Below are 230,686 nucleotides of genomic sequence, written 5' to 3'. Positions count from 1 at the left end.
CATCGCGCGGCTCGGCGACGAGTGACCCGCGGCCGGGAAGGGACGCCATCATGACCCAGTCACGCGCCATCCTGCTGACCGGCGCCTCGTCGGGCACCGGAATGTCCTCGGGCAGCGGCAAGGCCACCGCGCTGCGGCTGCACCGGGCCGGCTGGCCCGTCTACGCCACCGGACGCAACGTGGAGGCCCTGGCCGACCTGGCCGACGAGGGCATCACGGTGCTCTATCTCGACGTCAACGACGAGGAGTCGATGGCCGCCGCGGTCAAGCGGATCACCGACGAGCACGGCGCGGTCGGCACGCTGATCAACAACGCCGCGTACAGCCTCAACGGCACCATCGGCGAGACCCCGATGGACGAGGTCCGCGCCCAGTTCGAGACGAACGTCTTCGGGCTGTGCCGGCTCACCCAGCTGGTCCTGCCCGGCATGCGGGAGCAGGGCGGCGGCCGGATCATCATGATGTCGTCGATCTTCGGCATGTTCGCCACCCCGGGCCGGGGCTACTACCAGGCCACCAAGCACGCGCTGGAGGCCATCAGCGACTCCCTGCGCCTGGAGGTCGCCCCGTTCGGCATCAAGGTGGTCGTGCTCCAGCCGGCGCCCATCCTGGGCGGCTTCGTCCCCGACAGCGTCGCCGACCTGGGCATGGACTCGCACGACAACCCCGCGTTGTACCGGGACTTCTGGGAGCACTTCGTCGACTGGCACCAGGCGTACCGGCTCAGCGACAACCCGCCGCTGCGCGGCAAGATCGCCGTCCGCGCCGAGAACGTCGCCAAGGTCCTCGAGACGGCGGTCTCCACCCCGAACCCGCGCATCCGCTACCGGCTCGGCATGCCGCCGCGCCTGCTGCCGAAGATGCGGGCGATGATCGGTGAGCGCGGGTGGGAGAAGTTCGTCCGCGCGTTCTTCCCCATCCCCTGACCGCCCGCACGAGCGGCGCCGACGGATCTCGTCGGCGCCGCTGCGCGTTGCCCGGGGTGCCGTCACGTGCCCTTGCCCGTCAGGCCCGGGATTCGTCGATACGCAGGGACCCCGCCCGCCCGCCGCGCGGGCGCAGCCACAGCAGGGCGACGACCACGGCCAGGACCGCGCCGTCGACGAACAGCAGGAAGGCGCTGAAGCCGTCGATGCCGTGCCCGTGCGCGTCGACCACCACGTTGGTGCTGGCCTGACGCGCCGCGTCGTCGAGCGGGGCCGGCGCGACGCCGGTGCCCACGCTGAACCGGTACGCCCCGGTGCTGGTCGTGCCGTCGGCGAAGGTGACGTGGTAGGCGACCGTGTAGTCGCCGGCGGCGTCGACGCCCAGCGGCAGCCGCAGCCGGGTGGAGCCGACGCGGGTCGGCTCGGCGTCGGTGAGCCGCCCGCCGTCCGCGTCGAGCACCGCGACGTGCGACTGTCCCTCGTCGACCTCGGCGGCGAAGCCCAGGGTCACCTCGGCCGGCGCGGTGGTGAGCACCGCGCCGGCCGACGGTTCGGCGGTGACCGGGCCGTCGGCGGCCCGGGCCGCGCCGGGGGTGAGCGCGAGCAGCCCGACGACCGCCGCCGCCACGGCGGTGGCCGCCGCCCGGCGACGGCCGCCGGGCGGGCGGCTCAGCTCACGCGGCATGGGGGGCGAGGGACCGGCCGGCGACGCGGTGCCCGACGCAGCTGCACGTCATCAGCTCCTGCTCGTGCCGGTTCGGCCGCAGGTGCAGGTACATCGCGATCACCATGGGGATGAAGACCACGGAGTTGTAGAACAGGTGCAGCTCCACCCGCGGCAGCACGAGCTGGAGGATGCTGGTCGGCACCTTCTGGCCGAAGAACATGGTGCCGGACTGCACCTGCCACAGCAGCAGGAAGTGCTCGATGTGGTGCCAGAACTGGATGGCCAGCGCCACGGTCCACCAGGTGCGGGCGCGGCCGACGAAGCCCCGGCGCAGCGCGAAGAGGAAGACCAGCATCACGATGGCGTAGCCGTAGTGCAGCCACTCGGAGGAGACCAGCCAGGGGTAGAACTGCCCGAGCACCCCCCGGGCCTTGGGCCGGGGAATGCCGAGCACCCAGATCTGGTACGCCTGCACCAGGTGCTCGGCCCAGTGCGCCAGCACGACGAAGAGGAAGACGTTGAGGGCGGCCCGGTGGTGGGCCCCGTTGAGCCGGCCGAGCAGCCCCGAGGACGGAGCGGCGGTGGAGAGGGGTTGGGACATCTTTTGCACCTTCCGTAAGGACGCGGGAGAGTGGAAACGCGGGAGAATCGCCGTACGGCCCGTGGCGGGCGAGACAGCGGCTGCCGCGAAGCTAACCGGCCGACCCGCGCCGCAGTTCCTCCAGATTGCCCAGGTGCTGTCGGAAACCCGTCCGTTCTCCGGGCGTCGGCTCAGGAGCCGATCCAGTTGGCGTGGAAGCCGCTGGGCACCCGGCCGGGCAGGTGCACGACGGCCACCGGCTCCCCGGTGAAGTCGCCGGCGTCGAGCACCACCAGATCGCTGCGGCCGGTACGCCCGTCGTGGACGTACGTCAGCAGCCAGCCGTCGTCCTCGGCCGAGAGCGGCCCGCGCGGGACGAAGACCGCCTCCCCCGCCTCCCGGTGCGGCCCGAAGTCGTGCACCGCCACCTCCCGGCGCAGCAGGTCGTGGCGCAGCAGCGCGGAGCCGCCCAGCACCCCCGCGCCGGACTGCATGGCCACCGTGTAGGCGTACCGGTGCCGCATCGTCTTGCGGCGCTCGTCGATGCGGGGGAACTCCTGGGGGATGTCGTCGAGCTGCTCGGCGGCGACCGTGCCCCGGGTCAGGTCCAGCGTCCAGCGCCACAGCGTAGGCGCGGACTCCCCCGGGGCGTGCAGGTCGCGGTCGAAGACCCGGTCGTGGCGCACCACGTCGACCACGCACGTGTCGTCGGCCTCGTAGGCGTTGACGGGGTGGAAGACGTAGCAGGGGTCGACGTCGAACCAGCGCACGTCGGCCCCGCGCCCCTCGCGGGGCAGCAGCCCGAGCCGCGCCGCGCGCCCGCGCTGCCACGCGTACGGGAAGCGGGAGCCCGCGCGGGCCAGCGTCGGCGAGAAGGTGACCGGCAGGTCGAACAGCACCGAGTGCCGGTCGGTCAGCGCCAGGGAGTGCATCAGCGGCGGCCCGGCGACCTCGACGCGCTCGCTGCGGCGCACCCGCCCGTCGGGGGTCAGCACGAGGTGCTCGACGTACGGCAGCTCGTGGTAGTAGGCCACGGCGAACAGCTCGCCGGTGACCGGGTCGCACTCGGCGTGGGCGGCGAAGCCGTGCGGCAGGGTGGCGTCGAAGTCGATGCGGGCCACCGAGCCCAGCTCGTCGTCCAGCTCGACCGGCAGCACGCCGGCCTCGCCGAGGGCCAGGGTGCGCCCGCCGTGCCGGATGACGTTGGCGTTGGCGTTGTCGGACAACCCGTGCCGCGGGCCGGGCAGGGCGAGCTCGCCCAGGGCGCGGGTGGTGCGGTCGGTGCGGATCCACCGGTTGCGGTACCACAGCGCGCGGCCGGAGCGCAGGCGCACGCCGTGCACCATGCCGTCGCCGACGAGGGCGTGGCCGGGCCGGTCGCCGCCCATCGGGTTCGGCCCGATGCGCACGAAGCAGCCGTCCAGCTCGGCGGGCAGCCGCCCGGTGACCGTCAGGTCGAGCTCCGTCGCCTCGGTGGCGACGGGGCGCCGGTTGTCGTTGCGGGAGAGGGTTCTGGGGGCGAGGGCGACGACGCTCATTGCGGCCTCCACGAGCTGGGGCGATCTTTTTGCGTATCGCGGTTACGTAACAGCGTTACCTCATTGAAGGTACGCCGGGCGTGAGATCATGTCAACGTGAGCCCGCGCCGAATCGACCCGACCCTGGCGACCGCCCTGCTGGAGGCGGCGGCCCGACTGCTCGCCGAGGAGGGCGCCGCCGGCCTCACCACGCGCCGCCTCGCCGCCGCCGTGGGCACCTCGACCACGGCCGTCTACACGCACTTCGGCGGCATGGACAACCTGGTCCGGGCGATGGTGCACGAGGGCTTCGCCCGCCTGCACCGGCGCATGTCGACCGTGCGGGCCACCTCCGACGCGGTCGCCGACGTGATGGCGCTCGGCTACGCCTACCGGGCCAACTCCCTCGACCACCCGCAGCTCTACCAGGTCATGTTCGGCAGCGCCGCGCTCGGCGGGTTCGCCCTGGCCGACGGCGACCGGCAGCACGGCAAGTACACGCTCCAGCCGCTGGTCGACGCGGTGGCCCGGGCCACCGAGCAGGGCCGGTTCCGCGCCGGGGATCCGCTGCTGGTCGCGCAGAACATGTGGATCGCCCTGCACGGGCTGGTGAGCCTCGAGCTCGGCGGCTACCTGATCGACCCGTACGACGCCGACGTCTGCTTCGAGGCGCAGCTGCGCTCGCTGATGGCCGGCGCGGGCGACGACTACGAGGCGACCGCCGCCTCCCTGGCCCGGGCCCGCCGCCGGCGTTCCCCCCGCGCCTGACGGCGGCCCGGCGCGGCGGAGAGCACGCGGCGACGGCGCACGGCGATCCTGCGCACCACGATCGCGCACGGCAACGGCGGAGAAGCGACGCGCATCCCCCGGTGTGATGCTCAGGACGGGTCCCGAGCACGTCCGCAATGGAAGCGCATCCACACCTGTCCGCCCACGCGACAGGATCGCCCATCCCCCACGCACCGAAGGACGCCGATGATGCACGGAATCGATTATCTGGTGGTCGGATCCGGCTCCGCCGGAGCCGCGCTGGCCGCCCGGCTCAGTGAGGACCCCGCCCGCCGGGTGCTGCTGCTGGAGGCGGGCCCCGACTTCGCGACGGTGGCCGAGACCCCGACCGACCTGCTCGACGGCAGCGCCATGTCGATGGACCGCCACGACTGGCACTTCAAGGCCGAGATCACCGACCGCCGGCGGATCATCTTCCCGCGCGGGAAGGTCACCGGCGGCTCCTCCGCCGTCGGGGCGACCATCGCGCTGCGCGGCACGCCGAACAACTTCGACGAGTGGGCCGAGCTGGGCAACCCGGCCTGGGCCTGGGACGAGGTGCTGCCGTTCTACAAGCGGCTCGAGGACGACCAGGACTTCGACAACGAGTACCACGGCAAGGGCGGCCCCATCCCGATCCACCGGTTCACGCCCGACGAGATGACCCCGGTGCAGCACGTGTTCCGCGACGCCTGCGTCAAGGCCGGCTTCCCGGAGGTCGAGGACCACAACCACCCGGAGGCCACCGGCGTCGGCCCCATCCCGTCCAACCGCCAGGGCAGCCACCGGTTCTCCACCGCGATGGGATACCTGGCCGAGGCCCGGGGCCGGGAGAACCTGGAGATCCGCTCCGGGGTCCAGGTCAACCGGGTGCTGTTCACCGGCAACCGGGCGCGCGGCGTCGAGGTCGCCAAGCCCGGCGGCGGCACCGAGGTGATCGAGGCCGGCACCGTCGTGCTGGCCGCCGGCGCGGTCAACTCGCCCGCCATCCTCATGCGCTCGGGCATCGGCCCGGCCGGAGACCTGCGGCGGCTGGGCATCGACGTGCTGCTGGACCGGCCCGGGGTGGGCGCCGACCTGATCGACCACCCGCGTACCGGCGCGTTCATGGTGCCGCAGGAGGGGAGCTTCAGCCCCGAGGACCCGTTCCTGCAGACGATCCTGCGGACCACCGCGCCGGGGTCGACGGAGTTCAACGACCTCCAGTACTACATGATCAACCACTTCGACCTGACGCTCTTCCCGGAGCTGCAGATGCTGGCCGCCGCGAAGACGATCTTCGGGGTGATGGTCGTGCACCAGCGGCCCGAGTCCCGGGGACGGCTCACCCTCACCTCGGCCGACCCCACCGCCCCGCCGGACGTCGTGCTCAACTTCCTCGACACCGAGCGCGACATCCAGACCCTCGTCGCCGCCGTGCGCCAGTGCTGGCAGTTCATGCAGACGGCGGGCATCAACGACCAGGGGCAGCGGTTCGTGGTGCTCGGCGAGGACATGGTCGCCGACGACGAGCTGATGCGTCACTACGTCAGGCTCAGCCTCGACAGCGGCTACCACCCCGTCGGCACCGCCCGGATGGGCGCGGCCGGCGACGAGGGGGCGGTGGTCGACGAGCGGCTGCGCGTGCACGGCACCGAGGCCCTGTACGTCTGCGACGCCTCCGTCATGCCGTCGATCGTCAACTGCAACACCAACCTCACCTCCATCATGATCGGCGAGCGGCTCGCCGACTGGCTCCGGCAGTCCTGACCGGTCCCACCGACACGGGCGTCCCGCGGTGCGAAACCCCGCGGGACGCCCGTCTCGCTGTGCGTTCCCCGGGGCCTCGGGGCTGAGGTCTCGCGGCCTGAGGCGTTCCAGGAGCAGCGCGGTGCCGGCGGTGGCCGGCGGCGCGGCGCGTGCCGCCTTCCCGGGACCTCGCGTCGTCGACTAGGGAGCTGAGTCAGCTGCGTAGGCGCCGACAGGACCACCCGCCGAAGGCGGGGTTCCCTGCGCGCCGTCGGGTCGGCAGCGCCAACCGGCCGGCACTGTCAAGCCGGCGGGCACCGTCTTCAGGCCGGCACCACCGAGCCGGTCGACACCGCCAAGCCGGCCGGCACCGCCCTCGGGGCGGCGCTGTCAGCCGGCTGGGCCGGGCTCCGGCCGGGACACGCCGCACGGGCCGCCCGCCAGGTGGCAGACGGCCCGCGGGCCGACCATGCGGTGCACGGAGCGCCCAGGGGGGTGCGGACCGACGCTCCGTGCACCGCGGTCGGTAGGCGCGCTGGGGGGCGCCTAGACCGTGTTCTCGCTGACCTTGCGCGGCACCGGCACCGGCGCGGGCTGCTGCGCCTCGGCGGTGTCCACCGGCTCCTGCCGCTCGGCGGCCGACGACGACGGCCCGGCCGGGATGCCCCGGTCCCGCAGGCCGATCCAGATCAGCGCCACCGACACCAGGATCACCACGATCTGCACCTGCATGGCGAAGTGGACGCCGTCCAGCACGTCCGTGCGGGCGGCCACGAGCGCGCCGAAGATCGGGATGCCGATGGTGACCGCGATCTGCTGGGCCAGGGTGGCCAGGCCGGTCGCCAGGCCCTGCTGCGAGTCGTCCAGGCCGGAGGTGGCGGTCACCGTGTAGGCGACGACGGCGGTGACGTGCCCGAAGTACATCAGGAACAGCGACGGCACGATCAGGGCCAGGCTCGGCGTGGTCGACGTGCCGGTCAGCAGCAGCGGGACGGTGGTCAGGCCCTGCGCCAGCAGGCCGACGGCGAGGACGTTGCGGTAGCCGTACTTGCCGATCATGCGGCCGGCGATGACGCCCGCGACGACGGCGACCAGGCCCGGCCCGCCGAACACCAGGCCGGTGGTGAACGGGGCCATCTTGAGCACGTCCTGCATGTAGAGGGTGAGGCCGAAGTTGACGCCGCTGGCCATCACGAAGGCGACGATGCCGCCGTAGTTGCCCCACTTGATGTTCGGCCGGTTGAGCAGGGTCAGCGACACCAGGGGCGCCTTGGCCTTCAGCTCGACGAACCAGAAGGCCGCGATGAGCACCGCGCCGACGACGAGGGCGATCCAGCTCTGCATGCTCACGCCGTAGACCAGGGCGAGCAGGCCGGCGGTGACCGTGACGGCGCCGGGCACGTCGAGCTTGACGCCGGCGGGACGGACGCTCTCCTTGATCACCAGGGGGGTCAGCACCATGATGGCGACCGCCACCGGCACGTTGATCCAGAACGCCCAGCGCCAGTCCAGGGCGCTGACCAGGCTGCCGCCGACCAGGGCCCCGACGGTGAAGCCACCGGAGAGCAGCGCGCCGTTGAGGCCGAGCACCCGGGCGCGGGCCCGCTCGTCGGAGACGGTGGTGATCAGCAGCGCCATCGCGGCCGGGATGGCGATCGCGTTGGCGAAGCCCTGGAGCACGCGGGCGCTGAGCAGCATCGCCGCGTTGTTCGCGAAGCCGCCGAGCAGTGAGGCCACGGTGAGCAGCGCGATGCCGGTCAGGAACAGCCGCCGCCGGCCGAACAGGTCGGCGACCCGGCCGAACAGGAGCGTGAAGCCGGCGGCGGGCAGCGCGTACGCGCTGGCCACCCACGGCAGGTCGGCCAGCGACAGGCCGACGCCCTCCCCCATCCGGGGCAGCGCCACGTTGAGGATCGAGAAGTCGACCGACAGCATGAACTGCGCGCCGAGCAGGACGAATAGGGCAAGTTTCTGCGCGGAGCTGAGCTGCTCCGACGTGCTCTGGTTCTCCGCCATGCCCACGAACCCTAGGTAGCCGCGGCCCGGCTACCCATCTCCCTGCCATGCGTACCACTGGCAGTGGCACCCTCGGCACCCGCCGTGCCGGTCCCGTTCCACGCTACCCGGTCGGCGCGCTCTTCGAGCTTGCTCTATTTCCCGCCCGCCGTCGAGGGGGCGTGGGCTGCCCGGGGGGGGCGCGGCCCCCGGGCAGCCGACGGGCCGTCAGTCGACGAGCACTCCGCACCCGACGGTGGTGATCGAGCCGGTCAGGCCGCTGGACAGGTCCGAGGCGAGGTACACGGCGGTGCCGGCCACGTCCGCCAGCGTCACCGCCCGGCCCAGCAGCGGGTTCGGCATCCCCGGCTTGGCGGCGAGCATGTCCTCCAGGGTCGCCCCGTTCGCCTCGGCCGCGCGCCGCCACGTCTCGCGGACGTACGAGCCGTGCTGCACGCTCTCCGGGATCGCGTCGGGACGCAGGCAGACCACCCGCACCCCGAACGGGCCCACCTCGCCCGCCAGCTCCCGGGCCAGCGACTCGATGCCGGCGCACGCCACGCCGAAGCCGCCCGAGGGCATGGGCGCCCGCGCGGCGGACGTCGACAGCACCACGATGACGCCGCTGCGCTGCTCCACCATCCGCCGCGCCGCCGCCGCCGTGGTGAGGAACTGGGTGCGCACGAAGGTGTTCATCGGCAGCAGGAAGTCGTCCAGGTCCAGCTCGCGCAGCGGGACGCCCTGCACGTGGTCCAGGCCGACGGCGTTGAAGGACACGTCGATGCTCCCGGCCCGCTCGGCGACCAGCCCCGCGTGGGCGTCGACCGCCTCCGGGTCGAGGGCGTCGACCTGGTGGGCGTACGCCCGGCCGCCGTCGGCGGCGATCTCCTTGGCGAGCATCTCGACCCGGTCGAAGTGGTGGCCGGCCAGGTAGAGCGTGGCGCCCTCGCGGGCGTAGGCACGCGACACGGCGCTGCCCAGCGCGCCCGCGGCGCCGTAGACGATCGCCGTCCTGTTCTCCAGCAGCATGTGTGATCCCCTCGTCGTGGGCGGGTCCGGCGACGCCGGACCGGTTCGTCAGACCGACGGGCGACCCTTCGGGAAATATACATTTGCCGCCGATTTGCTGTGCTTGATCCGCTCAGCTTCCGGTGGCCTCCGCCAGGCGGCCCCGCAGGTACCGGCGCTCGACGTCGTTGCCGGCGAGCTCCAGCGCCCGCCGGTACGCCCCGGCCGCGTCGGCCCGCCGGTCCAGCCTCCGCAGCAGGTCGGCGCGGACGGCCGGGACGAGGTGGTGGCCGGCCAGTTCGCCGGAGCGCTCCACCCGCTCCAGCAGCTCCAGGCCCCGCTGCGGGCCGTCCGCCATGGCGACCGCCACCGCCTGGTTGAGCCGCACCACAGCCGACGGCGTCAGCTCGGCCAGCTCGGCGTAGAGCCCGGCGATCTGCGCCCAGTCGGTGCGCGCGGCGTCGGGGGCGCACGCGTGGCAGGCCACGATCGCCGCCTGCACCTGGTAGGGGCCCGGCCGCCCGTGGCGCAGGGCCCGCTCCAGCAGCCGCGTCCCCTCGGCGATGCGGCCCCGGTCCCACCGCCGGCGGTCCTGCCGCTCCAGCGGCACCAGGTCGCCGTGCGCGTCGGTGCGGGCGTCGCGCCGGGCGTCGTGCAGCAGCAGCAGCGCGAGCAGCCCGAGGGTCTCCGGATCGTCGGGCAACAGCCGGGCCAGCAGGTGGGCCAGCCGCACGGCCTCCGCGCACAGCCCGTGCCGCAGCAGCTCCGCGCCGGCCGTGGCCGCGTACCCCTCGGTGAACAGCAGGTACACCACCGCGCGCACCGCCGCGGCCCGGCCGGGCAGCTCGGCGGCCGGCGGCAGCTCGCCGCGCAGGCCGGCCTCGCGGACGCCGCGCCGGGCCCGCACCAGCCGCTGCGCGAGGGTGCCCGGCGGGACCAGCAGGGCGCGGGCGATCTCCGCCGGGCCGAGGCCCACGACGGTACGCAGGGTCAGCGCGACCTGCGACGTCAGCGACAGCGCGGGATGGCAACAGGTGAAGATCAGCCGGAGCTGGGCGTCGCGGATCACCGGCGGCACCGGCGGCGCGTCCGCGTACGTCGACAGGGTGACCGCGGCCTCGCGCAGCCGGACGGCGGCCATGTTCTCGTGCCGCAGCCGGTCGACGGCCCGGTTGCGCGCCACGGTCGTCAGCCAGGCCCCGGGCCGCCGGGGCACGCCCTCGCCGGGCCAGCGTTGCAGCGCGGCGGCGAACGCGTCCTGCACGCAGTCCTCGGCCAGGGCCCGGTCCCCGGTGAGGGCGACCAGCGTGCCGACGAGCTGGCCGTACTCCCGGCGGAACGCCGTGGCCACGGCGGCGTCGACCGGGAAGGTCACCGGGTCCAGACCGGCCGCACCTCGATGACGCCCAGCGCGGCGAACGGGTGCAGGGCGGCCAGCTCCGTCGCCTCGTCGAGGTCGGCGCAGCGCAGCACGACGAACCCGCCCACCTGCTCCCGGGCCTCGGCGAACGGCCCGTCGCAGACCAGCGTGGCCCCGGCCCGGGAACGCACCGTGCGGCCGGCGTGGCCGGGTCGCAGGCGCTGCCCGCCCGCGAACGCCCCGCGGCGGCGCACCTCGTCGATCCAGGCCCGGTGCCGGGGGTCCCCGTCGATCTCCGCGGGGCTGAGCTCGCCGGCCTCGTCGTGATAGATCACCAGTGCGTACTCCACCGTCGCCCTCCCAGGTCCGCGCATTACAACGAGGCAGCACGCAGGAAGAAGCGGGGGGTGTGCGGCTCGGCCAGTCTTGGTGCAATCCATGCCCGCCGAGGAGGCATCCCATGCGTCAATCTCAGGTCACCGTCAACGGGGTCGACATCGCATACCGTGAACTGGGCGAGGGCCCGCTGGCCCTGCTGGTGCACGGCTTCCCGTTCACCCCCAACTCGTTCCGGCACCTGGTGCCGGTGCTGGTCGACGCCGGCTACCGGGTGGTGACGCCGTGGACCCGCGGCTTCGCCCCCAGCTCCGTCCCGCCGCCCGGCAGCGAGCACATCCGCGACATGGTGGGCGACGTCAACGCCCTGCACGAGGTGCTCGGCGGCGACGAGCGGGCGGTGCTGATCGGGCACGACTTCGGGGCCGCCGTCGCGTGGGCCGCGGCCGTGCAGGCGCCGGAGCGCTGGTCGCGGCTGGTCGCCTGCGACGTGCCGCCGTTCCAGTTCTTCGGCGAGTATCTGCTCGACCCCCGGGGCATCAACGTCCAGGCCCACTTCTGGTTCTTCCAGATGGCCGCCGCCGACGAGCTGGTCGCCGCCAACGACCTGGCCTTCCTGGAGTTCATGCTGCACAAGTACTCCCGCGACGGCTACGACGTCACGCAGGACCTGGCCGACATCCGGGCCGCCCTGGGCCGGCCGGAGAACCTGCACGCCGCCCTGGGCATGTACCGGACGAACTTCCCGCCGGCGACCTTCGGCACCCCGGACTGGGCGGCGGAGCAGGGCGCGTTGTGGGGCGCCCTGCCGACGCAGCCGACGCTGAACATCTTCGGCGTGCAGGACGTCGCCTTCGCGATGAACGAGGAGAAGCTCGCCCGGATCGTCGAGGCCCTGCCGAAGGGGTCGGCCGGCGCGCTGGTCCCCGACTCGCGGCACGTCCCGCTCACCGAGCAGCCGGAGATCACCAACGCCCACATCCTGCGCTTCCTGGCCGAGACGGCCTGACCGTCCGATCAGGACACTCGTCCGGCTCCGGCCGGGCCCGGCGGAGACCGCCCGCCCGGCCGGAAACCGTTGGTACTCCTACGGTGGGTACCACTGACAGTGTCATGCTCGTCGGCCATACTGAGTCGCATGAATCCGCTGGGCGAGTTCCTCCGATCGCGTCGCGGCGTCATCCGCCCGCAGGACGCCGGCCTGACCCGCTACGGCGAGCGCCGGCGGGTCTCCGGGCTGCGCCGCGAGGAGCTGGCCCAGCTCGCCGGGGTCAGCGTCTCCTACTACACCCGGCTGGAGCAGGGCCAGGCGCACAACGTGTCCGACGAGGTGCTCGACGCGGTCGCCCGCGCGTTGCAGCTCGACGGCGACGAGCGCGCCCACCTGTTCGTGCTGGCCCGCCCCGGCCGGTCGGCGGGCGACCGGGCCGCCCGGGCCCACGCGGCGCCGCCGGCCCTGCACCAGATGCTCGCGATGATGCCCGACGTGCCGGCGATGGTGCTCGGCGCCGCGACCGACGTGCACGCCTGGAACCCGCTGGGCCACGCGCTGCTCGCCTGGCACCTCGACGAGCCGCCCAACATGAGCAGCTCGGTCTTCCTCGACCCCCGGATGCGCGAGCTGTACGCGGACTGGCCGGGCAAGGCCCGCTCCGTGGTGGCCTACCTGCGGATGGCCGTGGGGCGCTACCGGGGCGACCGCCGGGTCGTCGGGCTGGTCGAGGAGCTGCTGTCGCGCAGCCCGGAGTTCGCCGCCATGTGGGCCGAGCACCCGGTGAGCACCTGCGAGTCGATGACCTACGACATGGCGCACCCGGTGGTCGGGGCGCTGACGGTCAACCAGCACACGCTGCGGCTGGAGGAGACCCCCGACCTGATGCTGGTGACCTTCACCGTCGAGGCCGGCTCGCCGTCGGCGGCGGCCCTGCGGATGCTCGGCGGCATCCCCCGCCGCGCCCCCGCCGCGGCCCCGCCGCCCACGCCCCGGCACAGCGTCACCGTCACCTGAGCCGCCCGCCCGCGCGGAGCCGCCACGCACGCCCGCCGCCGCGCACACGGCGGCGGCCGGCTCCCGGGGGACGGCCCGCGCCGCCCGGCCGGGAACCGGCCGCCCCGACGGGTGGGGCGTCGCCGCCCCACCGCACCGGCGTCACTGCGTGCCGGCCTCCGCCGGCTGGGCGGCCGCGCCGTCCTGGCGCACCCGGAACTTGTTGACCCCGGTCCACCAGTTCTCGCCCGGGTTGGCGGCCTCGTCGGAGTCGTAGCGGTCGTGGTGACGCCACCAGTCCCACGGGTGGGCCAGCCCCTCCTCCTGCCGCCCCAGCGGGGTGACGTCGAGGTAGTTGTAGGTGTTGATGAACACCTCGCCGCCCCGGTCGAACACCGAGCTGGCGTGGTAGATCTTCTCGCCGTCGCGGATGAACGAGCTGACGGCCGGCAGCTCGCCCTTCTCCATCGAGACGTTGAAGTCGTAGTTGAAGTCGCTGCCGAACGACGAGACCCACGGGATGTGGCTCCAGCCCATCCGGGCCTTGAACTGCTCGATCTTCTCGATCGGCGCGCGGGCGATCATCACGAACGAGGTGTCCCGGGCGTGCATGTGCGACAGGTTGCCGACGTTGTCGGCCTGCATCGAGCAGCCGACGCAGCCCTCCTTCGCCTCCGGGGCGAACATGAAGTGCCGCACGATGAGCTGGCGGCGGCCCTGGAACAGGTCGAGCAGCGTCACCGGGCCCGACGGCGAGGCGAACACGTACTCCTTCTCCACCGGCACCACGGGCATGGCCCGGCGGGCGGCGCTGAGCTGGTCGCGCGCCCGGGTCAGCGCCTTCTCCTCCTCCAGGAGCTTCTCCCGGGCCGTGGTCCATTCCTCACGCGAGACGATCTGCGGAAAAGCCATCGTTCCTCCCTCGACGGTCGCCGCCGGGCCTGGGAGAGGCCGGGCGACACCTGCGAGCCTGGCACGGGCCCCGCCTGCCGACTTCTCCCCTCGTGCCCTCCCCCTCCTCCCCCGCCTGTCCTGTGTGGACGCCGGGCAATCCGGAAGAGGCCACGGCCCGCGGAGTGTGACAGCGTCGAGGACGCCTGGCCGACACGACCCCGGTCGATCCGGTCGCCCCGTTGAGGAGGACACGTGTCCACGACCACCGAAGCACCCACCCGTGAGGAGCTGGTCCAGCGGGCGGCGGGTCTCGTCCCGCTGATCCGCAAGCACGCGGCGTGGCAGGAGGAGAATCGTCGGCTGCACGACGAGACGGTAGCCGCGATCGAGGAGGCGGGGCTGTTCAGGCTCCGCACGCCCCGCCGCTACGGCGGGTACGAGGTGGACACCCGCACCCTCGTGGCGGTCGCCACGGAGCTGGGCCGGGGCGACGCCAGCACCGCGTGGGTCACCTCGGTGCTGTGGATCCCCACCTGGCTCGCCGGCCTCTTCCCCGACGAGGCCCAGGACGAGGTGTTCGCCGTTCCCCACGCCCGGGTGTGCGGCACCAACAGCGTCGGCGGCACGGCCGTGCCCACCGACGGGGGCGTCGTCGTCAACGGCAACTGGCACTTCATCAGCGGGGCCCACCACGCGCAGTGGCAGGAGATCGCGGTGGTCGTGCTGCGCCCCGACGCCGAGCCGGAGCCGATCATGGCGCTGGTGCCGATCGGCAGCCTGGAGATCGTCGACGACTGGTACACCACCGGCCTGACCGCGACCGGCAGCGTCACCACCGTGGCCCGGGACCTGTTCGTCCCGAACAGCCACATCATCCCGATGAGCGCGGCGATGATCCCGCAGGGCCTGTCGCAGGGCAACGCCGACTCCCCCGTCTGGCGCACCCCGGCGGCGCTGAACGCGGCGGCGTCGGGCGTGGGCGCGGCCGTCGGCGTGGCCAAGGCCGCCCGCGACGAGTTCTTCGACCGGCTGCCCGGCCGGAAGATCACCTACACGGAGTACGAGAACCAGAGCGAGGCCCCGGTCACCCACCTGAAGGTCGGCACCGCGCTCATGAAGATCGAGCAGGCCGAGTTCCACGCCTACCACGCCGCCGACCTGGTCGACACGAAGGCGGCCACCGGCGCCGAGTGGACCCTCGAGGAGCGGGCCCGGGTGCGCGCCGACCACGGCTGGGCGACGCGGCTGGCCAAGGAGGCGGTGGACCTGTTCGCCTCCGCCAGCGGCGGCACCTCCATCTACCGGGACGTGCCGATCCAGCGGATCGTCCGCGACGTCAACGCGATGAGCCTGCACGGGCTGATCAACCCCGACACCAACACCGAGCTGTACGGCCGGATCGCCTGCGGCCTGGGCCCGAACACCCTGTTCATCTGAGGCGACGCGGTTCCCCGCCCCTCCACGCGCTCTGCTGAGCGCTCCCCGCACGTGGCGGGCCGTCCGGCGCACCCCCTCGCCGGGCGGCCCGCCGCACCCCTGCGGGCACGCCGCCCGCGCCGGGCCGCGTCAGCCCAGCGCGGCGACCCGGGGACGCAGCCCGTCGATCAGCTCCGGCGGGGCGGCGAGGACGCGGCTGCCGCTCACCTCGACGGCCGCGCCGGCCTCGACGGCGATCACCAGCCCGGCCGCCCAGTCCCACCGGAAGGTGCGGTCCTCGACGTACGCGTCGCAGCGCCCCGCCGCGATCCAGGCCAGGGCCAGCGCGGTGGAGCCGAGCATCCGCACCCCGCGCACGTCGCCGGCCAGGTCGGTGACCACGGCCGCCTGCACCCTGCGGTGGGCCACGTCGTACGCGTACCCGGCGGCGAGGATCACCTCGTCGAGCGCGACGCCCGCCCGCCGGGCCAGCGGGACGTCGTCGCGGAACGCGCCCCGGCCCCGCACGGCGTGGAACAACTCGTCGTGCACCGGGTCGAGGACCACGCCGACCACCGGCCGCCACCCGTGCGGCGTCCGCTCCTCGCAGGCCACGCTGACGCACCAGAACGGCACGCCGGAGACGTAGTTCACCGTCCCGTCGAGGGGGTCCAGCACCCAGCGCAGCCCGGAGCTGCCGGTGTGGCCGCTGCCCTCCTCGGCGACGATGCCGTCGTCGGGCCGACGGGCGCGCAGCAGCGCCACGATACGTGCCTCGCTGGCCCGGTCCGCCTCGCTCACCAGGTCGGTGGACGCCGTCTTGTGGTCGACCCGGCCGTGGTCGCCGAAGCGCAGCAGCAGCTCCCGGCCGCCGAGCCGCGCCGCCTCCTCGGCGACCCGCCGGCAGTCGTCCAACTCGGCACCACTGACCATCGCGCTCTCCTCGTGTCGGCCGCAGGGACGGTCGCGATCGTCGCACCGACGCCCGCCCCGGCACCAGTCGCGCGGCGGCGGGCCACCGCCGGCGAAGCCCTCCCGGACGCTTCGGGCACACTGGGGACCGACGCTCGGGGCATCGACGCCCGCTGACCTGCCCCGACGCCGTCGCGCCACGGGGAGGCAGCACGTCATGGAGACATCGGTCACTTCGGGCAGCGCGGAGCGGCTGCTGGCCCGGATCCGGGACGGGGTCGTCGGCGAGGGCGAGGTGCTGGACGGGCCCTACGGGCCGCGCCGGATCACGTACGCCGACTACACCGCCTCGGGGCGGGCGCTGGACTTCGTGGAGGACGCCGTCCGGGACTGGGTGCTGCCCCGCTACGCCAACACCCACACCGAGAGCTCCGCCACCGGCCTGGCCACCGGGCGGCTGCGCGAGGACGCCCGACGCACCGTCCACGACGCCGTCGGCGGGACCGACGAGCACGTCGTCGTCTTCTGCGGTTCGGGGGCCACGGCGGCGGTCGACAAGCTGGTCGGGATGCTCGAACTGCGGCTGCCGCACGGGCCGGCCCACCGCCACGGCCTGCTCGACCGCATCCCGCCCCGGCAGCGTCCGGTGGTGTTCGTGGGCCCCTACGAGCACCACTCCAACGAGCTGCCGTGGCGCGAGACGTACGCCGAGGTGGTCGTCATCGGCGCGGACCCGGACGGGCACATCGACCGGGCGGACCTCGCCGCGCAACTGGCCCGGTACGCGGACCGGCCACTGCGCATCGGCAGCTTCTCCGCCGCCTCCAACGTCACCGGGATCCTCTCCGACACCGACTCGATCGCCGCGCTGCTGCACGCCCACGGCGCCCTGTCCTGCTGGGACTACGCCGCCGCCGGCCCGTACGTGCCGATCCGGATGGGCGAGTCGACCCCGGGGGCCGCCGACGGCAAGGACGCGGTCTTCCTGTCGCCGCACAAGTTCGTCGGCGGCCCGCAGACGCCGGGGATCCTGGTGGTGCGCCGGGACCTGGTCCGCAACCGGGTGCCGACGACCCCGGGTGGCGGCACGGTGGCGTTCGTCGACCCGGTCGGCCACCGCTACCTCGACGACCCGGTCGCGCGGGAGGAGGGCGGCACGCCGGCGATCGTCGAGTCGATCCGGGCGGGGCTGGTGTTCGCCCTCAAGCAGGCCGTCGGCACCGACGTCATCCGGGCCCGCGAGGAGCGGCTGTGGTCGCGGGCGCTGCGCCGCTGGTCGGCGAACCCGGGGATCGAGATCCTCGGCAGCACCCGGGCCCGGCGGCTGCCCATCGTGTCGGTGCAGATCCGCCACGGCGACCGGCACCTGCACCACAACTTCGTCGTCGCGTTGCTCAACGACCTGTTCGGCATCCAGGCGCGCGGGGGCTGCTCCTGCGCGGGACCCTACGGCCACCGCCTGCTGGGGATCGACGAGGAACGCTCCCGCGCGTTCCGGGAGGAGATCGCCCTCGGCTGCGAGGGGATCAAGCCCGGCTGGGCGCGGATCACCTTCAACTACTTCGTCTCCGACGTGGTCGCCGACTATCTCGTCGACGCGGTCGACCTGATCGCCCGGCACGGGCACCGGCTGCTGACCGACTACCGGTTCGACGCCCGCACCGGCCTGTGGCGGCACCGTCGCGGCCCGGGACGGCCGCTGCGCCTGGCCGACCTGAGCGCCCTGCTGGTCGGCGGCCCGACGCCCGCCGGCCGGCGGGAGCGGGTCGGCGAGGACGCCCTGGCCGGATACCTGCGCGAGGCGCGGCGGATCCTCGCCGGCCGCGACGACCGCCTCGACGAGGGCCCCACCGGGCTGCCGCCCGGCGTCGAGGCGCTGCGCTGGTTCCACCTCCCGCCGGCCTGCGTCGCGCCCCCGGACGCGCCGTCGTCGCGCTGACCGGGCGGGGCCACCACGGGCGGCAGGACCACGACCACGGCCGCGCCGGACCCGATCGGGATCGGGATCGGATCCGGCGCGAACCGGAGGTCACACCCGGCTCGACGCCGCCGACAAGCCGCCGGTCGCGGCCCCCGCGCGCACGCGACGGGAGACGACGACGCCGAAGACGGCGGCGGTGAAGAACATGACGAAGCCGTACGTCACCGACGGCATCGCCATCGTCGAGTTGTCGAGCAGCGTCGGGCTCATCCCGATGGTGATGGCCAGGCTGGCGTTGTGCAGGCCGATCTCGAACGCCGAGGCGATCGACTCCCGCTCGCCGACGCGCAGCAGCCGGGGGCCGAAGTAGCCGAGGCCCATGCTGATCAGGTTGAACGCCACCACCGCGAGGATGATCTCGCCGAGGATGTCGAACACCTCCGCGCCGAGGCCGGCGATCACGCTGGAGATCATCAGGATCAGCACCACCACCGACAGGACCTTGACGGCGCGCTCCAGGCGCAGGGCGGCGGCGGTGAACCTCGCCCGGATGGTCATCCCGATCGCGATCGGGATCAGCACCAGGGCGAACACCTGGATCACCTTGTCGAACTGGAGGCCGATCGAGCTGTCCGAGCCGACGAAGCCCGCAACCGACAGGTTCACGATGACCGGCAGGGTGAACAGCGCGAGCACGGAGTTGACGGCGGTCAGCGAGATGTTGAGCGCGAGGTCACCCTTGAACAGGTGGCTGTAGAGGCTGGCCGTGCTGCCGCCCGGTGAGGCGGCGAGCAGCATCATGCCGACCGCCAGCTCGGGTCGCAGGTCGAAGGCGACGACCAGGCCCAGGCAGATCGCCGGCAGGATCAGCATCTGGGAGACCAGGCAGACGACCATCGCCTTGGGGTAGCGCACCACCCGGCGGAAGTCGTCGAGGGTCAGCGTGAGGCCGAGCCCGAGCATGACGATGCCGACAGCGATGGGGAAGAGTATGAGCACGGTGTCGTTACTCATGATGACTCCGCCTTCCGGGAGTAAGAGATCCATGAGTTTCACACCGGCTGCCACCACCCCGGTTCTCGAAGGTTGCCCTATGCGCAGCCCTGATGGCAGCCGGCACGTACCACGCCGCCCAACTGCTTGACCGCTCAACTACACCGGTGTTAATTTGACCGGGTTCGATGAATATTCGGGGAGGAACGCCATGCTGCTGAAGTCCCTTGCCGTCGCCGCGTCCGCCGCGACCCTGCTCGCCACCGCGCCCACCGCATCGGCGGCAGCTTCCCAGGCCTCCGAGGCGTGGCCGCCCGGAAACTGCGCGCAGGGCACGTTCTGCGTCTGGCCCAACTGGGCGCACCCGAACCCCGCCCCCGTGGAGACTCCGTCCCTGGTGAGTGCCGGCGAGTGGTCCGGCAGCGTCCCGGCGAAGACCTACTACAACTACACGCCCCGCAACGTCGACATGAAATACTCCTACACCTGGCCGGACGGGTCGACGAGCCACTACACGCTCTGCACGCCCCCCGGCGGCAACATCTTCTACCTGCCGGTGACCGTGACTCAGCTCAGCTGGCACGAGGGCTCCTGCTGACACCCGCACCTCCTGCCCACGTCCCCCGGGGGCGCGACTACGTTGACGAGTCGTGCACCTCGTACCCGATCATGGCCTTGTCTGGCGCGACTGGGCCGTCGCCCTGGCCGGCGCGGTCGCGCTGCTGCTCGCCTCGTGGGCGCTGCTGATCCTGCTGGCCCGCCGGCTCCCGCCCGGCCTGCTGCGGGACCTCGCCGCCTTCGTCCCGGACTGCGTCACCATGGTCCGCCGGCTGCGCAGGGACCCCAGGGTGCCCCGCCGGGCCAAGGTCGCCGTCCTGCTCGCCGGCCTCTGGGTGGCCAGCCCCGTCGACCTGATCCCCGAGTTCCTGCCCGTCATCGGGCCCCTCGACGACATCGTCGTGGTGGCGCTCGCCCTGCGCTACGCCGGCCGGCAGGTGCCCCGGGACGTCCTGCTGGCCGCCTGGCCGGGCGAGGCCCGCCTCATCGAGCGGCTCCTCGGCACACCAGCCGCGTCGCGCGCGTCTTCGCCCAGGATCCGGCAAGGGGCCGGCGATTGACTTACATCAGTATGTTCGGTGTGCTGTGCAACGGCTCGCATTCGTCCCGCAGGAGGTTTCGTTGCGCAAGCTCGCCGCCGTCCTCGCCGCGCTGTTGACCACCGGCGCCGCCCTCACCGCCCCCGCCCCCGCGCAAGCCGCCGATCCGGCCTGCACCGGCACCGTCCGGATCACGTCGATGACCTGGTCGCCGCCACAGATCATGCCCGGCCAGGGCAGCACCCTGACGGTCGTCGCGCAGAACTGCACCGACACGCCACAGCAGGCCTCGTTCTTCTCCTACCAACAGTTCCTCGGCTCCGGCCCCGGCGTCCCGCCCGGATGCCCCATCGTGGAGCCGCTCCCGGCACGCCCGGTCACCATCGAGGCCGGTGGGACGTTCACGGCGACGTCCCGCTACAACACGTATGCCGGCTGCACCGCCACCCGGCTTCTGGTCACCGCCCAGTTCACCCTCGGCAGCACGCTGCTCGACGCAGGCTCCGCCAACCTGGAGATCACGGCGGCACCGCCGCCGCCGGGATGCGCGGTGACGTACCGCAACGTCAGCCGGTGGGCCGGCGGCTTCGTCGCCGAGGTCACCATCGCCGCCATCGCGGGCGCACCGATCAACGGCTGGACGCTCGCCTTCGACTTCGCCGGCGACCAGCGCGTGACCGGCGGCTGGAACGCGGCCATCGCCCAGACCGGCACCACCGTCACGGCCCGCAACGAGACCTGGAACGCCGTCATCTCCCCCGCAGGCACCGCGACGTTCGGCATCCAGGGCACGTGGCACGACAGCGACGCGCCACCCACGGCCTTCACCCTCAACGGCGCACCCTGCGAGGTTCGCTGACCCGGACCGCGGACGTCGACGACAGCGTCGATCGACGGTGCCAGCTCGCTGGCGGTGCAGCCGGTGACCTTGCCGATGCCGTCCGGCCAGCCGTAGGCCTTCCGGCGTCGCGGATCGGGTCGTCGCCGATCAGTCGGCCTCGACCGGCGCTTCACCGAAGACGGCGAAGCTGACGACCCAGTACGCGACGTAGGCGGCGAGCAGCACGTACCCGTGCCAGCGCCGCAGCCGGCCGGTGGAGAGGAAGCAGGCGGCGAGGGCGGTCATGCCGACGAGCACCGGGAGGTGCCAGGAGAGCACCTCGTCGTCGACGACGATGCTGCCCCCGACGAGCAGGATGATGCCGAGCTTCCCGGTCACGCCGAAGACGACGCTGCCGACGACGTTCGCGAGGCCGATGTCGGCGGCGCCCCTGCGGGTGGGCTCGACGGTCAGGAGCACGTCCTCCAGGGTGAGCACGAGGGTGGCGATGGTGGCACCGAACAGGGCCCCCTGGATCCGGAACTCCTCCAGCAGGCCCTCGGTGCCGATGCTGGTCATGGCCGCACCGACGACGAGACCGACGAGCGCGACGACGGCCAGCCCGATCGCCGCCCAGCCGGGAAGCGGCCGGGCCCGGTCGAACGGCATCGGCACGACGAGGGGCGGCGTGCCGGTAGCCGGCGTGCCCCGCCGAAGCTCCCGCATCGCCACGTAGCCGAGGAAGAACGCGAACAGCAGCAGGAGCAGCACGCCGTGGAGCGGGGTGAGGGGCCCGAACACGAGGAAGGGGATCAGCACCAGGGGCGCGACGGCGAACAGGGCGAGGTAGCGACCCGGGACGGCGACCCGGGTGGGCGAGATGATCGCGGCGAGGGCGAGCACCACCCCGATCATCGAGATCGCCGTGCCGAAGACGGTGCCGAGCGCGACGCCGCTGAGGTCCTCCATGTTGAGCGCCACCCCGAAGGCGACGTCGTCGAACTCTATTCCGGTGAATATGATCGCGAGCAGAAAGACGGAGACACGCAGGCCGGCCGCGGCACCGACGAGATAGGAGATCAGCTTCTCCGCACTGTAGATCAGCAGTGCGGCACCGACGACGAAGAGAAGTATCGACGACAAGAGCCGGGTGCCCCTTCCCACGCTGACAGGCCGGCTCGGCGCATTGCGCGCGCCGGCCGACAACCGCCATTCGTCACTTCGGGGCGCTATCGTTTCACATCGATGCCGTACGGACCATAGGCGTCATCCGACCCAGACCACTCTCACTCACCAGCGCGTGGGAATTGCGCCATATACCAGATCTCCCAATCGCAGCACCATTTCCGCCGGGACTTCGCCACCACGGCCCGACATCCGGAATCGCCCTCTGCCGAGCCGCGGGCTGCGTGGTGACCGGAATCGCCTTACGTGGCAGGCGCTTCGCCATATTCACCGGCCCCACTGGACACCCGAGATCACGGCCGCCACGAAAGGCCGAGGCTGGGCGGCGAGAACACTGGGGACGACGGGCACCTCACCCGCAGGTCTCTCCGCAGGGCGCTTCGGCCGTATGATCGACATCCTTCTACCTCAGCTTTCCCAGGAGGGAACTTACATGACGGGTCCACTCGCCCGGGTCCTCACGGCGGCCTGCCGGGTACTCGCGACCGCCGGCGCGGCAGTGCTCGCGGTCGCGGGCACCGCCGCTGTCGTGGCCACCCCAGCCCAGGCCGCCGGCCCCCGACCCAACTTCCAGATGCCGGTGAGTTGCGGTGAGACCTGGAGAATGGCCACCTACTACGGCCACGACGACTACGACATCGACCTGACCTTCACCGGCGGGACCAGCAACGGCCGCCCGGTCCTCGCCTCGTACAGCGGCACCGTCACGTTCGCCGGCTGGGGGAACGGCGGCGGCTGGTACGTGGTCATCGATCACGGCGGCGGTTGGCGGACGCTCTCCCTGCACATGATCGAGGCACCGATGGTCACTGCCGGGCAGTGGGTGTCGACCGGCCAGCAGATCGGCCGGGTCGGCAGCACCGGCAACTCCACCGGCCCGCACCTGCACTACGAGCAGGTGCGCGACGGCGTCAAGACCGAGTCGTACTTCAACGGGGTGGCCTCCGGCATCACGTCCGACGGCAGCCCGTCCACCGGCCCCCTCTACATCTCCGGTCCCACCTCACCGGCCCGGAACATGACCAGCCAGAACTGTGGGCAGGCCGCCAACCGCCAGGTGTACGAGTCCGGCAGCCACAGTGGTTGGCAGATGCTGCCGGTCAACAGCATCACCGGCTCGGCCACCGCCTCGATGGTCATCGGCGGCAACAAGCTGCTCTACACGGTCAACAACGGCCTGGTGTACGAGGCGTCCAGCGACACCGGGTGGCGCAACCTCTGGACCGGCATCTCCGGCGTCAGCAACAACGCCCTCGCCGTGATCAGCGTCGACGGAGTGAAGTACATCTACACCGTGGCCGGCGGAATGGTGTACGAGGCGTCCAGCGCCAACGGCTGGCGCAACCTCTGGACCGGCATCTCCGGCGTCAGCAACAACGCCCTCGCCGCGATCAACCTCAACGGGGTGAAAATCATCTACACCGTGGCCGGCGGGATGGTGCACGAGGCGGCCAGCAACGCCGGCTGGGTGAACAGGAACACCGGCATCTCCGGCGTCAGCAACAACGCCCTCGCCGTGATCAGCGTCGACGGAGTGAAGTACATCTACACCGTGGCCGGCGGAATGGTGTACGAGGCGTCCAGCGCCAACGGCTGGCGCAACCTCTGGACCGGCATCTCCGGCGTCAGCTCCGACGCCCTCGCCGCGATCAACTTCAACGGGGTGAAGATCATCTACACCGTGGCTGGGGGGATGGTGCACGAGGCGGCCAGCAACGCCGGCTGGCGGAACCTCAACTCCGGCGTCCGTGGCACCGCCGTCTCGGCGACGAGCATCAGCGGCGTGAAGGTCCTCTACACCGTCTGACGCTCACCCCGACACACCCGGCGTCGACTTCGCGGGATCCGGGTGCCGTCACCGCCTGCGGCACCCGGATCCTCACCCCCGATCGTCACCCGATTTCGCGGCGGTCCCCGAAAAGCGCTCCACGAAGGTGCGATACACGGGTGTGCCCGGCAGGCCGTCGCGGATGGCGAACACCACGCGGTCGAATCGGTCGACCACCCGCAGCGCGTCGGCGAATGCCTCGGCAACCGTCACGGGACCGTTGCGGAACACCCCGCACCCCCACGCGCCCAACACCATCGTCCGATGCCCGTGCGCAGCCGCGACCTCCAGCACCCGCCGGGCACGCCGGGCCAGCACCGCCGGCACATCCGCCGCGTGCTCGGGCTGGTTGCGGAGGATCGCGCCCAGGTTCGGCGCCGCAGCGGTCAGAAACGACGTCGTGTACGGCTGGTCGAGCAGGTTGCCCTTGTCGTCCCGCAACACCGGTACGCCCGGGGAGTAGATGATCCTGTCGCTGTACCGCAGATCCCGCTGCCCACGGTGGAACGCATAGAACTCCGGCACGGCGAGTAGACACGGGTACAGCGCCGACGAGCGAGCGATGCTCTCCTCCTGTGCCTTTGCCCCACCCAGGAACCCGCCACCCGGATTCTTCGCCGACGCGAACACCAGACACGCCGCACCAGACCCCAGCCGGCACGCCGCCTGCAACGTCGACTCGTGCGTCACCTCCACCGTGCCGGCGCCGGGCTCCGCGTCCCCCACCGCGAGCACCTCGTCCGGCAGGTGATGACGAGTGCCGGCGACAGCGGCACGTACGGCCGCACCGATGCCGACGTCGTCACCGGCGCCATTGCGGTAGCGCCCCGACTCGGCGATCTCGACCGTCTGTCGGGCAATCTCGCGGAGACGACCACTCACCTGACGCACCCGTTCGCGCCGGGACCAATGCTCTGCACGATGAGCAAGCTAGGCGGCGCTGCCCCGACCGGCAACGGGTTAGCGGGTCACACTCGACGGAGCGGCCGAGGCGCCGTACCGCACAGCCGGCAGAAGGTCTGGCGCATCGAAGGCGGGCTGGGCTTCGTGCGCCCCCATCGACGTCCAGGGCCGTGCAAGCTCTACAAGGCGACGCCCGCGCTGCCCAAGGCCCTAGCCGCCCTGGCCGCCGAGACCACGGCCAAGGCTGGTGGTGCCGCCCTCGGCGAGCGTTCCGTGACTGGCTACGGCGGCGCTTTGCCAGCGCCGATCGGCGTGACTCTGCGTCATGTTCCGTCGACCCCGCAGGACATCCTGTTCCTCCTTTGCTCTGCACCCATACCCGCAACACCGGCGGCGAACTGCACGCGTGCGAGATCACGTGTTGCAGGGGGCCACATCAGACGGTCGCGCTGGGTGGAGCGTTGCGTCCGTGGGTGCAGAGCAAAGGGGACGGGCTGCGGGCGGCGCCGCCGGGCTTGGCGGTCGCCCTGTGTCACGCACCGATCGCGGGTTCGAGACGGGACGCGTGGTCCGGTCCGGCGCGAACCCGGTGCGGGAGGCCCGCCCGGCCGGGGCCGTCGCGGACCTCGCCCGGCGGGCACCGGGCCAAGCCTGAGCAGGGCGGGGTGGGGCGGGGTGTGCGGCGGGCGGCGACGCCGGTAACGTTGCGCCCCATCACGCCCGGCGGCCGCACCGCCGGCTCTCGGATAGGTCCGACTCTACGGAGGATGCCGGATGTCCCACGGCGGGGAAACCTTCGCGGTACGCAACGAGCCGAACGGGCGGCCGAGCTTCGAGCAGGCGTTGCGCGGCTACGACAAGCGGCAGGTCGACAGGTACGTCGAGCAGGTCGAGGCCACGGCCTCGACGTTGACGGTCGAGCGGGACCGGGCGCAGCACCAGCTGCGCAACCTGACCCTCCAGTTCCAGGCGCTCCAGGCGGAGGTGTCCGACCTGCGGCAGCGGCCGGCGCAGGTGGACCGGGCGTCGTTCCGGGACCTGGGGCCGATGGTCGACCAGATCCTCGCGCTGGCCGAGAAGCAGGCCGCGGCGATCACCGAGAGCGCCGCGCAGCGGGCCGACGACCTACAGGCCGAGGCGGAGCGGGTGCTGGTAGAGGCTCGGGACCACGCCGCCCAGGCGCTGCACGACCTGGAGACGGAGCTGTCGGCGCGGCGCGCCGAGCAGGAGAAGGCGTACGAGGAGCGGCGCTCGGCGGCCGAGGCACAGCTCGCGGACGTGCAGGAGCTGGTGGAGCAGCTCCGGGTGGATGGCGAGGCCGCGCACGAGCAGGCCCAGCAGGAGGCGAAGCGGATCAACGAGCTGACCGCCCAGCAGGTGGAGCAGGCGCGGGCGGCGGCCGAGGCGCTGACCAAGGCGGCCCGCACCCAGATCCAGCAGGAGGTCCAGGCCGCCCGCGCGCAGAGCCAGCAGGAGCTGGCGCAGTGGCGGGTCAATGTGGAGCGGGAGATCAACGAGCGGCGGGCGGCGGCCGAGCAGGAGCTGGCCGAGCACCGGGCGGCGGCCGAGCGGGACGTCGCCGGGCAGCTCACCGCCGCCGAGGAGAAGATCGCCACCCTGATCGCCGAGGCGCAGCAGTACTCGACGGAGGTGCGCAAGCGCGCCGACGAGCAGGCGACCGCGCACCAGGAGCAGCTCACCGCCGTGCAGCAGGAGGTCGGCAGCCAACGGCAGGCGTTGACGCAGCTGCACGCCGAGCTGGACACCGCACAGCAGCAGCTCGCCCAGATCCGCCGGGAGGGCGCGGCGCTGGAGAACGAGGTCAACCAGTTGCAGCAGCGCCTGGCCGAGGTCCGTCAGGAGCTCACCGCGGAGGCGAACCGGCTGGAGGAGGCCCGCACCGCCGCCGACTCGGCCGAGCGGCACGCCAAGGACGTGCGGGCCCGGGTGCAGCGGGAGGCGAAGCGGGTGGCCGATCTGGCCGCCGCCGCCGTGATGGCCGCCGCGGCGGGGGGCGGCGAGACCGCCGAGTTCCCGACGGTGAAGAGCCGGTCCGAGGCGCAGCGCGCGACCGAGACGCCGCGCGCGGCCGGGGAGCAGCGGTCGGTCGAGGAGCAGCAGCCCGTCCCCGAGGTCCCGGCCGGCGCGTAGCGCCCGGCAGCGCGCCGGTGTGGCCCCGGTCCCGCTCCGCGGGCGCCGGGGCCCACTTTTTCGGGGCACATTCACGGTGGCCTTCATGCTAGTTTCGAGCCACGTTATTGGCATTCCTGAATCGACTGCGATCCGGCTCACGACAAGGCGCTCCACCGGATCGCGCCGCCACGAGGAGCGGCGAGAGTGCCGGGCGGCGCGTCGAGGCGCCCGCCGGCCCCGCCGTCTCCGCCGCTGCTTCTGCCGACGGGGGAAACAGGCATGAGGTGCCCACCACTGCTCGATAGGTGACCGCGACCCTAGGAGCCACGAGCCACCGCAGGCCCGCTTCGACGACCAAGTGAAGCGGGTGGCCGACCATGACCGGCCACCCGACCCATAGTCGTCTCCTTTGCGCGCCATTCTGCGTGCCATCGACAGTGGCTCCACGGAATCGTCCCGACAACACGTCGAATCGCCAGGCGACGTTATTCGAACAACGGTCGCCCCATCACGCACGCCTGCACATCATCTGATCCAAGGAGTGGAATGTCACGAAACACGTTGGCCACGCGCCGCGTCGTCGCCGGCCTCCTCGGCGTCGCCCTCGCCGTCGCCGCCACGTTGGCCACCGCCCCTGCGCCGGCGACGGCCGCTCCCGCCACCCCCGTCTTCGGCTCGTCCATCGACGGCTACGCCGCCTACGACGGGCAGGAGATCTGCGATCCGACCGCGAAGCCGGGCCTGGTGGGCTTCCGGGACCTGCTCAACTCGACCTACGGCTCGCACACCTCAGGCATCGTCCGCGACTGCGGCAGCGGTGGCACCAGCGAGCACAAGGAGGGCCGGGCGCTCGACTACCACTTCAACTACTACGACACCGCGCAGCGGGCCGACGCCACCGACGTGCTCAACTGGCTGCTGGCCACCGATTCGCACGGCAACAAGCACGCGATGGCCCGCCGCCTCGGCGTCATGTACATGATCTGGAACAACAAGATCTGGAAGTCGTACGACCCGTCCGACGGGTGGCAGGCGTACAGCGGCAGCAACCCGCACACCGACCACATCCACTTCAGCTTCAGCTGGGCCGGCGCCGACAAGCGCACGTCCTGGTGGTCTGGCGGGCAGGTGCCGCCGGAGCCGGAGGACGTGCCGGTCTCGGGTGACTGGGACAACGACGGCGTCGACACGGTGGGCGTGTTCCGCCCGAGCAACTCGACCTGGTATCTGCGCAACACGAACAGCGGCGCGGCCACCAGCGTCTTCAAGTTCGGTCACGGGCCGTCGGGCGACATCCCGGTGGTCGGCGACTGGGACAACGACGGCTCCGACACGGTCGGGGTGTTCCGCCCGAGCAACTCGACCTTCTATCTCACCAACGGCACCACCACCGACGCGTCCTTCATCTTCGGCCACGGCGCATCGGGCGACCAACCCGTGGCCGGCGACTGGGACAACGACGGCTTCGACACCGTGGGAGTGTTCCGCCCGAGCAACTCCACCTGGTACCTCACCAACGGCACCACCACCACCGACGCGTCCTTCATCTTCGGCCACGGCGCATCGGGCGACCAACCCGTGGCCGGCGACTGGGACAACGACGGCTTCGACACCGTGGGAGTGTTCCGCCCGAGCAACTCCACCTGGTACCTCACCAACGGCACCACCACCACCGACGCGTCCTTCATCTTCGGCCACGGCGCATCGGGCGACGTGCCGGTGGTCGGCGACTGGGACGAGGACGGCGTCGACACCATCGGAGCCCGCCGTCCCTCGAACAACACCGTCTACCTCCGCAACACCAACAGCGGTGGTCCGGTGGACATCCAGTTCATCTACGGAATCTGAGTCCAGGGGACACGACGGCGCCGGGCCGCCACCTCAAGGTGGCGGCCCGGCGGTGCCCACCGAGGTGGGCGTGGGTCAGCAGCCGCAGGTGTAGTACAGGATGTCCCAGTGGTTGCCTTCCTTGGTGTAGAGGTTCCCGGAGGCGGACCGGTACTGGTAGCCGAAGCCGGGGATGTAGCCGACGTAGGCGAAGTGCGCCGAGATGTAGTTCTGCACGCAGGTGGTCAGGCCGATGTCGAGCTTGTAGCCGGTCCAGTGGCTGTAGGCGCCGTCGGCGTGGCCGACCTCGGTGCCGGCGGTGATGGTGATCGCGCAGCCGCTGACCCGCTTGAACGTGATGATCCCGTCGATGGTGGCCTGCCGGATGCCGTCGAACGACGTGCAGGTGGCGGTGTAGCGGTCGCTGCAGTTGCCGCTGGAGGTCCAGGAGATGCCGGCGGCCGACAGCTGGGACGCGGCGCTGGAGTGGGTGATCGCCAGGGCGGGGCTGGCGAAGCCGAGCGTGACGCCGAGGGCCGCGAGCGCGGCGACGAGCAGGGTGACCGCTCGGCGGCGCAGCGTGGGGCGGGTCGTGGACATGGTTCTCCCGTATCGCCGTGGGGGGTTGGATTTTTGCGATTCAGGGGGCCGGCCTTGCAGGATTTCTACCAGACATCGACTCTCATGACTAGATGTGGGGGTCGGCGGACCGGTCGGTGATCAGTTTGTCGGTACGGTCTGTTACCGTCGCGCCGCCGCTGCACCAGTCGAGCCGGAGGTTGGCGTGTTCAGCTCCCACTTGTCGTCGTTCGCCGGGCTGCCCGTGCTGCCCTTCACGCCGGGGATGAAACTCCCCGACGATCCGTCGGCCGTCGCCTGGCGACTGGAGGTGGAGGACTTCGAGGCCGAACCCGAGGAGTTCGCCGCCCTGGTCACGGGCCTGCGCGACGAGGTGCCCGCCGACGCGGTGCAGGCCCTGGTGATCGGCGAGTGGGGTTCGGCCTACGAGCGGGCGCTGCCCCTGGAGCTGCTCGTCGAGTCCGCGCGGCACTGGCCGGCGCTGCGGGCGGTCTTCCTCGCCGACCTCGTCAGCGAGCAGTGCGAGATCTCCTGGCTCACGCACGGTGACATCACCGGTCTGCTGACGGCATGCCCGTCGCTGGAGGTGCTCTGGGTGCGTGGGGCCACCGAGCTGCACCTGACCCCGGTGCGCCACACCGGTCTGCGGGAGCTGGCCTTCCAGACCGGCGGGCTGCCCGGGGCGGTCGTCCGCGCGGTCGGCGGCTGCGACCTGCCCGCGCTGGAGCGCCTGGAGCTGTGGCTCGGCCGGTCCGACTACGGCGGCGACACCACCACCGACGACCTCGCCGAGATCCTCGCCGGCACCCGGCTGCCGGCCCTGCGCCACCTCGCGGTCAGCAACGCCGAGGACGCCGACCGGGTCGCCGCGGCCGTCGCCGCCGCCCCGGTGCTCGACCGGCTGGAGGTGCTCGACCTGTCCAAGGGCGTGCTCACCGACGCCGGGGGCGAGGCGCTGCTCGCCGGTCGGCCGCTGACCCACCTGCGCCGCCTCGACCTGCACCACCACTTCCTGTCCGAGGAGGCCGCCGCGCGGGTCGTCGCCGCCCTGCCCGGCGTCGAGGTCGACCTGTCCGAGCCGCAACAGGCCGACGTCTACAACGGCCGCGAGTACCGCTTCACCGCGGTCGGGGAGTGAGGCTGCGATGAGCGTCCTGTCGCACGCCGAGTCCTTCGCCGGCCTCCGGGTCGTCCAGGTCCCCGCCGACGGCCCGCTGCCCGCCGTCGACGGGCCCGTCGCCTGGCGCATCGACCACCCCGACTGGGACAGCAGCAACGAGCAGAGGCCATCCCCCGGCTTCCGGGACGCGTTCGACCGGTTCGTCGACGCCGCCGGCGAGTCCGCGCAGGCCCTCGTCGTCGGCGCCTGGGGATACGCGGCGTTCAACGTCGCCCCGATCGACCAGCTCTGCGCCGCCGCGCCGCGCCTGCCGAACCTCCGGGCGCTGTTCCTCGGCGACATCCTCAGCGAGGAGTGCGAGATCTCCTGGATGCAGGTCGGCGACGTCAGCCGGCTGCTGACCGCGTACCCGGGGCTGGAGGTGCTGCGGGTGCGCGGCGGCGAGGACTTCCGGTTCTCGCCGGTGCGCCACGAGCGGCTGCGCCGGCTGGAGGTGGAGAGCGGCGGCCTGAGCGGCGACTTCGTCCGCGCGGTGCTCGACTCCGAGCTGCCCGCGCTGACCGACCTGGAGCTGTGGCTCGGCGTCGAGGACTACGGCGGCGACACGACCGTCGACGATCTGACCCCGCTGCTGGCCGGGCAGCGGTTCCCCGCGCTGCGCCGGCTCGGGCTGTGCAACGCCGAGCACGCCGACGAGATCGCCGAGGCCCTGGCCGCCGCGCCGGTGGTGCGGCGGCTGGAGCTGCTGGACCTGTCGCTGGGCACGCTGTCCGACCGGGGCGCGCTCGCCCTGGCCGGCGGGCAGCCGCTGACCCACCTCACGAAGCTGGACCTGAGCCACCACTACGTCTCCGACGAGGTCGTCGCGGCGGTCCGGGCCGCCCTGCCCGGCGTGACGGTGGACCTGTCCGACCCGCAGGAGCCCGACGAGGACGACGACGAGGAGTACCGGTACACGGCGGTGTCGGAGTGACATGCGCCTGACCGTCGTCGGCAACCCCGACAACCGCCGCGTCGGCCTGTTCACCGCCGCCGTGCTCGCCGCCGGGCTGCCCCGCCCGGCGGTGCTGCCCTGGGCCGACGTGCTCACCGGGGCGGCCCCGCCGCCGGCCGGCGCGCTGGTGCGCGTCGACTCCCCCGGCGAGGACCCGCACGTGGACCGGCTGCTGCGACGGGCGGCCACCCCGGCGCGGCACGGTGAGCTGCTCGGCCTCGCCGACGCGTACGCCGGGTTGGTCGACGGCCTGGCCCGGGTCGCCGCCGGCGGCGCGGAGCTGCTCAACGACCCCGGCGACGTGGCGGCGCTGTGCGACAAGCGTCGCTGCCACGCGCGGCTGTCCGCCGCCGGGGTCGCGGTCCCGGCGGCGCTGCCCGGGGTCGACGGGTACGCGTCCCTGCGGGCCGCGATGGCCGACGCCGGGTGGGCGCGGGTATTCGTCAAGCCCGCGCACGGCTCGTCGGCGGCCGGGGTGCTGGCCCTGGCCGTCGGCCCGCGTGGCGTGCGGGCGGTCACCCCGATCGAGGTCGCCCCCGACGGGCTGTTCAACTCGCTGCGGGTGCGCGCCTACGACGACGAGGCGACCGTCGCCGCGCTGGTCGACCGGCTCGCCGGCGAGGGGCTGCACGTGGAGCGGTGGCTGCCCAAGGTGGGGCTCAGCGACCGGGTCGTCGACGTGCGGGTGGTGGTGGTCGCCGGGCGGCCCACCCACGCGGTCGTGCGGGCCGCCACCGGGCCGCTGACCAACCTGCACCTGGGCAACGCGCGCGGCGACCTGGCCGAGCTGCGGGCCGCCGCCGGCCCGGCGGCGTGGGCGGCGGCGATGGAGACCTGCGTACGGGCCGCCGCGTGCTTCCCGCGCAGCCTGCACGTCGGAGTGGACCTGATGTTCCTGCTCGGCTGGCGGCGGCACGCGGTGGCGGAGGTCAACGCGTTCGGGGACCTGCTGCCGGGGGTGCTGGCCGACGGCCGGGACACCTACGCCGAGCAGGTGCACGCGCTGACCAGCGGCCGGTGGGAACGCTGGCGGGCCACCGCCACCGCCACGGCAGCGACGGCCACCGGCCGGGCGGCGGAGGTGGTCGCGTGCGCGACCTGATCGGAAGCCACGACGTCTGCCTGGTCACCCTGGACACGCTGCGCTTCGACGTGGCCGACGACCTGGCCGCCGCCGGGCGTACCCCCACGCTCGCCCGGGTGCTGCCCGGCGGCCGGTGGGAGCGGCGGCACTCCCCCGCCAGCTTCACCTACGCCGCGCACCACGCGTTCTTCGCCGGCTTCCTGCCCACCCCGGCCGCGCCGGGGCGGCACGAGCGGCTGTACGCGGCGGCGTTCCCCGGCAGCGAGACCTCCGGCGAGCGCACCTGGGTGTTCGACGCGGCGGACCTGCCGACCGCCCTCGCCCGGGAGGGCTACCACACGCTCTGCCTGGGCGGGGTCGGCTTCTTCAACCGGCGCGGCGCGCTCGGGTCGGTGCTGCCGGGGCTGTTCGCCGAGGCGCACTGGGAGCCGGAGTTCGGCGTCACCGCCCTCGGCTGCCTCGACGCGCAGCTCGACCGGCTCGCCGAGACGCTGCCCCGCGTCCCGGCGCGGCAGCCGCTGTTCACGTTCCTCAACGTCGCGGCGCTGCACCAGCCCAACCGGCACTACCTGCCCGACGCCGACGCCGACGACCTGGCCAGCCACGCCGCCGCCCTGGAATACGTCGACAGCCGCGTGGGCCGGCTGTTCGCCCTGCTCACCGGGCGGGGGCGGCCGGTGTTCACGATCGTCTGCTCCGACCACGGCACGGCGTACGGGGAGGACGGCCACACCGGCCACCGGGTCGGCCACGACGTCGTGTGGACCGTCCCGTACGCCCACTTCACCCTGCGACCGGGAGAATGGTGACAAGCAACCTCGCGGGCCTCGACGGCTCGCCGTACCAGCAGTACCTGTACGCGTACCCGCACAAGACGTCGTACCGGGCGCTGCGGCCCCGGCCGCTGCTCGCCGACGTGTGGCGGGCCGAGCCCCGCGACGCGCTGTTCCTCTACGCGCACGTGCCGTTCTGCGAGATGCGCTGCGGCTTCTGCAACCTGTTCACCCGCACCGGCGCGCCCGCCGAGCAGGTCACGGCGTACCTGCGGCAGCTGCGCCGGCAGGCCGAACGGGTCGCCGACGCCCTCGGCGACGACGCCGGCTACGCCCGCGTCGCGTTCGGCGGCGGCACGCCGACGTACCTGACGGCCGGCGAGCTGACCGAGCTGTTCGACATCGCCACGTCGACGCTGGGCGCGCGGCTGCCCGGCGTGCCGCTGTCGGTGGAGACGTCGCCGGCCACCGCGACCCCGGACCGGCTCGCGGTGCTCGCCGCGCACGGCACGACGCGGGTGAGCATCGGGGTGCAGAGCTTCCTCGACGCCGAGGCCCGCGCCGCCGGCCGGCCGCAGCGGCGCGCGGAGGTGGAGGCGGCGCTCGGCGCGATCCGCGACGCGGCGATCCCGCTGCTCAACGTCGACCTGATCTACGGCATCGACGGGCAGACCGCCGACACGTGGCGACAGAGCCTCGACGCGGCCCTGGCGTGGCGGCCGGAGGAGCTCTACCTCTACCCGCTGTACGTGCGCCCGCTGACCGGGCTGGGCCGGCGGGCGCACGCCCGCGCCGACTGGGACGCCCAGCGCCTCGCCCTGTACGCGCAGGCGGTGGAGGTGCTCGGCGCGGCCGGCTACCGGCAGGAGTCGATGCGGCAGTTCCGCCGCGCCGACGTGCCCGCGCCGGACGGGCCGGACTACTGCTGCCAGGACGACGGGATGGTGGGGCTGGGCTGCGGGGCGCGGTCGTACACGACGGGCCTGCACTACTCGTTCGACTATGCCGTCGGCGTGTCCGAGGTGCGGGCGGTGCTGGACGACTACCTGGCCCGCCCCGCCGGCGACTTCGCGCACGCCGAGTTCGGCTTCGCCCTCGACGGCACGGAGCAGCGCCGCCGGTGGCTGCTGAAGTCGCTGCTGCGCGCCGAGGGCGTCGACGCGGCCGCCTACGCGGCCCGGTTCGGCGTCGCGCCGGGCGAGGACTTCCCCGAGCTGGGGCTGCTGGTCGAGCGGGGCTGGGCCACCGACGGCGGGCTGCGGCTCACCCCGGCCGGGCTGGCCCGCTCCGACGCCGTCGGCCCGTGGCTGACCTCCGCGCGGGTGCGGCGCGCGATGACCGGGTACGTGCCCCGGTGAGCGGGGACGCGACGGCGACCGGCGGGCCCGGGGCGGCGGGCGCGGCGGGGCCCGCCGCAGGCGGCGGCCTGGCCGTGCTCTACCGGGGTCCGCTGGCCAGCTGCAACTACGACTGCCCGTACTGCCCGTTCGCGAAGCGGCACGACCCGCCGGACGTGCTGGCCGCCGACCGGGCGGCCCTGGAGCGGTTCACCGGCTGGGTGGCCGCGACCACGGACGTGCGGCTGTCGGTGCTGTTCACCCCGTGGGGCGAGGGGCTGACCCGCCGCTGGTACCGGGAGGCGATGGTGGGGCTGTCGCACCTGCCGCACGTCGACCGGGTGGTCATCCAGACCAACCTGGCCGCCCGGGTGGACTGGCTGGCCGACGCCGACCCGGCCCGGGCGGCGCTGTGGACGACGTACCACCCGGGGCAGGTCACCCGGGAGCGGTTCCTGGCCCGCTGCGCCCGCCTGGTCGAGCTGGGGGTGCGGTTCTCCGTGGGTGTGGTGGGGCTGCCGGAGCACCTCGACGAGGCGCGGGCGCTGCGCGCGGCGCTGCCGCCGCACGTCTACCTGTGGGTCAACGCCGCCGACGGCCACCGCTACGACGCCGCGCAGGAGGCCGCCTGGACGGCGCTGGACCCGCTGTTCGGCTACAGCGTGCGCCCGCACCTGTCGCTGGACCGGCCCTGCCACGCCGGGGAGACGGCGATCTCGGTGCGCGGCGACGGGACGGTGCGCCGCTGCCACTTCGTCGACGAGCCCATCGGCAACCTGTACGACGGCTCGTGGCGGGCCGCGCTGCGGCCGCGCGCCTGCGTGAACGGGGCCTGCGACTGCCACATCGGGTACGTCCATCTCAAGCCGCTCGGCCTGCGCGACGTGTTCGCCGGTGGGCTCCTGGAACGCATCCCCGCCGGCTGGCCGCCCGGCTGATCCGGGCCCGCCGCCGTCAGGCCCGCAAAGTGTGGCTCGGTGGCTGGCCGTACATCTCCCGGTACGCCTCGGCGAAGCGGCCCGGGTGGCCCCAGCCCCACCGGCGGGCGATCGCCGCGACCGACGCGCCCCCGGTCGGGTCGGTGTCGACGAGGTCCCGGTGCGCGCGGTCCAGCCGGGCCCGACGCAGGTAGGCCGTGGGGCTGACGCCGAGGTGCCGCTGGAACGCGGCCTGGAGCCCGCGCGGACCGACCCCGCAGACCTGCGCGATCTGCGCCACGGTGATCGGCTCGGCGGCGTGGGCCTCGATGTAGGCCACGGCCCGCCGGATCACGGCCGGCTCCACCCGGCGCGGCCCCGGCACGTAGCCGGCCGTCATGGTGGTGTTGGGGAACACGGCCAGCGCGGTCGTCGCCACGTGGTCGGCCAGGCTGGCCCGGATGAGCGGGTTCGCCAGCGTCTCGCCCGCCGCCGCGGCCTGCGCGTCGAGGAACGCGGACAGTCCCACCCAGGCGCGCGCCATGGCGGCGGAGACGGGGGCCATCCCCTCGAACCGGAAACCGGCCACGGCGATGTCGGTGCGGGTGGCGGCGACGCGGGCGACGTGCCCGGTGGACAGCCGCACGATGCCGGCCACGACGTCGCTCCAGTCCAGCACCATGGCGGAGTCGTGGAACCGGCCCACGGCGCCCGGCGGCAGGGCCAGCTCGTCGCGGCCGGCCTGCCAGCGGTACCACCCGCGCCGGACGTGCACCGCCATGAAGGCGGGATAGGGCTCTGCCCACGACCGGGCGTCCATCGAGTGCACGATCTCGTCGATGCCCAGCTCCCCCGCCTGGGTGACCGTGAGCCGGAACCGGAAGCCGCGGGTGCTGCCGGAGAACCGGGGGCGGTGGGCGGAGTACCGCTCGGTCACCGTGTGGTGGGCAAGTTCCGGGTCCCGGGTCGCGATCTCGTCACGGACCACCGGTCTCGGCCTCGAAGATCCACCGCCTACGCCGTCACCTGCACGCACGTCGCCTCCCCGTCGTCGCCGTGTCCAGGGGACAACGCGCCGGGCCCGGTTGGCGTTACGGGCAGCCGGGCACCGGTGTCGGGAAACACCGGGATCCGTCCACCGGCCGGGACGGCGGCCCGCCGCCGACGAATCCAGGACGCACGCCGGCTAGCGTGGGCCGCCGGAGATCGCGCCGGGCGGCCCGGGCGGCCCGGGCAGCTCGGAAGGGGTACGGGGCACGTGCGAGACGACTTCCCACGCCACCTGGCCAAGGAGCTGGACGCGGCGGACCCCCTCGCCGACCTGCGCGACCGGTTCGTGATCGCCGACGACGACCTGATCTATCTCGACGGCAACTCCCTGGGCCGGCTGCCGGCGGCCACCCCGGCGCACCTGGACCGGCTGGTGCGCGAGGGCTGGGGCGACGGGCTCGTCCGGTCCTGGCCCACCTGGATCGAGTGGGGCCGGCGCATCGGCGACCGGCTCGCCGCGCACGCCCTCGGCGCGCGGCCCGGCGAGGTGGTGGTCTCCGACTCCACGTCGGTGAACCTCTACAAACTCGCCGCCGCCGCGCTGGACGCCGCCGGCGACCGCCGCACGGTGCTGGTGGACGCCGAGGACTTCCCCACCGACCGGTACGTCCTGGAGGGGCTGGCCGCCGCGCGCGGGCTGACGGTGCGGCTGCTCCCCTCCGACCTCGACGAGGGGCTGCGGCTCGACGAGCTGCGCGCCGCGCTCGACGGGGACGTCGCGCTGGTGGTGCTGTCGGCGGTGGCCTACCGGTCGGGGGCGCTGCTGGACATGGCGGCCGTCAACGCCGCCGCCCGACAGGTCGGCGCGACCGTGCTGTGGGACCTGTCGCACGCGGTCGGTTCGGTGCCGGTCGAGCTGGCCACCACCGGCGCGGACCTCGCGGTGGGCTGCACGTACAAGTACCTCAACGGCGGCCCCGGCGCGCCGGCCTTCCTCTACGTACGCCGCGAGTTGCAGTCCCGGCTGCGCCAGCCGATCCAGGGCTGGTTCGGCCGGCGCGACCAGTTCGGCATGGGTCCCGGCTACGACCCGGCCCCCGACCTGGACCGGTTCCTGGTCGGCACCCCGTCGATCCTCGCCCTCGCGCCGCTCGACCCGGCGCTGGACGTGCTCGCCGAGGCCGGCATCGACCGGGTCCGCGCCAAGGGCCGCCGCCTCGGTGAGCTGATCGTGACGCTGGCCGACGCGTGGCTGACCCCGCATGGCTTCCGGGTGGCCTCCCCGCGCGAGGCCGACCGGCGCGGCAGCCACGTCTGCCTGCACCATCCGGAGGCGCTGCGGATCTCCCGGGCCCTGGCCGAGGCGGGCGTGGTGGGCGACTACCGGGCCCCGGACCGGCTGCGGTTGGGACCCGCGCCGCTCTACACCCGCTACGTCGACGTGTGGGACGCCTTGGACCGGCTGCGGGGCCTGGCGGAGCGGCGCGGCTGGGAACGGGTGCCGGGCGGGCCGTCGCGGGTCACCTGAGCGCGTCGTCGGCGTGGGGCAGGGCGAACCAGACCTCGGCCCCGCCGCCCGGCGGGGACCGCAGGCCGACCCGGCCGCCGTGGGCGGTGACGATGCCGGCGACGATGGCCAGGCCCAGCCCGCTGCCGCCGGCGCGCCCCGGCTCGGCCTGGGTGAACCGGTCGAACGCCCGCTCGGCGAGCGCGGCGTCGACGCCCGGCCCGCCGTCGGTGACCCGGACCGTGACGCCGTCGGCGGCGGGCTCGACGGCGACGGCGACGGGGGCGTCGGCGGGGGTGTGCGCGCGCACGTTGGCCAGCAGGTTGGCCAGCACCTGCCGCAGGGCGTGCTCGTCGCCGCTGACCGGCGCGGGCGTGGGCGCGAGCAGCCGGGCGGGCCGGCCGGGCTGGGCGGCGAGCAGGTCGGCGACGGAGTCGCGGGCCAGCACGGCCAGGTCGACCCGGTCGTGCCGCAGTTGCGGCTCGGCGTCGAGGCGGGCCAGGTAGAACAGGTCGTCGAGGATGCGCCCCATCCGGACGGCCTCGTCCTCGCTGCGGGCCAGCACCTCCGCCCGGCGGTCGGGCTCGACCATGTCGTGCCGCAGGATCTGCAGGTAGCCGCGGATCGAGGTGAGCGGGGTGCGCAGCTCGTGGGAGGCGTCGGCGGCGAAGTCCCGCAGCCGCTGCTCCGAGCGGGTGCGGGCGGCGATCGCCGCCTGGAGCCGGGTGAGCATGCCGTTGACGGCGAGGGTGAGCCGGTCGACCTCCGTGCGCGGGTCGGCGACCCGCACGCCGTCCAGGGGGACCCGCCGGTCGAGGTCGCCGTCGGAGATGGCGGTCGCGGTGGCGGTGATCCGGTCCAGCGGGCGCAGCCCCCGCACCAGCAGCAGCCGCGCGGAGCCGGCCAGCAGGAGCAGCACCGCCGCGCCGCCGGCCAGCTCCACCAGCACCAGCCGGCGCACGGTCTGCGTCACCGGGGCCAGCGGCAGCGCGATGAGCACGAGGGCCTCGCCGGCGCGTACGGTGACCACCCGCCACCGGCCCGCCAGGGTGACCGGCGTCGACGGGCCCTCGGCGGGCGGCGCCGGCGACAGGTCGAGCAGCGGGGTGGCCGGCGGGGTGGCGGCCGAGAACCGGGTGAGCGTGCCACGGTGGCGGATCTCCACCAGGTAGTCCGACGGCGCGACGGCGGCCCGGACCGTGCCGGGGGGCTGGCCCGCGAGCTGCTTCACCCGGGTGGCGACGACGGCGGCGGCGGACCGGAGCTGGTCGTCGGTGCGCTGCATCAGGTACGCCTGCAGCGCCAGCGCGCTGACCAGCCCGGCGGACACCAGCGCGGTCGCGGTGAGCCCGACCAGGCCGAGCAGCAGGCTGCGGCGCAGCGGCAGCCGGTTCACCCGGGCGCACGCAGGGCGTAGCCGAAGCCGCGCCGGGTCTCGATCAGGGGCGGCCCGAGCGGGTCCAGCTTGCGCCGCAGGTAGCCGATGTAGGTGTCGACGACGTTCGACGCGCCGTCGAAGTCGTAGCGCCACACGGCGTCGAGGATCTGGGCGCGGGAGAGCACCCGGCCGGGGTTGAGCATGAGGTGGCGCAGCAACTTGAACTCCGTCGGCGACAGCGACAGCAGCCGGCCGCCCCGGCGGACCTCGCAGGTCTCCTCGTCGAGTTCGAGGTCGGCGTAGCGGAGCACGCCGGTGGCGGGCACGGGGGCGGAGCCGATCCGGCGCAGCACCGCCCGCACCCGCGCGACCAGTTCCTCGACCGAGAACGGCTTGGTGACGTAGTCGTCGCCGCCGTAGGTGAGGCCGGCGATCCGGTCGCGCGGGGCGTCGCGGGCGGTGAGGAACACGATGCCGATCTCGTGGCCGGCGGCCCGCAGCGACCGGCACACCTCGAACCCGTCGCCGTCGGGCAGCAGCACGTCGAGGACGACGAGCCGGGGGTGGCTCTCGCCGGCGCGGCGCAGCGCCTCGGCCGCGGTGGTCGCGGTCACCACGTCGAAGCCGTGGAACCGCAGCACGGTGGCGAGCATGTCGACGATGTTGGGCTGGTCGTCGACGACCAGGACCCGGACGGCGGCGGCGTTCATCTCGACGGATCAGACCACGGGCGGCTGGGAATTCGATGAGAGTCCGGCGAGAGCCTCGGTCCTGTCCGGCTCGGGGGCGGGTCGACGCCGACGGCCCGGGTGCCACCAGTTGGCCCGGCCGAGCAGCGCCATCGTCGCCGGCACCAGCAGCCCGCGCACCACGGTGGCGTCCACCGCCACGGCCACGGCCATGCCGAGGCCGAACATCTTGATCACGGGATCGGTGTGCAGGACGAAGCCGGCGAAGACGGTCACCATGATCAGCGCGGCGCTGGTGATCACGCGACCCGTGCCGGCGAGCCCGTAGCGGACGGCGGCCCGGTTGTCGCCGGTCGCCCGCCACGCCTCCTGCACCGCGCTGAGCAGGAACACCTCGTAGTCCATGGAGAGGCCGAACAGCAGGGCGAACAGCATCATCGGCACGTAGCTCTCCACGGGCACCGGCCCGGACAGGCCGGTCAGCTCCACCCCCCAGCCCCAGGAGAAGACGGCCGTCAGCACCCCGTAGGCGGCGCCGATCGAGACCAGGTTCATCACGGCGGCCTTGACCGCCACCACGGGGGCCCGGAACGCCACGTACAGCAGCACGGTGGACAGGCCGACGACCACGGCGATCACCCACGGCATCCGGTCCCGGACGCGGTCGGCCAGGTCGGCGCGGGTCGCGGTGGACCCGCCGACGTGCACCTGCACGCCGTCGACCCGCACGTCGCGCAGGTCGGCGACCAGGGCGGCGGTGGCGGGGTCGCTGGGGCCGGTGTCCGGCTGCACGCTGGCCGTGGCCACCCGGCCGCCGTCGGCGAGCCGCACCGGGGCGACGGACGCGACGCCGGGCGTGGCGGCCAGCTCGCGGGTCAGCTCGGCGAGCCGGGGATCGGCGGTCCCCGCGGCCGGGGGGTCGACGGCAGCGACCACGCTGAGCGGGCCGTTGACGCCGGGCCCGAACCCCTCGGCGAGCAGGTCGAAGCTGGTGCGGGTGGCGCTGCCCGGCGGGTCGTCACCGGCGTCGAGCTGGCCGAGGGTGAGCGTGGCGGCGGGGGCGGCGAGCACGGCGAGCAGCGCGCCGGCGAGCAGGGCCCACCGCCAGGGCCGGCGGGTCACCCGCTCGGCCTGCCGGGCCCAGCCGGAGCCGCCGTCGCCGGCCCGGCGGCGCAGGCGCAGCGGCAGCGCGTCGAGGCGGGGGCCGAGCACGGCCAGCAGGGCCGGCAGGAGGGTCACCGCGCCGAGCACGGCCACCACGACCACCAGACCGGCGGTCCAGCCCAGCGTGCCGAGGATGGGCACGCCGGCCACGGCGAGGCCGCCGAGGGCGATGACCACCGTGCCGCCGGCGAACACGACCGCCGCGCCCGCGGTGCCCATGGCGGCGACCAACGCCTCGTCGGCCGGCGTGCCGGCGGCCCGCAACGCCCGGTAGCGGGTGATCAGGAACAGGGCGTAGTCGATGCCGACGCCCAGGCCGATCATCGTGGCCAGGTTCCCGGCCACCGACGGCACGGCCACCAGGTGACCGGCGAGCCCGACCGTGGCCAGCGCGCAGCCCAGGGTGAACAGGGCGGTCACCAGCGGGACCGCCGCGGCGACCAGGCCGCCGAAGGCGAACAGCAGCACCACGGCGGCGACGAGCAGCCCGACGACCTCGGCGGTGTGCGAGCCGCCCCGCTCCGCCGCCGTGGCGAGCGCCCCGCCTGGGACCGTCTCGACGCCCGCGTCGCGGGCCGGCTGCGCCGCGTCCAGCACCGACCGGCTGAGCGCCTTGTCCACCTCGCGGGCGGGCACGTCGAGGCGGACGGTGAGGTAGCCGGTGCGGCCGTCGGTGCTGAGGGTGCCGGCGCGGGCGTCGACGCCGTCGACCCGGGTCACGTGCGCCACCTCGGCGAGCGCGGCGGCGGTGCGCTCCAGCGCCGCGCGGCGGTCCGGCTCGTCGAGGCGGCCGGCGTCCACGCGGACCACGACCTGCCCGCTGCTGGCGGAGCCGCCGCCGCCTTCGCCCAGGTCCCGGGCCACCTGGGCGTCGCTGCCGGGCAGGGCCACGTCGTTGTCGACCGGCCGCCCGAAGGCGGCGACACCGCCGACCAGGGCGACCGCGACGAGCAGCCAGGCGGCGAGCACCCGCCAGGGCCGGCGTACGCACCAGCCGCCCAGCCGCTCCAGCGTCCGGGGGGTCCAACCGTCGGTACGGGCGTGCATCAGTTTCCTCCGCAGGTGCCGGAGCGGCGGCCGTCGCCGCCTCCGGGCAGGGTCAGGTCGTGGCCGGTCAGGCGCAGCCGCAGGCCGTCGTCGGCCACGTCGACGCCCTGCCAGCTCAGGCCGGCGGGCAGGGTGGGCAGCGGCCGGGACAGGTCACGGCCGCCGGTGAGCCGCTCCACCAGGTTGGCGCCGGCGGGCCGCCGCATGCCCAGCACCTCGATCTCGGTGGGGGTGACGGTCAGCCGGCCGGCGTCGATCGCGGGCCGGGCGAGCACGGTGACGGGGAGCTGCTGCCCGGCCATCGGCGCGGTGGTCTCGACGGCGAGCAGCCCGCCGACGCCCCGGTAGCGCACCGGGCGCTCGCCGACGGCGCCGGGCAGGGCGTCGAAGCCGACCCGGATCCGCAGGTCCAGCGCGCCGACGCGGGCCGGCTGCCCGCCGGGCAGCCGCACCCGGGACAGCTCGGCGTCCACCTCGGCGGCCCGCACGTCGCCGCGCGTGACGTCGGTGGCGCGCACGCTCACCCGGCCGAGCTCCCCGGTGAGCACGCCGGGCAGCACGGGGAAGCCGCCGAGGTCGACCTCGGGCGAGCGGTCGAGGCCGGCGGCGCAGGCCAGCCGGTCGGCCAGCCGCTGCGCCGCCGTCCGGGCCACCCACCGGTCCGCCACCACCGCGGCCGTCACCAGGACCGCCAGGCAGGCGGCGGCAAGCAGGACGGCTCGTCGCCGCCGGTTGATTCGCAATCGCACCGGTAGAGCAGAACAGGCCGGTCTGGACCCACCACCCGAGGAAGATGAGAGAAACGTGGGAGTTCGGGGTGGCCCACCTGCGGGATCGCCCGCGCAGGGAGGCCGGACGGTCAGCCGGCGGCGGGGGCCTCCCGCACCACGGCGACGCCGCCGGCGGGCACCTCCACGGCGGTGTCGACCGCCACGCCGGTGAGCAGCTCCACGCCGGCGGCCGGCACCCGGTGCGCCCGGTCGGTGTGGTTGAGCAGGAACAGCCAGCTCGCCGCCGCGCCCCGGCGGCGCACCACCTCCACCCCGGCCGGCGCGGCGGGGCAGGTCGGCGTCGCCCCGGCGGCGAGGGCCGCGTCGGTCAGCAGCCGCCGGTACGTCTCGTCGTCGGGCCGGGTGGAGACGTACCAGGCGGTGCCCGCGCCGTGGCGGTGCCGGGTCACCGCCGGCTGCCCGGCGAGCACCCCGGCGGCGTACGCGCGGACGACCTCGGCCCCGGCGAGTCCGACGCCCTCGGACCAGATCCGTCCGACGCCGCCACCGGCCAGGGCGACCTCGTCGCCGGCGGCGAGCGGGTGGAACTCCTCCACCCGGACGCCGAGCACGTCGCGGAACGCGCCGGGATAGCCGCCGGTGCGTACCCGGGCGTGCTCGTCGGCGACGCCGCTGAGCCAGGTCACCACGAGGTGCCCGCCGCCCTCGACGTAGTCCCGGGCCCACCGGGCGGCGGCGTCGGAGGCGAGGTAGAGGGCCGGGAGCACCAGCAGCGCGTACCCGTCGACGGGGTCGCCGGGCAGCACCACGTCGCAGCCGAAGCCGGCCCGCCACAGCGCCCGGTGCGCCGCCGCGACCTCCTCGTGGTGGTCGACGAGCTGCGAGGGCAGGCCCGGGTGTTGCAGGGCCCAGCCGCAGCCGGCGTCCCAGCCGATCGCCACGGACGCCTCCACGGCCGCGCCGTCGGTCTCGGCGATCCGGTCCAGGACCGCGCCCAGCTCCACCGTCTCGCGGAACACCCGGCTGTCGGGGCCGGCGTGCGGCACGAGCGCGGAGTGGAAGCGTTCCGCCCCGCCGACGGGGGCGCGCCACTGGAAGTACAGCGCGCCGCGCGAACCCCGGGCGACGTGCGCGAGGCTGTGCCGGGCCATCCGGCCGGGCTCCTTGGTGTGCATCCGCCCGGCGGTGTAGATCAGGTTCGGGGCGCTCTCCATGAGCAGCCAGGCGCCGCCCCCGGCGGCATCGCCGGGCACCGGCCGCCGGCCGCCCCCGGTGGCGGCGGCGCGGGCGGCCCGGGCGCGCGCGCCGTGCCGGGCCCAGCCCCGGGCCAGGTCCGCGGCCAGCGCCGTCTGCTCCTCGGCCCCGCCGTCGACCGCCGACGGGTAGTGGTCGACGGCCACCAGGTCGACCTCGGCGGCCCAGCGGGCGTGGTCGACGGGCACCCAGTCGCCGAGGACGTAGTTGGTGGTGACGGGCACCGCCGGGTTCGCCGCCCGCAGCAGGTCCCGCTGCTCGGTGTACGCGGCGAGCAGGGTGTCGGACCAGAACCGCCGGAAGTCGAGCAGCTGGCCGGGGTTGGCCAGGTACTGCGTCGCCCGGGGGGTGCTGATCTGCGCCCAGTCGGAGTAGTGCTGGCTCCAGAAGCTGGTGGTCCAGGCGTCGTTGAGGGCCGCCAGGTCGCCGTGCCGCCCGACCAGCCACGCCCGGAACGCCGCCGCCGCGTGCTCGCAGTGGCAGACGGTGCCGTACTCGTTGTGCACGTGCCACAGGGCCAGCGCCGGGTGGTGGGCGTAGCGCTCGGCGAGGACCCCGGCGATCCGCCGGGCGGCGGCCCGGTACGCCGGCGCGGCGGCGCAGTAGGTGTCCCGGCTGCCGTGGTGCAGCCGCACCCCGTCGGCGGTCACCGGCAGCGCGCCCGGGTGGGCCAGGGAGAACCAGGGCGGCGGCGACGCGGTCGGGGTGGCCAGCGCCGCGCCGATGCCGTTGTCGGCGAGCAGGTCCAGCACCCGGTCGAGCCAGCCGAAGTCGTAGCGGCCGGGCGCGGGTTCGAGGCGGGACCAGGCGAACACGCCGACGGTGACGAGGTCGACGTGGGCCCGGCGCATCAGGGCCACGTCCTCGGCCCAGACCCGCTCGGGCCACTGCTCGGGGTTCCAGTCGCCGCCGAAGCGGAGCCGGGCCTCGTCCCACATGCCGCACCGTCCGTTCGTCGAGGTGGTGTCCGGATGCGCCGGCCGGCGTCCCGCGCGGAGCCGGCTCCGCGCGGGACGCCGGGTGTCAGCCCTTCACCGCGCCGGTGATGACGCCCTTGGTGAAGTGCCGCTGCACGAACGGGTAGACGATGATCGCCGGGACGACGGTCACCACGACCACGGCCATCTTCACCGCCAGCGTCGGCGGGTACGCGGTGATCCCGGGCAGGCTGACCGCGGCGCCGGAGACGTTCGGCGACTGGCCGGCCAGGATGTAGCTCTGTAGCACCCGCTGGATCGGGAACTTGTCGTTGTCGTCGATGTAGAGCACCGAGTTGAAGTAGGCGTTCCAGTAGCCGACGGCGTAGAACAGGCCGACCACCGCGATCACCGCCTTCGACAGCGGCAGCATGATCCGGGTGAGGATGCGGAACTCGCCCGCCCCGTCGATGCGGGCGCTGTCGAGCAGCTCACCGGGCACGCCCATGAAGAACGCCCGGATGACCACGAGGTTGAACACGCTGATCGCGCTGGGCAGGATCAGCGACCAGATGCTGTCCTTGAGCCCGAGCCCGGTGACCACCAGGTAGCTGGGCACCAGGCCGGGGAAGATCAGGAAGGTCAGCAGGAAGAAGAACAGCAGTCCCCGGTGCCCCACCGAGCCCGGCCGGGACAGCCCGTACGCGGCCAGCACGGTGAGCACCAGGCTCACCGTCGTGCCGACGACCGTGATCAGGGTGCTGATCCAGACGGCCCGGGTGATCTGCCCGCCGTTGAAGATCGTGATGTACGCCGACGGGTCGAACTCCCGGGGCACCATCACCATGCCGCCGGCCGCGTCGATGGTCTCCCGGGAGGCGAGGCTGGTCACCAGCACCGCCCACAGGGGAACGAGCACCGCCGCGACGAGCAGGACGAGCACGACGCCCTTGCCGAACAGGCCGACCGGCGAGGGCGGCTCCTCCCACGGGGGCCGCGGGCTGCCGCGCCGCCGCCTCGGCCTGCCGGCCGTCTCGGGGGCGGCCGGCACCGGTCCGATGCCACTGAGCTGTGCGGTCATGACTTGGAATACACCCCCTGCTCGCCGAGCCGGTGCGCGAGCTTGTTGGCCGCGAGGATGAGGATCAGGCCCACCACCGCCTTGAACAGCCCGGCCGCCGCGCCCAGGCCCCACTGCTGGGTGGCGATGGCCTGGTAGTAGACGAAGGTGTCGAGCACCTCGGCGGCGTCGCGGCCGACCGCCTCCCGTTGCAGGATGAACTGCTCGAAGCCGACCGACAGCGCGTCGCCCAGCCGCATGATGAGCAGCAGCACGATCACGGGCCGCAGCCCGGGCAGCGTGATGTGCCACATGCGCCGCCACCGCCCGGCGCCGTCGGCCGCCGCCGCCTCGTACAGGTTGGGGTCGATCGCGGCGAGGGCGGCCAGGAAGACGATCGCGCCCCAGCCGATGTCCTTCCACACCGCCTCGGCGGTGACCAGCACGATGAACGTGTCCGGGTTGGTCATGATGTTCCACGGCTGCATCCCGGCCTCGCGCATCTCCTGGGCGAGCAGCCCGGCCCCGCCGAGCATCTGCACGAAGAACGTGACCACCAGCACCCAGCTGAAGAAGTGCGGCAGGTAGACGACGCTCTGCACGAAGCCGCGCACCCGCCCGGAGACCAGGCTGTTGAGCAGGATCGCCAGCAGGATCGGCAGCGGGAAGAAGAACACCAGCTGGAACGCGGTGATGGTGAGGGTGTTGCGCACCGCGTCCCAGAACAGGGGGTCGGCGAAGAGCGCCTCGAAGTTGCCGAAGCCGATCCACTCGCTGTAGAGGAACGCCTCCACGGGGTCGTCGCCGACGAAGGGGTTGTAGTCCTGGAAGGCGATGACGTTGCCGAGGGTCGGCAGGTAGTGGAAGACCAGCAGCAGCGCGGCGGCCGGCGCGGTCATCGCCAGCAGCGGCCAGTCGCGGCGCAGCCGCGCGCCCAGGCTGGCCCGGTGCCGGCGGCGGCCGGCGCGGCGGGGCCTTCGGGTCGGCGGCGGGGCCTGCCCGGCCGCCGCCGGCGCGTCCACCGCGCCGGCGGTGCCCGGGCCGCTCATCGGCCGTTGTCGGCGAGCGCCTTCTCGTGGAAGGCGCGCCCCTCTTCGCCGCCGGAGGCCATGAACTCCTTCGTCACCTGGTCGAGGTCGCTGACGGGGCGGCGGCCGCGCAGGATGTCGCGGATCTTGTCGTCGGTCGGCTGGATGATCTTCGACCAGTTGGCGGGCAGCTCCAGCTTGATCCCGGCGAACAGGTCCTTCTCCAGCAGGGCGACGTTCTTCTTCAGGTAGTCCAGGTACTGCTGGACGTAGTCCGGGGTGTCGCCACTCTTCACCTTCACCGCGACCCGGCAGAAGTTGTACTGGCCGCCCAGCTCCTTGCGGCCCAGCTCGGTCGGGACCGGGCTGCCGTCGGCCGCGCGGGTGAAGTGCTTGCCCTCCACGCCGTACTCGCGCAGCTCGAACTCGCGGCTGCCGAACGGCGCGGCGCACCAGTTGAGCACCCGGAGGATCTCGTCGACCCGGTCGGCCCCGAGGCCCTTCTTGACGAAGGTGAAGAAGATCGGCTTCTCGCTGCCCCAGATGACCGGCTGCGCGCCGGCCGCGCCGAACACGGGCAGCGGCTGCATGTTGAAGCTCGGCAGCACCTTGGACTGCTCGCCCTGCAGGCCCTGCCAGGCACCGAGCCCGTCCTGGAACATCAGGATCTTGCCGGCCTTGAACAGCTGCTTCTCGTCGGCGCCCTTGCTGGCCACCGTGTCGGGGTGGACCAGCCCCTCCTTGAACAGCTTCGCCGTGAACTCCAGGGCCGCCTTGTAGGCGGGGTTCTCGAACTTGTGCTCCAGGCCGCCGCCGGGCTTCTTGCGCCAGGTCTGCTGGCAGCCGTAGAACTGCTGGACCATGTCGAAGACGGTGCCGAAGGCCCACACGCCCTTGGCCGGGTCGGTCGCCTTCTTGGCCAGCTCGTAGAGCTCCTCGGGCGAGGTCGGCGCGGCCAGGCCGGCCTTGTCGAACAGGTCCTTGCGGTGGAACAGGGTCCACGCGAAGGGGCCGTCGGTGGGGTACGGCACGGCGGACAGCCGCCCGCCCCAGACCGAGTACTCCCAGGCCCCGGTGGGCAGCGCGGACAGGTACGGGTACTTCGCGGCGGCGTCGCCCTTGAGGTGGTCGGTGAGGTCCTCGAAGAGCGCCTTGACCGCGTCGGAGAACCGGGCGACCTTGTCGACCTCCCAGTTGGGCGCCATGAGCAGGTCGGGCACGTCGCGCGCGCCGAGCATGGCGTTGAGCTTGTCGGCGAACGTGGTGCCGTCCTGGAGGCTGGGGTTGATCTCGACGCCCAGCTTGGTGTTGATCGCGGCGAGGTAGGAGTTGCTGCCCAGCGTCGGCGGGGTCGGGCCCCACCAGGGGCTCATCGTGCGGATCGCCGCGCCGCCCTTGCCGGGCTGCTCGGTGACCGCGTCGACGAGGTCCTTGGGGTAGCTGAGGTAGCCGTCCGGGATCGGCCCCTCCCCCGGGATGTCCGGCTTGAGGACCTCGGCCGGCTTGTGGTTGGGCAGGACGGCCCGGACCGCGTCGGCCTGGGTGGCGCTGCCCTTGCTTCCGGCCTCCTTGCTGCAACCGGCGAGGGTGGCGCCACCCATGGTCGCGGCGGCGCCGAGACCGGCGAGGCGCAGCAGGGTCCGGCGATCGGTGGATACGCCTGGCAGGGACGGCTTCACGGCGTTCCCTTCATCTGACACGCGGGGCTTGCGGAGCACGCGCGCCCGGCTAGGATTAGTTGGGTTACTAACCGAATAAACTAATCGACGGTGATCCGGCCCACAAGGGAGCGGCGACCGCGAGGCGACGTGCCGCGCGCGGTGGTCCGGTGGGGTGCCGCGGTGCGCGATGATGGACGCGCGGACCGACCGGGGATCGCGCACCGGCAGCGCAGGGAGCGGGCACATCTTGATCAGCATGCAGAACGACCCGCAGCCGACGGACCTCGGCGACGTGCGGGTCGCCAACCGGGCCGTGGTGCTGCGGCACGTCCGGGTGCACGCCCCCTGCTCCCGGGCCGACATCGCGGCCCGCACCGGGCTCAACAAGGCCACCGTCTCCAGCCTCGTCGGCGAGCTGATCGAGCGCCGGCTGGTGCGCGAGACCGGGCTGACCGAGAACCGGATCGGCCGCCCGGCCACCATGCTCGTCCTCGACGGCGAGCCGTACGCCGCCCTCGGCCTCCAGGTCGGCGTCGACGAGCTGGCGGCGGTGGCCGTCGACCTCGGCGGCAACCGGCTGCTCACCTGGCGGCGCGCCTTCGCCGCGCCGGCCGCCACGCCGGACGAGACGGTCCGGGCCCTCGTCGCGCTGGCCCGCCGGGCCACCGCCCGGATCGCCGGCGCGGGGCGGGCCGTGCTCGGCCTGACCGTCGGGGTGCCGGGCCTGGTCGACGCGGCCGGCTGCGTGCCCCTGTCCCCCGCGCTCGGCTGGCGCGACGTGCCCCTCGCCGACCAGTTGCGCGCCGCCCTGCGCGACCCGGACTTCACCGTCGCCGTGGACAACGAGGCCAACCTCGCCGTCCTGGCCGAGCAGCGGCACGGCGCCCGGGCCGGGGCCACCGACCTGGTCCACCTCACCGGCGGCGCGGGAATCGGCGCCGGGGTGATCGTCGACGGCCGGCTGCTGCGCGGCAGCCGGGGCTTCGCCGGCGAGATCGGGCACCTGGGCCTCGACCCGACCGGTCCGGCCTGCCCCTGCGGGCGCTCCGGCTGCCTGGAGGCGCTGGTCGGCCTGCCGGCCGTGGTGGGCCGGCTGCTGCCCGACACCGCCGGGGACGGCCCCGTCACCGACTTCCTTCCCGAGCTCGACAGGCTCAGGGCCCTGGCCGGGCAGGACGACCCGACCGTGCGGGCCGGGCTGGCCGAGACCGGCCGCCACCTCGGCCACGCGGTCGCCCTGCTGGCCGGCCTGCTCAACCCCGAGGCGGTGCTGGTCGGGGGCCACCTGGCGACGCTGGGGCCGTGGCTGCTGCCGGCGGCCCGGGCCGAGCTGGCCGCCCGGGCCCTCGCCCCGGAGGCCGGCGGCTGCCGGCTGGAGGCGTCCACCCTGGGGGGCACCGCCGCCGCGCTCGGCGGGGCCACGGCCGCCCTGGCCACCGTCGAAAGTGGCCGGCTGCCCGCCCGCTGACGCCGGAACCCGTGGCCGTCAGCCCTTGACCACTACGGCCCGGTGGTGCCAACCTCGGAGCAGCCGTCCCGTCCGGGCAGACGGGGGCGGCCTGGTTCCTCGTCGGTTGTCGAAGCGCTTCACCGCGTCCGGGTCGGCAGCCGCACACCACCACCCCGCGATGCCACCTGTCACGACGGCCGTCGAAGCGCTTCGACCTGCCGTCCGGGCATCGCTCGCCCATGGAAGGTAACCGATCCACCATGACCGACAGCACCGGCCGGACGCCCGGCCCGTCCCCCGCCGCCCGCGTCGACGACCTGCTGGCCCGCCTCACCCTGGCCGAGAAGATCGGGCTGCTGCACCAGTGGCAGGCCCCGGTCGACCGGCTCGGGCTGCCGCCGTTCCGCACCGGCACCGAGGCGCTGCACGGGGTGGCGTGGCTCGGCACGGCCACGGTCTTCCCGCAGGTGATCGGGCTGGCCAGCAGCTGGAACGCCGAGCTGGTGCGGTCGGTGGGCGCCGCCGTCGGCGCCGAGGTGCGCGCCAAGCACCACGCCGACCCCGAGCGGGTCGGGCTGAACGTCTGGGCGCCGGTGGTCAACCCGCTGCGTGACCCCCGCTGGGGGCGCAACGAGGAGGGCTGGTCCGAGGACCCGTGGCTCACCGGGCACCTCGCCACGGCGTACGCGCGGGGGCTGCGCGGCGACCACCCCGACCGGCTGCGGACCGCGCCGACGCTCAAGCACTTCCTGGGCTACAACAACGAGACCGACCGCGCCACCACCTCCAGCGACCTGCCCCCGCGGGTGCTGCACGAGTACGAGCTGCCGGCGTTCCGCGCGCCCCTGGCGGCCGGGGCGGCGGTGGCCGTGATGGCCTCCTACAACCTGGTCAACGGAACTCCGGCGCACCTGAGCCCGCTGATCGAGGGCGAGCTGCGCGCGATGGCCGCCGACGAGATCATGGTCGTCGGCGACGCCGGGGCGGCCACCAACATCGCCGGGGTGCAGGGCCGCGAGCCCGACCACGTCAGCGGCTTCGCCGCCGCCCTGCGCGCCGGGATCGACAACTTCACCGAGGACGACACGAACAGCGCGCTGACCACCGGCCGGATCGCCGAGGCGCTGGAGCGCGGCCTGATCACCACCGCCCACGTGGACCGGGCGGTCCGCCGGATCCTCGGCGTCCGGCTGCGCCTCGGCGACCTGGACCCGGCGCACGAGGACCCGTGGGCCGGGGTGCCGCCGGAGGTCGTCGACTGCCCCGCGCACCGGGAGCTGGCCCGCGAGGCGGCCCGGCAGTGCGTCGTGCTGCTGCGCAACGACGGGCTGCTGCCCCTGACCGCGCGCCCGGGGCTGCGGGTCGCCGTGCTCGGCCCGCTCGCCGACGCGGTGCACACCGACTGGTACAGCGGCACCCTGCCGTACGCGGTCAGCACCCTCGACGCCCTGGCGGCGCGGGTCGACACCGTCACCAGCCACAGCGGCGCCGACCGGATCGCGTTGCGCGCCGGGGACCGCTACGTGCGCTGCGCCACCGACGCCGACGGCGGCCCGCTCACCCTCGACGCCACCGCCGCCACCGAGGCGACCTGGCTCGACGTGTTCGACTGGGGCGGCGACGCCGTGGCGCTGCGCACCGTCGCCAACGGCCGGCACGTCGGGGGCGACGACGACGGCGTCCTGGTCAACGACCGCACCGGGCCCGGGGGCTGGATCGTCCGGGAGACCTTCCGGTGGCGGCCCGGCCCCGACGGCACGGTGCTGCTGCACCACCTCGCCACCGGCCGGTACGTCGCCGCCGGGCCCGACGGGCGGCTGCGCGCCGACGCCGCCGAGCCGGGCGCGGCCACCCCGTTCGCCGTGGAGCTGGTCGCCGACGGCGCCGCCGAGGCGGCCGCCCTCGCCGCCGACGCCGACGTGGTGGTGGTGGCCCTCGGCAACCACCCGATGGTCAACGGGCGGGAGACCGAGGACCGGTCGGGCCTGGCGCTGCCGGCCGGGCAGGAGGCGCTGCTGCGCGCCGCCCACGCCGCCAACCCCCGCACCGTCCTCGCGCTGACCAGCAGCTACCCGTACGCGATCGGGTGGGCCGACGCCCACCTGCCGGCGGTGCTGTGGTCGGCGCACGGCGGCCAGGAGCACGGCGCGGCGCTGGCCGCGGTGCTGTTCGGCGACGCCGAGCCGGGCGGCCGGCTCACCCAGACCTGGTACGCCGACGCCGCCGAGCTGCCCGACCTGCTCGACTACGACATCATCGACGCCGACGCCACCTATCTCTACCACCGGGGCGATCCCCTGTACCCGCTCGGCCACGGGCTCGGCTACACCCGCTTCGACTACGCTGACCTGCGACTCAGCGCGGCGTCGGTGGCCGCCGACGGGGAGGTCGAGGTGCGCGTCGAGGTCACCAACAGCGGCGACCGGCCGGGGGAGGACGTCGTGCAGCTCTACACCCGGCAGCGGCGTTCCCGGGTCAAGCAGCCCCTGCGCCAGCTGCGGGGCTACGCGCGGGTCGCCCTCGCCCCCGGCGAGCGCCGGGTGGTCCGGCTGCGGCTGCGCGCCGCCGACCTGGGCTGGTGGGACGAGACCCGGGGCGCCCGGGTCGTGGAGGACGCCACGCACACCGTGCTGGTCGGCCGGTCCGCCACCGACATCCGGCTCGTCGGCACGCTCGGCGTCCGGGCGGCGTCCGCCGCCGACGCCCCGGCGCGGGAGGCCACGGGTGCCGGCCGGTCCCGGTGACCACGGCCCGCGCCTGCCCCCGGCGGCGCGGCCGAAGTCACCCGACCTGGTCACCATCTCCGACGTCGCCCGGCACGCCGGGGTCGCCGTCAGCACCGTGTCGTACGTGCTCAGCGGTAAGCGGGCGATCTCCGAGGTGACCCGCAACCGGGTGCTGGCCAGCATCCGGATGCTCGGCTACCACCCGAACGCCGGCGCGCGCGCCCTGGCCAGCCGGCGGGCCAACGTGATCGCGCTGGTGCTGCCGCTGCGCTCCGGGATGCAGGTGCCGGTGGTGATGCAGTTCGCGATGGCGGTGGTGACCACCGCCCGCACCGTCGAGCACGACGTGCTGCTGGTCACCTCCGACGAGGGGCCGGCGGGGCTGCGCCGCATCGCGGCCAGCGCCATGGTGGACGGCCTGCTGCTGATGGACGTGGAGATGCACGACTCGCGGGTGCCGCTGCTGCGGGAGCTGGGGCGGCCCAGCGTGCTGATCGGCTTCCCCGCCGACCCCACCGGTCTGACCTGCGTCGACCTGGACTTCCACCGGGCCGGGGTGGTCTGCGTCGAGCACCTGGCCGGGCTGGGCCACCGGCGGATCGCCCTGCTCGGCGCGCCCGCCGCCGTCTACGACCGGGGCACCGGCTTCGCGCACCGCACCCGCAACGGCATCCTCGACGCCGCCGCGCGGCTCGGCGTCGACACCGTGGTCCGGCCGTGCGAGGAGGGCACGGCGGCCGTCCGCCGCGAGCTGGTGGAGCTGCTGGACCGGTGGCCGGACCTGTCGGGGCTGATCGTGCAGAACGAGTCGGCCGTCGGGCCCGTGCTGGCGACGCTGCCCACCCTCGGCCGGCGCGTGCCGGAGGACGTGTCGGTGGTCGGCATCTGCCCCGACCAGTTCGCCGAGCAGGCCAGCCCCCGGCTCACCTCGGTGCCCCTGCCGGCGGAGGAGGTCGGCCAGCAGGCGGTGTCGCTGCTCATGCGCAAGGTGCACGACGAGCCGGTGCCCGACGCGACGCTGCTCGAACCCCGGTTGACGATCCGGGACAGCACGGCCGCCGCCCCCGGGGACGGCAGGTGACGGCCGGGCTGCCCGCGTCCGCGCACCGGATCTGGGACGACTCCCCCGCCGCCGGTTGGGAGGACGCCTTCCTGTCCGGCAACGGCGAGTACGGGATCATGGTGGCCGGCGCGCCGTACGCCGAGCGGATCGTCGTCAACCACCACCGCTTCGTGCTGCCCAACGGCACCCACGACGCCCGGCCGCCCCGGCTGGCCCACCTGCTGCCCCGGGTGCGCGAGCTGGTGCTCGCCGGCCGGCGGGCCGAGGCGAGCCGGCTGCTCGGTGGCGGCCGGGAGCTGCGTTGGACCCAGTCGTTCCACCCCGGCTTCGCGGTGACCGTCGACGCGGCGGGGCCGGGCGGAGTGGTGGGGCCGGGCGCGACGGCGCTGCCGGCCGGCTACCGGCGGAGCACCGACTTCCGCACCGGGGAGGTCGTCGTCGAGTGGGCCGGCGGCGAGCGGCGCTGTTTCGTCTCCCGCGCCGACGGCCTCGTGGCGCTGCGGCTGGACATGGGCGACTGCGTGGTCGGGTTCACCGGCGACCTGCCCGGCCGCCCGGCGGACGTCCGCTACGAGACCGCGGCGTACCGGCGTGGCCGGGACGTCTTCCTGCGGATACGCGGCCACTACCCGCCGGTGGGCGGCACGTACGGCTTCGAGGGCCTGGCCCTGCTCACCGGCGACGTGCGGGTGCTCGGCGACCGGGTGGCGGTGCGCGGGCCGGCCCTGCTCACCATGGTGCTCGACCGGCCCGGCACGCCGCCGTGGCGCACCGCCGAGCTGGAGGAGACGCTGCGCGCCCGCTGCACCGCCGGGTACGCCGGCCTGCGCGCCCGGCACGCGGCCCGGCACTCCCCCGCCTACGACCGGGCGAGCCTCGACCTGGCCGTGCCGGCCGCCGAGCGGGAGCTGCCCGTCGGCGCGCTGCTCGCCCGGCAGGCCGCCGACCCGCAGCGGCCCTACCCGGCGCTGGTGGAGCGGCTGTTCCACGCGGGACGGTACCTGCTGCTGAGCGCCAGCGGCGTCCTGCCGCCCCGGCTGACCGGGCTGTGGCTGGGCTCCTGGGACGCGGCCTGGGCGGGGGACTTCACCACCGACGCCAACCTGAACCTGCAACTGGCGGGGGCCGCCATCGGGGCCCTGCCCGAGGTGAGCGCGGCGCACGCGCGGCTGGTCGGGTCGCAGGTCGACGACTGGCGGCGCAACGCCGAGGCGATCTACGGCGCGCCGGGCCTGCTCGCGCCCAGCCGCACCGACGGGGAGCACGGGCACCTGTTCCACATGCACGACGACTGGCCGTTCGCCGCCTGGCTGCCCGGCGCGGACTGGCTGCTCCACCCCCTCCACGAGCACCACCTGGTGACCGGGGAGCCGCTCGGCGAACTGGCCGGCTGGCTCACGGAGGCCGCCGAGTTCCTCGCCCACGTGCTCACCGTCGGCGCCGCCGACGGCACGGCGGTCGTGGTGCCGTCGTACTCGGCCGAGACCGGCCCGCTGGACGACGACGGCCGCCCGGTGCACCTGGCGGTCAACGCCACCATGGACATCGCCGCCGCCCGGCACGCCCTGGCCACCGCCGACGCCGTCACCGGCACGCAGCGGTGGGCGGCGCTGCGGGAGCGGCTGCCGGCGTACCTGGTCGACGAGCGCGGCGCGCTGGCGGAGTGGGCCTGGCCGGGCTACCGCAGCGACGAGGACCACCGGCACGTCAGCCACCTCTACCCGGTGTGGCCGTTGGACGAGATCAATCCGGACGACACCCCCGAGCTGGCCGCCGCCGCGCGTCGCGCGCTGGTGCTGCGCGGCGACGAGAACCTCTCCGCCCACGGCAGCCTGCACCGGGCCCTCGCCGCGACACGCCTGCGCGACGGCGCGCTGGCCGGGGAGAACGTGGCCAAGATCCTCGGCAACGACATGTTCTTCCGGTCGCTGATGAGCGCGCACAACCCCGGCCGGGAGACCTACAACGCCGACGCCGCGCACGCCCTGCCCGGCGTGCTGATCGAGTCGCTGGTGCACTCCCGGCCCGGCCTCGTGCGGCTGCTGCCGGCCCCGCTGCCCGGCCTCGGCCGGGGGGTGCTGCGCGGGGCCGCCTGCCGGGGCCGGGTCACCGTCGAGGAGCTGGCCTGGGACGCCTCGTCGGTGCGGGCCCGGCTGCTCTCCCCCGTCGACCAGCGGATCACGGTGGCCAGCCCGTACGGGGACGCGGCGGTCGACCTGCCCGCCGGCCGACCGGTGGAACTGGCCTTCGGCCCGGACACCGGCGGCGGATGACGTCAGCGGGTGACGGTCAGCGCGGCGTAGTCGGCGGGGGTCAGCGGCTGGACGGACAGCGAGCCGTCCGCGCGCGGCACCCCGAGCGGGTGGCCGTCGCGCAGGAACGCCACGGCGTCGACGTCGTCGCGGGCGGCCAGCGTGCAGACGATCTGACCGAACGCGAGCACCTCGTCGCTGCGGCCGGTGTCGTCGCCGGTCCCGTCGACCCGGACGCGCGCCTGACCGTCGGCGACGCCCACCACGGCGGCGCCGATCGCCCCCGGCAACGCGCTGGTCAGTCCGCTGTCCCGCTCGACGGCGCTGGGGCCGGCGAGCAGGTCCCGCAGCTGGGCCTCGGCGTCGAGGGAGCGGCTCACCCGCCGGTCCACCGGGACCAGCCGGTCGTCCTGCACGAAGCACAGCGTCATGGTGACCGGGCCGACCGTCGCGGGGCCGTCGACGGTCGCGGCCGACGGGAACGGCCCGGGCGGGGCCTCGACGGCCCGGGGGGTGTCCTCGGCCGGCACCCCGCAGCCCGCCACCGTGCAGGCCGCCACGAGGGCGGCCAGCAGCGCCCGCGCGGCGAATCGGCGGCTCACGCCAGGCTCCCCGGCAGGGCCAACCGGAACCGCGCTCCCCCGCCGGGGCGGTCGCCGACGTCGGCCGTGCCGCCGTGCGCGGCGGCGTGCTGGGCGACCAGCGCCAGCCCGAGGCCGGTCCCGTCACCGGTGCCCCGGGCATGGGCGGCCCGGCCCCGGACGAAGCGGTCGAAGATGGCGGCCCGGTCCTCGACCGGCACGCCGGGGCCGTCGTCGTCCACCTCGATGACACCGGTGTCGCCGTCGCGCGACAGCCGCACCGCCACCGGGCCCGCACCGTAGCGCACCGCGTTGTCGAGGAGGTTGGCCAGCACCTGTGCGACGCGCCGCCGCTCCACCTGCCAGGTGGCCGGGGTGCCGGCCGCGAGCCGGACCAGCGTGGCCGGCAGGTCGCGGCCGGCGCAGGCCCGCCGGGCCAGGTCGACCACGTCGACGGGCGCGCGGTGGGCGGGCTGGTCGCTGCGGGCCAGGTCGATGAGGTCGTTGACCAGCCGCTGGAACCGGTCGATCTCGTCGGCGACGAGGCCGGCGGCCACGGCGGTGCGCTCGTCGTGGTGCTCCCGCCGCCGTTGCAGGACGCTGGCCGCCGCGGCGAGGGTCTGCAACGGCGAGCGCAGCTCGTGGCTGACGTCGGCGGCGAAGCGGCGGTCGCGCTCGATGCGGCGGGCCAACTGGTCGACCATGTGGTTGAACGAGGTGGACAGCCGGGTCAGGTCCGGGTCGGTGGCCGGGTCGAGGCGGGCGGTGACGTCACCGGCGGCGATCTTCTCCGCGGCGTCCGCGACCGCGGTGAGGGGGCGCAGCCCGTGGCGGGTCGCGTACCAGCCCAGGGCCGCCCCGGAGCCGGCCACGAGGATGGCCACCGCCGTCAGGGCCAGGGCCAGCGCCTGGAAGGTCCGTTCCAGCTCCCACAGGGAGGTGACCTCGTAGTACGTGGCCGAGCTGGACAGCGGCACCCCGACCAGCAGGGCGGTCCGGCCGTCGACCCGGACCCGCTGCACGGCCGGCTGCCCCGAGCCGACGAGCTGTTGCAGCTCCGGCGGCACGGCGGCGGTGAGGCCCGAGTCGGCGATGCGGGCGTGCCACCTGCCGTCCAGGTGCAGCAGCGCCCGCCTGCTGCTGCCGGTGTCCAGCGACCGCAGCACCTCCACCACGTCGGGGTTGTCGGTGTCGAGGCCGCTGCGCACCACGGCGGCGTCGAAGTACGCGGCCCGCACGGCGGTGCGTTCCCGCTCGTCGATCAGCGACTGGCGGGTCAGCTCGTAGGAGATCAGGGCCATCGACGCGGCGAGCAGCAGCGCGCCCAGGGCGAAGGCGGCCATGACCCGGGCGCGCAGGCCGAGGCGGAGCCGGGGCGGGCGGCGCAGCGGGCTCATCGGCGCAGCTTGTAGCCGAGCCCGCGCAGGGTCACCAGGTGTTCGGGGTTGGCGGGGTCGGACTCGATCTTCTGCCGCAGCCGGCCGACGTGCACGTCGACCAGCCGCTCGTCCCCGGTGTCGTAGCCCCAGACGCGTTGCAGCAGCTGTTGGCGCGACAGCACCCGGCCGGCGTGCTCGGCCAGCTCGCACAGCAGCCGGAACTCGGTGCGGGTCACCGGCACCCGCTGCCCGGCGCGGCGCACCTCGCCCGCCTCGGGGCTGACCTCCAGGTCACCGAACGCCAGGACCGGCACCGGTTCGGCGGCGACCGGGGCGGCGGCCCGGGCGCGGCGGCGCAGCGCCCGCAGCCGGGCGGTGAGTTCCTTGATCGCCACCGGTTTGACGAGGTAGTCGTCCGCGCCGGCCTCCAGGGCGGCGACGATGTCGTGGGTGTCGTCGCGGGCGCTCACCACCACGATCGGCACGTCGTCGTCGCGGCGCACCTGCCGGATGCACTCGAAGCCGTCGAGGCCGGGCAGCATCAGGTCGACCAGGACGTAGTCGGCCGGGTCGCGGCGCTGGGCGCGCAGCCCCTCCTCGGCGGTGGCCGCGCCCCGGGCGTCGTAGCCCTCGTCCTCCAGGGCGAGCAGCAGTGCCAGCCGGATGCGGTCGTCGTCCTCGATCACCAGTACGGCCGTCATGACGGCATCATCCCCAAGGCCGTCGCCCGGCGGCCAACCGTGTCCGGCGTACGACGGATTTGTCACGCAACTGTCACATGTCCGCGCGGTGCCCGCCAACCCCGGCCGGCACGGTGGCCTGGACCGGTCGGGCGAGAGGAAGGGGTACGGCCGTGACGACGCCGCTGGCACGCCGGGAGTGCACGATCCCCCTGGTCGAGGTGGCCGTGACCGAGTTCGACCTGGCCTGCCTGCCGGAGACCGGGGCCGTGTTCGACCGGCTGCTCGCGCTGCGCCCCGCGCAGGTCGTGGTGGACCTGTCCGCCTGCCGGCACATCGACGCCGCCGCCATCGGGTTCCTGCTGGACGTGCACCGGCGGCTGACCCGCGCCGACGGGGTGCTCGTCGTACGCGAACCGAACCCCCGGATCCGGCGCATCCTCCAGTCGGCCCGGCTGGACCAGGTGCTGCCGGTCGTCGTCGGCGACGCAGCGGCCGGGTCCCCCGAGCAGCCCGGCCCGGTGGCACCGCCGGTCGGCCGGGCGGTCGTGCCGGGCGGCGGGGGTGGCAGCCGTCGCCCGGCACCGGCCGGGCAGGGGCGCGTCCGCCGGTCGGCGGAGTGGGCGTGACCGTCGCCACGCTGGTCAGCGCCGTCGTCGTCGGGCTCGCCGTAGGGGCGCTCGGCCGGCTCGCGGTGCCGGGCCGGCCGACCGCGCCGCTGTGGCTCACCCTCGTCGTCGGTGTGGTCGCCGCGCTGGCCGGCAGCGTCGTCGCCCGGCTCGCCGGCGCGAACGGCCAGGGGTTCCGCCTGGTCGACGTGGTCGTGCAGGCGGGGGTCGCCGGGGTCGGCGTCGTCCTCGTCGCGGCCACCGCCGGCCGCTCCGACTCCGCCTGACGGGTCGCCCGCACCGGGCCGGGGGCCGGTCAGGCGGCCGGCTGCGATGTGTGCAGCAGCGCCCGGGTCAGCGGGTGCCGGGGGGCGGTGAGCAGGGCGGCCGCGGGCCCGGCCTCCACGACCCGCCCCGCGTCCAGGACGACGACGTGGTCGGCGAGGCGGGCGACGACGTCACGGTCGTGGCTGATCACCACGAGGGCCAGCCCCCGGGTGCGGCGCAGCCGGTCGACGAGGGCCACGATCCGGTCCCGGCTGACCGCGTCCAGCCCCGAGGTGATCTCGTCGCAGATCACCACGCGGGGCTCGGCGAGCAGCGCCCGGGCCAGGGCGGCGCGTTGCAGCTCGCCGCCGGAGAGCCGGTCGGGGCGACGCGCGACGACGTCCGCCGTGAGCCCGGTCTCGCCGAGGACGCGGCGCGCGGCGTCGCGGGCCCGGGCCGGCGGCAGGGCGCGCAGCCGCACGGCGGCCCGGGACACCTGCTCCAGGACCGACCGGTGGGGGTGGAAGCTGGCCCGGGCGTCCTGGAAGACGTACTGGACGGCGGCGAGGTCCGCCCGGGTTCTCCGGTCCAGGGTCGCCGCCAGCGGCCGGCCGCCGAGGCCGACCGTTCCGCCGCGCGGCGGGTGCAGCCCGGCGACGCAGCGGGCGAACGTCGTCTTGCCGCTGCCGGAGCGGCCGACCACGGCGAGGCACCCGCCGGGGGCGACGGCGGCGGTGACCGCGTGCAGCACGCCACGGCGGCGGGCACCGGCGCGGTGGGCCGCGGCCAGGTCGCGCACGCGCAGCGCCGGTGTTCCGGCGGGAGCGGCGGCACGCGGCACGGCGACGCGGGGCGCGGCGGGGGCGACGGCACTCGACGCGGCCGGGGCAGCGGCGAGCAGGCGGCGCGTGCGTTCGTCCCGGGGGGCGGCGAGCACGTCGGCCGCCGCCCCGGCCTCGACGACCACGCCGGCGTCCAGGACGACCAGCCGGTCGGCCACGGCGCGCACCAGGTGCAGGTCGTGGCTGAGCAGCACCACCGCCAGCCCGGCGTCCGCGAGGGCCCGCAGCTCGTGGGCGACGTCGCGGCGGGTGAGGCTGTCCTGCCCGGTGGTCGGCTCGTCGGCGACCAGGACGCGCGCCCTGGCCAGCAGCGCGTGGGCGACGACGAGGCGCTGCTGTTGGCCGCCGGAGAGCTGGTGCGGGAAGCGCCGCAGGAACTCCCGGTCGGCGGGCAGGTCGACGCGGGCCAGCGCGTCGGCCACCGCCCGACGCACCGTCTCCCGCCCGGCCACCGTCGTGCGGGCCGCCGCGCGCCGCGACGGGCGGCCGGGGGTCCGCCGCACCGGCCGGGCGTGCCGCCGGGCGACCTCGCGCAGCACCGCGCCGACCCGGCGGACCGGGTTGAGCGCCGCCGACGGCTGCTGCGGGACGTAGCCGACGACGCCCGGGGGTGGTGGGGTCGCCGGGGACACGGGACGGCCGGCCACCTCCACCCGGCCGGCGAGGCGGACGCCGGGGCCGGCCTCCCCCAGCAGGGCCCGACCGGCGGTGGTCTTGCCGCTGCCGGAGCGGCCGACGAGGGCGAGCACCTCGCCCGCCGCCACCGTGAACGAGACCCCGGCGAGCAGGCGACGCCCGGCGACCCCGGCGTCGAGCCCGACCACCCGGACCGGCGGGCGGGAGTCCACCGGCGACGTCGGCCTGCCGGCGGCGGTCGGGTCGGCGCGGCGCTCCCGGCCGGCGGGCCGGCGCGGCCCGGGCACGGCGCGGCCGGGCGGCCCGACGGGGCCGGCGTCCTCGCGGGCGGCGTCCTCGGGGGCGGCCCCGCCACGGCCGGCGTCGTGGCCGGCGTCGTCGCGGGGGGTGTCCTCGCCGGCCGCGGCCCGGCCGGTGGCGTCGCCGCGGGTGGTCAGCAGCCGGTCGGCGACGAGGTTGACGCCGACGGCGAGGGCGACGAGGAGAGCGGCGGGCACCAGCACCGACCAGGGTTGCAGCAGCAGCCCGGCACGGTTGCGGTCCACCATGACCGCCCAGTCGGCGGCGTCGGGGGCGACGCCGACGCCGAGGAAGCTGGCCGTGGCGACGAGGTACAACGCGCCGACGAACCGCACGCCCGCGTCGGCGAGCAGCACCCGGCGGCTGCCGGTCACGACGTGGCCGACGGCGCGCCGCCACCACGTCTCCCCGTACAGCCGCATCGCCTCCATGGCCGGGCCGTGCGCCAGCGGCAGCGCCGCCGCGCGGCTGATCCGGGCGACCTCGGGCAGGCCGATCAGCGCGACGATGCCGACCAGGGTGGCCGGCCCGCGCGGCGCGGTGGCCGCCAGCAGGATCAGCAGGATCAGCGACGGCACGGCGAGCAGCAGGTCCAGGGGGCGCATGACCAGCTCGTCGACCCACCGGCGGCGGGTCAGCGCGGCGAGCAGCCCCAACGGCACCCCCGCCAGGTACGCCAGGGCGGTCGCGGCGAGCGCCACGCCGACCACGGAGCGCCCGCCGAGCAGCGCCTGGCGCAGCACGTCGCGCCCGACGAAGTCGGTGCCGAACGCGCCGCCCGGGTCGAACGGCCGTCCGCGCGGTGCCGCGTCGCCGGCCAGGGCCGGCCCCGCCACGGCGACCAGCAGGGGTACGGCGAGCAGCGCGACGCCGACGGCGAGGCGCAGCCGCGACCCCGCCGGGCGACCGGCGAGCCGCCCGGGGGCCACCGGGCGGTGGCGGCGCAGGGGCCCCACCCGGCGGAATCCGCGCAGCGGGCCCCGGCGACGGCCCCCGCCCTGCGGGCTCACGTGGCGGCCCCGGCGCGCGGGGCGAGCCGGAAGGCCACCAGGTCGGCGGCGAGGTTCACCGTCACCGTGGTCACGGCGACCAGCACGCACAGCCCCTGCACGGTGGGGACGTCACGCGCCGTCACCGCGTCGACCAGGGCGGTGCCCAGGCCGGGGACGACGAACACCGCCTCGACGACGATCACCCCGCCGAGCAGCCAGTCGGTGGTGCGGGCGAGCTGCTGGGCGACGGGCGCGAGGGCGTTCGGCAGCGCGTGGACCAGCCACAACCGGGGCTCGGGCACGCCGAGCCGGCGGGCGTGCGCGACGTGTTCCGCGCGCATCGCCTCGACCATGCCGGCGCGGGTCAGCCGGCTCAGCGAGCAGAACGGGCGGGCCAGCAGCACCGCCAGCGGCAGCACCAGCACGGCGGGGCGGGACAGCAGGTCGCCGCCGGTGCCGACGGCGGTGGGCGGGAGCCAGGCCAGCCGTACGCCGAAGACCGCGACGAGCAGCAGGGCCAGGGCGAACTCGGGCACCGCGTACAGGCCGACGGCGGCGGCGGACAGCGCCCGGTCGAGGCGGCCGCCCTCGCGCCGCGCCGCGAGCGTCCCCAGCCCGACGGAGAGCGGGACGAGCAGCAGCAGCGTCGCGGCGGCGAGCAGCACGGTGGGCGCGGCCCCGGCGGCGAGGACCCCGGCGACCGGCCGTTGGGAGACCAGCGAGACGCCCAGGTCGCCCCCGGCCAGGTCGGCGAGCCAGTCCAGGTACCGGTGCCAGGCGGGCCGGTCCAGGTCGAGCTGCTCGCGCAGGAGGGCGATGCGCGCGGGGTCGGGCTGGTCGCCGGCGATCACCACGGCGGCGTCCCCGGGCAGCGCCTCGGTCAGGACGAAGACGACGGTGGCGACGCCGACGACCTGCCCGGCCCCGACCAGGGCCCGCCGGGCGGCGTAACGGGGCAGGCTCAACCCAGCCAGACCTTGTCGAAGCGCGCCCAGTCGAGGGTGTTGGCCGGCGCGGCGGCCGAGACGCCGCCCACGCGGGGGCTGGTGGCCACGAGGAAGTCGGCGAACCCCCACACCAGGAAGCCGCCCTCGGCGTGCAGGACGCGCTGCATGTCGCCGTACGCCTGCCGGCGGGCCCGCTCGTCGGCGCTGGACACGGCGCGGGCGTAGCGCGCGTCGAAGTCGGGCCGCCGCCATCCGGTCGCGTTGGTGGTCGACGTGCTCAACAGCCGCTGGGAGATGTGGGTCTCGATGGGCATCGCCCCCGAGCGGTAGCAGGCGAGCACCCCGCCCGTCAGGATGTCCTTCCAGTAGGTGTCCTTGTTGCCGCTGCGCGCCTCGACGGTCAGCCCGACCTGCCGGGCCTGCTCGGCGAAGACGCTGGCGGTCTCCACGAAGCCGCTGGCCACGGGGGCGGTGTCCAGCGGGATCCGCAGCCCCCGGGCACCGGCCCGGTCGACGAGGAAGCGGGCCCGGTCGAGGTCCGGCACGCGCTGGGCGATGCCGTCGGCGTAGTGCTGGTAGCCCCTGCCGAACAGGTCGTTGCCGACCTGGCCGGCGCCGGAGAGCACGGTGTCGACGAGCTGCCGGCGGTCGGCGAGCAGGAACATCGCCTCGCGCAGGTCCCGGTTGTCGAACGGCGGCCGGTCGACCTTCATGGCGAGGGCCTGCATGGTGCTGTTGGCCATCCGGGTGATCCGCACCCGCGCGTCGCCCGCGTAGGTGCGGGCGGTGGTGGGCGTGACGTCGTGGGCGTAGTCGGCCTGCCCGCCGAGCAGCGCGTTGATCCGGGCGGACTCGTCGTTGGCCACGAGGTACTCCAGCTCGTCCAGGTACGGCGCGCCGTCCCAGTGGTCGGCGTACCGCCTGAGCAGCAGGGACCGGCCGGGCTGGAACGCGCCGAAGGCGAACGGGCCGGACCCGACGGGCCGGTCGAAGGCGTCGACGCCCTCGGGCACCACGTACGCGCCGAAGGCCGCCAGGACGTTGGGGAACTCGGCGAACGGCCGGCGCAGCGCGAGTTCGACGGTCCGGTCGTCGACGGCCCGGCTGCCGCGCAGGTCGATCAGCTCCAGGCTGGCCCGGGCCCGGAAGGCGCGCTTCGGGTCGGTGATCCGGGCGTAGCTGTGCAGCACGTCGGCGGCGCGCACGGGGCGGCCGTCGTGGAAGGTCGCCTCGCGCAGGGTGACCCGCCACCGGGTGAGATCGGCGTTGGGCTCCCAGCCGCTGGCCAGGCGGGGCCGGATCGACACGTCGGGGCCGTAGTCGGCGAGCTTGTCGAACATGGCCTTGGCCCGGGACGCCTCGTTGAACAGGTTCGCCAGGTGCGGGTCGAGGGTCTCCTGCGCGCCGCCGCCGGCGAACACGGCACGCAGCCGGCCGCCCCGGCGTGGCCGGTCGGAGGCGGTGTCGGCGGGGCGGTCGCCGCACCCGGCCAGCAGGGTGGCCGACGCGGCGGCTGCGCCGCCGAGCAGTCCGCGCCGGGTCAGCCGGGCGGCGGGCGCGGGGATGACGGATGTCACGGGGTTTCCTCCAGTCGAGAGGGTCGGCGGCGGGCCAGCAGGTGCAGCCGGTCGCCGCGCAGGGTGGTGGACAGCGCCGCGCCGGGCCGCCACGGCGGTTCGGTGCGCGGGCCCGGCGCGTCGAACATCGCCAGCACGTCGAAGCCGGCCGTGTCGAGCAGGTGACGCAGTTCCTGGGGGAACAGCAGCCGCCAGGCCGAGGTCTGCACCAGCGGCTCGGGCGCTCCGGGCCAGCTCCAGGCGCGTTCCCGGCGCAGCAGTTGCGCCGCGTGGTCGATCCACAGCCGGGTCCGGGACGTGTAGGCGACGCCGCGCCACGGCACCGTGCGCACCGACGTGCCGTCGAGCAGTTCGGTGTTGCCGAGGAAGAACGCGCCGTTGCGCAGCTCGGCCAGCAGCAGCCCGCCCGGGGCCAGGTGCGCGTGGCACCGGGCCAGGAACGCGGTGAGGTCGGCGTTGGTGTGGCAGTAGAGCAGGGCGCTGTCCAGGCAGGTCACCGCGTCGAACCGGGCGGCGAGGTCGAAGCCGCGCATGTCGGCGGCCACGAACCGGACCCGGGGGTGCCGGCGGCGGGCGTGGGCGAGCATCGCCGTCGACGTGTCGATGCCGGTGGCGGCCCAGCCGAGCTGCGCGAGCCACCCGGCGTCGCGGCCCGTGCCGCAGCCGACGTCGAGCAGCCGGCGGCCGGGGGGCGCGTACCGGCGCAGCAGGTCGTCGACGAAGCCGGCGGCGAGGTGCTGCGGGTCGGGGAACTGCGCCTCGTACAGCGCGGGGTTGTCGGTGAGCAGGTTGGCCCCGGCGGTGGCCGCCCCGGCACCGTCGCTCGTGCCGGTGTCGCCGCGCAAGCCGGTGCCGGCGGCCCGCCGGGCCCGCCGGCCGCTCACGCGGGCACCGCCGACGGGGCGGGCGCGGGCGTCGGGTCGAGCGCGCCCCGGCGGTGCAGCGCCCAGACGGCCGCTGCGGAGGCCCCGCCCAGCGCGGCGCAGAGCAGCCACGCCACCGCCGGCACCCCGCCGCCGGACCCGTCGTCCATGGCGCGGCCGACGGCGGTCGTGCCGGCCGCCGCGACCACCCCGGAGACCAGGTAGAACAGCCCGAAGTAGGTGCCGGTGAGCCCATCGCGGGCGAACGCCGGGATCAGCTCCAGCACGAACGGCTGGGCGATCAGCACCCCGACGGCGAGCAGCACGGCCGCGCCGAGCACCGGCGCGAGCCGGACGGGGCCGGCGGGGCCGCCGACCGGCACGAGCGGCAGCACGAAGCCCCCGCCCATGACCGCCAGGCCGACCGCGATGGCCGGGCCCCGGGCGAGGCGGCGGTGCAGCCAGCGGGTCACCGGCACCTGCCAGGCGAGGGTCACCACGGTGGAGACGACGAACAGCGACGCCACGGCGAGCGGATGCCCGCCGGCCTGCTGCGCCTGCACGGGCAGCACCAGGTAGAGCTGGTTCTGGAGGGCGAACATCGCGCTGAGCGCGAGCGTGAAGGCGAGGAACCGGCGGTCGGTGACGGCCTCGCGCCAGTCCCCCAGCACGCTCTGCCCGCTGCTGCGGGCCGGCTGCGGCGGCAGCACCAGGGCCTGCGCCACGGTCAGCGCCACGAACACGCCGGCCGCGGCGAGGGCGGCGGCCCGGAAGTCGACAAGCAGCAGCGCGCTGCCGAGCAGCGGCCCGAGCAGGGCCCCGGCGCTGGCGAACACGTTGAACAGCGCGAACGCCTCCGCGCGCCGGTCCGGGGCGGCCTGCGCGAGGTAGGCCCGCACCGCCGGGTTGAACAGCGCGCCGGCCAGGCCGGAGAGCACGGAGGCGGCCAGCAGCGCCGGCAGCGACACCCCGACGGCGAAGACGCCGAAGCCGACGGCGCGCAGCGCGCACCCGGCGATGATCACCCCGCGCGCGCCGAGCCGGTCGGAGGCGGACCCGCCGAGCAGGAACAGGCCCTGCTGGCTGAGGTTGCGCACGCCCAGGACCAGGCCGATCACGGCGGCGGACAGGCCGAGGTCGTCGGCGAGGTAGCCGGCGAGGTAGGGCAGCAGCAGGTAGAAGCCGACGTTGACGCCGAGCTGGTTGACCACCAGCAGCCGGATCGCCGGCGGGAAGCCGCGCAGCGTCGTCCAGGTCGCGATCACCGGGCCACCGCCCGGTCGTCGGCCCGCGCCGGGCGCACCCCCAGGCCGGGCCCGTCGGGGGTACGCAGGACGCCGTCGCCGCCGCCGATGCCGGTCCACGGGTCGGCGGCGAGCAGCAGGTGCCCGTCCAGGTCGACCCAGCGGGCGTGCCCGGCCAGGTGCAGCGCCGGGGCGATGCCGAGCGTGCTCGCGACCAGGCAGCCGAGCAGGACGTCCAGGCCGTGCCCGGCCGCGGCGTCGATCAGCCGGCGCGCGGCGGCCACCCCGCCACACCTCGCGAGCTTGACGTTGATGCCGGCGACGGATCCGGCGAGGCGGTGCACGTCGGCGACGGTGGCGACGTCCTCGTCGGCGACGACGGGCACCGCGACCCGGGCGGCGATCCAGGCCAGCGCGTCCGGGTCGCCGGGCGGGACGGGCTGCTCGACGGCGTCCACGGCGCAGGCGGCGACGGCGTCGAGGACCCGGACGGTCCGCTGGGGCGTCCACGCCCCGTTGGGGTCGAGCAGCAGCCGGGCCGCCGGGGCGGCGGCCCGCACGGCGGCGACCCGGGCGACGTCGTCGTCCGCCCCGGCCTTGATCTTCAGCACCGTGAAGCCGGCCGCGACCAGCCGCCGCGCGGTGGCGGCGGCGTCGGCGGGCGGCACCAGCCCGATCGTGTACGCGGTCGGAACCCGCTTCCTCGCGGGGGCGTCGACGAGCTGCCACACGGGCCGGCCGGCGCGCCGCCCGACGAGGTCGTGCACGGCGGCGTCGAGCGCGCCCAGCACCCCCGGCGCGTCGGCCAGGTCCACGGCGAGGGCCGGCAGGTCGGCGCGCAGCGCCTCCGGGTCGGCGTACCCGGTGACCCGGGGGCGCAGGGCAGCCAGCAGCGCGCCGATGCGGCCCAGGTCGAGGCCCTGGTACGCGCTGGTGACGACCTCGCCGTGGCCGGCGTCGCCGTCGTGGGTCAGCCGCACGGCGACCGCGTCGCGGCGGGCCATGACCGACCGGGAGATGCGCAGCGGCTCGGCGAGGGGCAGCGGGTAGACCCGCCAGTCGAGGTTCATGCCGGCACCCGCTGTCCCCGGGCCGGCTCGACGGTGCGGGCCCGGGGGTCGACGACGGTGCGGCACCGGCTCCACCGGGTGACCTCCACCGCCCGGGGGTGGGGGATCTCGACGGGGTGGCCCCGGGTGGGGCCGAGCAGCCCCCGCCGGGCGCAGTAGTCGTCGTCGAAGATGGAGTCGAGATAGCGGTGCGGGCCGTCGGGGAAGACGGCGAGGACCCGGTCCCCGGGCCGGGTCCGGGCCGCCCAGGCGGCGACCCGGGCGGTCGCGCCGGTGCTCCACCCGCCGGTGACGAACGCGTGCCGGGCCAGCCGCCGGCAGCTCTGGACGGCCTCGGCGGGGGCGACCCAGTGCACCTCGTCGAAGGCGGCGTAGTCGACGTTGCGGGGGTGGATGCTGCTGCCGAGCCCGCGCATCAGCCGGGCCCGGGCGGGCTGGCCGAAGATGGTGGAGCCGACGGTGTCCACCCCGACCAGGCGCAGCCGGGGCCAGTGCCGGCGCAGCGCGCGGGCCAGGCCGGCGCTGTGCCCGCCGGTGCCGACGCTGCACACCAGCGTGTCCACGGCGTCGACCTGGGCGACGATCTCCTCGGCGAGCCCGGCGTAGCCGGCCGCGTTGTCGGGGTTGCGGTACTGGTCGGGCCAGTACGCGCCGGGCAGCGCGGCCCGCACGCGGAGCAGCCGGTCGAGGCGGGCCTGCTGCCAGCCGCCGACGGGATGCGGGGCGTCCACCACCTCCAGCCGGGCCCCGTGGGCGCGCAGCAGCGCCCGCATGGACGGCTCCAGCTCCCGGTCGACGACCAGCACCACGGGGTGACCGAGGGCCTGCCCGGCGAAGGCGAGGCCGACGCCCATGGTGCCGCTGGTCGACTCCACCACCGGGGCCCCCGGGGCCAGCTCGCCGCGCGAGCGCGCGCCGGCCAGCATGGACACCGCCGCGCGGGCCTTCATCCCGCCGGGGCTCAGGCACTCCACCTTGGCGAGGAAGCCGGGTTGCGGGTGCGGCAGCGGGGCGTCCACGAGGACCACCGGCGTGCGGCCGACGAGGTCGAGCAGCTGCGGCGCGGTCATCGGTCCGCCCGGTCGGCGCGGTAGCGGTAGAGCGGCGTGGGGCCGCCGTCGAGCCAGAAGAACGGGTAGGGCTCCGCCGACACGGCGGCCAGCCCCGCGCCGAGGAAGCGCGGCAGGACCGCGCTGCCCGACTGGGCGAACGCCACCAGCGGCACGCCGGTGGCCCGGGCGTGGCGCAGCAGCGGCGCGAAGGTGCCGTTGCCCAGGGTCATGCCGGAGGCGAGGATCGCGTCGCAGCGTGCCAGCAGCGCCGCCGCGTCGGGCAGGCACGGCTCGTCCCACTCGGTGCGCCCGCCGGCCAGGTCGCACGGCAGGTAGCGCAGGCCGCGCCGGCGCAGCTCGGCGAGCAGGGAGTTGACCACGCCGACGACCAGCACGGTCTGCCCGGGCTCGGCGGGCAGCAGGTCGACCACGGCGGCGGCGCGGGCGGCCGACTTGGCCAGCGACGTGCCGCCGGGCACGGGCACCACGTCGGTCGCCGCGCCCGCGTGCGGGCGCACCCCCATCAGGTACGCGTCGAGCGCGGCGACCCGCACCGGCCGGCTCGGGTGGGCCAGCAGCCCGGCCACGCTGGACCCCACGCAGTCGTAGGCGACGTCGTCGGGCAGCTCGTCGGGCTCGACGGCGCAGGAGCCGACGGCGGCGCCGACCCGCAGGCTGAGCACGTGGTTGCGGTAGCCCCGGGCGCGGCCGGGGTGGCGGGCGCCCTGCCGGGTGACGAACCCGACGGTGACCCGCTCCCCCGCCGGGTCGGGGCCGAGCCGGCCGGCGAGCGCCGCCGCCACCAGGTCGTCGAGGCTGTCGGGGGCGGTGGGTTCGGCGGCCGGGGCGGGGGCGGTCACGCGGCGGTCCCGGCGAGCTGGTCGGCGTACCGGACGTCGAGGGCGGCGACGTGCGCCTCGGCGCGGGCCCGCGCGCCCGGCCCCTCGGTGTCGACGGTCATGACGTGGCCGAGGTAGCTGTTGTTGCTGCTGGCGTCGCCGGTGCGGTGCCCGGGGGGCCTGACCGCCCAGTCCACGACGGACGGATCACCGGCCAGCCGGTCGGTGCCGGTGACCGCGTCGACCGTGCCCGCCCGGGGCGGCAGCAGGAACGCGATGGCGGCGCTGCGTACCCCCGTGTCGACCGGCGTGGTGTCGGGGCGCTCGCCGAGGGCGAGGCGCGCGTACGCCATCGGCAGGTCGATGCCGGTGACCCGGCGGACGAGCTCGGTGATCTGGTTGCCGGCGGGCCGTGGGTTGACCTCGACCACCCGGGGCCCGGCCGGGGTCAGGCGCAGCTCGGTGTGGGCGACGCCGTGGGTGAGGCCGACGGCGGCGAGCGCGGCCACGGCCGTGTCGGCGGCGGCGCGGGCGGCGGGGGCGGGCAGGTCGGCCGGGAACATGTGCCCGCTCTCGACGAACGCGCTCGTGCCGGCGAGGCTCTTGTCGGTGACCCCGACGACCGTGGTGACGCCGTCGCGGGTGACGGTCTCGACGCTGACCTCGGGGCCGGTGAGCAGCTCCTCCAGCAGCACCAGCGGCACCCGGGGCTGCCGGCGGGCGTTGACGGCGAAGCCGGCCAGCGCGTCGTACGCCGCGCGCAGCTGCGCGGGGTCGGCGACGGCGCGCACGTACATGCCGGCGCACAGGTCGACGGGCTTGACGACCAGCGGGAAGCCGAGCCGCTCGGCGGCGGCGAGGGTGTCCGCCCAGCCGCCGGCGACCGCGAACGCCGGCCCGGGCAGGCCCGCCCTGCGCATCGCCTCGCGGGCCAGGTCCTTGCGGCAGGCGCGGCGCACCGCCGCCGGGTCGGGGCCGGGCAGCCCGAGGTGGGCGGCGACCTCGGCGGCGGTGTGCAGGTAGTAGTCGCAGGAGGTGAGCACCCCGTCGAAGCGCAGGGCGGCGTGCAGCCGGGCGACGTGTGCGGCGAGCGCCGCCGGGTCGTTGGTCTCGGCGGTGACCACGTTGTCGGCGGCGAGCAGCGGGTGGACCTCGCCGCGCGGCGTCGCCCGCAGGTAGTGGTGCAGGTCGCGGGTGAGGAACGTGAACCGGTGGCCGTCCTCCCGGATCGCCCTCGGCAGCAGGGCGCTCATCGCGCCCACCCAGCTCTCGATGACCAGCAGGTGACCCATCAACGACTCCCGTCCTGTTGCGGTGGCGTCCCGGGTACATCTTGTTGGAAACGGTTTTCGTTGTAAAGTCCGCCGCGCCGGCGGCCGACCCTGCGTGCCGCCGCCACGGGGCACCGGCATCCACCGCACGGGAGATCGACGACCGCACGGGAAACCACCCACCGCGCGGGAAGCTCGTCCACGCGGGAAGGCATCGTCCGCGCGGGAAGCTCGTGCCACGCGGGAAGGCATCGTCCGCGCGGGAAAGCGACGACCGGGAACGCTGGCCGCCTCCGGCGCACGACACGCCGGCACGGCTGCACCACGACCGGCCAGTGATCGCGCGCTCCGCGCCACCCGACCCCTCCGCGGGCGGCGTCACGCCAAGGGGGGAACTCCGCCGGGCGTCAGCCCGCGTACGCGCGGACCTCGCCGCGCACCGTCACCGCGCGCCACCCGGCGGCGCGGCGTCGTGCCGCACACCACGCAGTCGTCGGCCGGGCGACGCACCCGCCGGCCGGGTGGCGTCGCCCGCCGGGGCCGTTCAGGCCACGGCGGCCCGGTCGACCGGGTCCACGCCGGCGAAGCCGCCCCGGTGGTAGAGCAGCGGCGACCCGACGTGGGCGTGCCGCAACAGCTCGGGCTCGGCGAGCACGATCGCGTGGTCGCCGACGACCACCCGGTCGACCACGCGGCAGAGCAGCCAGGCCAGGGCGTCGTCGAGGATCGGCACCGCCTCCGGGCCAACCCGCCACCGGGTCGGATGGGCGAAGCGGTCGATCCCGGTGGCGGCGAACGTGCGCGCCAGGTCCCGCTGGTGCTGGGCGAGCAGGTGCACCGCGACGTGCCGGGACCGCGCCACCGTGGGCCACGCCGACGAGGCGAGCCCGAGGCAGAAGGACACCACGGGCGGCTCCAGGGACACCGACGTGAACGACGTCGCGGTGAAGCCGACCGGCGGGGTGCCGGGGGCCGTCACCACGGTGACGGTGTTGGCCTGCTGGCGCAGGACCCTCCGCAGCGAGCTCGTGTCGGCATCGACGATGGGTTCTTGCTGCGGGTCGGCGGTCATCGGAGGCTCCCAGGATCGCACGGTGCAGCCCGGGGCGGGCCGCCCCGGATCGGCCGAGACGCACATCGATGCGGCGTCCGGTGCCCCCGACGCTAACCGACCACCCCCACCACCCGCAAACCCTACCTGAAAAGTAGGGATTTCGGCGCCGGCCCGGTCACCCGGCCCCGACCTGCCCCGCGCCGGCTCCGGGGGCGACGCCGGGCGGGGCCCGCGCGGGCGGCGGCCGCGCAGGTCAGGTCCCGCACGGGACCGCCCCGACCAGGCCGGGACGGTCGGCACCCAACCGGGACGGCCCCGAAGGCCGCGCCGGGCAGCACCCGCACGGGACGGCCCCTAAGGCCAAGCCGGGCAGCACCCGCCCGGTGCCGCCCAGATCAGGCCGAGCCGGTCGGCACCCGGGCGGGCACCGGTCGCCCGGCGAGCCGACGCGCCGCGAGGTACGCCTCGCAACCGAGGCAGACGTCGAACGCCGCGTTGAGGAAGGCGGCGGCGAGGGCCGCCGCCGTGGCGGTCAGGGTGAGCGCCGGCAGGCCGGCGAGGTGGCCGGCGGCCGCCAGCAGCATGAACGCCAACCCGACGAGCTGGGCGAACCGCACCGGGGCGGCCGGCTCCCGCTCGGCGGGCGGGCCGAGCCGGGGCGCGACCAGCGCCCGGTAGGCCAGGGCGTACGGGCCGAGGCGCGGGCTGGCCGCCGTGACGGCGAAGACGACCGCCTGGGTGAGCACCAGGGCGGGCGAGCCGGTGATCAGCGCGGCGGCGAGGACGACGGTGGTGACGGCGGCGGCGAACCGGGGGCCGCGTGGATCGAGCAGCATGGCGGTAGGAGTCCGATCGGCGAGGGGGCGCGCCGTGGCGCGCGGGCGGCTGTCAGGCGGGGCGGCACGCCGGACAGAGGCTCGCCGCCAGCCGCCCGTGGTCCACCGCCCGCCGCCGGGTCAGTCGCGCCCCGCGCGGCGACACCGACGACACATGCCCCGACGACGCCGACGACGCACGGCCCGGCAACCGGGAGGCGGCCCGCCCTGGCGACGGCACGAACGATCCGCGTGCGGGTGACCGCGTGACCGTCACCGGTCGGCCCCGGCCAGCAGCTTAGTGACGGCCGCGACCAGGTCGTCCCGCACGGGCACCCCGGCGGCCCGGAGCACCACCCGCCCGGCCGGGTCGACCACCAGCACGGTGGGCGTCCGCCAGACGTCCAGCTCACGGACGGCGTCGAGGTGCCGCTCGGCGTCGACCTCGACCAGCACGACACCCGCGACGGCTGCCTCGACCTGCTCCAGGACCCGGCGGGTGGCGCGGCAGGGCGCGCACACGGCCGAGGAGAACTGGACCAGGGTCACCGCGCCGGGGCGCGCGCCCAGCCGCGCGAGCAGTGCCCGGCGCGGATCCTGCGGCAGGGTGCCGCCGTCGACGGCAGGCGTCCACCGGTCCGGGTGGGCGGGGGGAACTGGCGGGGCCGCCGCGACCACCGACCGGAGCCGGCCGTCGCGGCGACGCCGCCACCGGCCGAAGCCGGTGGCGGCCCCGAGCACGCCGGCGACCAGCAGCACGCCGGTCAGGGTCTGGTCCCGCACCGGTCCAGGGTGCCACAGGCCCAGGTCAGTGCCCATTGGCGGTTCGGATGGCGGAACGCCGGCACCGCCGCCCGGCCCGTTCCGCCGCCGACAGTCCGCCGACGGGAGCTGCCCAAGACTCGCGTCCGTCCGGGGCGACGGAGCGGCCGAAGACACGTCGCCGGCGTCGTCAAGCGCCCGTAGCTCAGAGTTTCGTCAATGTTCACTGTCAGCCACCTGTCATTAGGGGCGATGACCGGCTTTTCCGTCGCGAGACCTTTGAGTCGATCAGACATCTATTTATGATTCTCGATGCCATGGCGTATTCACCGGCCGTTCACCAACCGAACAGCCGGCGTTCAGGACCGCACCCACCTGCCCTCGAAGAACGGGATCACCATGACCTCGACCACCCGCAGAACCGCCGCCCTCGCCGGGCTCACGGCCACCCTGCTGGCCGGGCCGCTCGCCGCCGCCGCCGTCGCCGCCCCGACCGCCACGATCACCCTCACCGGATCCGGCGCGAGCGTGTCGGGCAGCAACGTCACCGTCTCCGGCAGCGCCATCACCATCACGGCTCCCGGCTCCTACCAGATCAGCGGCACGCTGAACAACGGCTACGTCAAGGTGGACACCGCCGCCGCCGGCACCGTCGAGCTCATTCTCAGCGGCGCCTCGATCACGAACTCGGCGTCCTCGCCCCTGTACGTGACCGACGCCGACGCCGTCACCGTCACGTTGGCCGCCGGCACCACCAACAGGCTCACCGACGCGACCACCTACACCAACGCCGGGGAGCCGGACGCCGCGCTGTTCAGCGCCGCCGACCTGACCATCGGCGGCACCGGGTCGCTGACCGTGCAGGCCCGCTACCAGGACGGCATCGTCAGCAAGGACGACCTGGTCATCCAGTCCGGCACGATCACCGTGAACGCGGTGGACGACGCCATCCGGGGCAAGGACTCGCTCACCGTCAACGGCGGCACCATCACCGTCACCTCGACCGGCGGCGACGGGCTCAAGTCGAACGACACGGAGGCCGGCAAGGGCGTCGTCAACATCACCAACGGCACGATCTCGGTCTCCGTCGCCGACGACGGCATCAAGGGCGAGAACGCCCTGAACATCTCCGGTGGCACGATCAACGTGACCCGGTCGTACGAGGCGCTGGAGGCGCTCAAGCTCACCATCAGCGGCGGCAACTCCACCGTCGTGGCCAGCGACGACGCCGTCAACGCCGCCGAGGAGGGCCTCGGCCACATGGAGCCCTCCCCGAACGCGTTCATCCGGGTCACCGGGGGCACGGTCGTGGCCACCGGCGGCACCGACGGGTTCGACTCCAACGGCGAACTCACCTTCGCCGGCGGCACGGTGGTCGCCAACGGCTCCAGCACCCGGGGCGGCGGCGAGGGCGCGCTCGACACCGACGCGACGCTCACCTTCACCGGCGGCACGGTGGTGGGCGCGGGCCTGACCTCCATGGCCGTGTTCAAGGCGGTGCCGAACACCGGCCAGGGCTGGGTGGCGCCCCGGTTCAGCACCACCTACGCCGCCAACACGATCGTGCACGTCGTCTCCGGCAGCACCGTGCTGGCCTCGTTCCGGGCGTCGAAGAGCTTCCGGGAGGTCGTCATCTCGTCGAACCGCATCACCAACGGCCAGCGGTACGACGTCTACACCGGCGGCAGCGTCAGCGGCACGAACGTCGGCGGCCTCTACACCGGCGGCAGCATCTCCGGCGCGACCCGGGTGCTGACCGGGGTGACCGCCGGCCAGTACAGCGGCGGCATCATCCGCCCCTGACCTCGGGCCAGCCCGGCCAGGGCCGCGCGGTCCTGGCCGGGCGGCCCTCGCCGGCAGCCCACCCCGCCCCACCCCGTCCCGCACCGATCCGCAGCCCTCGCGTCGGCCCCGTGCGCCGCGACGCCGGGCACACCCCTGAGGAGCATCAATGTCGCGGTTGGTCCTGACCGGGATGAACCTGGTCGCCGTGGGCCTGCTCGTCTTCGCCCTGTACTTCCCCCGTCATCGGCGGCGGGACCTGGTGGTCGCCTACCTCGGCGTCAACGTCGGCGTCTTCGCCGTGGCCAGCTCGCTCAGCAGCGGCACCGTCGGGGCCGGCCTCGGGCTGGGCCTGTTCGGCGTACTCTCGATCATCCGGCTCCGCTCCACCGAGCTCGACCAGCACGAGGTGGCGTACTACTTCTCCGCCCTCGCACTCGGCATCCTCGGCCCGCTCTCCGGCACCTCGATCTGGACGGTCGCCGGCCTGACGGCGCTGATCCTCGCGGTCATGTACGTCGGCGACCACCCGCGGCTGCTGCGCCGCTACCGGCGGCACGTCATGGTGCTCGACACCGTGCTCACCGACCCGGTCGCCCTCACCGCCCACCTCGAACAGCAGCTCGGCGCGCGGGTGCACGCCGTCAACGTGGAACGGGTCGACCTGGTCAACGACACCACCGTGGTCGACGTGCGCTACTCCCGGCCGAAGGCCGCCGCGAGCGCCGCCCGCCAGCCGGCCGAGACGGGCGCGACGCGGTGAGCGCCGTCGCCACGCCCACCACGGTGCTGGCCGACCTCGCGCCGATCGACCTCGCGGAGCTGACCGGGCGCGCCGCCCTGCAGACCCGGTTCGACCGCAAGTACCTGCTCCCGGTCGCCGAGGTGCCGGCGCTGCTCGCCGGGCTCGACCCGGCCACCCGGGTGCTGGAGATCGACGGCCGGCGGTCGTTCCGCTACGAGTCGGTGTACTTCGACACCCCCGACCTCGTCAGTTACCGGCTCACCGCCCACCGACGCCGCCGCCGGTTCAAGATCAGGACCCGGACGTACGTCGATTCGGGCCTGTGCTGGCTGGAGGTGAAGACCGAGGGCACCCGCGGCGGCACGGTCAAGCACCGGCTGCCCTACCACCCCGACGACAGCGGCACACTGTCGCCCGGTCGGACGTTCGTCGACGGGATCCTCGCGACGCTCGGCACCGGCGGCGGGACCGGCCTGGCGTTCGCCTCGACGCTCACCACCAGATACCTGCGCAGCACGCTGTTCCTGCCGACGACCGCGAGCCGGGCGACCATCGACCTCGGACTGTGCTGGGAAGGCGGCCACGGCGCGCGGCTGGAGCTGCCCGGGCTCGCCATCGTCGAGACGAAGACCGGGTCGACCGCCTCGCACGTCGACCGCCTGCTGTGGAGCCACGGCCATCGCCCGACGGCCGTCTCCAAGTACGCCACCGGGCTGGCGGCCCTACGCCCCGAACTGCCCTGCGCCCGCTGGCGGCGCACCCTGCGGCGACACTTCACGCCGGACGCCGGCCCGGAGGCACCGCCGCCGGTCTGAGCCCCCGTGACGTCCGGCGGCGCGGCTGCCGTGCCGCCGGACGGGTGCCGTGCACATACCGGTGGATCGGTGAGGACGATCGAACGCCACGGCGGTGTCCTCGACGACGTGCGGGGCACCGCGCGGGGCCCCGTGCGACGGTACTGGAGCGCTGTAGCACCGCCGCACGGAGCCCCGCGACGTCAGAGGGAAGACGTCAGAGGGTACGGGCCAGCCGGTCGGCGAGGACGCGGGTGAACCGGGACGGGTCGGCCAGCTCCCCGCCCTCGGCCAGCAGCGCCATCCCGTAGAGCAGCTCGGCGGTGTCGGCGAGCCCGTCGGCGGCGGCGTCCTGCTCGTGGGCCTTGCGCAGCCCCTCCACCAGCGGGTGCCCCGGGTTGAGCTCCAGGATCCGCTTGACCTGCGGCACCTCGTGGCCCATCGCCCGGTACATCTTCTCCAGCGTCGGGGTGATGTCGTGGGCGTCGCCGACCACGCACGCCGGGGAGGTGGTCAGGCGGGTGGAGAGGCGGACCTCCTTGACGCTGTCGGCGAGCTTCTCCGACATCCAGGTCAGTAGGCCGGCGTACTCCTGGCGCTGCTGCTCGCGGGCGGACTCGGCCTCCTTCTTCTCCTCCTCGGTGTCCAGGTCGACCTGGCCCTTGGCGATGGAACGCAGCGGCTTGCCGTCGAACTGGCCGACCCGCTCGACCCAGACCTCGTCGACCGGGTCGGTGAGGATCAGCACCTCGAAGCCCTTGGCGCGGAACGCCTCCATGTGCGGCGAGTTCTCGATCATCGAGCGGGACTCACCGGTCATGTAGTAGATGTCGGACTGGCCGTCCTTCATCCGCTCGACGTAGTCACGCAGGCCGGTCAGCTCGGCCGGGTCGTGGGTGGAGGCGACCGAGACGACGTCGAGGATCGCGTCGGTGTTGTCCGGGTCGTCGAGCAGGCCCTCCTTCAGCGCCGGGCCGAACTCCGACCAGAAGGTGCGGTACTTCTCGGCCTCGTTGGCCTTCAGTTCCTTGACGGTGGCGAGGATCTTCTTCACCAGCCGCCGGCGCACCGCCTGGATCTGCCGGTCCTGCTGGAGGATCTCCCGGCTGATGTTGAGCGACAGGTCGTGCGCGTCGACGACGCCCTTGACGAAGCGCAGGTAGTTGGGCATCAGCGCTTCGCAGTCGTCCATGATGAACACGCGCTTGACGTAGAGCTGCACGCCCCGGCGGGCCTGCGGGGCGAACAGGTCCACGGGCGCGTGCGACGGCAGGAACAGCAGCGCCTCGTACTCGAAGGTGCCCTCGCCCCGCATGTGGATGGTCTCCAGCGGGTCGGCCCAGTCGTGGCTGACGTGCTTGTAGAACTCCTTGTACTCGGCCTCGTCGACCTCGCTGCGCGGCCGGGCCCACAGCGCCTTCATCGAGTTGACGGTCTGCACCTCGCGGGTGGTCTCGTCGCCCTCGCCCTTACGCTCGACCGTCATCCGGATCGGCCAGGCGATGAAGTCGGAGTATCGCTTGACGATCTCGCGGATCTTCCACTCGGCGGTGTAGTCGTAGAGGTGGTCGTCGCTGTCCTCGGGCTTGAGGTGCACGGTGACGGCGGTGCCCTGCGGCGCGTCGTCGACGGTCTCCACGCTGTAGGTGCCCTCGCCGGTCGACTCCCACCGGGTGCCCTCGCTCTCCCCGGCGCGCCGGGTGAGCAGGGTGACCCGGTCGGCGACCATGAACGTGGCGTAGAACCCGACGCCGAACTGCCCGATCAGGTCCGCCGACGCCGCCGAGTCCTTCGACTCGCGCAGCTTCGCCAGCAGCTCGGCGGTGCCCGACTTGGCGATCGTGCCGATCAGCCGGACGACGTCCTCGCGGGACATGCCGATGCCGTTGTCCCGGACGGTGAGGGTGCGTGCGTCGCGGTCGACCTCGATCTCGATGTGCAGGTCGGAGACGTCGGCTGCGAGATCCTTGTCGACCAGGGACTCCAGGCGGAGCTTGTCCAACGCGTCGGAGGCGTTGGAGATCAACTCCCGCAGGAAGACGTCCTTGTTCGAGTAGATCGAATGGACCATCAGCTGGAGCAGTTGGCGCGCCTCCGCCTGGAACTCCAGCGTCTCGATCCGGTTGCTCACACCGACCCCCTTCAGTGACTTCACGTGCCTTCGTGGTGCCTCCGCGCACAGGATACGAGCCGTCGCTGCCCGTCGCGACACCCGCCCGCTCAGGTGACGCCGAGGGCGAGCGCGAGCTGCACGATCGTGGCCGGGGCGTGCGGGTCGCGTACCACCTGGGCCAGCACCGACCGGGCGGCCGGGCGGTGGCGCACCTCGGCCGGTGCCGTGCGATCGGCGTCGACCAGGGTCCGGCCGGCACTGGCCGGGTCGTCGGCCTGGAGGTAGGCGCGGGCGGCGTCGAGCAGGTGCGCGGCCCGGTGCTCGGCGGGCAGCCACCGCCAGGCGTCCCGCCGGGTCGTCCGCTCGTGCCAGGTCACGGCCGCGCGGGCCGCGCCCAGCTCCACGGCCGCCGCGACCCGCGCCGAGCCGACCGTCGTCGGCCCGAACCCCGTCCGGTGGTGGTCGTGCCCCTCCCCCACCCGGTCCGCCATCGCGGCGGCCTCGCCGAGCAGTTCGGTGGCGGAAGCCTCGTCACCGTGGCGGGCGGCGGCCAGGGCCGCCTGGACCAGCAGCGCCCCGCACAGCGACAGCTCCTGCGGCGTGCCGTCGTCGGGGTCGGCCGGGGCGATCCGGTACGCGGCGGCCAGCGCCGCCGACCTCGCCGCCCGCGCCCGGCCGGACACGCGCAGCGCCTGGCCGAGCTGCACCACGGCGGCGGCCACCAGCGCCCGGTCGCCGGTCGCGGCGGCCACCGCCCGATCGGCGGCCAGCCAGGCCAGGTCGGCCTCGCCGACCTTGACCAGCAGTGCGGCGGTGATCCGGTACGCCTCGACCAGCGGCCCGCGCCCCGCCGCGGGATCGCGGGCGTGGGTGCGCTGCGCGTCGGCCAGCAGCGGCGGAAGCAGGTCGACGAGCTGCGGGTACCGGGCATGCTGGTAGGTGATCCACCCGTGTCCGACCTGCCGCGCCAGCCGGTCGGCGGGCACGGCGGGCCGCTGGGTGGCGCGGCCGAGCGTGATCTCGTACGCCGACAGGGCCGCCCGGATCCGCTCGACGCCCTCGGCGCGTTCGGTCGCCTCGGCGGGCCGGACGTCGCGGCCGAGCAGCACCGCCGCGTCGATGCGCAGCACGGCGGCGATGTCGTGCAGGATGGAGACCCGGTCGAGGGCGCGGACGCCTCGCTCGACCTTGTCGACCCAGCTCTTGGACTTGCCCAGCCGGTCGGCCAGCATCTGCTGCGACAGTCGCCGCCGTCCCCGCCAGTACGCGACCCGCCGGCCGACGGGCAGGAGGTCACCGCTGTCCACGCCGCCACCGCCGGTCCGGCACCGCCCGGGTCGTCTCCTCGGCCGGTATCCGCTCCGCCTCGGCCTGTGCGAGCAGCCGCTGCCGGGCTGCCTCCCGCTCCGCCTGTTGGATCTGCTCGCCCCGACCCTCGACCGGCCCGTCGTCGCTCATCGTCCCGCCTCCGTCGCCAGGGGCGCGGCGCAGTGGCCCGGGGAAGGACCGCCACCGCCACACCCGGTTGAAGGGAGCGGCTCGTACCCGAACCGGTGCCGGTTCAGCCGTCGCACGCCCTGATCACAGCCTGTGATGAAACGACTGCGCGATCCAGGCGAACGACGTCCGCTACTGTCCGCCCGGCACCACCGAAACGGTGACGGACAGGTCCGTGGACAGGTCAACGAACTCCCGCGCCGCCACCGAGTTCGCGGCAACCTCCACCAGGAGCCTCCGTAGCTCGGCGACCCGCCGCGTCGCCCGCTGCGACTGTGCCCGTCGCGCCAACTCCAGCGCCCGTCCCGCCACGTCCGCCGCCCGCTCGACCTCACCGGCCTGGAGTAGGGCCTCGGCCAGCCAGGTGAGGTACAGCGACGACTCCCGGGGCACCTCGGAGCCGTAGCCGGCGGTCACCCGTTCGAGGATCGGCACCGCGCGCAGCGGCCGGCGAAGTTCCGTCCACACCCGGCCCGCCATGATCTCCACCTCGTCCGGGCTCAGCCAGTACGCCCACGGCGGCGCGGCGCTCGGATCGCGACCCGCGTACGCCTCCTCCACCATGCCCAGTGCCCGCTCCGCCTGGCTCGCCTCACCGACACGGGCGTGCGCCCACGCGACCCGCTCCAGCAGCAGCGCCCGGCCCGTCGCCTCGGCCGCCTGCCGGCCCCCGGCGTACGCGGATCTGGCCAGCGTGACCGCCTCCCGCCGGTCCCCGGTGCTCGCCTCCAGATAGCTCAACGTGCTCAGGCAGTTGGCCGCGCTGGCGGTGTCCCCCGCCGCGTGCGCGGCTCGCATTCCGGCCAGGTAGTACCGCCGCGCGTCGGCGGTCCGGCCGGCGTCCTCGGCGACGAATCCGGCAAGCTGGCAGAGGTCCGCCGCTGCGGCAAGCAGCCGCCGACCGACCACCTCGGAGTGGGTGCCCGCGCGCAGCAGGCCGGCGGTGGCCTCCAGTTCGGCGATCACCATCGCGTACGTCTGTGCCCCGCCGACGTGGTCGTCCAGGCGGCGGAGCTGTCCCACCCGGCGCTCGACGCGAGCCACGGTCTCGGTGCCCACCTGCCGGCCTGCGCTCAGCTCGTAGCGCTGCGGAGGATCCGCTATCAACCACTGGTGCGCCAACTCGGCCGCGTTGTCCGGGCCGGGCACCGTGGTGACCAGCAGGTCGGCGAGCTGCTCGGCGTCGCGGTGCCGCCACAGGGCAGCGCAGTCGATCTCCCATCTCCCGTCGCGGAGAACGCCCGCGAGGCAGACCAGTTCGCCGCCGGCAGCGAGGGCATCGTCCAGCCGCGCCGCCACCTCGGGCGTCGGCGGCTTGCGGCCGTGGGCGAGGTCGTGAAGATAGCTCTTGCCGTAGTAGGTGCGGGCGGCGAGGGCCCGGAAACTGACGCCACGCTCTCGGAGCAGTTCTCGTAGACGCACGGCGAAGCGCGACGATGCGGACATGGCGGAGACTCCCGGCTGAGGTCTGGACGACAGCGCCGCCGGTCCTACGTGGACAGGCACCACTCCGGACGATAGCCGACAACCACGTTAGGTAGCGTGACGCTCACGCGGTCGACAGTGATGGCGTAGGTGACTCAGCTCCCTATGCGCCGTCGCGCATTGTCGAGCGCCGCCGAACTCGAACCGAGCCGCCGATAGTTGTCCTGGCTGACGCCGCTCACCCGGTCGGTGACACCGGGGCGAACCGGTCGAGTGCGGCGCGCAGGTGCCGGCGCATCGTGTCGCTGCCGGTGTGCCCGGAGTCGTCGACCACGATCAGCTCCGCGTCGGGCCAGGCGCGGGCCAGCGACCACGGCGTCTCCAGCGGCGCGCCGAGGTCGAAGCGCCCGTGCACGAGCACGCCGGGGATGCCGGCGAGCCGGTGGGCGTCGCGCAGCAGGGCGTCGTCGGCGAGCCAGGCCCCGTGCGAGAAGTAGTGCGCGCAGAGCCGGACGAAGGCGACCTGGTCGTCCGGCGGCTGGTCGCGGTAGGCGTCCGGCTTGCCGTTCGGTTCCAGGGAGACGACGGCGTCCTCCCAGGTGAGCCAGGCGATCGCGGCCCGCTGGCGGACCTGCGCGTCCGGATGTTCGAGCAGCCGCGCATACGCGGTGAGCAGCTCGGCGGCCGGGCCCCGGCCCGGCGCGATCGCCGGGCGGTCGGCGGCCGGCACGGCGTCGACGAACCGCCGCCACTGCTCGGGGAAGAACCGGCCGACGCCCCGGTACAGCCAGTCGATCTCCGACCGGCGGCTCATCGTGACCCCGACGAGGACGATCGCGCTGACCCGCTGCGGGTGGCGCTGGGCGTACGCGAGGCCCAGGGTGGAGCCCCACGAGTTGCCGAACAGCAGCCACCGGTCGACGCCGAGGTGCTCGCGCAGCCGCTCCATGTCGGCCAGCAGGTGGTCGGTGGTGTTGTGCCGCAGGTCGGCGGCCGGGTCGCTGGCGTGCGGGGTGCTGCGCCCACAGCCGCGCTGGTCGAACTGGACGAGCCGGTAGCGGGCCGGGTCGAACAGGCGGCGCGTGCCGGGCGACGAGCTGCCGCCGGGGCCGCCGTGCACGGCCACGGCCGGCATGCCGTCCGGGTTGCCGGACACCTCCCAGTAGACGCGGTGTCCGTCGCCCACGTCGAGCATCCCCTGGTCGTACGGCTCCACCAGCGGGTGCCCCATCAGGCCGTCCGCCCGGTCACCGCGTCGAGGGCGCGGGTGAAGTCGGCGAGCAGGTCGGCGGTGTCCTCGATGCCGGTGGAGACCCGCACGAGGCCCTCCCCGATGCCGGTGGCGGCGAGCTGCGCGGTGTCGACGATCCCCGCCCACATGGAACGCGGGTGCACCACGAGGGTGCTCACGCTGCCGAGGCTGGCGGCCCGCTTGGCCAGCCGCAGCTCGGCGAGGAGGGTGGCCGCCGCCGGCTGGCCGCCGGCCAGGTCGAGGCTGAACACGCCGCCGTACCCGCTCATCTGTTTGGTGGCCAGGTCGTGCTGGGGGTGGCTGGGCAGCCCCGGGTAGCGGACCCGGGCGACCGCCGGATGCGCCTCCAGCTCCCGGGCCAGGGCGAGGGCGTTGTCGTTGTGCCGGGCCATCCGCAGCGGCAGCGTGCGGATGCCGCGCAGCAGCAGCCAGGCGTCGATCGGGCCCAGCGTCGCGCCGGTGACGATGGCGGTCCGCCAGACCCGGTCGACCAGCTCGGCGGAGCCGACGACCACCCCGGCGGTGACGTCGGAGTGGCCGCCGAGGAACTTCGTGGCGCTGTGCCAGACCAGGTCCGCGCCGAGGGCCGCCGGCCGCTGGTTGACCGGGGTGGCGAACGTGTTGTCCACGACGGCGTACGCGCCGTGGGCGTGGGCCAGCTCGATCACGGCGGTCAGGTCGGTCAGCTCCAGCAGCGGGTTGCTGGGGGTCTCCACGAGCAGCAGCCGGGTGCGCGGGGTCAGGGCGCGGGCGAACGCGTCGACGTCGGTCTGGTCGACCTGGGTGCAGGTCACCCCGAACCGGGTGAGCAGGCCGGTGGCCAGCGAGGTGGTGCCGCCGTACGTGCTGCGCTGCACGATCACGTGGTCCCCGGCGCTGAGCAGGGCCAGCGCGATGGTGGTGACCGCGCCCATCCCGGAGGCGGTGACCAGGCCCGTCTCGACGCCCTCCAGCTCGGCCACGACGGCGGCCGCCTGGGCGTGGTTGGGGTTGCCGTAGCGGGTGTAGAAGGCGTCGGGGCGCACCTGCGTGGCGACCTCGGTGAACCGCTCGTCGCTCTCGGCCCCGAACGTGGCGCTCTGCACGATCGGGGGCGACACCGCGCCCGGCGGGTGCAAGCCGTCGTCGCCGTGGATCGCGGTCGTGCCGATGCCGGTCACCGGTGCTCCTCGCGTGGTGGGGTGGGGTGGGGTGGGGTGGGGTGGTCAGGGTACGACGACGACCGGGGCCGGGGCGGGCGCCGGGGCGGCCCGGTCGCGCAGCATCCGCTGGCTGTCGCGCTGGCGGCGCAGGACCGCGTCGTCGAGGTCGGCGACGGCGAGCCCGGCGGCGGTGCCGGCGGCGGCCAGGGCCCGCCCGTCGGGGCCGTAGACGGCGCTGTGGCCGGCGAAGCGCCAGCCGCCGTGCGCGCCCGCGTAGTTGGCGAACAGCACGTAGCCGGTGTTCTCCAGGGCGCGGGCCGGGAAGTAGACGCCGCGCCGGTGGTCGGAGTCGCCGACGGTGAACGCGCCGGACACCAGGTAGGCGTCCGCGCCGGCCAGGGCCAGGCCCCGGGCGTGCTCGGGGAAGCTGGCGTCGTAGCAGACGCCGAGGCCGAGCCGCCAGCCGCCGAGCTGCACCATCGTGTCGGTGTGGCCGGCGACGAACACCGCGCGCTCGTCGGCGTCGAGGTGCCGCTTGTGGTACGTGGCGGCCACCGCGCCGTCGGGGCCGACGACGAACGCGGCGATGGCCCACCCGTCGGCGCGCCGGGCGCAGCCGCCGACCACGGCGGTCACCCGGTGCGCCCGGCAGGCCCCGCCCACCGTCCGCAGGACCGCGTCGCCCACCTCGACCTCGCAGCGGGCGACGTCGGCGGTGAGCAGCGGGTAGTCGTACCCGCACAGCGACAGCTCGGGGAAGACGACCACGCGGGCGCCGAGGGCGGCGGCCTCGGCGACGGCCGCGACGTGGGCCGCCGCGTTGCCGGCCAGGTCGCCGCCGACCGCCTCGATCTGCGCGGCGGCGACCCGAAACGGCTCGCGCACCGGCTCGTCGTCGCCCGTCACATCGCCCCCAACCACCAGCGCAGCCCGAAGAAGACCGCCAGCCCGACCGTCCACACGATCATGAACCGTTCGACGAACAGGCCGGTCACCGGGGTGACCACCCCGGCCACCAGGTAGGGGATCGTGACCACGGTGACCTCGACCCGGTTGTCGACCGGGGCGAGCACGGACGGCACGGCGATGGCGGCGAGCAGGGCCGGCAGCGGGCCGTCCCGCCCGTGGCGGGGCGCACGTCGACCGGGGAGCGGTCCCGCCGGCGGCGTCCGATGGCCGACGCCGCCCGGCTCCGCTCAGTCATCCCTCGTTCCCCCAGGGGCCGGGGGCGGGCCGGACGGCCGCCGGGTCGCAGACCGGCGGGGCGGCGGCCGGGTGCGGAGTGTCGGCCGCCTCCCACCCGGGCGTCGGCAGGGCCGCCCGGTCCACCTTGCCGCTCGGGGTGGTCGGCATCCGGTCCAGCCACACCACCGTCGCCGGCACCAGCGGGGCGGGCAGCCGCTCGCGCAGCCGGGCCGGCACGTCGTCGCGGCGCGCGCCGACCAGGTAGCCGACCAGGATCGGGTCGCCGCTGGGCCCGGTGCGCACGGCGGCGGCGGCCTCCCGCACGCCGGGCAGGTCGGCCAGGGCCGCCGCGACCTCGCCCAGCTCGATGCGGTAGCCGCGCAGCTTGACCTGGTCGTCGAGGCGGCCCAGGAACTCCAGTTGCCCGTCGGGGCGCAGCCGGACCCGGTCGCCGGTGCGGTACATCCGCTCGCCGGGGCGGAACGGGTCGCGGAGGAACCGGGCGGCGGTCTCCTCAGGCCGATCGAGGTAGCCCCGGGCCAGGCCCGCGCCCGCCAGGTACAGCTCCCCCGGCGTGCCGGGCGGCACCGGCATGCCGTCGGCGGCCAGCACGTACGCCCGGGTGTGCGGCAGCGGCCGGCCGATCGGCGGGACGCCCCCGTCGGCGGTGACCTCCGCCCAGGTCGAGTAGGTGGTGTCCTCGGACGGGCCGTAGAGGTTGAGCAGCCGGCGTACCCCGGGGCGGGCCAGGACGCGGGCGGCGAGGGCCGCGGTCAGCGGCTCGCCGGCCAGGCAGACGGTGCGTACGCCGGCCGGCAGGGCGTCGGCGGCGAGCAGCTCGCTCATCGCCGAGGGGACGGTGTTGACCAGGGTGACCGGCAGCGCGGCGGCGTCGGGGCCGGCGAGGGCGAGGACGTCGTCGACCAGCAGCACCCGCCCGCCCCAGCACAGCGGGCCGAAGATCTCGAACACCGACAGGTCGAAGCAGACGCTGGTGGCGGCCAGCACACCGCCCAGCTCCTGCGCGCAGAAGGCGGACCGGGTCCAGCCCATCAGCGCCGAGGCGGAGCGGTGCTCGATGGCCACGCCCTTGGGCCGGCCGGTGGAGCCGGAGGTGTAGATGACGTAGGCGAGCCCGGCGGGATCGGCGTCCACGTCGGGCCGGTCGGCGGGTGCCGCGCCCACGTCGAGGGTGTCCAGGGGCAGCGCGGTGCGGCCGAAGCGGTCGGCCAGGCCGGTGCGGGTGAGCACCAGCCGGGCGCCGGAGTCCTCGGTCATGAACGCCACCCGGGCGGGTGGGTACGCCGGGTCGAGGGGCACGTACGCCGCGCCGGCCTTGAGCACCGCCAGCAGGGCCACCACCAGGTCGGTGTCGCGGGGCAGGCAGACGCCGACCCGGTCCTGGCCGGCGACGCCGTGCGCCAGCAGGACCCGGGCGAGCCGGTTGGCCGCCTCGTCGAGTTGCCGGTAGGTCAGCGCCCGGTCGCCGGCGCGCACCGCCTCGGCGTCGGGGGTCCGGTCGGCCTGGGCCTCGACCAGGCGGTGCAGGCAGGCGCCGGTGAGTGGCACGCCGGGGACGCGGGGCGCACCGGCCCGGCGCACCGGCCCGGGCCGGGCGGAGATGGTCACTTCCGCCCGCGATTCGTCGTGCGCGTGCAGCAAAACACGGACGGCCCCCAAGATCGTAACGGTACGTGTGCCCTGGATGACCGTTCGGCAGGTCAGCACCCCGGAGCCCTCACGCTCTGCTACTTACAGCGATCGATCGCTTGCTCTCCGGTGAGAGGCTCCACGAGCGCCGATGGGAATGCCAAGAGCCCTCCCGAAATGCGGGACACCAGTGGCGGATTTCGAACAAGCTGTTTCCGGAACCGCCTGAGCGGCGCGTCGGGCGGGAGGACCCTGAACAGGGCCGATGCCCCGGGCGGGCCGACAACCGCCGGCCCCGACGGGCCCGTGGCTGTCGGGAAGCCGCCACGCCTTCCGAAGCGGCCCGGCCAGTCCCCGAAACGACTCGGCCACGCCCCGCACGGCGGCGCGGCGGCGCGCCGCGCGACGGTGCCGCCGGCCACCGAGCCGTCAGGCCGGTGGCCGAACCGTCACGAGCCGTCAGACCGGTGGCCGCCACTCGTCGGCGAGGACCGACCAGACGTCGATGTCGATCCGCCCGCGCGGCCCGGGGACCGCCTGGCGCAGCGTGCCGTCGCGGCGCATGCCCAGCCGGCGGGCCACGGCGATGCTGCGGGTGTTGCGCGGGTTCGTCCGCCACTCGACCCGGTGGACGCCCCGCTCCCGCACCGCCCAGTCGACGATCAGGCCGGCGGCGCGGGTGATCAGGCCCCGCCCCTGCGCGCCCGGCTCCAGCCAGCAGCCGGCCTCGCACACGCCCAGCGCGGTGTCGAACGAGACGAACATGACCCCGCCGACCAGCGTCGGCTGCCGCGGGGCCGGACCCGTGAGCCAGATGCCCCAGATCCCGCCGGCGTCGCGGGCCCACGCGTCGGCGTAGCGATGCAGGACGGCCCGCGCGGACGCGAGGTCGGTGGCCACGAACGACGCACCCACCCAGGGCGCGATGTGCTCCCGGGCGCGGTCGAGGTGGTGGAGGAACTCCTCGGCCCGCCACGGCTCCAGCGGACGCAGCTCGGCGTCGGCGGTCAGGGGGCGAACGAACACCGGGCCTCCCGGGGACGCAGGGCGGACCGGTCCAGCAGACCATACCCGGGCGTGCGGGAACACCCGGCCCGGCCGCAGGCGGCCCGCCGCAGGGGGACGAGGGGCGCGGCGGCGCTCGGGCCCCTCGAGCCGCGGGCCCCCGGAGCGCAGGCGTCCGACGCCCGGGCCGCCGGGGCCGGGCGCGCGACGCGACGGGGTCAGTCGCGCAGCAGGTCGGCGTGGGCGGCGCGGAGCCGGGCCAGCGCCGGGTCGCCGCCGGGGGCGACCCGGCGGTCGAGCTCGGCCCAGACCTCGGCGAGCGCCTCGGTGACGGCGCGCAGCTCGGCGGCGTGCCGCCGGCTGCTCTGCCGGTGGGACTCCTCCAGGCGGCGGGCCCAGCCCGCCGTCACGGTGGCGAGCCGGTCGGCGTCGGCCCGCGCCTGGGCCGCGGTGCGGGCGGCCGAGGCGGGCACGATCGCGGCGATCGGGCGCGGGTCGCCGTCGCGGGTGACCAGGGTGACCGTGTCGGTCAGCTCGGCCATCGCGATGAGCTGGGTCAGCCGGGTGCGGGTCTCGCGCAGCGACAGGGCACGCGGCGGGGTGGGCTCGTGAGCCAGTGCGGGAGCAGCCATGACTCCATACTGCGACGGGGGTATGACAAGAACCGTCCACGGTGGCCGGTCCGGGGCTACCCGGCCGCCCGCACGAGGATGTCGACGTACCGGCGGCAGCGCTCGGCGACGGTCGACTCGTCGTACAGGTCCGTCGAGTACTCGACGACGCCGAGCAGGCCGTCGCCGGCGGGGGTGAGCATGATCGACCAGTCCCGCCGGGCGCAGTCCAACCCCTGGTCGGTGACCTCCGCCGCCAGCCCCGGCAGGCGCGCCGGCGGCATCCCCGGGTTCCAGGTGAACAGCGCCCCGGCGAACGGCGGCGGGTCCCCCATCCGCCAGCCGGGGTCCACCGCGGCGTAGAGGGCCGGCAGCGGGGCCGGCTGGTGCCGCACCGCGGCCAGGAACACCGCGTCGAACCGGGCGGCCAGGTCGGCCAGGGGCTCGTCGTCGCGCAGCCGCACCCGCAGCGGCAGGGTGCCGGTGAACAGGCCGACCACCGCCTCCAGCTCCCGGCGGTCCCGGTGCGCGTAGGGGCAGGCCAGCAGGACGTCGCGGGTGCCGGTCAGCGCGCCGACGAACCGGGCGTAGGCGGCCGCGAGCAGCGGGAACAGCGTCAGCCCCGCGCCGGCGGCGAGCCGGGTCAGCCGCCCGGTGAGCGCGGCCGGCAGCGTGAAGGCGTACTCCGCGCCGACGCCCGAGGGCACGGCCGGGCGGGGCCGGTCGGTGGGCAGCGCGACGGCCCGGGGCAGGTCGGCGAGCGTCTCCCGCCAGTGCCGCAGCGCCTCCGGCGGCACCTGCGCCGCGCGCTGCCGGCGCGCGTGCTCGACGTAGCGCAGGGCCGGGACGCGCGCGGGCGGCGCGCCCGCGTACGCCCGAGCCAGCTCGTCGAGGAGCTGGAGCATCGACCAGCCGTCCCCGCACAGGTGGTGCACGACCAGCGACAGCACCCAGCGGTCGGCGGCCAGCCGGGCGAGCCGGGCGCGCAGCCACGGCCCGTCGGCCGGGAACGGCTCCCGGCCGACCGCCACGCACCACGCCCGCACCGCGGCGGCGTCGGCGTCGGTGGCGGCGAGGTCGACCACGGGCACCGCCACCGGGCGGTGCGGCAGCACCTCCTGCACCGCCCCGCCGTCGCCGGCCACGACCCGGGTACGCAGCGCCTCGTGCCGGCCCACCAGGGCGTCGACCGCCGCGGTGAGGGCGGGGACGTCGAGCGGGCCGGTGAGGTCGACGCGTACGGCCATGTGCACGGCCGCCGGGTTCGGGGCCTGGCGCTGGCGGTGCCACATCAGCTCCTGCTGGTACGTCGCCGGCGCCCGGCCGGCCGGGTCGAGGGCCGCGGCCATCGCCCGCACCCCCGGGCTGCGCAGCACCCGGTCCACGCCGACGTCGACGCCGAGCGCCTCGCGCAGCCGGTTGGCCAGCCGCACCGCGCCCAGGGAGTCGCCCCCGGCGGCGAAGTACGAGACGTCCAGCGGCACCCGGGGCACGCCCAGCTCCGCGCACCACGCGTCGTGGACGAGCCGCTCCACGCCCGGCCGTGGCTCCTCGCCGGCGGGCGGCGCGGCGGGCGCGGGCAGCCGGGACACGTCGACCTTGCCGGTGTCGCCGACGGGCAGCGCGTCCAGCACCACCCAGGCGCGCGGCACCAGGTGCGCCGGCAGCCGCTCCCCCAGCTCGGCGGCCAGCCGGGCGGTGCGGGCGTCCGGCGGCGCGGCACCGCCGGCGGCACCGGTGTCGGCGTCAGCGGTGTCGGCGTCAGCGGTGTCGGCGTCGGGGCCGTCAGCGGTGTCGGGGACGACGTAGCCGACGAGGTACGGCTCGGCCCGGTCGTGCCGGGCGACGACGGCGGCCTGCCGTACCCCCGGCAGCAGGGCCAGCGCGGCGGCCGCCTCGCCCGGCTCCACCCGGTGCCCGGCGATCTTCACCTGGTCGTCGACCCGGCCGCGGAACTCGACCGTGCCGTCGCCGCGCAGCCGCACCAGGTCGCCGGTGCGGTACATCCGGGCCCCCGGCTCGGCGGCGTTCGGGTCCGGCAGGAACGCCGCCGCCGTCGCGCCGGGCCGCCCCAGGTAGCCGCGGGCGAGGCCGGTGCCGCCGACGTGCAGCTCGCCGACCGCGCCGGCCGGCACCGGCGTCCCGTCGCGGCCCAGCACGTAGAGGCGGCGGTGGTCCACGGGGCGGCCGATATCGATCGGGCCCGTCCCGGCGGGCGGCACCGGGCCGGCGGTGGTGACGATCGCGGCCTCGGTCGGGCCGTAGGCGTCGAGGACCTCCGCCGGGTACCCGGCCGGCGGGCGGCGGCGCAGCTGGCTGCCCCCGACCACCAGGACCCGGACGGCCGGGGCCGGCGGCACCGCGAACACCAGCTCCGCCAGGGGCGCCGGCAGGTAGGCGACCGTCACCCCGGCCCGCCGCCACCGGTCGACCAGCCGCGCCGGGTCCGCGCGCACCCGCGACGGCACGAGGTGCAGGGTCGCCCCGGCGGCCAGCGTCGGATGGATCTCGGCGAGGTTCGCGTCGAACCCGAGGCCGAGCGCGTGCGCCACGGTGTCCGCGCCGGTGAGGGCCAGGGCGCGGACGTGCCAGTCCACGACGTCCACGGCGGCCCGGTGCGGCACGCCCACCAGCCGGGGGCGGCCGGTGGAGCCGGAGGTGTGGACGCACCAGGCGAGGTGGCCGGGGCCGGCGGCGTCGACGGGGTCGGGCAGGCCGGGGTCGCCGGGCCGGTCCACCAGCATCCGCGCCACCCGGACGGCTCCGGAACCGGCGGCCCCCGGGGCGGATCCGCCGGCGCCGGAGCCGGTCTCCGCGAACGGGTCGGCGACGTCGGCGGCGGTCAGCAGCAGGCGGGCGTCGCTGTCGGCGAGCAGGTCGCGCAGCCGGGCCGCCGGCAGGTCCGGGTCCAGCGGCAGGAATGCCGCGCCGGCCAGCAGCGCGCCGAGCTGCGCCGCGACCAGCTCCGCCCGGCGCGGCAGCAGCACCGCCACCAGGTCGTCCGGGCCGACGCCGTGCGCCGCGACCCGGCGGGCCAGCGCCCGCGCCCGGTCCCGCAGTTCCCGGTACGTCCACCGCCGCTCCCCGTCGACCACGGCCACCGCGTCGGGGGTCCGGTCGGCCTGCCGGAGGAACAGGTCGTGCAACCGGTCGGCGGCCGGCGCGGGACGCGGGCCGACCGGCCGGGCGGCGGGGTCGTCGAACCGGGCGGCCAGCCGGGACAGGGGCTCGCCCGGCGCGCGGGTCAGCACGTCGAGCAGCCGGTGCAGGTGGTCGAGCAGCCGGTCCACGGTCGCCCGGTCGAGCACGTCGGTGCGGTACTCCACGTGGCAGCGCAGCGTCTCGCCGTGCGACAGGTAGACCATCAGGTCGACGGGGGCCTTGGCCAGGCCCAGCGGCAGCGGCTCGGCGGTGACGCCCGGCAGGTCGAAGGCGAACGCCCCGGGCCCGCTCTCGTACTCGACCACCACGTCGAACAGGGGGTGCCGGCCGGCCTCCCGGTGCGGGGCGACCGCCTCGACCAGCGCGTCGAACGGGACGCGGTCGTGCTCGTACCCGTCGGCGGCGGTGACCCGCACCCGGGCCAGCAGCTCGCGGAAGCTCGGGTCGCCGGTGAGGTCCAGCCGCAGCGGGAGGGTTCGCACGAAGAACCCGACGAGGCCGGCGGTCCGCTCGTCCCGGCCGCTCGTGCCGGTGCCGACCACCAGGTCGTCCTGGCCGGTGAACCGGGACAGCAGCACCCCGAACGCGCTCAGCAGGGTGGTGAACGGGGTGACCCCCTCGGCGCGGCTGAACCGCCGGACCCGCCGCGCCAGCTCGGCGGGCAGCTCGCGGAAGACGCTCTCCCCGGCCGCCGACGGCAGCGCCGGGCGGGCCAGGTCGGAGGGCAGGACGAGGGTGGGCGGGGCCGGGTCGAGCTGGCCCCGCCAGTAGGCCAGGTCCTTGTCGTCGGGCTCGCCGTCGCCGGCCGCCGCCAGCTCCGGGTAGGTCACCGGCAGCGGGGGCAGCTCCGCCGCGACGCCGGTCACCCGGGCCCGGTAGCGGGCCGACACCTCGTCGGTCAGCACGGCGTACGAGCCGCCGTCGGTGGCCAGGTGGTGGAAGGCCAGCACCAGCACGTGCCGGGTGGCGGAGAAGCGCAGCAGCGTGAAGGCGAACACCGGCCCGGCGGCCAGGTCGAACACCCGGCGGCTCTCGGCGGCCAGCGCGGCGCGGACCGCCTCGTCCTCGGCCCCGCCGGTGTGCTCGCGCACCGGCAGCTCGACCGGCACCCGGTCGCGGACGACCTGCCGGGGCTCCCCGGCGACCTCCGCGTAGTGGGTGCGCAGCGGGGCGTGCCGGTCGACCACGTCGCGCAGCGCGCCCCGCAGCGCGGCGTGGTCGAGGGGGCCGACCAGCCGCACGGCCGCCGCCTCGTTGTAGGCGGGCGTGCCCGGGTGCAGCCGTTCCATCAGCCACAGCCGGCGCTGCGCCGACGACAGCGGCGCGGTCCGCCCGCCGGGGTGCGGCGGGTCGCCGACGGGTCGGCGCGGGGTGGCCCGGCGCAGCGCGTCGAGCACCGGCAGGCCGGCGCGGACGGCGTCGGCGGGCAGTCCGAAGTCGACGAAGCAGGCGATCTCGTCGGCCCCCGCGGCGAGCACCGCCTCCACCACGGACCGGCAGCTCTGCGGCGAGCCGATGAGGGCCCGCTGCGCGCAGTACCGCTCGTACGCCCGCCCCAGCACGAACCGCACGTCCTCGTCGGGGGTGCCGGCCAGGTCGATGTTCATGCCGAGGCTGTTGACCACCTGGCCGAGCAGGCTGAACGACGAGCGCAGGTACGCGCAGAACGGCTCGAACGCCTCGGCGCGGGCCCGGTCGGCGTCCTCGCCGAGGTAGGTGTGCAGCAGCACCACCACCCGCCCGCCGGCCGGGTCGAGGCCGTGCTCGGCGCGGGTGCGCCGGTAGAGCGCCACGTTCTCGGCGAGGCCCGCCACGTCCTGCGTCATCAGGTTGGTCACCACCCCGACGTCGCGGCGGGCGGCCTCCCGGTAGCTGTCGGGGTTGCCGACGATCGCCGTGAACACCGGCGGCTCGGGCTGCACCGGGCGGGGGAACAGACGCACGTCGAGTGCCTCGCCGCTGCCGGAGCGGGCCGGCACCGCGTCCCCGCGCCACAGCCGCCGGACGGTCTCCAGGTGCTCGTACATCACCTGCTTGTGCCGGCCGAAGTGCTCGGGGTGGAAGACGAAGTCGTTGGCGTGCCAGCCCGGCGCGCAGCCCAGCCCGATCCGGCCGCCGGAGAGGTTGTCCACCATGGACCACTCCTCGGCGACCCGGACGGGGTGGTGCAGCGGCAGCACGACCGAGCCGGCGTTGAGCCGTACCCGCCGGGTGCGGGTCGCGAGGGCGGCGGCGAGGACCGACGGGTTGGGGAAGAGGCCGCCGAAGGAGTGGAAGTGCCGCTCGGGCAGCCAGACGGCGTGGAAGCCGTGCGCGTCGGCGAACTCCGCCGCGTCGACGATGACGCCGTACTTGTCGTCGCGGTCCTGGTCGGGATAGTCGCCGAAGAAGTAGAGGCTGAAGTCGACGGTGTCCGGCCTCGTCGCCGCGCCGGCCGCCGGGCGCGGGTCCGCGCCGGCCGGCGCGGCAGCAGGCGCCGGCCCGGACACGGGGACCGGCACGGAAGCGGGGGCCGGGGGCGCAGGGGTGGGGGCGGGGGTTGGCGGGGCGTACGCGGGGGCCGGCGTGGGCGCGGGGCGCGGCGGGGCGGCGGGCTCCGGCGGGGCGGTGGGCGGGTCCGCCGGCAGGCCGGCGGCGACACCGAGCAGGGCGAGCTGCTGGCGCATCAGGTCGAGCTGCTGCCGGACGACGTCGACCAGCTCGCCCGGCACCGGCCGGCGGGCGTCCCCGGACGGTCCGCCGTCGGTGGCGGGTGGGGACGCCGCCGACGCCGTGGCGTCCGGACCGGTCGGCGGCGCGGCGGCGGTGATCGCCGTGGCGAGCCGGCGCGGCGTGTCGACGGTGGTGAACAGGTCCCGCACCGGCACCCGGACGGCGAAGTCGCGCTCGATCTCCCGGGACATGGTGATCAGCAGGAGCGAGTCCGCGCCCAGGGCGAAGAAGCCGGCGTCCGGATCGACCTCGGCGGCGGCCAGGCCGAGTCGCTCGGCGGTCAGCGCCCGGACCCGCTCCAGCACCGCGTCCGCCCCGCCCGCCGTCCCCGCCGGGGACGCCGCCGGCACCGCGTCCGCCCGCCTGTCACCGGCGGGAGCAGGAGACACGGCGGGGGCCGGGGACACGACGGGAGCCGGGGACACGACGGGAGCCGATGCGGCTGCGGGCTCCGGGGTCGCCCAGAAGGGGCGGCGCTGGAAGGGATAGCTGGGCAGCGTCACCCGGCGTCCGCCGTGCCCGTCCACGAGCGCCGCCCAGTCCACCGGCGTGCCCGCGACGTGCAGCTCTGCCACCGCCCGCCACAGCCCCGCCACCGGGTCGAGCCCCCGCCGCTGCGACGGCACCCACCGCGGCCCCGCGCCGGTCGCCCCGGGGGCGGCTCCGGTCGTGCCCGCGAGGGCGGTGAGCAGGCCGCCCGCGCCCGCCTCGACCACCGTCGCGACCGCCTCGGCGGACAGGGTGGACACCGCGTCGTGCCAGCGCACCGGCTCGCGGGCGTGCCGGCACAGGTGCTCGGCGTCGGGCCGCCAGCCGGGCGGGCGGACCCGGCCGTCGAGGGCGTTGACCAGCGGCAGCCGGGTCGGCCGGAACTCGACCGTGGCGGCCAGCTCGCGCAGCGGGCCCAGCACCGGCGCGACCGCCGCCGAGTGGAACGCCCGGTCGACGGGGAGCCGCCGGGTCGCCACCCCGAGCCGGGCGGCCCGGTCGGCGACGGCGGCGACGGCGTCGGGTGGGCCGGCGAGGACGTGCTGCGTCGGCCCGTTGACCGCCGCCAGCTCCAGCGGCGACCCGGCGGCCAGCGCGTCCACGGTCGGCCGGTCGGCCAGCACCGCCAGCATCGCGCCGGGCGGCAGGTGGTCGGCCATCAGGCGGCCCCGGTGGGCGGCGAGCCGCACGGCGTCGGCGAGGGGCAGCGCGCCCGCGACGACCAGGGCGGTGTACTCGCCGACGCTGTGGCCGAGGACGTGGCCCACGGACAGGCCCCACGAGCGCCACAGCCGGGCCAGTGCCACCCCGGCGACGACCAGCGCCGGCTGGGCGACGTCGGTGGGCCGGGCGACGGCCGGCCGGTCCGCGCGCAGCCGGGCGACGAGGTCGCCGCCGACGGCCTCCCGGTACGCGGCGGCGGCCTCGTCGAGCACCACCCGGACGACCGGGAACCGGGCGGCCAGCGGGAGCAGCGCGTCGCCGACGTCGCCCTGGCCGGGGAAGGCGAGGGCGACCGGCCCGCCGGCGTCCCCACCGGCCTCGCCCGTCAGCACGTCGGCCGGCAGTCCGGCGGCGTGCCGGTCGAGGGCCTCGGCGAGGGCGGCGGTCGACCCACCGAGGGCGACGAGCCGGTGGCCCAGGTGCCGGCGGCCGGTGCCGGCGGTGCGCACCACGTCGGCCAGGGCCAGGTCGGGGTCGGCGCGCAGCCGGTCCCGGTGCCGCAGGGCGAGCGCGGCCAGCGCGGCGGGGTCGGCGGCGGAGATCGGCAGCAGCCCGGGAACCACGTCGGGCGGGTCGGCGGCGCGCGGCGGCGGGGCCGGCGGCTGCTCGACGACGACGTGGGCGTTGGTGCCGCCGACGCCGAGGGCGCTGACGGCGGCGCGCCGGGGCGCCCCGGTCGCCGGCCAGTCGGCGGCGACGGTGGTCACCGTGAACGGCCCGTCGGCCAGACGCAGCGCGGGGTTCGGCCGGGCGAAGTTGATCTGCGGCGGCACCCGGCCGGAGCGGACGGCGAGCACGGCCTTGATCAGCCCGGCCATGCCGGCGCAGCTGTCCAGGTGGCCGATGTTGGCCTTCACCGAGCCGAGGAACGCCCGCGCGGGCGCGTACGCCTCGGCGAGCGCGTGGTGCTCGACCGGGTCGCCGAGGGCGGTGCCGGTGCCGTGCGCCTCGACGTACCCGATGGAGGCGGCCGGCACCCCGGCGTCGCGCAACGCCCGCCGGACCACGTCGACCTGCCCCGCCACCCCGGGCGCGGTCCACCCGACCTTGCCCGACCCGTCGTTGTTGACGGCCGAGCCGAGCAGCACCGCGTGGATGCGGTCGCCGTCGGCGAGCGCCCGGTCCAGCGGCTTGAGCACCACCGCGGCGACCCCGTTGCCGCCGACCGTGCCGTCGGCGTCGGCGTCGAAGGGCCGGCACCGGCCGGATGCCGACAGGATCGACCCGGGGGTGTGCCGGTAGCCGGTGACCTGCGGGACGTGCACCGCCACCGCGCCCGCGACGGCGACGTCGGCGTCCCCGGCGAGCAGGGCGCGGGCGGCCAGGTGCACCGCGACGAGCGAGGTGGAGCAGGCGGTCTGCACGGTCACGGCGGGTCCGGTCAGCCCCAGCCGGTACGCGACCCGGGTGGCCAGGAAGTCGGGCTGGTTGCCCAACGCCGCGCCGATGGCGGTGGCCGGGTCGGCGGAGGCGACGGCCTGCGGGAGCTGGTGGCGCAGGTAGGTGTGGTGCGGGTACAGGTTCATGCCGCCGCCGGCGAAGACGCCGATCCGCCGGCCGCCGGCCTCGCCGGGGCAGCCGGCGTCCTCCAGGGCGTGCTGGCAGGTCTCCAGGAACAGCCGGTGCTGCGGGTCCAGCAGCTCGGCCTCGCGGGGGCTGACGCCGAAGAATGCGGCGTCGAAGCCGGCGACGTCGTCCAGCACGCCGCTGGCCGCGACGTATCCCGGGTCCGCCGCGAGGTGCTCGGGCACCCCGGCGGCGGCCAGCTCCGCCGGGGTGAACGCGCGGACGCTCTCCACCCCCGCCAGCAGCGCCGCCCAGAACTCGTCGACGTCCGCCGCGCCGGGGAAGCGGGCGGCCATCCCGACGACGGCGACCCGCCGGTCCGCCGGCCGCGCCGCCGCCTCTCCCCCGGCGGGGGCCGGGCCGGCGGCGGCGAGGTGCGCGGCGAGGGCGTCGACGGTCGGGTGGGCGAACAGCGCGGGCTGCGGCACCGAGCGGCCCAGCGCCTCCTCCAGCCTGGCCCGCAGCGCGACGATCTCGACGGAGCCGACGCCCAGCTCGTAGAAGGGTCGGTCCGTCTCGGCCGGGCGGCCGAGGACGTCGGCGAGCGCGGCGCGGACGACGGCGCGGACCGCCGGCCGGCCGGGGGCCACCAAGCCCTCCTCCCCCGCCGGGGCCGCCCCGGGCCCGCCGGCGGCGGCGTCGCCCGGCCGGCCCGTCGGCGGCGGGAAGCCGTCGGCGAGGAACCGGCGGCGCAGCTCCGCGCGCCGGATCTTGCCCCCGGTGGTACGGGGGAAGTCGGCCTCGCCGAGGATCACCACCCGCCGTGGGGCGAGCTGCCAGCGCCGGGCCACCGCCGTCGACACCGCCCCGGCCACCCGTTCCGCCGCCGACCCGGTCGTGGCGTGCGGATCAGCGGGAGCGGCGGCGTGGCCCCCCTCGGCGTCGGTGACGGCGAACACCACGAGCGCCTCGGTGCCGGTGCGGGCGTCGGGCACCCCGACGGCGGCGACGAGCCCGGCGCGCACCCCCGCGACCGCGCCGACGACGCGCTCGATCTCGTGGCAGGGGATGTTCTGCCCGTTGAGGATGAGCAGGTCCTTGGCGCGGCCGGTGACGGTCAGCGCCCCGTCGCGCAGGTAGCCCAGGTCCCCGGTGTCCAGCCAGTCCCCGTCGGGGAACGCGGCGCGGGTGGCCTCGGGGTCGCCGAGGTAGCCGGGGGTGACGCGGGCCGAGCGCACCTGCACCCGGCCGACCCGCCCCTCGGGCTGCACCGCGCCGTCGGCGTCGACGATCCGCAGGGTCGCCCCGGGCGCGGGCCGCCCGACGGAGAGCAGCTCGGTGACGTCCTCCCTCGCGCCGGTGGCGTCCTCGACCCACTCCACGTCGCCGTCCAGGCTGGCGGTGCGGACCACCTGCCGGCAGCCCGGCTCGGTGAACGACCCGAAGGTGATCCCCGTCGACGTCTCCGACATCCCCCACGCCGGGGTCATCGCCGCCGCCGGCACCCCGGTCGCGGCGACGAACGCGCGGAAGGTCTCCGGCAGGCACTGCTCGCCGCCGCTGACCATGCGCCGCACCCCGCCCAGCTCCCAGCGCCGGCCGCCCGGGTCGCGGCCGACCGCGTCGGCCACCAGCCCCAGGCCGAAGTTCGGCGACCAGCCGTGGGTGACCCCGTGGCGGGCCATGAGGTCGAGCCAGCGCGTCGGGTCCGCCAGCACCAGCCCGGTGGCGACGTGCACGGAGGACGCGCCGAGGAACACCCCGCCAAGGTGGTAGAGGAGCAGGCCGGCGACGTGGTCCAGGGGCAGCCAGTTGAGCAGCACGTCGCCGGGGCGCACGTCGAGCAGCACGCGGGCGCCGACGGCGTACTCGGACAGGCCCCGGTGGGTCAGCGGGATGATCTTCGGGGTGCCGGTGCTGCCCGACGAGAGTTGCAGCACCGCCACCTCGTCGGGGCCGGGCTCCACGTCGGCGTCGGCCGACGCCCCCGCCGGGTCCGCTGCCGCCCGCCCCGCCGCAGGACCCGCCGGGCCGGCCGCCGCCAGCTCCGCGACGTCGACCACCCGGTCGGCCAGCGGCAGCCCGGCCAGCCCCGCCGCGTCCGCCGCCCCGGCGAGCACGACCGGGGCGTCGAGGGCCCGCCAGGCGTGCAGCAGCGCGGCGACGGCGGGGCTGTCCGCGTCGTAGCCGGCCGGCGCGCCGACGGTCAACGGCACGACGCCGCCGAGCGCGCAGCCCCAGAACGCCGGCCAGTAGTCCACGCCGGAGTCGACCCGCAGGATCGCCGCCGAGCCGGGGGCCACCCCGCGGGCCCGCAGGCCGGCCCGTACGGCGCGGGCGCGGGTGAGCAGCGTCGCGTGGTCGAGCAGGGTGTCGGTGCCGTCCTCGGCCACGACGCGGATGCCGGCGTCGGGGAAGTCCCGCGCCGCGCGCCGCAGCGCCGCGCCCAGCGTCCGGGGGTGTTCCGGGTCGGCGGGCAACTCGCCGCCGCGGCTGACGGCGGGGCGGCGGGCCGGCGGGCTGGCGGTCGTCACGGCGTCACCTCGGCGGTTCGGGGGGTCGGGGGGTCGTCGTGCCGGTCGGCCCGGGCCGGTGGGTCACGCCGGCCCGGGGGCCGCACCGTCTGGGCGAGCAGGAACGCGAGGGCCACGGCGCAGGCGATCCCGTGGGCGACGGCGACGACCGGGAACGGGGCCACCCGGTCGAGCGCGACGGCGCAGCCGATCATGCCGAGGCCGAAGCCGGCGTTCTGCGCCGCGCTGGCGAACCCGAACAGCCGGGCCCGCCGGGACTCGTCGACGCCCTGGAGCCGCGTGGTGTAGCTGATCTCGGCGTAGCCGTCGGCCGCCCCCGCCGCGAGGGTCAGCGGGATCAGCAGCCACAGGGGCGGATCGGTGAAGGCGAGCACGAAGAACAGCGACATGAGGCAGGTGGCCACGCCGAAGGCGCGCGGCGAGCCCACCCCACCGGTGCGGGCGGCCAGCCGGGCGCACCACCGGCCGGCGGCGAGGCTGCCCACCGCCCACGAGGTCAGGAACACGGCGGCGTACGCGGCCGGCGATTCGGGGCTGACCAGGCTGGCCTGCACCGGGATACCGACGTTGTGGGCCGCCGAGCCGAACGCGTCGGCGGCGCGTACCCCGATCATCGCCGCGACGACCGGCGCGACCGCCCGCAGCACCCCGACGCCCGCCCAGGCCCGGGGCCCGGTGGGCCCGGCGGCCTCCGGCGCGGCGGCGACCGGCCGGCGGGCCGGCACCCGGGCCAGCAGCCCCGCGGAGAGGGCGTAGGTGCCGGCGTCGAGCAGGAACGCCACCTCGTAGCCGAGCCAGGCGACCAGGACGCCCGCCGAGGCGAAGCCGAGCAGCATCGCCACCGACCGGGCCGCGACGAGCCGGGCGTTCGCGCGGGCCCGCCGCGCCGGCCCGGCCAGGTCGGGCAACTCGCTGCGCAGCGCGACCCCCCACAGGGTCTGCCCGCAGCCGAGCACGACCGCGAGCAGGTAGACCGCCACGGGACGCGCCCCGTCGGGGGCGGCCACCAGCAGCGCCAGGGTCGCCGCCGAGAGCAGGTCCGCGCCGATCATCAGGCGGGTGCGGCGGTGCCGGCCGGCGAGCAGCCCGCTGACCGGCCCCATGAGGAAACCGGCGGCCAGCCGGACGGCCATGAACAGGCCGGTCTGCGCGGCGGAGCCGGTGAGCTCCAGGGTGAACAGGCCCAGCGCCACCAGGTTCAGGTAGCTGCCGTAGGTGGAGACCGCGTGCGCGGCCACCACCAGCCGCAGGTCACGCGCGGCGCGCCCCGCGTCGGCCACCTTCGCCACTGAGTGTCCCCGTCACTGTCGTCGCCCCGGTTCCGACGATCTTGCCGGGCGGACGGACGACTTTCAATGCCGCGCCGGGGTTTGCGGGGTGCCCCTACCCGCCCGGGCTCAGGTATTGGGCCGGGACGGCGTCGGTCAGCCAGACCCCGTTGGCGCTGCGGTGGAAGGCGTGCCCGGCGCGGGCCATCGCCGCCGCGTCGACGGCGAGCACCACCACCGCGCCGCCGCGCCGGGCGCCGACCCGGCGGGCCGTCTCCACGTCGGCCGACAGGTGTACGTGGTGCCGGCCGCCCCGGTGCAGCCCGGTGGCCCGGATCGAGTCGAGGGCCGCCGCGCCGGTGCCGTGGTAGAGCCGCGGGGGCGGCTCGGCGGCCGGCAGCCCCAGCTCGACGGGGATCGAGTGGCCCTGGTTGGCGCGGATCCGCTCGACCCCGTCGGGGCCGCGTTCGACCGCGAAGCGCTGCTTGTCGTTCCCGGCCACGACCGCGTCGAGGTCGGGCCGCCCCACCCGCAGGGCGGCGAGGAGGTCGTCGACCGGCACCCAGCCGGCCCCGTCCGGTGCGAGGCCGAGGCGGTACGGCTCGTGCCGCAGCGCCTTCGACATCCGCTTGCTCAACTTGACCATGGTGCGGTGGTCCATGGCGGCATTGTGGTCGCCTCCGTCGCGCGGCTCCACCCGATTACCGGGCGGGCGGCTGCTAGCCTCTCGCCGTCGGGGCGCAACCAGCAGCGGGAGGCCGACCGTGCCCAGGGAGACCGGACGCACCCTCGTCGCGTCGAACAAGAAGGCCCGCCACGACTACGACATCCTCAAGACGTACGAGGCGGGGCTGGTGCTCGCCGGCACGGAGGTGAAGTCGCTGCGCGCCGGGTACGTGTCGCTGGTCGACGCCTTCGCCCAGGAGCACGACGGCGAGCTGATGCTGCACGGCCTGCACATCGCCGAGTACGGCTTCGGCAGCTGGACCAACCACCAGCCCCGGCGCACCCGCAAGCTGCTGCTGCGCCGCATCGAGATCGACCGGATCCTCGACCGGGTGCGCGAGGGCGGGCTGACGCTCGTGCCGCTGTCGCTGTACTTCTCCAACGGCTGGGCGAAGGTGGAGCTGGGGCTGGCCCGGGGCCGACGGTCCTACGACAAGCGGCAGGCCCTCGCCGAACGCGACGCCAAGCGGGAGATCGCCCGGGAGCTGGGCCGCCGCCTCAAGGGCGCCCAGGGCCGCCGCCGGTAGGCCCGGACAAGCCCCCGGCGGCGACCCCGGTCAGCCCTTCACGCAGACCACCTGCTTGAGGTGGGCGACCACCTCGACCAGGTCCTCCTGCTGCGCCATCACCTGCGTGATGTCCTTGTACGCGGCCGGGATCTCGTCGACCACCCCGGCGTCCTTGCGGCACTCCACGCCGGCGGTCTGCGCCACCAGGTCGGCGGTGCCGTACGTCCGCTTCGCCTGCCCGCGCGACATCCGCCGCCCGGCCCCGTGCGAGGCGGAGCAGTACGCGTCGGGGTTGCCCCTGCCGCGCACGATGTACGACCCGGTGCCCATCGACCCGGGGATGATGCCCAGGTCACCGGCACCGGCCCGGATCGCGCCCTTGCGGGTGACCAGCACGTCCACCCCGTCGTAGGTCTCCTCGGCGACGTAGTTGTGGTGGCAGCTGATCGGCTCGTCGAAGCCGACCTGCCCCACCGCGTCGCGCACCACGCCGCAGAGCAGGGCCAACATGACCGCGCGGTTGCGCCGGGCGTACTCCTGCGCCCACCACAGGTCCCGCCGGTACGCCGCCATCTCCGGGGTGCCGGCGAGGAACACCGCGAGGTCCCGGTCGGGCAGCCCGGCGTTGTGCGGCAGCCGCCGGGCGACGGCCATGTGCCGCTCCGCCAGCTCCTTGCCGATGTTGCGCGAGCCGGAGTGCAGCATCAGCCAGACCCGGCCGGCGTCGGGGCCGCCGGACTCGAGGCAGACCTCGATGAAGTGGTTGCCGCCGCCGAGGGTGCCGAGCTGCTGGCGGGCGCGGCCCTCCAGCGGGGCCACCCGCTCGTCGAGGGTGGCGAAGCCCGCCCAGAAGTCGGCCCAGCCGCGCTGCTCCAGCCCCCGCACCCGGCGCGGGTCGACCGGGTCGTCGTGCTTGGCGAAGCCGACCGGGATCGCGGCCTCGATCGCCGAGCGCAGCCCGGCGAGGTCGTCGGGCAGGTCGGCGGCGGTGAGCGAGGTGCGCACGGCCGACATGCCGCAGCCGATGTCCACGCCGACGGCGGCCGGGGAGACCGCCTGCCGCATCGCGATCACCGAGCCGACGGTCGCGCCCTTGCCGAAGTGGACGTCGGGCATCACGGCGACGCCCTCGACCCACGGCAGCGCGCCGATGTTGCGCAGCTGCCGGGCGGCCTGCGGCTCGATCGCGTACGGGTCGGTCCAGACCCGTACGGGCGCGCGGGTGCCGGGCAGCGGGGTGAAGGCCATCGTGTCTCTCCTCGTCGGACGAGGAGTCCCTCCCCGTCGGATGAGGAAAGGTAGGCCGGGGGCGGGACGGCCGGCAACGGATAATCGGCCCGGTCGCCGGCGGATCAGGCGCGGGTGGTGCCCTCGACGACCGGCTCGGAGACGTGGTCGAGGAACGGGAAGCGGGCCCGCAGCTCGCCGAGGCTCGCCCCGCCGCGCCAGGCGTCGGCGATCCGCACGACCTGGTCCAGGTCGGTGGTGTCGCCGTCGGCCCGGCAGCCGTCCGCGCCCGCGATGTCGACCATGAAGTAGCGGGCCTGCGAGCCCAGGCCCACGCAGATGGTGCCCCGCTCGGAGCGCAGCTCGGCGCAGGTGAACCGGCCCCGCCCCTGCTCGGGGGCGCTGATGCGGCCCACGTCGGCCCCGCACCGGGTGGCGGCCAGGGCCAGCGCGGACGCGAGGCCGCCCAGCTCGACCAGGTCGGGATAGAGGCGCACGCCCAGCGCCGTCGACACGTCGGTCACCACTGACTCCCACTTCTCTGTGACGGATCCAGCAGGGCGGACGTTACAGCCTGGTTAACCGGGCAGCCACCCTCGCGGACGACTCGGGACGAAGTTCCTGCGTCGACCGGACCTAGGTCCCGCCCCGGCCGGCGGGCTCCGCCGGCCTCGCCGCCGCCCTGCGGCGCGTAGCATCCACGCCCATGGCATTGATCCGGTGCAACTTCCACTCCGAGGCGCTGGGCATGGGCACCTCGATGACGGTGCTCCTGCCGGACCCGGCCGGCGTCGGCATCGGGCTGGCCGGCGGCGCGCCGGCCGGCGACCCGCCGGTGCTGTACCTGCTGCACGGCCTCAGCGACGACGACACGATCTGGACCCGGCGCACCTCCGTCGAGCGGTACGTCGCTCCGCTCGGCCTGGCCGTGGTGATGCCGCAGGTGGCGCGGAGCTTCTACACCGACGAGGAGCACGGCAACCGCTACTGGACGTTCCTCAGCGAGGAGCTGCCCGAGGTCTGCCGGTCGTTCTTCCGGCTGTCCGACCGGCGGGAGGACACCTTCGTCGCCGGCCTGTCGATGGGCGGCTACGGCGCGGTGAAGTGGGCGCTGCGCGAGCCGGGGCGGTTCGCGGCGGCGGCGAGCCTGTCGGGGGCGCTGAACGTCGCCCACCGGCGGCACCACCCCACCCACCCGCTGGACCCGGCGGTGTGGCACACGGTCTTCGGCGACCGGCCGGTGCCCGGCAGCGACGACGACACGGTGGCGCTGCTGGAACGCGCCGGCGACGACCTGCCGGCCCTCTACGTCGCCTGCGGCACCGAGGACTTCCTGTTCGACGACAACACCCGCTTCGTCGAGACGGCCCGGCGGCGGGGCGTGCCGCTGACCGTGGACTTCTCCCCCGGCGACCACGACTGGGCGTACTGGGACGAGAAGATCTCCGACGTGCTGGCCTGGCTGCCGCTGCGCTCCCCCGCCGACCGGTCACAGTGACGAGCGGGCCACCGGGAAGTCGAAGTAGGTGTCGGGGTACGGCTCGTCGGCCAGGCGGTAGTGCCACCACTCGCGCGGATAGTTGGTGAAGCCGGCGTCGGCCATCAGCCGCAGCAGCAGCTCCCGGTTGTCCCGGGCCGCGCCGGTGATCCGGCGGTCGGCGGTGTGGGCGCGCGGGTCGAAGCAGTCGAAGCCGGTGCCCATGTCGACGCCGTTGTCGGCGTAGCGCTCCCCCACCGGGGCGGTGCACGCCACCAGGGGCGCGTCGGGCACGTACGGGGGCTGCCCGGGCGGCGGGTCGGGCACGAGCGTCACGTCGACGGTGCTGCCCCGGCTGTGCGCGGTGGGCGCGCCGAGGTAGCCGTCGGCGAACAGCCGTGACTTGGCCACGTCGGGGTAGAACTCGGACTTCATCTTCTGCTCGCCGGGCCGCCCCGCCCAGTCGACGAAGTCGTCGACGGCGCGTTGGGGCCGGTAGCAGTCGTACACCTTGAGGCGGTGGCCGGTGGCGCGGGCCGCCTGCTGCGCCCGGCGCAGCGCGTCGGCGGCGGGCCGGGTGAGCAGGCACAGCGGCTCCCGGTAGCCGGCGATCGGACGGCCGACGAAGTTGTGGGCGGTCGCGTACCGGATGTCGGTGACGACGGTCGGGTCCAGGTCGGACAGGTCGACGAACCCGGTCGGGGCGCGCGACCCGGCGGGCGTCGGGGTGGCCGGGGCGGACGGACTGGCCGGCGCCGGCGTCGGGCGCTGCGGCGCGGGGCAGCCGGGCAGCAGCGCGACGACCGTCACGACGACCACGGCCGGGGCGGCGGCGCGGGCGGACCGGGTGGACCGATCCGCCCCGCGCCGCCGTCCCATGCCACCGTTCTAGCAGCAGTTCCGCCCGGTCCGCGGCAACCCGCCGGATCCGGTGGCCGGCGGCGGGCTCAGCGCCCGCGCACCGCCCGACGGATCTCCACCGGCAGCGCGGGCGCGCCGTCGACCGGGGCCGGGTCCTCGGGCGTGGGGGCGATCCCGCCCGCGGCGATCCGGTCCAGGGTGGCCAGGCCGGCGGCGTCCACCTCGCCGAAGACGGTGTAGTTCGGGCGCAGCGCCGAGTCCGCGTACACCAGGAAGAACTGGCTGCCGTTGGTGTCGGGGCCGGCGTTGGCCATGGCGAGCAGGCCCCGGGCGTATAGGCGGCGCTCGCCCGTCGGGTCCGTCGGCGCGGGCGGCAGGCCGGTGGGCAGCTCGTCGGCGTACCGGTAGCCCGGCCCGCCCTCGCCGGTGCCCGACGGGTCGCCGCACTGGAGCACGCTCAGCGTCGGGTACGCGGTGAGCCGGTGGCACGGCGTGCGGTCGTAGAACCGGTGCCGGGCCAGGTGCAGGAAGCTCTGCACGGTGCAGGGGGCCTGCTCGCGGTCGAGGGTCAGCCCGATCGGGCCGTGGTTGGTGCGCAGCGTGACCCGCACGGTGCCGTGGTCGGGCGTCCGGCGCGGGTCGGGCGGCAGCGGGACGGGCCGGGCGGGCGGCTCGTCGGGGGTCTCGGTGTACGCGCACGGCCCGGGCGTCGTCTGCGGCGGCGGCTCGGCGGCGGCGCGCCCGGTGGCCGACGGCGGCGCGGCGACGGCGACGGCGGCGCTACCGCCGACCAGGCCCGTGGCGAGCAGCGCGACCCCGGCGAGCCGGGACAACGCCCGTGGCCGGCGGGGACGGGCCGGGGGCGGCGGGACCGGCTGCCGGCGGGATGACCTCGACACGTGGCGTCCTCCTGGGCTCGTGACTCCAGAAAGATCGCAGTCTATGGATCGGCTCGGCCTCCTGTCGACGGCGACACGCGCCCGGCCCCCGGCGACACCGGCGAGGCGGTGCCGGCGAGCCAGACCCCGGCCACGATGGCCACCACCGCCAGGGCCAGCACGGCGGCCCGGGGCCCGCCCAGGGTGACCCTCTCCTGGAACACGGTCACCCCGAGCACCACGCTCACCACCGGGTCGGCGAGGGTGAGCGCGGTGAGCGGAGCGGCGATCCGGCCACTCTGGAAGGCGCTCTGGTTGATCACCAGCCCGGTCACGGCGACCACGGCCGAGGCGGGCAGCAACGGGTCGGCCACGAGGGCGCGGGGATCACCGTGCAGGCCGGCGGCCAGCGCCTTGACCAGGGCCGCGGCGACGCCGTAGAGGGTGCCGGCGGCGAAGCCGAGCAGCGCGCCCCGGGCCGCCCCGGTGACCAGCGCCGACAGCGCCAGCGCGACCGCGACGATCCCGCCGACGCCCAGCGCCACCCGCCACCAGGCCCCCGCCGTCGGCGCGGCGATCCCCGCCTGCGGCTCGGCGGCGGCCAGGAAGGCCGCCAGCCCGGCCAGCCCCACCGCCGCGCCGAGCAGGTCCCGCGCCCCCGCCCGCCGCCGGTTCCAGCCGGCCTCGATCAGGATCGCCATGAACAGGCCGCTGGCCATCAGCGGTTGGACGAGCGCCAGCGGCCCGAACCGCAGGGCCACCGCCTGGAGGGCGACCCCGGCGACGTCGGGCGCCCAGCCGAGCCGCCACAGGCGGGTGCGCAGCAGCCGCAGCAGCAGCCGGGGGTCGAGCGGGTGGTGCCGCCGCTGCCCCTTCGCGGCCCGCTGGTGCATCGCCGTGGACACCGCGAAGCAGAACGCCGCGCCCAGGGCGCACGCCACCGCCAGGCTCACGGGGTCGGCACCGGCCCCGGCGGGGAAGCCCCGTGCGCGCCGAGCGGGCCCACCGTCCAGCCCCGGCGGCGGCACTCCGCCAGCAACCGGGGCAGCGCGGCGAGGGTGGCCCGCCACGCCCCGGGGGCCGCGGCGCAGTCCGCGTCGTGCAGCAGGACGGTGTCGCCGCCGGCCAGCCGCGCGGTGACGGTGTCGAAGACCGAGTCGGGGGTCGCCGCCGCCGTCCAGTCGCGCCCCCAGCGGGTCCACAGCACGGGGGTCAGCCCGAGCCGCGCGCTGGCCAGCAGCGCCGGGCCGGTCAGCACGCCGTACGGCGGGCGGAAGAAGCGCGGGGCCCGGCCGGTGGCGGCCTCGACCAGCGCCCGGGTGCGGGCCAGGTCCCGGTAGGTGGCCAGCGGGCCCCGGCCCAGCAGGTTGCGGTGCTCCCAGCCGTGCACGGCCACCTCGTGCCCGCCGGCGACGAGGTCCGCCGCCAGCCAGGGTGACCGCACGAGCATCGTGCCGAGCACGAAGAAGGTGGCCCGCGTCCGGTGCGCGGCGAGCACGTCGAGGAAGCGCGGGGTGGACTCGGGGTCGGGCCCGTCGTCGAAGGTCAGCGCGATCCGTCCGGGCGGGCCCGCCCCGTCGAGCCGGGGGAGGAACCGGCGGCGCACCGGCCCCACGGCGGTGGTCGCGGGGCCGGCGTGGGCGGCGACCGCGACCGCGGCCGCGCCGGCCAGCGCGAGGGCGCAGCGGCGACGGCCGCGCGGCGCGGTCACCGCCCGCCCACCCACCGGATCGACGGCAGCACCGTGGCCAGCACGCCGACCGCCTCGTCCACCGCGTCGAGCACGGCCCTCCTCCTGCGGTACGCGGCGCAGCCCCCGCCGGTTTGCCGCCCCGCCTCGTCGGCCACCAGGGCGGCGGGGTCCGCCCAGCCGCCCGTCCACCCGCCGGCGGACGGCGGATCCGGCGTGGCCAGCGCCCGCCGCAGCTGCTCGGCGGACGGGGCCCAGCGGGTCAGCCCGGCGGCGGCGAGGATCGCGGCGTTGGCCCGACCGTGTCCCGGCAGGGGACGGTAGGTGATCACCGGCAGTCCGCAGCTCAGCGCCTCCTGGCAGGTCAGCCCGCCCGCGTTCTCGACCACCACGTCGACGGCCCGCATCAGCGTGGGCATGTCGTCGACCCAGCCGAGAACGTGCCGGGTGAGCCCCCGCAGCCGCTGGCAAAGGCTGGCGTTGCGGCCGCAGACGACCACGGTGCGCACCCCGTCGGCCGCGTCCACGGCGGCGACGGTCGCCTCGACGTCGCCCGTCCCCCACGCCCCGGCCACGATCAGCACGAGCCGCTCCCGCTCCGGCAGCCCGAAGCGCCGCCGGGCCGCGCGGCGGGTGGTCTGCGTCGCCGCCGGGAAGTCGGCCGAGACCAGCGGCGAGACCGTGCGGACGTCGAGCGTCGCGCCGGTTCCCGACGTGTGGTGGCGGGCGTGCCGCAGGGTGCAGTAGACGTCCACGCCGGGCGCGACCCAGGTCGGGTGCACGACGAAGTCGGTGACGTAGGTGACCAGTGGGACGGGGAGCACCCCGCTGCGGCGCAACGGCCCCAGGAGCTGGTTCGCGAACGGGTACGTGGTGACGACCGCCCGGGTGCCGGCCGGGACGGCCCGCCGGGCGCGTCCCCGCAGCGGCGCGAGCGCGCCCCGCAGGACGGCCACCGTGAGCCGGGACCGGCCGGTGATGGCGAACAGCGCGTCGTATCCCCACGGCGCCCAGCGCAGCACACCCCGGTACGCCTCGCGGAACATCCACCGCGCCGGGCGGGGCAGGAGGTCGAGGAAGTTCACCCGGTGCACCGCGAAGCCCCGGTCGGCGAGCCGCCGGGCCAGCTCGGCGGCGGCCGAGTCGTGCCCGGCCCCCACGTCCGCCGACACGACGACGATCGTCCCCCGGTGCTGCGCGTTCACCGCGCGCGCTTACCCGTTCGGCGCGGCTTGACTCCCGCCCTACCGCGGCGCATCGCCTCGGGCGGGCGGCTCAGGCCCGGCGTCGGCGGCGGCGCAGGAGCACGGCGGCGAGCAGGCCGGCCACGGCGGCGGCCACGGCGGCGAACGGCCAGGTCGCCGCCCAGCCCGACGGGACGGCCCGGTGGGCGGCCACCGCGCGCGGCTCGGGGGTGACCGGCGCGCCAGCCGTCGGGGACGCCACGGGCGCGCCGTTGGCGGCCGTCTCCCCCGGCGCGACGAGGCGGCCCACCGAGGCGTCGCGGGGCAGCGAGAAGCCCCAGTCCAACAGCGCCGCGCCCTGCTCCCAGCCGCGCATCGGCCGGGGCTCGGCGCCGAGCAGGGTCACCACGAGCCGCCGGCCGCCGCGCTGCGCCGCGCCGACGTAGGTGTGCCGGGCGTAGTCGGTGAAGCCGGTCTTGCCGCCCAGCGCGCCCGGGTAGCGGTAGACGAGCTGGTTCTCGTTCTGGATCTGGAAGCCCTTGCGGCGCAGCGCGGGCTGGTCGGGGATCCGGGCCTGCTCGGTCAGCGTGTACCGGCGGAAGGTGGGGTCGGCGAAGCAGACCCGGGCGATCAACGCCAGGTCGTACGCGCTGGTGAACTGGCCGGGCCCGTCCAGGCCGGACGGGGTCACCGCGTGGGTCTGCAGGGCGCCGAGGCGGCGGGCCTCGGCGTTCATCGCGCGCACCCCGCCGGCCGCGCCGTCGGGGCCGCCGATCAGCCGGGCCAGCACGTTGGCCGCCTCGTTGCCGGATTGCAGCAGCAGCCCCAGGAAGACGGTCTCGACGGTGTAGCGACCGCCCTCCACCAGGCCCACCGCCGAGCTGCCGGGGGCGATGTCCAGGTCCTCGTGGGTCACCGTGACCGTCTGCTTCGGGTCCAGCTTCGGCAGCGCGGTGGCGGTCAGCAGGAGCTTCTGCACGCTGGCCGGCGTGGCGTACTCGTGTGGGCCGCAGCCGCCGAGCACCGCCCCGGTGTCCAGGTCGGCGACCAGCCAGGAGGTCGCGGTGACCGGCGGCGGCGCGGGCGCGCCGGCCGGCGCGACCAGGGCCGGGGTCGCCAGCGCCGGGCCGCCCACCGTCCGGTGCAGCGGCACCGACGGCGGGGGCGTGGGCCGTGGGGAGCGCTCCACCTGCGGCGCCCGCGCCTTGGGGCAGGGCACCGGGGCGGCCGGCGCGGCGGCCCGGCGGGCCGCGTGGGCGGTGAGCGGCGCGGGCGCCCCGGACGTGCCGACGACGACGGCGGCGGCGAGGGCCAGCACCGGAGCTCTCATGCCCTGCACCCTAACGGTGCGACCGGTCGCTGTCCGGCGGACCAGGGCCGGAGCCGGGGCGTTCTCGGTTCCGCTCCGGGCGGGCCGGCGGGAGTCGAAAACTCGCCGGGAAAGGGTTGAACGATCGCCGCGGAGGATCCGTACTCACGGGCGAAGGAAAACGGGTCGTCCACGACCGCCATGCCGGGGCGGTCACGACGTATCCGCCTGTCCGTGGAACCGTCCGGAACAATTCCGGGAACGGGCGTGACGCCGTTCCCACCGGCCGGTCTCCGGTTTCTTTCAATCGTCACGGCATACCGTCGACGACGCGTTCGGAAATTGACCCCGGACGCTGCGGCGGTCAGGACAAGGAGAGGTGCATGGTCAGGCGCACGCGAAAGAATGCCGTCCTGAAGCTCGGCGGGGTCGGTGCCTTCGCGGCACTGGCGCTCGGTGCCGGGCTGTCGCTGGCCAACGCCGGCGAGAGCACGGCGACGGCGGTGTCGGTCACCTGTCCGACCGTGGCCGACAAGCTGGGCGCGGTGCCGGCGGCCGCGAAGGCGGGGGTGGACCAGGAGCTGCGCAACCTGGAGACCCAGATCGCCAACGTCAACGCCCGGCTGGCCCGCGAGCCGGGGGCCGCGAACGGCCAGCTCAACGACATCGCCGGCAAGCGCCGCGCCGTGCTCGACCGGATCCGGCTGAACATCACCCGGGTCGGCGGCACCGCCCCGGCCGGCCTCGACCAGCTCGCCACCTGCACGCTGCGCAACGGCGCGGCCCCGGCCGACGCGGGCGGCGACAACGGCAACGCCGGCAGCGACGGCGCGGTCGCGGCCGGCGGCGCGCAGACCGTGAACTGCCCCGACGTGCGCGGCCAGCTGCCGGCCGTGCCGGCCGGCGCGGCGGCGGGGGTCCAGCAGGAGCTGGCCAACCTGGACCGGGAGATCGCCGCCGCGAACGCCCGCCTCGCCCAGCTCGCCGTGAAGCCCGAGGGCGGCCCGAACTTCGTCAACAACGCCGTCCTCGGCCCGCTGAGGAGCAAGCGGATCGCCGTGCTCGACCGGATCGCGATCAACATCGGGCGGGCCGGCGGGCAGCGCCCCGACCTGTCCAGCCTCGCCACCTGCGGCCTCAATGCCGCCGGGGCGGGCAACGCGGCCGGCGGCAACGCGGGGGCCGGCAACAACGCGGGCAACAACGGCGGCAACGCGGGCAACGGCAACAACGGTGGCAACGCCGGCGTGGCGCAGACGGTGAACTGCCCGAACGTGCGCAACCAGGTCGGCGCCGTGCCCGCTGCCGCCGCCGGCCAGGTGCAGAGCGAGCTGAACCAGCTCGACCAGCAGATCGCCGAGGCCAACGCCCGCCTCGCCCAGCTCGCGGTCCGCCCGGAGGGCGGCCCGAACTTCGTCAACAACGCCATCCTCGGCCCGCTGAAGGACAAGCGGGTGGCGGTGCTCAACCGGATCGCCACCGACATCGGCCGGGTCACCGGCCAGCGCCCCGACCCGCGCCTGGACCTGGCCACCTGCGGCCTGAACTGACCGACGGGCAGGCGCGCTTCCGCGGGCCCCGCCCGGTGGACCCCCACCGGGCGGGGCCCGCCGCGTCCGCCGGGTGCCGGGCCTCCCGGCCGGATGTCTGCGCTTCGAGACTTTTCCACCCTCGAAAGCCGCCGAACGGGACCAGCGTCGAGAAAAGTCTTCACGGACGGTCGAATGAGACAATTGAAGCGACCAGGCCCCGGGGCGACCACCGGTCGGAGTCGCCCCGCCCGTCGCTCGCGTGAAGGGTTCGCATGACGCAGCCAGCACGGTCCATCGCCGACAGCCACGACATGATCGAGGTGCGCGGCGCCCGGGAGAACAACCTCGCGTCCGTCTCGGTGGACGTCCCCAAACGCCGCCTCACCGTCTTCACCGGCGTCTCCGGCTCGGGGAAGTCCTCGCTCGTGTTCGGCACCATCGCCGCCGAGTCGCAGCGGATGATCAACGAGACGTACAGCGCCTTCCTCCAGTCGTTCATGCCCAGCCTGTCCCGGCCGGACGTCGACTCGCTGCGCAACCTCAGCGCCGCGATCGTCGTCGACCAGGAGCGGATGGGGGCGAACTCGCGGTCGACCGTCGGCACCGCGACCGACGCGTACGCGATGCTGCGCATCGTCTTCAGCCGGCTGGGGCAGCCGCACGTCGGCCCGGCCGGCGCGTTCAGCTTCAACCTCGCCGAGGGGATGTGCCCCACCTGCGAGGGGCTCGGCCGGGTCTCCGACCTCGACGTCGACCAGCTCGTCGACGTCGAGCGCTCGCTCAACGACGGGGCGATCACCGTGCCGAACTTCGCGGTCGACTCCTGGTACTGGCAGAGCATCGTCGGCTCCGGCCTGTTCGACCCCGACGTCAAGCTCCAGGACTTCACCGCGCAGCAGTGGCGGGACTTCCTGCACAAGCCGGCCACCAAGATGAAGGTCGGCAACCACACCATCACGTACGAGGGCCTGGCGGTGAAGGTCCGCCGGCTCTACCTGAGCAAGGACAAGGAGCCGACGCAGCCGCACATCAAGGCGTTCGTCGAGCGGGCGGTCACGTTCGCGACCTGCGGCGACTGCGCCGGTGCCCGGCTCAACCGGGCCGCCCTGTCCGCGCGGATCGCCGGCCGCAACATCGCCGAGTGCAGCGCGATGCAGATCAGCGACCTCGCCGCGTTCGTGCGCGGCATCGACGACCCGTCGGTGGCCCCGCTGGTGGCCAACCTGCGGGAGCTGCTCGACTCGCTGGTCGAGATCGGCCTGGGTTACCTCAGCCTCGACCGTGAGTCGGGCAGCCTCTCCGGCGGGGAGGCCCAACGGGTCAAGATGGTCCGACACCTCGGCTCCAGCCTCACCGACGTCACGTACGTCTTCGACGAGCCGACGGTCGGGCTGCACCCGCACGACATCGCCCGGATGAACGGCCTGCTGCTGCGCCTGCGGGACAAGGGCAACACGGTGCTGGTCGTGGAGCACAAGCCGGAGACGATCGCGATCGCCGACCACGTGGTCGACCTCGGCCCGGGGGCCGGCCCGGACGGCGGCCGGATCTGCTACGCCGGAGACGTCGCCGGGCTGCGCCGCGCCGACTGCCTGACCGGCCGGCACCTGGACCACCGGGCGCGACTGCGGGACCGGGTCCGCACGCCCACCGGCCACCTGCCGATCCGCGGCGCCGACCTGCACAACCTGCGCAGCGTCGACGTCGACGTGCCGCTGGGCGTGCTGACCGTCGTCACCGGCGTGGCCGGCTCCGGCAAGAGTTCGCTGATCCACGGCTGCCTGCCCCGCCGGGAGGGGGTGGTCGTCGTCGACCAGTCCCCCATCCGCGGCTCCCGGCGCAGCAACCCGGCCACCTACACCGGCCTGCTCGACCCGGTCCGGGCCGCCTTCGCCAGGGCCAACAAGGTCCGGCCGGCGCTGTTCAGCGCCAACTCCGAGGGGGCCTGCCCGAAGTGCCGGGGCATCGGCGTCGTCTACACCGACCTCGCGATGATGGCCGGCGTCGCCTCGGTGTGCGAGGAGTGCGAGGGCCGCCGGTTCACCCCGCAGGTGCTCGCGTACACGCTGCGGGGCAAGAACATCAGCGAGGTGCTCGGCATGTCGGTGACCGAGGCGCAGGGCTTCTTCCCGAGCGGGCCGGCCCGCGCGGTGCTGGACCGCCTGGCCGACGTGGGCCTGGGCTACCTCGGTCTCGGCCAGCCGCTGACCACCCTCTCCGGGGGCGAGCGGCAGCGGCTCAAGCTGGCCATCCACATGGGTGAGAAGGCGCACACCTACGTGTTGGACGAGCCCACCACCGGCCTGCACCTGGCCGACGTCGACAGGCTGCTGGCCCTGCTGGACCGGCTGGTCGACGCCGGCAACACCGTGGTCGTCATCGAGCACCACCAGGCGGTGATGGCGCACGCGGACTGGATCGTCGACCTCGGCCCGGGCGCCGGCCACGACGGCGGCCGGATCGTGTTCACCGGCACCCCGGCCGACCTGGTCGCGCACGGGGACACGCGCACCGCCACCCACCTGCGCGAGTACGTCGGCCGGTGAGGCCGGGCCGGGTCCACCGCCGCCGTCGGCCCGGTGGACCCGACCCGCCCCCGGCGGCCGCGCGGGCTACCGGAAGACCGTCCCGGTGCCGGCGTCCCGGATCGCCCCCGACAGATTGCCGGTGAGGTTGTTGCCCGGCCCCACGACCGTCGCCACGCAGCCCGCCGAGGCGATGTTCAGGCCGTACCGCTGGGTCTTCACGGCCTGCGAGTCGGTGGCCACGTCGCCGCTGACGACGTTGCCGGAGCAGGGCACGGCCGTCGCCGTGGTGATCCGGATGCCGTCGCGGCCGGCGGTGTCGTCGGCGCTGTTGGTGATGTGGTTGTCGACGATGTGGTTGTCGTTGCCGCCGTCAACGTTGATCCCGTCCTGGCCGGCCTGGTCGATCCGGTTGCCGCTGACGACGTTGTCGTCGGCGGTCTTGTTGGGCTGGTCGGCGGTCGGCGAGGACCGGTTGATCTGCACCCCGTGCCCGCCCACGTCGGTGATCACGCAGCCGGTGACGGTGTCCCCGCTGGTCGCCAGCAGCTCGATGCCGTCGCTGGCGGCGCCGCTGACCTGGCAGTCGCGCACCGTGTTGCCCATCGAGGTCCAGGTCTGGTTCTTGCCGTCGAAGACGATGCCCCGACCCCGCGAAGCGGTCACCCGCACCCGCTCCACCAGCATGTTGTTGCCGTCGTCGAAGTCGAGGGCGTCGCTGGTGGTGCGGGGCGGGCCGCCGGCCGACACGGTGAGGTCGCGGACCACCCCGCGGTCCAGCCCCTTGGTGTTGAACGGCTCGGTGTCCGCGGCGGCGGAGCTGGAGTTGCGGATCAGCGTCAGGTCCATCCCCGCCCCGGCGAAGGTGACGTTGCGCAGGCCCTCCAGCTTGAAGAACTCCGTGCCCAGGTCGAACGTGCCGGCGGTGAACGCGATCGTGCCGCCGCCGAGCCGGTGCAGGTCCGCCGCCGCGCTCTCCACCACGCTCTTGAGGCTGCCCGTCCAGGTCTGCCCCGTCACCTCGGACGCGGCGCTGTAGGTGGTGGCCCCGAGGCGGCTGATCGTGTACGGCGACGGGTTCGGCGGCGCGGGGACGATCAGTTGCGGCCGGCGGGTCCCGGTGCCCTCGCGACTGGTGAGCCGGAAGCCGGTGTCGTTGGTCGTGGTGAGCGCCAGGGTCACCGGGCCGTCCCCGGTGACCAGCGACGACACGTCGACCGAGAGCCAGGTGTCGGCGGCGCTCGGTCCGCTGGCGGCGACGGCGGGGCCGATCGGCGGCGCGTTCTGGTAGGTCAGCGTGTCCTCCCGCCAGTCGTCGTCGGAGACGCCGTGCACGCTCAGCCCGGTGCTGCTCGCGGTCTCGGCGTACAGCCGCAGCACCGCCGACGGCTCCGCCCCGGCGCCGGTGACGTCGAAGCGCAGGTACGCGACCTGGCGCGGCGAGGCGTCGACCCGCAGCGAGGCGGCCCCGCCCTCGTTGCGAGTGGGACGGGACGCGTCCACGGTGGCGTCGGCCACCGGGGGCAGGGTCGCCGCCGCGGCCGGCGCGGCGGGCCCCGCCAGGGCCGCGCCCGCCAACAGCAGGACCGCCGCCGCGCGGCCCGCGGTCCTGCGGTGTGGTGTGGTCATGACTCCTCCAGCCCCGAACACGAGGTCGGGGCGACGCCCGGGGCGGGACGCCGCCCCGTCAGTTGTCCACAGGCGCCTCCACGTCGTGGTCGGCGCCGCGCTGCGCCGGTGGCGCCGCGCCGTCCGGCGAGCGCCGGCGGCGGAGGAACACCCACAGCGGCAGCACGGCGAGAACGCCGCCGCTGGCCACCACGGCACCCCAGGCGGGCAGGCCCCAGTGGTCGTCGTGCTCCTGCTGGCTGTCCATCGCCACGTCGTCGTCGACGTCGACGCCCAGCAGCTCCGCCAGCACCTCCAGGTATCTCACGCCGAACCGCTCGCTCGGCTCGATATGGGTGTTCTCGCTGAACTCGTTCCAGCTGATCACGCCGAGCGCGTCGGGTTGGGACAGCCGCGCGGCCGCGAAGGACGCCCGCAGCGTCTCGCCGTCGCGGCGGGCGACCTCCCGCTGCCCGCCGAGCTGGCGGGCGTCGTACCCGGGGGCGACCGGGGCGATCCACAGCCCGCCGTGCAGGTGCACCGCCCGGGACATCGCCGCCAGCCGGTTCTGGGTGCGGCCGTCGACGGGATCACCCGACGACCAGTAGTACGCGTGGCCGTCGAGCGCCGTGCCGTACGCCGCGACCTCCTCGGTGGACTTGGCGGCGCCGAGGACCAGCAGCCGCTGCCGTGCGGTGCGGACGGTGCCGGCGACCTCGGCGGCGGTGAACCGGTCGCTGCCGTTCCAGATCACCACCGGCTTGTCGAAGACGTCGAAGACCGCGTCGGTGGCGTAGCGGGTGGCGAAGAGGTCGAGGTCGGCGCGGACGGTGGCCAGGGGCAGGGGCTTGCGGCTGAAGTCGAGCCCCTGGTAGACGATGCCGAGCCGGAAGTCCTCCGCCCGGGCCACCTCGACCAGCTTGGCCAACCGGTCGTCGAGCTGCGGGGTGTGCTTCCAGGAGACCAGGAAGCCGGTCACCCCGGCCGCCTTCGCCATCCGCACGTGCCGCCGCATGATCTCGGTGTCGTCGCTGGAATACCGCCCGAGCTGCGGATAGTCGACCTTCGCCCGGTTCCACGAGGTCGGGTTGAACCAGATGTAGTAATGGGCGAACACGGGCACCGGGGCGGCGGACGGGGCCGGCGCGGGGCCGTCCGCCGCCCGGGCGGGCCGCGACACGACCACCCCGACGACGGCGGCCACCAGCAGCGCCGCCAGGACGGACCCCAGCCCGAGCCGCAGCGGCCGCCGCCACCGGCCGGTCCGCTGGTGCGCCGCGCGCGCCCGGCGGGGCAGCCGGACCCGCAGCCGCCGCCGCAGCGCCGGCCGGCCGGCCAGGACCAGGCCGACCGCCACCCCGAGCACGCCGAGCACCACCAGCGCGAGGTCGACCGGGCTGATCACGCTGAGCGTCACCTGCTGGTCGCGGCTGATGCTCACCGGCCGCCCGAAGGAGACCCCGCCGCCCAGCACGGTCACCGTGTAGGTGCCCCGGGGCAGGTCGGGCACCAGGACGGTGCCGTCGGCGGCGAACGGCAGCCGCTGCACGCGCCCGTCGGCGCGGGTGAGCCGGATGCCGTCGCCGGCCCGCCGGGCGAAGAACATGTCGTCGGCGGTGAAGGACACCTTGAAGAAGAGCAGCTCGATCAGCCAGTCCTGGCGTTCCCACGGGACGAACTTGTGGCCCGCCCGGTTCACCACGGAGGTGCCGTCGACCATGACGGTGTCGACGACGTAGTAGAGCTGCTTGGAGGCCAGCCCCCGGGGGCCCTGCTGGGTGCGGCTCTCGGCGACCCAGAGCGGCCGGTTCAGGTCAGCCCCGGTCAGCTCGATCACCTCGCCGGTGTTGCTGCGCAGCCGCATCTCGGTCACCCGCTCGACGGGGACCGGCGCGCCGTCGCGGTCGGCGTAGCGCCACGTGACGCGGCGCTGCGTGCGCAGCCCCACCTCGACGGTGCGGCTGTGCACCCCGTGGTCGAGGCTGCCCCGGAACCGGTCGAGCAGCACCCGGCGGTCGGGGCCCACCTCGGTGGGCACCACCGTGAACCGCTGGTCCAGGCCGGTGAAGTTGCGCACCCGCACGCGCAGCAGCCCCTTGGGGTCGGAGCGGGCCGTGTTGCCGTCGACCGTGACGACCACGCCCCTGATCGGCGGCACCATCTGGATCTTCAAGGTGCCGGGCAGCGCGGAGGCGGGCGCGGCCACGGCGGGCGTCGGCAGGAGCACCGCCGCCAACACACCCAGCAGCAGCGGCAGCAGCCGCCGGGCGGTCACCGGTGCCTCCGCCGGCCGCGCAGCGCCGCCGTCGTGACCAGCGCCGCGACCAGGCCGACCGCGACGGCGTACGAGCCGTAGACCGGCCGGGGGTCGGGGCGGTGCACCGCCACCGGCACCCGCTCGGCGCTGAGCAGCACTCCGGGGCGCGGCGGCGCGTCGAAGTCGAACGCGCCCAGGAACGTCTGCGCCTTCGCGTCCCGGCTGGCCAGCGGCTGCACCCCCCAGTTGACCTCGATGAACTTCAGGGCGGAGGTGAAGTCGAGGGTGGTCGAGTCGACGTACCCCCGGCGGGCGTACGGGCTGACCAGCAGCGCGGGCACGCGGAAGCCGTAGCCGTAGCGGTCGACCTGGGGCGGGGTGACGTGGTCGTACCAGCCGCCCCAGTCGTCGTAGGACCACAGGAACGCCGAGGACGGCCAGTCCGGGGAGCGCATGAGCTGGGTGAGCAGCGCCCGGACGAGGTTCTGACCGGAGCCGATGTTGCCGGGCGGGTGTTCGCTGTTGCCCGCCGGGGCGATGAAGGACACGGCGGGCAGGTCGCCCCGGGCGGCGTCGGCGTAGTACTCGTCCAGGTCGACGATCCTGCTGGACAGCCGGGGGTCGTCGACGTAGCGGGCGTACGCGAGCAGGGGCACCCAGATCACCTGCGCGCCCCGGTCGATGTTCTCCTCCTCCACCCGGGACCGGAAGGTGATCGTCGGGTCGTAGTTCTGCACGTAGAACTTCCAGCTGATCCCGGCCGCCTCCAGCCGGTCGAAGATGGTGGGGATGTCCCCCCAGCCCTGCGCCGGGATGGTCTCCGCCTTGCCGGCGGCCCCCGGCCCGCCGGTCACCCGGTACATGTGGTTGCGGATGCTGCCGGAGTTGGAGGAGCTGAAGAAGCGGTCGAACAGCACGTACTCGTCGGCGATGTTCCAGTAGTAGGGCAGGTCCCGCTCGTCGTAGTAGGCCATCGCCATCCGGCCGTCCTTGCCCTGCTTGCTCACCCCCTCGACGAAGCCGTCCATCCGGCCGCCGTTGAACTGGGTGCGGAACGCCTCGGCGGAGTGGTCCAGGTCGATCGCGCCGAGCTTGCCGATGTGGAACGGGGTGACGCAGGGCTCCGGCACGCCCCGCCGCACCGGCATGCAGACGTCCTTCGGGTACCCGTCGACGCCGGGCCGGGTGCCGAAGTAGTTGTCGAAGGTGTGGTTCTCCTGCATGAGGAAGACGAAGTGCTCGACGGGCGTGGTCGTGCGGGGGGCCGCCGGGGCCGGTGCGCCCGGGGTCGGGGCTGACGGGACCGGAGCTGACGGGACCGGTGCGGCCTGGGCCAGCGCCACCGACGGCCAGGCCGCCAGGGCCAGGCCCGCCAGCACGGCGACGAACGGCGTCCGGCGGGCCCGCCGCGGCACGGCGGCGGACGGGTGGACGGGGGTCGGACGGATCATGGACGCACCTCGTAGACGACCACCACGGGCACCGGCGTCACGCGACCCGAGGCGTCGGCGGTCCCGACGTACTCGGTGTGCACGACCCGGCCGTGGTACCGGCGGACGAGCGTCATCAGCCGGTCGGCGAAGAAGGGGGACCGCCGCGCGGAGAACGAGTCCCACACGACGTAGTGCAGATTGTTGTTGCGCAGCCACCCGTCCGGGTTGTTCAGCGGCACGTAGGACGGGTTGCGGTGCAGCGGGTTCGGGCTCACCGACAGGCCGTAGCTCTGCCGCCGGCTGTAGAACCGCACGATGTTCGACATGGAGGGACCCAGCGTGAGGATCACCGAGCCGTCCGGGGTGTGCTCGGTGATCCAGCGTCCCGCCTCCCGGCCGCCCGGCACCCCGCCGGAGCCGGCGAGGAACGTCGAGCGGCCCTGGTGGCTGACCGCGTCCCAGGACGAGGCCGCCAGGGTCGAGACGACCAGGACGACGGCGGCCAGCCGCACCGCCCGGCCGGCGCGGGCCGGCACCGCGCGGGCGGGACCGTCCCGGCCGGGCCAGCGCAGCCGCGCCGGCACCGGCAGCAGGACCAGGGCCCGCGCGGCGAGCAGCGCCGCCGGCACCGCCACCGGCAGCAGGTACTGGAAGCCCTTGACCGGCCAGAGCTGGAAGAACACCACCGGCACGGCGATCCACGACAGCAGCAGCGTCTCCCGCCAGCCGTTGCGCCTGCGGGCCCACCAGAGGCCGCCCGCCGCGGCGGCGAGCAGCAGCACGCCCGTCGCCGTCGGCACGGTCTCCAGGTAGAACGACATGGGATGGTTGGGCCGGCGGAACAGCTGCCACACCAGGTAGTTGCGGCCGCTGTTCGACCCGCCGGCGAGGGCCTGGGAGACGGGGTGCGCCGCGAAGACCACGGCCAGCGCCGGCAGGACCAGCAGGGTGGCCCGCACCGGCCGCCGCACGCGCGGGGTCAGCGCCAGGAACGCGTAGACGCTGCCGGCCAGCACGACGCTGGTCTCCTTCGCCAGCATGGTGAGCCCGAGCATCCCGGCGGTGGCCAGGTACCAGGCCAGCTCCTGCCGTTGGACGTAGCGGACCAGGCAGTAGAGCGTCAGCGTGCTGAGCAGCACCATCGGCCCGTCCAGCAGGATCTGCCGGGTCACGATCACGTGGTACGGCATGACCGCGAGCAGCAGCGCGGCGAGCAGCCCGACGCGCCGGCCGTAGAGGCGGGCCCCGAGCGGGTACACCGCCAGGACGGTGAGCACCCCGATCACCGCGACGACCCACCGGCCCCCCGTGCCCACCTCGCCGGACCGCAGCAGCGGCGACAACACCGCCTGGAACAGCATCGGGTGCGCCCGGAACACCGGGAACAGGTCCGTGTATCCGGGGTTGCCGGCCAGGGAGGCGGCCTGCCCCGCGTACACCACCTCGTCGCTGTTGAAGCCGAAGAGGTCGATCCGCCAGGACCGGACGAGCAGGGCCAGCCCGCCGATCGCGGCCAGCGCGGCGGCCACCGCCCACCGCCGACGCGTCAGGGCCGGCAGCCACCCCGCCGGCGGCGGGAACCCGCGGCGGACCGGGCCGTCCGGGTGGTCCCGGCGCTGGCCCGGCACGACGGCCGTGGCCGTGCCCGGCTGGCTCACGCGGGCTCCCCGGCGACCGTCAGGTCCCCGCTCCAGCGCGGCCACCCCTGGGCGGGCACGACGGGGGCCGCCGCCGCGCCGCGCTCGCCGCGCAGCAGCCGGGGGATGTCGTCGGCCCAGCCGAACCGGTCGGAGACGAGCACCCGGCTGCGGACCCGGGACAGGAAGCCGGCCAGGATCTCCCGCTCCCGCAGGCGCAGCTCCGGGTAGTGCAGGCCGTCGATGGCCAGCGACGGCGCGAGATACCGGAAGGGCGGGAAGCCGTACGCGTCGTCGGTGTTGCGGATCATCCGGGTCACCGTCTCGTCGTGGCCGAGTTCGCTCGTCGCGGGCCGGCCGCGCTCGATGACGAAGAGCTCCTCGACCCGGGTGGTGGTGCCGATGCGGCACGGCACCAGCCGGTCGACGCTGTACTTGGGCGGCGGCACCAGCAGCTGGGTGACGGCGTTGATGCCCATGATCGGCAGGTTGAACCGGGCCAGGGCCAGCGCCAGCGACCGGCCCCCCTTGGAGTGCAGGCGGCTCTGCCACTGCAACCGCCGCCACTCCCGGGGCGTCAGGTCCTGCGCCTGCACGGCCCGCAGGGTGTGCGCGCTGATGGTCAACGGCTTCGGGAAGCAGGTCGCGGTGCCGTCGGGCCGCACGATCGTCATGTCGTCGGAGAGGAACAGCCCGCCGTGGTCGCGCAGCAGGCGCAGCACGGTCGCGGTCTTGCCGGTGTCGGTGAGCGCGGAGAGCATCACCCCGACCCCGTCGAGGGTCACGCAGGCCGAGTGCAGCAGCATGTGGCCCCGGGCGACCATCACGAACCGCAGCAGCGCCTCGACGATGTTCGTGTAGACCACGTGCGGGGACCGGGCCAGCAGCGGGCCGACCTGGATCTCGATGGGCGAGCCGAGCTGGATGCGGAAGTTCGCGCCCAGCCGCCCGAGCTGCTCCTCGTAGCGCAGCACCGAGCGGTCGGCGTACTGGGTCAGCGCGGCGCGGCGCTGCGGGCCCCGCCCGCCGACGTCGCTGACCCGCACCGCGATGTCCACGTCGGCGTCGGCGACCCACTGGGCCCGGAAGAACTCCAGCTCGGGCAGCATGATCTGGGACCCGATGGTCACCACCCCGGCCACGTCGTAGCGGTACTTGAGGTACTGGTAGCGCCGGCGCGACGGCGGGGTGACCGCCTCGGCGGCGCCGGAGGCGATCAGCAGCCGGACCGGGTCGCGCCGGCCGCGGTCCAGCGCCGCGTAGATGACCTGGTCGTTGACCAGGAAACGGACCAGGAACAGCGCCGCCAGGGTGGCCGCGTTCGCCACCAGCACCCCGACGCCCGCGAACACCAGGGCCTGCAACACGGGCAGCCGCAACAGCAGCAGGACGTTGTTGAGCAGGAAGAACCGCACCGCCCGGGCCGGCAGGGAACCGACCCGGGTGCGCCGGTAGATCAGGTTGTCCACCAGCAGGAAGTTCCACGAGGTCGACAGCTGGGTGGCCAGCGCCGCGCCCAGGAGGTGATGCAGCCTGGCGGGTTCGTAGAAGAACCAGAGCGCCGCGGTGTTCACCGCCATGCCAGAGAGCCCGACCAGCCCGAAGCAGACCATCCGGACGAGCTGGCGCAGCCGGTCCGCCGGGGTGCGCGGGCGACGCCGGATCTGCCCGACCAGCCGCCGGCCGCGCAGCCGCGACAGGTGCCGCAGGAACGTCACCCCCTCCCGCAGGGACGCCTTGGACCGGCCCTCGTGCCGGGGCGCCATCTCGTACGCGACCTCGGCGACCCGCGCGCCGGGGTGGCGCACCAGTAGCTCCAGCAGCACCTTGAAGCCGAGCGGGTTCATCCGGTCCAGCCGCACGGCCGCGCGCCGGAACGCGAAGAGGCCGCTCATCGGGTCGCTCACCGTCGCCAGCCGGCGCGGGAACATGGCCTTCACCAGCCGGGTGGCCGCCGACGAGGTGGCCTCCCGCAGCGGCCCGTCCAGGCCGGCGGTGGAGCCCCGGCCGGCGTACCGGGTGCCGATCACGACGTCGACGTCGTGCCGCATGGCCACCGCCGCGAGGGTCGCGGCCGACTCCGGCGGGTGCTGCAGGTCCGCGTCCATGACCAGGACCCACTCGCCCCGGGCGTGCCGGGCGCCGAGCAGGACGGCCCCGCCCAGACCACCGGCCCGTGCCTCCGGCGGCCGGTGCAGCAGCCGTACGGGCACCGGGGCCCCGGCGCACGCCGCGGCGATCGCCTTGTCGGTGCCGTCGTCGCTGTCGTCGACGAACAGCAGCTCCGCCCGCAGGGGTGTCAGCAGCGGGGCGAGGCGGCCCAGCAGCACGGGGATGTTCTCCGCCTCGTCGCGGGTCGGCACGATGACGGTCAGCCGGGGCGGCGGCGCACCGTCCGGGGCGCGCAGCTCGCGTGGCTCCGGCACCGCGTCTTCTCCGACGGCCTGCCGTTCGCGGGCGTCCGGCCCGTGTCCGATCATGGGAAACCTCTCCAGCCTCCGGTTCCCGAGCAGCCCGGAGCCATTCACAGTCATTGGGAAACGACGTAAGAGCACAGGAATACAATTCACGTACGCGGTTCGAAGCCGACGGAATCGCCGGCCCATAGGTTCGCTCGGGTACGGGAGAGGTTATGGGGAATGACCGCGAGTGGTCCAATGTCTGAACAGTCCAAAAATTGACATAGCCATTATGCGCGGACAGTTGTCCGCTTTACGAAAACCGAGCCCACGGGAAAGGCCCGGCCACGAGTTCGCGCATTTCTGCGACCCGCACCCGGCGCGGCGGTTCACGCAACTTCCACAGAAATGCCGCGTCGCCGAAAAGGAATCGGATTCCTTTTCGGCGACGCGGCGCGGGGACGGGGACGGTCAGGGTGCCGCCGCCCCCGGGACCGCCCCGGCGTCCCTCGCGGGAGGCAACTCGTCGTGCAGGTCGCTGATGAAGTCGGACCGGCCGCCGCCGCTCCAGTCGCACCACGCTCCCGCCGGGGCGGGGCCACGGCAGGCCCGGGAACTCTCGATCGCGGTCCCCTCGCCCCACTCGTTGTAACTCGTCACGAGTTGCCAGGGCGCCCCCGAGGCGTTCATCCGGGCCAGCCCCGCCCGCCAGCGCGCCCGGTCCCGGGACAGGAACGGCGACTGGCCGTAGGCCAGTCCGGCCTTCCAGAACCCCGGCGAGACGGTGTACGACCCCTCACCGGGGGCGCCGCTGAAGTCGTGCTCGGCCCGGGCCGGCCCGTACTGGTGCCACCCGGCCACCCCCGCCGTGCCGGAACAGCCCGGGTAGCCGGGAAAGACCTTCAGGTTGACGTGGACCGTCTCCCCGAACCGCCGCTGGAGCAACGCCTGGGCCTGGACCCAGCGGTCCACGGTGGCGCAGCCCTGCGCGGTCGTCAGGTCCCCCGCGTTGTAGACGAAGACGGGCATCCCCCGGTCCGGCAGCACGGCCAGCGCCGAGCCCGCCCCGCCGTAGGTGGCCCGCAGGTAGTGCAGGTCGTCGGCGATCCGCTCGGGCGTCGGGTCCGACGTGCCCTCCGGCTCGTAGTAGGGCGCCCAGACGAACCCGCTGCCCTGCGCCGCCCGGACCATCGCCGGCCAGTGCCGGTCCGTCACCGTGCCCCGGCCGAACCACGACGCGATACCCATGGTGATGCCGCCGTACCGCATGTCCGCGACCTGCGCCCGCACCACCGGCTCCTCGACGGCGTACCGGCCCCGGACCGGGACGTAGTTGGTGAACGGGTCCAGGCCCTGCTGCCGCCAGGCCTCCGGGAACCACGGATAGTAGAACGCCGCCCTGATCACCGCCGGGGCCCGCACCAGCAGGCGGAAGACGACGGTGTGCCGGGCCGACGCGCCGGCGCCGGCGACCACCACGTCGTACGTGCCGGCGCGGGTGGACACCGAGGTCCGCACGGTCAGCACGGCCGACCCGCCGGAGGACACCACCGCCGGCTCCACGGTCGCGGCCGTCCCCGCGGGCAGGCCCCCCACCGTGAGGGAGACCGCCTGCGCCGCCCCGGTCGTGGTGATCGTCCGGACGGTGGCCTGGACCAGGTTCCCGGCCACCACCGACGCCGACCCCGGCACCACGGCCAACGAGAAGTCGTCGCCCGCGCTCGGGCGGGACACCGTCGCGCTCGCCTCGGGTCGGACCGGCTCGGCGGGTCGGGTCGGACCGGCGGCCAACTGGCCGCAGGCGACGAGACCCAAGACCAGCACTGCGGCACATGACATCAGCCCGCTCCCGCCGACATGGGGCCGACCAGGCGGTGCGACCCGATACCAGACAGAACGCAACAGCCCGCCGAACGTCACTGCCTCCCGGGACAAGGACGCCACCGGCCGGGCCCCTGTGATCGGGGCCCGGCCGGTGGCGTTCGTGCTGGTGTCAGCTGTTGTTCCAGTGCCGGGTGACGAGGTCGGCGGCCTGCTGTTCCCACTGGGCGTAGGCGTCGGGGTAGGCCGACACCTGCACCGTCTGGGCGGCGTCGGTCAGGGCCATGTCCTGCCAGCCGTCGACCTGTCGGAGGCCCTTGAGGAACGCCGTCGTCGCATACTCGGGGTCGGTGATCTGCTCCGGCGAGCCCCAGCCGCTGGAGGGGCGCTGCTGGAACAGTCGGACAATCCGCCCATCCCGGTGGGGGCGTGACGGGATGCCGGGCAGGTGGGGGTATCAGCGGGCCGGGATACCGCCATCTGCCCGACATGAAGTCGATCAAGCCGGCCAGGCCGGCGCATAACGGGGTGGTTCGGGCACTCGGGCGGGGCCCGCCGCGCGGGTTGTCCGGCGGCGGTCGTGCCGCGTCGGCCCGACCAGGCGTTACCCTGACACCATGCAGGGCGTCGTCTCCCCCACCGCGACCGGCGGGGCCTTCCTGGCCCGCCCGGGCCGCCCCGCTGTCGTCGCCGCCACCCTGACCGAGCTGACGGGTCCGACCCGGGGCGTCGTCGAGCTGCCCGTACGCCTGATGTGGAGCGCGGACCGCACCTTCGACCTCGGCGACCCGGACGACCTGCTCTGGATGTACGAGAACGTCCTGCGCGAGACCACCCGCGCGGCTGACCTGCGCCAGTTGGTCAATGGTCACCTGTTGCGCCAGGTGTGGTGCCTGCTCAACCTGCCCCGGGGGGTCCGCGAGGCGTGGGAACGCCGGCACCGGGTCCTGCGCCACGAGGGCGGCGGGCCGGCCGTCCGGGCCGGCGACCGGGCCCTGCCGGCGGCGTGACCGGGGCCGCGCCGCCGGACGACTTCTACCGCGAGGTCGCCCGGCTGGCCCTGTCGGTCGCCGGGCGGCACCGGTTCGTGCTGGGCGGCGGCGTCGCCTGGGCCGCGCACGGGCTGTTCTCCCGCCCGACGGAGGACGTGGACCTCTTCGCCGACGTCGAGGGGGCGGCGGCCGCGGCGGCGGCCGGGGTGCGTGCGGCGTTGGAGCGCGCCGGGTTCGAGGTGAGCGACGCCGACCCGGACAGCGACCTCGCGGAGTTGTTCGCCGGGTTCGACCGGGACATGAAGGACTTCGTGGTGAGCCGGGGGCCGCGCCGGATCCGGTTGAGTCTGGGCCGGCTCGACCGCAACCGGAGCCCGGTGGTGATGGACCTCGGGCCGGTGATGGACGTCCGCGACCTGGTCGCCAACAAGACGGCGGCGCTGGTCAACCGGCGGGAGGTCCGGGACTTCATCGACGTGGCGGCGGTGCTCGACCACTATTCGGTCGCTGAGGTGCTCGGCCTGGCCCGGCAGCTCGACCCCGCGTTGGATCCGCAGGACGTGCGGGCCGCCGGTCACTACCTGGACCGGCTGCCGGACCGTCGCTTCGCCCGGTACGGGCTGGACGGGGCTCAGGTCGCCCGGCTGCGGGCCCGGCTGGCGGACTGGCCCCGCTGACGCCCGCCGCGGCGGGGCCCGGCGGACCGGCTCGCAGCCGCGCGGGGTCCGGCGGCCGGGCCCGCAGCCGGGCGAGGGCCCGGCGGACCGGCGGCAGATCGGGCCGCTGTGGCGGGAGTGACGGGGGCTCGTTATGGTGCGCAGCGACGCCCACGAGGCGCATCCCTTCCTCTGGAAAGGCACCTCATGACCTCCTCCTCCGGCGCCTCGCGCCGCCAGGTGCTGGCCGTCGCGGCGGCCGCCGCGACCGCGCCCCTGATCGCCGCCGCCCCGGCCCGGGCGGCCGGGTCGAAGGACCCGAAGACGGCGAAGGGACCGAAGACCTGGGACCTCACCGTCCTGGGCACCTCGGACACCCATGGGAACGTCTACAACTGGGACTACTACCGCGACGCCGAGTACGACGACAGCAAGCACAACGACGTCGGCGTCGCGAAGCTGGCCACCCTGGTCAACCAGATCCGCGCCGAGCGCGCGGGCCGGGCGACCCTGGTCCTCGACGCGGGCGACACGATCCAGGGCACCCCGCTGGCGACGTACTACGCCAAGCAGGAGCCGATCACCAGCACCGGTGAGACGCACCCGATGGCGAACGCGATGAACATCCTGAAGTACGACGCGGTGACGCTGGGCAACCACGAGTTCAACTACGGCCTGCCGCTGCTGGCGAAGTGGATCGGCCAGCTCGGCTTCCCGGCCCTCGCCGCGAACGCGGTCAACGCGGCGACGGGCAAGCCGGCGTACCTGCCGTACGTGATCAAGGAGGTCCGGCTCGGCGGGCACGGGGCGCCGAAGCTGAAGGTCGGGATCCTCGGCCTCACCAACCCGGGCGTGGCGATCTGGGACAAGGGCAACGTCGAGGGCAAGCTGGTCTTCGCGGACATGGTGGAGACGGCCGCGAGGTGGGTGCCGGTGATGCGGGCGCGCGGCGCGGACCTCGTCATCGTCTCGGCGCACGGCGGCGACAGCGGCACCTCCAGCTACGGCCCGGAGCTGCCGAACGAGAACCCGTGCGCGATGATCGCCGAGCAGGTCCCGGGCATCGACGCGATCCTCTTCGGGCACGCGCACAACGAGGTCGTCGAGAAGTTCGTGACGAACGCGCGCACGGGCGCGCAGGTGCTGCTCTCCGAGCCGTCCAAGTGGGGGCAGCGGCTGACCCGGATGGACTTCACCCTCTCCCGCGAGCGGGGCTGCTGGAAGGTCGTGTCGAAGCACGCCACCATGCTGAACACCAACACGGTGGTCGAGGATCCGGCGGTGCTCGCGGCCGTGCGCGGCCAGCACACCAAGACCGTGTCGTACGTCAACACGGTCGTCGCCCGGTCCATCGTGGAGCTGTCGGCGGCCGAGTCGCGCTACCGGGACACCCCGATCCTGGACTTCATCAACCACGTGCAGACCGAGGTGGTCACCGCGGCGCTGGCCGGCACGGAGCACGCGGCCCTGCCGGTGCTGTCGATCGCCGCGCCGTTCAGCCGCACGGCGGTGTTCCCCGCCGGTGACGTGCGCATCCGCGACGTGGCCGGGCTGTACGTCTACGACAACACCCTGGAGGCCGTGGTCCTCACCGGCGCGGAGGTCCGCGCCTACCTGGAGTACTCGGCGAAGTACTTCACGACCCTCGCGGTGGGCGCGCCGGTGGACCCGGCGACGATCAGCGACCCGGCCGTGCCGGACTACAACTACGACGTCTTCTCCGGCCTCGACTACGACATCGACGTCAGCCGGCCGGTCGGCCAGCGGATCACCCGCCTGGCCCTGCCCGGCGCCGGCGCCCCGGTCGCCGACGACGCCCGGTTCGTCGTCGCGGTCAACAACTACCGGCGCAGCGGCGGCGGCAACTTCCCGGGCATCGTGAAGCCGCAGGTCTACAACGCGCAGCAGGAGATCCGGCAGTTGCTCATCGACTGGGCGCAGGAGCGGGGCACCATCGACCCGGCCGACTTCTTCGTGCCGAACTGGCGGCTGGTGCGCGAGGGCGTGCCGGTCTTCTGATTCCCGCCCGCGCGGGTGTCCCCGGGTGGGCGGCCGTGGTGGCCGCTCACCCGGGAGCCGGGAACCGGGTGAAGCCGGTGAGGGTGTCCAGTGCCCAGAACTGCACCTCGGAGGGCGGCGGGTTCGGGTCGGCCAGCGGTGCGTACACGTCGTGTGCGGTGATGAGCGCCCGTTTCCCGTCGTGGTCGAGCGCGAGGTCCCACCCCCAGGTGGTGCCGCCGGCGACGCCGGGCACGACCTTCCACCCGGTCATCGGCCGCAGCTCGGTCTTGTCCCAGGTGCGCAGGTCCCAGTAGGTGACGAACTCGTGGTAGGTGGTCCAGTGGCGGTAGCCGACGAGCGCGGTGTTGCCGTCGCCGCTGAGGGCGACCTCGTCGGCGGAGGTGTATCCGCCGTTGCGGAGCAGCGCGTACGCTTCCGGCTCGGACCGGTCCGACAGGTCGTAGAGCATCACGCCACCGTCGCCGCCGCCGCCATCGTCGGCCCAGTAGTTGACCAGAGCCCGGTTCGCGTCGTCGCTCAGTGCGACGTCGTACGAGTAGGTCGGGTCGCCGGTCCCCAGGAGCATCGTCTTCCGCACCTGGTCGGGGTTGGCGAGGTCCCAGAAGTGGACGCCCTGGTCGCCGCCGGCGATGGCGTAGCGGCCGTCGTAGCTCAGGGCCAGTGACGTCACCCCTTTGGCGGCCAGCTTCCGGGGCGACGGGTGCGCGGGGTCCGCGAGGTCCCAGAGGGTCAGCTCGCCCCGCGCGTGGAAGGTCGCCGCGCGCCTGCCGTCGCCGCTGAGGGCCACCTCGACCGCCGTGCCCCCGCGATCGGGCACGAGCGGGGTGGCGCGCGGCTTCAGCGGATCGGTCAGGTCCCACAGCGTCACGGATCCGTGCGGAGGGTCGGCTAGTTCCTCCACGGAGCTCGTGAGGGCGCGTTCGCCGTTGCTGCTCAGGGCGACACCGTGGGTGAACTTCGCGTGCTCCGACAGGAGGGTGACGCGGAAGTCCTTCGGCGGCGGGGCGGCCGGCGAACTCGTGGGCCCGCTCTCGGTCCGCCCGGCCGCACAGGCCGTGCCGGCGGCAAGAACGACCGCCATGCAGACGATCCCGGCCGGGAAGACGCGCCTCATGTTCCTCACCCGCCGCACGGGGAGGACTTCGGCACCGGGACCCAGCCCCGCCCCGATGACCGGTACACCTGCCGGTATGCGGAGCAGTCGACCTCGCCGCCCCGGACGACCAGGGCCGTCACCCGGAACGGCTGGCCCTGGTTGTCGACGGTCGTCGAGCCGGGCTTGCCGTCGGCCAGGTATTCCAGCTCGAAGGTGTATTCGCAGTATCGCTTCCTGGTCACGGCGGAGAGCCGGAAGGTGGCCTGCTCGCCCCGCTTGAGCGCGTGCTTCTGGTCGGCGAAGTAGTTGCCGGTCAACCGCGGCAGCATGTCGTTGTCGTCCGTACGGGCCTTCTGCGCGAAGACGGGGTCGCGGTCGAGGTCGTAGCCGACCTGGACGGTCTCCGCGGCTCCCTGCGGGCGGTTGTCGAAGAGTCCGCCGGTCAGCGGCTCACGACAGCGCGGGCGGATGGCGATGTCGGTCAGCCGCACGGCCTTCTCGCGGTTGCCCTCGAGTTCCAGCTCCACCGTGGAGACGCCGTTCTCGACGCCGCCGTGGGAGCGCATGATGTCGTGGCTGCTCTTCTCGTACGCCTGGAACTCGTCCTCGATCTGCCCGAGGGTCTGCGCGCCGACCGCCTCGGGAAACACCCAGGTGTTGTCGTTGTCCCTGGGCACGAGGGTGATCTTATTGATCTTGATCGGATCGCCGCTGGGCGCGGGCGACGGCGTGGGCTGGTCGCCGCCGAGGCCGAGCCACTTCTGGCCGGCGGCGAGGCCCAGCCCGCCGACCACGGTGACGCCGACGGCGACGGCCGCCGCCACGAGCTCGCGCGACAGCCACCTGTCGCGCGAGGTCGGCTCGGTCTCTCGGATCGCCGGCCGTCGTCGGGCGGCCGCCTTCTTGCCAGGCAACTACGTCACCAACCTTGGGAGGGAGAACCAATGGGGACGCCGCCACCCGATCGTAGCGCCGCGTCACCATTCGGTACGGGACGGTGACGACGCGGCATCCTGCGCGCCCGCCGCTCAGTCGGAGGTGGCCGGGGCGGCGCGGACCCGACGGGCCGGTGGGAGCCGGTCCAGCAGCGCCAGCGCCGCCCGCACCGGGGCGCGGGTCAGCGTCTCGTCGAAGCTCGCCCGGCCCAGGCAGAACCGGACGAACATCCGCCACCCGGCCGGGGTGGCCAGCAGGGCGTGGAAGACGCCCGGCTGGCGGGAGAACACCTCCAGCAGCCGGTGCCCGGCGCGCATCGACGGCGTCAGGTCCCGGTCCACGGCCCGCCGGTAGCCGTCCAGGTCGCCGTCGACGACGGCGGCGCCGGCGAGCGCGCCGGAGCGCAGCGCGTAGCTGATGCCCTCGCGGCTCCACGGCTCCAGCAGGCCGGCGGCGTCGCCGGCCACCAGCAGCCGGCCGTGGCGCAGCGGCGAGTCGTCGGCCCGGCACCGGGTCAGGTGCCCGGAGTCGTGCTCCGGGTCCACCCCGGCCAGGCCGAGCCGGTCGACGAAGTCGCGCAGGTACGCCCGGGTCCGCTCCCCCGCGCCCCGGCCGGCGATGACCCCGACGGTCAACGTGTCGCCCTTGGGGAACACCCACGCGTAGGAGCCGGGGATCGCCCCCCAGTCCAGCAGCAGCCGGCCGCGCCAGCGACGCCGTTGCGCCTCGGGCACCGGCAGTTCCAGCTCCAGGCCGAGGTCGACCTGCCGGTACCGCACGCCGACGTGCCGGGCCGTCACCCCGGAGGAGCCGTCGGCCCCGATCACCGTGCGCGCGTGCACGACGTCGCCGTCCGCGAGCCGCAGGCGTACCCCGTCGGGGTCCTGTTCCACGGCGCGGACCGCGACCCGCTCGCGCAGCTGCGCCCCGGCGGCGACGGCGGCGGCCCGCAGCCGGTCGTCGAACTCGTCGCGGCGCACCATCGCGATCAGCGGCCCGGCGGCGTGCCGGCGGGTGAACTCGCGCCGGCCGTCGCGGGTGAACGTCACCCGGTCGACCCGGTCGTGCGCGGGCACGTCGATCCGGCCGGCGACGGCCGCGAGGGAGGTGCCGATCAGCCCGCCGCCGCAGGTCTTGTACCGGGGGTGCGCGGCGCGTTCGACGACCAGGGTGCGCAGCCCGGCGGTGGCCGCGACGTGGGCGGCGGTGAGCCCGGCGGGGCCGCCGCCCACGACGACAAGGTCCCAGTTGATCACCGTTGCAGCCTAGGGCACGGCCGGTCGCCGGGCCGTCCGGCGCAACGGCGCGACGCGGGCCGAATCCGGGGCGCGGGCGGGCATCAACGGTGGACCGGCGGGTAACCGCGCAGCGCAGCTCCGCCCGCCGCGCGGGCGGTGACCGAGGAGGAAGCCATGCAGCAGGTGCGTCTGTCGGAGGTCGAGGAGCGGGTGTACGAGGCGGTGGCGGCGCTTGAGGTCCGCGGGCAGGTGCCCTACCCGGACCTGATCGCGCAGGAGTCGGGCCTGACCGAGGAGGAGGTGCACGCTCCCCTGCGGCTGCTGACGGAGAAGAACCTCCTGCACCGGGAGGACTCCCCCATGGCCGGGCTGGACTTCGGCCCGCGCTGGTGCGCCCGCCAGATGGCGTGAGCCGGCCGGCGGGCCGGGTCGACGACCGACGCCGGTGGCAGGCGCTCGGGGTCGGCCTGGTCGCGGCGTTCATGACGCTGCTGGACGTGAGCATCGTCAACGTGGCGGTCCCGTCGATCGACCGCGCGCTGGGCGCGACGCCGAGCGACCTGCAGTGGGTGCTGTCCGGCTACGCCCTCACGTTCGGGCTGGTGCTGGTGCCGGCCGGACGGTTCGGCGACGCCCGGGGCCGGCGCACCGCGTTCGTCGTCGGGATCGCCCTGTTCACGCTGACCAGCGCCCTGGCCGGGCTGTCCCGGTCCCCCGGCTGGCTGGTCGCCGCCCGGCTGTTGCAGGGAGTGGCGGCCGGGATCGTCAACCCGCAGGTCACCGGCCTGATCCAGCAGCTCTTCCGGGGCCCCGAACGCGGCCGGCCGTTCGGGCTGCTCGGCGCGACCATCGGCGTCTCCACCGCGGTCGGGCCGCTGCTCGGCGGGCTGCTGATCCAGGCGGGCGGCGAGCAGGACGGCTGGCGGTGGGTCTTCTTCGTCAACGTCCCGGTGGGGATCGTCGCGATCGTCCTCGGCTGGCGGCTGCTGCCGACGCAGCCGGCGGAGGCCGCGGAAACCGCGGGGGCGGCGCAGGGCCGGCGGCTCGACCCGGTCGGGGTGCTGCTGCTCGGCGTCGGGGTCGTGCTCGTGCTGCTGCCGCTGGTGCAGCGGGAGCAGTGGCACAGCCCGTGGGCGTGGCTGCTGGTCCCCGCCGGGCTCGCGGTGCTGGCCGCCTTCGGGCTCTGGGAACGCCGGTACGCCCGGCACGGCCCGCCCCTGTTCGACCTGCGGCTGTTCGGCTTCCGCTCGTACGCCCTGGGCTCGCTGATCGCGCTGCTCTACTTCGGCGGGTTCACCGCGATCTTCTTCGTCCTCACGCTCTACCTGCAGAACGGCCTCGGCTACCGGCCGTTGGTCGCGGGCCTGGCCATCACGCCGTTCGCCCTGGGCTCGGCCGCCGCGTCGGCGATCGGCGGCCGGATCGTCGACCGGTACGGCCGCCCGCTGGTCGCCACCGGCCTGCTGGTCGTGCTGCTCGGTCTGGGCGCGGTGGTGTTCGTGCTGCGCGACGACCCGCGCACGTCGGTGCCGCTGCTGACGGCCGTGCCGCTGCTGGTCGCGGGGCTGGGCAGCGGCCTGGTCATCACGCCCAACCAGACCCTCACCCTGGCCCAGGTGCCGGTGCCGCAGGCGGGCAGCGCCGCCGGCATGCTCCAGACCGGCCAGCGGATCGGCTCGGCGGCCGGCATCGCCGCCGTCGGCTCGGTGCTGTTCTCGGCGCTGTCCGACAGCGACGGCAACTGGGCGGCGGCGGTGCGGCACGCGCTGCTGCTGGCCATGGGGATCATCTCGTTGGGCCTGGTCGCCGCCCTGTTCGACCACCGGCACGCGCGGGCCGGCCGGAAGGCCGGCCGGCACGCGCGGAGGTGACGGCACGACGACGGTGCCCGTCCGGGGATTCCCGGACGGGCACCGTCGTCCTCACTGCGCGGGCACTGCCCGGCTCAGCGTGGTCAGCGCGTCGACCCGCCGAAGCGTGACCGGCGACGCCAGGCCAGGCCGGCGAGCATCAGCACCACACCGACCCCGACGAGCCCACCGCCGACCGCGAGCGGGGTGCCCAGGTTGTCGCCCGTCACGGGCAGCTTGCCGTGCGGCGGCCAGGGCTTGTGCGTCGGGTGGTACGTCGGCGACGGCGACGGCTGGGGCCGCGGGAGCACGGTCAGCGTGGCGCTCGCCGTCCGGCCCGTGGTCTGGCCGACCGCCGTGAACAGGTACTGCCCGGGCGTGTCCGGCGTGTAGGTGGTGGTGAAGTTCCCCGCCGAGTCGGTCACGACCGTGAAGAACGTCGGGGCAGCCGCCTGGAACGCCACCGGCGCCATCGCCACGGTGCTGCCGTCGCTGCGCTGTGCCGACGCCCCGCCGGGCAGGCCGGCGGCCAACGGCGTGATCGTGACGGTGATGGCGACGACCTCGTTCGGCCCGAACCCGGCCCCGGTGAGGGTGACCGTGTCGCCGACGTTGACCGTCGACGGGTTCACCGTCAGCACCGGCGGCTGTGGCGGATACGGCGTCGGCTGTAGTGAGCCGGTCGGCGACGGTGTCGGCTGCGGCTGCGCCGCCCCCGCCGCGGTCGGCGCGGCCACGACGGCAAGGCCGATCGTGAGCGCCATGATGATGCGGGATAGCCGCATGATGGGTTCCCTCCTACTAATCGCAGTGTGGTGCGGAATCAATGTGGGTGGTCCATGGGGTGGCGGTCGGGGTGAGCCAGAGCTCGGCTTCGTCGCTGGCACTGCCGTTCCTGCCGGTCAGCACGTCGACCTCGACGGTCCGGGTGCCGCCGGGGCGCACCTCGACGTTGGCGACGACGACCTGCCGGCGGCGCTCGGTGCCGCTGCCGACGGCCACCTCCTCGCCGTCGAGCCGGGTGCGCAGCACCGCGCCGCCGGCCGGGCTGTAGACGGAGACGAGCGTGCGGGCGGTGTAGGGGTCACCGGCGAGGCCGAGGCCGAGCACCGACGTCGACAGCCCGCGCTGCGGGGCGGTCGAGTGCAGCGTGAAGCGCAGCCGCAGCTCGCGGCGGCCGTCGGGGCGGCACTGCCCGACGGTCAGCGTCGCCGCCGGCCGCAGGTAGTAGCCGAGCTTCGCGCCGCTGCCGTCGTTGAGGAACACGCCGACGGTGGGCACGTCCTCCTTCTCCGGCAGCGAGCCGGCGAGCCGGTTGGCCTCGATGACCCGCTGTTCCTCCGGGTGGGCGCTCCAGAACAGCACCCGCCGTTCCGTGATGGCCCGGTCCAGCGCGGACAGGTAGGCCCGGGGGTCCACCTCGCGGGTGAAGAAGGTGTCGAAGGCGGCGGTCGCCGAGGCGGCGAAGAACTGGTCCTGCTCCTCCGCGTCCATCCGCTGGTAGGCGTCGGAGAGCAGGGTCCGCACCGCCTTGTCGCCGACCAGGGTGGTGTGGCCCGGCACCGGCACGGGGCCGGTGACCTTGAGCAGGTAGGACAGCACCACCGGGTCGACGGCGAGGACGCCGTCGACGGTCTCGCCGGTGCGCTTGCGGTACATCTGGCGGAACAGCGCGGCGGCGGTCGGGAAGTGCGGGGTCAGGTTGACGTCCGCCGGGTACATGCCGGGCAGGTCGGTGTAGAGGTTGCGGATCTCCGGCTTGAGCTTCAGGGGCGGGTCGAACAGGCCCAGCTGGGCGCTGGTGCCCTGGGTGCCCATCCGGAGCTGGCCGTCCCTGGCCTCGATCACGGCGTACGCGCCGAACATGCCGCCGGTGGCGCGCAGCTCCGCCGGGTTCTGCGACACCATCAGGTAGCTGCGCGGGCCGGCCGCGCCGAGCAGGGGCGGCAGCAGCCGGGCGGCGCCGTCGGCGGCCCGGGTGAGCGTGGCCAGCTGGTCGAGCTGCGTACGCAGTTCGACCACGGCGTCGCGTACCGGCTCGACCAGGGTTTCGCCGGCCACGGCGGCGAGGCGGGCGTGGGTGCGCTGGACCACCTGGTTGGTGGCGGTGAGCTCCGCCGCGACGGCCTTCAGCCGGCGCACGTCCAGCCGTCCCTTGCCGGGCAGCAGGGTCGACAGGTCGGTGCGCAGCAGGGTGGGGAACGCCTCCCGGGCGAGGTCGTCGATCGCCACCGCGATCTGCCGCACCGCGGTCAGGTCGTCCCCGGCGAACGGGGCGTGCTGCCCGGCCCACCAGCCCGGGTCGTCGGTGGCGTCCCGCGCCGCGCCGGCCTGCACCTGCAGGGCCGAGAGGGTGCGCTGGGCCCGCTCGGTGTCGGCTCCCACCACCTCGGAGCTGAGCTGCTGGGCCAGGGCCGCGGCGTTGAGCAGGTGGGTGCGGGCCTGCCAGCCCCGGAAACCCACCCAGCCGACGCTCAGCAGCGCCAGCGAACCGACGACCAGGCCGGCGAGCAAGGCGCGACGGGCCCGGGCCCTGGCGCGCCGCCGGGTCCGTCGCCCTCGGTGGCGGGGCTGCTCGGTCTCACTCAACGCCAACTCCACTCATAAAACGGACAGAAATGACGATTCATCATTTTCTAGCACGCGCTTCACCCGCTTCGCGCCGTTATGGTGGATTTAGGCCCGGGGTTCCGAACGGCGGACCCGCTCGGCGGGGCGGCGCACGCGCCGCGCCGCGACCGCCTCCTGGAGCAGCCGCTCGACCTCGTCGACCCCGCCGCGCAGCGACATGTCGCGCAGGTACGCCTCGCGGCCGCGGCGGCCCATCTCCACCCGGGCCGCCGACGGGATGGTGGCGGCCAGCCAGAAGCGGTCGGCCAGCGTCGCCCAGTCCTCCGGCGGGCAGGAGAGCCCGGCCCGGGCGCGCTCCACGATCTCGACGGTGTCGCCGCCCGCCGACGCCACCACCGGCGACGCGCAGCCGAACGCGGCCTGCAGCTTGCCGGGGACCGTCCCACGCAGTTCCGGCAGGTCGCGCAGCATCACCAGCTGGTAGTCGGCGGCGGCGTACAGGTCGGCCATCTCCAGCGGCGAGCGCCGCGCGACGAACCGGACGTTGTCGGTGCCCAGCTCCCCGGCGAGCCGCCGGACCCGCTCCTCGTCCGGGCCCGAACCGACCAGGACCAGGTCCATCGTGCCGCGCAGCGGCGCGGCGGCGCGCACCGCCGTGTCCAGCCCGTGCCGGGCGCCGATGGTGCCGGCGTGCATCACCACGCAGCGGCCGTCGCCCCGGACGAGGCGGCGCGCCTCCCGGGTCGGCTCGGCCGGATGGAACAGCCGCTCGTCGGTCCAGTTGAGCACCAGCCGCACCCGCCCCGCATCGGCGCCGCCGGCGACCACCAGGTCGCGCATGCCGGGCGCGGCGACCGCGACGAGGTCGGCCGAGCGGTAGAGCCACCGGGTCGCGGCGGCCACCCGGGCGGACCAGGGGGTCGGCGTCGCGCCCTGGGCCTCCAGCTCCGGGTGGACGTCCTGCACGTGCAGCACCGTCGGCACCGCGCCCAGCAGCCGCAGCAGGCCGGCCGCCGCGAAGGTCGCGGCGGGAAGCTGGTGCACGTAGAGCACGTCGACGCCGGCCAGGTGGCCCCGGCCGATCGTGCCGGCGCTCGCGGCGAAGGAGAGCCACCCCGCCAGGCGGGCGCGCACGGAGGCGTCCCCGGCCGACCAGCGCGGCACCCGCCGCACCGTGAGCCGCTCGCTGCGGGTCTCGTACCGCCACCGCTGCCGCCAGCCCGGATAGACCTGGCCACCGGGATAGTCGGGGAAGCCGGTCAGGACGCGGACCTCGTGGCCGCGCGCGGCCAGCTGCTCGGCGAGGCTGCCGGGGACGAAGGCCGGCTCGGGCGGGAAGTGGTAGGACAGGATGCCGATCCTCACCGGAGCCTCCCCGCCCCGTGATGACGCACCGGCGTGGCGCGGACACGGAACGTGCCGGCGGGCGCATACGATTCCACGGGCCACACCGCGACCGGAACGCTGGGAGAACCGCCGATGGCCGACCGCATCCTGTTCGTCTGCCACGCCAACCTGTGCCGCTCGCCCATGGCCGAGTTCCTGGCCGCGCAGCTCATGGCGAAGCTGCCGGTCGAGGTGGCCAGCGCCGGCACCGACGCGGTCGACGGCCGGCCGATGCACCCGTACGCGGCCGAGGTGGCCGCCGAGACGGGGCGCGACCCGGCCGGTTTCCGCAGCCGGGCGCTGACCACCGCCCACCTGGCCGATGCCGCGCTGGTGCTGACCTCCACCCGACGCCAGCGGTCGGCCTGCGTCTCGCGCCTGCCCGCCGCCCTGCACCGCACCTTCACCCTGCGGCAGTTCGGGCGGCTCGCCGGGGCGGCCGGGGCGCCGGACGGCGCGGACGTCGGCGCCCTGCGGGCGGCGGTGCGGGCCGCGGCCCTGGCCCGGGGGCTCCTGCAACCGGCCACCCCGGACGAGGACGACCTGCTCGACCCGATCGGCGGCAGGCCAGCCGACTTCCGGCGCTGCGCGCAGGAGATCGAGCGGTCGCTGGCACCGGTTGCGGCGCTCATCGAGGCAGCCGGGTGAGTTCCTGCGTCGGGTCCGGGATCGTCTGCTCGGGGCCGGGGTACGCCCCGTTGCGGGCGGCCGGCGCGGCGTCGGCGTGGCTCGGCGGCGCGGCGGCCGGTCCGGCCGGCACCTCCACCCGGTAGCTCTCGTACTGGTAGGTCTCGGCGCGGCCGAGCTTGGCCATGTTCAGCACGCAGCCGAGCAGCCGCACGGAGACCGCCTGGAGCGCCTGCGCGGCGGCGCCGACCTGACCACGGTCGGTGCGGCCGTAGCGGCTGACCATCAGGGCCCCGTCGGCCTGGACGGCGACGACCACGCCGTCGGTGACGGTGCGCAGCGGCGCGGTGTCGATGACCACGATGTCCGCCGACTCCCGCAGCACCAGCAGCAGGTCCGCCATCGCCTTCGAGCCGAGCAGCTCGCTGGGGTTGGGCGGCGCCGAGCCGGCGGGCAGCACGAGCAGGGACTTGTCGCCCCACCGCTGCACCACGTCGCCCACGCTGACGTCGCCGAGCAGGACGTCGGTCAGCCCCACCCCGGCCTCCATGCCCAGGTACTCGGCCACCTTGGGCCGGCGCAGGTCCGCGTCGACCAGGGCGACCCGCCAGCCGGCCTCCGCGAGGGCGATGGCGAGGTTGCAGGACAGGGTGGTCTTCCCCTCCCCCTGCAACGCGCTGGTCACCGCGATCACCCGGGCGGGCTCGTGCACGTCGACGAAGCGCAGGTTGGTCCGCAGCTTGCGTACCGCCTCGGCCCGGGGGGAGGTGGCCGCGTCGCCGACGATCAGCGGCGCGGTGCGGGCGGCGGCGTCGAACGGGATCTCACCGAGCAGCGGGCTGCCGGTGGCGCGCTGGAGGGCGACCGAGTCCCGCAGCCGGGTGTCCAGCCGCGTCCGCAACAGCGCCAGGGCGATGCCGCCGAGCAGGCCGCCGAGCGCGCCGAGGGTCAGGTTGCGGGCCGGGTTGGGCGACACCGGGCTGGAGTCGACCCGGGGGCCGCTGATCACCTCGACCTTGACCGGCGGGGTTCGCCCCTCCCCGGCGGACTCCACCTCCTTGACCAGGTCGACGAACTGGGTGGTGATCGCCTCGGTCAGCCGCAGCGCGCGGGTGGCGTCGGTGTCGGTGACGGTGCCGCGCAGCAGGACGGTGTCGGGGAGGGCGGCGGCGCTGACGCGCGCCTGCACCTCCTCGGCGGTCAGCCCGAGCGGGGTCTTGCCGACGACACTCTGCGCCAGCCGGTCGCTCTGCAACAGGTCGGCGTACGACTTGACGCGTTGCTGCATGAAGACGTTGCCCTGGTAGGCGTCGGTGACGCCCTGGTTGGGGGTGGTGACGAAGAAGGTCACCGAGGCCGCGTAGCGGGGCTCGGTCCGGACCGTGACCAGCGCGGCGACCGCGAGGCCCACCATGACGGAGAGCAGGACCACCCACCAGCTACGCCGGACGGTCCGGAGGAAATCGCGAACGTCCATCAGGCGCGAAGCCTCCGTCCGATCAGTGTGGTCGACATGTCAAGCACCAAAGCTCCCTCAGCAGTCACGGGGCGGCCCTTCATTCCGCCGGCCCCACCAGCGCATCCGGTCGAACCGACTGTAGAGGATTCAAAGGCACAAAGACGGCAATAAGGATGAAATCGGCGCTCGACCGGATATCGAAGGCCCTTCCCCACGCCGGGACCAACTCGGTTCGGACGGCCGAGGTGACGTGGGGCGGGCACGGCGGACGACGGCGCGCGCCCGTCCGTCCCCCGCGTCCCGCCGGGGGCGGACGGGACAGGGGCCGCCGGGCACTCCCGGCGACCCCTGTGGACGCTTCGCGGCGACGCCCGGCGGGCTCGCCCTCCTGCCGACGCCTCAGCGGCGGCGACCGGCCGGCCCGTCCTCCTCGGCCTGCTCCGTCTCCTCGCTCAGCGCGTCGCTGACCGGCCCGGTGAGGTCGTCGCCGGGCACCGCCACCTCCTCGGCGAGGTCCTGTTCCTCGGGCCGGCCGCCGGCCGGCGGCTCGGGGGCGGTGGCGCCGCCGGCGAAACCATACTCGTTGGGCTCGTCGTGCCGACTCATACCTTTTCCCTCCAGACATCGCCATAATCGCCTCTTGGCGCTCACGGTAAGGCGTGATCGTCCGCCCCGCAGCGCGCTCGGCCCCTGCGGACCGCGGATCGCCCCGTCCCGCCCGGCGGCGTGGTGGCCACCACCACGCGCCACAGCGCGGTGCGCACCGCCACGATCGCGGCGGCCCCCGCCAGCTGCGTCCACCCCTGGTCGCCGGTGAGGCGGAGCAGCCCGGCCGCCGTCAGCAGGTCCAGCAGCACCCGCAGCGCGCGCCGCCACGACCCGGTGGCCGCCAGGGTCGCCAGGCCGACGAGCAGCGCGACGGCGGTCACGACCGACGGCAGCGGGGCCGTCACGACGGGCCCCCGGGCTCCGGGGCCGCGGCGGACGACGCCGGGGCCCCCGGCCGCGCCGCGCGGGACGGCTCCGCCGCCGGGTCCGCCGGCCGGTCGGGGTCGATCTGGCGCTTCTCCTGGGCGATCTCGCGCCGGAGGAAGAAGTTCAACGCCGTCCGGATGGCGGCGATCGCCGCCAGCTTGCCGATCTGGTCGAAGGTCGGCGACACGGCGGTACGCAGGATGTCCGCGGCGAGCTGGAACTCCAGCCCGAGGGTGAGGAACCGGCCGAGGGTCAACCGGATCGGGGTGAAGACGGCGGCGCTGCGGTGCCGCAGCCCCTCGACCACGAACCGCAGCGCCGCCCAGACCGCGCCGACGAAGATGACCGCCGCGCCGGCGACCTCCACGACGGCGACCGCCAGGTGGTCGCCGGTACGCAGGATGTCGTCCCAGCTCACCCGGGGCCGTTACCCGGCGCGCCGGCGGGTAGTCACCGCCGCCGGTCGAGCCCGGCGACGGCCCCGCAGCCCGGTGCCCGGCGACGGCCCTGTCGGTCAGAGCTCGGCGACGGCCTCGAAGATCAGCCAGAGGCCGCAGATGGCGAAGAGGATCGCCGCGCCGTAGCGGATGGTGCGCTCGGGCAGGTGCCGCCCGAGCAGCCGCCCGACCAGGATCGCCAGCGCGTCGGCGGCCACCATGCCGAGGGTGGAGCCGAGCCAGGTGCCGAACCAGCCGTACTTGGTGGCGAGGGTGATGGTGGCGAGCATCGTCTTGTCGCCCAGCTCGGCGAGGAAGAACGCCACGCCCACCGCGACGACGGCCGACCTGCCGCCGCGCTCGGCCTTGCGCTTCTCCTCCTCGGTGAGTTTGTCCCCGCGCAGCGTCCAGACGCCGAAGCCGAGGAACGCGAGGCCGGCGACCAGCGAGATCCAGCCGGTGGGCAGGGCGGCGCCCAACCCGTAGCCGATGGCGACCGAGGCCAGGTGGACGACGGCGGTGGCGACCGTGATGCCGACGAGCACCGGGATCGGTTTGAACCGGGTGGCGAACGTGAGCGCCATCAGCTGGGACTTGTCGCCCAGCTCGGCGACGAAGATGACGCCGAAGCTGACCGCCAGCGCGACGAGGAAACCTTCCATGACACCCTTCCCGATAACACCGGGCCGGGGGTGTGGGGCGCCCTCGACCCGGCTGTTGTAGACAGCCTGGGTCGAAGGTCTCGCCCGCCCCACCGGAGGGTGGGGCCGCGTGGCCGGATGCGGAACGCACCAGTGTGTCGACCACGACATTGGGGGCTACTCCCCTTCGCGCCCCACCCTACCCCACAGGTCCGCCGCCTGGCCGCCGGGGCGGGGCGGACCCGCTGCTCAGTCGGCGCGGGCCAGGGTGACGCCGAACAGCCCGTCGGCGTCGGTCCAGAACTCCCGGGCGGTGAAGCCGGCGGCCGCGAGCTCCCCGGCGATGCCCGCCGGGCGGAACTTGGCCGACACCTCCGTCCGCAGCTCCTCCCCGGCGGCGAACTCCACGTCGAGGTCGAGCACCCGGGCCCGGACCGGCCGCTCGGCCCGCAGCCGCATCTCGATCCACTCCTGCTCTGGGTCCCAGAGCGCGACGTGCGCGAACGCCTCCGGGTCGAAGTCGGCGCCCAGCTCCCGGTTGACCACCCGTAGCACGTTGCGGTTGAACTCGGCGGTCACCCCGGCGGCGTCGTCGTAGGCGGGGACGACGATCGACGGGTCCTTGACCAGGTCGGTGCCGATCAGCAGCCAGTCACCGGGCTCCAGGGACGCACGCATGGCGGCGAGGAAGCCGGCCCGCTCGGCCGGCAGCAGGTTGCCGATCGTGCCGCCGAGGAAGATCACCAGTCGCCGGCCACCGGTGGGCAGCCGGTCGAGGTGGCGGGTGAAGTCACCGACGATGCCGCGTACGCGCAGGCCGGGATAGTCGGTGGCGATCTGCTCGGTGGACTGCCGCAGGGCGCTGACCGAGACGTCCAGTGGCACGAACGTGCCCAGCCCGCCGCGCCGGGTGAACGCGTCCAGCAGCAGCCGGGTCTTCTCCGACGAGCCGGAGCCCAGCTCGATCAGGGTCTTGGCCCCGGTCAGCTCGGCGACGTCGCCGGCCCGCCGTGCCAGCACCGACCGCTCGGCCCGGGTCGGGTAGTACTCCGGCAGGCGGGTGATCTCCTCGAACAGCTCGCTGCCCCGCGCGTCGTAGAACCACTTCGGCGGCAGCCACTTCGGCCGCGCGGTCAGCCCCGTGCGGACGTCGTCGCGCAGGCTCCGGCCCAGGTCCTGCTCCTCCAGGTAGATCTCCAGCGGTTCCGCGCTCATCGGGTGTCCCCTCCGTCGGTCGTGTCGTTCCCCACCTGTGCGGGCCGGTCGCCGCTCAGCCGGCGGGCAGCGCGTCGACGCGCGCCCCCGCCGCCGTGGCCACCACCAGCCGCCCGTCCGGCACCGCCTGCCAGCCGGGGTCGTCGTCGTGCGGTTCCGAGGCCAGCAGCGCCGCGCCCGGGGACCGCCGCAGCGACAGGGCGTGGCCGACGGCGGTGGCCACGACGGTGCGCCCGTCGGTGAGCAGCAGGTTGAGCCGGGACCCGGGGGCCGCCGCCGCGACCTCGGCCACCGTGGCGGCGACCGCCCGCGCCGGGTCCTCGCCCGCCCGCAGCCGGTGCCGCACCAGGGCCCACAGCAGCGCGGAGTCGGTCGGCGCGTCGAGGGTCAGCAGGTCGCGTACGGGCAGCCGGCCGGCGAGCGCGGCCACCGCGTCGGGCCAGCCGCGCACCACCCCGTTGTGGCTGAACAGCCACGGCCCCTCGGCGAACGGGGCGGCGGCGGTGTCGAGCACCGGCATGCCGACCGTGGCGGACCGAACGGCCGCCAGCACCGCGCCGCTGGTGGTCGCCGCCGCCAGCCCCGGCAGGGTGGCGTCGCCCCAGATCGGCGTGCCGCGCCGGTAGCGCACCGGCTCGCCGCCGCCGGGCGGGTACCAGCCGACGCCGAAGCCGTCGGCGTTGACGGTCCCGCCGCCCCGCATGTCCCGGGGTGCCCAGGACTGCCGCACCAGGGAGTGCGGCGGGTCGTACAGCAGGGCGCGCAGGATCACCGGCGGCCCGACGTACGCCAGGTGCCGGCACATCAGGCGGCCCCGGGGTGACCGGCCCTCACCGGCCCGACTCGTCGGGTCGGGCGTCGCGGGCGCAGCGGAAGCCGCTGAAGATCTGCCGCCGGATCGGGTAGTCCCAGTTGCGGAACGTCCCCCGGCAGGCGGCCCGGTCGGTGCCGAAGGAGCCGCCGCGCAGCACCCGGTGGTCGTCGCCGAAGAACACCTCCGAGTACTCCCGGTAGGGGAACGCGGCGAACCCCGGGTGCCCCCGGAACGGGCTGGACGTCCACTCCCACACGTCGCCGATCAGCTGGTGCACGCCCAGCGGTGACGCCCCGGCCGGGTACGCGCCCACCGGCGCGGGCCACAGGTGCCGCTGCCCGAGGTTCGCGTGCTCGGCGGTCGGCTCCTCGTCGCCCCACGGGTAGCGGCGGGACCGGCCGGTGGCCGGATCCCAGCGGGCCGCCTTCTCCCACTCCGCCTCGGTGGGCAGCCGCCTGCCGGCCCAGGCCGCGTACGCCTGCGCCTCGTACCAGCACACGTGCACCACCGGCTCGTCGTCGCGCACCGGCGACCACCGGCCGAACCGCTGGTACGCCCAGCCGTCGCCGTCGCGCCGCCAGTGCATCGGGGCGGTCAGCCCGGCCTTCGTGCGGTGCGCCCAGCCGGCCTCGCTCCACCAGCGCGGGTCGTCGTACCCGCCGTCGGCGATGAACTCGCGGTAGCGGCCGTTGGTGACGGGTGCGGCGTCGATGACGTACGCGGGCAACCGCACCGGGTGCGCGGGGCGCTCGTTGTCCAGCGCCCACGGGTCGGTGGAGGTGCCCATGGTGAACTCCCCGGCCGGGACCAGGACCTCGTCGGCCACCCGCACGCGCGGCGACGGCGGGTCCGGGGCGTGCAGCGCCGGCGGGCCGACGCGCAGCTGGTGGGTGGCGAGCATCGTCTCGTCGTGCTGCTGCTCGTGCTGGACGATCATGCCGAAGGCGAACCCGTCGGCGACCAGCGGCCGGTCGGTGAACGGCACCCGGTCGAGCAGGTCGTGCACCTTGTCCCGCACGGTGGCCAGGTAGGCGCGGGCCTCGGCGGGCGGCAGCAACGGCAGCGCGGGGCGGTCGCGGCGGGGCTGCTTGAACGCGTCGTACAGGTCGTCGATGTCCCGGCGGACGGGCTCGCGCCCGCCGACGTCCCGGACCAGCCAGAGCTCCTCCTGGTTGCCCACGTGGGCGAGGTCCCAGACCAGCGGGGACATGATCGGCGAGTGCTGGCGCAGCAGGTCGGCGTCGTCGACGGCCTCGGTGAGCCCGGCGGTCCTGGCCCGGGCGCGCGCCAGCTCGGCGGCGATGCGGCTGCGCAGCTGCTCCGCGCCGAGCTCGTGGGTGGTCGTCACCGCGATCCCCTCTCCGCGGCGGCCAGCCGCCGCCGTAGTCCCCGGGTCGTCTCGTCGTGCAGGTCGGCCGGCAGGTCCAGCCGGGGCAGGGCGGCCAGCGCCAGGTCGAGCAGGCCGGCGGCGGCCCGCGCCAGCGGCGGGTCGCCGAGGCCGTGGCGGGCCGCCTCGTGCCACCGGTCGGCGACCGGCGTGGCCGTGGCCGTGGCCCGGCGCACCGTGGCCGGGTCGGCGAGCAGGGCGGCGAGCGCCGCCAGCGGCAGCCGCCAGTCCGGCCCCGGCTGGGCGTCGAGGTAGCGGATCTCCAGGTAGCCACGGGGACGCACCACCGGGAACAGCGTGCTCAGGTGGTAGTCCAGGTCGTCGGTGGTGGGCTGCCGGGGCAGCGCGCCGCCGATCCAGTCGCCGAAGGTCACCCCGGGCGGCGGCGTCCAGTCGGCGGCGTCGTCGCGCAGGCAGAGCAGCGGGGCCGCCAGCGCGTACGCCGTCCAGGCCGCGACCGGGTCGGCGTCGGGGCGCTGCGGCGACCAGACGGGGCGGGTGCGGGCCGGGTCGATGGCCAGCCAGGCGGCCATCCGGGCGGACGCCCACCCGGTGCGCCGCCCGGCGTGCCGGTCGGCGGTGGCGAACGCGGCGAGCAGCGGCGGACCGACCGCGTGGGCCGCCGCCCAGCGGGCGGTGACCTGGTCCGGTTCGCCGGCGTCCAGGCAGACCTGGAGCCCGGCCGTGCTGTACATCATGGTCCGGCCGGCGGGGCCGTGGCGGTCGAACACGCACCGCATGGCGCGGTAGCGCGGGGTGTCGACCACCGGCCGGGGCAGCCGCCACGGGTCGATGCCGGTGCGCCCGAGCATCAGGCCCGCGGCCCCGAGCAGGTCGGTGACCTGGGCGATGTCGGCGTTCGTGGCGTCTACCAGCGCGGCGACCGAGGAGCGCGGCGCGGTGGAGATCTCGAGCTGCCCGCCGGGCTCGACGGTCACGGCGCTGCCGTGCCGGAGCGGTGCGGCGGGGCTGGAGTCGTGGATGGTGGTGGGGCTGTGCGGCCCCAGGGCCGCCCGGAGCCGCTCCCGGTCCACGGGGCGGGTGGGGTCGGCGGCGTCGTGCACGGTCCATTCCAGTTCGACACCGGTGCGGGTCGGTGGGCCGGTCTTGAAGCAGATCCTGGCGATGTGCCGGACCGCGTCGTCCACCTCCCGCAGCGGGGTGGTCCGGTCCAGCTCCGGTGACGTGACCACGAGACGATCCTCCCTCGGTCGGGGCGGAACGGCCTGACCCTTCCCGGCCCCGGCGTCCGCGCTGCGACCATCTTCTGTCTAGCAGACGAATTCCGCTCGCCTTGCCGTAACAGGTGTTTCGGGAATCAGTCCTGGTCGGCGGGGTCCGGGGCGGGGGTGGCCTTCGACGCCGGTCGACCGGTGTGCGTGGGGCGGGCCGCCGGCGGATCCGCGGGACCGGCGTCGGGGACCAGGCGTCGGCAGTAGCTCTCCACCTCGGCGGCACCGCCGGCGGCGTCGACCAGCGGCGCGAATCCCGGGGTGGTCAGCGCCTCCGCGCGCTGTGCGGCCGGCTTGGCCAGGTACGCCCGGCACAGCCCCGGCAGGTTCGCGGCGGCCCTGGTGCCGGCCGGCCCGGGGGTGCGGCCGGGCGTCGGCGGCGGCACGGCCCCGGGGGACGCGCCCGGCCCGGCGTCGCCCGGCGTCGCGTCCCCGCCGCCGGGGGCGGAGGAGCCGCCGGTCGGCCCCGAGCCGGTGGGTCCCGCCCCGGTGGGTCCCGAGACGCCGGGGTCGGCGGGCGCGGTGCCCGGGACGGGCGGGCGCGGGGCGTCGTCGGCCCGGTCCAGGCCGACCGCGGCGACGGCGACACCGGCGGTCGCGGTGGCGGCGACCGCCCCGATCCAGGCGACCGCCCCGATCCCCCGGGCACGCCGCCGGGGCGGACGCGCGGGGGCGGACGCCGGCGCGGCGCGCGCGGCCCGGAACGCGGCGAGCGCCGCCTCCTCACCGGCGAGTTCGCCGGGGCGGGCCGGGGCCGCCGCCGCGGCGAGCAGGTCGGTCAGGGGGTCGGCGGGACGGCCGGCGTCGCCCGCGCGGGGGTCGCGCGCGGCGTCGAGGAGCCGGTCGGACTCCGCCCGGTCGGCGGGCAGGTCCGGCCGGTCGGGCTGCCGGAAGCTCATCGGTTTCCCCTCACGTCAGCCGTCCGCCTGCTCGACGTACGGCGCGCCGGACGCCGGCCGGCCGGGGCGGGGGCGGGGCGACGGCGCGGGCGGGGCGGCCTCCGGGGTCGGGTCCTGGGGCTGGAGGAGCGTGGCGAGGCGGCGCAGCCCCCGGTGGGCGGCGGTGCGCACCGCGCCGGCCCGCCGGCCGAGCACCCGCCCGGCGCTCTCGGCGTCCAGGCCGATCACCGCGCGCAGCAGCACCGCCTCGGCCTCCCGGGGCGGGAGGGTGGCGATCAGCGCCAGCGCGGCCTCGGTGCCGAGGGCCTCGCCGGCCCGCTCGGCGGTGTCGGCGTCGCCCGCCAGGTCGCTGAGCGCCTGCACCGGCACGGGCAGCGAGGGCCGGCGGCGCTGCCGGCGCAGGTGGTCCATGGCCCGGTTCCGGGCGATGGTGACGGTCCAGGCCCGGAACTCCCCGCCGGTGAAGGTGGGCAGGTCCCGGGAGATCTGCAGCCAGGTCTCCGAGGCCACGTCCTCGGCGTCCGCGCCGACCAGCGCGGTCAGGTAGCGCAGCAGGCCGGGCTGGAGGCTGCGGTAGAGGAACCGGAAGGCGTCCTCGTCGCCGGCCTGCGCCGCGACGACCGCCTCGTTCAGTTCACTCGTCATGGGTACGCCGTTCCCACCGGCCGGGGTCGGCGGGTGGCCCGTCGGAAGCGACGCGCACGGCACCGTCCTGGCCCGGCGGTCGGACCTCCTCCCGCACCATCAGCCCCCCGCTGACCCTGATCACGCCCGACACCGTACGCGCCCGGGCGGCGCGTGCGGTCACCACCCGGCGCGGCCGTCGGCGGGCGTGACCCGTCCGGGGAGCCTGGCTGGCCCGAGCCGCGCTAACGCTAGGAGCGGGGTGCCGGGCGGACAAGGCGATGCGTCCCGGAGAAAGAGTGAGAATTATCAAGCGGTGGACGCGGCGAGTCGATGTGACACGGAGCGGGCCGCGGACGCCACCGGCGACGCGGGCCGGGCGGGCCGACCGGGGCCTCCGCCGTTCGGCCAGGCCATGCCATCGTCCCGGGCGACCCGTGACGGGCGGTCGCGAGTCGATCACGGGCCGCCCGGACGGCGGGCCGCCCGGACGCCCCGGCCACCCCCTCGGCCCGCCCGGCGCGGCCGGAGCGCAGGAGGTGAGCCGGGCTCGCTCTGGGTACGGTATTGCTGTGTTGTCTTCGGGAGTCGTGCTCAGCGGTCGGTACCGCCTGGACGACCGTGTCGCCACCGGCGGCATGGGTGACGTCTGGCGGGCCACGGACCAGGTCCTCGGCCGACGGGTCGCGGTCAAGGTCCTGCTGCCGGCGCTGGTCTCCGACCCGGACTTCATCGCCCGGTTCCGCGCCGAGGCCCGGATCATGGCCGCCCTGCGGCACCCCGGCATCGTGCAGGTCTACGACTGCGGCGAGGACGACCTGCCCAGCGGCGGGCGGGCCGACTACCTGGTGATGGAGTTCGTCGAGGGCGAGCCGCTGTCCCGGCGGATCGAGGCGGCGGGGCACCTCGGCGTGGCCGAGACCATGTCGATCGTCGCCCAGGCAGCCCAGGCGCTGCACGCGGCGCACGCCGGCGGCATCGTCCACCGCGACGTCAAGCCGAGCAACCTGCTGGTGCAGGAGGACGGCACCGTCGTCCTGGTCGACTTCGGGGTCGCCCGGTCGACCAACGTCACGAGCATCACCAGCACCAACGCGGTGCCGGGCACCGCGCTCTACATGGCCCCCGAGCAGGCGGCGGGCCGACCGGTCTCCGGGGCCACGGACATCTACGCCCTCGGCGCGGTGGCCTACTGCTGCCTGACCGGCGGGCCGCCGTTCACCGGCGACAACCCCCTCCAGGTCGCCGTGCGGCACCTCGACGACGAGCCGCCGGAGCTGCCGGCCGACATCCCCGGGCCGGTGCGGGACCTGGTGTCCCGCGCCCTGGCCAAGGACCCGGCGGCACGGTACGCGACCGGCGCGGCGATGGCGGAGGCCGCGCGGGCCACCATCGCCGACAGCTCCGCGCCCACCAGCACCGTGCCGGTGTCGACGCGCCGGCCGCCCGCCGCCCGGGACAGGCTGGACAGCACCCGCGGCGACCTGCCGCCGGTGCGGCCGACGGCCGCGCCGGTGCGCACCCTCACCGGCCGCCCGGGCCGCCGTGGCACCCTGATCGGCGCGCTCGCGGCGGTGGCGGTCGCCGGGATCGCGCTGGCCGCGGCGCTCGGCGCCGCGACGAACGCCAACGCCCCCGCCACGAACTACGGGCCGACCGCCCCGGCGGCCGACCCGACGCAGGGCTCCGACGACCCGGCCGCCACCGAGGACGCCGCGGGCGACCCGGACCGCACGTTCCGGCCGGGCGGGGGCCGCCCCTCGGCGTCGGTCACCCCGACGCCGACCCCGCAGCCGAGCGAGTCGCCCGCGCCGGAACCGACGGGCGCGCCGCCCACCAAGCCCGTCGACCCGCCGCCCACGACGGCGAGCACCCCGGTGGACCCGCCGCCGACCACCGCGAGCACGCCGGTGGACCCGCCGCCGACCACGGCGAGCACCCCGGCCGACCCGCCGGCCCAGGGGGACTGACCCGGCCGGGTCCGCCGGATCCGGCCGCCGGGGCCGACCCCACCGGCCCCACCTTCACCAAATCGGACTTAAAACCCAGAACCTCACTTATGCTGACGATGATGCACGTTCCGTCGTCTGCTGCGGGAGCCACGGGTGAGCGCTGAGAAGTTGGTCGTCATCGGCCAGGGATACGTGGGCCTGCCGCTGGCCATGCGCGCCGTCGAGGCGGGCATGGCCGTCGTCGGCCTCGACGTCAACGCCGACCGGGTCAAGCGCCTCGCCTCGGGCGAGTCCTTCGTCGAGGACATCCCCGCCGACCGGCTCGGCCGGGCGCTGGGCAGCGGCAGATACCGCCCGAGCACCGAGTACGCCGACGCCGAGGGCTTCGACATCTGCGTGATCACCGTCCCCACCCCGCTGCGCGACGGGGTGCCCGACCTGAGCTACGTCGAGCAGGCCGGCGGCGGCATCGGGCCGTACCTGCGGCCGGGCTGCACGGTGATCCTGGAGTCGACCACTTACCCCGGCACCACCGAGGAGCTGCTCCGCCCGCTGCTGGAGTCGGCCAGCGGGCTGACCGCCCCCGGCGACTTCCACCTCGGCTACAGCCCGGAACGGATCGACCCCGGCAACCCGGTGTGGAAGCTGGAGAACACCCCGAAGGTGGTCTCCGGCGTCGACGCGGCCTCCCGGGAGCGGGTCGACGCGTTCTACCGGCGGCTGGTCGAGCGGACCGTGCCGGTGGACTCCACCCGGGTCGCGGAGCTGACCAAGCTCATCGAGAACACCTTCCGCCAGGTCAACATCGCGCTCATCAACGAGCTGACAATGCTCAGCCACCACCTCGACATCGACGTGTGGCAGGCCATCGAGGCCGCCGAGACCAAGCCGTTCGGGTTCATGCCGTTCCGCCCCGGCCCCGGCGTCGGCGGGCACTGCCTGCCGATCGACCCGTGCTACCTGTCCTGGCAGCTCAAGCGCCGGCTGGGCCGGCAGTTCCGGTTCATCGAGCTGGCCAACGACGTCAACCACGAGATGCCCGAGCACGTCGTCCGACGGATCATGAACGGGCTCAACCGGGCCGGCCGGGCGGTCAGCGGGGCCCGGCTGCTGCTGCTCGGGCTGGCGTACAAGCCGAACACCGGCGACATGCGGGACTCCCCCGCCGTCGACGTGGCCCGCCGCCTCCAGGACCTCGGCGCGGAGGTCCGGGCGGTCGAGCCGTACGCCGAGCCGCACCACCTGCCCGGCGGCGTGGTCGTGGTCGGCCTGACCGAACGCGAGATCCGCGCGGCCGACGCCGTGGTGGTGGTGACCGACCACGACTGCCTCGACTACGACCTGGTGGTGCGGCACGCCCGGTACGTCTTCGACACCCGCAACCGCTGCCACGGCCCGACGGTCGAACGCCTCTGACGCTCAGTCGCCGAGGGAGGCGACGATCGGGCGGGCGAGGGCGCGGCGGGCCGGCAGGACCGACGCCGCCAACGCCGCCAGCACCGCCACCAGGAGGACCAGCCCGAGCCGTCCCCACGGCAGCACCAGCGTGAACTCGCCGCTGAGCCGGGTGACCACCGCCATCGCGCCCGCGCCGACCCCGGTGCCGAGGCCCACCCCGAGCACCGCGCCGACCAGCGCCGTCAGCACCGCCTCCACGGCGAGCATCGCCCGCATCCGGCCCCTGGTCAGCCCGACCGCGCGCAGCACGGCGTTCTCCCGGGTGCGCTCGACCACCGACAGGCTGAGCGTGTTGGCGACGCCGACCAGGGCGATGACCACGGCCAGGCCGAGCAGGGCGACGACGAACGCCAGCACCATGTCGATCGTGCCGGTGAGCGACTTCTTGTACGTCGCCTGGTCCACCAGGTTCGCCGTCGGGTAGCGGGCCACCACCGACTCGACGACCTCGCGGGCCCGCTCGGCGCTCACCCCGGCGGCCGGGTCGATCTCGGCGAGGTGGCCGCGCACGGCCGGGAAGAGGCGGGAGAAGTCGGCGTCGACCACGTCGACCATGTGCCCGGCCGGCACGGAGCCGCCGGCCGGCACCGGCCCGGCGGCGACGACGGCCGCCACGGTGAACGACCGCCCGGCCAGGGTGACGGTGTCGCCGACCGACCAGCCCCGCGCCCGGGCCAGCTCCCGGTGCACCAGCACCCGGCCCGGGCCGAGCCGGCCCGCGTCACCGGCGTCCACGGCCGTCAGGGTGCGCCCGACCAGCGCCGGGTGGGCGGTCCGCAGCTCGACCCCGTCGCTGACCCGGCCGCGCAGCTCGTGCACGACGCCCAGCTCGGGGCGGGCGGCCAACTCCTCGACCAGCGGCCCGGGCAGGCTCCCGCCCACGCCGACGACCACGACGTCGACCCCGATCTCCCGGTCCACGACCCGCTCGATGCTGGCCTTGGCGCTGCCCGCGCCCACCACGAACGCCGACACCAGGCCGATGCCGATGACCAGCGCGGTGGCGGTCGCGGCGATCCGGCGCGGGTTGCGCACGGCGTTCGCCACGGCCAGGCCGGCGGTCGCCCCGAACAGCCGGCGCGCGGGGACGCCCAGCAGGCGCACCAGCGCCGGCACCAGCACCGGCCCGAACAGCACGATGCCGAAGAACGCCAGCACCCCGCCGGCCGCGACCAGCGGAAGTTGGCCGACGGCCCCGGCCGACCCCAGCGCCGCCACCCCGGCGGCGAGGACCAGCGCGCCCACGGCCAGCCGCACCCGGCCGGCCCCGCGGGTGGCGTGCACCGCCGCGTCGGTGAGCGCGGCCACCGGCGCGACCCGGGAGCCCCGCCAGGCGGGCACGGCGGCGGAGGCCACGGTGAGCACGGTGCCCAGCAGCAGGCAGACCAGCACGGTCGACGCCGTGACGGCGATCCCGTCCCCGGCCATCGGCACGTCGAACGCGGCCAGCAGGGCGTCCAGGCCGACCGCGACGCCCGCGCCGACCGCCACCCCGAGCGCCGAGGCGGCCAGTCCGGTCACCGCCGCCTCCAGCAGCGTCGCCCGCAGCACCTGCCCCCGGGTCGCCCCGACCAGCCGCAGCAGCGCGGTGCGCCGGGTGCGCTGGGCGAGCACGATGGCGAAGGTGTTGGCGATGACGAACCCGGCCACCACCACGGCCACCGCCGCGAAGGTGAGCAGGAGCAGGTTGAACTGCCTCAGGTCGCGGACCGCGTCGTCGACGGCGGCGTCGAGGACCGCCTGGCGGTCCTGCACCGTCACGCCGCCGCCGGCCACGGCCGCCACCCGCCCGGTCAGCTCCGCCGCCGGCACGCCCGGCGCGGCGGCCACCATGATCCGCCCGTAGCCCTCCTGCTGCGTCACGGCCAGGGCGTCGGGCCCGGCCAGGCCGATGAACGGCCCGCCGACGTCCCGGGCGGTGCCGGCCACGTCGACCGTGCCGACCAGGGTGTACGCGCGGGCCGCGCCCCCGCTGCCGCCCACGCGCACCGGCCCGCCGAGGACGAACCCCTCCTCGGCGACGGTCGGCGCGTCGAGGACCACCTCGCCGGTGCGCTGCGGCAGCCGCCCGGCCACCACGTCGTACGACTGGAGGGCCGCCTCGGTGGGGATCGCGGCGACGACGGCGTAGCCGAGGACGGGCCGGCCGTCGGAGCCGACGACCCCGGCGGTGCCGGTCAGCTCCCCGGCGGCGGCGCGCACCCCGTCGACAGCGCGCACCCGCTCCACGAGGGCGGGCGGGATCGGGTCCTCCCCGGCGTTCACGGCGACGTCGGTGTGCCGGTCGAAGACGCCGGCCCGCTCGTACGCGCCGCGCTTCATCCCGTCGGTGAGGATCAGGGTGCCGGCGACGAACGCGACGCCGAGCACCACGGCCAGCGCCGACAGCAGCAGCCGCAGCGCGTCGGCGCGCATGGTGCGCAGGGTCAGCCCGGTCACCGCCGGACCCCCGTCGCCGCGCCGGCCGGGGCCGGGTCGAGGCGGGCGAGCGCGTCGAGGACCGCCTCGGCGGTCGGCGCGACCAGCTCGCGGACCAGCCGGCCGTCGGCGAGGAAGACCACCCGGTCGGCGTGGCCCGCGGCGGTCGGGTCGTGGGTCACCATCACGACGGTCTGGCCGAGGGTGTCGACGGCCTCGCGCAGCAGCCGCAGCACCTCCGCGCCGGAGCGGGAGTCGAGGTTGCCGGTGGGCTCGTCGGCGAAGATCACCCACGGCTTGGTGATCAGGGCGCGGGCGACGGCGACGCGCTGCTGCTGGCCGCCGGAGAGCTCGGCGGGCCGGTGCCGCAGCCGGTCGGTCAGCCCGACGGCGGCGACGACCTGGCGCAGCCAGGCCGGGTCGGGGCGGCGGCCGGCGATGGCCAGCGGCAGCACGACGTTCTCCTCGGCGGTCAGCGCGGGCAGCAGGTTGAACTTCTGGAAGACGAAGCCGATCCGGTCGCGGCGCAGCAGGGTGAGCCGCCGGTCGTCGAGGCCGCCGGTGTCGGCGTCGCCGATGCGTACGGTGCCGGCGGTGGGCCGGTCGAGGCCGGCGAGGCAGTGCATGAGCGTGGACTTGCCGGAGCCGGACGGGCCCATGATGGCGGTGAACCGGCCGGCGGCGAAGTCGACGTCGACGCCGTCGAGGGCGACGACCCGCGCCGGGCCGACGCCGTATTCCTTGCGCAGGCCGCGGGCGGTGACCGCGACGCCGGCGGCGGCGAACGCGGGAGGTGGTACGGACACGTCGGTGCTCCCCGTGCAGGTGGTGGTTGCGGACACCTGTCGACGCTATGGGCGACGCCGGCCCGCCGCGTCCACCCGTGCGCCCGGCCCGCCTGCGCCCGGAGGCGTCCCCGCGGCCCGGCCCCGTACGACCTGGGGCGTACCCGCTCCTCAGCCGCCGGGGGTGACCAGGCCGCTCTCGTACGCCAGCACCACCGCCTGCACCCGGTCGCGCAGCCGCAGCTTGGCCAGGATCCGCCCCACGTGGGTCTTCACGGTCGCCTCGGCGACGTGCACCCGGGCGGCGATCTCGGCGTTGGACAGGCCCTGCGCCACCAGCAGCAGGATCTCGCGCTCCCGCTCGGTGAGCTGGGCCAGCCGGGGGTCGGCGGCGGGGCCGGGGCCGAGCTGGCCGGCGAACCGGTCCAGCAGCCGGCGGGTGATCGACGGGGCCACCACGGAGTCGCCCTCGGCGACCACCCGGATCGCGGCCAGCAGCTCCTCCGGCGGCACGTTCTTCAGCAGGAAACCGCTCGCCCCGGCCTGGAGGGCGGCGAACGCGTCGGCCTCGGTGTCGAAGGTGGTGAGCACCAGCACCCGGGGCCGGCCGCCGGGCCGGCCGGCGCAGATCCGCCGGGTGGCCTCCACCCCGTCCATCGTCGGCATCCGGATGTCCATGACCACCACGTCGGCCTCGACGCGGTCGAGCACCCGCAGCGCGTCCGCCCCGTCGATGGCCTCCCCGACGACGGTCAGGTCGGGCTGGGAACCCAACACCATCCGGAACCCCGCGCGCACCAGCGCCTGGTCGTCCACGATCACCACGCGGACCGTCATGCCGCCACCTCCGTCCCGGTGCTCGACGGTAGCGGCAGCCGCGCCTCGACCTGCCACCCCCCGGCCAGCGTCGGGCCGGCGGTGAGGCTGCCGTCGTACACGGTCACCCGCTCGCGCATGCCGACCAGGCCGTGACCGCCGGACGGCGCGGGCCGGACCACGGGGCGGCCCCGCCCGTCGTCGACGGCCCGGACCACGACGGCGTCGGGGGTGTGGGTGAGGCCCAGCGTGACGGTCGCGCCGACCCCGGCGTGCTTGAGGGCGTTGGTGAGCGCCTCCTGCACCACCCGGTAGACGGTCAGCTCCAGGCCGGGCGGCAGGGCCGGCGGCTCGCCGGTGACCGTCGCGTCGACGCGCAGCCCGGCGGCCCGGAACCGGTCGAGCAGCTCGGGCAGCTCCACCAGGGCCGGCCGGCGGTGCGTCGGCTCCGCCGCCAGCGCCGGGGCCGGCGCGCCGTCCGGCCCGGCCGCCGGCCCGGGGGTGTTCGTCTCCCGCAGCACCCCCACCAGGCGGCGCATCTCCTCCAGCGCCTGCCGGCCGGTGTCGGCCACCACCCGCACCGCCTCCCGGGCGGTCTGCGGGTCCCGGTCGAACAGGTAGCGGGCCCCGTCCGCCTGCACGATCATCACGGCCATGCTGTGCGCCACCACGTCGTGCAGCTCGCGGGCGATGCGGGTGCGTTCCTCGGCCACCGCCGCGCGGGACTCGGCCTCCCGTTCCCGCTCCAGGGTCGCGGCGCGCTCCTCCAGGCTGAGCACGTAGAGCCGGCGGGTACGCACGTTCAGCCCCATCAGCCAGACCGCGCCGGTCATCAGCGCGAACCAGATCGCCGTGGCCCACCAGGCGACGGCCGCCTCGGTCTGGAGCGCGGCGAGCACCACGCCGACAGCGGCGACGACGCCGGCGACGACGCCGGCGGCCAGCCTCTCGGCGTACTTCACCACGCTGTAGAGGGCGATCAGCACCGCCACGTCGAAGGCCAGCGGGCCCCACCCGGCGACCACCTGGACGCCGGCGAGCAGGGCGACCGCCGCCCCCACCGCCGAGGGGCGGGCGCGCCGGAACAGCAGGACGAGGGCCATCGCCGCCCCGACGCCGGTGGCCCACCAGCCGCCGGGCTGGTTGGCCGCCCCGGCCAGGCCCATCAGCCCGACGAAGCCGGAGACCGCCACGTCGAAGGCCACGCTCCGCAACGGCAGGCCGAACAGGATCCGCCTCACGGTCACCGAGCGTACGGGGCGCGGGTCCGAGAGAGGGCCAGGGTGTACAGGAGTCGCCTGCGCCGCCGTTGATACCTCGCGGGCCACATTTCTCAGATTCACGTTCCGCCGTATCCGGGAATTGCCACCTCCCCGGCAAATGCGGACGCCCTTTGAGCAATGGTCAATCTCGGTCGTTCCATTTATGGTGACCACTGTCATACAGTTGTCGCGCCGGGCCACCGGAGCAATTCCTCGCCGTTCGGCCCATCACCACCATCGAAGGGGAATCAGCACATGAGAATCGCGCTGGCACGTCCACGCCCGCGGCGCACGGCCCGCCTGCTGTTCGGGGCCCTGCTGACCGCCGCGCTCGCGTTCTCCGTGAGCGGCACCGCCACGGCCGCGATCGACAAGGGCGACTTCACCGCGAACGCCCGCACCGACGTGTACATGCGGGACATCGCGTCGGACACCGGGTTCGAGCCGCACGGGGCCATCTACAGCTCGTTCTTCAACAGCCCGGACATCAAGATCTGCCCCACCGCGGTCGAGTGCGCGTCGCACACGAACCCGATCGTCGGATCGACGAGCTACATTTTCGTGAACCTGCGGAACAATGGCCCGTACGGTTCCGGAATCGGCAACGGGACGCTGAAGGCGTACTACACCACCTCCGGTGGCGCGGCGAACTGGCCGATGAACTGGACGCCGATCGGCTCCAAGACGCTGCCCGTCGCGCCCGGCGTCACCACGACGTCGATCGCCTGGCCGAACGTGCCCTCCATCGGGCACTTCTGCCTGCTGCTGCGCTGGGAGTCGGCGACCGACCCGATGCTGTTCGAGGGCACCGCGACCTCCATCAACACGCAGTACAACAACAACATCGCCTGGAAGAACGCCAACACCGTCCCGGCGGGCGGCAGTGGCGTGATCAGCGACCGCCCGTACGCCATGGCGAACGCCCTGGCCGAGCCGGCCCCGTTCGACCTCGCGTTCCGGCCGGTCGGCGAGCCGGCCCCCGGCGTCAAGATCGTCGCCGACCTCGGGCCGGAGCTGTTCGAGCGCTGGCGGGCCGCCGGCGGTCAGGGTGAGGGCATCCAGGTCGTCGGCCGCAGCGCCGTGCAGATCGTCGACCCGTACAAGGCGCAGATCAAGGGCCTGCTGATCAAGCCCGAGGAGCGGCCGGTGGTCAAGCTGAGCTTCACCACCAGCCAGGCGCTCCAGAAGGCGTACACCCTCCAGGTCGTCCAGGTCGGCCCGGCGAGCAAGCTCGGCGAGAGCTTCGACGTCGGCGGGGTGGACTACACCTTCGAGCCCCGCAAGGGCTGACCGGGCGGGTCGGCGGACCGGAGGGCCGGGGGGCCGGGATCCCCTCCGGTCCGCCGGCCACACCGGTAGGACCGGCCGACCGCCGCCACGAGCGATCGTGGCGGCGGTCGGCCGCGCCGGCCAGCGGCGGGTCGCAATCCGATCCTTGCCGATGACGGCCTCAGGACGAACCAATGCCCCTCTGGGCACCGCGGCCCAGTGGAAACCGTTCAGAATTCGCCGGCAGACACGAAGGAGCAAGCGATGAGTATCCAGCTCTCCCGGTCCCACAGAACGAGGCGCCTGCTGACCGGTGCGGCGCTGTTGGCGATGGCTCTAGCGATCGTGCCCACGATCGCGTCGGCGGCGATTCCGCACTCCGGCACCGGCCAGATCAACGCCTGCTACACGGTCGCCTCCGGCGCGCTCCGCGTCGTCGACAGCGAGGCCGGCCAGGCATGCGACTCGACCGAGCGAGCGTTGAGCTGGCCGTCGGCGGGCACCGCGGCGACGCAGTACCAGACGTCCGGGCCGGTTTCCCTGGCGGCGGGCGCTGGTGGGCTGACCACGGTCCTGCCAGGACCGGTGCTGCCGGCCGGCCACTACGACGTCACCATGGGGACCATGCTCAACAACCCCACCTCCCAGGCGGACACCCTGAGATGTGGCCTCTACAACGGGGCCGGCGGGTTGCTGAGAGGAGATGCCGTTTCCATTCCCGTGGGCTACAGCGAAAGCACCAGCATCACGGCCCTGGTCACTCTGACCGCTCCCGACCGGATCAACGTGCAGTGCCTGCACGACGGCACCACGCCATCCGCTGGACCTCGACTTCAGGTCTACTATGCCAACGTTGTGGTGCGGAAGGTCGCACAGCGCTTCTAGTAGTGATCAGTCGGGTCGGGACGGGCCGGTGGCAGCGGGAGCACAATCCGAGCCCGGTGGCGAACGAGCAAACGGTGGTCGGCAACCGAGTCCGGGGGCAGGTCGCGCGGCGGGCATGCCCACGGGCGGCCGGTCCGCCGGAGCTAGGGCAGGGTCACCGGGAGGCGGTACGCCCGCTCGGTGCCCGCGGCCGTGCGCAGGTGGATCTCGCCGGTGCGCAGGCCGTAGGTCACCGACCAGCGGGTGTGGCCCTGCCGCACGTCGTTGAGCAGTTCCAGCGCCGCCCGGTCGTCGACCACCCCGCCGGCCTTCGTGAGGGCGGCGGCGAGCACGCCGTAGCGGTGGTCGGCGCGCCGACGCTCTTCGGGCACGCCGACCACCGGCACGTTGGTCAGCGCCTGCCAGCCGCCCCGCCCCTTCTCGACCCGCATCGCGCCGTCGACGAACTCGACCACGGCCGAGGCCCCGGTGGCGTCGGCGAGCAGGTAGTGCAGCGGAGGCCCGCCGTCGAAGTCGAGGTTGTGCCGGCCGAAGACGGCGACCGCCTCGTCGACCGTGGCGGCCTGGTCGAGCACCAGCCGCAGGATGCGTACTGAACCCACCATGGGTTTGCCCGGCTCGGCGCGGACGGTGGCCCCGTCGTCGGCGGCCAGCCCGACGGCCAGGCCGCGCTCGTTCATCCCGTCGAACGGCAGCAGCGGCGCGTTGAGCAGCCGGCGGTCGCCGGTGGGGTCGGCGCCGACGCCGAGGTAAGACATGTCCACCAGGGAGACCGTGGCGTACCCGTCCGGCGGGTCGGTGCGCAGCACCAGGGCCGGGTTGGCGTCCCAGTCGAAGTTGCGGGCGAACAGGGGGCGGCCCGGGTCGCCGGAGGCGGCGAAGAGCGAACAGCCGAACGGGCTGGGCGGGGCGGCGTCGGTGCCGACGGTCGGGTCGTAGTCGCCGACGTACGTCATCTCCCACATCGGCAGGTCGTCGACCCGGCGCAGGCTGGCCAGGGTCCGGTCGGCCTGCGCCGGGTCCTGCCGGGACGCGGTGGGCGTGCCGGCCGGCGTCGGGGGCGGGGCGGCGGCGGTCTCGGGGGCGGAGCAGGCGGTGGCGGCGAGCAGCAGGGCCAGGCCGGCTCCCAGGAAGGTCCTACGCATGATGGCTGAACGCTAGGTCAGCCATCGACCGTTGTCCACCACGCCCCGACGGCCGGGCGGGGTGGTCCGCCGGGCCGCGGCGGGAGGGCCCGGTCACAGCGGCGTGGCGGACCGCCGGGGTGACCGGCCGGCCGTGCGAGGATCAGCCGCCGTGGACCCTGACGGCGAGCCGACGGCGCACACCGGCGACGGGCCGGCCGCGCCGGCCGGCCACGCCCCGCGCGGTCTGCTGGGGCGGCTGCGCCAGCTGCACCCGCTCGACCGGGTGGCCCTGGCCCTGGCCGTGCTCGGGGCGGCCTGCGCGCTGACGGGCCTGCTGCCGCGCGCCGAGACCGTGGCCACCCTGGGGCGCATCCTGCCGCTGCTGCTGTTCCTCGGCACGGTGGTGGTGCTGGCCGAGCTGACGGCGGTGGCCGGCGTGTTCGACGTGCTGGCCGGGCGGCTGGCCCGCGCCGCCCGGGGCAGCTTTCCGGCGCTGTTCGTGCTCTGCGTCGGCTTCGCCTCCGTCACCACGATCGCGCTGAATCTCGACACCACGGCGGTGCTGCTCACACCGGTGCTGCTGGCGCTGGCGCGGCGGCTGGGCATGCCGCCGCTGCCGCTGGCGCTGACGACCGTGTGGCTGGCGAACACGGCCAGCCTGCTGCTGCCGGTGTCGAACCTGACCAACCTGCTGGCCGCCGACCGGATCGACCTCGACCCACTGTCGTACGCGGCGCGGATGGCGCTGCCGCAGGCCGCCACGATCGCGGCCACCATGGCGCTGCTCTGGTTCGGCTACTGGCGTCGGGGGCGGCGCGGGGTCGACCGGTTCGTCGCGCCCACGCCGCACGTCCCCGCCGATCGGGTGCTGTACCGGATCGCGCTCGTCGGCTGCCTGCTGCTCGTGGCGGGGATCCTCGCCGGGGTGGAGGTGGGGATCGCCTCCGCGGCGGCCGCCGGGCTCGTGCTGGCCGGCTTCGCCGCGCGCCACCGGGCCGCGCTGCGTCCGGCGCTGGTGCCGTGGCGGCTGCTGGTCTTCGTCACCGGGCTGTTCCTGGTGGTGCAGACCCTCGGCCGGCACGGCCTGGACGACGTCGTCGGCGTGCTGCTCGGCCCGGACGGCGGGGCGCTCGGCGCGCTGCGGGCCGGCGGCACGGGCGCGCTGCTGTCCAACGTCGTGAACAACCTGCCGGCGTACGTGGCGGGCGAGGCGGTGCTCCCGCCCGGCGACGGGACCCGGCTGCTGGCCCTGTTGATCGGCACGAACGCCGGCCCGCTGGTCACGCCGTGGGCGTCGCTGGCGACCCTGCTGTGGTACGAGCGCTGCCGGGCCGCCGGGGTGGCCGTGCCGCTGGGCCGGTTCCTGGCCGCCGGGGCCCTGCTCGCCGTCGGCGCGACGGCCGCCGGCGTGGGCGCGCTGCTGCTCACCGGCTGACCGGGGACGACCCACGTCGACGGGGCGGCGAGAGCGGCCCCACCTGCGGTGCCGGGTGTGGTGGGGCGGCCGTCCGGCCGCCCCACCACACCCGGCGTCGGGCTCAGCAGGGGCTCTCGACGAAGGTCGGGTAGCCGGAGCGGACGCCCCAGGTGTAGACCGTGCCGGAACAGCTCTCGTACCTCTCCCCCACCACCGTGGTGTGGCCGGAGTCGGCGTAGTAGGTGGTCACGCACTCGTGGTCGATCCGGCAGGCGCGGGCCTGCGCGGGCGAGCCCGGCACGACGAGCACGGAGGCGCCCACCAGGGCGGCGGTCAGCAGCACGCGGCGGATCACGGGAGTCCCCTTCCGGCGACGGGTGGGGCGTCACGCCCGGGGTGACTCGTCGTCCCACCGGCCGCCTGTGTATCGATCAACGTAATGCTCCACAGTGGGCGGGGCAACGACGGTAGGGGTGGGCCCTCAGCCGACCGGGGTCCGGCGGGTGACGCGCGGGCCGACCAGCCGGCGGACCACCGGCGCGGCGTTCCACCTCGCCGCGCCGACCAGGTCCCGGGCGTGCTCCAGCACCGTGTAGTCCGGCCGGGCCAGCCCGTCGGCGATGGCCCGGTCCAGGTCGTTGCCGCAGCGGGTGAGCACGCTGTCGAAGTCCCGGCGCACCGGGTCGAGCAGGTGGTAGCCGAAGGAGCGGTGCAGCCGGGCGAAGAGCGGCTTGTAGAGCCGGGCCCGCTCGTGCAGCCCCGAGGAGTACGACATCGGGTTCTTCGGCCGCCGCCGCACGTAGTCGGGCAGCACGTCGGCGAACGCGCGACGGACGATCCACTTCTCCTGGCCCTCGCGCAGCTTCAGCCCCAGCGGCAGCCGCATCGCCAGCTCCACCACGCTCAGGTCGAGGAACGGCACCCGCGCCTCCACCCCGTGCGCCATGCTGGCGCGGTCCACCCGCTGCAACTCCGTACGGCACAGGTTGCGGATCCGGTGCAGGAACAGCCGGCGGGCCCGCTCGGGGCCGACCTGGTGGTACATGGGGTAGCCGCCGAACAGCTCGTCGGAGCCGTCGCCGGTGAGCACGACCTTGACGCCCAGCTCGCGCAGCCGCCGGAAGATCGGCACCGAGACCACGGCGTTGATGATGTCGCCGTACTCGGTGAGTTCGGAGATCCGGATGGCCTCCCGCACGTCGGCGAGCCGGATGTCGCGCGGACGCAGCTCGATCACCTCGTGCGGCACCCCCAGGTCGGCGGCGAGCCGCCGGGCGTACGCCACGTCGGGGCTGCCCGGCGCCCCGACGGTCACCGCCACGCAGTCGGGGTGCAGTAGGCGGGTGTGCAGCAGGGCGAGGGAGCTGTCCAGCCCGCCCGAGAGCACCACGCCGACGGTGAGGTCGGTGTCCAGCCGCATCCGGATGCTGTCGGTGAGGGCGGCCCGGACGAGCAGGGCGGCCTCGTCCGGGTCGTCCACCACGGGCAGCCCGTCGCCGAGGGTGAGCAGGTCGACGTACGGGCGTAGCCGGACGTGGCCGCCCGGCTCGGCCCAGCCGTGGTGCCCCGGGGGCACCTCGGCGACCGGGGCGCCGTGCCCGGCCAGGGCCTTGACCTCGCTGGCCAGGTGCAGGCACCCCGGCATCTGGGACCAGTAGAGGGGCTTGACCCCGAGCGGGTCGCGGGCCAGGTAGGCCCGGCCGGTGGCCCGCTCGACCACGACGAAGGCGTACTCGCCGCGCAGCCGCCGCACCGCCTCCTCGCCCCAGCGTTCGAAGGCGGTGAGCACCACCTCGGTGTCGCTCTCGCTGCGGAACACGTGCCCCAGGCGGGTCAGCTCGGCGCGCAGCTCCCGGTGGTTGAAGACCTCGCCGTTGTAGCAGAGCAGGAGGCGCTCGTCGGCGGAGGCCCAGGGCTGCACCGCCCGTTCCCGGTCGACGATCCGCAGCCGGCGGGTGCCGGCGAGCAGGCCGGCCTCCCGGCGGGTCTCGGTCACCTCGCCGCGCGGGGCGAGGACGGCCAGCATCCGCCGGAAGGTGGCCGGGTCGGCCTCGGGGCCGAGGCTCAGGGCGATGCCGCACACGGCTCAGACCCCCATCTCGGCCTCGTACGCGCGGCGGAACCGCGCCCGGGCGGCGGGCGCGAGGCACACGTGCCAGGCCTGCCCCTCGTCGACCACGTTGACCTCCCCGGCCTGCTGCCGGGACAGCAGCAGCCCGGCCAGCACGTCCCGGGCGCCGAACCGCTGGAACCAGGACATCTCGACGTCGACGGCGTAGCCGAGGCAGTGGGCGCTGGGCACCATCGCGGCGTAGCCGAGGCGGCGCAGCCGGTGCTGGTGCTCGGCGCTGCGCACCAGGCTGGTCACCCACAGCGGCGGGGTGCCGGGCGGGGCGCTGCGGGCGAACTCGCGGCCGATGTCGTTGAGCAGGCCGATCACCTCACGCCGGGCCCGGCGGAACCGCAGGCCGGCGGTGCGCGGCCGGGCGGCCGGCAGCAGCCGGCGGCGCACCGCCCGCACGCTCCGGCCGACGACGGTGGCGGGCTGCTCCTGGTAGCGGAAGCGGAGCAGGTCGCGGCGGCGCAGCCACTCCAGGTCGACCAGCTCGTTGCTGGCGTGGACCTGCGCGTCGGTCATGAAGGTGGTGGCGTCGCGCCACCACATCACGTCGATGCGGGAGAGCAGGTAGATCCGCACGAGGGCGGCCAGGTCACCGGCGGAGCTGCGCGGGTTGGGCCGGTAGCGGGCCATCTCCAGCAGCAGCGTCTCCCGGGCGCCGACGAGGCCCTGGCCGGTGGCGTCGAGCACCGCGGCGATCGCCGGCTCGCGCAGCCGCTCGTCGAGCAGCACCTGGCGGGCCCCCGCCGAGTCCGGGTCGGCCAGCGCGCCGACCTCGACGAGCAGGTCCGTCACGGCCGCCCGGTAGGCGTCGAGGTCGGGCGTCGGCGGGGCCGGGCGGGGGGCGACGCCCCGCGGCACGCGCCGCGCCGGGGCGGTGGACGCGACGGAGGTGCCGGGCTGCTGGCCGGAGCTTCGGCTGGGCACTCGCATGGTCGGGTCCTCCCCCGTACGGCACGGATCGGCTGCGCTGAAACCACCGTAATCATGAGAATGCGGAAGAGACCGAACATTCCTCCCATCTCCCCCGAACGCGCGTCCGGGGGCGGGCGAGCCCGCAGCGGGGAGGAACGGGCGTCGGGCCGGGCCGCGCCGGGCAGCGTCGCCTGCCCGCCCGCGCAGCCGCCGCCGGGTCGCCGGTGCCGCACGCCGCTTCGACCGGGGCGGCGGGTGGAGCGGGACGGCCGGGGTGGGTGCGGCACCCCGGCCGTCCGCCCGGGCCTCGATTCCGATCCGGAAGAGGCCCCTGACCAGTTTCGCCGAACGTCGTCGATCCCGCAGCCCCCTTCACCGACCGGACACGGGAAGGGCGGGATCCGCGACGGACCCGGATCAGGCCGGCGGTGCCGGCATCGTCGTCACCGGGTCACCCGGTCACCGCACCGCGCAGGCGGTGCCGTTCACGGCGAAGCCCGCCGGGGCCGGGTTGGCGCCGGTGTGCGAGGCGTTGAAGCCCAGGCTCACCGAGCCGCCCGGGGCGACCACGGCGTTCCAGCTCTCGTTGGTCACCGTCACCTCGGCGCCGCTCTGGCTGAACTTCCCGGACCAGCCCTGGCTGATCTGCTGGCCGGCGGTGAACCGGAAGGTCAGCCGCCACGACGACCACGTCGCCGCCGAGGTGTTGGCGACGGTCAGGTTGCCGCTGAACCCGTTGCTCCAGTCGTTCGACGTGTACGTCACCGCGCAGCCCCCCGCCGGCGGCGGCGTGGTCGTGGGCGAGACGGTCGGCGAGGGCGAGACCGTGGGGGTGGGGGTGGGCGAGACGGTCGGCGTCGGGGTGGGTTCCGGCGTGCCGCCGGTGCCCGCCCGCTCCGCCGCCCAGTTCGCCAGCCAGGCCAGCGCCGAGTTCCAGTTGATCGCCACCTCGTTGACCGAGTACGCCTCGATGTCGTCGACGTAGCACTTCTGCGGCTTGCACCCGGAGAGCTGGGCCACGGCCACCGGGTCCTGGAGCTGGCTGTTCGGGCCGCCGGCGAGCGAGCCGGGCGGCGCGGTGGGCAGCGAGGAGTCGTTCTGGTTGGCCCAGAACCGGTGGTGCACGTTGCGCACCGGCTTCTCGCCGTACCCGGCCACGTAGGACTGGTTCAGCGGGTTGCGGCCGAGCAGGTAGTCGTAGGCGGCGTAGGCCCCGCCGCGGTACTTCTGCTGGCCGGTGAAGTCGAAGGCGAGGGCCAGGACGTTGCCGTTGTTGGCGACGGCGCCGTTGGAGCCCCAGTAGTACGTCCCGTCGCCGCTGCCCGGGGCCGGGTAGCCCTGCCGGGCGGTCTGGGTCAGCAGCCGATCGGCGAAGGCCACGATCGCGGACCGGGTGGCGGCCAGGTCGGCGGCCGGCAGCCCGTTGGGCACCAGGGCCAGGGTGGTGTCGCCCAGCCCGGCGGTCCAGCTCCAGTCGTAGCCGCGGTTGGCGAAGCTGGTGCCCCGGTAGAAGGACGAGCCGGTCACGTCGGCGCGGTAGCCGGCCGCCCCGGTGGTGGCGTACAGCTCGGCGGCCGCCCAGTAGAACTCGTCGCCCACGCTGTTGTCCTCGTACGCGCCGCCGCCGGTGTTGTCCGTGGCCGGCGCCAGCCGGTTCGGGTTGGCCTTCGCCGCGGCGTACGCCTTCTCGGCCGCGGCGAGCGCCCGCGCGGCGAAGGTCGCGTCGTAGGGCTTCCACAGCCGGGACGCCTGCGCGGCGGTCGCCGCCAGGTTCAGGGTCGCGGCGGTGCTGACCGGCGCGAGGAGCCGTGGCTGGCTGTCCTGCTCCGGCCGGGTCGGCAGCGCGGTCCAGTTCTGGTCGTGGATCTTGTGGTGCGCCATGCCCGCGTAGGGGCGGCCGTCGGGCACCTGCATCTTCAGCATGAACTCCAGCTCCCAGCGCGCCTCGTCCAGCACGTCGGGCACCCCGTTGGCCTGCTCGGGGATCGCCAGCGTGCCGTCGGCGAGCCCGGCCCGGTCGGCGCCGGCCACGTGCAGGGAACGCTCGTGAATGTTCTGGAGCTGCCAGGTGGCCAGGCCGCCGTTGACCACGTACTTGCCGTGGTCGCCGGCGTCGTACCAGCCGCCCCGCACGTCGAGGGTGTAGCCGCAGGAGCTGCGGCAGGGCACCGCGTTGTCGCCCTGGTTCGGGGCGACGTTGACGTGCCCGGCGGGCCGGGAGTAGCGGGAGCCGACGTAGCGCGACTCGATCGGGGTGCCGCTGCGCTGGTGGTAGAAGAACGCCAGCGAGTCGGTGCGCAGCCGGCGCACCGCGTCGGCGGAGATGTCGAAGGGGTGGCTGTTGTTCCCGCCGACCGACAGCACGTAGCCGCTGCCCACGGTGTCGTAGGCGGAGAAGTCGGCGACGTGGACGCTGTCGCCGGAGAGGGCGTCCGCGCCGCGTACGGTGGTCTGGCCGGAGGCGACGGTCGCGCCGGCGGCGTTGCGCAGGGTCCAGGCCAGCGGGCTGGTCGACGTGCTGACCACCGTGGCCTGCTTGGGGGCGCCGGGCACGTAGGCGACCTGGTTCACCTTCACCGGGCCGCCCGGGTCGGGCGCGGCGGCCGCGATGGACGGCACGACGGCCAGGGCGCTCAGCGTGAGCAGGGTGGCGGCCGCCATGGCGGCCGGGCGCTTGCGGAGGGGCATCGTTCCTCTTCCGGGGTGCGTCGGGTTGACCACCTGCCGGACCTGCCCAGCGCGAAGCCGCCGGGCGGTCGGGCAGACCGTCGACGGGAGCGCTGGCCCTACCATAGGCCATCGACGCGGCCCGCGTCGCCGGCGTGGCGGGGACGACGTTGTGCAGGTCGCCGCAGCGGGCCGGGCGGGGTGATGAAAAGCTTCGTGTATGAGTTCCGCACCCGCATCGACCGAACACACCATCCCCGCCGACGAGGCCACCGCCTTCGCGGATCTCGGGCTGCGTGCCGAGCTGCTCGGCGCGCTGTCCGCGCTCGGCTACGAGGAGCCGACCCCGATCCAGCGGGAGGCGATCCCGCCCCTGCTGGCCGGCAGGGACCTGCTCGGTCAGGCGGCCACCGGCACCGGCAAGACGGCCGCGTTCGCGCTGCCGCTGCTGCAACGGATGCCGGACGGGCGGACCGGCGGGGAGCCGGTGGCCCTGGTGCTGGTGCCCACCCGGGAGCTGGCGGTGCAGGTGTCGGAGGCGTTCCACCGCTACGGCAAGGACCTGGGCGCGCGGGTGCTGCCGATCTACGGCGGCCAGCCGATCGGCCGGCAGCTGCGCGCCCTGGACCTGGGGGTGGACGTGGTGGTGGCGACCCCGGGCCGGGCGCTGGACCACATCGCCCGGGGCACCCTGCGGCTGGGCGGCCTGGCCACGGTGGTGCTCGACGAGGCCGACGAGATGCTCGACATGGGCTTCGCCGAGGACATCGAGGCGATCCTGGAGCACGCCCCGCAGCAGCGGCAGACGGTGCTGTTCTCGGCGACCATGCCGTCGCGCATCGACGGGATGGCCCGGCAGCACCTGAGCGACCCGGTGCGCATCCAGATCGGCCGGGAGCAGCCGGTGGCCGGCGAGACGCCCCGGGTGCGGCAGAGCGCGTACATCGTGGCGCGGGCGCACAAGCCGGCGGCGCTGGGCCGGGTGCTGGACGTGGAGTCGCCGACCGCGGCGATCGTCTTCTGCCGCAGCCGGGAGGAGGTCGACCGGCTCACCGAGACGATGAACGGCCGGGGCTACCGCGCCGAGGCGCTGCACGGCGGGATGAGCCAGGAGCAGCGGGACCGGGTGATGGGCCGGCTGCGCGCCGGCACGGCCGACCTGCTGGTGGCCACCGACGTGGCGGCCCGGGGGCTGGACGTCGAGCAGCTCACCCACGTGGTCAACTACGACGTGCCGTCGGCCCCGGAGTCGTACGTGCACCGCATCGGCCGGGTGGGGCGGGCGGGCCGGGAGGGGGTGGCGATCACCCTCGCCGAGCCGCGCGAGCACCGGATGCTCAAGACCATCGAGCGGGTGACCGGCCAACGCATCGCCATCGACAAGATCCCCACGGTGGCCGACCTGCGCACCCGGCGGCTGGAGCTGACCCAGGCGGCGCTGCGGGAGAGCCTGCTGGAGGACGACCTGGAGCCGTTCCGGGTCATCGTGGAGTCGCTGTCGGACGAGTTCGACATGATGGAGGTGGCGCTCGCGGCGGTGAAGCTCGCCCACGAGGCCGCCTCGCCGGGCTCGGACGACGACGAGGAGGAGATCCCGCAGGTCGCGGTCCGGCCGCCGCGCGAGGGGCGTCCCGGGCAGGAGGGGCGCGGCGGCGAGCGGCGGCCCGGCCGGCCCCGCTCCGGGGGCACCACGCAGGTGTTCATCGGGCTCGGCCGGCGCGCCGGGGTGCGCCCGCAGGACCTGGTCGGCGCGATCACCGGGGAGACCCGGGTCAGCGGGCGGGACATCGGCTCGATCGAGATCGCCGACCGGTTCTCGCTGGTCGAGGTGCCGATCGCCGTGGTGGACGAGGTGATCGCCGGGCTGCGCAACAGCACGATCAAGGGCCGCAAGACGACGGTACGCCGCGACCGCGACCGCCCCTGACGAATGCGGGCGGCCGGCCCGCGCCGGTGGGCGCGGGCCGGCCGGGGCCGGTCAGAACGCGTACGGGCCGAACCGACCCCAGGCGACGACGAGCGCCGCGACCAGCAGCAGGGCGGTGAACGCGGCCGGCGGGTACTCCTTGGCCCGGGCGTGCACGACGACGGCGCCGGCCATCACGATCGCCGCGCCCACGGCGGCCAGCGGCGTCAGCACGGTGGCGATGCCGGTGAGGGCGGGCAGGACCAGGCCGACCGCGGCGAGCACCTCCAGCGCGCCGAGGGCCTTCACCGCGCCTTCCGGCACGCCCTCGACCCAGCTCATCTTCTCGCGCAGCTTCTCCCGGGACTGGGTGACCTTGGTGAGCCCGGCCCCGGCGAAGACCAGGGCGAGCAGGATCTGCAGGGCCCAGAGGGCAATGTTCATGGGGGTGCCTCCATGGCGGACCGCCGCGCGGGCGGGACAGATACTTGACGATTCAGGGACCACCGTACTGGCCCGCCCCGCCCCGCCGGACGACCGCCCGGCCGCCCCACCCCGCAGTAGGCAGGGGCCCCTTGTCATCGGAGAAGCGATGACAAGGGGCCCCTGCTCACCTGTCAGGCGGCCGTGAGGGCCGGGTCGGTGCGGGTGTCGGCGTCGGCCGGGCGCAGCGCCAGGGCGAGCACGTCGGCCACGTCCGCGAGGGTGTGCACGGTCAGCGCCCCGCGCACCTCGGCCGGCAGGTCGTCCAGGTCCGGCTCGTTGCGCGCCGGGATGATCACCTCGGTCAGGCCGGCCCGGTGCGCGGCGAGCAGCTTCTGCTTCACCCCGCCGATGGGCAGCACCCGCCCGGAGAGGGTCACCTCGCCGGTCATCCCGAACTCCGGGCGCACCGGCCGGCCCGTCACCAGCGACGCCAGCGCGGTGACCATCGTGATGCCGGCGCTCGGCCCGTCCTTCGGCACCGCGCCCGCCGGGACGTGCAGGTGGATGCGCCGCCCGGCGAGGGCGTTCGGGTCGATGCCGAACCGGCGGCCGTTGGAGCGCAGGTACGACAGCGCGATGTGGGCGGACTCCTTCATCACGTCGCCGAGCTGGCCGGTGAGGGTCAGCCCCGGCTCGCCCTCCATGCTGGTGGCCTCGATGAAGAGCACGTCGCCGCCCGCGCCGGTCACGGCGAGGCCGGTGGCCACGCCGGGCACCGCGGTCCGCTCCGCCGACTCCGGGGTGAACCGGGGCCGCCCCAGGTAGCGGGCCAGGTTGTCCGCGTCCACCCGCACCGGGGCCGGGTCGTCGGCCAGGGCGACGGCGACCTTGCGCAGGATCTTCGCCAGGGCCCGTTCGAGCTGCCGGACGCCGGCCTCCCGGGTGTGCTCCCCCGCGATCAGGGTCAGGGCGTCGTCGGCGACGGTGACCTCCTCGGCGGTCAGCCCGGCCCGCTGGAGCTGCCGGGGCAGCAGGTGGTCGCGGGCGATGGCGACCTTCTCGTCCTCGGTGTAGCCGTCGAGGGTGACCAGCTCCATCCGGTCCAGCAGCGGGCCGGGGATGGTCTCCACCACGTTGGCGGTGGCCAGGAACAGCACGTCGGACAGGTCGAGGTCGACCTCGAGGTAGTGGTCGCGGAAGGTGTGGTTCTGCGCCGGGTCGAGCACCTCCAGCAGGGCGGCGGCGGGGTCGCCGGAGTACCCGACGGCCAGCTTGTCGACCTCGTCGAGGAGCACGACCGGGTTCATCGAGCCGGCCTCGCGCAGGGCGCGGACGATCCGGCCGGGCAGCGCGCCGACGTACGTGCGCCGGTGGCCCCGGATCTCGGCCTCGTCGCGGACGCCGCCGAGGGAGACCCGGACGAAGTTGCGCCCGAGCGCCCGGGCCACGGACTCGCCGAGGCTGGTCTTGCCGACGCCGGGCGGGCCGGCGAGGGCGAGCACCGCGCCGGAGCCGCGCCCGCCGACCACGCCGAGGTTGCGCTCGGCGCGGCGGTTGCGCACCGCCAGGTATTCCAGGATGCGGTCCTTGACGTCGGCCAGGCCGGCGTGGTCGGCGTCGAGCACCTCGCGGGCCGCGGCCAGGTCGGTGTTGTCCTCGGTACGCGTGGTCCACGGCATCTCCAGGACCGTGTCGAGCCAGGTGCGGATCCACCCCGCCTCCGGGGAGGCGTCGCTGGCCCGCTCCAGCTTGCCGACCTCGCGCAGCGCCGCCTCGCGGACCTTCTCCGGCAGCACGGCGGCCTCCACCCGGGCCCGGTAGTCGGCGGAGCCGTCCGGGGAGTCCTCGCCGAGCTCCTTGCGGATCGCGGCGAGCTGCTGGCGGAGCAGGAACTCGCGCTGGGTCTTCTCCAAGCCCTCGCGCACGTCGCTGTTGATCTGCTCGGTGACCTCCTGCTCGGCCAGGTGGTCACGCACCCAGCCGACCAGCAGTTCCAGCCGGGCGGTGACGTCCGCGGCGGCGAGCAGCTCGGTCTTCTGCGCCAGGGTGAGCCAGGGCGCGTAGCCGGCCGCGTCGGCCAGCTCGGAGAGGTCGGTCATGCGCTCCATGGCGTCGATGACCTGCCAGGCGCCGCGCTGCTGGAGGACCGAGGTCATCAGGGCGCGGTACTCGCGGGCCAGGTCCCGGGCCCGGCCGGCCGGGGCGGGCTCGTCGAGCTGGGTCGCCTCGACCCAGAGGGCGGCGCCGGGCCCGGGGACGCCGGAGCCGATCCGGGCCCGGGACAGGCCGCGGACCACGGCGGCCGGCTCGCCGTCGGGCAGCCGGCCGACCTTCTCGATGGTGGCGATCACGCCGACGGGGCCGTACTCGCCGTCGATGCGGGGCACGGCGAGGACCTTCTTGTCGCCGGTGGCCCGCGCGGCGTCGACCGCGGCCTGGGTGGTGGGGTCGAGGGTCACCGGGACGACCATGCCGGGCAGCAGGACGGCGTCGGTGAGGGGTAGTACCGGAAGAGTTGCCATCGAACACCTGCCATCGGTTGACTTGAGCGTGTCAGGCTCAAGTCCCGGCTGGCTCCCGTTGTTCCGGGATGTGACCCGGGACACGCCGACACCCCGTCGGGCGGGCCGCCGGGCGAACCCGTACTGGCAAATTCCACAGTCGCCAGCGGGATTGCATCACCGACAAGTCGACGCGCCGAATGCAAACGGGGCATATTCTTGCGGATTTGCCCGGCGATAGGTCAAACTCGTAACACACCCCGCCCCACACAAGGAGTAATTGGCGATGGCCCGGAAAGTAATCACCGTCTTGACTGACGACCTCGATGGCGGGAAGGCGGATCGGACCGTCGAGTTCAGCCTGGACGGCGTGGCGTACACCATCGATGTGTCCGACGAGAACGCCGGCACCCTCCGGAAGGCACTCGACCCCTACATCAACGCTGGCCGGCGAATCGGCCGAGGGCCGGTCGACGCCGGCCGGCCGGTCCGCCGCCCCGGCCGGGCGCCGGTCTCGGGAATGGATCGCGAGCAGAACCGGGCGATCCGGGAATGGGCCACCAAGAACGGCTACGAGATTTCCGACCGGGGCCGGATCCCCGTCTCCGTCGTCGAGGCCTTCAAGAACCGCTGAGCCGCCACCGCGTCCACCATGCGGAACACCGGGGCCACGCTGGGATTCAGCGGTGGCCCCGGGCCTATTCCGGCGGCATTTTCCACGGCACCGCCCCGGTGCCGTGGCGCGCCTGGTCACGCCGCCCACGACCGGCGCGCGACGCGGAGCCGCCCGGGGCGGTAGCTGCCCCGGGCGGCCCGGATGTGCGTACGGCGCGGCCGTCCGGTCAGTTGACCTGGATCCGCACCACGTCGATCGCCGGGGTCTGGTTGGCCCGCTCCATCATCGGGATCCGGTGCGAACCGTCACCGGCCCAGACGGAGCACTGCGCCGTGCCGGCCTGCGGCAGGCCCGGCACCTGGATGATGACGTCGTCCGGCTGTGAGCCGCCCCGGCCGTCCTCGGTGGCCACGAAGAACGCCGGGACGTCCTGCGGGTTCGGGGGCTGCCGGGTGCTGTTGAGCATCCGGCAGGCGGTGTGGAAGTGCCCCCGCACCAGGCCCTGCCCGTTGAGCAGGGAGCTCTCCAGGTAGTAGCCGCCCTGACCGGCGGCGAGGAACCGGTCCCGGATCAGGTTGCGGGTGGTGACCCGGAGCTGGAACGCCTGGTTGCGCTGGACCTGGTTGGGGAACTGGGTGATCAGCAGCGACGGGTTGTTCGCCGCCGCGCCCACCTCGCCGAACGCGGTGCTGACGCACCGGTTGCCGTTCTGGAAGCCGTCGTGCGGCTGCAACCGGCTGTTGGTGCAGTCCTTGGCGAGGACGCCGAGCCCGTTGCCGTTGTTGTTGCCGCCGTTCTGGCCCCCGTTGTTGTTCCCGCCGTTGTTGTTGCCCCCGTTGTTGTTGCCGCCGTTGTTGTTCCCGGCGTTGGGATTGGCGCCGACCGCAAGTTGGCACGGGGCGAGCTGTCCGAGGCCCTGCGGCCGCTGCGCCACCCGGCCGATGGCGGTCGCGATGCGGTCCAGGGTCGCCCGGCGCTTGTCCGCCAGCGGCCCGAGGATCGCGTTCTGGATGAACTGCCCCCCGTTGCGGCCCTCGGCGGCCAGCCGCTTGTTCGCCTCCTCGATCTGGGTCTTGAGCAGCGCGAGGTTGCGGTCCACCTCGGCCTTGGCGGCGGCCGGGACCGGGGGCAGCTTGCCGGCGACGTCGGGGCAGGCGATCGTCGAGCCCGCCGGGGCGGCGTTGGTGTTGGCGTTCGTGGCGGTGCCGCCGGCCTTGAGCGACTGGCACTCCGCGACCGACATCTGCCCGTCGCCCCAGTGGTTGCGCACCCACCGGCCGTTCTGCCACGTCTGGGTCGTGCTGCTGCCGATGTTCGAGGTCGCGCCGGGGCTGGGCGCCACGCACGACGCCGCCGCGGCGCGGGTGGTCGTCCGCCGGTCCCCGGCGGACGAGATCTGGGTCACGGCGACGATTCCACCGAAGACCGCAAGCGTGCCGACAACGGCCAGCAGCCGCTTGCTCCGTGCGTTACCGGATGACCGGCGCGCCCGTGGGGACCTGCGCATCGAATTGCTCTCCTTCTCGATCCGGTAGTTGACTCGTGACCCCGTCGGACCGATGAATTCGGGTGGGACGCCTCGGCGAGGATCACTGCGACGTTCCGGTCGCGTGTCGATGACCGACGATGCCCTTTCCTCATCGTCGTCGCGCCGGCCGGCGCGGCGGGGAGATCCGTCTCCATTCGGGCTGGAGTACGGACCCGCGGCGGCGGCGGTTCAACCCGGATACGGGAAATTTATGGAGAGCCGGGAAGGGCTGGTCACCCGGTGGACGGGGTCGGTCAGCCGGCGCAGAGGTGCTCGAAGGCGAAGCCGTCGCGCATCTCGTCGCGGCGCTCCCGCAGCCGGCGGATGTCCCGGTCGAGTTCGTCACGCGACACCAGATCCGGGCCGGCCGCCTCGACGTCGCGCAGCCGCTCGCCGACCGCCACGGCGGCCAGGTCCTCGGCGAGGCGGCCGGCGTCCACGCCGCAGGAGAAGCGCTGCTGGACGACCTGCACCCGCTCCACCAGGCAGCGGCCGGGACGCACCTCCACCCAGCTCCAGCCCTCCACCGGGCCGTCGGCCCAGCGCACGTGCAGGCCCCGCACGATCGGGTCGACCAGCCGGCGGGACACGTACGCCTCCACGGCCGCCGCCCGGGCGAGGGCGCCGAGGTCGTTGACGTGACCGGTGCGCCCGTCCGGCAGCCGGCCGACGATCTCCCGGAACTCCACGGGCAGGGCCTCCGCCGGGTCGTCCTGCCCCGGCGCAGGCGCAACGGCGTCGGCGTAGGCGCGGGCGTCGATGACGTACGCCACGATCCGGCGGCCGTGGTCGGCGGCGCGCAACGTGGGCGAGACGATCCGCAGCACCGGCAGGCCGACGGCCGCGCAGACGGCGTTCTTCATCCGCTCGGCGCGCTGCGCGGCGGAGCCGGCCGGGGCGGGCGGCCCGATCTCGACGGCGAACAGCGGGCGGCCGCTGTCGCCGGCGCACACCACGTGGTCGAAGCCCTCCCGGCCGGCCGAGGTCCACTGGTGGCCCGTGACGCCCGGCGGACGGCCGTGCACCAGCTCCCCCAGCCGGCGGGGGCCGAACACGACCTGACCGGCACGGGTGAGGACCGGGGCCCGCCCGGTCGACGCCGCGACCGGGCGCAGCAGGGAGCCGTGGTCACTACCGGTGCGCGCCATCGCCTGTTCCGTCCGTCGGGCCGTCGACGGCCGATTCTAGGCCGCCGACCGGGACGCCCACCTCGCCGGTGCGGTCCGCGCCGCCTCACCGGTCCGGGCCACCGCAGGCCCGGCGGGGACGCTCCCGGCCCCCGGGCCCGGCCGGGCCCGACGGATGCGGCCGGAGATCCGATTCTCTAGGCTCAGCGCGTGCTGCACAGTGGACGGGCTCCGGAACTTCTGACCAAGCGCAGCCTCGTCGCTGTCTCCCACGCCATCGAGAGCGCCGCCCTGGCCACCGCCGAGGACGGCCCGCTCCTGGTGATCGCCCTCTTCCAGCGGATGCCCTACTTCGACCGCGAGCGGGCGGTCTACGAGCGGATCGCGGCCACGGCGGCGGCGACCGTGGTGGGCGTGGTCGGGCAACGCCCCGAGGCGCTGCCGGCCGGCGTGTGCGGCGTGGCCCTGGACGAGACCGAGGACCTCGCCCGGGAGTGGAGCGTGGTGGCGCTGACCCCCCGGTTCGGCGCGGCGCTGGTCGCCCACGACCGGGTGGAGGTCGAGCCGGCGGCCACGCTGGAGTCGGGGCGCCTCTTCGACGGGCGGTGGGGGTTCCGCCGCGACGAGGCGCTGCACGAGGTGGTCCGGCTGCGCGACCGGCTCGCCGACCGGCTCCCCGGCGCGGTCCGGCTCGCCGTGGAGGAGACGCTGGCCCGGGTGCGGGACCTGCCCGCCACGCCGGGCGAGGCCCGGGGCGAGGCGGCGTTGCGGCTGATGTTCTCCCGCGCCGAACGCGCGGCCCGGGCCCGCCGGCCCGGCGGGCGGGACCGCAGCGCCGGCACGCCCGCGGCGGAGCCGGTGCCGCTGCTGGACGAGCCGGGGATGCGCCGGTGGACCGGCGCGGACGGGGTCACCGCCGCGGGCACGCTGCCGGTGGCGCTGGTCGGCGTCCGGGTGGACGAGCCGGCGGGCGCGCCGGAGCGCTTCGGCCGCCGCAGCGCCGCCCGGGAGGCGCAGGCGGTGATCGGGGCGGTCACCGCGCCGCTGCGCCCCGTGGACCGGGCGGTGCGCCTGTCCGAGCAGGAGTACCTGCTGATCCTGCCGGCGCTGACCGAGGACCAGGCGATGACGGTCGCCGGCCAGGTGCACGAGGCGGTCGCCGGACTGGCCCGGTCGTATCCCTTCGTGGCCTTCGCGGTGCACGCCGCGGTCACCGTGACCGGCCGCCGGCCGCTGCCCGTGGGCGACGTCCGGCACGCCGTCGGGTGGGCCGCCCGGGAGGGGGTGCCCGTCGCCCGGCTGGCCCCCGAGTCGGCCGAGGTGCCCGTCGGGCAGCCGTAGCCGGGGCGGGGCCGACGCTCAGGCCACCGGGGTGACCTGGCCGTCGGCGAGCGCGACGAGGGCGTCGTCGTCGACGTCGTACGCGATGGTGTTGACGACGCGGACCACGCCGCCGACCTGCGCGGCGAGCCGGCCGGCGAGGTCGACCCCGCTGCGCCGGTCCAGCCGCCCGTCGAGGGTGACCTCGCCGTCGCGCACCTGCACGGTCACCAGCCCGTCCCGCACGGCCAGGACCCGCCGCAGGACCTCCCGCACGACCTCCTCGCGGATCTCGGCGTCGGTGCGCAGGTGCACCCGCAGCAGGTCGCCACGGGTGACGATGCCGACCAGCCGGCCGAGGTCGTCCAGGACGGGCAGCCGCCGGACCGCGTCCCGGTCGAGCTGCCGCGCCGCGGCCGGCAGGGACGCCTGCGGGTACGTCGTCACCGCCGGCGCGGTCATCAGGTCCCCGGCGACCAGGGCGCCGGCCTTCTCCCGGGCCACCCGGCGACGCCGGCCCTCGAAGACCCGCCGCCCGTCCGGGTGCCCGACCCGTTCGATCCGGTGCAGCAGGTCCGTCTCGGAGACCACGCCCAGCACCCGCCTGAACCCGTCGACCACCGGCACGCCGCTGACGCCCCGGCGGACGAGCACGTCCACGATCTGCCGGTACGGGGTCTCCTCCCCCACCGTCGCGACGTCCTTGGTCATCACGTCGCCCACCTGCCAGGTCCTCATCACGACCTCCCTGCCGTCGTCACGCCCGACGCTAGGGCGCGCGGGGGCGGGCCGGCAGAGGCCGTGGGCCGGTGCCGGGACGGCCGACGGACCGGGTGGACCGGGGTCGAAGGTCCCGGGCCGAAGCGGACCCATCGGCCCTGCCGGGCCCACCGGTCGCGGATGTCCAATGGAACTGCCACCGGGAAGCGCGGTGCGAGGACAGGAAGGGACGTGGACACCATGACCGCGACGATCGAGCGGACCACCGCCAGGACCACCGCACCGGCGGCCGAGAACACCAGGACGACCGAGACCACCCGGGAGCGGGCCACCCGCTACGTCCTCGCCGGCATCCGGCTCGCGCTGGGTTGGACCTTCCTCTGGGCCTTCCTCGACAAGATGTTCGGCCTCGGCCACGAGACCGCCGCGAAGAACGCCTGGATCAACGGGGGCAGCCCCACCAAGGGCTTCCTGAGCTTCGGCGCGGCCGGCCCGCTCAAGGGCTTCTACAACGGGATCGCCGGCGCCGCCTGGGCGGACTGGCTGTTCATGGCCGGCCTGGCCGCGATCGGCGTGGCCCTGCTGCTGGGCGTCGGCACACGGATCGCCGCCACCGCCGGTGGCCTGCTCCTGGTGATGATGTGGACGGCCGTCCTGCCCCCCGAGAACAACCCGTTCATGGACGACCACCTCATCTACGCCGCGGTGCTGGCGGTCCTGGCCATGGCCGGCGCGGGCGACACCCTCGGCCTCGGGCGGACCTGGAAGCGACTGGCCATCGTCCAGCGGTTCCCCTGGCTGCGATGACCGACAGGCACCACGACCCGGCGGGCGTCACCTTCCGAAGGTGACGCCCGCCGTCGCGTGTGCCCGGCCGGGCCACCCGCCCGCCCGCTGCGTCGCGGCGGGCGGGCCCGCCGCGCGGGCGTCGGCGACGGGACCGATGGAGATCGGCGGATCACGATCCGGCAGGATCGACGGCGACCGCAGTGGACGCACCACCGAGCAGGAGGCGTACGGCATGGACAAGCCCGAAATCGGCCCGATCGAGGGCGCGCCGCCCGCCGATCTCGTCATCGAGGACATCATCGTCGGCGACGGCCCGGAGGCCCAGCGGGGCCAGCGGGCCACCGTGCACTACGTGGGCGTGGCCCACTCGACGGGCCGCGAGTTCGACGCGTCGTGGAACCGGGGCGACGCGTTCGAGTTCCCCCTCGGCGGCGGGCGGGTCATCGCCGGCTGGGACCAGGGCGTCGTCGGCATGCGGGTCGGCGGCCGGCGCAAGCTGACCATCCCGCCGCACCTCGGGTACGGCAACCAGGGCGCCGGCGGCGTGATCGCGCCGGGCGAGACGCTCGTCTTCGTCGTGGACCTGCTCGGCGTGCGCTGACCCGTCAGCTCCCCGGCCGGGGCGTCGGCCCCGCCGGGGAGCGGCAGGGCGGCACGGCGGCAGCGAGGCGGCAGGGCGGGAACGAGGCGGCGGCCGGGCCGGTCAGGCGGCCGGCGCCAGCGGCGCGGACGCGCTGCCCCGCTCGGCGACGAGCGGCACCAGCAGCCCCGGTCGCAACGCCAGCGGCGCGGGGGCGACCGGCCCGGTCGCGGTGGAGGCGGCGCCCGCCCTGACCGGGATGACCCGGTCCAGGCCGGTCACGTGCAGCACCCGGGCCACCATCGGGGCCGGGTCGACGAGCACCAGCTCGCCGCCCCGCGCGCGGGCCCGGCGGTGCGCGGCGACCAGCGCCCGCACCCCGGCGGCGGAGAGCAGCCGGACGCCGGAGAGGTCGAGCCGCAGCAGGGGGCGGGCGGGGGCGGCCCAGAGCGCGGAGCGCAGCACGCCGACCGTGGCGATGTCGACCTCGCCGGTCGCCCTCATCTCCACGACGTCGTCACCCACGTCGACCTGCACGTGGAACCGATCGCTGCGCTGCTCCATGCCCACGAATCTAGCCCCACCCACCGACATTTCCGCCCTGCCCGGGAGTGACTCCGGGTACACCCAGGGTCTGACCCTGAGTCGCCCCGGATCCTCCCCTGGCAGGAGGCCCGGGGCGCGGTGCGCGGGACCGGCCGACACGCCGCCGGACGACGGCCCCGGCCGCCGGTGGCGGGGTGAGAATGGGCCGATGGTGGTACCCCGCCCCCGCGCGCCCCGACCCATCCGCCCCGTCCGCGAACCGGCCACCGTGCCGCCCCCGCTGACCGGGCCGTGGGCGCCCGAGGACCGCCGGCTCGACGAGGTGGAGCTGCTGCCGCTGCCCGACGGCGCGCACGGTCCCGAGGACGTCGTGGTCGACGCGGCTGGCCGGGTGGTCAGCGGGGACGAGGACGGCCGGCTCTGGTGGTGGGCGGCCGACGCGCCGGCGGGCACCCCGGCGAGGCTGCTGGCGGAGACCGGGGGACGGCCGCTCGGCATCGAGCTCGACCCGCTCGACGACAGCCTGGTCGTCTGCGACGCCTACCGGGGGCTGCTGCGGGTCACCCCAGGCGGGGCCGTACGCGAGCTGACCGGCACCGCTCCGCCGGTGCACCTGGCCAACAACGCCGCCGTGGCCCGCGACGGGACGATCTACTTCACCGACAGCTCGGATCGCTTCCCCCTGTCGCACTGGAAGCACGACCTGCTGGAGCACCGGCCCAACGGGCGGGTGCTCGCCTACGATCCGGGCAGCGGGCGGACGGAGGTGGTGGCCGCCGGGCTCTACTTCCCCAACGGGATCGCGCTGACCCCCGACGAGTCCGCGCTGATCCTGGTGGAGACGACCACCCACCGGCTGCTCCGGGTCGACCTGCCCGGCGGGGCGGCCACCGTGCTGGCGGACCTGCCGGCGTATCCGGACAACCTCTGCGCGGTCGGCGACGGGACGTACTGGATCGCCCTGCCCAGCCCTCGGCTGCCGGTGGTGGAGCGGCTGCTGCCGCACCCCCGGCTGCGGCAGCTGGTGGCGCTGCTGCCCGACGCGGTCCGGCCGCAGCCGCGCCGCTACGGGCTGGTCGCGCTGGTCGACGGCGCGGGCACGGTGCTGCGGACCCTGCACGGCCCGCGCGGCGCCTACTGGATGATCACGGGGGTACGCCAGCACGGCGACCAGCTCTGGCTGGGCTCCCTGGTCGGCTCCGGCGTGGCCCGGGTGCCGCTCGGCTGACGGACGGCGCGCCCGCCGTCGCCCCGCCCGGCACGGACCCCGGCTGGCCCGGACCTCAGGTCACCTGCCCCCGCCGCGACAGGGGTCGGCCCGCCACCGTGCGGTGGCGGGCCGGCCCGGCGGCCGTTCCTCCCGGTGGTCAGCCGCCGCTGGCCGACGGGGTCGGCGCGGGCGAGCCCCCGCCGGCCACCGCCCCCGGGTGCGGCGACGCGGTGTGCGGGCTGGGCCGCAGCCCGGCCGGGACGGGCAAAGCGCTGCCCTTGGCGAACTCGTCCCAGCTCACGTTCCAGGCCGTCCAGCCGTTGCCGGCCCGCAGCGGCACCTCGGTGCCCGTGACGGTGACCAGGTCGCCGACCTGGGTGACGCCCATCAGCCAGTCCGCGGCGGCGGCGGAGACGTTGGCGCAGCCGTGCGAGACGTTGCTGTAGCCCTGGTCGCCCTCCGACCACGGCGCGGAGTGGATGAACTCCCCGCCCCAGGTGAGCCGCTGGGCGTCGTCGACGTCGACGACGTAGCCGCCGTCGGGCTCGCCGCGGGTGTCGAACGTCGTCCGCTCGTGCTTCTCCATGATCACCATCTTGCCGCTGGAGCTGGGCGTGCTCGGCTTGCCGAGGCTGACCGGGATCCGGCGGACCAGCTTGCCGTCGCGGAACACCGACATCTGCTTGGTGGCGTTGTCGATGTCGACGGAGACCTGCCGGCCGATCTTGGAGGTGGCCCGGTGCTCGGCGTCGCCCACCAGCTCCTTGCCGATCGGCAGCCCCTCCAGGGCCGCGCGGACGCTGATCTTCGTGCCCGGCCGCCAGAAGTCGGGGGCCCGGTAGTACGCCTGGCTGCCGTCCTCCAGCCAGGACCAGGTGCCCGGCTGCGGCGGGTCGGTCTTGACGAACAGCCGCTTCTGCACCGCCGCGCGGGCCTCCTTCGGCACCCCCGGGTCGAACGCCACCGTCACGGGCATCGCGGTGCCGTACGTCTGGTTGCCCGTGAAGTAGAGGGTGCTGGTGATCGCCGGCTTGGTCGGCTTCGGCGCGGTGCTGAACGTCGTGGTGCGGGTGGCGGTCCGTCCCCCGTCCCCCGTCACCGTCACCTCGGCGGTGTACGTCCGCCCGCCGGCCAGCGGCGCGCCGGGAACCCAGCTCGTCCCGTCTTCCCGGGGCTCCCCCGGGACTTGCCGGCCCTTGTCGTCGGTGAGCCGGACGCCGGTGACCCTGCCGTGGGCCACGCTGGTGCCGATCTCGGCGCTGACCGGGACGTCCCGCGCCCGGTCGGCGGGCGTCAGCTCGACCGCCGGCGGCGGCGCGACCCGCGCGGCCCGCTCGGCGGCCTTCCTCCCCTCGGCGGTGCATCCACCGAGAACCAGTGGTGTGGCTGCGATGGTTACCGCCAATAGCGTCAATCGCCGCCTCACGTCCATGTTCCGCACCCCTTTTCCGCTCCCCTTTGGCCACATTCTGTATGGCTTTCCGGGAGGCCCGGTGCGGTTTCCGGAAAAGGCGTGGCGTCATTGTCGACAGTTTCGGCGGCGGCGGGTCGAAAATGGTGGGCCGCGCCCCGAGGACCCCGTGTCACCGATCGGCCCGTCCGCGGACGGACGACCGGTTCGCCCCGCCGTCAGTCCCAGTCCTGGTCGCCGTGGTTGCGGTCCCACCGGCCGCCGACCGGCGGGGTGTCCAGGCGGGTGGCGGCCACCGCGTTGCCGGCCAGGTCGTTGTCCTCGACCCGGCAGGACACGCAGCTGCCCCGGTCGGTGATCCAGATTCCATGCGTCTGGGTGCGTTCGTCGTGGTTGTCCCAGATCCGGTTGCCCCGGATGGTGGCCGAGTCGACGTGCGCGTTGACCGTGATCCCGGCCCGGCACCCCGGCGCGCCCGGCAGCTCGTACGCCGTGCCCGGCAGCGGGGTGTCCCCGCTCCAGGCGCTGTACGCGTCGGGGCGCACCGGGGCGAGGGTGAGCCCGGTGTCGTCGTTGGCGGCGACCAGGGCGACCCGCTTGCCGACCCGCAGCACCTTGCCCCGGTGCCCGTCGTGCTGCCAGCCGGCGGTCCGGTCGACGAGCGACCGTTCGTTGTAGCGGACCGACTCGCCACCCCCGCCGTACCCGGCGGCGCACTGCCGGCCGTTGTTGCGGATGCGGTTGTTGAGCAGCACGGCGTCGACCATCGGCCGGTCGATGCGGATGGCGTCGAGGCCGTTGCCCCAGAAGTCGTTGCCGTCGATGACCACGTCCGTCGCCGCGCCGTGGTAGCCGTGCCCGAGGTCGTGCTCGTGGTAGCCGTACGCCCCGTTGCCGCTGATCCGGTTGCCGCGCACCGTGTACGGGCCCGGGGTGTTGCCCATGCTGATGCCGTCGCGGACGTTGCCGTCGATGACGCAGTCGGCCAGCAGGCCGCCCCGGCCGGCTACCCCGGAGGTCCCCTCGGCGGAGACGTCGAAGCCGGCCTCCAGGTTGCCCGTCATCGTGCAGGCGGAGACGATCAGCCCGTCGGCGCCCCAGTCGGAGATGCCGAACCGGTTGCCCTGGCTGTGGCAGCCGACGATCCGGTAGCCGCGCGGCGGCGGCCAGGTGGCCTTCTGGAGTTCCAGGAAGATGCCGTTGGTGCCGTTGCCCAGGGTGGTGCAGTTGGCGATGGTGAGCCGCTCCACGGTGCCCCAGCCGCCGATGCCGACGCCGATCCCGGCGCCGCCCATCTCCTGGCCGTTGTCGAGCCGGCCACAGCCGACGACCACTGCCCCCTCGATCAGGCTGTCCTGGAGGAAGTCGCAGCCCAGGCCGGTGGCCGCCGTGTGGTGGATGTAGAGGTTGCGGAACACCCCGCGCACCACGTACTGCAGGCCGAGGCCCTTGGCGAGGTAGTTGTACTCGGCCATGGCCACGCCGGATCCGTCGATCTCGAAGTCGGCGAAGGTGCAGTCGGCGATGTGCCGGTCGCGGTCCGCGCCGTGCTGGAGGGTGGTCCAGAAGGCCAGCGGGGTCGGATCGGCCCGGTTGCCCTCGTTGCTGAGCAGGAACCGGGTCGCGCCGGGGCCGGCGCCGATCAGGGACACCCCGCTGCGCCACACCGTGCCCGCGTCGCGGATGGAGTAGATGCCGGGCGGGCAGTAGATGACCCGGGCCCGCCCGTCGGCGGCGTAGCCGTCGCCCAGGCGGTCCACGAGGGCGGCGAGCGCCGGCTGGTCGTTGGTCACCCCGTCGCCGCGCAGCCCGTACTCGGTGGCGTCGCAGTGCAGCGGCGCCCCGGCGACGGCCGGGCGGCGGTCTCGGACGGCGGCGGGCAGGCCCTGGTACGGCACTGCGCTCTCCCCTCGCGCGGGCGGACGACCGGGTGGTCGCGGGCGGACGACCGGCGGTCGTCGCCGGCGCGGATTTCCCGGCGACGACGGGAAGAAACGGGAGAGGAAACGGATCGGAATCAGCGGACCGGCGGCACCGCCGAATGAACGGCGATCCGGATCGGGAACGCATTTCCGGCCCATTCGACCGGGCCCGAACGAAAGGGGACGGCGGGGTCGCGGGGGCGCACGGAAAGGGACGTTCGGGGTCCCGGCGGCGCACTGCCGCCGGGACCGGGCTCACCCGTTGGCGATCAGCAGGGCCGGCTGCTCCACGCAGTCCGCGACGTGCCGCAGGAAGCCGCCGGCCACCCCGCCGTCGCAGACCCGGTGGTCGAAGGTGAGGCTGAGCTGCGTCACCTTGCGTACGGCGAGCTGCCCGTCGACGACCCACGGCTTGTCCACGATCCGCCCCACGCCGAGCAGCGCCGCCTCCGGGTGGTTGATGATCGGGGTGGAGCCGTCGACGCCGAACACGCCGTAGTTGTTGAGGGTGAACGTGCCGCCGGTGAGGCGGGCCGGCGGCAGGGCGCCGGCCCGCGCGGCGGCGGTGGTCTCGGCCAGCGCCACGGCCAGCTCCCGGGTGGTGAGCAGGTGCGCGTCGCGCAGCACCGGGACGACCAGGCCCCGGTCGGTCTGCGCGGCGATGCCCAGGTGCACCCCCCGGGACTGGACGATCCGCTGCCCCTCGGTGTCGACGCGCGCGTTGAGCTGCGGGAAGCGGCGCAGCCCGCTGAGGCAGACGCGGGCCAGCAGGGCCAGCAGGCTCACCGGCGCGTCCGGGGTCGCGGCGTTGATCGCCCGGCGGGTCTCCACCAGGGCGGTGGCGTCCGCGTCGACCCAGATGGTCACCTCGGGGATCTCCCGCCGGCTGCGGGAGAGCTTGTCGGCGATCACCTTGCGCACGCCGGTGAGCGGGACGACCAGGTCCTCCTCGCCCACCGGCACGGCGGTCCGGCCCGCCGTGGCCGGGCCGGACGGGGTCGCGCCCGGGTGGTCGGGGACCGGGGCGGGAGCGGGCGGCGGGGCCGTGCCGGCGAGGGCGGCCTCGACGTCGGCCCGGCGCACCACCCCGCCCGGGCCGGTGCCGCGCAGGGTGGCCGGGTCGATGCCGTGCTCCCGGGCCAGCCGCCGGACGATCGGGGAGATCACCAGGGCGACCGCGCCCCCGGGGACCGCCGCGGCGGGATCGGGCGCGGGCGTCGACACGAGGACCGGCGCGGGCGCGGTGGCCGGCGCGGGCTCGGGAGCGGGCTCGGCGGACGGCGCGGGCTCGGGGGCGACGGAGAGCCGGGGCCGGCGGCGTCGCCGGCCCGCCGCGCCGTGCCCGGTGCCGTACCCGATGAGGACGTTGCCGCTGCCCGCGCGCTCCTCCTCCCGGTAGGTGGCGTGGCCGGCGGGCTCGCCGCCGCCGGCAGCGCCGTCGGCGGGCGCGATGGTGATCAGCGGCTGGCCGACCGGGCGCGTCTCGCCCGCCGCGCCGTGCAGCGCCACGACCCGCCCGGCGTACGGGCAGGGCACGTCCACGACGGCCTTCGCGGTCTCCACCTCGACCACGCTCTGGTCCACGGTCACGGTGTCGCCGACGGCGACCCGCCACTGCACGATCTCCGCCTCGCTCAGCCCTTCGCCGAGGTCGGGCAGGAGGAACACCTGGTCGCTCATGCCGCGCTCCCCTGCGGCAGCCAGCGTGCGTCGGGCCGGTCGTCCCACTGGAGCCGGCCCACCGTGTCGAGCACCCGGTCCACGCCGGGCAGGTGGGTGTGCTCCAGCATCGGCGCGGGATACGGGATGTCCAGCCCGGACACCCGCAGCACCGGGGCGTGCAGGGCGTGGAAGCAGCGCTCCTGCACCCGGGCGGCGATCTCCGCGCCGACCCCGGCGAAGCCCTGGGCCTCGGAGACCACCACGCAGCGGCCGGTGCGGCGCACCGACGCGGCGATGGTCGCGTCGTCGAGGGGGACGATCGTGCGCACGTCCACCACCTCCAGGTCCCAGCCCTCCTCGCGGGCGGCCTCGGCGGCCTCCAGGGCGACCGGCACCGCCGGCCCGTACGCGACCAGGGTGGCGTCGGTGCCGGCCCGGCGCACGACGGCCCGGCCGAACGGCTCGGTGGCCGCCGGCAGGTCGGCCTCGGCGCTGGAGAAGTAGAGCTTCTTCGGCTCCAGGAACACGACCGGGTCCGGGTCCGCGATGGCCTCGCGCAGCAGCGAGTACGCGTCGGCGACCGTCGCCGGGGTGACGACCTTCAGGCCCGGGGTGTGCGCGTAGTACGCCTCGGACGAGTCGCAGTGGTGCTCGACGCCGCCGATGCCGCCCGCGTAGGGCACCCGGATGACCATGGGCACGCCGAGCGCGCCCCGGGTGCGGTTGCGCAGCTTCGCCACGTGCGAGGCGATCTGCTCGAACGCCGGGTACGCGAACGCGTCGAACTGCATCTCCACCACCGGCCGCAGCCCGGACATCGCCAGGCCGACGGCGAAGCCGACGATGCCGGCCTCGGCGAGCGGGGTGTCGAAGCAGCGCCTGTCGCCGAACCGGGCCTGGAGGCCGTCGGTGATCCGGAAGACGCCGCCGAGCTTGCCGACGTCCTCGCCGAAGACGAGCACCCGCTCGTCGTCGGCCAGCGCGTCGGCGAGCGCGGCGTTGAGCGCCTTCGCCATGGTGGTGGTCGCCATCAGCGCCCGTCCTCGCGGTCGGCGGCCAGCTCGGCGCGGACCAGCTCCCGCTGTTCGAGAAGCTGCGGGGTCGGCGTGGCGTAGACGTGGTCGAAGAGGCTCAGCGGGTCGACCTCGGGCTGGACGTGCATCCGCTCGCGCAGGTCGGCGGCGTACGCCTCGGCCTGTTCGGCGATCGCGGCGACGGCCGCGTCGTCGAGCGCGCCGCGCGTGCGCAGGTACGTCTCCAGCCGGGCGACCGGGTCGCGGTCGCGCCAGGTGTCGACCTCGGCACCGTCACGGTAGCGGGTGGCGTCGTCGGCGTTGGTGTGCGGCTCCATGCGGTAGGTGTGCGCCTCGACCAGGTAGGGGCCGTTGCCGGCGCGGGCGTGCGCGACCGCGCGGGTGAGCACGGAGAGCACGGCGACGGGGTCGTTGCCGTCGACCTGCTCGCTGGGCACGCCGTAGCCGACGCCCTTGTACGCCAGCGCCGGGGCGGCGGTCTGCCGCGACAGCGGGACGCTGATGGCGTACTTGTTGTTCTGCACGAAGAACACGACGGGGGCCCTGAACACGGCGGCGAAGTTGACGCCCTCGTGGAAGTCGCCCTCGCTGGTGGCGCCGTCGCCGATGAAGGCCAGGGCCACGGTGTCGCGGCCCTGGTGGGCCTCCCCGTAGGCGAGGCCGGCGGCGTGCACGCACTGGGTGGCCAGGGGGGTGCACTGCGGGGCGGTGTGCACCCGGGTGGGGTCGTACCCGCAGTGCCAGTCGCCGCGCAGCAGGGTGAGCACCTCGACGGGGTCGATGCCCCGGGAGACCAGCGCCATCGACTCCCGGTAGGTCGGGAAGACCCAGTCGGTGTCGCGGACGGCGAGCACCGCGCCGACCTGGCAGGCCTCCTGGCCGCGCGAGGACGGGTAGACGGCGAGCCGGCCCTGCTTGGTCAGGGCGGTGGCCTGCGTGTCGAAGCGCCGGCCGACGACCATGCGGCGGTACATCTCGCGCAGGTCCTCGACGGGCGGCTCGGGGTAGTCGGCGCGGGCCGGCCGGGGCGTGCCGTCGGGGTCGAGCAGCCGCACCGGGTCGGTCTGCGGCAGCAGGGCGGCGGCCGGGTCGGTCGCCGCCTGGTCGCGGGCGGGGGCCTTGGTGGGCTTCTTGGCCGGCGGGCGGGTGCGCGGGGATGCCCTGCGGACCGCCTGGGGTGTGGTCGTCACGGCGGGGACCTCCTGGACTTGTGGTGGCCCTATGCTCCTGCCGTTGGATGATTGACTCAACACACGCGATGAACGCGGGACGAATGGCAGGGGAAGGGGCCGGATGTGAGCCAGCAGGCCACCGGGGAGCCGGGCGCGGAGGGCGGTACGGGACGTTCGGCCGGGCCGCTCGACGAGGTGGACCGGCGCATCCTCGACGAGCTGGCCCGCGACGGGCGGATCTCGATCCGTACCCTCGCCGAACGGGTGCACGTCTCCCGCACCAACGCGTACGCGCGGGTGGAGCGGCTGCTGCGCGACGGCGTCGTCACCGGCTTCCGGGCCCGGATCGCGCCCGAGCCGGCCGGGCTGGGCACGTCGGCGTACATCGCGCTGACGATCCAGCAGAACACCTGGCGGGAGGTGTCGGCCGAGCTGGCCCGGGTGCGCTACGTCGAGCACGTCGCGCTGCTCAGCGGCGAGCACGACGTCCTCGCCCTGGTCCGGGCGCCCGACAACGCCACCCTGCGGGACGTGGTGCTGGACCGGGTGCAGGGCATCGCCGGGGTGTTGTCCACCCGCAGCTGGCTCGTCTTCGACGAGTTCGAGGGCACCCGCAGCCCGTGGGCGTGAGCGCGCCGCCGCCGGTGGTGCCGCCGCTGCTGGTGGTGCCGGCGGCGGCCCGGCGGCACAGGTGGCGGCTCAGCGCTCCGGTGGGGCCGCGAGGCCGGCGCGGTCGGCCAGCTCCAGCAGCGGCTCCAGCGAGAAGCGCGGGCCGTCCAGGCCGGCGTGCGGGTCGCCGCGCCCGGCGAATCGCGCCGGCAGGGTGAGCACGTCGAAGTCCTCCGGCCGGGCGGCGTCCAGCTCCGTCCAGTCCAGCGGCGCGGAGACCAGCGCCGCCGGGGTGGGCCGGATCGAGTACGCCGAGGCCATCGTGTGGTCCCGCGACATCTGGTTGTAGTCGACGAAGACCGGCCGGTCCCGCTGCTCGCGCCACCAGGTCGTGGTGACCAGGTGCGGCAGGCGGCGCGCCAGCTCGCGGCCCAGGGCCAGCACCGCCCGGCGGCAGTCGCCGAAGCCCCACCTCGGCTCGATCGACACGTAGACGTGCAGCCCCCGCCCGCCGGTGGTCTTCGGGTAGCCGACCAGCCCCAGCTCGGCCAGCACCGCCCGCAGCTCCAGCGCGACCGGGACCACCTGCGCGAAGTCGACCCCCGGCATGGGGTCGAGGTCGATGCGGAGCTGGTCGGGGCGTTCGGTGTCGGCGGCGGTGACCGGCCACGGGTGGAAGCGCAGCGTGCCGAGGTTGGCCGCCCAGATCACCACCGCCAGCTCGCCGGGCGCGACCTCGTCGGCCGTGCGTCCGCTGGGGAACGTCAGGTGGGCGGTGCGCACCCAGTCGGGCGCGCCGGCCGGCAGCCGCTTCTGGTAGAACGCGTCGCCCCGGCTGCTCTGCCGGGTGGCGATCCGCGCGCCCTCGAACACGCCCCGGGGCCACCGCTCCAGCATGGTCGGCCGGTCCCGCAGGGCGCGCAGGATCCCGTCGCCGACGGCGAGGAAGTAGCGCACCACGTCGAGCTTGGTCAGGCCGCGCTGGGGAAAGTAGGGCTTGTCGGGGCTGGAGACGCGGACCACCCGCTCCCCGACCCTGATCTCCTGCGCCGCCGTGGCCACGACTGCCACCGTACGACGCCGCGCCGACGGGCGCAGGCAGGTCGGAGGCAGTCCGGCGGGCCTTCGGCGCGGCCCGGCGCGGTCAGGGCTTGCGGGCCACGCAGCCGTACTGCGGGACGACCGCCGGCTCCTCGCCGTCGGCCGGACGCCACCGCGCGCACGACACCAGGCCCGGCGCCACCAGCTCCAGGCCGTCGACGAACCGGGCGATCTCCGCCCCGGTACGCGCGCGGATCGGCGGCGCGGCGTTGGCGTTCCAGAACTCCATGGCCGGCACGTTCGCCTCGCCGCCCAGCTCGACCGTGGGGTGGGTGAGCGCCAGGTAGCTGCCCGGGGGCATCGCGTCCAGCAGCCGGCGGACTATCGCCACCGCCTCGTCGGTGTCGAGGACGAAGTTGAGGATGCCCAGCATCATCACGGCCACCGGCCGGTCGAGATCCAGCGTCCGCCCGGCGGCGGCCAGGATCGACGCCGGGTCGTGGACGTCCGCCTCGACGTAGTCCGTGGCCCCCTCGGCGGAGCTGGTCAGCAGGGCGCGGGCGTGCACGAGGACCATCGGGTCGTTGTCGACGTAGACGATCCGCGCGTCGGGGGCGACGGACTGCGCGACCTGGTGGGTGTTGTCGGCGGTCGGCAGGCCGGTGCCGATGTCGAGGAACTGCCGCACGCCGGCCTCGCCGGCCAGGTGCCGCACCGCGCGGGCGAGGAACCGCCGGTCGGCCCGGGCGACCTCCCCGATGACCGGGAACATCTGCCGGACGTGGTCGCCGACCCGGCGGTCCGGCTCGAAGTTGTCCTTGCCGCCCAGCCAGTAGTTCCACACCCGGGCGTTGTGCGCCACCGAGGTGTCGATGGGCTCGACCCGTTCGCCGCCGCGAACCCCGACGTCGCCGGACTCTGACACGAAAACTCCTCGGCTGTCGCGGATGTCCGGTCAGCCTAGCCCCGCGGCGGGCGGACGGCCCGGCCGGGTCAGGACAGCAGCGCCACCCCGACGGCCATCAACGGCAGCGAGACGAACAGGAAGATCCCGACGCCGGTGAGCACCCGCCCGCCGCCCGCGTCCTCCCGCTCGGGGGCCAGCCCGAAGGCCGACCGGGCGGGCAGCATGCCGATCCGGCTCAGGGTCAGGTCGCCGGTGAGCCCGAGCAGGGTGCCGACGACGATGAGCGCGACACCGACCCGGAAGACGAAGTCGCCCCCGCTGACCGCCGTCCACACGCCCGCGGCGGCGGCGACCGCCACCAGCGCCACGACGAACAGCACGAGCGCCTCGCGCAGACCCCGGACCACCGTCATCGCCGCGCACCCCTCTCGGCCGGCCGGCGGCCGGCGTCCGTCGACACCCGCGCCGCCGGTGGCCCCGGCGGCGCGGGTGACATTCTGCCGGGCGTACGGCCACGGCGCTGCCCCCGCGCGGGCGCGCTTCGTCCCCGCGCCTGACCGCCGGGCCCGGTCGTCCGCGCCGCCCTCGCTCGGCCGGCGGGGATAACCTCCGTCGTCCCGACCCGTTGTACACGTCGCCAACCGGTCGATATAAGGGGAAACGGGGCATTCGATGCGCTTGCCAGTCACGCCGGAGGGTTCCGCGCGGTCGGCCTTCCGGGGAGACATCGAGGGGCTGCGCGCCCTCGCCGTGGTCATGGTCCTCGTCGGCCACGCCGGGCGCGACCTCGTGCCGGGCGGCTTCGCCGGCGTCGACGTCTTCTTCGTCATCTCCGGATTCCTCATCACCGGCCTGCTCGTCGCCGAACTCGAACGCACCGGCCGGATCTCCCTGGCCGGCTTCTACGCCCGCCGGGCCCAACGCCTGCTGCCCGCCGCGGCCGTCGTGCTGGTGGCCAGCCTCCTGCTCACCTGGCTCCTGCTGCCCCGCACCCGCTGGGCCGACACCGCCTGGGACGTGGTGGCCAGCGCCGCCTACGGGCTGAACTGGCGGCTCGCTGTCCAGGCCACCGACTACTGGGCCGCCGACGCCGCGCCCAGCATCGTCCAGCACTTCTGGTCCCTCGGCGTCGAGGAGCAGTTCTACCTCGGGTGGCCGCTGCTCCTGCTCGGTCTCGCCGTGCTCGGCGGTCGTCGCCGGCTGCGCCGGGGCGCACTGATGGCCGGCTTCGCCCTCGTCGCGCTGCCCTCGTTCGCCTGGTCGGTGCACGCGAGCCAGGCCGACCCCGGCCCGGCCTACTTCGTCACCACCACCCGGCTGTGGGAACTCGCCCTCGGCGGGGCCGTCGCCATCGCCGGCGCCCGGCTGCACCGGCTGCCCCGGCCGCTGGCCGCCATGCTCGCCTGGGCCGGGCTGGCCACGGTGGCCGCGTCCGCCTTCCTCGTCGACCCCGACCGGGCCTTCCCCGGCTATCAGGCGCTGCTGCCGACGGTCGGCACCGCCGCCGTGATCGCGGGCGCGCAGGCCGCCGGCCGGTTCGGCCCCTCCGGCGCGCTCGGGTGGCGGCCGATCCGCGCCGTCGGCGCGCTGTCCTACTCGCTCTACCTGTGGCACTGGCCGCTGCTGGTGGCCGCCGAGGCGCGGTTCGGCGAGCTGGGCACACAGGCGGCCCTCGGCGTGGTGGCGCTGTCGGCCGTGCCGGCCGCGCTCACCTACCGGTTCGTGGAGAACCCGATCCGGATGTCCGCGGCGTTGCGGTGGGAGCCGGCCGCCGCCCTGCGCGTCGGCGCCCTCTGCACGGGCGTCGCCGTCGCCGCCGGCCTGCTGTTCCAGCTCACGGTGTGGCCGCCCCGGCAGGCGCCGCCCACCCCCGTGGCCCTGCCGGCGATCGGCGGGCCCACCCCGACCGCGACCACCACTCCCGGCGGTCCGCCCGGCGCGACGGTGCTCGGCAGGGAGCCGCTGGGCAACCGGGCCGGGGCCGCCGTCGACCGGGTCGCGTCCATCGTCCCCGACCCGAGCGTCGCCAAGAAGGACGGGCCCGAGCAGTGGGCCAACCCCTGCGGGGCCGGGCAACAGGGCGACCAGGCGTTCCCCTGCAAGTACGGGGACCCCTTCGGCGCGACCACCGTCGCACTCGCCGGGGACTCGCACGCCAACCAGTGGTTGCCGGCCCTGAAGCTCATCGCCGAGGCGGAGGGCTGGCGGCTGCTGTCCTACACCCGGTCCGCCTGTCCGTTCATCTCCATCGAGGTGGCCTGGCAGGAACGACCGGAACCCGGCTGCCGGGACTGGAACCGCGCCGTGCAGAAGCAGCTCGTCGAGGTCGAGAAGCCGGACCTGCTGCTGGTGAGCAACACCTTCTACCGCCCCTACGGGGTGGACCGCGACGACGTCGACGAGGCGGACAAGGGCATGGCCGAGGGGCTGCGCGCCACCTGGCGGGCGGTGACGGCGGTCGACACGACGGTGGTCGTGCTCCGCGACACGCCCTACCTGGAGCGCAACGCCCCCGAGTGCGTGGCGGCCAATCCACGGAAGCTCACGCGCTGCGCCACGGACCGGGAGTCCGCCCTGGACGCGGGCGGCGGGCCGGCGCACGAGGCGGCGGCGGCCGGGCAACGCGGCGTCCACCTGGTCGACCTCAACGATGCGATCTGCCCCGTCGATCCCTGCGCGGCGGTCATCGGCGGCGTGCTGATCTACCGGGACGCCAACCACCTCACCGCCACGTACGTGTCGAGCCTCGCTCCCCGGCTGCGGGACCGCCTGGTCACGCTGCTCGACTAGGCCCCCGCCCCGGTCAGGGTTACCGCTCGGGAGGGCCGGGTACGGTTCGGCGCATGGCGGAACTGGCAGCCCTGTGGATCGTGCGGCACGGCGAGAGCACGGCGAACGTCGCGGCGACCGAGGCGGAGAGCGCCGGCGCGGAGCTGATCGGGCTGACCCACCGCGACGCGGACGTGCCGCTGTCCCCCACCGGCGAGCAGCAGGCCCGGGCGACCGGGCGCTGGCTGGCCGGGCTGCCGCAGCGGCGGCGGCCGGACGTGGCGGTGGTGTCGCCCTACCTGCGGGCGGTGCGCACCGCCGAGCTGGCCCTCGACGGCACCGGCATCCCGGTGAGCCGCGACGAGCGGCTGCGGGACCGGGAGCTGGGCGTCCTCGACGGGCTGACCGGGCACGGCGTCGCCCGCCGGTTCCCCGACGAGGCGCAGCGCCGGGCCCGGCTGGGCAAGTTCTACTACCGGCCGCCCGGCGGCGAGTCGTGGACGGACGTGGCGCTGCGGCTGCGCGGCCTGCTCGGCGACCTGCGCCGGGACCACGCCGACCGGCGGGTGCTCCTCTTCGGCCACGACGCGCTGGTGTTCCTGCTGCGCTACCTCGTGGAGGGGCTGACCGAGCCGGAGCTGATGACGCTGACCCGCCGGCACGTGATCGCCAACTGCTCGGTCACCGGCTGGACCGCCGACGCCGACGGCCGGCTCGTCCCCGACACGTTCAACGACGTCACCCACCTGCACGAGCAGGGCGCCCGCCCCACCAGGGAGGACGAGGTCCATGCCGAACCGGTCTGAGGTGATCACCCCGGCGCTGCTGCGGAACTGGGCGCTGCCCGTGCCGACCGGCGGCAAGGAGGCCCGGGGCACCGTGCTGGTCGTCGGCGGCTCCCGGTTCACCCCCGGCGCGGTGCTGCTGGCCGGGGTGGCCGCCCTGCGGGCCGGCGCGGGGGTGCTGCAACTGGCCGCCGCCGAGTCCACCGCCGCCGCGCTGAGCATCCAGGTGCCGGAGGCGCTGGTCGTGGGCCTGCCCGAGACCGCCGACGGGGCCGTCGCGGGCCGGCCCGGCGACCCGCTGGACGCTCTGGTGGCCGACGCCGACGTGGTGGCCGTCGGCCCCGGGCTCACGGACATCGAGGCGACCGGGGAGCTGCTGCGCGGGGTGCTCGACGCCGCGCCGAAGCAGACCGCGCTGGTGCTCGACGCGTACGCCCTCGGCGCGCTCAGCCACGCACCGGACCTGCTGGTCGGCTCGGGCCGGCCGGTGGTGCTGACCCCCAACCTGACCGAGGCGACGCACCTGCTGGGCCGCGACCCCGGCGACGACCTGGACGCCGAGGCGGCCGAGCTGGCCCGCCGGTACGACGCGGTGGTCTCCCTCTACGGCCACGTCGCCGCGCCCGACGGGCGGTGCTGGCGGGAGGAGAGCGGCGACGCGGGGCTGGGCACCTCCGGCAGCGGCGACGTGCGGGCCGGGCTGCTGGCGGGCCTGCTGTCGCGGGGCACGGAGCCGGCGCAGGCGGCCTGCTGGGCGGCGTTCGCGCACGCGGTCAGCGGGCAGCGTCTGGTGCCCCGGTTCGGCCGCATCGGCTTCCTCGCCCGCGAGCTGCTCGACGAGATCCCGCACACCCTCGCCACGGTCTGACCACCCACTCCGGTGCGGCGTAACGCCGCGCGGCGGCCCGGCGCTCATCCAGCGGAGGCGGGCGTCCGTCCGCCTGCCGCCGGCCGCGTCCCCACCAGGGGCGCGGAGCCGGCTGGAACAGCCCCCTGGGAGTCTGTGTGAAGAACCTGCGTCGCAAGACCCTGGCCGCCGCGTCCGCCGTGACGCTCGGCGTCGGTCTCGCCCTCACCGGCGGACCGGCCCCGGCGGCGGCCGTCGGCCCCGACACCACCTTCCTGGTCCTCGCCCCGCAGGGTGCGACGACCGACGCCGCGGCGGCCCGGGTCGCCGCCGCGAACGGCACGGTGGTGGCCAGCTACCACCAGATCGGCGTGCTCGTCGTCCGGTCGACCAACCCCGACTTCGCCTCGGCGGTGAAGGGCGCCGGCGTCGAGTCGGTGGCCGCCACCACCGGCCTCGGCAGCGCCCTCGACGAGGGCGAGACCGTGGAGGTCCCGGCGGCCGACGCCGCCGCGGCCAGCGGCGACCCGACCACCGAGCCGCTGTACGGGCAGCAGTGGGACATGCCGATGATCGGCGTCCCGCAGGCCCACGCGATCACGACCGGCAGCCCGGACGTGGTCGTCGGCGTGCTCGACAGCGGCATCTCCTCCAGCCACCCGGACCTGGCCGGCCAGATCGCCAGGGACAAGAGCACGTCCTGCGTCGGCGGTGTCACCGACACCACCGAGGCCGCCTGGAACCCGACCACCTCCGACCACGGCACCCACGTGGCCGGCACCATCGCCGCCGCGATCAACGGCGTCGGGGTGACCGGCGTCGCCCCAGGTGTCAGGGTGGCCGCCGTCAAGGTGGTCAACGACGACGGCTACATCTTCCCGGAGGCCGCGGTCTGCGGTTTCGTGTGGGCCGCCGAGCACGGCATGCAGCTGACCAACAACAGCTACTACATCGACCCGTGGGAGCTGAACTGCCGCAACGACGCGCGCCAGCGTCCGGTGTGGCAGGCCGTGCAGCGGGCCATCCGGTACTCGCAGAGCAGGGGCGTGCTCAACGTGGCGTCCGCGGGCAACTCCAACTACGACCTCGCGCACAAGATCACCGACGAGGGCAGCCCGAACAACGGGACGCCCGAGACCCGCGAGAACCTCACCAACGCCTGCCTCGACCTGCCGGCCGAGGCGCCGGGCGTGGTGACCGTGTCGGCGGTCGGCCCGACCGGGGACAAGAGCTACTACTCCTCGTACGGGCAGGGCGTCGTCGACGTGACGGCCCCGGGCGGCGACACCCGGTTCCGCACCCAGGGCGCCCGGTCGACCAGCACCGACGCGATCCTGTCCACCACCTTCAACACCGCCACCCGCACCAACGGGTGGGGCTACAAGCAGGGCACCTCGATGTCCGGGCCGCACGCGACCGGCGTCGCCGCCCTGGCCCTGTCGGCCCACCCGGGGATGACGCCGGGGCAGCTCGCGTCGTTCCTGGAGCGCACCGCCGTCGCCCGCCCCTGCCCGGCGGGCGTCTACAACCCGGTCCCGCTGATCCCGACGGGGCCGCACGCGTACGACGCGACCTGCTCCGGCGGGGCCCGCAACGGGTTCTACGGCGCGGGCACCGTCAACGCCTACAACGCGGTCAAGTGACCGCCTGACGGGGGATCGGTGGGGCTCGGCGTGCCGTCGGGCCCCACCAGCGTGTTTCGGGCACCGGCGCGCCGCTGGCCGGGCCGCACCGGCCGGGGACGGGCGACGGGACCGTCCACCGATCGGGTGACGCCTGTTTCCGCTGGTGACCTCGGGGTACCGGACGATCATCAGCCGAACCTAGGAGGTCACCGGTGTCGACCGATGCCATCGTCGTGCTCAAAGAGGACCACAAGGAGATGCGCCGCCTGTTCCGGGCCTTCCAGGATGCCCAGGACGGCCCGGCGAGCCAGCGGCAGAAGCTGGTGGGGCAGATCCTGGAGGCCCTCACGGTGCACACCTACCTGGAGAACGAGGTGATGTACCCGGAGGTCCGCAAGCTGCTGCCGGACCTGGAGGACGACATCCTCGAATCGTACGAGGAGCACCACGTCGCCGACCTGCTCTGCGCGGAGCTGGCCGCCATGGACGCCGACGACGACCACTTCAACGCCAAGACCACGGTGCTGATCGAGAACGTGGAGCACCACGTCGAGGAGGAGGAGCAGGAGTGGTTCCCGAAGGTGCGGGAGGCGCTCGCCCGCAAGCAGTTGCAGGAGATCGGCGAGCGGATGATCGCGCTGCGCCCCGACGCCCCGCGCAGCCCGACCGCGCCGAAGGCGATCAAGAAAGCGCTGGACGCGGTCACCGCCTGACACCGCCCGTCCCGCACCCGGGCCGTGGACGGTTGTCGTCACCAGCGGACGGCAACCGTCCACGGTCCGGGGGTCCGGCCGCGAGGCCGGCGGGGCGGGAGCAGGTCCGGGCCGACCAGGTCGGGGGGCGGATCAGTCCGGGGGCGGGAGGATCTGGCGGAGCTGGCCGGGTGGGACGGACCGGCGTCGCCACTCCCGGGGGTAGCCCACCGACACCTCCTCGAAGCGCACCCCGTCGTGCCAGGTCGTGCGGGGGATGTGCAGGTGGCCGTAGACGGCTGCGGCGGCCCCGTAGCGCACGTGCCAGTCGGCGGTGGCGTCGGTGCCGCACCACTGGGCGAAGATCGGGTAGCGCAGGATCCGGGTCGGCTCGCGCACCAGCGGCCAGTGGCTGACCAGCACCGTCGGCAGCGTCGGGTCGCGGGCGTCGAGCCGCGCGGCCGTCTCGGCGAGCCGGGCCGCGCACCAGTCCTGCCGGCTCGGGTACGGGTCCGGGTGCAGCAGGTATTCGTCGGTGCAGACGATGCCGGTGGCGTACGCCTCGGCCAGGGCCGCCTCGCGGGTGTCGATGCCCTCGGGCCGCCAGGTGTAGTCGTAGAGCAGGAACAGCGGCGCGACCAGCGCCGGCCCGCCGGGGCCCCGCCACACCGGGTAGGGGTCCTCCGGGGTGACCACGCCCAGGGCGCGGCAGACGTCGACCAGGTGCCGGTAGCGGGCCACCCCGCGCAGGGTGACGGAGTCGCTCGACGGGGTCCACAGGTCGTGGTTGCCCGGGGCCCACACCACCTTGGCGAAGCGCTGGCTGAGCAGGCCCAGCGCCCATTCGATGTCGGCCACGGTGTCGGCGACGTCGCCCGCGACCAGCAGCCAGTCGCCCGGTGAACGGGGGCGCAGGCCCTCGACGATCGCCCGGTTCTCCGCGTATGTCACATGCAGGTCGCTGATCGCGAGCAGCGCCCCGTCGGCCTCCCCCACCACCGTTCGATCCTACGGGAGCCGCCGCGGGCGTGGGGGCCGCCGAAGGTGGTCCGGCCCGGCCCTCCCCCGGGCCGACCGGGTAGGATCGGCTCGGGCCGTGACTGGCGCGTGGGGATGGACAACCATCGGGAAGCGGTCCCGTCATCAGGACGTCTGCCGAGCGCCTGGGCCTTCCGCACGTCACCAGGAGGTCGCATGTCGTCGCCGAACGCCGAGTCCACCGCCTTCCGCAGCGCCCTCGAGGTGATCCGCGCCGTCGAGCCCCGGGTCGCCGACGCGATCGGGGCGGAGCTGGCCGACCAGCGCGAGTCGCTGAAGCTGATCGCGAGCGAGAACTACGCCTCCCCCGCCACGCTACTGGCGATGGGCAACTGGTTCAGCGACAAGTACGCCGAGGGCACGGTCGGCCGCCGCTTCTACGCCGGCTGCCAGAACGTCGACACCGTCGAGGCGCTCGCCGCCGAGCACGCCCGGGAGCTGTTCGGCGCGTCGCACGCGTACGTGCAGCCGCACTCGGGCATCGACGCCAACCTGGTGGCGTTCTGGGCGATCCTGGCCGACCGGGTGGAGTCCCCGGCCCTGAAGCGGGCCCAGGTGCGCCAGGTCAACGACCTGACCGAGGAGGACTGGTTCGCGCTGCGCCGCGAGCTGGGCGACCAGCGGATGCTCGGCATGTCGCTGGACGCGGGCGGCCACCTCACCCACGGCTTCCGGCCCAACATCTCCGGCAAGATGTTCGACCAGCGCAGCTACGGCACCGACCCGGCGACCGGGCTGATCGACTACGACCGGGTCGCCGAGGCGGCCCGCGAGTTCCGGCCGCTGATCCTGGTCGCCGGCTACTCGGCGTACCCGAGGAAGGTCAACTTCCGGATCATGCGGGAGATCGCCGACTCGGTGGGCGCGACGTTCATGGTCGACATGGCGCACTTCGCCGGCCTGGTGGCCGGCAAGGTGTTCACCGGCGACTTCGACCCGGTGCCGCACGCGCACATCGTCACGACCACCACCCACAAGTCGCTGCGCGGCCCGCGCGGCGGCATGGTGCTGTGCGGCCCGGAGCTGGCCGACCAGGTCGACCGGGGCTGCCCGATGGTGCTCGGCGGCCCGCTGCCGCACGTGATGGCCGCCAAGGCGGTCGCCCTGGCCGAGGCGCGCCGCCCCGACTTCGCCGACTACGCGCAGCGCATCGTCGACAACGCCCAGGCCCTCGCCGAGGGGCTGCTGGGCCGGGGCGCGAAGCTGGTCACCGGCGGCACGGACAACCACCTGGTGCTCATCGACGTCTCCGGCTACGGGCTGACCGGCCGGCAGGCGGAGCAGGCGCTGCTGGACTCGGGCATCGTCACCAACCGCAACGCGGTCCCGCAGGACCCGAACGGCGCATGGTACACCTCGGGCATCCGGATCGGCACGCCCGCCCTGACCACCCGGGGCCTGGGCGCCGCCGAGATGGACGCGACGGCCGAGCTGATCCACACCGTGCTCAGCCAGACCACGCCGGGGTCGAACGCCGACGGCACGCCGTCGAAGGCCAAGTACGTCCTGGACCCGGCCCTGGCCGACAAGGTCAGCCGGCAGGCCACCGACCTCCTGTCGACCCACCCTCTCTACCCCTCGGTCACCCTGACCTGACCGCCCCACCCGCTTGCTGATCAAAAGGAGAGCGCCATCGTCGAGATCGACTTTGACGCTCTCCTTTTGATCGCCGAGGTGGGGCGGCGGGACGCGGGGCCGGGCGGGGGTCAGGCCATGGGGCGCTTGAGGTGGTAGCGGTGGACCTCGGTGCTGCCCTGGACGTTGTTCACGTCCTCGGCGGCGGAGACCAGCTCCCAGCCCTCCCGGCCGGCCCGGTTGAGGTGCGCGATCGCGGTGTCGCCGTACGCGGTGATGTCGGTGCGGGACCCGTCCGGGCCGTACCACACGAACGAGACGTGGAAATTGCGCCCCTGCCCCTGGTAGCGGCGGACCAACAGTGCGTACTCCCATGCGACCATGCCGTCCATTATGGCCGGTCCGCCCGGCCGCGCGGCGCACGGGGGGTGGCGGAACGACGACAGTACGAGATCAGCCCCGGGCCGCCGGGACGGGCGACCGGGCCAGCTCGTCGGCGATCAGCGCAGCGAGCCGGTCGAGGCCGGCGTCGATCTGCCCGGGCGTCACGGCGCTGATCGACAGCCGCAGCGCGGCCACCGGCGCGGTGTCGTCGTAGAAGTGGGCCATCGGCGTCCACAGCACGCCGTAGTCCTCGGCGGAGCGGCGCAGCAGCACGTCGTCGACGGGGAACGGGACGCTCACCACGGCGAAGAAGCCGCCCGCCGGGACGTTCCACCGCACCGGCGACGGGTCGGGGAACCGCCGGGCCAGGCCGTCGACGAGGTGGCGCAGGTTGCGGGCGTACGCGGCGCGCTCGCGGGTGTTGGCGGCGACGAGGCTGCACCCGTGGGCGAGCAGCGCCCCGCCGACGACGGCCTGGGCGATGGCGGAGGTGTTCACCGTGACCATGCTCTTGATCTTGGCGAGCTGGTCGGCGAGCGGCCCGACGGTGCCGTCGGCGTCGCGCACCCGCTGGTCGGCGACGACGTAGCCGACCCGCGCCCCGGGCAGCACGGTCTTGGCGAACGAGCCGAGGTAGACCACCCGCCGCCCGGTGTCGAGGGCCTTGAGCGTGGGCACCCGCCCCGCGCCGTCGGCGTGGAACAGCCCGTACGGGTTGTCCTCGATCAGCAGCAGGTCCTCGGCGGCGGCGAGGTCCAGCAGCCGCCGCCGGTCGGCCAGGCCGATGCTCGCCCCGGACGGGTTGGCGAAGTCCGGCATCACGTAGCAGGCGCGCGGGCGCAGCCCCTCGGCGCGGGCCCGGCGGACCTGCGCGCGCAGGTCCGCCAGGTCGATGCCGGCCGGCCCCCCGGCCACCGGGCGCACCGGCAGGTCCACGAGCCGGGCCGCGCCGGTCAGCCCGACGTAGGTGGGGGCGACGGCGAGCAGCACGTCGGCGGGGCCGGCGCGCAGCGCCCGCAGCACCAGCAGCATCGCCTCCTGGCAGCCGACGGTCACCACGATCGACTCCGGGTCGACGGTGATCTCCTCGTCGACGGCGAGGTTGCGGGCGACGAGGTCGTGGATGATGCCCTTGGTGCGGCCGTACTGGAACAGGGCGCGGTGCACCTGCGCCGGGCCGTAGCCGAGGTCGTCGGCCAGGTGGGCGCGGAAGGTCTCCAGGTGCCGGTGCAGGTCGGCGACGTCGAAGAACTCCTCGTACGGGCGGCCGGCGGCCAGCGACACCGCGTCGGGATAGCGCTGGGCGACCTCGTTGAGGAAGTTCATCGAGTTCAGCGCGGGATCGCCGACCGCCGGGTGCAGGTCGGCCACGTCCAGGTCGGTGTGCGCGCTCAGGTCCACCGGTCGTCCAGCGTCCACGTTCAGCCTTCCGTGATCGTACGCAGGTCGCGGGCCTCCGCCGGGTCGGCGCACCCGGCGAGGGTGAGGGCGTCGCGCAGCTCGGCGGCGAGCAGCGCGAACGCGGCGTCGGCGCCGGCCCGCCCGCCGACGGCCAGCGCCCACAGCAGGGGCCGGCCCACCAGCACTCCCGACGCGCCCAGCGCCAGGGCGCGCAGCACGTCGACGCCGCCGCTGATGCCGCCGTCGACCAGCACCTCGCACCGGTCGCCGACGGCGGTGCGCACCTGCGGCAGCATGGTCAGCCCGGCGGGGGCGGCGTCGAGCTGCCGCCCGCCGTGGTTGGACACCACCACCGCGTCCGCGCCCGCGTCGGCGGCCAGCACCGCGTCGCGGGGGTCGAGGACCCCCTTGACCACCAGCGGCAGGTCCGTGCGCCCCCGCAGCCAGGCGACGTCGGACCAGGTGAGGGCCGAGGCGAACGCGGCGCTGGTGTGCCGGGCCACGGCCGAGGTGCCGGGCGTGCCGGCGTGCGCCAGGTCGTCGCGGCTGCCGGGCAGGTTCGCGGCGGCCACGTGCGGCGGCAGGGCGAACCCGTTGCGGACGTCGCGCAGCCGGGGGCCGAGGATCGGCACGTCGACGGTGAGCATGAGCGCGGTGCACCCGGCCCGCTGCGCCCGGTCCACCAGCTCGCGGACCATCCCCCGGTCCCGCAGCCAGTAGAGCTGGAACCACACCGGCCCGCCGGCCGCCGCGATCTGCTCGATGGTGGCGCTGCTCAGGGTGCTCGCCACGTAGGGCACCCCGGCCGCGCCGGCCGCCGCCGCGAGCGCCGGCTCGCCGTCGGGGTGCACGAGCCGCTGGTACGCCATCGGCGCGACCGCCACCGGCAGGGCCTGCGGCCGGCCGAGCAGCGGGGCGTCGGTGCGGGGCCGGTCGATCCCGCGCAGCATCCGGGGCAGCACGGCGACCCGGTCCAGGGCGGCCCGGTTCGCGGCGAGGGCGGTCTCGGCGCCGCTGCCGCCGGCCACGAAGTCGTACACCTCGGGCGGCAGCGCCGCGCGGGCCAGCGCGGCGAAGTCGGCGAGGCTCGCCGCGAACGGCACCGCACCGGCGGGCCCGGCGGCGGTCGGGGCGGGCGCGGGCGGGGAGAGCGGTTCAGCCATCGACCGCGCCCGCGTCGGCCGGCACCGCCGGGGCGACGCCGAGCCGGTCGCGCAGGAACGCGGCGGCCCGGTCCTGGGCGTGCCGGCCGGCGTCGAACGCCCCCGGCATGGCGAAGAATCCGTGGATCATCCCGGGGTAGCGGGCCAGCTCCACCGGCACCCCCGCCGCGCGCAGCCGGTCGGCGTAGCGCTCCCCCTCCTCGCGCAGCGGGTCGTACTCGGCGGTGATCACCAGGGCCGGCGGCAGGCCGGTCAGATCCTCGGCGAGCAGCGGCGACGCCAGCGGGTTCGCCGCGTCGGCGGGCTCGGGCAGGTAGTGCCCCCGGTACCAGGCCACCGAGTGCCGGTTGAACAGCAGCGGGTCCTGCTCCCCGCCGGGCCCGGCGGACCCAGCGGGATCGGCGGACCCCGCCGGCTCGGCGCGCTCGCGCTGGTCGGTGTTGGGGTAGACCAGCAGTTGGGCGGCCAGCGCCGGCCCGCCGCCGTCGCGGGCCAGCAGGGTCACGGCGGCGGCGAGGTTGCCGCCCGCGCTGTCCCCGCCGACGGCCAGCCGGGCTGGGTCGGCCCCGAACTCGTCGGCGTGCGTGGCGAGCCAGGCCACGGCGGCGTGGCAGTCGTGCACCGCCGCCGGGAACGGGTGCTCGGGGGCGAGCCGGTAGCCGACCGTGACGACCTGGCAGCCCGTGGCGTTGGCCAGCCGGCGGCAGATCCCGTCGGCGGTGTCGACGCTGCCGAGGGTCCAGCCACCGCCGAAGAAGTAGACCAGGGTCGGCAGCGGGCCGTCCCCGGCCGGCCGGTGCACGCGTACCGGCAGGTCACCGGCCGGGCCGGGGACGACCGTGTCGCGTACCGCGTGCACCGGTTCGACGTCGCCGCCCCCGGCCCGGATGGCCGCCAGGTCGGCCGCGCGCGCCTCGGCGAGGGTCTGCGTGTAGAGCGGCGCGACGCCGGCCGCCGCGCGCGCGGCCCGGTACGCGACCACCTGCGGGTCCAGGGGCATGGGTGGGTCTCTCCTCTACTCGCCGGTGGTGACGAACAGCTTGTCGATGCCGCGCAGGAACAGGCTGCCGCTGTAGACGGGCTGCTGGGTGATGCGCAGCCCGGGGAAGCGGGCGAACAGCCGGGGCAGGGCGAGCTGGCCTTCCAGCCGGGACACCGCCGAGCCGAGGCAGAAGTGCAGGCCGACGCCGAAGGCCAGCGACGGCGGGCCGGCGCGGCGCGGGTCGAACCGGTCGGGGTCGGGGAAGCGGGCCGGGTCGCGGTTGGCGGCGGCGATCAGCAGCATCACGTTCTCGCCCTCGGCGACCTGCACGCCGTGCAGGACGGTGTCGCGGGGCGCGGCCCGGGCCAGGAAGTGCACCGGGCTCTGCATGCGCAGCACCTCGTCGACGCAGCCCCGGGTCAGCTCGTCGTCGCCGGGCAGGGCGGCGGTCACGTCGGGGTGCTCCAGCAGCAGCGGCAGGCCGTTGCTGAACATGTAGACGGTGGTGACGAAGCTGGCGTTGAACAGGACGATGAGGTTGCTGATCAGCTCGTCCTCGGTAAGGTCGACGCCGCCGGAGTCGAGCGCCTCGACGAGGCCACTGATCAGGTCCTCGCCGGGGGCGCGGCGGCGCTCGGCGATCCGCTCCCGGTAGTAGCCGCGCAGCTCGGCGGCGGCGGTGTTGGCCTTGGCCAGCCGCTCGGGGGTCGCCCCGGCCACGTCGAGGAAGTCGTCGATCCAGTCGACGCGCTCGCGGTACCAGGGCAGGTCGGCCTCGGGCAGGCCGATGAACTCGGCCATCACCAGCGCCGGGATCGGGTACGCGAAGTCGGCCACGAAGTCGACCTCGGCCCCGCCGGCGCCCGCCTCGGCCATCCGGTCCAGCAGCGTGTCGGTGACCCGGGTGATCACCGGCTCCAGCGCGCCCAGCCGGCGCGGGGTGAACGTCTTGGCGAACACCGCCCGCATCCGGGTGTGGTCGGGCGGGTTGATGAACATCATCGACGACTCGAAGGTGCGCAGGATCTCGTGCTGTTCCCAGCCGGGCGGGGACTGCTTGAGCCACTCCGGGTCGCGCAGCACCTGGTCGACGACGTCGTACCCGCCGGCGACGGCGCTGACGGTGCTGTGCTCGGGGCGGTTCGGGATCTCGCGGATCGGGCCCAGCTCGTGCAGGGCCGCGTAGAAGGGGTACGGGTTCTGCCGGCCCTGGTCGCTGTACAGGCCGGAGAGCAGCTCTTTGACGTCCACGGTGGTGCTTCCTCCCCAGGAAGTTGGCGACGGGGCGACGGGGGTTCACCCCCGCCGCCCCGCCGGTGTCACAGACCGAGCAGGCGCAGCGGCACCGCGTCGGCCATCGCCTGGTTGCCCAGGTCGTTCGGGTGAATGTGGTCACCCGAGTCGTACGCCGGCAGCAGCCGGCTCGGCTGGGCCGGGTCGCGCAGCACCTTGTCGAAGTCGAGCACCCCGTCGAACTCGTGGCTGCCCCGCAGGTACGCGTTGACCGCCTGGCGGGTGGCCTCCTTCTCCGGCGTCCACACGCCCGGGTTGCCGTGCCCCTCGTACGGGGTCAGCGTCGCCACCAGGCTGGTCAGGCCGCGGGCCTTGACCTGCTGGTTGACCTGCCGCAGCGAGGCGATGATCTTCTCCGCGGAGTCGTCCGACATCCAGATGTCGTTGATGCCCAGGTGGGTCACGACGGTCCGCACGCCGGTCTGCGGGAAGACGTCCTCGTTGAGCCGGGCCAGCGCGTTCGGGCCCAGCTCGTAGTAGCCGGGGAAGCCACCCGCGCCGGGCTCGGTGCCCTCGTGGTTGAGCCGGTTGCCGGCCAGGCTGAGGTTGAGCACGCCCGGGGTACGCACGTCGGGGCGGGCGTCGATCAGCCGGTCGGCGAGCAGGTCCGGCCAGCGCCGGTTGGTGTTGACCGTGCTGCCGTTGCCGTCGGCGATGGAGTCGCCGAGGACGACGACCGAGCCGGGGCTGAGCTTGCGCTGCACGTCCACGCCGGACAGGAACATCCAGCAGCAGTCGGGGCGGGTGGTGAAGCCCGTCCCGCCGGCGGCACCGGTGAGGTCGGTGGCGCCGATGAACGTGGTCTGCCGGGACTGGCCGTGGAAGGTCACCGGCCCGGTCAGCTCGGGGAAGTACAGCGTGACGACCAGGTCCTCCTGGTCACCGACCGGGAGGTCGACCGGGTCGCTGAGCAGTTCCCCGCCCTTGTTCATGGTGACCGACGCGGAGCCGTTGAAGGTCAGCTCCTTGACGGTCGGCGCGGCCACGTCCGACAGGTCCGTCGGGGTGGACGTGTCGGGGCGGGCGATGGTGGCCCGGCCGACCTTCACGGCCTGCTCGCCGTAGACGTTGCTCAGCCGCACGCGCAGCCGGGGACCGCCCACGGTGGTGTGCACGATCATCCGGATGCTCTGGTTGTTGAGGCCGGTGTTGGTCAGCCCGACCGTGTTGCCCCGGGTCACCGCGGCGGCCCAGCTGCCCGCCCACACGGGTGCGCCGGGGCGCTTCCCGGTGTCCGGGCCGGCGGTGGCCACCACGGCCGGCGCTCCCACGACCAGCGCCGTGGCCGCAGCGGCGATCACCTGCCATCTCTTCGGGGCCGTTATCAAGCGCCACTTGTTCGGAGTCGACATTGAACCTCCATGTTGGCAGCCCAGGGTCGTCCACTGACGACAGCCTCCTGGACGATGGTCCAGAAACCTAGCCGCGCCCCTGACAGGCGTCAATCAACCTGATCGACAAGATCAAATGACGTCGAGCTGCGGCGGCGCACCGATCGGCCCGGTGCCCGGCGCGGCCGGGCGGCCTACGCTCGAAGGAGGCGGCGGTGCGGTCGCCGAAGCGCGCCGCCGTCGCCGCGTCCCGGCCCCTGAGCTGCCGGGACGCCGCTCGCGGCCGGTCGTCGCGGGCGCCCCGCCGGGCCGCCGCCGACCGCCGCCGGAAGCTGATGGGGGCTGGCGATGACCGACGGTGCCGACCGACCGACCACCTACGTGCACGAGGCGCTGGAGCTGTTCGAGGGCTTCGGCGACCGAGAGGCCCTGGTGGGCGGCGGACGCCGACTGACCTATCTGGACGTGGCCGCGCAGGTGCGCGGCATGGCCGCCGCGCTGACCCGCGGCGGGGTCCGCCCGGGCGACGCCGTGCTGGTGATGCTCGGCAACGCGGTCGAGGGACCGCTGCTCCAGCTCGCCCTGCACCTGTTGGGCTGCCGGACGATGTGGGTCGCCCCGGTCACCTCCCGCCGCGAGGTCGACGACTTCGTCCGGCTGTCCCGGCCGGAGGCGTTCGTCTACGACGCCCGCGACGGCGACGGGCTCGGCCCGCGGATCGCCGCCGACCTGACCGGCGTGCCCGTGTTCTGCCTCGGCCCCGGCGGCGCGGGCCCCGACCTCACCGCCGCCGACCTGAGCGCCGCCGGCCCCACCGCCGCCGACCTGCCCGGCGGCGTGCCGGAGCCGGAGTCGTTCCTCCAGACCAGCGGCACCACCGGCACCCCGAAGCTGGTGCACCACCGGGAGAGCTTCTACCGCCAGGTCCTCGCCCTCGCCGAGGGCTTCCGCTCCGGCGGGATCCCGCTGCTGCGGCACCTGTCCCACTCGCCGATGTGGCTGGCCAGCGGCCAGATCACCACCCTGGTCAACCTGTTCAGCGGCGGCGTGCTGTTCCTGCGCGAACGGTGGGACCCGGCGGCGTTCATCGCCACCGTCGGGCGGGAGCAGATCAACTCGACGTTCGTCACCCCGCCGATGCTCTACGAGGTGCTCGACCACCCCGACCTGCCCGGCGCGGACTTCTCCGCCATGTTCATGTTCAACGTGGGCGCCGGGCCCGCCGCGCCCGCCCGCCTGCGCCAGGCGATCGCCCGCTTCGGCCCGGTCCTGCGCATCGTGTACGGGCTCAGCGAGGCCGTCGTGATCACCGCCCAGCCGGGGCTGACCGAGGACCCGGAGCACCCGGAACGGCTGCGCTCCTGCGGGAAGCCGTACGGGGACGTGGCGGTGCAGATCCGCGACGCCGACGGGGCGGTCCTGCCGGCCGGCGTCGACGGGGAGGTGTGGGTGCGCACGAAACTCAGCTTCGTCGGCTACCACGGCCAGCCCGAGCTGACCGCCGAGACCCTGGTCGACGGCTGGGTACGCACCCGCGACGTCGGCCACCTCGACGCCGACGGCTACCTCTACCTCGTCGACCGGCTCGCCGACCGGATCCTCACCCGGCAGCGGAGCTGGCCGATCTACTCCCGGCCCATCGAGGACGTTCTCGCCGGGCACCCGCAGGTGCGGGCCGCCGCCGTGATCGGGGTGCCCGACGAGGTGGCCGGCGAGCTGCCGTACGCGTACGTGGTGGCGACGCCGGGGGCGACGGTGACGGGGACGGAGCTGATCGACCTGGTCACCGCCGAGCTGAGCGAGACGTGGGCGCCGGGCGCGGTGGAGTTCGTCGACGCGCTGCCGCTGAACCGGTCGGCCAAGGTCGACAAGCTGGCGCTGCGGGCCCGGTACGCCGCCGGCCGCCCCGCCGACCACGTCGGCAGCCCCGCGTGACGACCGAGGCCGTCCCCGGGGCGGCGACAGACGCCGGCTCCCCGGCCGGAGCAGACGCCGGCTCCCCGGCCGGAACGGATGCCGGCCCGCAGACCGGAGCCGACGCCGGTTCCGCGGCCGGCCCGGCGGCCGGGGCGAAGGGAGGCGGCGTGGACCGGGAGCGGGCCGCCGCGCGGCGGGAACTGGTCACCCTCGTCGCCGCCGACCTGATCTCCAACCTGGGCAGCCGCATCTCCGTCATCGCGATCCCGTGGCTGGTGCTGACCACCACGGGCAGCCCCGCGAAGATGGGCATCGTCGCGGCGGCGGAGTTCCTGCCGTACATGCTGTCCAGTTCCCTGGCGACGCCGTGGGCGGACCGGTTCGGGGTGCGCCGCACGTCCATCGTGGTGGACGCGGCGAGCGCGGCGGCCGTGGCGGTGGTGGCGATGACCCCGTGGCTCGGCTTCGGGGCGCTGGTCGCCCTCGTCGCGGTGGCCGGCGGGCTGCGCGGCATCGGCGACCGGGTCAAGCACGTCATGTTCCGGCCGGCGGCGCAGCGCGCCGGGGTGCAGCTGATCCGGCTCACCTCCGCCTACGACGGCCTGGCCCGGGGCGTCACCCTGTTCGGCGCGGTGATCGGGGGCCTGCTCATCGACTGGGTCGGGGTGACCCGGGCCATCTGGATCGACGCGGGCACCTTCGCGCTCTGCGCGCTGCTGGTCGGGCTGCTGGTGCGCCCGCCGGCCGCCGACGCGCCGGCCGCGCCCCGGGAGAGCTACTTCCGGGCCCTGCGCACCGGGTTCGCCTACCTGCGCACCGACCGGGTGCTGCTGGCCATGCTGCTGGTGGTCTCCGCGCTGAACATGATGGCCGCCGCCAACACCGCCGTGTGGATCCCCGTCTGGGTGCGCGACGTGCTCGGCGACCCGGCCGGCTTCGGCCTGGTGCTGGGGGTGTTCGGCGCGGGGGCGCTGCTGGGCAACGTGGTGTTCACGATGGTCGGCCCGAGGCTGCCCCGCACGCTCGTCTTCGCCGTCGGCGCGGCGATGAGCGGCGCGCCCCGGCTGCTGACCATGGCGGTCACCGACCACCTCGTGGTGGTGCTGGTGGTGACGTTCCTGTCCGGCATCGGCATCGCCGCCGTCAACCCGCTGCTGGGGGCCACCCTCTACGAGCGGGTGCCCGACGCGTTGCAGACCCGGGTGCTCGGCATCGCCGGCTCCCTGGCGTTCGTCGGCCTGCCCGTCGGCGCGCTGCTGGGCGGCTGGTCGGTCGCCGTGCTGGGCCTCAAGCCGGCGCTGCTGGTGATGGCGGTGCTGTGCGCGGTGCTGACCGTGGGGCCGCTGCTCGCCGGGCCGCTGCGGGCGGGCCGGTCCCGCCCGGCCGCGCCGCCCGCGCGGCCCGCCGGGTAGGCCGCCGCCCGGCCCCGCCCGCCGGCCCCGCCCGCGCCGTGCCGGGCTGGTGGGGGTATCCGCGCGCCGGGATGCCCCCACTCGGCCGGCATCGCTTCCTCGCATGTTCGCCCCGCGTTCGCCGGCGCGCCCGGGTCGCGTCGGGTGGCACGCCTACCGTGCCGGTCGGGTCGCACCGACTGACTGCCCCGGGCGCGACCGGACCGGCGACCCGCGAGGAGAACCATGCCGTCATCGACCGACACCCCGGTGGCCACCGCCCGGCTCGGCGAAGTGCGCCGGATCGGCGACGCCGCCGGGCACAACGCCTTCACCGACCTGGTCCGGCACCGGGGCCGGTGGCTGTGCGCGTACCGGGAGGCCGCCGGGCACCTCTCCGCAGACGGGGCGATCCGGGTGCTCGCCTCCGCCGACGGCCGGGAGTGGGCCCCCGTCGCCCGGCTGGAGCGGGCGGCCACCGACCTGCGCGACCCCCGGTTCGTGGCCCGGCCCGACGGCCGGCTGCAACTGCTCGCCGCGGCGGTCACCGCGACGGACGCCGGCACCGCCACCACGGCGGGCGACGGCGCGGCCACCGCCACGGCGGACGGCGCGGCCGCCGGCGACGCGGCGGGGCAGGCCGTCGGGCGCGGGGCGGGGCCGGCGAAGGCGTTCCGCACGTTGACCTGGCTGTCGGCCGACGGGCAGCGCTGGGGCGAGCCGACGCCGGTCGGCGAGCGCGACATCTGGGTGTGGCAGGCGGCCTGGCACGGCGGCGCGATGTACGGCGTCGGGTACGCCACCCGGGAGCCCCGGTTCGTCCGGCTCTACCGCAGCGGCGACGGGCTCGACCTGCAACCGGTCGTCGACACCCTCTTCCTCGGCGGCTACCCCAACGAGTCCGGGCTGGTCTTCGGCCCCGACGGCACCGCCACCTGCCTGCTGCGCCGCGACCGGGAGGCGGCCACCGCCCAGCTCGGGCGGGCTCGGCCACCGTACCGGCACTGGACGTGGACCGACCTCGGGGTGCGGGTGGGCGGGCCGGCCCTGCTCGGGCTGCCCGACGGCCGCCTCGTGGCCGGGGTACGCCTGCTCGACGGCGGCCCGCGCACCGCCGTCTGCGCCGTCGACCCGCATCGGGGCGCCCTGACCGAGCTGCTGGCGCTGCCCTCCGGCGGCGACTGCGGCTACCCCGGGCTGGACTGGCACGACGGGGTGCTGCGGGTCAGCTACTACTCCTCCCACGAGGAGCGGACGTGCGTGTACCTGGCCGAGGTGACGCTCGACGGGTAGGGGTGTCGACGCGGCGGGCGGGTCGGCTAGCGTGCCGGTCATGCCGGCGAGCCGCACCGAAGCCACCGACCCGTACTGCCTGCGCGTGGGCGAGAGCGCGCGGCTGCTCGCCGGGCACCCGTGGCGGCGGTTCGTGGTGCTCGGCGACAGCGTCGCCGAGGGGCTGTGCGAGCCCGTCGACGGGTACCCGGACGTGCAGTGGGCCGACCGGATCGCCGCCGAGCTGGACGCGGCCCGCCCCGGGCTGGCGTACCTCAACCTGGGGTTGCGGGGGCTGCGGGCGCACGAGGTGCGCGCCGCCCAGCTCGCCCCGGCGGTGGCGTTCGGCCCGGACCTGGCGCTGGTGGTGTGCGGCGGCAACGACGCGTTCCGCTCCGCCTACGACGCGGACGCCGTCGACGCGGAGCTGGCCGCCATGGTCGCCGGGTTGCAGGAGGCGGGGGCGGACGTGGTGACGGTGGGCATGTTCGACGTGTCGCACAGCCCGGCGGTGCCGGCGCGGCTGCGGGAGGGCCTGGGCGGGCGGATGCGCCGGCTCGCGGCGCACACCCGGGCGCTGGGCGAGCGGCTCGGCACCCTGCACGTGCACCTGACCGACCACCCGGCGGTGGCCGACCCGACGCTCTACAGCGGCGACGGCCGGCACGGCAGCGCCCGCAGCGACGCCATCGCCGCCGCCGAGACGGTCCGCCGCCTCGGCGCGCACCTCGCCGCGCGCCGGTGACCTCCCCCGGCGGCGGCCCTCGGGGAGACCGCCGCCGGGGAGGCGGTCAGTCGGTGAGCAGGATGCCGGTGAGCAGGACCCCGCGCGCGAGGTTGAGCACGCTGTCGCAGCCGGGGAAGCCCACCCGGGCCAGGCCGCCCGAGCCGGTGCGGCCGAACAGGTAGGGCGCGAGGCTGTAGGGGACGTCGGCGGTGACGGTCTCCCCCGTCTCCATCCGCACGAAGTCCATCGCCACCCGGTCGGCGGGCATGTACTCCTGGAGGATGTAGCCGCCCTCGTCGATGGCGGCGCGCAGCCCCTCCTCCCACTTCTGCGGGTCGGTCTCGCGGCCCAGCAGCACGCCGATGCCGGCCGAGCCGTCGGCGGGCTTGGCGACCAGGTCGTGCTGGTCGGCCAGCGCCCGGGGCAGCTCGGCGGCGGTGAGGGCGGTGGTACGCGGGACGTACCGGCGCACGAGCGCCTGGTCGGCCTCGGGCAGGGTGTCGAGGTCCTCCCACAGCCAGGCAAAGTTGATCTTGTTGCCGAGCAGCCAGGCCGCCGTGCTGACGAACATCGGCAGGGTCCCGGCGGCGAGGGCGCCGGCGACCGCGTCCAGCCCCGCGCTGGCGTGCACCCGGTTGGGCACGAAGAGCCGGAACAACGCGTCGACCGGGGCGCCGTCGACGACGAGCCGCTTCTGCTCGTCCAGGGTCGCCAGCTTGAGCTGGGCGATGACCAGGTCGATGCCGAAGTCACGGGCCCGGTCCGCCAGCGGGGACAGGATCTTGAGGAAGAAGTCCGGCGTCTCCAGGCCCGGGTAGTCGGCGTCGAAGTCCAGCAGCAGCGCCACCCGGGCCCCGTCGGCCAGGCCCAGCTCGTCGCGGATCGCCACGAACCGCTGGTCGAGCAGGGACGGGGCGGGCCGCACCGGCAGCCCGTCGAGGATGCCCCGCTCGGCGTAGAGCTTCGCGTACCGGTAGACGACCGTGTCGGCGTCGAAGCCACCGCCGAGGCTGCTGTCGATGTTGTACTCGACGAACTTCGGCACCCCGCCGGAGATCAGCACGTCCGGCCGGTACGCGGCCAGCAGCGCCTCCGACAGCACCTCGTCGGTGTCGAGCAGCTTCGTCTCCTCCGCCGGCACCCCGAGCAGCCGGGTCAGCTCCCCGGCGGTGCGGGCCCGCCGCTGGCACGCCTCCAGGATGAGCTGGGCGATCCGGTCGCAGACCTCGTTCAGCTCGCGGAACGCGTCCGCCGGCATCACCGGGGGCCGGGCCAGCCGCCACGTCTGGTTGTACGTCGCGCAGCCGTAGAAGACCTCCTTCCACGCGCCCGCCCCGGCGGCCACCATCTCCGCCCGGGTCGACTCCGGCAGGTCCTTCCACGCCTGGTCCAGCGGCGGCCAGGGGTAGTTCGGGTCGATCATCACTCGTCCTTCATGGTGAGTTGGATGGCGGCGGTGAGCTGCTCGCGGCCGGGCTGCACGGCCCGGTCCAGCGCCGGGGCGAACGGCAGCACCGCGCCGTCGGGGCGGGTGACCCGCCGGGGCGGCGCGAGCAGCCGCACCCGTTCCACCACGGTCGCGATGATCTCCCCGGCGATCCCGCAGGACCGGTTGGAGTCGTCGACCACGACCAGCCGCCCGGTGCGGGCCACGGACGCGGTCAGCCCGTCCCAGTCGAACGGGTGGAGCGTGCGCGGGTCGAAGACCTCCACCGACACCTGGTCGGCCAGCGCCTCGGCGACGGCGAGCGCGTCGTGCACCAGGTGCCCGACGGCGACCACCGTCACGTCGTCGCCGGCCCGGTGCACCCGTCCCCGCCCGATCGGCACCGGGGCCAGGGCGGCGAAGTCCACGTCGGCGCGCACGTCCATCGCCCCGGCCGGCGCGAAGACCACCACCGGGTCGACGTGCCGGATCGCCGAGACCAGCAGCCCGTACGCGTCGGCCGGGGTGGCCGGGACCACGGTGGTCACCCCGACGTGGGCGAAGAGGCTGTACGGGTGGTCGGAGTGCTGCCCCGCCCACCCGGTGCGCGAGCCGGAGCCCGGCACCAGGTAGGTGACCGGCACCTCGGCCTGCCCGCCCGTCATCAGCGGGAACTTGTGCGCGTGGTTGACGATCTGCTCGAAGACCAGGAACAGCAGGGACGGGATCTGGAACTCCACCACCGGGCGCAGCCCGGCCAGGGCCGCGCCGGTGGCGAAGCTGGTGAACGCCTGCTCCGACAGCGGGGTGTCCCGCACCCGGTCCGGCCCGAACCGCTTCAGCAGCCCGGCGGTGACGTTGGAGGCGGCCACCCGGATGTCCTCGCCGAGCAGGAACACCGACTCGTCGCGGCCCATCTCGTCGGCCAGGGCCCGGGTGAGGGCCTTGCGGTACGACAGCCGTGGCATCAGCCACCTCCCGTCCGGGCGACCAGCCCGCTGGCGTACAGGTGCTCCAGCGCGCCGGCCGGGTCGGGCTCGGGGCTGGCCAGGGCGAACTCCAGGGCCGCGTCGAGGGTCGCCTCGACCTCGGCGTCGACGGCGGCCCGGTCCGCCCCGGACAGCCGGGCGCCCTGGATGTCGACCGGGTCGCGGGACCGGCCGGCGGCCACCTCCTGCGGCGCGCGGTAGTCGAGGCGTACCGCGTGCTCGAAGGTGTGGTGGGCGTCGAACCGGTAGGTGCGGGCCTCGATCAGCTCCGGCCCGCCCCCGGCGCGCATCCGGGCGACGGCGGCGGCGGTGGCGTCGCGTACCGCCTCGGGGTCCTGGCCGTCGACGACGGCCGCCGGCATGCCGAACGCCTCGGCCCGGCCGGGGATCGTGCCGGCCACCGCGCCCTCGACGGGCATGGTGGTGGCGTAGCCGTTGTTCTCGCAGACGAACAGCACCGGCACCCGCCACAGCGCGGCCAGGTTGAACGCCTCCAGCAGCATGCCCTCGTTGACCGCGCCGTCGCCGAAGAACGTGGCCCCGACGAGGTCGTCGCCGCGCCGCCGACGCGCCCACACCGCACCGGTGAGGATCGCGCCGGCGGCGCCGACGATGGCGTTCGCGCCGAGCACCCCGACGGCCAGGTCGGCGGCGTGCATGGAGCCGCCGCGGCCCCGGTTGAGCCCGGTCTCGCGGCCCAGCAGCTCGGCGAGCATGCGGGCCGGGTCGGCCCCCTTGGCGAGCACGTGGCCGTGCCCGCGGTGGGTGCCGGTGACCAGGTCGTCGTCGCGCAGCGCCGCGCAGACCCCGGCGGCGATCCCCTCCTGACCGAGGTACGGGTGGATGCCGCCGACGATCGCCCCGGCGCGGACCAGGTCGACGGCCCGCTCCTCGAACCGGCGGATCAGCCGCACCGTGCGGTACAGCCGGACGGGATCGTCGCGGGTCACGCCGGGCGACCCTCCTTGATCGCGGCGAGGATGTCGTCCCAGAGCCGCGCGCGGGCGGTGAGCGCCAGGTTGACCGTGTCGGCGCACTCCTGCCACTTGGTGTCGTCGTCGCCGCACAGGTCGGCGAGCATCTGCATGGCCATCGGGGTGTGCTGCTCCCCGTCGACCTCGATGTGCCGCTCCAGGTAGTCGACGAACGTGTGCAACTTCTGGCTGCGCTCGTTGACGGCGACGACCTGGGTGAACATGTCGGGGATCAGGTCCTCGCGGCCGAACGCGAACGCCGCCGCCTGGCAGTGCACCGGGGTCGACTCGATGATCTTCCAGGTGGTGGCGGCGAACGCCGCCGACGGGCCGGGCACGCCGGCCTTCACCAGCGCCTCGGTCACCGGCGTGCCGGCGCGCAGCAGGTCGACCAGCGCGTCCACGGCGCCGGTGTCGGCCCCCGCCTCGGCCATGCCCCGCACGTACAGCTCGAAGTGGCTGATGTAGCCCTCGCCGAGCTCGTCGCTCTCCTCGACCATCACGATGTCGTTGATCAGCCGCCGGCTGCCGGTGGGGCCGGTGGGGATCCACGGCACGTCCACGCAGGTGAGCTGCCGCTGCAACGACTTCAGCAGGGACATGAAGTCCCAGACCGCGAAGACGTGGTGCTCCATGAAGGTCACCAGCGCCTCGTGGGTGTCCAGGTTGGCGTAGAGGGGGTGCTTGACCACCACGTCGCGGCGGTCGGTCACCGCCTTCTCCAACCGCTCGATGCCCGGGTGCGTCTTACCCCAGTCGTACCGTGACATTTGTCAGCCTCCCTGCTGGGCGCGGTCGCGCCAGATGACCGGGCAGAAGTCGGGGTCCGCGTAGTCCGGCCGCCCGTCGTGGGTGCGGCGGACCAGCACGTCGTGGTTGTACGCGGCGAGGGTGCCGTCGGAGAGCGGAAACTCCCGGTAGGCGTTCGCGCCGTCCTGCAGGTGCAGCGAGATCGCCCGGCGCGGGCGACCGCTGACGTTCGCGCCGCTGCCGTGGTAGGTGCGGCAGTGGTGGAAACTCACGTGCCCCTTGGGGATCACCATGGGGATCTTGCGGATCTGGGCGTCGTTGTGCGCGGCGTTGCGGGCCAGCATCTCCTCGAGCTGGTCGCGGTCGCGCTCGGCGAAGTGCCGCACGACGGTGTCGTCGGCGCCGATCTCCTTCCACCGGTGCGACCCGTCGACCATGGTGATGGTGCCCATCTCCTCGCCGCAGTCGTGGAACGGGATGAACGCGGTGAGCATGTCCTCCGACGACGAGGACGACCAGTAGTGCTTGTCGAAGTGCCAGGGCACGATGTTCGACGGCTCGCCCTCGATCGGCGGCTTGTAGATCAGCGTGGACTGGAACACCCGGATCTCGGCGGCCCGCGCGAGCCGGGCGGCGACCGCGCCGAGCAGCGGCTTGCGCAGGATCGCGGCGATTCCGTCGTGCTCGTAGTGGACGTAGTCGTTGTGCCGCTGCACCGGGCCCTTCGACGGGTCCCAGTAGGCGAGCTTCGGCGGGCGCGCCGGCAGGGTGCGGTCCCGCTCGCCGTCGTAGTACCGGTCGGTGGCCGCCACCAGGGCGTCCACCTCCTCGTCGGTGAACAGCTTCTTCGACAGGTACCAGCCGTGCTCGGCGTAGTGCCGCACGTCCTCGTCGGACGGCAGCAGCGCCTCCTCCTGCGCGGTCAGCGCCGGGTGGATCTGTGTGGTGGTCATGCCCCAACCCCTTGTGCCGTGCCGGCCGCGACGGCGGGGGTCGCCCCCGCCGCGGCCAGCTCCCGTTCCTTGGCCTCGTAGAGGGCCTTGATGTTGCCGCTGCCGAAGGTCAGCGCCCCGCGTCGCTCGATGAGTTCGAGGAAGAGGGTGCGCCGCACGTGCATCGACTCGGTGAAGATCTGCAGGAGCTGGCCGCCGTGGTCGCGGTCGACCAGGATGCTCAGCTCGCGCAGCCGGTCCAGCGGCGCGTCGACCGGGCCGACCCGCCGCTCCAGGTCGTCGTAGTAGGCCCCGGGGGTGCCGGCGAACCGGACGCCCCGGGAACGCAGCGCGCCGACGGCGGTGACGATGTCGTCGGTGCGCAGCCCCAGGTGCTGCACGCCGGCACCCGCGTGCTCGGTGAGGAACGCGTCGATCTGCCCGGGCCGGTGGCCGCGGTCCGGCTCCAGCAGCACCAGGGTGACCCGCCCGGACGGGCTCTGCACCACTGTGGAGTTCATCGCCTGCCCGGCGACCTCGACGTGCTCGGTGAAGATCTGCGCGAAGCCGAAGACCCGCTCGTAGTGGGCGACGGTCGCGTCGAGCTGCCCCGGCGGCACGCAGATCGCCAGGTGGTCGATCTCGGCGAGCAGGCCGTCGTCGCCGCCGGCCGGCTCGGTGGGCTCGAACGCGCCGGGCAGGAACTCGCGCCGGTCGCCCCGGCGCTCCACCAGCCGGTGCAGCACGTCCCCGAAGCCGGCCACCTCGGCGGTGACGACCTCGGCGTCCGCGCCGGTGCAGGTGGTCGGCGGCGTCACCGGGGTCGCCCCCCGGCCCACCAGTTCCGCGTACGCACCGGCGGCGTCGTCGACCTCCAGCGCCACCACCGCGATGCCGTCGCCGTGCCGCTGCACGTACGCCGACGCCCGGTGCCCGGCGGTCAGCCCGGAGGTGAGCACCATCCGGATGTCGCCCTGGCGCAGCAGCAGCGACCGCTGCCCCGCCAGCCCGGTCTCGGGGCCGCCCTGACCGGCGAGGCGGAACCCGACGGCCGTGCCGAAGTAGAAGGCTGCCTGCCGCGCGTCCCCCACGAAGAGTTCGATGTGATCTATAGAACGGATGTCCATGTACCAGCCCTTCCCCATGTCCCCCCGTGACTGCCGTCCGGGCTCCCCGCCCGGGGTGTTACGCGGGATCACCTCCCGGCGCGGCGGCGCGCGCACCCGCACCGGCGGTGCGCCGCAGCAGCAGGCTCACGTTCTGCCCCCCGAAGCCGAACGAGTTGGTCAGCGCGTGTTCCACGTCGGCCCGCCTGGCCTCCTTGCGGACGTGGTCCGCCGGGCAGGCCGGGTCCGGATCGTCGAGATTCCAGGTCGGCGGCAGCAGTCCCCGGCCCAGCGCCAGCGCGGTGGCGGCGGCCTCCAGCGCCCCGGACGCGCCGAGCAGGTGCCCGGTGAGCGCCTTGGTGGAGCTGACCGGCACCGCGCCCTCGCCGAACACGTCGGTCAGGGCGGTGATCTCGGCGATGTCGCCGAGCTTGGTGCCGGTGCCGTGGGCGTTGACGTAGCCGACGTCGCCGGCCGTCACGCCGCCACCGGCCAGGGCCCGGCGCATGCACTCGGCCGCCCCCGCCCCGTCGGGCCGGGGCGCGGTCGGATGGTGGGCGTCGGTGTTCGCCCCGTAGCCGGCGACCTCGGCGTAGCCGGCCACGCCCCGGGCGGCGGCGTGCTCGGCGCGTTCCAGCACCAGCAGCGCCGCGCCCTCGGCGAGGACGAAGCCGTTGCGGCGGGCGTCGAACGGCCGGCTCGCCTCGGCCGGGTCGGCCCAGCCCCGGGCGAGGGCCCGGGCGTTGCCGAAGGTGTCGGCGAAGGTGGGGAACAGGGGTGCCTCGCTGGCCCCGCAGACCACCACGTCGGCCTCCCCGGCCCGGATCAGCCGGACCGCGTCGGCGACGGCCTGCGCGCCGGAGGCGCACGCCGTGCCGACCGACGAGCTGTAGCCGCGGATGCCGTGGGCGATGGCGATCCGCGCCGCCGGCATGTTCGGCAGGATCCCGGTGAGCAGGTACGGGCTGACGGCCGCCCGGCCCCGCTCGGCCCGCGCCAGCACCTGCCGCTCCAGGGTGGCCATCCCGCCGACGCCGCCGACGATCACCCCGATCCGGGCGGGGTCGACGTCGCGGCCGACCTCGATGCCGGCGTCGGCGAGCGCGTCGGCGGCGGCGAGCAGGGCGAGCACGACGATCCGGTCCAGCACCCGGGTCTCCGGTCCGGACGCGACCGTGCGCGGGTCGATCTCCGGCAGCAGCCCGGCGGCCTCCAGCGACCCGTGGGCCGGGTGCTCCTGCGGCGGGCGGACCAGTCCCGACCGGCCGGCGAGCAGGGCGTCGAGGGTCTCCCCCGCGCCCCGCCCGGCCGGGGTGAGCAGGCCCATCCCGGTGACGAGGGCAGTCACGACGACGACTCGGTCAGGTAGCGCTCGCGCAGCGCCACCTTGCGGACCTTGCCGGTGACGGTGACCGGGATGTCCTCGGAGCGCACCGGCACCACCCGGCGCAGGGTCGCCCCGACGTCCGCGCCGAGCGCGGCGCGCACCGCCTCGGTGCGGTCGACGCCCGGGTCGGCCCCGGCCGCCAGCTCCAGCAGCACGTCGGTGACGACGCGGTCGTCCTCCTTGACGATCACCACCGTGCAGTCGGTGACGTCGGGGCAGGCGGCGAGGACCCGTTCCTCGGACAGGGCGGTGAAGAAGCGCCGGCCGTCGCCGACCTCGACGGAGTCGACGGCCCGGTCCAGGTGGTAGTAGCGCCCGTCGGCGTCGGCGTAGACCAGGTCGCCGGTGAGGTACCAGCCGCGCAGCCGGAACCGGTAGGTGGTGACCGAGTCGTTCCAGTAGCCCCGGAACAGCGACGGCGAGTCGATGCCGAGGAAGCCGACCTGGCCCGGGGGCAGCTCGTTGCCGTCGGCGTCGAGCACGGCGACCTTCGTGAACTGGTACGGGCGGCCCACGCAGCGGCCGTACCGGTCGGTGTCGGCGGTGTGCGTGATGTGGAACATCGAGTGGCCCATCTCGCTGGAGCCCAGCCCGTCGATGAACACGGAGCCGGGCACCCGCGCCACGCCCTGCCGGGTCACGGTGTCCCGCGAGCCGACCGCGACGAGCCGGCGCACGTGCGGCTCGTGCGAGCAGTCGCCGGTGTTGAACCACAGCCGCACCGAGTCCAGGTCGTACGCGGACAGGTCGAACCGGGCCAGCTCCGCCCAGGTGACGGAGAACCCGAACACGCCGTCGGGCCGCCACCGCTGGATCGCGTCGAGGACCCGCTCGCCGCCCTGGTCGGACAGCAGGAACATCTCCGCCCGGTTGCCCAGCGCCTGGTTGACCATGAGCACGGTCGCGGTGTGCGGGGCGGGCAGCGCGTTGAGGATGCGGCGGGTGCCCTGCGCCTGCGGCATCGACAGCAGGTGCCGGGTGGCGGCGAACAGGCTCGCGTGCGAGTGCAGCACGGCCTTGGGCACGCCGGTGGTGCCGGAGGTGTGGGTGATGACGATCGGGTCGTCGGGGTGGTGCCGGTAGTGGGCCCCCGCGGCGGCCGGGTCGCCCGTGCCGGCGTCGGCGGGCGTGCCGAGCAGCGGCGCGCCGAGGTCGTGCCCGGCCAGCAGCTCGGTGTGCGCGGCGTCGGCGAGGACGCCCGCGCCGCGCAGCCGGCGGATGTACTCGGCGGCGATCTCCGGGCGCAGCTTGCCGTTCATCAGCGCGGGGATCGCGCCGAGGCGGGTCAGCGCCAGGAAGCTGAGCACCATGTCGGCGGCGGCGGTGGCCCAGACGGCGACGGGGTCGCGGGGCTTGACGCCCCGGGCGCGCAGCCAGGCGGCGCGGGCGGCGACCCGCTCGTCGAGCTGGCCGAGCGTCAGCGGGCGCTCGGCGGGGTGCCCGTCGACCTCCGTGTCGAAGGTCAGGCCGGGGCCGTCCGGGTCGGCGCCGTGCGCCAGCACCCGGGCCAGCACGTTGCCGGCGCCCAGCTCGGTGTCGGCGGCCAGCAGGCCGCGCAGTCCCTTGGTCCTCATGATGCGTCTCCTCCCCCCAGCAGCACCGCGACGGCGGCGGTGCCGGGCGGGTCGCCCGGCACTGCGGCCTCGACGCCCGCACCGGCGTCGTCGGGTGCCTGTTCGATCAGAATCAGCAGTGCCTCGTCGGCGTCGCCGTCGCTCAGCAGCAGTTCGGCCTCGGCCGTGCCCTCGGCCAGCGGGTCCCCGGTCGGGGCGAGGCAGACCACCGGCCCGCCCAGCCCCCAGCGCGCGGCGACGTGCCCGGCGACGCTGTTGGGCACCGACTGGAAGAAGAACAGCGGCCCGGGTCGCCCCCCGGCGGCGACCGTGGCGTGCACGTGGTCGGCGCTGGCCCGGTCCCCGGCGGCGCTGACCAGCACCACCGCGGTGCGCCCGCCGGCCGGTTCCGGGGCCGGTCGCCCGCCGTGGCGTCGGGTGAGGCACCGGTCGGCGACGGCCGCGACGACCGGGCTGAACCGCGAGTGCACGAACCCGGGCAGGGTCGGCGGGTCGGCGTCGCCCGGCTCCGGCCAGCTCGCCCGCGCGAGCACTCGCAGCCGGCCGTCCGTCGTCGTCGGCAGTTCCCCGGAGCCGGTCATGCCGCACCTACCAGCAGGGCGGTGTTGGCCCCGCCGAACGCCGCGTTGAGGCTCACCGCGTAACCGGTGGCGGCGGGGCGGGGCGCGTCGCGGATGACGTCGAGCGGGCACGCCTCGTCGGGGCCGAGCCAGCCGGCGTTGACCGGCAGCTTCCCATGCCGCACGGCCAGCACGGTCACCACCAGCTCCAGCAGCCCGGACGCCTCCAGCGCGTGCCCGTGCAGCGCCTTGGTGGAGCTGACCGGCACCTGGTGCGCGTGCTCGCCCCAGGCCAGCCGCAGCGCCGCCGCCTCGGCCGCGTCGCTGTAGCCGGTGCCGGTGGCGTTGGCGTTGACGTACCCAATGTCCTCGGGTCGCAGGCCGGCGCGGCGCAGGGCCGCGCCGAGCGCGCGGGCCAGGCCGCGCCCCTGCGGGTCGGGCTGGCAGGGGTGATAGGCGTCGCCGGCCCGGCCCCAGCCGAGCACCGAGGCCAGCGTCGGCGCGTCCCGCCGGGCCGCCGCGTCGGCGGACTCCAGCACCACGGCGGCCACGCCGTCGCCGAGCAGCAGCCCGCGCCGCCCGGCGCTGAACGGGCGGACCGCGCCGTCGGTGGCGAGGGCCCGGCCGGCGTCGAAGAGCGCGTACTGGTCGGGTTCGACCAGGTACCCGGCGGCGACGACGACCCGGTCGACGACGCCGCGGCCGATCAGCGCGGCGGCGTCGGCGACCGCGGTGGACGCGGACACGCAGGCGCTGGTGTAGACCCGGGGCGCACCGGCCAGCCCGCACCGGCGGGCCAGCTCCCCGGCCAGCGGCGGCACGCCCGCGCCACCGTGGGCGGCGAGCAGCAGCGGCGCGGCGGCCCGGGCGGCGGTGTCGAGCCCGGCGGCGGCGCACGCGGTGTGCACCGCCTCGGTCAGCTCGTCGGCCAGCGGGCCGACGTCGGCCAGGGTGGCCGCCACACCGACGCGGCGGGCGCTGGTGTCGAAGCGGCCGACGGGCCGGAACGCGGGGGCTCCGGCGAGCACCCCGGCGAGCTGGGCGTCGGCGCCCCTGCCGAGGGCGCTGAGCGCGTGGACACCGGTGATCCGTACGGGGGCCCGCTCAGCCATCTGCGGGGGCGGTCAGGCAGGTGTGGAACACCGCCAGGGCGTCGTCGACCGTCCGGATGCCGGCGAGCTGGTCGTCGGTGAGGTCGAGCCGGCGGTCGTAGCGTTGTTCGACGAGGTGGACCAGCCAGGCGAGCTCCATCGAGCCCACCCGGTCGGACACCTGGCCGGCCGGCTTCGCGGTCATCTCGGCGAGCATCGTCAGCAGGTCAGCTCGCCCCAGGTCGGGCTGACCGGCCATCAGGAGTTGCCGTCGGCCGTCGCGGCGACCCGGTCGGCGACCATCGTGGTGAACTCGCCGACCGTCATCAGCGCCAGCTTCTCGGACTCGTCGTCGGCGAACTTCAGGCCGTAGCGGTCCTCGACGCGGACGGCCAGGTCGGCCAGGGCCAGCGACTCCAAATCGACGCCGGCCGGGCCGAGGGTGGTGTCGTCGTCGATGCCGTCGACGTCGTAGTTCATGTCGTCGAGCTGGGAGATGACGAAGGCACGGACCTCGTCGCGCATTGGTTAACCTCTTTCCGTGAGCCAGTCAGCGGTGCCCGGTCGGGACACCGTGTACGTGTTCCTCGGCCGTACCGACGGCGATCGGCCGGCGGCGGCCCGGCGGCTGCTGCGGCGCGCGGGTGGCGCGCTGCTCGGCCGGGCGGAGGCGGAGATCCGGGTGGGACGCGATGCGGCCGGGCGGCCGCTCGTCGACGCCGGTGACGCGGTGGAGCTGCCGGTGAGCGTCAGCCACGCCGGCGGGATCGTGGTGGTGGCGGCCCGCCGCGGCGGCGGGGTCGGCGTCGACGCCGAGCGCCGCCGGGAGCTGCCCGCGCTGGCGCTGGCCCGCCGCTGGTACGCCCCGCAGGAGGCCGCCTGGCTGCACGGACGCCCTCCCGGGTGCCAGGTCGAGGCGTTCCTGCTGCTGTGGACGGCCAAGGAGGCGGTCGGCAAGGCGCTCGGGCGCGGGTTGCGCGACGGCGGCCTGCGCCGGCCGATGCCGGTGCCCGGCGGCCCCGGCGAGTTGCTGCGCCCCGTCCCGGGGGCCGGCGGCCTGCGGGTCGGCCATCCCCGGCTGCCCCCCGGCGGCGACGGGCCGGTGCTGGCCGGTGACCTGGTGCTGGCCGTCGCGGTCGACGGGCCGGCGGACGGCGTCGAGCTGGTGATCGACTGATTGATCAGTCAGGCCGACGGGTGCCGCGACGGGCCACCGGAGCGGGCCGGTCACGGCGCGGCCGCCCGCAGCGCCTCGGTCGACCGGACCAGCTTGCCGGTGGTGGTGCGGGGCAGCCGGTCGAGCAGGTGCAGGACGCGGGGCCGCTTGTAGGCGGCGAGCCGCTCGGCGAGCAGCTTCTCCAGCACCTCCTCCGACAGCGGCCCGTCCGGCTGCACGTACGCGGTGATGTCGCCGTCGTGCACGACCACGGCGGCGGCGACGCCGGGCAGCCCGGCGAGGGTGGCCTCGACCTCGGTGAGATCGACCTTCAGCCCGCCGACGGAGACCTGCGAGTCGAGCCGGCCGCGCACGGTGACCAGACCGGTCCCGGGGTCGACGGTGCCGGCGTCGCGGGTGTGCAGCCAGCCGTCGGCCCAGCGGTCCGGGTCGGACAGCCCCACGTACGGCGAGTCCGGACAGCTCACCCACAGCTCGCCGGTGGCCGACTCGCGGACGGTGATCCCGGGGGCGGGGGCGATCGACGGCCGGTGCCAGCCGTGCAGGTCGGTGCCGATGACGCCGACCTCGGTCATCCCGTACATGTTGCCCAGCGGCACGCCGAAGCGGTCGACGAACGCGGTGACGACGGCCGGCGGGACCAGCTCGCCGCCGGTGGTCATCCGCTTGAGCTGCGGCAGCGGGCCGGTCGGCCGGGTGGAGGCCAGCAGTCCGATGTGGAACGGCACGCCGAGCACGGTGGCCGGGGTGTCGTCGGCGGCGATGGCGGCCAGCACCGCGTCGCCGCTGAGCCGGTCCGGCGGCACCAGCGTCACGTGGGCGTGCAGGCCGTAGAGCAGCCCGCCGACGAGGCCGAGCACGTGCACCATGGACGGCAGCAGGATGATCCGCTCGCCGGGCAGGGCCACGCCGTCGATGCGCGTGTAGCGGCGCACCTCGGCCACGAGGGACGCGGCGCTGCGACCGATCACCTTGGACGGACCCGTGGAGCCGGAGCTGAGCTGGATCACCGCGTGCGGGCTGCCGGCGGGCCGGTCCGAGTAGGCGGTGACGCCCTCGGTGACGTCGACGAAGATCTTCAGCGCGGCGCCGCCGCTGCGCACCGGGGCGACGACGACCTGCGGGGTGAGCCGGGCGAGCGCGCCCTGCACCTCGTGGTCGGTGAGCCGGTGGTCGAGCAGGATCGCCTGGGCCCCGGCGCGCCAGGTGGCGAGGAGGTTCACCACGTACGCCAGCGAGGGCGGCAGGCGCAGCGCGGCGGCCCCGCCGGGACGCAGCCCGGCGCCGGTGAGCCGGGCCTGGGCCTCGCCGACGAGCCGGCGCAGCGTGCCCCGGTCCACCGGGTCGGGCAGCCGCAGACATACTTCGGTCGCCGGGCCGGCCAGCAAAAGGTCGTCAACCCAGCCAGGGTGGTCTACTGTAGATGCTGCTGCCGAACGATCCATGGTCACTGTGGTCTACCGCCCAGCATCGAAAAAGGGCATAGCTGCCCAATGTGGTGCGTCTTCCGGGGTGCTGACGGAACACTACGACAGCCGTCGAGACCATTACTAGATGCAAATGGCTAGATCAAAAAGGTCGTGCGGCCCGATTGCCGGTCAGCCGGTTCGCCGGGCAGGATCGGGGGCCGCGAGGCCGCCGGCGACACCGCCGCCGCGGGGCGGGAGCCTGCCCGCCGTCGAGCCGGCGCACCCGGGCGGCAGCCTGCCCGAATCCGACCCGGCCGCCCGACCACGCTCGGCCAGACAGCCTCCCGCGTCGGCCCGACGGCCGATGGGTGGCCGCCGGCCGGCGGCCACCCATCGAAGATACACGATCTTCCCGCGGAGGGGAGCCCCCGCCCGCGAGGTCAGGCCAGGGCCGGCGTCTGCGCGTGCACGACGAACCGCAGCGACCGGGCGTCGGTGAAGCACTCCCGCATCGGCCTGACCAGGTCCCGGTGCTCCGGGCTGCGCTCCCACGCCTCGAACGCGGCCAGGTTCACCCACTCGCTGGTGATCAGCCACTGCTCCGGGTCGGCCGACGAGCGGCACACCTGATCCACCAGGTGCCCCGGCACCCCCTCGGCGACCAGGTGCCGGATCGCCTCGTAGGCGCGCAGGAAGTCCCCGGTGCGCTGCTGCGGCACCCTGACCAGGAAGACCACCCGCGCCCGCTGTCCGATCATCGTGCCGCTCCCTGGGTCGGGCCGGGCTCGGCCGCCCGGCGGGGCGTCGGCGCCGGGCGGGCCGCCGCGCCCCGCAGCACCAGCGCGCTGTTGAAACCGTCGAACCCCCGGGCGGCCACCAGCGCCACCCGGGACGCGGGCCGGCGGGCCTCCCGTAGGAAGTCCAGCTCGCAGCCGTCGGCCGGCCGGTCCGGGCCGGCGGACGCGGGCAGCGTGTCGTGGGCGAAGGCCAGCAGCGCCGTGGCCACGTCCAGCGCCGACCCGCCTTGGTGCGCCCGGCCGGTCAGCGGCTTGGCCGTGGTCACCGGCACGGGCCGGTCCCCGAACACCGCGCGCAGCGCGTCGGCCTCGGCCCGGTCGTGGCGGGGCGTGCCCAGCGCGTCGGGCAGCACCACGTCCACGTCGTCGGGGGTGACGCCGGCCCGGTCCAGGGCCAGCCGCATCGCCCGCGCGTACTGGGCGGGGTCCCCGGCGGAGTCGGGGCCGGTGTGCGCCGCGTCGTGGGTCGCCCCCCAGCCGGTCACCTCCCCGTAGATGCGGGCCCCCCGGGCCAGGGCGTGCGACAGCTCCTCCACCACGAACACCGCGCCGCCCTCGGCCGGGACGTAACCGGCGGCGTCGACGTCGAACGGCCGGTACGCCCCGGCGGGGTCGGCGGCGGCACTGAGCAGCCCGGACCGCAGCTGGCAGGCCAGCGCGTACGGGCTCAGCGGGCACTCGGTGGCCCCGGCGATCACCACGGGGGTGCCCCGCCGCACGGTGCGCACCGCGTGGGCGAGGCTGTCCAGCCCGCCGGCCGACTCGCTGACCAGCACCCCGCAGGGGCCCTTGAACTGGTGGTGGATGGAGAGCTGCCCGACGCTGGCGGCGTAGAACCAGGCGATCGACTGGTACGCCCCCACGGTGCGCGACGGCCCGCCCCACAGCCGTTGCAGCTCCCGCTGCCCGAACAGGTTCCCGCCCGACGAGCTGGCCAGGGTCACCGCGTAGCCGTAGGGGTCGGGGGCGTGCTCGGGCAGCCCGGCGTCGGCAAGCGCCAGCCGGGTCGCCGCGAACCCCAGGTGCGTCCACCGGTCCGTCTGCACCAGCCGACGGTTGTCCGCCCAGGTCAGCGCCTCGAAGTCGGGCACCTGACCGGCGACGCGGGTGGGATAGGACGCCGGGTCGAACAGGGTGATCGGCCCGGTGCGCCGGGTCCGCGACACCACCGTGGACCAGTGCGCCTCGGCGCCGATGCCGCTCGGGGCGACCACCCCGATCCCGGTGACCACCGCCCGGGTGGTCACGCCGCCCGGCCTTCCCCGGCCGCCCCACGCGCCGCCCCGCCGTGCGTCGTCCCGCCGGGCGCCGCGCCGCCCAGCGGCGTCCCGCCGTGCGTCGTGCCGCCATGCGTCGTGCCGGCCAGCCGGCGGAACACCATCGCCGACTGGAAGCCGCCGAACCCGCTGCCCACCGACAGGGCCACGTCCACCGGCAGCTCCCGGGCCACGTTCGGCACGTAGTCCAGGTCGCACTCCGGATCCCGGGTGGCCCAGTTGGCCGTCGGCGGCACCACGCCGTACTCGATGGCGAGGGCGCAGGCGGCCATCTCGATGGAGCCGATCGCGCCGAGGGAGTGCCCCACCATGGACTTGATGGAGCTGATCGGCACCCGGCGGGCGGCCTCGCCGAGGGCCCGCTTGAACGCCGCCGTCTCGTGCCGGTCGTTCTGCCGGGTGCCGGAGCCGTGCGCGCTGATGTAGGAGACCTGCTGCGGGATCAGCCGCGCCTGCTTCAGGGTCGCCGAGATGGCCAGCCCCATCTCCAGCCCGTCGGGGCGCAGCCCCGTCATGTGGTAGCCGTTGCTGCGGCTGGCGTACCCGGCGACCTCGCAGTAGACGTGCGCGCCCCGGCGGCGGGCGTGCCCGTACTCCTCCAGCACCAGCACCGCCGCGCCCTCGGCGAGGACGAAACCGTGCCGGTCGGCGTCGAACGGGCGCGACGCGTGCGCCGGGTCGTCGTTGTCGGGGCTGGTCGCCTTGATCGCGTCGAACGAGGCGACGGTGACCGGGGAGATCGGCGAGTCCGCCGCCCCCGCGAGGACGATGTCCGCCTCGCCGTCGGCGATGAGCTGGTGGGCGTACCCGATGGCGTCGATGCCGGACGTGCAGCCGGTCGAGACCACCTGCGCCGGCCCGTGCAGCCCGTGCCGGCAGGCCACGTCGGCGGCCAGGCTGCTGGGCACGAGCGCCTGGTACAGGTACGGCCCGCCGCGGTCGTGGTCGACCAGCCAGCGGCTGCCGGAGTCGCTGACGGTCACGTACTCCTGCTCCAGGGCCATGGTGCCGCCGACGGCGGTGCCAAGCACCACCCCGGCGCGGTCGCGCTGCGCGTCGGTCAGCTCCAGGCCGCTGTCGGCGACCGCCTCGATCGAGCAGGCCAGGGCGAACTGCACGTACCGGTCGGCGCGGCGCCGCTCGGCCTCGGTGAGCCCGGCGGCGACCGGGTCGAAGTCGCACTCGGCGGCGATGCGGGAACGGAACGGCGACGGGTCGAAGAACGTGATCCGCCGCGTCGCCGTGCGCCCCTCCGTGATCGTCTTCCAGAACCGGTCCCGGGTCACGCCGCCCGGGGCGACCACCCCGATGCCGGTCACCACCGTGCGGCGCGCGGTCACGACGCGCCCCGCTGTTCCGCCGGCTCGGTGTCGACGTGCCCCAGCTCGGGCCGGGGCGCGAGGGGACCGAGGTGGAACACCACCTCGGCCGGCTCCGCGCCGGTGTTGCGCAGCCGGTGCCGCACGTTGACCGGCACGAGCAGCGCCTCCCCGGCGGCCAGCGGCACCGGCCGGTCGTCCAGGTCCACGGTGATCGCCCCCCGCGCCACGTACAGGAACTCCTCGCTGTACGGGTGGTAGTGCTCGGCGATGCGCTCGCCCGGGGCGAGGGCGGCGACCCCCATGAACCCGGAGGTGCTGCCGACCGTCCTCGGCCCGAGCAGCACCCGCAGCTCGCCGCCGCGCCGCCGGTCGGCCGGCACGTCGCGGGCGGCGACCGTCCGGTGCGCCGGGTCGTCGGCCGTCCGCTGGGCGGTGGTCTCACTCATCGTCGCCTCCCGGGGTGGCGGAGCCGGCCCGCGCCGCCCGCTCGATCCGTTCCTTGATGACCGCGAGCTGGACGCGGCTGTTGGTGTTGATCCGCTCGGTCATCCCGGCGTTGTCCAGGGGGGCGCTCGGGTGC

Annotated in this window: 192 protein-coding genes, 2 pseudogenes and 1 riboswitch (2 of these 195 running past the window's edge); of the genes and pseudogenes, 63 read left to right on the top strand and 131 right to left on the bottom strand. The window is 75.1% G+C overall.

The genetic code is table 11. The features are described 5' to 3' along the window. On the top strand, window positions 1-25 hold the 3' portion of the coding sequence (locus tag HDA31_RS13695) for a carboxymuconolactone decarboxylase family protein (RefSeq protein WP_178065362.1). It extends 575 nt beyond the left edge of the window; 25 of the gene's 600 nt are visible here — the last part of the coding sequence; the start codon falls outside the window, past its left edge; it ends in the stop codon at window positions 23-25. Between the two features lie 25 nt (window positions 26-50). Continuing rightward, a complete protein-coding gene (locus HDA31_RS13690; protein WP_178065361.1) occupies window positions 51-926 on the top strand; it encodes an SDR family NAD(P)-dependent oxidoreductase in 876 nt (291 codons plus the stop codon). A gap of 79 nt (window positions 927-1,005) precedes the next feature. Here the strand turns inward: HDA31_RS13690 and HDA31_RS13685 are convergent, their stop codons facing one another. The 3 genes from HDA31_RS13685 to HDA31_RS13675 form a co-directional block, all read right to left on the bottom strand. After that, window positions 1,006-1,611, bottom strand: a complete 606-nt coding sequence (locus tag HDA31_RS13685) for a copper resistance CopC family protein (protein WP_074476324.1) — start codon at window positions 1,609-1,611, stop codon at window positions 1,006-1,008. Next, window positions 1,601-2,194, bottom strand: a complete 594-nt coding sequence (locus HDA31_RS13680; protein WP_178065360.1) for a hypothetical protein — start codon at window positions 2,192-2,194, stop codon at window positions 1,601-1,603. Before HDA31_RS13680 ends, HDA31_RS13685 begins: the two co-directional genes overlap by 11 nt. A gap of 170 nt (window positions 2,195-2,364) precedes the next feature. Continuing rightward, window positions 2,365-3,711: a carotenoid oxygenase family protein gene (locus HDA31_RS13675; protein ID WP_178065359.1), complete on the bottom strand. Its 1,347-nt coding sequence runs from the start codon at window positions 3,709-3,711 to the stop codon at window positions 2,365-2,367. A gap of 96 nt (window positions 3,712-3,807) precedes the next feature. Here HDA31_RS13675 and HDA31_RS13670 point away from each other — a divergent pair, with 96 nt between their 5' ends. Continuing rightward, window positions 3,808-4,458 carry a TetR-like C-terminal domain-containing protein gene (locus tag HDA31_RS13670; RefSeq protein WP_074476322.1) on the top strand — a complete coding sequence of 217 codons (651 nt, stop codon included), beginning with the start codon at window positions 3,808-3,810 and terminating at the stop codon, window positions 4,456-4,458. 210 nt (window positions 4,459-4,668) lie between these two features. After that, window positions 4,669-6,207, top strand: a complete 1,539-nt coding sequence (locus tag HDA31_RS13665; RefSeq protein ID WP_178065358.1) for a GMC family oxidoreductase — start codon at window positions 4,669-4,671, stop codon at window positions 6,205-6,207. 525 nt (window positions 6,208-6,732) lie between these two features. Here the strand turns inward: HDA31_RS13665 and HDA31_RS13660 are convergent. The 4 genes from HDA31_RS13660 to HDA31_RS13645 form a co-directional block, all read right to left on the bottom strand. Further along, window positions 6,733-8,202, bottom strand: a complete 1,470-nt coding sequence (locus tag HDA31_RS13660; protein WP_178065357.1) for an MFS transporter — start codon at window positions 8,200-8,202, stop codon at window positions 6,733-6,735. A 207-nt stretch (window positions 8,203-8,409) separates the two neighbouring features. Then, window positions 8,410-9,210 (bottom strand): SDR family NAD(P)-dependent oxidoreductase, encoded by an 801-nt coding sequence (locus HDA31_RS13655; RefSeq protein WP_178065356.1) that lies wholly within the window; start codon window positions 9,208-9,210, stop codon window positions 8,410-8,412. Window positions 9,211-9,322: 112 nt separating this feature from the next. After that, complete coding sequence (locus HDA31_RS13650) at window positions 9,323-10,564, bottom strand: RNA polymerase sigma factor (protein ID WP_178065355.1); 1,242 nt, start codon at window positions 10,562-10,564, stop codon at window positions 9,323-9,325. Beyond that, entirely contained in the window at window positions 10,561-10,899 is a 339-nt protein-coding gene (locus HDA31_RS13645; RefSeq protein WP_178065354.1) for a YciI family protein, read from the bottom strand. Before HDA31_RS13645 ends, HDA31_RS13650 begins: the two co-directional genes overlap by 4 nt. A gap of 110 nt (window positions 10,900-11,009) precedes the next feature. Here HDA31_RS13645 and HDA31_RS13640 point away from each other — a divergent pair, with 110 nt between their 5' ends. Beyond that, window positions 11,010-11,894 (top strand): alpha/beta fold hydrolase, encoded by an 885-nt coding sequence (locus tag HDA31_RS13640; protein WP_074476316.1) that lies wholly within the window; start codon window positions 11,010-11,012, stop codon window positions 11,892-11,894. 129 nt (window positions 11,895-12,023) lie between these two features. Continuing rightward, the gene (locus HDA31_RS13635; RefSeq protein ID WP_246383963.1) at window positions 12,024-12,893 is read left to right on the top strand and encodes a helix-turn-helix transcriptional regulator; all 870 of its coding nucleotides are present in this window, start codon (window positions 12,024-12,026) and stop codon (window positions 12,891-12,893) included. Between the two features lie 141 nt (window positions 12,894-13,034). Here the strand turns inward: HDA31_RS13635 and HDA31_RS13630 are convergent, their stop codons facing one another. Then, a complete protein-coding gene (locus tag HDA31_RS13630; RefSeq protein ID WP_178065353.1) occupies window positions 13,035-13,784 on the bottom strand; it encodes a DUF899 domain-containing protein in 750 nt (249 codons plus the stop codon). 234 nt (window positions 13,785-14,018) lie between these two features. Between HDA31_RS13630 and HDA31_RS13625 the strand changes: the two genes are divergently transcribed. Continuing rightward, entirely contained in the window at window positions 14,019-15,203 is a 1,185-nt protein-coding gene (locus HDA31_RS13625; RefSeq protein ID WP_178065352.1) for an acyl-CoA dehydrogenase family protein, read from the top strand. Window positions 15,204-15,332: 129 nt separating this feature from the next. On the opposite strand, the gene HDA31_RS13620 is transcribed toward HDA31_RS13625, so the two are convergent. Then, window positions 15,333-16,115, bottom strand: a complete 783-nt coding sequence (locus HDA31_RS13620) for an inositol monophosphatase family protein (protein WP_074476313.1) — start codon at window positions 16,113-16,115, stop codon at window positions 15,333-15,335. Between the two features lie 196 nt (window positions 16,116-16,311). Here HDA31_RS13620 and HDA31_RS13615 point away from each other — a divergent pair, with 196 nt between their 5' ends. Further along, on the top strand, window positions 16,312-18,033 hold the full coding sequence (locus HDA31_RS13615; protein ID WP_178065351.1) for an aminotransferase class V-fold PLP-dependent enzyme: 1,722 nt from the start codon (window positions 16,312-16,314) through the stop codon (window positions 18,031-18,033). Window positions 18,034-18,123: 90 nt separating this feature from the next. Here the strand turns inward: HDA31_RS13615 and HDA31_RS13610 are convergent, their stop codons facing one another. Next, window positions 18,124-19,029, bottom strand: coding sequence for a bile acid:sodium symporter family protein (locus HDA31_RS13610; RefSeq protein WP_178065350.1), 906 nt, complete (start codon window positions 19,027-19,029; stop codon window positions 18,124-18,126). 190 nt (window positions 19,030-19,219) lie between these two features. Between HDA31_RS13610 and HDA31_RS13605 the strand changes: the two genes are divergently transcribed. Genes HDA31_RS13605 through HDA31_RS13595 form a run of 3 tightly spaced genes read left to right on the top strand, consistent with a single transcriptional unit; the run spans window position 19,220 to window position 20,964 of the window. Further along, window positions 19,220-19,606 (top strand): hypothetical protein, encoded by a 387-nt coding sequence (locus HDA31_RS13605; protein ID WP_074476310.1) that lies wholly within the window; start codon window positions 19,220-19,222, stop codon window positions 19,604-19,606. 52 nt (window positions 19,607-19,658) lie between these two features. Further along, window positions 19,659-20,126, top strand: a complete 468-nt coding sequence (locus tag HDA31_RS13600) for a YkvA family protein (protein WP_246383960.1) — start codon at window positions 19,659-19,661, stop codon at window positions 20,124-20,126. A 25-nt stretch (window positions 20,127-20,151) separates the two neighbouring features. After that, window positions 20,152-20,964 (top strand): cellulose-binding domain-containing protein, encoded by an 813-nt coding sequence (locus HDA31_RS13595; RefSeq protein WP_246383958.1) that lies wholly within the window; start codon window positions 20,152-20,154, stop codon window positions 20,962-20,964. 129 nt (window positions 20,965-21,093) lie between these two features. Here HDA31_RS13595 and HDA31_RS13590 read toward each other — a convergent pair whose 3' ends face one another. Next, entirely contained in the window at window positions 21,094-22,068 is a 975-nt protein-coding gene (locus HDA31_RS13590; RefSeq protein ID WP_178065349.1) for a sodium:calcium antiporter, read from the bottom strand. 475 nt (window positions 22,069-22,543) lie between these two features. Here HDA31_RS13590 and HDA31_RS31780 point away from each other — a divergent pair, with 475 nt between their 5' ends. Then, window positions 22,544-23,917, top strand: a complete 1,374-nt coding sequence (locus HDA31_RS31780; RefSeq protein WP_219824919.1) for a M23 family metallopeptidase — start codon at window positions 22,544-22,546, stop codon at window positions 23,915-23,917. 72 nt (window positions 23,918-23,989) lie between these two features. On the opposite strand, the gene HDA31_RS13580 is transcribed toward HDA31_RS31780, so the two are convergent. Further along, window positions 23,990-24,820 carry a TIGR02452 family protein gene (locus HDA31_RS13580; RefSeq protein WP_178065348.1) on the bottom strand — a complete coding sequence of 277 codons (831 nt, stop codon included), beginning with the start codon at window positions 24,818-24,820 and terminating at the stop codon, window positions 23,990-23,992. 795 nt (window positions 24,821-25,615) lie between these two features. On the opposite strand from HDA31_RS13580, the gene HDA31_RS13575 reads away from it, so the two are divergent. After that, complete coding sequence (locus HDA31_RS13575; protein WP_178065347.1) at window positions 25,616-26,992, top strand: coiled-coil domain-containing protein; 1,377 nt, start codon at window positions 25,616-25,618, stop codon at window positions 26,990-26,992. A gap of 528 nt (window positions 26,993-27,520) precedes the next feature. Continuing rightward, complete coding sequence (locus tag HDA31_RS13570) at window positions 27,521-28,822, top strand: FG-GAP repeat domain-containing protein (RefSeq protein ID WP_178062716.1); 1,302 nt, start codon at window positions 27,521-27,523, stop codon at window positions 28,820-28,822. Window positions 28,823-28,897: 75 nt separating this feature from the next. Here HDA31_RS13570 and HDA31_RS13565 read toward each other — a convergent pair whose 3' ends face one another. Further along, on the bottom strand, window positions 28,898-29,401 hold the full coding sequence (locus HDA31_RS13565) for a hypothetical protein (protein WP_178065346.1): 504 nt from the start codon (window positions 29,399-29,401) through the stop codon (window positions 28,898-28,900). A gap of 184 nt (window positions 29,402-29,585) precedes the next feature. Here HDA31_RS13565 and HDA31_RS13560 point away from each other — a divergent pair, with 184 nt between their 5' ends. The 6 genes from HDA31_RS13560 to HDA31_RS13535 are packed head-to-tail and all read left to right on the top strand — an operon-like array spanning window position 29,586 to window position 35,626. Further along, the gene (locus HDA31_RS13560; RefSeq protein ID WP_219824918.1) at window positions 29,586-30,518 is read left to right on the top strand and encodes an STM4015 family protein; all 933 of its coding nucleotides are present in this window, start codon (window positions 29,586-29,588) and stop codon (window positions 30,516-30,518) included. Between the two features lie 7 nt (window positions 30,519-30,525). Beyond that, window positions 30,526-31,473, top strand: a complete 948-nt coding sequence (locus HDA31_RS13555; RefSeq protein WP_178065345.1) for an STM4015 family protein — start codon at window positions 30,526-30,528, stop codon at window positions 31,471-31,473. Window position 31,474: 1 nt separating this feature from the next. Then, window positions 31,475-32,596, top strand: coding sequence for an STM4014 family protein (locus HDA31_RS13550; RefSeq protein ID WP_178065344.1), 1,122 nt, complete (start codon window positions 31,475-31,477; stop codon window positions 32,594-32,596). Further along, window positions 32,584-33,387, top strand: a complete 804-nt coding sequence (locus tag HDA31_RS13545; RefSeq protein ID WP_178065343.1) for an STM4013/SEN3800 family hydrolase — start codon at window positions 32,584-32,586, stop codon at window positions 33,385-33,387. The genes HDA31_RS13550 and HDA31_RS13545 overlap by 13 nt, the downstream gene beginning before the upstream one ends. After that, window positions 33,384-34,709, top strand: a complete 1,326-nt coding sequence (locus HDA31_RS13540; RefSeq protein ID WP_246383957.1) for an STM4012 family radical SAM protein — start codon at window positions 33,384-33,386, stop codon at window positions 34,707-34,709. The genes HDA31_RS13545 and HDA31_RS13540 overlap by 4 nt, the downstream gene beginning before the upstream one ends. After that, the gene (locus HDA31_RS13535; protein WP_246383956.1) at window positions 34,706-35,626 is read left to right on the top strand and encodes an STM4011 family radical SAM protein; all 921 of its coding nucleotides are present in this window, start codon (window positions 34,706-34,708) and stop codon (window positions 35,624-35,626) included. Before HDA31_RS13540 ends, HDA31_RS13535 begins: the two co-directional genes overlap by 4 nt. 16 nt (window positions 35,627-35,642) lie before the next feature. On the opposite strand, the gene HDA31_RS32965 is transcribed toward HDA31_RS13535, so the two are convergent. Further along, window positions 35,643-36,593 carry a helix-turn-helix transcriptional regulator gene (locus HDA31_RS32965; RefSeq protein WP_178065341.1) on the bottom strand — a complete coding sequence of 317 codons (951 nt, stop codon included), beginning with the start codon at window positions 36,591-36,593 and terminating at the stop codon, window positions 35,643-35,645. A 270-nt stretch (window positions 36,594-36,863) separates the two neighbouring features. Here HDA31_RS32965 and kynU point away from each other — a divergent pair, with 270 nt between their 5' ends. Next, complete coding sequence (kynU, locus tag HDA31_RS13525; RefSeq protein WP_178065340.1) at window positions 36,864-38,123, top strand: kynureninase; 1,260 nt, start codon at window positions 36,864-36,866, stop codon at window positions 38,121-38,123. On the opposite strand, the gene HDA31_RS13520 is transcribed toward kynU, so the two are convergent. The 8 genes from HDA31_RS13520 to HDA31_RS13485 all read right to left on the bottom strand — a co-directional run bounded on the left by HDA31_RS13520 (window position 38,116) and on the right by HDA31_RS13485 (window position 49,049). Further along, on the bottom strand, window positions 38,116-39,498 hold the full coding sequence (locus HDA31_RS13520) for a sensor histidine kinase (protein WP_219824917.1): 1,383 nt from the start codon (window positions 39,496-39,498) through the stop codon (window positions 38,116-38,118). The two genes, kynU and HDA31_RS13520, sit on opposite strands and share 8 nt — an antisense overlap. Then, a complete protein-coding gene (locus HDA31_RS13515) occupies window positions 39,495-40,190 on the bottom strand; it encodes a response regulator transcription factor (RefSeq protein ID WP_074476296.1) in 696 nt (231 codons plus the stop codon). Before HDA31_RS13515 ends, HDA31_RS13520 begins: the two co-directional genes overlap by 4 nt. Window positions 40,191-40,199: 9 nt before the next feature. Beyond that, window positions 40,200-42,380 carry an MMPL family transporter gene (locus HDA31_RS13510; RefSeq protein ID WP_178065339.1) on the bottom strand — a complete coding sequence of 727 codons (2,181 nt, stop codon included), beginning with the start codon at window positions 42,378-42,380 and terminating at the stop codon, window positions 40,200-40,202. Further along, entirely contained in the window at window positions 42,380-43,129 is a 750-nt protein-coding gene (locus tag HDA31_RS13505) for an LmeA family phospholipid-binding protein (RefSeq protein ID WP_178065338.1), read from the bottom strand. The genes HDA31_RS13510 and HDA31_RS13505 overlap by 1 nt, the downstream gene beginning before the upstream one ends. 110 nt (window positions 43,130-43,239) lie before the next feature. After that, window positions 43,240-45,303 (bottom strand): beta-galactosidase, encoded by a 2,064-nt coding sequence (locus HDA31_RS13500; RefSeq protein ID WP_178065337.1) that lies wholly within the window; start codon window positions 45,301-45,303, stop codon window positions 43,240-43,242. Window positions 45,304-45,388: 85 nt separating this feature from the next. Continuing rightward, window positions 45,389-46,363 carry a carbohydrate ABC transporter permease gene (locus tag HDA31_RS13495; protein ID WP_246383955.1) on the bottom strand — a complete coding sequence of 325 codons (975 nt, stop codon included), beginning with the start codon at window positions 46,361-46,363 and terminating at the stop codon, window positions 45,389-45,391. Further along, window positions 46,360-47,391: an ABC transporter permease gene (locus tag HDA31_RS13490; RefSeq protein WP_178065336.1), complete on the bottom strand. Its 1,032-nt coding sequence runs from the start codon at window positions 47,389-47,391 to the stop codon at window positions 46,360-46,362. The genes HDA31_RS13495 and HDA31_RS13490 overlap by 4 nt, the downstream gene beginning before the upstream one ends. Then, on the bottom strand, window positions 47,388-49,049 hold the full coding sequence (locus tag HDA31_RS13485) for an extracellular solute-binding protein (RefSeq protein WP_178065335.1): 1,662 nt from the start codon (window positions 49,047-49,049) through the stop codon (window positions 47,388-47,390). Before HDA31_RS13485 ends, HDA31_RS13490 begins: the two co-directional genes overlap by 4 nt. Window positions 49,050-49,287: 238 nt before the next feature. Between HDA31_RS13485 and HDA31_RS13480 the strand changes: the two genes are divergently transcribed. From HDA31_RS13480 to HDA31_RS32960, 4 genes are all read left to right on the top strand, one after another. Beyond that, on the top strand, window positions 49,288-50,499 hold the full coding sequence (locus HDA31_RS13480; protein WP_246383954.1) for an ROK family transcriptional regulator: 1,212 nt from the start codon (window positions 49,288-49,290) through the stop codon (window positions 50,497-50,499). A 242-nt stretch (window positions 50,500-50,741) separates the two neighbouring features. Beyond that, the gene (locus HDA31_RS13475) at window positions 50,742-53,225 is read left to right on the top strand and encodes a glycoside hydrolase family 3 C-terminal domain-containing protein (RefSeq protein WP_178065333.1); all 2,484 of its coding nucleotides are present in this window, start codon (window positions 50,742-50,744) and stop codon (window positions 53,223-53,225) included. 46 nt (window positions 53,226-53,271) lie between these two features. After that, window positions 53,272-54,288 (top strand): LacI family DNA-binding transcriptional regulator, encoded by a 1,017-nt coding sequence (locus tag HDA31_RS13470; protein ID WP_178067546.1) that lies wholly within the window; start codon window positions 53,272-53,274, stop codon window positions 54,286-54,288. Next, a complete protein-coding gene (locus HDA31_RS32960; protein ID WP_281370184.1) occupies window positions 54,285-56,543 on the top strand; it encodes a glycosyl hydrolase family 95 catalytic domain-containing protein in 2,259 nt (752 codons plus the stop codon). Before HDA31_RS13470 ends, HDA31_RS32960 begins: the two co-directional genes overlap by 4 nt. Window positions 56,544-56,545: 2 nt before the next feature. Here the strand turns inward: HDA31_RS32960 and HDA31_RS13460 are convergent, their stop codons facing one another. From HDA31_RS13460 to HDA31_RS13450, 3 genes are read right to left on the bottom strand one after another with little or no spacing between them, the layout of a single operon-like run. After that, window positions 56,546-57,124, bottom strand: coding sequence for a GerMN domain-containing protein (locus HDA31_RS13460; RefSeq protein WP_246383951.1), 579 nt, complete (start codon window positions 57,122-57,124; stop codon window positions 56,546-56,548). Continuing rightward, window positions 57,121-58,500 carry a sensor histidine kinase gene (locus HDA31_RS13455; protein ID WP_178065332.1) on the bottom strand — a complete coding sequence of 460 codons (1,380 nt, stop codon included), beginning with the start codon at window positions 58,498-58,500 and terminating at the stop codon, window positions 57,121-57,123. The genes HDA31_RS13460 and HDA31_RS13455 overlap by 4 nt, the downstream gene beginning before the upstream one ends. Further along, window positions 58,497-59,183, bottom strand: a complete 687-nt coding sequence (locus HDA31_RS13450; protein ID WP_074476286.1) for a response regulator transcription factor — start codon at window positions 59,181-59,183, stop codon at window positions 58,497-58,499. Before HDA31_RS13450 ends, HDA31_RS13455 begins: the two co-directional genes overlap by 4 nt. A 152-nt stretch (window positions 59,184-59,335) precedes the next feature. On the opposite strand from HDA31_RS13450, the gene HDA31_RS13445 reads away from it, so the two are divergent. Beyond that, window positions 59,336-59,791, top strand: a complete 456-nt coding sequence (locus HDA31_RS13445; RefSeq protein WP_246383949.1) for an STAS domain-containing protein — start codon at window positions 59,336-59,338, stop codon at window positions 59,789-59,791. Beyond that, a complete protein-coding gene (locus HDA31_RS13440; RefSeq protein ID WP_178065330.1) occupies window positions 59,788-60,057 on the top strand; it encodes a GlsB/YeaQ/YmgE family stress response membrane protein in 270 nt (89 codons plus the stop codon). The genes HDA31_RS13445 and HDA31_RS13440 overlap by 4 nt, the downstream gene beginning before the upstream one ends. 29 nt (window positions 60,058-60,086) lie before the next feature. Here HDA31_RS13440 and HDA31_RS13435 read toward each other — a convergent pair whose 3' ends face one another. The 12 genes from HDA31_RS13435 to HDA31_RS13385 all read right to left on the bottom strand — a co-directional run bounded on the left by HDA31_RS13435 (window position 60,087) and on the right by HDA31_RS13385 (window position 74,322). Then, window positions 60,087-62,771 (bottom strand): ATP-binding cassette domain-containing protein, encoded by a 2,685-nt coding sequence (locus HDA31_RS13435; RefSeq protein WP_221486615.1) that lies wholly within the window; start codon window positions 62,769-62,771, stop codon window positions 60,087-60,089. A gap of 50 nt (window positions 62,772-62,821) precedes the next feature. Beyond that, window positions 62,822-63,772, bottom strand: a complete 951-nt coding sequence (locus tag HDA31_RS13430) for an ABC transporter permease (RefSeq protein WP_219824916.1) — start codon at window positions 63,770-63,772, stop codon at window positions 62,822-62,824. Then, a complete protein-coding gene (locus HDA31_RS31775) occupies window positions 63,769-65,331 on the bottom strand; it encodes an ABC transporter substrate-binding protein (protein ID WP_246383945.1) in 1,563 nt (520 codons plus the stop codon). Before HDA31_RS31775 ends, HDA31_RS13430 begins: the two co-directional genes overlap by 4 nt. Further along, a complete protein-coding gene (locus tag HDA31_RS13425) occupies window positions 65,328-66,215 on the bottom strand; it encodes a class I SAM-dependent methyltransferase (RefSeq protein ID WP_246383943.1) in 888 nt (295 codons plus the stop codon). Before HDA31_RS13425 ends, HDA31_RS31775 begins: the two co-directional genes overlap by 4 nt. Further along, on the bottom strand, window positions 66,212-67,459 hold the full coding sequence (locus HDA31_RS13420) for an MFS transporter (protein WP_246383941.1): 1,248 nt from the start codon (window positions 67,457-67,459) through the stop codon (window positions 66,212-66,214). Before HDA31_RS13420 ends, HDA31_RS13425 begins: the two co-directional genes overlap by 4 nt. Beyond that, window positions 67,456-68,508 carry an enolase C-terminal domain-like protein gene (locus HDA31_RS13415; protein ID WP_178065328.1) on the bottom strand — a complete coding sequence of 351 codons (1,053 nt, stop codon included), beginning with the start codon at window positions 68,506-68,508 and terminating at the stop codon, window positions 67,456-67,458. Before HDA31_RS13415 ends, HDA31_RS13420 begins: the two co-directional genes overlap by 4 nt. Then, window positions 68,505-69,578, bottom strand: a complete 1,074-nt coding sequence (locus tag HDA31_RS13410; protein WP_178065327.1) for a PLP-dependent cysteine synthase family protein — start codon at window positions 69,576-69,578, stop codon at window positions 68,505-68,507. Before HDA31_RS13410 ends, HDA31_RS13415 begins: the two co-directional genes overlap by 4 nt. Continuing rightward, window positions 69,575-70,420 (bottom strand): Rossmann-like domain-containing protein, encoded by an 846-nt coding sequence (locus HDA31_RS13405; RefSeq protein WP_178065326.1) that lies wholly within the window; start codon window positions 70,418-70,420, stop codon window positions 69,575-69,577. Before HDA31_RS13405 ends, HDA31_RS13410 begins: the two co-directional genes overlap by 4 nt. After that, on the bottom strand, window positions 70,417-71,691 hold the full coding sequence (locus tag HDA31_RS13400) for an ATP-grasp domain-containing protein (protein WP_178065325.1): 1,275 nt from the start codon (window positions 71,689-71,691) through the stop codon (window positions 70,417-70,419). Before HDA31_RS13400 ends, HDA31_RS13405 begins: the two co-directional genes overlap by 4 nt. 523 nt (window positions 71,692-72,214) lie before the next feature. After that, on the bottom strand, window positions 72,215-72,742 hold the full coding sequence (locus tag HDA31_RS13395; RefSeq protein WP_178065324.1) for a flavin reductase family protein: 528 nt from the start codon (window positions 72,740-72,742) through the stop codon (window positions 72,215-72,217). 377 nt (window positions 72,743-73,119) lie between these two features. Continuing rightward, window positions 73,120-73,560, bottom strand: coding sequence for a DUF4395 domain-containing protein (locus HDA31_RS13390; RefSeq protein ID WP_178065323.1), 441 nt, complete (start codon window positions 73,558-73,560; stop codon window positions 73,120-73,122). Window positions 73,561-73,812: 252 nt separating this feature from the next. Next, window positions 73,813-74,322, bottom strand: coding sequence for a TlpA family protein disulfide reductase (locus HDA31_RS13385; RefSeq protein ID WP_246383940.1), 510 nt, complete (start codon window positions 74,320-74,322; stop codon window positions 73,813-73,815). 378 nt (window positions 74,323-74,700) lie between these two features. Here HDA31_RS13385 and HDA31_RS13380 point away from each other — a divergent pair, with 378 nt between their 5' ends. From HDA31_RS13380 to HDA31_RS13370, 3 genes are all read left to right on the top strand, one after another. Further along, complete coding sequence (locus HDA31_RS13380) at window positions 74,701-76,104, top strand: carbohydrate-binding domain-containing protein (protein WP_178065322.1); 1,404 nt, start codon at window positions 74,701-74,703, stop codon at window positions 76,102-76,104. Window positions 76,105-76,252: 148 nt separating this feature from the next. After that, entirely contained in the window at window positions 76,253-76,846 is a 594-nt protein-coding gene (locus HDA31_RS13375) for a DUF4956 domain-containing protein (RefSeq protein WP_178065321.1), read from the top strand. Beyond that, the gene (locus tag HDA31_RS13370; RefSeq protein ID WP_178065320.1) at window positions 76,843-77,643 is read left to right on the top strand and encodes a polyphosphate polymerase domain-containing protein; all 801 of its coding nucleotides are present in this window, start codon (window positions 76,843-76,845) and stop codon (window positions 77,641-77,643) included. The genes HDA31_RS13375 and HDA31_RS13370 overlap by 4 nt, the downstream gene beginning before the upstream one ends. 196 nt (window positions 77,644-77,839) lie before the next feature. Here HDA31_RS13370 and htpG read toward each other — a convergent pair whose 3' ends face one another. The 14 genes from htpG to HDA31_RS13300 form a co-directional block, all read right to left on the bottom strand. Next, window positions 77,840-79,753, bottom strand: a complete 1,914-nt coding sequence (htpG, locus tag HDA31_RS13365; protein WP_178065319.1) for a molecular chaperone HtpG — start codon at window positions 79,751-79,753, stop codon at window positions 77,840-77,842. A gap of 89 nt (window positions 79,754-79,842) precedes the next feature. Further along, entirely contained in the window at window positions 79,843-81,042 is a 1,200-nt protein-coding gene (locus HDA31_RS13360; protein WP_246383938.1) for a helix-turn-helix domain-containing protein, read from the bottom strand. After that, window positions 81,029-81,193 (bottom strand): hypothetical protein, encoded by a 165-nt coding sequence (locus HDA31_RS13355; RefSeq protein WP_176734358.1) that lies wholly within the window; start codon window positions 81,191-81,193, stop codon window positions 81,029-81,031. The genes HDA31_RS13360 and HDA31_RS13355 overlap by 14 nt, the downstream gene beginning before the upstream one ends. Before the next feature lie 171 nt (window positions 81,194-81,364). Beyond that, window positions 81,365-82,678, bottom strand: coding sequence for a helix-turn-helix domain-containing protein (locus tag HDA31_RS13350; protein ID WP_178065318.1), 1,314 nt, complete (start codon window positions 82,676-82,678; stop codon window positions 81,365-81,367). A 217-nt stretch (window positions 82,679-82,895) separates the two neighbouring features. Continuing rightward, window positions 82,896-83,888 (bottom strand): prolyl aminopeptidase, encoded by a 993-nt coding sequence (gene pip / locus HDA31_RS13345; protein WP_178065317.1) that lies wholly within the window; start codon window positions 83,886-83,888, stop codon window positions 82,896-82,898. Beyond that, window positions 83,888-85,069 carry a trans-sulfuration enzyme family protein gene (locus HDA31_RS13340; protein ID WP_178065316.1) on the bottom strand — a complete coding sequence of 394 codons (1,182 nt, stop codon included), beginning with the start codon at window positions 85,067-85,069 and terminating at the stop codon, window positions 83,888-83,890. The genes pip and HDA31_RS13340 overlap by 1 nt, the downstream gene beginning before the upstream one ends. 45 nt (window positions 85,070-85,114) lie before the next feature. After that, window positions 85,115-85,936 (bottom strand): carbon-nitrogen hydrolase family protein, encoded by an 822-nt coding sequence (locus HDA31_RS13335; protein ID WP_178065315.1) that lies wholly within the window; start codon window positions 85,934-85,936, stop codon window positions 85,115-85,117. 17 nt (window positions 85,937-85,953) lie between these two features. Beyond that, the gene (locus HDA31_RS13330) at window positions 85,954-86,151 is read right to left on the bottom strand and encodes a hypothetical protein (protein ID WP_376701447.1); all 198 of its coding nucleotides are present in this window, start codon (window positions 86,149-86,151) and stop codon (window positions 85,954-85,956) included. A gap of 100 nt (window positions 86,152-86,251) precedes the next feature. After that, window positions 86,252-87,805 carry an amino acid adenylation domain-containing protein gene (locus HDA31_RS13325; protein WP_178065314.1) on the bottom strand — a complete coding sequence of 518 codons (1,554 nt, stop codon included), beginning with the start codon at window positions 87,803-87,805 and terminating at the stop codon, window positions 86,252-86,254. Window positions 87,806-88,345: 540 nt separating this feature from the next. Next, the gene (locus tag HDA31_RS13320) at window positions 88,346-88,912 is read right to left on the bottom strand and encodes a GNAT family N-acetyltransferase (RefSeq protein ID WP_178065313.1); all 567 of its coding nucleotides are present in this window, start codon (window positions 88,910-88,912) and stop codon (window positions 88,346-88,348) included. A gap of 197 nt (window positions 88,913-89,109) precedes the next feature. Continuing rightward, window positions 89,110-89,523, bottom strand: a complete 414-nt coding sequence (locus tag HDA31_RS13315; protein WP_074479326.1) for a hypothetical protein — start codon at window positions 89,521-89,523, stop codon at window positions 89,110-89,112. 56 nt (window positions 89,524-89,579) lie between these two features. Then, a complete protein-coding gene (locus HDA31_RS13310) occupies window positions 89,580-100,628 on the bottom strand; it encodes a non-ribosomal peptide synthetase/type I polyketide synthase (RefSeq protein ID WP_184871959.1) in 11,049 nt (3,682 codons plus the stop codon). Beyond that, window positions 100,625-101,917, bottom strand: coding sequence for an MFS transporter (locus HDA31_RS13305; protein ID WP_178065309.1), 1,293 nt, complete (start codon window positions 101,915-101,917; stop codon window positions 100,625-100,627). Before HDA31_RS13305 ends, HDA31_RS13310 begins: the two co-directional genes overlap by 4 nt. Window positions 101,918-102,011: 94 nt before the next feature. After that, window positions 102,012-102,557, bottom strand: a complete 546-nt coding sequence (locus HDA31_RS13300; RefSeq protein ID WP_178065308.1) for an RNA 2'-phosphotransferase — start codon at window positions 102,555-102,557, stop codon at window positions 102,012-102,014. A 103-nt stretch (window positions 102,558-102,660) separates the two neighbouring features. Here HDA31_RS13300 and smpB point away from each other — a divergent pair, with 103 nt between their 5' ends. Next, window positions 102,661-103,149 (top strand): SsrA-binding protein SmpB, encoded by a 489-nt coding sequence (gene smpB, locus HDA31_RS13295; protein ID WP_074479328.1) that lies wholly within the window; start codon window positions 102,661-102,663, stop codon window positions 103,147-103,149. A 30-nt stretch (window positions 103,150-103,179) separates the two neighbouring features. Here smpB and HDA31_RS13290 read toward each other — a convergent pair whose 3' ends face one another. Both HDA31_RS13290 and HDA31_RS13285 read right to left on the bottom strand, forming a co-directional pair. Next, window positions 103,180-104,379 carry an RtcB family protein gene (locus HDA31_RS13290; RefSeq protein WP_178065307.1) on the bottom strand — a complete coding sequence of 400 codons (1,200 nt, stop codon included), beginning with the start codon at window positions 104,377-104,379 and terminating at the stop codon, window positions 103,180-103,182. 104 nt (window positions 104,380-104,483) lie between these two features. Next, window positions 104,484-104,882: a hypothetical protein gene (locus tag HDA31_RS13285; RefSeq protein ID WP_074479347.1), complete on the bottom strand. Its 399-nt coding sequence runs from the start codon at window positions 104,880-104,882 to the stop codon at window positions 104,484-104,486. Between the two features lie 182 nt (window positions 104,883-105,064). Between HDA31_RS13285 and HDA31_RS13280 the strand changes: the two genes are divergently transcribed. Next, window positions 105,065-105,856, top strand: a complete 792-nt coding sequence (locus HDA31_RS13280; RefSeq protein ID WP_178065306.1) for an alpha/beta hydrolase — start codon at window positions 105,065-105,067, stop codon at window positions 105,854-105,856. Here HDA31_RS13280 and HDA31_RS13275 read toward each other — a convergent pair. The 6 genes from HDA31_RS13275 to HDA31_RS13250 form a co-directional block, all read right to left on the bottom strand. Continuing rightward, a complete protein-coding gene (locus HDA31_RS13275) occupies window positions 105,848-106,714 on the bottom strand; it encodes a M15 family metallopeptidase (RefSeq protein ID WP_178065305.1) in 867 nt (288 codons plus the stop codon). The two genes, HDA31_RS13280 and HDA31_RS13275, sit on opposite strands and share 9 nt — an antisense overlap. Window positions 106,715-106,782: 68 nt before the next feature. Beyond that, window positions 106,783-107,595: a peptidylprolyl isomerase gene (locus HDA31_RS13270; protein WP_246383934.1), complete on the bottom strand. Its 813-nt coding sequence runs from the start codon at window positions 107,593-107,595 to the stop codon at window positions 106,783-106,785. 41 nt (window positions 107,596-107,636) lie between these two features. After that, window positions 107,637-108,527, bottom strand: a complete 891-nt coding sequence (locus HDA31_RS13265) for a DMT family transporter (RefSeq protein ID WP_178065304.1) — start codon at window positions 108,525-108,527, stop codon at window positions 107,637-107,639. Further along, window positions 108,524-109,285 carry a polysaccharide deacetylase family protein gene (locus HDA31_RS13260; RefSeq protein ID WP_246383931.1) on the bottom strand — a complete coding sequence of 254 codons (762 nt, stop codon included), beginning with the start codon at window positions 109,283-109,285 and terminating at the stop codon, window positions 108,524-108,526. The genes HDA31_RS13265 and HDA31_RS13260 overlap by 4 nt, the downstream gene beginning before the upstream one ends. Next, window positions 109,282-110,469, bottom strand: a complete 1,188-nt coding sequence (locus HDA31_RS13255; RefSeq protein ID WP_178065302.1) for an MGDG synthase family glycosyltransferase — start codon at window positions 110,467-110,469, stop codon at window positions 109,282-109,284. The genes HDA31_RS13260 and HDA31_RS13255 overlap by 4 nt, the downstream gene beginning before the upstream one ends. A 70-nt stretch (window positions 110,470-110,539) precedes the next feature. Then, complete coding sequence (locus tag HDA31_RS13250; protein ID WP_178065301.1) at window positions 110,540-111,778, bottom strand: D-alanyl-D-alanine carboxypeptidase family protein; 1,239 nt, start codon at window positions 111,776-111,778, stop codon at window positions 110,540-110,542. A 362-nt stretch (window positions 111,779-112,140) separates the two neighbouring features. Between HDA31_RS13250 and HDA31_RS13245 the strand changes: the two genes are divergently transcribed. Both HDA31_RS13245 and HDA31_RS13240 read left to right on the top strand, forming a co-directional pair. Continuing rightward, a complete protein-coding gene (locus HDA31_RS13245; protein ID WP_246383928.1) occupies window positions 112,141-113,307 on the top strand; it encodes a hypothetical protein in 1,167 nt (388 codons plus the stop codon). 254 nt (window positions 113,308-113,561) lie between these two features. Next, window positions 113,562-115,835 (top strand): ATP-binding cassette domain-containing protein, encoded by a 2,274-nt coding sequence (locus HDA31_RS13240; RefSeq protein WP_178065300.1) that lies wholly within the window; start codon window positions 113,562-113,564, stop codon window positions 115,833-115,835. 66 nt (window positions 115,836-115,901) lie between these two features. Here the strand turns inward: HDA31_RS13240 and HDA31_RS13235 are convergent, their stop codons facing one another. The 7 genes and pseudogenes from HDA31_RS13235 to HDA31_RS13205 all read right to left on the bottom strand — a co-directional run. Then, window positions 115,902-117,443 carry a right-handed parallel beta-helix repeat-containing protein gene (locus HDA31_RS13235; RefSeq protein ID WP_178065299.1) on the bottom strand — a complete coding sequence of 514 codons (1,542 nt, stop codon included), beginning with the start codon at window positions 117,441-117,443 and terminating at the stop codon, window positions 115,902-115,904. A gap of 58 nt (window positions 117,444-117,501) precedes the next feature. Continuing rightward, window positions 117,502-119,697, bottom strand: a complete 2,196-nt coding sequence (locus HDA31_RS32955; protein WP_178065298.1) for a glycoside hydrolase family 71/99 protein — start codon at window positions 119,695-119,697, stop codon at window positions 117,502-117,504. Further along, entirely contained in the window at window positions 119,694-121,130 is a 1,437-nt protein-coding gene (locus tag HDA31_RS13225) for an alkaline phosphatase family protein (RefSeq protein ID WP_178065297.1), read from the bottom strand. Before HDA31_RS13225 ends, HDA31_RS32955 begins: the two co-directional genes overlap by 4 nt. Next, the gene (locus tag HDA31_RS13220; RefSeq protein WP_178065296.1) at window positions 121,127-122,770 is read right to left on the bottom strand and encodes a glycosyltransferase family 39 protein; all 1,644 of its coding nucleotides are present in this window, start codon (window positions 122,768-122,770) and stop codon (window positions 121,127-121,129) included. The genes HDA31_RS13225 and HDA31_RS13220 overlap by 4 nt, the downstream gene beginning before the upstream one ends. Then, a complete protein-coding gene (locus tag HDA31_RS13215; RefSeq protein ID WP_219824914.1) occupies window positions 122,767-125,229 on the bottom strand; it encodes a glycosyltransferase in 2,463 nt (820 codons plus the stop codon). Before HDA31_RS13215 ends, HDA31_RS13220 begins: the two co-directional genes overlap by 4 nt. A 390-nt stretch (window positions 125,230-125,619) precedes the next feature. Beyond that, the gene (locus HDA31_RS13210) at window positions 125,620-126,987 is read right to left on the bottom strand and encodes a glycoside hydrolase family 71/99 protein (RefSeq protein ID WP_178065294.1); all 1,368 of its coding nucleotides are present in this window, start codon (window positions 126,985-126,987) and stop codon (window positions 125,620-125,622) included. Window positions 126,988-127,141: 154 nt separating this feature from the next. Beyond that, a pseudogene (locus HDA31_RS13205) lies at window positions 127,142-127,369 on the bottom strand (hypothetical protein); the annotation flags it as partial. 217 nt (window positions 127,370-127,586) lie between these two features. Here HDA31_RS13205 and HDA31_RS13200 point away from each other — a divergent pair. From HDA31_RS13200 to HDA31_RS13190, 3 genes are all read left to right on the top strand, one after another. Continuing rightward, window positions 127,587-127,979 (top strand): hypothetical protein, encoded by a 393-nt coding sequence (locus tag HDA31_RS13200; RefSeq protein ID WP_074477329.1) that lies wholly within the window; start codon window positions 127,587-127,589, stop codon window positions 127,977-127,979. Continuing rightward, a complete protein-coding gene (locus HDA31_RS13195) occupies window positions 127,976-128,638 on the top strand; it encodes a nucleotidyl transferase AbiEii/AbiGii toxin family protein (protein WP_246383925.1) in 663 nt (220 codons plus the stop codon). Before HDA31_RS13200 ends, HDA31_RS13195 begins: the two co-directional genes overlap by 4 nt. A gap of 186 nt (window positions 128,639-128,824) precedes the next feature. Continuing rightward, window positions 128,825-130,636 (top strand): bifunctional metallophosphatase/5'-nucleotidase, encoded by a 1,812-nt coding sequence (locus tag HDA31_RS13190; protein ID WP_178065293.1) that lies wholly within the window; start codon window positions 128,825-128,827, stop codon window positions 130,634-130,636. A gap of 46 nt (window positions 130,637-130,682) precedes the next feature. Here HDA31_RS13190 and HDA31_RS13185 read toward each other — a convergent pair whose 3' ends face one another. The 3 genes from HDA31_RS13185 to HDA31_RS13175 all read right to left on the bottom strand — a co-directional run bounded on the left by HDA31_RS13185 (window position 130,683) and on the right by HDA31_RS13175 (window position 133,927). Then, a complete protein-coding gene (locus HDA31_RS13185) occupies window positions 130,683-131,720 on the bottom strand; it encodes a WD40 repeat domain-containing protein (RefSeq protein WP_219824913.1) in 1,038 nt (345 codons plus the stop codon). A 38-nt stretch (window positions 131,721-131,758) separates the two neighbouring features. Next, window positions 131,759-132,649 carry a hypothetical protein gene (locus HDA31_RS13180; protein WP_178065291.1) on the bottom strand — a complete coding sequence of 297 codons (891 nt, stop codon included), beginning with the start codon at window positions 132,647-132,649 and terminating at the stop codon, window positions 131,759-131,761. A 114-nt stretch (window positions 132,650-132,763) separates the two neighbouring features. Beyond that, window positions 132,764-133,927: a geranylgeranyl reductase family protein gene (locus HDA31_RS13175; protein ID WP_178065290.1), complete on the bottom strand. Its 1,164-nt coding sequence runs from the start codon at window positions 133,925-133,927 to the stop codon at window positions 132,764-132,766. Between the two features lie 156 nt (window positions 133,928-134,083). On the opposite strand from HDA31_RS13175, the gene HDA31_RS13170 reads away from it, so the two are divergent. Beyond that, window positions 134,084-134,320, top strand: coding sequence for a hypothetical protein (locus HDA31_RS13170; RefSeq protein WP_074477385.1), 237 nt, complete (start codon window positions 134,084-134,086; stop codon window positions 134,318-134,320). Next, window positions 134,317-135,780: an MFS transporter gene (locus HDA31_RS13165; RefSeq protein ID WP_311774354.1), complete on the top strand. Its 1,464-nt coding sequence runs from the start codon at window positions 134,317-134,319 to the stop codon at window positions 135,778-135,780. The genes HDA31_RS13170 and HDA31_RS13165 overlap by 4 nt, the downstream gene beginning before the upstream one ends. Before the next feature lie 83 nt (window positions 135,781-135,863). On the opposite strand, the gene HDA31_RS13160 is transcribed toward HDA31_RS13165, so the two are convergent. From HDA31_RS13160 to HDA31_RS13150, 3 genes are all read right to left on the bottom strand, one after another. Further along, a complete protein-coding gene (locus tag HDA31_RS13160; protein ID WP_178065289.1) occupies window positions 135,864-136,544 on the bottom strand; it encodes a hypothetical protein in 681 nt (226 codons plus the stop codon). A gap of 16 nt (window positions 136,545-136,560) precedes the next feature. Continuing rightward, window positions 136,561-138,348 carry a DUF4012 domain-containing protein gene (locus tag HDA31_RS13155; protein WP_178065288.1) on the bottom strand — a complete coding sequence of 596 codons (1,788 nt, stop codon included), beginning with the start codon at window positions 138,346-138,348 and terminating at the stop codon, window positions 136,561-136,563. Between the two features lie 87 nt (window positions 138,349-138,435). Continuing rightward, window positions 138,436-139,695 (bottom strand): glycosyltransferase family 4 protein, encoded by a 1,260-nt coding sequence (locus HDA31_RS13150; protein WP_178065287.1) that lies wholly within the window; start codon window positions 139,693-139,695, stop codon window positions 138,436-138,438. Window positions 139,696-139,809: 114 nt separating this feature from the next. On the opposite strand from HDA31_RS13150, the gene HDA31_RS13145 reads away from it, so the two are divergent. Beyond that, complete coding sequence (locus HDA31_RS13145; RefSeq protein ID WP_178065286.1) at window positions 139,810-140,364, top strand: arsenate reductase/protein-tyrosine-phosphatase family protein; 555 nt, start codon at window positions 139,810-139,812, stop codon at window positions 140,362-140,364. Here the strand turns inward: HDA31_RS13145 and HDA31_RS13140 are convergent. The 11 genes from HDA31_RS13140 to HDA31_RS13090 form a co-directional block, all read right to left on the bottom strand. Beyond that, window positions 140,345-141,820, bottom strand: a complete 1,476-nt coding sequence (locus HDA31_RS13140) for a tyrosine-protein kinase domain-containing protein (RefSeq protein WP_178065285.1) — start codon at window positions 141,818-141,820, stop codon at window positions 140,345-140,347. The two genes, HDA31_RS13145 and HDA31_RS13140, sit on opposite strands and share 20 nt — an antisense overlap. A gap of 381 nt (window positions 141,821-142,201) precedes the next feature. Continuing rightward, window positions 142,202-142,408 carry a hypothetical protein gene (locus tag HDA31_RS13135; RefSeq protein ID WP_178065284.1) on the bottom strand — a complete coding sequence of 69 codons (207 nt, stop codon included), beginning with the start codon at window positions 142,406-142,408 and terminating at the stop codon, window positions 142,202-142,204. A 41-nt stretch (window positions 142,409-142,449) separates the two neighbouring features. Next, entirely contained in the window at window positions 142,450-142,755 is a 306-nt protein-coding gene (locus tag HDA31_RS13130) for a hypothetical protein (RefSeq protein WP_074477307.1), read from the bottom strand. Further along, a complete protein-coding gene (locus tag HDA31_RS13125) occupies window positions 142,752-143,195 on the bottom strand; it encodes a DUF1622 domain-containing protein (protein WP_178065283.1) in 444 nt (147 codons plus the stop codon). Before HDA31_RS13125 ends, HDA31_RS13130 begins: the two co-directional genes overlap by 4 nt. A gap of 96 nt (window positions 143,196-143,291) precedes the next feature. Then, entirely contained in the window at window positions 143,292-143,876 is a 585-nt protein-coding gene (locus tag HDA31_RS13120) for a TMEM165/GDT1 family protein (RefSeq protein WP_178065282.1), read from the bottom strand. A 228-nt stretch (window positions 143,877-144,104) separates the two neighbouring features. Continuing rightward, window positions 144,105-145,070 (bottom strand): L-histidine N(alpha)-methyltransferase, encoded by a 966-nt coding sequence (gene egtD, locus HDA31_RS13115; protein ID WP_178065281.1) that lies wholly within the window; start codon window positions 145,068-145,070, stop codon window positions 144,105-144,107. Between the two features lie 55 nt (window positions 145,071-145,125). Continuing rightward, on the bottom strand, window positions 145,126-145,875 hold the full coding sequence (gene egtC / locus HDA31_RS13110) for an ergothioneine biosynthesis protein EgtC (protein WP_178065280.1): 750 nt from the start codon (window positions 145,873-145,875) through the stop codon (window positions 145,126-145,128). 25 nt (window positions 145,876-145,900) lie between these two features. Beyond that, window positions 145,901-147,232: an ergothioneine biosynthesis protein EgtB gene (egtB, locus tag HDA31_RS13105; RefSeq protein WP_178065279.1), complete on the bottom strand. Its 1,332-nt coding sequence runs from the start codon at window positions 147,230-147,232 to the stop codon at window positions 145,901-145,903. Continuing rightward, entirely contained in the window at window positions 147,229-148,464 is a 1,236-nt protein-coding gene (gene egtA / locus HDA31_RS13100; RefSeq protein ID WP_178065278.1) for an ergothioneine biosynthesis glutamate--cysteine ligase EgtA, read from the bottom strand. The genes egtB and egtA overlap by 4 nt, the downstream gene beginning before the upstream one ends. A gap of 125 nt (window positions 148,465-148,589) precedes the next feature. Beyond that, complete coding sequence (locus HDA31_RS13095; protein WP_184871957.1) at window positions 148,590-149,402, bottom strand: hypothetical protein; 813 nt, start codon at window positions 149,400-149,402, stop codon at window positions 148,590-148,592. A 15-nt stretch (window positions 149,403-149,417) separates the two neighbouring features. Continuing rightward, the gene (locus HDA31_RS13090; protein ID WP_178065276.1) at window positions 149,418-150,047 is read right to left on the bottom strand and encodes an RNA polymerase sigma factor; all 630 of its coding nucleotides are present in this window, start codon (window positions 150,045-150,047) and stop codon (window positions 149,418-149,420) included. A gap of 551 nt (window positions 150,048-150,598) precedes the next feature. On the opposite strand from HDA31_RS13090, the gene HDA31_RS13085 reads away from it, so the two are divergent. Next, window positions 150,599-151,996, top strand: a complete 1,398-nt coding sequence (locus HDA31_RS13085) for a serine/threonine-protein kinase (RefSeq protein WP_178065275.1) — start codon at window positions 150,599-150,601, stop codon at window positions 151,994-151,996. A gap of 135 nt (window positions 151,997-152,131) precedes the next feature. Next, window positions 152,132-153,394, top strand: a complete 1,263-nt coding sequence (locus HDA31_RS13080) for a nucleotide sugar dehydrogenase (protein ID WP_178065274.1) — start codon at window positions 152,132-152,134, stop codon at window positions 153,392-153,394. Between the two features lie 3 nt (window positions 153,395-153,397). Here the strand turns inward: HDA31_RS13080 and HDA31_RS13075 are convergent, their stop codons facing one another. From HDA31_RS13075 to HDA31_RS13060, 4 genes are all read right to left on the bottom strand, one after another. Next, a complete protein-coding gene (locus HDA31_RS13075; protein ID WP_178065273.1) occupies window positions 153,398-155,875 on the bottom strand; it encodes an FtsX-like permease family protein in 2,478 nt (825 codons plus the stop codon). Further along, entirely contained in the window at window positions 155,872-156,660 is a 789-nt protein-coding gene (locus tag HDA31_RS13070) for an ABC transporter ATP-binding protein (protein ID WP_074477375.1), read from the bottom strand. Before HDA31_RS13070 ends, HDA31_RS13075 begins: the two co-directional genes overlap by 4 nt. Window positions 156,661-156,810: 150 nt before the next feature. Then, entirely contained in the window at window positions 156,811-157,476 is a 666-nt protein-coding gene (locus HDA31_RS13065; RefSeq protein ID WP_178065272.1) for a response regulator, read from the bottom strand. Continuing rightward, a complete protein-coding gene (locus tag HDA31_RS13060; protein ID WP_178065271.1) occupies window positions 157,473-158,702 on the bottom strand; it encodes a sensor histidine kinase in 1,230 nt (409 codons plus the stop codon). Before HDA31_RS13060 ends, HDA31_RS13065 begins: the two co-directional genes overlap by 4 nt. Before the next feature lie 270 nt (window positions 158,703-158,972). Between HDA31_RS13060 and HDA31_RS13055 the strand changes: the two genes are divergently transcribed. Together HDA31_RS13055 and HDA31_RS13050 are read left to right on the top strand one after the other, a co-directional pair. Beyond that, on the top strand, window positions 158,973-160,007 hold the full coding sequence (locus HDA31_RS13055; RefSeq protein WP_178065270.1) for a hypothetical protein: 1,035 nt from the start codon (window positions 158,973-158,975) through the stop codon (window positions 160,005-160,007). A gap of 243 nt (window positions 160,008-160,250) precedes the next feature. Then, window positions 160,251-160,871: a hypothetical protein gene (locus tag HDA31_RS13050; protein WP_178065269.1), complete on the top strand. Its 621-nt coding sequence runs from the start codon at window positions 160,251-160,253 to the stop codon at window positions 160,869-160,871. Between the two features lie 143 nt (window positions 160,872-161,014). Here the strand turns inward: HDA31_RS13050 and HDA31_RS13045 are convergent, their stop codons facing one another. Next, a complete protein-coding gene (locus HDA31_RS13045) occupies window positions 161,015-162,016 on the bottom strand; it encodes a linear amide C-N hydrolase (protein ID WP_178065268.1) in 1,002 nt (333 codons plus the stop codon). Window positions 162,017-162,167: 151 nt separating this feature from the next. Between HDA31_RS13045 and HDA31_RS13040 the strand changes: the two genes are divergently transcribed. Beyond that, a complete protein-coding gene (locus tag HDA31_RS13040; RefSeq protein WP_246383922.1) occupies window positions 162,168-163,433 on the top strand; it encodes an SLC13 family permease in 1,266 nt (421 codons plus the stop codon). Window positions 163,434-163,536: 103 nt separating this feature from the next. Here the strand turns inward: HDA31_RS13040 and HDA31_RS13035 are convergent, their stop codons facing one another. The 4 genes from HDA31_RS13035 to HDA31_RS13020 form a co-directional block, all read right to left on the bottom strand. Beyond that, window positions 163,537-163,770, bottom strand: coding sequence for a DUF6289 family protein (locus HDA31_RS13035; RefSeq protein ID WP_074477262.1), 234 nt, complete (start codon window positions 163,768-163,770; stop codon window positions 163,537-163,539). 126 nt (window positions 163,771-163,896) lie between these two features. Further along, window positions 163,897-165,498 (bottom strand): asparagine synthetase B family protein, encoded by a 1,602-nt coding sequence (locus HDA31_RS13030; RefSeq protein WP_178065267.1) that lies wholly within the window; start codon window positions 165,496-165,498, stop codon window positions 163,897-163,899. Window positions 165,499-165,501: 3 nt separating this feature from the next. After that, a complete protein-coding gene (locus HDA31_RS13025) occupies window positions 165,502-166,467 on the bottom strand; it encodes a DUF5715 family protein (protein WP_074477259.1) in 966 nt (321 codons plus the stop codon). Window positions 166,468-166,908: 441 nt separating this feature from the next. Further along, window positions 166,909-169,137 (bottom strand): glycoside hydrolase family 9 protein, encoded by a 2,229-nt coding sequence (locus tag HDA31_RS13020; protein ID WP_178065266.1) that lies wholly within the window; start codon window positions 169,135-169,137, stop codon window positions 166,909-166,911. Window positions 169,138-169,336: 199 nt separating this feature from the next. Between HDA31_RS13020 and HDA31_RS13015 the strand changes: the two genes are divergently transcribed. After that, window positions 169,337-171,043: a DEAD/DEAH box helicase gene (locus HDA31_RS13015; protein WP_178065265.1), complete on the top strand. Its 1,707-nt coding sequence runs from the start codon at window positions 169,337-169,339 to the stop codon at window positions 171,041-171,043. A 51-nt stretch (window positions 171,044-171,094) separates the two neighbouring features. On the opposite strand, the gene HDA31_RS13010 is transcribed toward HDA31_RS13015, so the two are convergent. Both HDA31_RS13010 and lon read right to left on the bottom strand, forming a co-directional pair. Further along, on the bottom strand, window positions 171,095-171,466 hold the full coding sequence (locus HDA31_RS13010) for a DoxX family protein (RefSeq protein WP_074477253.1): 372 nt from the start codon (window positions 171,464-171,466) through the stop codon (window positions 171,095-171,097). Between the two features lie 173 nt (window positions 171,467-171,639). Next, the gene (gene lon / locus HDA31_RS13005) at window positions 171,640-173,970 is read right to left on the bottom strand and encodes an endopeptidase La (RefSeq protein WP_178065264.1); all 2,331 of its coding nucleotides are present in this window, start codon (window positions 173,968-173,970) and stop codon (window positions 171,640-171,642) included. A gap of 265 nt (window positions 173,971-174,235) precedes the next feature. Here lon and HDA31_RS13000 point away from each other — a divergent pair, with 265 nt between their 5' ends. Beyond that, on the top strand, window positions 174,236-174,583 hold the full coding sequence (locus HDA31_RS13000) for a histone-like nucleoid-structuring protein Lsr2 (RefSeq protein ID WP_074477251.1): 348 nt from the start codon (window positions 174,236-174,238) through the stop codon (window positions 174,581-174,583). A 208-nt stretch (window positions 174,584-174,791) separates the two neighbouring features. On the opposite strand, the gene HDA31_RS12995 is transcribed toward HDA31_RS13000, so the two are convergent. Further along, window positions 174,792-176,072 (bottom strand): hypothetical protein, encoded by a 1,281-nt coding sequence (locus HDA31_RS12995; RefSeq protein ID WP_178065263.1) that lies wholly within the window; start codon window positions 176,070-176,072, stop codon window positions 174,792-174,794. A 275-nt stretch (window positions 176,073-176,347) separates the two neighbouring features. After that, window positions 176,348-177,241, bottom strand: coding sequence for a DUF2726 domain-containing protein (locus HDA31_RS12990; protein WP_178065262.1), 894 nt, complete (start codon window positions 177,239-177,241; stop codon window positions 176,348-176,350). 189 nt (window positions 177,242-177,430) lie between these two features. Here HDA31_RS12990 and HDA31_RS12985 point away from each other — a divergent pair, with 189 nt between their 5' ends. Continuing rightward, a complete protein-coding gene (locus HDA31_RS12985; RefSeq protein ID WP_246383920.1) occupies window positions 177,431-178,561 on the top strand; it encodes a DICT sensory domain-containing protein in 1,131 nt (376 codons plus the stop codon). A gap of 18 nt (window positions 178,562-178,579) precedes the next feature. Here HDA31_RS12985 and HDA31_RS12980 read toward each other — a convergent pair whose 3' ends face one another. After that, window positions 178,580-179,278, bottom strand: a complete 699-nt coding sequence (locus HDA31_RS12980) for a CBS domain-containing protein (RefSeq protein ID WP_178065261.1) — start codon at window positions 179,276-179,278, stop codon at window positions 178,580-178,582. A 213-nt stretch (window positions 179,279-179,491) separates the two neighbouring features. On the opposite strand from HDA31_RS12980, the gene HDA31_RS12975 reads away from it, so the two are divergent. Beyond that, the gene (locus tag HDA31_RS12975) at window positions 179,492-180,067 is read left to right on the top strand and encodes a DoxX family membrane protein (protein ID WP_178065260.1); all 576 of its coding nucleotides are present in this window, start codon (window positions 179,492-179,494) and stop codon (window positions 180,065-180,067) included. A 136-nt stretch (window positions 180,068-180,203) separates the two neighbouring features. Beyond that, window positions 180,204-180,650, top strand: a complete 447-nt coding sequence (locus tag HDA31_RS12970; RefSeq protein ID WP_376701445.1) for an FKBP-type peptidyl-prolyl cis-trans isomerase — start codon at window positions 180,204-180,206, stop codon at window positions 180,648-180,650. Between the two features lie 102 nt (window positions 180,651-180,752). Here HDA31_RS12970 and HDA31_RS12965 read toward each other — a convergent pair whose 3' ends face one another. Further along, a complete protein-coding gene (locus tag HDA31_RS12965) occupies window positions 180,753-181,193 on the bottom strand; it encodes an STAS domain-containing protein (protein ID WP_178065259.1) in 441 nt (146 codons plus the stop codon). 190 nt (window positions 181,194-181,383) lie between these two features. Between HDA31_RS12965 and HDA31_RS12960 the strand changes: the two genes are divergently transcribed. After that, window positions 181,384-182,403, top strand: coding sequence for an SMP-30/gluconolactonase/LRE family protein (locus HDA31_RS12960; protein WP_178065258.1), 1,020 nt, complete (start codon window positions 181,384-181,386; stop codon window positions 182,401-182,403). A 139-nt stretch (window positions 182,404-182,542) separates the two neighbouring features. Here the strand turns inward: HDA31_RS12960 and HDA31_RS12955 are convergent, their stop codons facing one another. The 5 genes from HDA31_RS12955 to pdhA form a co-directional block, all read right to left on the bottom strand. After that, entirely contained in the window at window positions 182,543-183,817 is a 1,275-nt protein-coding gene (locus tag HDA31_RS12955; RefSeq protein ID WP_178065257.1) for a L,D-transpeptidase, read from the bottom strand. 197 nt (window positions 183,818-184,014) lie between these two features. After that, on the bottom strand, window positions 184,015-185,694 hold the full coding sequence (locus HDA31_RS12950; RefSeq protein WP_178065256.1) for a right-handed parallel beta-helix repeat-containing protein: 1,680 nt from the start codon (window positions 185,692-185,694) through the stop codon (window positions 184,015-184,017). A 279-nt stretch (window positions 185,695-185,973) separates the two neighbouring features. Further along, window positions 185,974-187,398, bottom strand: a complete 1,425-nt coding sequence (locus HDA31_RS12945; RefSeq protein ID WP_178065255.1) for a dihydrolipoamide acetyltransferase family protein — start codon at window positions 187,396-187,398, stop codon at window positions 185,974-185,976. Continuing rightward, a complete protein-coding gene (locus HDA31_RS12940) occupies window positions 187,395-188,411 on the bottom strand; it encodes an alpha-ketoacid dehydrogenase subunit beta (RefSeq protein ID WP_178065254.1) in 1,017 nt (338 codons plus the stop codon). Before HDA31_RS12940 ends, HDA31_RS12945 begins: the two co-directional genes overlap by 4 nt. After that, entirely contained in the window at window positions 188,411-189,637 is a 1,227-nt protein-coding gene (gene pdhA, locus HDA31_RS12935) for a pyruvate dehydrogenase (acetyl-transferring) E1 component subunit alpha (protein ID WP_178067526.1), read from the bottom strand. The genes HDA31_RS12940 and pdhA overlap by 1 nt, the downstream gene beginning before the upstream one ends. A gap of 72 nt (window positions 189,638-189,709) precedes the next feature. On the opposite strand from pdhA, the gene HDA31_RS12930 reads away from it, so the two are divergent. After that, window positions 189,710-190,216 carry an Lrp/AsnC family transcriptional regulator gene (locus HDA31_RS12930; RefSeq protein ID WP_074477242.1) on the top strand — a complete coding sequence of 169 codons (507 nt, stop codon included), beginning with the start codon at window positions 189,710-189,712 and terminating at the stop codon, window positions 190,214-190,216. Window positions 190,217-190,285: 69 nt separating this feature from the next. On the opposite strand, the gene HDA31_RS12925 is transcribed toward HDA31_RS12930, so the two are convergent. The 3 genes from HDA31_RS12925 to HDA31_RS12915 form a co-directional block, all read right to left on the bottom strand. Then, window positions 190,286-191,266: a DNA polymerase domain-containing protein gene (locus HDA31_RS12925; protein WP_178065253.1), complete on the bottom strand. Its 981-nt coding sequence runs from the start codon at window positions 191,264-191,266 to the stop codon at window positions 190,286-190,288. Between the two features lie 73 nt (window positions 191,267-191,339). Then, window positions 191,340-192,161, bottom strand: coding sequence for an SAM-dependent methyltransferase (locus HDA31_RS12920; RefSeq protein ID WP_178065252.1), 822 nt, complete (start codon window positions 192,159-192,161; stop codon window positions 191,340-191,342). Window positions 192,162-192,229: 68 nt separating this feature from the next. Continuing rightward, entirely contained in the window at window positions 192,230-192,556 is a 327-nt protein-coding gene (locus tag HDA31_RS12915) for a hypothetical protein (protein WP_178065251.1), read from the bottom strand. 259 nt (window positions 192,557-192,815) lie between these two features. Here HDA31_RS12915 and HDA31_RS12910 point away from each other — a divergent pair, with 259 nt between their 5' ends. The 5 genes from HDA31_RS12910 to HDA31_RS12890 all read left to right on the top strand — a co-directional run bounded on the left by HDA31_RS12910 (window position 192,816) and on the right by HDA31_RS12890 (window position 198,882). After that, window positions 192,816-194,933, top strand: a complete 2,118-nt coding sequence (locus tag HDA31_RS12910) for an acyltransferase family protein (RefSeq protein ID WP_178065250.1) — start codon at window positions 192,816-192,818, stop codon at window positions 194,931-194,933. Between the two features lie 53 nt (window positions 194,934-194,986). Then, a complete protein-coding gene (locus tag HDA31_RS12905) occupies window positions 194,987-195,718 on the top strand; it encodes a histidine phosphatase family protein (RefSeq protein WP_178065249.1) in 732 nt (243 codons plus the stop codon). Beyond that, the gene (locus HDA31_RS12900) at window positions 195,702-196,565 is read left to right on the top strand and encodes an NAD(P)H-hydrate dehydratase (RefSeq protein ID WP_178065248.1); all 864 of its coding nucleotides are present in this window, start codon (window positions 195,702-195,704) and stop codon (window positions 196,563-196,565) included. The genes HDA31_RS12905 and HDA31_RS12900 overlap by 17 nt, the downstream gene beginning before the upstream one ends. Window positions 196,566-196,702: 137 nt before the next feature. Then, window positions 196,703-198,187 (top strand): S8 family peptidase, encoded by a 1,485-nt coding sequence (locus HDA31_RS12895; protein ID WP_178065247.1) that lies wholly within the window; start codon window positions 196,703-196,705, stop codon window positions 198,185-198,187. 194 nt (window positions 198,188-198,381) lie between these two features. Then, window positions 198,382-198,882: a hemerythrin domain-containing protein gene (locus HDA31_RS12890; protein ID WP_178065246.1), complete on the top strand. Its 501-nt coding sequence runs from the start codon at window positions 198,382-198,384 to the stop codon at window positions 198,880-198,882. 132 nt (window positions 198,883-199,014) lie between these two features. On the opposite strand, the gene HDA31_RS12885 is transcribed toward HDA31_RS12890, so the two are convergent. Beyond that, window positions 199,015-199,860, bottom strand: a complete 846-nt coding sequence (locus HDA31_RS12885; protein ID WP_178065245.1) for a metallophosphoesterase family protein — start codon at window positions 199,858-199,860, stop codon at window positions 199,015-199,017. Between the two features lie 87 nt (window positions 199,861-199,947). Further along, window positions 199,948-200,037, top strand: a riboswitch (ZMP/ZTP riboswitch). Window positions 200,038-200,055: 18 nt separating this feature from the next. Here HDA31_RS12885 and HDA31_RS12880 point away from each other — a divergent pair. Next, window positions 200,056-201,495, top strand: a complete 1,440-nt coding sequence (locus tag HDA31_RS12880; RefSeq protein ID WP_178065244.1) for a glycine hydroxymethyltransferase — start codon at window positions 200,056-200,058, stop codon at window positions 201,493-201,495. A gap of 110 nt (window positions 201,496-201,605) precedes the next feature. On the opposite strand, the gene HDA31_RS12875 is transcribed toward HDA31_RS12880, so the two are convergent. The 6 genes from HDA31_RS12875 to HDA31_RS12850 all read right to left on the bottom strand — a co-directional run bounded on the left by HDA31_RS12875 (window position 201,606) and on the right by HDA31_RS12850 (window position 207,995). After that, complete coding sequence (locus tag HDA31_RS12875; RefSeq protein ID WP_074477232.1) at window positions 201,606-201,866, bottom strand: hypothetical protein; 261 nt, start codon at window positions 201,864-201,866, stop codon at window positions 201,606-201,608. Between the two features lie 61 nt (window positions 201,867-201,927). After that, the gene (locus tag HDA31_RS12870; RefSeq protein ID WP_376701382.1) at window positions 201,928-203,331 is read right to left on the bottom strand and encodes an aminotransferase-like domain-containing protein; all 1,404 of its coding nucleotides are present in this window, start codon (window positions 203,329-203,331) and stop codon (window positions 201,928-201,930) included. Beyond that, window positions 203,280-204,422: an alpha-hydroxy acid oxidase gene (locus tag HDA31_RS12865; protein WP_246383916.1), complete on the bottom strand. Its 1,143-nt coding sequence runs from the start codon at window positions 204,420-204,422 to the stop codon at window positions 203,280-203,282. Before HDA31_RS12865 ends, HDA31_RS12870 begins: the two co-directional genes overlap by 52 nt. Continuing rightward, on the bottom strand, window positions 204,415-205,422 hold the full coding sequence (gene lipP1 / locus HDA31_RS12860) for a LipP1 family hormone-sensitive lipase (protein WP_178065243.1): 1,008 nt from the start codon (window positions 205,420-205,422) through the stop codon (window positions 204,415-204,417). The genes HDA31_RS12865 and lipP1 overlap by 8 nt, the downstream gene beginning before the upstream one ends. Window positions 205,423-205,437: 15 nt before the next feature. After that, window positions 205,438-206,655: a cytochrome P450 gene (locus HDA31_RS12855; protein ID WP_178065242.1), complete on the bottom strand. Its 1,218-nt coding sequence runs from the start codon at window positions 206,653-206,655 to the stop codon at window positions 205,438-205,440. A 68-nt stretch (window positions 206,656-206,723) separates the two neighbouring features. Next, window positions 206,724-207,995 carry an SGNH/GDSL hydrolase family protein gene (locus tag HDA31_RS12850; RefSeq protein ID WP_178067520.1) on the bottom strand — a complete coding sequence of 424 codons (1,272 nt, stop codon included), beginning with the start codon at window positions 207,993-207,995 and terminating at the stop codon, window positions 206,724-206,726. A 381-nt stretch (window positions 207,996-208,376) separates the two neighbouring features. On the opposite strand from HDA31_RS12850, the gene HDA31_RS12845 reads away from it, so the two are divergent. The 4 genes from HDA31_RS12845 to HDA31_RS12830 all read left to right on the top strand — a co-directional run bounded on the left by HDA31_RS12845 (window position 208,377) and on the right by HDA31_RS12830 (window position 213,353). Further along, complete coding sequence (locus HDA31_RS12845) at window positions 208,377-209,963, top strand: AMP-binding protein (RefSeq protein WP_178065241.1); 1,587 nt, start codon at window positions 208,377-208,379, stop codon at window positions 209,961-209,963. A 149-nt stretch (window positions 209,964-210,112) separates the two neighbouring features. Beyond that, a complete protein-coding gene (locus tag HDA31_RS12840) occupies window positions 210,113-211,357 on the top strand; it encodes an MFS transporter (RefSeq protein ID WP_178065240.1) in 1,245 nt (414 codons plus the stop codon). 225 nt (window positions 211,358-211,582) lie between these two features. Next, window positions 211,583-212,629, top strand: a complete 1,047-nt coding sequence (locus HDA31_RS12835) for an exo-alpha-sialidase (protein ID WP_178065239.1) — start codon at window positions 211,583-211,585, stop codon at window positions 212,627-212,629. A gap of 40 nt (window positions 212,630-212,669) precedes the next feature. Then, window positions 212,670-213,353, top strand: coding sequence for an SGNH/GDSL hydrolase family protein (locus HDA31_RS12830; protein WP_178065238.1), 684 nt, complete (start codon window positions 212,670-212,672; stop codon window positions 213,351-213,353). Between the two features lie 46 nt (window positions 213,354-213,399). On the opposite strand, the gene HDA31_RS12825 is transcribed toward HDA31_RS12830, so the two are convergent. The 12 genes from HDA31_RS12825 to HDA31_RS12770 are packed head-to-tail and all read right to left on the bottom strand — an operon-like array spanning window position 213,400 to window position 224,649. Beyond that, the gene (locus HDA31_RS12825; protein WP_178065237.1) at window positions 213,400-214,758 is read right to left on the bottom strand and encodes an ATP-grasp domain-containing protein; all 1,359 of its coding nucleotides are present in this window, start codon (window positions 214,756-214,758) and stop codon (window positions 213,400-213,402) included. Continuing rightward, window positions 214,758-215,729, bottom strand: coding sequence for an alpha-ketoacid dehydrogenase subunit beta (locus HDA31_RS12820; protein ID WP_178065236.1), 972 nt, complete (start codon window positions 215,727-215,729; stop codon window positions 214,758-214,760). The genes HDA31_RS12825 and HDA31_RS12820 overlap by 1 nt, the downstream gene beginning before the upstream one ends. Further along, window positions 215,729-216,700, bottom strand: a complete 972-nt coding sequence (locus HDA31_RS12815) for a thiamine pyrophosphate-dependent dehydrogenase E1 component subunit alpha (RefSeq protein ID WP_178065235.1) — start codon at window positions 216,698-216,700, stop codon at window positions 215,729-215,731. Before HDA31_RS12815 ends, HDA31_RS12820 begins: the two co-directional genes overlap by 1 nt. Then, window positions 216,697-217,494 carry a DUF3050 domain-containing protein gene (locus HDA31_RS12810; RefSeq protein WP_178065234.1) on the bottom strand — a complete coding sequence of 266 codons (798 nt, stop codon included), beginning with the start codon at window positions 217,492-217,494 and terminating at the stop codon, window positions 216,697-216,699. Before HDA31_RS12810 ends, HDA31_RS12815 begins: the two co-directional genes overlap by 4 nt. Window positions 217,495-217,497: 3 nt before the next feature. Continuing rightward, on the bottom strand, window positions 217,498-218,427 hold the full coding sequence (locus HDA31_RS12805) for a phytanoyl-CoA dioxygenase family protein (protein WP_178065233.1): 930 nt from the start codon (window positions 218,425-218,427) through the stop codon (window positions 217,498-217,500). Further along, window positions 218,424-219,533, bottom strand: coding sequence for a 4-hydroxyphenylpyruvate dioxygenase (gene hppD, locus HDA31_RS12800; RefSeq protein ID WP_178067518.1), 1,110 nt, complete (start codon window positions 219,531-219,533; stop codon window positions 218,424-218,426). Before hppD ends, HDA31_RS12805 begins: the two co-directional genes overlap by 4 nt. 58 nt (window positions 219,534-219,591) lie before the next feature. After that, entirely contained in the window at window positions 219,592-220,860 is a 1,269-nt protein-coding gene (locus HDA31_RS12795) for a beta-ketoacyl-[acyl-carrier-protein] synthase family protein (protein WP_178065232.1), read from the bottom strand. Beyond that, a complete protein-coding gene (locus HDA31_RS12790; protein ID WP_178065231.1) occupies window positions 220,857-222,473 on the bottom strand; it encodes a class I adenylate-forming enzyme family protein in 1,617 nt (538 codons plus the stop codon). The genes HDA31_RS12795 and HDA31_RS12790 overlap by 4 nt, the downstream gene beginning before the upstream one ends. After that, window positions 222,470-223,054 carry a beta-ketoacyl synthase chain length factor gene (locus HDA31_RS12785; RefSeq protein ID WP_074477219.1) on the bottom strand — a complete coding sequence of 195 codons (585 nt, stop codon included), beginning with the start codon at window positions 223,052-223,054 and terminating at the stop codon, window positions 222,470-222,472. Before HDA31_RS12785 ends, HDA31_RS12790 begins: the two co-directional genes overlap by 4 nt. Continuing rightward, window positions 223,051-224,145 carry a beta-ketoacyl synthase N-terminal-like domain-containing protein gene (locus HDA31_RS12780; protein ID WP_178065230.1) on the bottom strand — a complete coding sequence of 365 codons (1,095 nt, stop codon included), beginning with the start codon at window positions 224,143-224,145 and terminating at the stop codon, window positions 223,051-223,053. Before HDA31_RS12780 ends, HDA31_RS12785 begins: the two co-directional genes overlap by 4 nt. After that, window positions 224,138-224,383 carry an acyl carrier protein gene (locus tag HDA31_RS12775; protein ID WP_178065229.1) on the bottom strand — a complete coding sequence of 82 codons (246 nt, stop codon included), beginning with the start codon at window positions 224,381-224,383 and terminating at the stop codon, window positions 224,138-224,140. Before HDA31_RS12775 ends, HDA31_RS12780 begins: the two co-directional genes overlap by 8 nt. Next, complete coding sequence (locus HDA31_RS12770; protein WP_043968887.1) at window positions 224,383-224,649, bottom strand: acyl carrier protein; 267 nt, start codon at window positions 224,647-224,649, stop codon at window positions 224,383-224,385. The genes HDA31_RS12775 and HDA31_RS12770 overlap by 1 nt, the downstream gene beginning before the upstream one ends. Window positions 224,650-224,665: 16 nt before the next feature. Here HDA31_RS12770 and HDA31_RS32195 point away from each other — a divergent pair, with 16 nt between their 5' ends. Then, the gene (locus tag HDA31_RS32195) at window positions 224,666-225,301 is read left to right on the top strand and encodes a 4'-phosphopantetheinyl transferase family protein (RefSeq protein WP_246383913.1); all 636 of its coding nucleotides are present in this window, start codon (window positions 224,666-224,668) and stop codon (window positions 225,299-225,301) included. Window positions 225,302-225,351: 50 nt separating this feature from the next. Here HDA31_RS32195 and HDA31_RS12760 read toward each other — a convergent pair whose 3' ends face one another. From HDA31_RS12760 to HDA31_RS12735, 6 genes and pseudogenes are all read right to left on the bottom strand, one after another. Then, window positions 225,352-226,746 (bottom strand): class I adenylate-forming enzyme family protein, encoded by a 1,395-nt coding sequence (locus HDA31_RS12760; RefSeq protein WP_178067516.1) that lies wholly within the window; start codon window positions 226,744-226,746, stop codon window positions 225,352-225,354. A 404-nt stretch (window positions 226,747-227,150) separates the two neighbouring features. Next, window positions 227,151-227,468 (bottom strand): antibiotic biosynthesis monooxygenase family protein, encoded by a 318-nt coding sequence (locus tag HDA31_RS12755; protein ID WP_178065228.1) that lies wholly within the window; start codon window positions 227,466-227,468, stop codon window positions 227,151-227,153. Then, window positions 227,465-228,754, bottom strand: a complete 1,290-nt coding sequence (locus HDA31_RS12750; protein WP_178065227.1) for a beta-ketoacyl synthase N-terminal-like domain-containing protein — start codon at window positions 228,752-228,754, stop codon at window positions 227,465-227,467. Before HDA31_RS12750 ends, HDA31_RS12755 begins: the two co-directional genes overlap by 4 nt. 104 nt (window positions 228,755-228,858) lie before the next feature. Further along, window positions 228,859-230,124, bottom strand: a pseudogene (locus HDA31_RS12745) (beta-ketoacyl-[acyl-carrier-protein] synthase family protein); the annotation flags it as partial. Further along, entirely contained in the window at window positions 230,121-230,552 is a 432-nt protein-coding gene (locus HDA31_RS12740) for a cupin domain-containing protein (RefSeq protein ID WP_178065226.1), read from the bottom strand. The pseudogene HDA31_RS12745 and the gene HDA31_RS12740, both read right to left, overlap by 4 nt. Further along, window positions 230,545-230,686 carry the 3' portion of an SRPBCC family protein gene (locus HDA31_RS12735; protein WP_178065225.1) on the bottom strand. The gene runs 587 nt beyond the window's last position, so 142 of the gene's 729 nt are visible here — the last part of the coding sequence; its start codon lies beyond the right edge, outside the window; the stop codon is at window positions 230,545-230,547. The genes HDA31_RS12740 and HDA31_RS12735 overlap by 8 nt, the downstream gene beginning before the upstream one ends.

It is taken from the genome of Micromonospora carbonacea, from assembly GCF_014205165.1.
GTDB classification, from domain to species: domain Bacteria; phylum Actinomycetota; class Actinomycetes; order Mycobacteriales; family Micromonosporaceae; genus Micromonospora; species Micromonospora carbonacea.
This window is presented reverse-complemented; position numbering and strand designations above follow the sequence as displayed.

Coding starts and splice junctions, on each gene's coding strand:
- HDA31_RS13055 (WP_178065270.1), top strand. CDS start 158,973: ATGAGAATCGCGCTGGCACGTCCACGCCCGCGGCGCACGGCCCGCCTG.
- HDA31_RS12845 (WP_178065241.1), top strand. CDS start 208,377: ATGACCGACGGTGCCGACCGACCGACCACCTACGTGCACGAGGCGCTG.
- egtD (WP_178065281.1), bottom strand. CDS start 145,070: ATGAGCGCGGAACCGCTGGAGATCTACCTGGAGGAGCAGGACCTGGGC.
- HDA31_RS13480 (WP_246383954.1), top strand. CDS start 49,288: ATGCAGAACGACCCGCAGCCGACGGACCTCGGCGACGTGCGGGTCGCC.
- HDA31_RS12910 (WP_178065250.1), top strand. CDS start 192,816: ATGCGCTTGCCAGTCACGCCGGAGGGTTCCGCGCGGTCGGCCTTCCGG.
- HDA31_RS13550 (WP_178065344.1), top strand. CDS start 31,475: ATGCGCCTGACCGTCGTCGGCAACCCCGACAACCGCCGCGTCGGCCTG.
- HDA31_RS12820 (WP_178065236.1), bottom strand. CDS start 215,729: ATGCCACGGCTGTCGTACCGCAAGGCCCTCACCCGGGCCCTGGCCGAC.
- HDA31_RS13215 (WP_219824914.1), bottom strand. CDS start 125,229: ATGATCGGACACGGGCCGGACGCCCGCGAACGGCAGGCCGTCGGAGAA.
- HDA31_RS13010 (WP_074477253.1), bottom strand. CDS start 171,466: ATGAACATTGCCCTCTGGGCCCTGCAGATCCTGCTCGCCCTGGTCTTC.
- HDA31_RS13390 (WP_178065323.1), bottom strand. CDS start 73,560: ATGCTGCTCGATCCACGCGGCCCCCGGTTCGCCGCCGCCGTCACCACC.
- HDA31_RS12900 (WP_178065248.1), top strand. CDS start 195,702: ATGCCGAACCGGTCTGAGGTGATCACCCCGGCGCTGCTGCGGAACTGG.
- HDA31_RS12995 (WP_178065263.1), bottom strand. CDS start 176,072: ATGCGCAGGTCCCCACGGGCGCGCCGGTCATCCGGTAACGCACGGAGC.
- HDA31_RS13610 (WP_178065350.1), bottom strand. CDS start 19,029: ATGAGTAACGACACCGTGCTCATACTCTTCCCCATCGCTGTCGGCATC.
- HDA31_RS13500 (WP_178065337.1), bottom strand. CDS start 45,303: ATGTGGGACGAGGCCCGGCTCCGCTTCGGCGGCGACTGGAACCCCGAG.
- HDA31_RS13570 (WP_178062716.1), top strand. CDS start 27,521: ATGTCACGAAACACGTTGGCCACGCGCCGCGTCGTCGCCGGCCTCCTC.
- HDA31_RS13355 (WP_176734358.1), bottom strand. CDS start 81,193: ATGAGCGACGACGGGCCGGTCGAGGGTCGGGGCGAGCAGATCCAACAG.
- HDA31_RS12940 (WP_178065254.1), bottom strand. CDS start 188,411: ATGGCGACCACCACCATGGCGAAGGCGCTCAACGCCGCGCTCGCCGAC.
- HDA31_RS13090 (WP_178065276.1), bottom strand. CDS start 150,047: ATGACGAGTGAACTGAACGAGGCGGTCGTCGCGGCGCAGGCCGGCGAC.
- HDA31_RS13350 (WP_178065318.1), bottom strand. CDS start 82,678: ATGTCCGCATCGTCGCGCTTCGCCGTGCGTCTACGAGAACTGCTCCGA.
- HDA31_RS13210 (WP_178065294.1), bottom strand. CDS start 126,987: ATGTCATGTGCCGCAGTGCTGGTCTTGGGTCTCGTCGCCTGCGGCCAG.
- HDA31_RS13515 (WP_074476296.1), bottom strand. CDS start 40,190: ATGAACGCCGCCGCCGTCCGGGTCCTGGTCGTCGACGACCAGCCCAAC.
- HDA31_RS12880 (WP_178065244.1), top strand. CDS start 200,056: ATGTCGTCGCCGAACGCCGAGTCCACCGCCTTCCGCAGCGCCCTCGAG.
- HDA31_RS13375 (WP_178065321.1), top strand. CDS start 76,253: ATGTCGCGGTTGGTCCTGACCGGGATGAACCTGGTCGCCGTGGGCCTG.
- HDA31_RS13240 (WP_178065300.1), top strand. CDS start 113,562: ATGACGCAGCCAGCACGGTCCATCGCCGACAGCCACGACATGATCGAG.
- HDA31_RS13555 (WP_178065345.1), top strand. CDS start 30,526: ATGAGCGTCCTGTCGCACGCCGAGTCCTTCGCCGGCCTCCGGGTCGTC.
- HDA31_RS13660 (WP_178065357.1), bottom strand. CDS start 8,202: ATGGCGGAGAACCAGAGCACGTCGGAGCAGCTCAGCTCCGCGCAGAAA.
- HDA31_RS12915 (WP_178065251.1), bottom strand. CDS start 192,556: ATGACGGTGGTCCGGGGTCTGCGCGAGGCGCTCGTGCTGTTCGTCGTG.
- HDA31_RS13380 (WP_178065322.1), top strand. CDS start 74,701: ATGACCTCGACCACCCGCAGAACCGCCGCCCTCGCCGGGCTCACGGCC.
- HDA31_RS13675 (WP_178065359.1), bottom strand. CDS start 3,711: ATGAGCGTCGTCGCCCTCGCCCCCAGAACCCTCTCCCGCAACGACAAC.
- HDA31_RS13045 (WP_178065268.1), bottom strand. CDS start 162,016: ATGCGTAGGACCTTCCTGGGAGCCGGCCTGGCCCTGCTGCTCGCCGCC.
- HDA31_RS13605 (WP_074476310.1), top strand. CDS start 19,220: ATGCTGCTGAAGTCCCTTGCCGTCGCCGCGTCCGCCGCGACCCTGCTC.
- HDA31_RS13475 (WP_178065333.1), top strand. CDS start 50,742: ATGACCGACAGCACCGGCCGGACGCCCGGCCCGTCCCCCGCCGCCCGC.
- HDA31_RS13225 (WP_178065297.1), bottom strand. CDS start 121,130: ATGATCCGTCCGACCCCCGTCCACCCGTCCGCCGCCGTGCCGCGGCGG.
- HDA31_RS13680 (WP_178065360.1), bottom strand. CDS start 2,194: ATGTCCCAACCCCTCTCCACCGCCGCTCCGTCCTCGGGGCTGCTCGGC.
- HDA31_RS13655 (WP_178065356.1), bottom strand. CDS start 9,210: ATGCTGCTGGAGAACAGGACGGCGATCGTCTACGGCGCCGCGGGCGCG.
- hppD (WP_178067518.1), bottom strand. CDS start 219,533: ATGGACATCCGTTCTATAGATCACATCGAACTCTTCGTGGGGGACGCG.
- HDA31_RS12830 (WP_178065238.1), top strand. CDS start 212,670: ATGCCGGCGAGCCGCACCGAAGCCACCGACCCGTACTGCCTGCGCGTG.
- HDA31_RS12965 (WP_178065259.1), bottom strand. CDS start 181,193: ATGGAGCAGCGCAGCGATCGGTTCCACGTGCAGGTCGACGTGGGTGAC.
- HDA31_RS13235 (WP_178065299.1), bottom strand. CDS start 117,443: ATGACCACACCACACCGCAGGACCGCGGGCCGCGCGGCGGCGGTCCTG.
- HDA31_RS13160 (WP_178065289.1), bottom strand. CDS start 136,544: ATGCGGCTATCCCGCATCATCATGGCGCTCACGATCGGCCTTGCCGTC.
- HDA31_RS13635 (WP_246383963.1), top strand. CDS start 12,024: ATGAATCCGCTGGGCGAGTTCCTCCGATCGCGTCGCGGCGTCATCCGC.
- HDA31_RS12980 (WP_178065261.1), bottom strand. CDS start 179,278: ATGAGGACCTGGCAGGTGGGCGACGTGATGACCAAGGACGTCGCGACG.
- HDA31_RS13450 (WP_074476286.1), bottom strand. CDS start 59,183: ATGACGGCCGTACTGGTGATCGAGGACGACGACCGCATCCGGCTGGCA.
- HDA31_RS13050 (WP_178065269.1), top strand. CDS start 160,251: ATGAGTATCCAGCTCTCCCGGTCCCACAGAACGAGGCGCCTGCTGACC.
- HDA31_RS13640 (WP_074476316.1), top strand. CDS start 11,010: ATGCGTCAATCTCAGGTCACCGTCAACGGGGTCGACATCGCATACCGT.
- egtC (WP_178065280.1), bottom strand. CDS start 145,875: ATGTGCCGGCACCTGGCGTACGTCGGGCCGCCGGTGATCCTGCGCGCC.
- HDA31_RS12755 (WP_178065228.1), bottom strand. CDS start 227,468: ATGATCGGACAGCGGGCGCGGGTGGTCTTCCTGGTCAGGGTGCCGCAG.
- HDA31_RS12740 (WP_178065226.1), bottom strand. CDS start 230,552: ATGAGTGAGACCACCGCCCAGCGGACGGCCGACGACCCGGCGCACCGG.
- HDA31_RS12970 (WP_376701445.1), top strand. CDS start 180,204: ATGGAGATCGGCGGATCACGATCCGGCAGGATCGACGGCGACCGCAGT.
- HDA31_RS13630 (WP_178065353.1), bottom strand. CDS start 13,784: ATGGCTTTTCCGCAGATCGTCTCGCGTGAGGAATGGACCACGGCCCGG.
- HDA31_RS13135 (WP_178065284.1), bottom strand. CDS start 142,408: ATGAGTCGGCACGACGAGCCCAACGAGTATGGTTTCGCCGGCGGCGCC.
- HDA31_RS12770 (WP_043968887.1), bottom strand. CDS start 224,649: ATGCGCGACGAGGTCCGTGCCTTCGTCATCTCCCAGCTCGACGACATG.
- HDA31_RS13275 (WP_178065305.1), bottom strand. CDS start 106,714: ATGGGACGGCGGCGCGGGGCGGATCGGTCCACCCGGTCCGCCCGCGCC.
- HDA31_RS13290 (WP_178065307.1), bottom strand. CDS start 104,379: ATGGCCTTCACCCCGCTGCCCGGCACCCGCGCGCCCGTACGGGTCTGG.
- HDA31_RS13020 (WP_178065266.1), bottom strand. CDS start 169,137: ATGCCCCTCCGCAAGCGCCCGGCCGCCATGGCGGCCGCCACCCTGCTC.
- HDA31_RS13095 (WP_184871957.1), bottom strand. CDS start 149,402: ATGAGCTTCCGGCAGCCCGACCGGCCGGACCTGCCCGCCGACCGGGCG.
- HDA31_RS12780 (WP_178065230.1), bottom strand. CDS start 224,145: ATGGCTGAGCGGGCCCCCGTACGGATCACCGGTGTCCACGCGCTCAGC.
- HDA31_RS12810 (WP_178065234.1), bottom strand. CDS start 217,494: ATGTCACGGTACGACTGGGGTAAGACGCACCCGGGCATCGAGCGGTTG.
- HDA31_RS13065 (WP_178065272.1), bottom strand. CDS start 157,476: ATGACGGTCCGCGTGGTGATCGTGGACGACCAGGCGCTGGTGCGCGCG.
- HDA31_RS13495 (WP_246383955.1), bottom strand. CDS start 46,363: ATGACCGCACAGCTCAGTGGCATCGGACCGGTGCCGGCCGCCCCCGAG.
- HDA31_RS13200 (WP_074477329.1), top strand. CDS start 127,587: ATGCAGGGCGTCGTCTCCCCCACCGCGACCGGCGGGGCCTTCCTGGCC.
- HDA31_RS13315 (WP_074479326.1), bottom strand. CDS start 89,523: ATGGCTGCTCCCGCACTGGCTCACGAGCCCACCCCGCCGCGTGCCCTG.
- HDA31_RS13490 (WP_178065336.1), bottom strand. CDS start 47,391: ATGAGCGGCCCGGGCACCGCCGGCGCGGTGGACGCGCCGGCGGCGGCC.
- HDA31_RS12945 (WP_178065255.1), bottom strand. CDS start 187,398: ATGAGCGACCAGGTGTTCCTCCTGCCCGACCTCGGCGAAGGGCTGAGC.
- HDA31_RS12960 (WP_178065258.1), top strand. CDS start 181,384: ATGGTGGTACCCCGCCCCCGCGCGCCCCGACCCATCCGCCCCGTCCGC.
- HDA31_RS13410 (WP_178065327.1), bottom strand. CDS start 69,578: ATGACCGCGCCGCAGCTGCTCGACCTCGTCGGCCGCACGCCGGTGGTC.
- HDA31_RS13400 (WP_178065325.1), bottom strand. CDS start 71,691: ATGGGTCACCTGCTGGTCATCGAGAGCTGGGTGGGCGCGATGAGCGCC.
- lon (WP_178065264.1), bottom strand. CDS start 173,970: ATGGCAACTCTTCCGGTACTACCCCTCACCGACGCCGTCCTGCTGCCC.
- HDA31_RS13190 (WP_178065293.1), top strand. CDS start 128,825: ATGACCTCCTCCTCCGGCGCCTCGCGCCGCCAGGTGCTGGCCGTCGCG.
- HDA31_RS13170 (WP_074477385.1), top strand. CDS start 134,084: ATGCAGCAGGTGCGTCTGTCGGAGGTCGAGGAGCGGGTGTACGAGGCG.
- HDA31_RS13120 (WP_178065282.1), bottom strand. CDS start 143,876: ATGGAAGGTTTCCTCGTCGCGCTGGCGGTCAGCTTCGGCGTCATCTTC.
- HDA31_RS13620 (WP_074476313.1), bottom strand. CDS start 16,115: ATGGTCAGTGGTGCCGAGTTGGACGACTGCCGGCGGGTCGCCGAGGAG.
- HDA31_RS13415 (WP_178065328.1), bottom strand. CDS start 68,508: ATGAACCTCGACTGGCGGGTCTACCCGCTGCCCCTCGCCGAGCCGCTG.
- HDA31_RS12790 (WP_178065231.1), bottom strand. CDS start 222,473: ATGAGGACCAAGGGACTGCGCGGCCTGCTGGCCGCCGACACCGAGCTG.
- HDA31_RS13280 (WP_178065306.1), top strand. CDS start 105,065: ATGGCATTGATCCGGTGCAACTTCCACTCCGAGGCGCTGGGCATGGGC.
- HDA31_RS13140 (WP_178065285.1), bottom strand. CDS start 141,820: ATGGACGTTCGCGATTTCCTCCGGACCGTCCGGCGTAGCTGGTGGGTG.
- HDA31_RS12760 (WP_178067516.1), bottom strand. CDS start 226,746: ATGGATCGTTCGGCAGCAGCATCTACAGTAGACCACCCTGGCTGGGTT.
- HDA31_RS13145 (WP_178065286.1), top strand. CDS start 139,810: ATGGCCGACCGCATCCTGTTCGTCTGCCACGCCAACCTGTGCCGCTCG.
- HDA31_RS12875 (WP_074477232.1), bottom strand. CDS start 201,866: ATGGACGGCATGGTCGCATGGGAGTACGCACTGTTGGTCCGCCGCTAC.
- HDA31_RS13455 (WP_178065332.1), bottom strand. CDS start 58,500: ATGAGCCCGCTGCGCCGCCCGCCCCGGCTCCGCCTCGGCCTGCGCGCC.
- HDA31_RS12905 (WP_178065249.1), top strand. CDS start 194,987: ATGGCGGAACTGGCAGCCCTGTGGATCGTGCGGCACGGCGAGAGCACG.
- HDA31_RS13185 (WP_219824913.1), bottom strand. CDS start 131,720: ATGGCGGTCGTTCTTGCCGCCGGCACGGCCTGTGCGGCCGGGCGGACC.
- HDA31_RS13300 (WP_178065308.1), bottom strand. CDS start 102,557: ATGGACCACCGCACCATGGTCAAGTTGAGCAAGCGGATGTCGAAGGCG.
- HDA31_RS13690 (WP_178065361.1), top strand. CDS start 51: ATGACCCAGTCACGCGCCATCCTGCTGACCGGCGCCTCGTCGGGCACC.
- HDA31_RS12825 (WP_178065237.1), bottom strand. CDS start 214,758: ATGATCGACCCGAACTACCCCTGGCCGCCGCTGGACCAGGCGTGGAAG.
- HDA31_RS13025 (WP_074477259.1), bottom strand. CDS start 166,467: ATGCGAGTGCCCAGCCGAAGCTCCGGCCAGCAGCCCGGCACCTCCGTC.
- HDA31_RS12955 (WP_178065257.1), bottom strand. CDS start 183,817: ATGGACGTGAGGCGGCGATTGACGCTATTGGCGGTAACCATCGCAGCC.
- HDA31_RS13665 (WP_178065358.1), top strand. CDS start 4,669: ATGCACGGAATCGATTATCTGGTGGTCGGATCCGGCTCCGCCGGAGCC.
- HDA31_RS13575 (WP_178065347.1), top strand. CDS start 25,616: ATGTCCCACGGCGGGGAAACCTTCGCGGTACGCAACGAGCCGAACGGG.
- HDA31_RS31780 (WP_219824919.1), top strand. CDS start 22,544: ATGACGGGTCCACTCGCCCGGGTCCTCACGGCGGCCTGCCGGGTACTC.
- HDA31_RS13000 (WP_074477251.1), top strand. CDS start 174,236: ATGGCCCGGAAAGTAATCACCGTCTTGACTGACGACCTCGATGGCGGG.
- HDA31_RS12805 (WP_178065233.1), bottom strand. CDS start 218,427: ATGACCACCACACAGATCCACCCGGCGCTGACCGCGCAGGAGGAGGCG.
- HDA31_RS13510 (WP_178065339.1), bottom strand. CDS start 42,380: ATGCACGCCCGTACCGACGGTTGGACCCCCCGGACGCTGGAGCGGCTG.
- HDA31_RS12990 (WP_178065262.1), bottom strand. CDS start 177,241: ATGGCGCGCACCGGTAGTGACCACGGCTCCCTGCTGCGCCCGGTCGCG.
- HDA31_RS13250 (WP_178065301.1), bottom strand. CDS start 111,778: ATGAGAGCTCCGGTGCTGGCCCTCGCCGCCGCCGTCGTCGTCGGCACG.
- HDA31_RS12785 (WP_074477219.1), bottom strand. CDS start 223,054: ATGACCGGCTCCGGGGAACTGCCGACGACGACGGACGGCCGGCTGCGA.
- HDA31_RS13015 (WP_178065265.1), top strand. CDS start 169,337: ATGAGTTCCGCACCCGCATCGACCGAACACACCATCCCCGCCGACGAG.
- lipP1 (WP_178065243.1), bottom strand. CDS start 205,422: ATGCCCCTGGACCCGCAGGTGGTCGCGTACCGGGCCGCGCGCGCGGCG.
- HDA31_RS12835 (WP_178065239.1), top strand. CDS start 211,583: ATGCCGTCATCGACCGACACCCCGGTGGCCACCGCCCGGCTCGGCGAA.
- HDA31_RS13565 (WP_178065346.1), bottom strand. CDS start 29,401: ATGTCCACGACCCGCCCCACGCTGCGCCGCCGAGCGGTCACCCTGCTC.
- HDA31_RS13245 (WP_246383928.1), top strand. CDS start 112,141: ATGGTCAGGCGCACGCGAAAGAATGCCGTCCTGAAGCTCGGCGGGGTC.
- HDA31_RS13615 (WP_178065351.1), top strand. CDS start 16,312: ATGGAGACATCGGTCACTTCGGGCAGCGCGGAGCGGCTGCTGGCCCGG.
- HDA31_RS12865 (WP_246383916.1), bottom strand. CDS start 204,422: ATGGCTGAACCGCTCTCCCCGCCCGCGCCCGCCCCGACCGCCGCCGGG.
- HDA31_RS13395 (WP_178065324.1), bottom strand. CDS start 72,742: ATGACCGCCGACCCGCAGCAAGAACCCATCGTCGATGCCGACACGAGC.
- HDA31_RS12775 (WP_178065229.1), bottom strand. CDS start 224,383: ATGGCCGGTCAGCCCGACCTGGGGCGAGCTGACCTGCTGACGATGCTC.
- HDA31_RS13685 (WP_074476324.1), bottom strand. CDS start 1,611: ATGCCGCGTGAGCTGAGCCGCCCGCCCGGCGGCCGTCGCCGGGCGGCG.
- pip (WP_178065317.1), bottom strand. CDS start 83,888: ATGGGGCACCCGCTGGTGGAGCCGTACGACCAGGGGATGCTCGACGTG.